This window comes from Actinomyces sp. B33, from assembly GCF_028437565.1.
In the GTDB taxonomy this organism is placed as follows: domain Bacteria; phylum Actinomycetota; class Actinomycetes; order Actinomycetales; family Actinomycetaceae; genus Pauljensenia.
Window position 1 is genome coordinate 115344 of sequence record NZ_JAMRYR010000004.1, and the last position, 230686, is coordinate 346029.

Sequence of the window (230686 nt, forward strand, 5' to 3'; positions counted from 1 at the left end):
CGATGCCCAGACGCAGCTCATGTCCGAGACCGCCCTGGCCGCCGCCCTGCGCGACGGCCCGCCCGTCCTCCTCAACCCGCCCGCCGACGTGCCGACCGGCGACCTGCCGGTGCTCCAGGCTCCCCGCCAGTCCTCCGACGAGGCGGCGGAGCGAACGGTGACGACGACATCGGGCCGCGGCGAGAGGATCTTCTCCGGCTCCCCTGACGCCGACGAGCGCTCCGAGATCTACGCCGGGCCCGGCGACGAGGCCCTCGCCGAGCGCGAGGAGATCGCGCGTCGTCGCAACGGCGAGACCGCCGATACGACCGACCGGACGAACGAGGGCTGACGGGGAGCGCCCGACCGGGCGCGCCCCTCGCCGACGCCGTGAGCGGGGCCGCAGGGGCAGGGCCCCGACAGGCCGGGGGAATCTGACGACCGCGGGCACCGGGAGGAGCGCGGGGGAGCGCTTGGCCGGGAATGCGGCGAGGCCGCCGGCCCGGACCCCGATCGGACGCCCAGGCGCCGGGGCCGAGGGGGTCCCGCCGCCGATGTCTGGGAATCCGACGCCTCGGAAACGTTCCGGAAGGGGGAGTGCGACCAGGAGACTCCCGGACGGCACGCTGCTCCCGAATCGGGAGGGACCCGGATGGCGCGCGGGCGTCCCGGGGAGGACAATGGTCCCATGACGGACTTCCCCAGCCTCGACGCATTCGCCTCCCGCACCGACGACGAATGGCGCCGCATCCTCACCCCCATGCAATACCACGTCCTGCGCGAAGCGGGCACCGAGCGGCCCTTCACCGGAGAACTCCTCGACGAGGACCGCCCCGGCTCCTACCACTGCGCGGCCTGCGACGCCGAGCTCTTCGACGGGTCGACGAAATTCGAGTCCGGGTGCGGCTGGCCGAGCTTCTACCGCGCCGCCGACGGCGCCACCACCGACCTCGTCGACCGCTCCCACGGGATGGTCCGCACCGAGGTTCGCTGCACCCGCTGCGGCTCTCACCTCGGCCACGTCTTCCCCGACGCCCCCGACCAGCCGACCGGCCTGCGCTACTGCATGAACTCGGCGGCCCTGACCTTCACCCCCGCCGAGGGCTGATCCCGGTAGGCCGGGGCCTCCCGCAGCGGCCGGGCCGGCGCCGTCCGCCCCGCCGACCCGGCTCGTGCCGCGCTCGCCCGGCGCTCCCGCACCGGCGAAGGACGGTCCGTCGCGGCGGGGCCGCTCGCTCGATCCCTTCGATGAGAGGCTCGGGCCCGGACGTCGCGCCCATGGCATCCTGAGGGGGTGCCCGTACCCGCCCTCGCCGACCGTGTCCCCGCCCAGCTGTTCATCGTCGGCTCCGCCCTCGTCCAATACGTCGGCGCGGCCATCGCCGTCGCCGCATTCGCCGCCATCGAACCGGCCTCCGTCGCCTGGTGGCGGGTCGCCACCGGCGCCGTCGTCCTCATGGCCTGGCGGCGCCCCTGGCGCGACGGCCTGACCCGCCGGGACCTCGCCGCCTCCCTCGTCTTCGGCGTCGTCCTGACCGCCCTGAACTCCACGTTCTACGAGGCCATCGCCCGCCTGCCCCTGGGCACCGCGGTCTCCCTGGAGTTCCTCGGACCCGTCGCCGTCGCCGTGATCCGCGGCCGGGGGTGGGCGCCGCGCGTCGCCGCCGCCCTCGCCTTCGCGGGCGTCGCCTCCATCGGGGGACTCGGCCTCGACCTGTCCGACCCAGACACCCTCGTCGGCGTCGCGTGGATCCTCGCGGCGGCGGCCATGTGGGCCGGGTACATCCTCCTGGGCCAGAAGATCGCCTCCACCCGCTCGGGGATCACCAACCTCGCCCTGGGATGCGCGTTCGGCGCCCTCGTCTACGCGCCGGTCCTCGGCCCCGGGGCGATGCCGGCGCTGACCAGCCCCCGGCTCTTCGTCATCGTCGTCGCCGTCGGCCTGCTGTCGACCGTCCTGCCGTACTCCCTCGAGGCCCTCGCGATGGCGCGGCTCAGCGCCCCGACCTTCGCCCTGTTCACCGCGATGCTCCCGGCGACCTCCGCGGTCGTCGGCGCCGTCATGCTCCGTCAGACGCCGGGAGTCGGAGAGGTCCTCGGCCTCGTCCTGATCTCCGTCGCCGTGTGGATCGCGTCGCGCCCCGAGCCGACCGGGTGAGAGCCGGGATCAGTGGGGCGCATCGGAGTCGACGACGCGGCCGGCGTCGAGGCGGACGAGGACGTCGCACTGGGCGGCCTCCTGCTGGTAATGGGTGGTGATGAGGATCCCGACGCCGGCCGAGGAGGCCCTGCGCAGACGCTTCCACAGCATCGCCCGGCTCAGGGAGTCCATGCCCGAGGTCGGCTCGTCGAGGACGAGAAGATCGGGGGAGTGACTGAGCGCGCAGGTCACGGCCAGCATCCGCCGCGCCCCCAGGGGGAGCGCGGCGACGGGCTCACCCGTGTCGGCGACCCGGATCCGCGCGCCTTTGGGGACGCCGAATGACTCCTGAACGAAGTCGAGGTTCTCCCGGGGGCTCAACGCCGGGTACAGGCCCAGGGATTGGGCGACGTAGCCGATCCTCCTGCGCGAGCGGCGAGTGGGCGGGGCGCCGAAGAGCTCGATCGTCCCCCGATCGGGGGAGTCGATCCCCAGGATCAGTCGGATGAGCGTCGATTTGCCCGCGCCGTTGCCGCCGATCAGTCCGACGACCCGTCCGGCGGGCACATCGAGGTCGACGTCGTCGAGGGTGGTGAACGAGCCGAATCTTTTCGTCACGGCGCGGCACGAGACCAGCGGGATCGTCGACGCGGCGCGCGGGCCGGGGCACTCGCCCTCCGGCGCCCCCGACGGGTCGGCATCCTGCGGGGCCAGGCCGGAGCCCGCGTCTTCGAGGGCCGCGAGGCGCGCGGGGGCATCGGGCCCGTGGGGATCCCGGCGAGGGGCGTCGATCGCCTGGAGGCGCCGGTCGAGGAGGAAGGAGATCGTCGACGATTCGAGGTCGGCGGCGACTCGGGTCGCGGCGTCGCCGGGTGCGCGGGGGCTCATCGTCGTGCCGTTGTGCGCCCGGTCGGCACGCGCAGCCCCCTCGTGAGCCGGTGGGCGGGAGGGATCCGGGCTCCCCGGGTGGGGGCGCGGGCCGTCGGGCCCTTCCTGCAGGGCCGGGGCGGTGGGTTGGGCCGGTCGCCATTCGTAGATGGTCGTGCCGCGTTGCCAGTGCCGTTCGTCGTCCGGCAGGGGGCTCGTGCCATCGTCGGGGCGGGTCCATAGGGATCCCGGGGTCTGCGCGATGACTGCGTCCGGCGTCCCGGCGACGAGGAGGCGCCCGGCGTCGAGCAGGAGGACCTGGTCGGTGTCCTCGGCCTCGTCGAGGTAGGTGGTGGCGGCGATGACGGTCGCGCCCTCGTCCGCGGCCGTGCGCATGAGGCCGGTGAGGGTCGTGCGCGAATCCGGGTCGACACCGGTCGTCGACTCGTCGAGGAGGAGGAGCGCGGGACGGTGGACGAGGGCCATCGCTGCGCCGAGCTTCTGACGCATCCCGCCGGACAGGTGGGCGCCGATCCGGCCCCTCGCGTCGTCCAGACCGGTGAGGGCGATGAGCCGATCGATCCGCTCGTCGGCCTTTGGCCCGGACAGGCCCTGGGTGCGGGCGACGAAGCGGAGGTTCTCGGTCACGGACATGTTCGGCCAGACGCCGGACGACGCCGGCTGGTAGCCGATGTCGCGGGGGGAGAACCCGGTGACGCCGAGGGCCTGGCGCCGTCGGGGGTGGGCGAGGGCGGACAGCAGCGTCGTCTTGCCGGCGCCGTCGCCCCCGATCAGGGCGGTGACGGTCCCGGCTCGGAAGTCGGCGCTGAGAGACTCGATGACGGGGCGACCCCCGAATCGGACGGTGGCGTCGATGAGGCGCAGGCGCGCGCTCGCGGACGGTGCGGTCATCGCATGGCTCCGCCGTGTCGAAGGGAGACGGCCATGCGGGCCGTGGCCGTTCCGAAGACGGCGGCGGCGAAACAGGTCAGGACGGCGAGCGGCACGAGGATCTGCTCGAAGGACGCGCCTGTGAGGAAGATCGTGTTGGCGGCCTTGTAGAACCAGGTTAACGGCAGGCAGTATCCGATCCATCGGACGCTCATCGGCATGTTCTCCAGGGGGAAGATGAATCCGGAGAGGATGGTCTGGGGGATCATCACCATGATCGACATCTGGATCGCCTGCCCGGTGGTGCGCGACGCGGAGGACACGAGGATGCCCAGGCCCAGGACGACGAAGACGAAGACCAGGGAGAGGAGGGCGAATGCCCAGATGCTCCCGGTGAAGGGGACGCGGAAGAGTCGGGTGCCGAGCGCCGTGATGAGGCCGGCGTCGAGGAGGGCGATGAGGAAGTAGGGGACGACCTTGCCGAGGATGATCGACGCGGGACTCAGGGGCATGACGGCGAGTTGTTCGAGGGTGCCGGCTTCGCGCTCGCGGACGAGGCCAATGGCGGTGACGATCGTGCCGATGAAGGTGAGGATCAGGCCGATGAGCCCGGGGATCATCACCCAGGAGGTCTTCAGGTCGGGGTTGAAGGCGATGGTGACGACGGAGTCGGCGTCGAGGGCGCTGAGGTCGAGGGCGGAGGCGTCGGGCGGGTCGGGCGGCGATGGGAGGGAGAGGGCGGGGTCGCCGATGGTCGCGAGGGCATCGGACAGCTCCGCTGCTGCGTCGCGCAGGGCGGTGGGGTCGGCACTGCCGTTGAGGGCGGCGTCGGCGGTTTCGCGCAGTGCCGATGCGCGCCAGGAGAGCAGGTCGAGGGCCTGAGCGGCGTCGGAGAGGCCGGTGCTTGCCCGCTGCGCTGCGTCATGCGCGGAGGACAGGTCGGCGCGCAGGTCCTCGACGCGCGTCCTGATGTCCTCGGAGAGGACTCTCATCCAGGTGGCGTTGGCCGCTTGGGCGGAGAAGAGTTTCGAGCCGTCGGTCCAGACGCGGGTGCGCGCGGTCAGGGGCTGCGATCGGTCGGAGCTGATCGCCCGGATGACGGTGGGGTGCTCACCGGATCTGAGGATGTGGAGGATCTCCTCGTCGCTGGGGTCGTCGGAGCTGACCTCCAGGCGGAGCTGGTCGGCGGCGATCGGGTTGTCGTCGAGTTCTGCGGCGATGTCGAGGGCGGCCGGGCCGACGACGAGGGCCGGGGATGCCTCGACGGTGAAGTTCGCGGCGTAGCCGAAGATCGTCAACAGGAGGATCGGCAGGGCGACGAGGAGAACGAGGGTGCGCCGGTCGCGTGCGAGTTCCCGGAATTCCTTGATGATCATCGCTTTCATGAGGCCACATCCTATTTTCGCCAAATGACGAAACTGACGGTAGCATAGGCTGTTCCCCAGAGGAAGAGGCGGCCAACGATCACGCCGATCGACTCCGATCCGAGCCCGGCCCCTCCCGTGGGAAGGAGAGGCAATGACCCCCTCGACGAGCGGCGAAACCCGCAAGCGGGGCCCTAGAGGCGACATCGCCGACGCCCGGGAGGCGATCCTCGACGCCGCCCTTGCCGAGTTTTCCGAACGGGGTTTCGAATCCGCGACGACCCGGCGCATCGCCGAGCGCGCCGGCGTGGCCCCGCGCCTGATCCACTACTACTTCGGGACCAAGAGCGATCTGGCCCGCGCCTGCATGGTCGCCGCCTTCGACGCCTCGCCCCTGCCCCGGATGCTCGACGACGGGGTCATCGGGGGGCGCAGCGTCGGGCAGCGCTACATCCGCGCCGTCCTCGACCTCCTTGAGCATCCTCGGATAGGCCCCGCCTACATCACCCTTCTGCGGTCGATCGGGACGCATGAGGAGTCCAGGAGGATCCTCCTCGATTTCGTCGTCGGCCTCCTGGGCCGCGTCGGCGCAGGTGAGGCCGATCGATCGGCGGGACTGCGGATGTCCCTCATGGGGTCGCAGATCCTCGGCCTCATCTTCACGCGGTACATCCTCCAGTACGGGCCCCTCGCCGAGGCCGAGCCCGACGATCTCGCCCGCCTCGTCGGCCCCGTGATCGACCGCTACCTCTCCTTGGAACCCCCGGGGCCGACCGGCGCCCCGCCCCCTGCGGGCCCATCCCCGGCATGATCCCCGGGCCGGCTCCCCCGATGCCGGCGACGAGGGCTCACGCCCCGATCTCCCCGGGGGCCCCGGGCCCCTCCGGCCCGGGCAGCCGCCCCATCCGCGCGAGGATCGCGAAGGACAGCCACGCGCCGACGATGCCGACGATCATCACGCACACCATGGGGACCGCCGTCACCGCGCCCCCCGAAGTCGCCAGCGGCGAGGCGAGCCCGTTGGCCAGCGACTGAACGAGCCCCTGGACGGCCGACGCCGTGCCCGCGTGCTCGCGGGCGTGCCCCAGGGACAGCGCCCCGGAGTTGCCGAAGATGAACGAGGTCGCCGTCATGATCATCGCGAAGCCGAGCTCGGTGGCGAGGAGGGACTGGTCCAGGGCGAAGGTCGCCACGGCGAGGACCGCGACGCCCCCGGCCGCCAGCGACAGGCCGAAGACGATGAGCGAGCGCGGCTCGAAGCGCCCGATCAGGCGGATATTGACCAGGGCCATGAGGGTCGACAGCAGCGCGTTCGCGGCGAACACCCACGAGAAGGCGAGGGGGGACAGACCGAGCTGCTGCTGGAACACGTAGGTCGCGTTCGCGATGTAGCCGAACATCGTGAAGCCGACGAACACGTTCGTCGCCATGAACGCGACGAACCCGCGGATCCGCATCACCCGCCCGAGGCCGTGGAAGAAGCGGGGCAGGCCGCCGCTGTGGCGGCGCTCGGGCGGCAAAGACTCGGGCGCCCAGCGCCACGCGGCCGCCGACATGACGAGGGTGAAGGCGGCGAGGCACCAGAAGACGGCGCGCCACGGCCAATGGGTGACGATGAGCCCGCCCGCGATGGGCGCGAGCATCGGCGCGAACCCGCCGATCGCCTGGAGGAGCGACATGGTTCGGGCCAGGACGTTGCCGTGGGCGACGTCGACGAGGATCGCGCGGCCCACGGCGGCGGCGACCCCGCCGCCGAACCCCTGGAAGAAGCGCCCGACGAGGATGAGCCCGATCGTCGGGGACAGAGCGCAGGCGATGGACCCGGCGAGGGCGAGGATCCCCCCGGCGATCATCGGGCGCCGCCGCCCGATCTGGTCGGAGACAGCGCCCCCGACGATCTGCCCGGAGCCGAATCCGAGGAAGAAGGTCGTCAGGGTCAGGCCCACGACCGCGGAGGTCGTCGCCAGTTCGCTCGTCATCTGCGGGAACGCCGGCGCGTACATGTCGGTCGACAGGGGCGGGACGGCGTTCTGCAGGGCGAGGGTGATGAGGAGGGCCGCGGTGACGGCGATCCCGGCGGGCCGGGGGGTCGGGAACTGGTCGTTCGGATCGGGGGTGGAGTCGGGGCGGCTCATCGGTTTCTTTCGGATGCTCGCGTCGGCCCCTGGGGCCTGCCGATCCGACGCGTCGCGGCCGCGCCGACGACATCGTGGACCACATGAGGGGATGCCCCCAGGATACGCCGGGGCGCCGTCGCGGCGGGGCCCCGGTCCGCGTGAGATTCCTTGCGGGGCGCCTCGCGCGGGAAGATCCCCGCCCCCGATCGGGGGCGGGTCCTGCCCGGGGCGCGCGGAGCGCGATCAGCCGGCGAGGCGGTCGGCGGCCTCCTCGACGGCGGCGCGGTCGGGGCACGTGGCCGGGCCGATCCGGGTGGCCGCCAGGGCGCCGGCGCAGTTGGCCAGGAGGAGGGCCCGATCGAGCGGGGTCCGCTCGACGAGGCAGGCGGCGAGGGCCCCGGAGTGGGCGTCGCCGGAGCCGTTCGTGTCGACCGCGTCGACGCGCGGCGTGGGGATGTGGACGAGCGGGGACGCGGGCTCGGCGTACCAGGCCCCGGAGGCCCCGGCGCGCACGACGACGGGGCCGCAGAGCCGATCGGCCAACGCCCGGGCCGCGTCGGCGGGCCCGGTCCCCGGAGCGGCGCCCGAGAGGAGCAGGCGCTCGACGAGGATCCCCGCCTCCCGCTCGTTCATCGACCACAGGGGGTCGAGCGCCCCGAGGGCGAGGAGCGCGTCGAGGGGGACGTCGCCGACCACGGGGGACACGTCGACGACGACGCGGACCCCCGGGGGCGCTCCCGCGGCGGCGAAGCGCCGCAGCGCCTCGATGTTCGACGGGTGGGCGAGCGCGTAGCCGTCGATGTGGACGACGTCGCCGGGGCGCAGGCGCTCGCGCGAGTAGTCGGCCCACGCGTCCGCGGGGACGCGGGTCTCGGCGCCGCGCGTCGACACGAAGGTCCGCTCGCCCTGGTCGTCGGTCAGGGCCACGCAGTAGCCGGAGTCGACGCCGTCGACCCGCGGGCCCGCGTCCTCGACGCCCGCGTCGGCGAGGGCCCGGGTGATGATCGACGCGAAGCCGCCGTCGCCGACCGCCGACAGGCTGACGGCCGGGGCCCCCATCCGACGGGCGGCGACGAGCGCGTTGTAGCCGCCGCCGGCGTGCATCCCGGCGTCCTCGGCGAAGACGTCGCCCCCGGGGTCGGGGAGGCGGTCCAGGCGCAGGGCGAGGTCGACGATCACCTGACCGAGGAGGACGACCCGGCCCCCGCCGCCTCTCGCGGCGTCGCCGTCGGCCGGGGGAGCCGGCGCGGGGGAGGGGATCGGCGCGCCGACGACGGGGGGCGACGGGGATCCGTGGGAGGGGCCGGGCGCCGAGCGGCGCCGCAGGGCCAGGAGGGATGCGGCCCGTTCGCTCAGGTCGAGCCCGTTGACGGACTCGACGAGGCCGATGGCCCCGCCGTCGGCCCCCGCGGGGGTCGAGGCGTCGAGGGCGGCGAAGGCCCCGGGGCCCAGGCAGGAGCCGAGGACGGCGCCGGCGATCGCCCCGATCGTGTCCGTGTCCCCGCCGAGGTTCGCCGCCCCGAGGAGCGCGTCCACGGGGGAGGAGGCGTAGCGGCGGGCCAGGGCGAAAGCCGCGGGGATCGACTCGCACGCGTCGACGGAGGTGCCGATCAGCGCGCGGACCCGTTCGAGGAAGCGCTCGCGGGCCGCGGCCTCGTCGCCCCGCTCCTCGTCGTCGCGGGCGAGATCGAGCGCCATTCGGGTCCGCGCCAGGACATCGGCGTGCTCGTTCCACGCGCCCTCGTCGTCCCGGGAGGAGACGAGGGCGACGGCTCCGGAGAGGGCCTCGTCGACCTCGGCCCCGTCGACCCCCAGGGACACGGCGGAGGCGACGAGGCCTGCGGCCTGGAATCCCTGTCGGGTCGCATGGGTGACCCGGCACGACTCCCACACCCGTGCGAAGAGGAGGTCGGGGTCGTCGGCGGGGGTCGCGATCCCGACGGGGCAGACCCGCATGGCGGCGCCGTTGGTGGCCCCCGTGGTCCCCGTCGTCGTCGGGTCGGCCCCTGCGCGCACGCGTTCGAGCGCGGATTTCGTCGAGGGGCCGAGGAGGTCGAGGCTGCCGCGCCGGATCATGTCGTCCTCCCAGGCGAGGAGCGCGGAGGCGAGGTCCATCGGGTCGATCCGGCCGTCGCCGTCGATGAGGAGGTCGGCGATGAGGAGGGCCTGCTCGGTGTCGTCGGTGACGGAGCCCGCGGGCATGCCCGGCGCGTAGGGCTGGTTCGGCGAGGCGGCGGTCAGTCCGGTGATGCGCCCGTAGTCGGTGTCGATCTGCTCGGGGGACATCGCTTGGGTCGGCATGCCCAGGGCGTCTCCCAGGGCGAGGCCGACGAGGGCGCCGCGGGCGCGGTCAAGACTCTCGCGGGACGGGGTCGTCGATGCGGGGGGAGAAGGGATCATGCGCACATGCTAGGCGGGAGTGGACGGCCGGTGGGGGAGCGGGGGAGTCCGTCGGCGGAAGGCGTCGAAGGCGCCCTTGCTTCGGGTGGTCGGTGAGGGAGTGGAGGACCCCTCTTCGCTCCCGTTCCGCGCCGGCGATGTCACTCGATCCGTTCGCGGCCGGCAGAGGGGCAGTCGTAGCGGCCGCGCGCCCCGGGCCCTGTCTCGAAGTTGCCGGAGTCGCCGGTGGGGCTTGCCCTCGACAAAAAAATAGCTATCATATTGATATCGCCGAGGCGATGGACGCGAGTGCAGACCCCGCGGGCCTCGGCAAGGAGGTTCCGATGCCCGCGAGCGTCCCCGTCGAATCCGACGTCATCGACCCGATCGAGACCGACCCCGAGCAGGTCGTCGCCCGTATCGATATCGCCGAGACCCGTGCCCCGTCGCTCGGCTCGGCCGCGGCCTTCCCAATGCTCCTCGTCCTGCTGGCCGGACTCGCCTACTCCATCTACCTGTTCTTCCGCGGCGCCGTCGACGCCGACGCGGGCGACGAGAGCGGGCCGATGACGATCATCGCCGGCGCGATCCTCTTCATCGTCGTCTTCATCCTCTTCACCTCCCTCGCCGTCATCTCGCCCGGGCAGACCTCCGTGCGCCAGTTCTTCGGCAAGTACATCGGCACCGTGCGCCGCACCGGCCTCGTCCTCGTCCCGCCGCTGTCCATCGGCAAGAAGGTCTCCGTCAAGGTGCACAACTTCGAGACCAACGAGCTCAAGGTCAACGACCTCGACGGCAACCCGATCAACATCGCCGCCATCGTCGTCTGGCAGGTCGCCGACACCGCCCGCGCCGTCTTCGCCGTCGAGGAGTACGAGGAGTTCATCAAGGCCCAGGCCGAATCGGCTCTGCGTCACGTCGCCACCACGCACCCCTACGACGAGCCCGGCCCCGGTGAGACCTCCCTGCGCGGCGGCACCGACCTTGTCGCCGCCGAACTGGCCGCCGAGGTCGCCGAGCGCGTCGCCCTGGCGGGACTGGAGATCGTCGAGGTCCGCATCTCGTCGCTCGCCTACGCCCCCGAGATCGCCCAGGCTATGCTCCAGCGCCAGCAGGCGGGCGCCGTCATCGCCGCCCGCGAGCAGATCGTCGAGGGCGCCGTCTCCATGGTCGATCAGGCCCTGACCCGTCTCGAGTCCGAGGGGATCGTCGACATGGACGACGAGCGCCGCGCCCAGATGGTGTCGAACCTCCTCGTCGTCCTCTGCTCCGATCAGCGCACCCAACCGGTCGTCAACGCCGGGTCGCTCTACGCCTGAACAGAACCGGAGGACTCATGAGCGGCGGACAGCGCAAACAGGTCCTCCTGCGGCTCGACCCCGCCGTCCACGAGGCGATCGCCAAGTGGGCGGCGGACGACCTGCGCTCGATCAACGCCCAGATCGACATGATCCTGCGCCGGGCGCTCGCCGACGCCGGGCGCGACCCCAAGGCCCCGGCTCCGCGCGGGCGGGGCCGCCCGCGCAAGGACGGGGGCGACGGCGGGTGACCAGGGAACCGTGTGCACCGCCATGCGTCTCGACGTCGTTTCTGTCCCGTAGGACTGTCAAAACGCGTCGAGAAGCACGACGGTGCACACGGGTAGACTGAGGCAGGCCGCGGCCGCCGCCGCGCGTACAACCGACATCCCGGGAGACACTCATGCCAGCCGTCATCGTGCTCGGCGCCCAATGGGGCGACGAGGGCAAGGGCAAGGCCACCGACCAGATCGGGCAGCAGACCGATCTCGTCGTCAAGTTCAACGGCGGCAACAACGCCGGCCACACCGTCGTCATCGACGGCGAGACATACGCCCTCCACCTCCTTCCCGCTGGCATCCTCTCCGAGGGAGTGACCCCCATCATCGGCAACGGCGTCGTCGTCGACATCGACGTCCTCTTCGCCGAGCTCGAGGACATGACCGCGCGCGGCGTCGACTGCTCGCGCCTGATGATCTCCTCCAACGCCCACGTGATCCCCAGCTACAACAAGCTCATGGACGCGGCCAACGAGAAGGCGCGAGGCAAGAACCAGATCGGCACAACCGGAAGGGGCATCGGCCCCACCTACGCCGACAAGATGAACCGCATCGGGATCCGCGTCCAGGACCTCTTCGACCCCGAGGGCCTTCGCGCGAAAGTCGAGGCCGCCCTCGCCCCCAAGAACAAGGTCTTCTCCTCCGTCGGCCTCGACGTCCTCGACGCCGGGGCCGTCGCCGACGAGCTCCTCGCCCACGCCGAGCGCATTCGCCCGATGATGTGCGACGTCTCCCTGGAGGTCAACACCGCCCTCGATCGCGGGCAGACCGTCCTCTTCGAGGGCGGTCAGGCGACGATGCTCGACATCGACCACGGCACCTACCCCTTCGTCACCTCCTCCAACCCGACCGCCGGCGGGGCCCTGACGGGCGCGGGCGTGGGCCCGACCCGGATCGACCGAGTCGTCGGCGTCGCCAAGGCGTACACCACCCGCGTCGGCGAGGGGCCCTTCCCCACCGAGCTCGACGACGAGGTCGGCGAGGCGCTGCGAATCAAGGGAGGCGAGTTCGGCGTGACCACGGGCCGCCCCCGGCGCACCGGCTGGTTCGACGCGGTCATCGTCCGCTACGCGACCCGCGTCAACGGGCTGACAGACATCTGCCTGACCAAGCTCGACGTCCTCTCCGGCTACGAGACGATCCCCGTGTGCGTCGCCTACGAGATCGACGGCGCGCGCACCGAGGAGATGCCGCTCGACCAGGCCGGATTCGCCCGCGCCGTCCCCGTCTACGAGGAGATGCCCGGGTGGGACGAGGACATCTCGGGATGCCGGGCCTTCGAGGACCTGCCGGCCAACGCGCAGGCGTACATCGCCCGTCTCGAGGAGCTCTCGCGCTGCCGCATCCAGTCGATCGGCGTGGGCCCCGGCCGCGAGGCGACGATCATCCGCTACCCGCTGCTCGGCGACTGACTCCGACAGACGACGACTGCGGCGCCGCACCCCTGAAGGGAGCGGCGCCGCAGTCGTCTATGGCATCGGATCGAAAGCGCCTGTCGGCGCGAAGGCCGCTCGTAGCGGCAGAGTGTGGAGCCCGGGGCTTAACGATCCGATGCCCGATCAGCATACGGGAGGGCGCGGTCGGACGCATGCGCGCGCCTGTGAGACCCACGACCTCCCGACGGACTATGCGACCATGACCCCATGGAGACCAGCGACGAGCGCCCCCACCGGGTCCAGCGCCCCGCGCCGCCGACGAGGAGGCGCGCCCAGATCCACGAGGCGCCCGGACGTCCCCAACGCCCCCACGGAGGACGCCACGCCGACGCCCCCGCCTCCGCCGGGAGGCTCCGCGGGGCCCTGAGCGCGCCGACGGGACTGCGGATCTCCGCCCTGACCGTCCTCGCCCTGTCCGCGATCGGACTGGCCGCCTGGGCGCTGCCGGACTCCGCGATCCTCTTCTCCCTCGTCATCGCCCTCGCCTCGTGCCTCCTCGCCCTCGGGTGGCCGCACCTCGTGGGATCGCGCATGTCCCGGCCGGCGCGGGCGGTCCTCGCCCTCTCCGGCCTGGCGATCCCCCTGAGCGTCGCCGTCGCCCGCGACCTGGCGGTCGTCGCCCCCGCATTCGGCCTGTCCCTCGTCGCTCTCGTCATCGCGACGGTCCTCACCGCCCCCGCCCCCGTCGTCCGCACGAGCGCCGCCGACGGCCCCGACGGGCCCTCGGCGTGGGCGGGGTCCTCGACCTCCGCGGCCCTGACGAGCGGAGTCTCCGCCCTCCTCATCGTCGGCGGCGGCAGCGCCTGGGTCGCCCTCGACGCCCTCGACCTGTGGTCGGTGACCGTGCCGATGGCCTGCCTCATCGTCCCCCTCGTCGTCTGGGGGGACCAGATCGGCTCGACCTACCGCGCCCAGTCCGCCGGGGCCCTCGTCGCCGCCGTCGTCGGCGGCCTCGTCGCCTCGGTCGCCGCGTGGAGGATCGGCACCTCCGCGGCGCTCCTGCCGGTGATCCTGCCGGGCGTGGCCCGATCGGCGGGGGAACTGACCGCGATCCTCCTCCTCGGGGTGACGACCGGGGTGGCCGTCGCCCTCGCCGTCATCCTCGTCGACGGGGTGTTCGGCGACCACGCGCGCCGCCAGAGCACGATCGGCGCGATTTCGCGCGGGGCCGCGAAATTCCTCGTCGCCGCGATCCCCGTGTACGCGATGATCCGCATCGGCGGCGTGTGACCCGGCCCCGTTCGCACCCCGCGACGCGCGCGGCGCCGATGGCTCTCACCCCATAGTCTTGACCCCATGATGGTCATCCCCGCAGATCTGCCCCCCAGCCTCGCCCCCCTCGCCTGGATGCTCGGGACCTGGAAAGGATGGGGGATGCTCGCAGGCCGGGACGACGCCCCCGACACCGCCGTCGTCGAGGAGATCCGCTCAGAGATCTGCGGGACCCGCATGCGCCTGATCACCGCCATCCGCCACGGCCTGCCCGCGCCCGGCGTCGAGATCGACCCGGTGTGGGACGCCGCCGAGGGCCTCGCCCGCATCGACGCGGGCGACCTCGTCGTCGAGGAGACGATCTACATCGAGGTCCTGCCCGGATCGGGGGCGCTCCCCCCGCCCGGCGAGTACGAGCCCCGGGAGTTCACCGGGACCGGCTCCGACACTCGGGGCCTGGGCGTCCTGTGGGCCGGCGTCGGCGTCGGCCCGCGCGTCCAGATGGTCTCCGACGCGATCGCCCGCGGCCCCCGGGCCGACGAGGTGACCCGCCTGGGCCGGATGTTCGGCCTCGTCGCCGGCGAGATGATGTGGACCCAGGAGCGGACCATCGGCTCGGGCGAGGCCGCCGTCGAGATCTCCGGGCGCCTGATGCGCACCGAGAGGGCGACCACCGAGTCCGGCGAGGCCGTCGAGGGCATCGACGCCGACGACCGGGAAGGCCGCCCCCATGACTGACGCCCCCGCCCCGGGCGCCTCCCCCCAGCACTACGGCGACCCCTCCGGCGAGCAGTGGGCGCTCGAAGCCGGGCGCGGCCTCGTCGACCGCCCCGACCTCGGCGCCGTCGCCGTCGCCGGCCCCGACCGGCAGACGTGGTTGACGAGCATCACCAGCCAGGTCGTCACCGGCACGGGCCCGGGGGACTCGCGCGAACTCCTGATCCTCAGCCCCGAGGGGCGCATCGAGCACGCCTGCGCCGTCGCCGACGACTCCGAGACGACGTGGCTCGTCACCGAGGCGGACCGGGTCGACGCACTCCTCGGCTTCCTCGACTCCATGCGCTTCGCCCTGCGCGTCGCCCCCGAGCGACGCGACGACGTCGCCGTCCTCGCCTCCGCCCGGCCCCGCGCCGAGGAGGCCGCCGTCCCGGGCCCCCCTCCGGGGGAGGAGGCCCTCCCCGGGCACCTCCTCACCTGGGAGGACCCCTGGCCCGGCGTCACCCCCGGCGGCGCCGAGTACCACCGGGGTCCCCACCCGGGCGCGCGCACCCGGATGCGCCTCCACCTTGTCGAGGCCGACCGGGCCGACGACTTCCGCGCCGCGTGGCTCGCCGCCGCCCCGCGGCGCCAGATGTCGGGGATGCTCGCCTGGGAGGCCCTGCGCATCGCCTCATGGCGCCCCCGGGTCGGCGTCGACACCGACGAGCGGACCATCCCCGCCGAGGTCGACTGGCTGCGCACCGCCGTCCACATCGACAAGGGCTGCTACCGGGGGCAGGAGTCCGTCGCCCGCGTCCTCAACCTCGGGCGGCCCCCGCGCCGCCTCGTCTACCTCCAGCTCGACGGGTCCCGCTCCGAGCTGCCCGAACCGGGGCAGAGGATCGAGGCCGGCGGGCGCGTCGTCGGAGTCGTCACCTCGTCGGCCCGCCACGCCGACGAGGGGCCGATCGCCCTGGCCCTCGTCGCGCGCTCCCTGCCCGCCGACGCGGTCCTCGACCTCGACGGCGTCTCGGCCGCGCAGGAGGTCATCGTCCCCGTCGACGGGAAGTCCTCGGCGGCGCCGGACCGGCGCCCCGGCGCCGACCTCGTCAACCCCGACCTGCGCCGCCCGGGAACCCCCGCAGCCGGCGGACTGGGCGGATTGGGGGCCCGCTGATGAGGGCCGTCGTCCAGCGCGTGACCAGCGCGTCCGTCACCGTCGACGGTCAGAGGGTCGGCGCCATCGACGGGCCGGGCCTCATGGTCCTGCTCGGCGTCGCCCGAGGGGACGGCCCGGAGCAGGCGGCGACCGTGGCCCGCAAGATCGCCGAGCTGCGGATCCTCGGCGACGAGCAGTCGGCGTTGGACCTCGGCGCGCCCGTCCTCGTCGTCAGCCAATTCACCCTGTACGGCGATACGCGCAAGGGCCGGCGCCCGTCGTGGACGAAGGCGGCGCCGGGCGAGGAGGCCGAGCCGCTCGTCGACGCGGTGGTCGCCGATCTGCGCGGACGGGGACTGCACGTGGAGACCGGGCGCTTCGGCGCGATGATGCGGGTCGCGCTCGTCAACGACGGGCCCTTCACCGTCCTCATCGAGGCCTGAGCCCCGGCCGCCCCCGCCCGGTGGTCTCCGGGGCCGCGCAGTCCGACCCCGCCATGCGGGGCAGTGCCCCCAGCGGACAGCACCGACCTGCTCGGCCGACGACGGCCTCACGCCCTCGGCGAACTGGCGCGCGGACGACGCCGACGCGCCCCTAGGCTGGACACCAGTTCGATGGACCAGGGCTGCGACCGCCGCACGACGGGTCCTCACCGAAGGAGTATCCATGTTCGAACGGTTCACCGACCGGGCCAGGCGCGTCGTCGTCCTCGCCCAGGACGAGGCCCGCGGGCTCAAGCACAACTACATCGGCACCGAGCACCTCCTCCTCGGCCTCATCACCGAGGGCGAGGGGGTCGCCGCCAAGGCCCTGGAGACCATGGGCGTCAAGGGCGACGAGGTGCGCGCCAGCGTCATCGAGGTCATCGGGGCCGGCGAGAAGCCCGTCGAGGGCCATATCCCCTTCACCCCGCGCGCCAAGCGCGTCTTCGAGCTGTCCCTGCGCGAGGCCCTTCAGCTCGGCCACAACTACATCGGCACCGAGCACCTTCTCCTCGGCCTCCTCAAGGAGGGCGAGGGCGTCGCCGCGCAGGTCCTCACCAAGCAGGGCGCCGACCTTACCCAGGTCCGCCAGACCGTCATCCAGATGCTGTCGGGATACCAGCGCGGCGACGACGAGGGCCGCGAGGCCGTCGGCGCGGGCGTCGGCGGGTCCGGTGGGCCCGACCGGGCGAACTCGGCGATCCTCGAGCAGTTCGGTCGCAACCTCACGCAGGCGGCCCGCGAGAACAAGCTCGACCCGGTCATCGGGCGGCGCACCGAGATGGAGCGCGTCATGCAGGTCCTCTCGCGGCGCACGAAGAACAATCCGGTCCTCATCGGCGAGCCCGGCGTCGGCAAGACCGCCGTCGTCGAGGGCCTGGCCCAGGCGATCGTCGCGGGCGACGTGCCCGAGACCATCAAGGACAAGCAGATCTACAGCCTCGACATGGGCTCGCTCGTCGCGGGCTCGCGCTACCGGGGAGACTTCGAGGAGCGCCTGAAGAAGGTCCTCAAGGAGATCCGCACGCGCGGCGACATCATCCTCTTCATCGACGAGATCCACACCCTCGTCGGGGCGGGCGCGGCCGAGGGGTCGATCGACGCCGCCCAGATGCTCAAGCCCATGCTGGCCCGCGGCGAGCTGCAGACGATCGGCGCGACGACGAACGACGAGTACCGCAAGTACATCGAGAAGGACGCGGCCCTCGAGCGGCGCTTCCAGCCGGTCAAGGTCGACGAGCCCAGCGTCGAGGAGACCATCGGGATCCTCAAGGGCCTGCGCGACCGCTACGAGGCGCACCACCGCGTCATCATCACCGACGACGCCCTCAAGTCCGCGGCGGAGCTGGCCGACCGCTACATCTCCGACCGGTTCCTGCCGGACAAGGCCATCGATCTCATGGACGAGGCCGGGGCGCGCCTGCGCATCCGGCGGATGACGGCGCCGCCGGAGTTGCGCGAGCTCGACGAGAGGATCGCCGAGGTGCGCCGCAACAAGGAGTCCGCGATCGACGACCAGGACTTCGAGAAGGCCGCGTCCCTGCGCGACGAGGAGTCCCGCCTGGGCGAGGAGCGCAAGGCGAAGGAGGCCGCCTGGAAGGGCGGCGAGTCGGATGAGATCGCCGAGGTCACCGACGAGGAGATCGCCGAGGTCCTCGCGATGTCGACGGGCATCCCCGTCTTCAAGCTCACGCAGACGGAGACGACGAAGCTGTTGAAGATGGAGGAGGAGCTCCACAAGCGCGTCATCGGCCAGGACGAGGCCGTCAAGGCCCTGTCGCAGTCGATCCGGCGCACCCGCAGCGGCTTGAAGGACCCGAACCGGCCCGGCGGCTCGTTCATCTTCGCCGGCCCGACCGGCGTCGGCAAGACGGAGCTGGCCAAGGCCCTCGCCGAGTTCCTCTTCGGCGACGAGGACGCGCTGATCCAGCTCGACATGTCGGAGTTCTCCGAGAAGCACACGGCCTCGCGCCTCTTCGGCGCCCCTCCCGGCTACGTCGGCTACGACGAGGGCGGCCAGCTCACCGAGAAGGTCCGCCGCAAGCCGTTCTCCGTGGTCCTCTTCGACGAGGTGGAGAAGGCCCATCCGGACATCTTCAACTCCCTCTTGCAGATCCTCGAGGAGGGGCGCCTGACGGATTCCCAGGGCCGCAAGGTCGACTTCAAGAACACCGTCATCATCATGACGACGAACCTGGGGACCCGCGACATCAACAAGGGCGTCCTCACGGGCTTCCAGTCGGCGGACAACCTCACCCACGACTACTCGCGGATGAAGGCGAAGGTGTCCGAGGAGCTCAAGCAGCACTTCCGCCCGGAGTTCCTCAACCGCGTCGACGACACGATCGTCTTCCCGCCGCTCGACAAGGAGCAGATCAAGCAGATCGTCGACCTCATGGTCGCCAAGCTCGCGCGGCGCATGGAGGCGCAGGACATGCACTTGCAGCTGACGGACGAGGCGCGCAACCTGCTGGCCGATCTCGGCTTCGACCCGGTGCTCGGCGCGCGTCCTCTGCGCCGTGCCATCCAGCGCGAGATCGAGGACGCCCTGTCGGAGCGGATCCTCTTCGGGGAGATCCTTCCCGGCCAGGTCGTCACCGTCGGCGTCGAGGGCGAGGGCGCCGAGCGGGCGTTCACGTTCAACGGCTCCTGATCCGAGAGGCTGCTGGGCCCCGGGCGCGCAGATCGCCCGGGGCCCGGTCGTGTCCGGGTCGCGTGGGCGAGCGGAGGGGAGCACCTGGGAGGCGTGGGGGATGGGCGACCCGTATCGGGTCGTGTGGGCGCGCGGAGGGGAGAGGCGGGATTCGGGATGGAGTCTCGGGTCGTCCTCGCCTTCGTATGGGTGGCGAGGGGCATCCGGTCGGTGCGCTCGCGCGACTGGCGGGATCCGGTCGGAGGATTCCGGGCTTGATGGCGGTGTCACGCGAAGAATCGTGGAACCGACAGGATTCTTGTTCGTCGCAAGCGCGGTGAAGAGCATGTTGCGAAATGTCGAGACGTGCATCTTGAATCCGGAGCTTATGCGATTCCTCTTCCGTTTGAAAAGATTAATAAGAATGGGGGGTGAACTTATTTCGTTGCCGGTCTCTTCATCGAGGGGACCGATCCGAATTCGAACGGGCGTGCCGTGTTTGCGGAGAATCGGAATCTTCCCCTGGTCTTCGGGGAAAACCGATCGTGAAACGGGCGCGTGCGGTGCCCTCCTGATCGTTGCGTTCGTGATCGGCGGCTTCCTGGTACGCCAGGAATGCGGCGTCGATGATCCTGCTGATGTCTGCCAGCGTTGGTCGGGGTGTTCTGTATGCGAATGAATGGCGCTGGATCCCCTCGGTGCAGGTGTGTCTGAGGTATGAGTTTCTGGGGTATTCGACTTCTGTTCCGTTTGACGGGCTGAGTATTTTGGCATCCGTTTTGTCGAGGCCCTCGTCCCGCCCTAGACGCTTTTTGAATTCTTCTGCGAAGACATCGTTGCGGAAAGTGATGCGTGTGCAGTGTTCAATGCTGATGGTTACTGCTTCGATCGGTCGTTTGGTGTCGTATTCCGGATCGCTGTGGGAATGTTGTTCGTCTTGTTCACGGGCGTGTCCTGTTATTAATCGGGATTCGCTTGCTCTTGGGGAGGGGATCTCGATCTCGACGGATACTCCGCTGATCTCTGTCGAGACGAATAGGTCCAGCGTGCGTTTCGTGAATTCGATGATCGGGTGGAAGGGGACTGAGAATGGCGGATATTCCGGCCACACGTCAAATTGAGCGGTGAGGAGCTCTCGTGGCTCTTTTCCCTCGTCTTCTGTTGGGTCGAGGTGGAGATCGATATCGAAGGGGTAGAAGGCGAGCGAGGTGTTTCCGGCTTCGCTGGGATCCGTGGCGTAGCGGCCCGACGCCTTCGCGATCCTTTCGAATTCCATCAATCCGATTTCGGGAAGACGGAATGAAGGGTTGACGATTGAAGATGACGTGCTTCCATACACGGTGAGAGTCAGGTCGATCATCACTTGATGATAGTTTCCACGGGTGTTCGGATCGCTCATCTGCCGGTAGGACCCCCTTGGTCGTCGCGAGGCATGCGGGGGCTGCGACGGGATCGGGAATCCGCCGCGCTGCTCCCTCCTCGGAGGGGGGTGGCCCCTTCGCGGTCCGCGGATCAGTGACCTAGGTCCCCATTTTGGTAGGATCCGCACGGGCGGCCCGACGTGGGGCCGATCATGATCTGAGACAACGGAAGTTGAGGACCTGATGGCAAAGTACGTGTACGACTTCTCCGAGGGCGATAAGTCCATGAAGGACCTGCTCGGGGGCAAGGGCGCCAACCTGGCCGAGATGACGAAGCTCGGGCTGCCCGTCCCCCCCGGTTTCACCATCACCACGGAGGCGTGCCGCGCCTACCTCAAGGACTCCGCCGTCCCCGAGTCCCTCGCCACGGAGGTCACGACGGCCCTGCGCCGCGTCGAGGACCAGATGGAGCGCCACCTCGGCGACCCCTACAACCCGCTCCTCGTCTCCGTGCGCTCCGGCGCGAAGTTCTCGATGCCGGGCATGATGGAGACCGTCCTCAACATCGGCCTCAACGACGAGTCCGTCCAGGGCCTGGCGAAGATCTCCGGCAACGAGCGCTTCGCGTGGGACTCGTACCGCCGCCTGATCCAGATGTTCGGCAAGACGGTCCTCGACATCGACGGGGAGCTGTTCTCCGACGCGCTCGACGCCCTCAAGGCCGAGCGCGGCGTCACCGGCGATACCGAGCTGACCGCCGACGACCTGCGCGGCCTCGTCGCGACCTTCAAGAAGATCGTCTCCGAGCGCAAGGGGATGGACTTCCCGCAGGACCCGCGCACCCAGATGGACATGGCGATCGAGGCGGTCTTCCGCTCGTGGAACACCGAGCGCGCCCGCATCTACCGGCGTCGCGAGCGCATCCCCCACGACCTGGGCACCGCCGTCAACATCTGCACGATGGTCTTCGGCAACATGGGGGACGGCTCGGGCACGGGCGTGTGCTTCACCCGCGACCCCTCCTCGGGCCACTCGGGCGTCTACGGCGATTACCTGGAGAACGCCCAGGGCGAGGACGTGGTCGCCGGCATCCGCAACACCCTGTCGCTGGCCGACCTGGAGGACATCGACAAGGCCTCCTACGACAAGCTCCGCTCGATCATGCGCAAGCTGGAGACCCACTACCGCGACATGTGCGACATCGAGTTCACCATCGAGCGCGGCAAGCTGTGGATGCTCCAGACCCGCGTCGGCAAGCGGACGGCCGCCGCCGCGTTCCGCATCGCCACCCAGCTCGTCGAGGAGAAGCTCATCACCCGCGACGAGGCGCTCGAGCGCGTCACCGGCGAGCAGCTCACCCAGCTGATGTTCCCGCAGTTCGACTCCCACGCCGACAAGGAGTTCATCGCCCGCGGCATGGCGGCCTCGCCGGGCGCGGCCGTCGGCCGGATCGTGTTCGACAACGCGCAGGCCGAGGCGGCCGCCGAGGCGGGCGTCAAGTGCGTCCTCGTGCGCCGCGAGACGAATCCGGACGACCTGCCCGGCATGGTCGCCGCCGAGGGCGTCCTCACCGCGCGGGGCGGCAAGACCTCGCACGCGGCCGTCGTCGCCCGCGGCATGGGGAAGACCTGCGTGTGCGGCGCCGAGGCCCTCCAGATCGACGCGGAGGCGGGCACGGTGACGATCGGCGAGCACGTCCTGACCGGCGCGGACACGATCGCCATCGACGGCCAGACCGGCGAGATCTTCCTCGGCGACGTGCCCGTCACGGATTCTCCCGTGACGACCTACCTGTCGAAGGGCCTGGAGGCCGGCCTCATCGCCGCCGGCGACGACGAGGGCACCCAGGAGCTGGTGACCGCCGTCGACCGGATCCTCACCCACGCGGACAAGGTCCGCCGCCTGCGGGTGCGCGCCAACGCGGACACCCCCGTGGATTCGCGCCGGTCCATCGAGTTCGGCGCCGAGGGCATCGGCCTGTGCCGCACGGAGCACATGTTCCTCGGCTCGCGCCGCCCCCTCGTCGAGCGGGCGATCCTGTCGGCCCCCGAGTCGCAGGAGCGCCAGGCGGCCTTCGACGAGCTGGAGAAGCTCCAGAGGCAGGACTTCCTCGAGATGCTCGAGGTGATGGACGGCAAGTCGATGACGGTTCGCCTCATCGACCCGCCGCTCCACGAGTTCATGCCGGCCCTGTCCGAGCTGGAGATCAAGGTCGCGGTCGCCAAGGCGACCGGCCAGGCGGATCCGGCCGATGAGCGGATGCTCACCGAGGTCCGCCGCTTCCACGAGCAGAACCCGATGCTCGGCCTGCGCGGCGTCCGCCTGGGCATCTACCTGCCCGGCCTGTTCGCCCTGCAGATGCGCGCCCTGTGCGAGGCGGCGGCCGAGCTCATCTCCCGCGGCCTGGATCCGCGCCCGGAGATCATGGTCCCGCTCGTCGGGTCGGTGCGCGAGCTCCAGCTGATCCGCGAGGAGGCCGAGGACATCATCGCCCAGGTCGCCGCCGAGCGGGGCGTCGACCTGTCGGGGGTGAGCGTCGGCGCGATGATCGAGCTGCCGCGCGCGGCGATGACGGCGGAGGACCTGGCAGAGGAGGCGGACTTCTTCTCCTTCGGCACGAACGACCTGACCCAGACCGTGTGGGGATTCTCCCGCGACGACGTCGAGGGAGTGTTCTTCCCCCGCTACATCGAGGCGGGCATCTTCGGCGTGTCGCCCTTCGAGTCGATCGACGTCCACGGCGTCGGCACGCTCGTCTCCGAGGGCGTGCGCCGGGCCCGTTCGACGAAGGCCGACATCAAGCTGGGCGTGTGCGGCGAGCACGGCGGCGATCCGGCGTCGATCCACTTCTTCCACGGAGTCGGGGTCGATTACGTGTCGTGCTCCCCGTTCCGCGTCCCCGTGGCCCGGCTGGAGGCGGGCCGTGCGGCGGTGGCCGACGCGGTCGAGAAGGGCTGATTCGTTCGAGCTCGCGGCGCCCCGCCCGGTGATCCGGGCGGGGCGCCGCGCGTCGGGGCTTCCATCGAGTCGGCGAGAGCGGGAATCTCGACCATCGGGATCGCTGATCTCGCCTCTTACTTAGGTCCTGGGCTACTCGGTCAGTGAACGCTAACCTGATGTGCGTGCTACTAAGCGACACCCCCATCCGCGCACGGGGCCGCCTCGTCTCGATCGACGTCGACCCCGCCCACCTGCTCCGCCTCCAGGAACTCGGAATGAGAATCGGCGCCGAGTTCTTCCTCGCCAACCGCGCCGCCTTCGGCGGCGTCGTCGTCAACATCGCCGGGACACGGATCGCCGTCGATACCCGCTCCGCCCGCAGGATCGCCGTCGAGGAGATCTCATGAGCTGCCCCGCATGCGCCCCCTCCGCCCCGCCCTCCGCCGCCCTCGACCGCCCGGGCGTCCAGCCGACGATCCTCCTCGTCGGCAACCCCAACGTCGGCAAATCCACCCTGTTCAACCTCGTCACCGGAGCCCGCCAGGCCGTCGTCAACGCCCCCGGCACCACCGTCGAGGTCATGGCCGGCACCTGGTCCTCCCTCGGAGCGCGCGTCCTCGACCTGCCCGGCACCTACTCCCTCATCGCCGCCTCCATCGACGAGCAGGTCGTCGTCGACACCCTCGCCGGGGCCCCCGGATCCTTCACCGACCCGGCCCGCGGGCTCGGCGTCGACCTCGTCCTCGCCGTCCTCGACGCCACCGCGCTCACCCGCTCCCTCTACCTCCTCGGGCAGATCGCCCGCACCGGGAGGCCCGTCGCCGCCGTCATCACCCTCGCCGACGTCGCCGAGCGCGAGGGCGAGACCATCGACGTCTCCTCCCTGTCGCGCACCCTCGGCATCCCGATGATGGTCGTCGACCCGCGCACGCGAGCCGGCATCGCCGGCCTCGACGACATGGTCCGCGCCGCCCTCGTCCAGCGCCCCCGGGTCGTCGGGGTCGACCCCGACCCCGCGGCCCCCGGCTACAACCAAGTCGCCGCCGCAGCCGCGGCCTCGACTCGCGCCGCCGATGCCGACAGGGACTGCGGATGCGGCCAGGGGCCCGACTGCCGGACGCGCGAACCCGCCCCGGACTCGACCATCGCCGCCGCCTGCGCCGCCGAGACGCAAGACGCGCGGGCCGACGACCTCTTCGCCTGGGTCGACGCCGTCGAAGCCGAGGCCTTCGGCGCCCGCGTCGACCGGGCCGCGCTCTCGCGCTCCGACAGGATCGACCGCCTCCTCCTCCACCCCGTCGTCGGCATCCCCGTGTTCTTCGCCCTCATGTGGCTCCTGTTCAAGGTCGCCGGAGAATGGGTCGGCCCCGTCCAGGACCTCTTCGACTCCTTCTTCACCAACGAGGACCCCGGCGCGGTCTCGCTGGCCGCCGGGGTCAACGTCGTCCTCGACTTCTTCGGATGGGGCGACACCTGGCTCCACGGGCTCCTCGTCGGCGGCCTGTGCACCGGACTGGGGGTCGTCGCCTCCTTCCTGCCCCTGATGTTCGTCATCTTCCTGCTGATCTCGATCCTCGAGGACTCCGGGTACATGGTCCGAGCGGCGTTCCTCGGCGACCGGGTCATGCGCGCCATCGGCCTCGACGGCCGCGTCATCATGCCGCTGATCATGGGGTTCGGCTGCAACCTGCCCTCCCTCGCCGCCGCCCGGACCCTGCCCAGCGCCAGCCAGCGCCTCGTGACGACCCTCATCACCCCGTACACGTCGTGCGCCGCCCGACTGACGATCTACCTGATGATCGCCCGGATCTTCTTCCCCGACCACGCGGGCACCGTGATCTTCGGGCTCTACCTCCTGTCCCTCGCCCTCGTCGTCGTCGCCGCCCTCATCCTCAAGCCCTTCATCACCAAGGGCGAGGCACAGGCCCCGCTCATGCTCGTCCTGCCGGCCTACCAGACCCCCCGGGTCCTCGTCACCCTGAAGAACACGTGGATGCGCGCCTGGGCCTTCGTCACCGGCGCGGGCAAGATCATCGTCGTCATGACCCTCGTCGTGTGGCTGATGTCGGCGATCCCCACGGCCTCCGGCCACTCCTTCGCCGACGAAGACCTCGCGATGGAGGACTCCCTCTACGGGGCCACCGCCCAGGTCCTCGAACCCGTCTTCGCCCCCACCGGCTTCGGGGAGTGGCACATGACGGGCGCCCTGATGACCGGCTTCGTCGCCAAGGAGACGGTGATCTCGTCGATCGTCACCTCCTACAACCTCGATCCGAGCGTCGACGGCGGCGACGCGGAGGACGGGGGAGACGACCTGGGGTCTTTGCCCGAACTCGTCACCGAGTCCTTCACGAAGTCCGCCGGGGACGCGGCCCCGGTCGCGGCCTTCGCCTTCCTCGTCTTCGTCCTGGCCTACACGCCGTGCCTGGCGACCGTCGCCGAGCAGGCCCGTCAGATCGGCGGCAAGACGACCGCCGTCGCCGTCGTCGTCCAGCTCGTCGCCGCCTGGGCGCTGGCGGTCGCCATCTTCCAGATCGGACGGCTCTTCTGGTGAGCCCGGTCGACCGGCGCTTCTCCGATTCGGGGCCGGCTGCGCCCGGCGCGCGCCAGCGGATCCTCCTCGCGCTCAGGGGCGGGGCGACGGTCCGGGCCGCAGCCGCCCAGGCGGGCGTGTCGCCGGCCCTCGCCGAGGTCATCGTCGACGAGATGACCCGTCAGGGCCTCGTCGACAGCGCCCAGTCCCTGTGCGCGTCGGGCCTGGGCATGTGCGGCGGGGCGGACTCCGACGAGGCCAGGCTCCACTGCTCCGGCTGCCCGATCCTCCCCCTGGCCCCGGCGCCCCGCAGACTCAGCGCCTGAGGCCTGGCCCGGAACGGATCCGCTCCTCCCATCCGCACCTGCACTCCGCCCCCGACGCCTTCATGGGCCCGGGGATCTCACCGGGGAGTCCATGGAACGTCCCTCGAATCGGGCGTTCGTTCACCAGGTGGGGGACCAAAGTCCCGGATATGGTGAATGCGTCACCGACGACATCTCCGCACGTTCGAAGGAGCACAGCGTGAGCACCCCCATCAGCGCTTCCCCGCATCCCCGACCGACCTCCCAGCCCCACGAAACCCGGCACTCGGACTTCCAATGGAAACGGCAGATCATCGGCATCGTCGGCGGGCTCGCCCTGGCGATCCTCGCCTACGTGTTCTTCCCCTCCACCGGCGCGGATCAGGTCAACGCCCTCGCCCAAGCGGGCGCCGACGGGGCGCAAGCCCCCGTCTACACCGACCGCGGACTGCGCGTCGTCGTCTTCGCCGCCGTCCTCCTGGGCACCTGGTGGATGACCGAGGCAATCCCCCTGGCCGCCACCGCCCTCCTCCCCCTCGTCATCTTCCCGGCCTTCCAGGTCGCCGACTTCACAACCGTCGCCGCCCCCTACGCCTCCGACACGATCTACCTCTTCATGGGCGGCTTCATGATCGCCCTGGCCATGCAGAAATGGAACCTCCACCGCCGCATCGCCCTGGGCGTCGTCCTCCTCGTCGGCACCCGGCCCCGCCAACTCATCCTCGGCTTCATGATCGCCACCGGATTCCTCTCCATGTGGGTGTCGAACACGGCGACCGCCGTCGTCATGCTCCCCATCGGAACATCCGTCCTCGCCCTCGTCGCCGGACTCGTCGGCGGGATCGCCAACATCGCCCGCTTCTCCACCGCCCTCATGCTCGGGATCGCCTACTCCGCATCCATCGGCTCAGTCGCGACGATCATCGGCACTCCCCCCAACGCCCTCCTCGTCGCCTACCTGTCCGAAACCCACGGCATCGACATCGGATTCGGCCAATGGATGCTCATCGGAGCGCCCCTGGCCGTCACCTTCCTCCTCATCGCGTGGTGGCTCATGGTCTACGTGCTCTTCGTCCCCGAGGTCTCCGAGATCCCCGGGGGACGCGAACTCATCCGCGACGAATGGAACTCCCTGGGCGCCATGCGCCGCGGCGAAATCCTCGTCGCCGCCATCTTCGGCGCGGTTGCCGCCGCATGGGTCCTCATCCCCGTGATCCTCGACTTCACCGGATCAGACCTCAACATCTCCGACTCCCTCATCGCGATGATCGGCGCGGCACTGCTCTTCCTCATCCCCTCCGACATGCGCACCGGAGAGCGCCTCCTCGATTGGACGACCGCGAACAGGCTCCCCTGGGACGTCCTCCTCCTCTTCGGCGGCGGGCTCTCCCTGTCCTCCATGTTCTCCAAACTCGGCCTATCGCTATGGATCGGGGAACAAGCTAAGAGCCTCGGAGCCCTACCGATCGTCGTCATCGTCGCCGCGGTGTCCGCCCTCATCATCTTCCTCACCGAACTGACCTCGAACACGGCCACCGCCGCCGCATTCCTGCCGATCATGGGCGGCGTCGCCGGCGGTATCGGCATCACCGCCGACAACCCGATGAACGTCCTCCTCCTCGTCGTCCCCGTCGCCCTGTCGGCGACTTTCGCGTTCATGCTCCCGGTCGCCACGCCCCCCAACGCCGTCGCCTACGGCTCCGGGTACATCTCGATCGGCGACATGGCGAAGACCGGGATCTGGCTCAACATCATCGGCGTCGTCCTCGTCGCCATCGCCGTGCTCGTCATCGGAGTCCCGGTCTTCGGGATCACCCTGTGACCCCGCCCGGTAATGGGCGCTTGCCGCGATCCCGACCCGGACCGAGCGCGAGGCCGGGGCGGCTCAGGCGGCCCCGCCCGGCCCCGGCCGAGCCCTCCGCGCGAGCAGCGCCGCCAGGTGGACGCCGTCGCGCCCGGCGAGCTGGGCGGCCTGCGTGCGACAGCTGAAACCATCCGCGAGGTACACCGCTCCCGGCCGATCGCGCAGCGCCGGCAGGAGGGACTGCTCGGCCACGGCGACGCTCATCTCGTAGTGCCCGCGCTCCATGCCGAAGTTGCCCGCCAGGCCGCAGCACCCCGACAGGCGCGTCACCTGAGCGCCCAGGGAGCGCAGGAGCCGTTCGTCGGCGTCCCACCCCATCACGGAATAGTGGTGGCAGTGCGGCTGGGCGACGACCTCGACGCCCGTGAGGTCGGGGAGGCGGCGCTCATCGGCAGGAACGGCCTCCAGGAGCTCCGCCAGGGTATGCGTCGCCCGCGACACCAGCGACGACCGGGGGTCATCCGGCAGCAGATCGAGGAGGTCGTCGCGCAGGACCGCCGTGCACGACGGCTCGACGCCGACGATCGGGATGCCGTTGGCGGCGAAGGGCGCCAGGGCGTCGAGGAGCCTGCCGAGCCTCCTCTTCGCGCCGGCGAGCTGGCCGGTCGTGATCCACGTCAGCCCGCAGCACACGTCGGGGGCGACGACGACCGCGAAGCCGTTGTCCTCCAGGAGGCGGGTGAGCGCCCGGGCGCCCGAGTCGTCGAGGGTCTGGGAGAAGGAATCCGCCCACACGACGACGTAGCGCCGCCCCCGCCCGTCCGCGGGCGAAGCGCACCGCCGCGCCTCGGGCGACGCGGCCGCCCCGGGCCGCCGCGGTCCCGGGGCCCCGTCATCCGATCGGCCCACGCGGCCCCACCCGTCCCCGCCGGCCGGCCCGACCGCGCCCCCGCCAAGGCGGTCGCCCTCCGGGCCCGCATCCGCCGCAAGCACGCGCGAATACCCCCGGGCCGCCGCCCACGCCGAGAACGTCCCCGCCTGCAACGGCGGCATCGACCGGCGCGCGTCCAAGCCGATCGCCCAGAACACCGCGCGGCGCACCGCCCCGACGCCCAGGACCGCGTTGCCCAGGGCCGCGGCCCCCGGGATGCGCGCCGTCAGCCTCGTCAACCGGGGGAGCCAGCCGAGCGCGTAGTGCGACAGGGGCCGCAGTCGGCCCCGATAGCGACGGAAGTACACCTCCGACCGGTACTTCGCCATATCGACGCCCGCCGGGCAGTCCGACGAGCACGCCTTGCACGCCAGGCACAAGTCGAGGGCCTCGAGGACCTCCGGCGAGTCGATCGCCGCGACGAGGGCCCCGTTCGCCGCCTCCTGGAGGATCCGCGCCCGCCCCCGCGTCACGTCCTTCTCGTCGGCCGACGCCCTCCAGCTCGGGCACATGAACGTCCCCGGCGCCTGCGCCCGGCACTTGCCCACGCCCGTGCACCGGTGGACGGCAGTCGCTAGATCCCCGTGATCCTCGCGGAAGGAGAACCCGCCGTCGGCCGGCAGCGAGCGGGCGGCCGGGCGGCGCAGGAAGTGGTCGACGAGGTCGACGCCGGGCTGGGGGTCCTGGACGTCCGGCCCGGCCCCCGCCTCGATCGGGGCGGCGGGACGGCCCCGACCGGAAGGGGCGGCGTCCCCGCCCCGACCCGAGCGGCGGGCGCGACGCTCGCGCGCCTCGGCCTCGCCCATCGGCGCGGCCAGCACCCCCGGATTGAGGAGGTTCTCCGGATCGAACAGGCCCTTGACCCGGGCGAACAGGTCGAGGACGTCCGGACTGTACATGTAGCGCAGCAGCTCCGTGCGCGCCCGCCCGTCCCCGTGCTCGCCCGACACCGACCCCCCGTGGGAGGCGCACACCTCGGCCGCCCGCTCGAGGAAGCGCCGGGTGCGGGCCACGCCCTCGTCCGAATCCAACGGGAAGTCGAGGCGCACATGGACGCACCCGTCCCCGAAGTGGCCGTACAGGAGGCCGTCGATGCCGAACTCGTCCATGAGGGCCGTGAAGTCGCGCAAATAGGCGCCCAGGCTCTCCGGGGGGACCGCCGCGTCCTCGAACCCCGGCCACGCCTGCTCGTTGCCCGATCCCGTGGCCCCGTCGACCGGGGTGCGCCCGCCCAGGCCCGCCCCGTCGGCGCGGATCCGCCACAGCCTCGCCGCGTCCTCGCCCGGCGGGTAGACGGCGACCGACCGGGTGCTCGCCGACGCGGCCATCGCACGGGCGCGGGCCAGGGAGTCGGCCTCGTCGTCCCCGCCGACCTCGCACAGGAGCCAGCCCTCGCCCTCGGGCAGGTCGGGGACGGCCCCCGGCCCGTTGTGGCGGCGCACGACGTCGACGAGGCGCCGGTCCATCCCCTCGACGGCCAACGGCTCGTGGGCGAGGATCGCCGGGACGTCGTCGGCGGCCGCGATCATGTCCGGGTAGCCCAGAGCGACGAGGACGGGGGCCCGGGGGATCGGCACGAGGCGCACCGTCACCGACAGGAGGGTGACGAGCGTGCCCTCCGAGCCGGTGAGCATCGCCGCGAGGTTGCGCCGCCTCTCGGGGGCGAGGTGCTCGAGGGAGTACCCCGACACCTGGCGGCCGAAGGAGCCGAGCTCGGTGCGGATCGGCGCGAGGTGCTCGTCGACGAGGGCCGCCAGGCCCGGGACCTCCGGCAGGTCGGGGGCGTGGGAGGTACGGGCCGTGAAGCGCCTGCCCGTCCCGTCGACGCAGTCGAGGGCGACGACGTTGTCGCACGTGCGCCCCCAGGCGGTCGCGTGCGGCCCGCACGCATTGTTGCCGACCATGCCGGCGATGGTCGCCCGGTTCTGGCTCGACGGGTCGGGGCCGAAGCGCAGGCCGAAGGGGCGGGCCGCCTCCTGGAGGTCGGCCTCGATGCAGCCGGGCTCGACGACGGCGGTCCGGGCCTGCGGGTCGATCGACACGACGCGGGTGAGGTGGCGGCTGAAATCGAGGACGATGCCCGGGCCGACGGCGTTGCCCGAGCAGGAGGTGCCGCCTCCGCGGGAGGTGATGGGGATGCGGTGGGAGCGCGCGACGTCGAGGGCGGCGAGGACGTCCTCGACGGACGAGGGGAAGACGACGGCCAGCGGGGGGATCCGGTACAGGCCGGCGTCGGTCGAGTAGCGGGCTCGGGTCCCGGTGGACCAGTCGACCTCGCCGGTGACCGCGCGCTCCAGGTCGGCGAGGGCCGCGGCGGCGCGCGGGTCGCCCGCTGGGTTCGCGGGGGCCCCGGCTTGGAGGGTCGTCGTCCCGTTGACGGGGGAGGGGTCGCGGGGCGTCGACGAGCGTGCGGAGCCGAGGGGGCGGGGGACACCGGATGCGCTCATGGGGCCGATTGTGGCACGCCTCGGCCCGCCGGCTCGGGCCCGTTCGCCCACGGGCGGCGCGCGGCGCGGTCGGCGGGAGAGTCGTGAGCGCGCTCGCGGTCCGCGCCCGTCCCGGGGCGTCCTCGCGCCCCCGCCTCGCCGGCGGGAGTGGGGGTCTGCCCGGTGGGGGCCGCCCTCGTGGGCGTGGGAGCGCGCACCGCCCGTCGCAGAGAGCCCCCGTTCCGCCCCTCGCCGCCGAATCATCTCGACGGGCCGTCGCCGGCCCCGGCGCCCCCGTCAGCGACGGGCTCGGCTGACTCGGCCTCTCCGCGGCCCGACCCGGACCGCGGAGAGGCGGCGACGACGGGGTCGCCGCCGACCGGATGCCGAGGCGTCTTGTGCTGTGGGACAATGAGACCGTTGACGCCATGAACCGGGAGGAAGAACCGATGGCCCTGTTCGAGTTCGAGGACGGTCGCCTGGTCCCCGCCCAATTCGGGTACCCCGTCGCCTCGGGCATCACCCCCGGCCTCATCGACGCGGTGTGCGCCCAGGTCCTCGAAATCGTCTCGCGCCCCCTCTTCCCGATCACCTGGCGCGACCTCTCGCGCATCGACGATCAATCCGACGCCCCCCGGCTCACCGCCCTCGACGCGACCGGGCAGGTCGTCTCCGTCGAAGTCGTCGCCCACCTCGACTCCGACACACTGATCTCCTCCCTCTCCCGCCTGGCGCAGACCGCAGCCCTGTCGTGGTCCGACCTTGCCCGCGAGTACCCCGGCGGCGTCGACTCCTTCAAGACCGGATGGGTCCACTTCCGCGACTCCATGCCGCCGGCCGCCGGCGGCGGCCCCAGGCTCGTCATGGTCGTCGGATCCATCGACCCCCAGGTCCGCCCCGCCCTCGACGTCCTGGCGGCCTCCGGCGTCGAGGTCCACGAGATGAGCCTGCGGCAGATGTCCAACGGCCGCGCCTTCCTCGACGTCCAGGCCGTCGGCCCGCGCCTGTACGGGCACGCCCCCCAGGTGATCCTCGGCAACACCGGCCAGCTCCCCGAGATCGCCGCCCTGGCCTCCGCCGACGCCCCCCGGGAGGGAGGGCGCGCGCCGTCAGCCGGCTCCCCCCTCGTCGCCGGCGCCGCAGCGCCCGACGACGACCCGCAGATCGCCTCCGCGGGGCCCGGGGCCCAGGAGGAGCCGCACCCGGATCATGCCGACGCCGAACCCGTCCCGGCCGAGCGCCGGTCGCCGGCCCCCGACGACGCGCCCTCGCCGAGCGCCCCGCAGGACGCCGGCCCCGAGGCCCAGGCTGCGCCGCCTTCCGCAGACGGACGAACCGCAGAGCCCGCTCCCGACGAGCCCTCCGCCCCCGCCGAGGCGCATGACCGGGCCCACGAGGAGGAGGCCCCGACCGTCGACCGCTCCGAGACGCCCGCAGAGACGCCGGCCCCCCGCGTCGGCGCAGAGTCGGCCCCGGCTCCCGGCGCCCATGGGGACGCCGACGGCCCCGTCGGAACTAGCGATCCCGGCCCCGTCGAATCCGCGGAGATCCTCGCCGCCCGCGCCGCCGGCGTGCCCGTCCTCGCAGCCGACGACGAGGGGTTGCGCGCCCTCGGGCAGATCATCGGCGCCGACACCGCCCTCGTCGGCCGCCCCGATCTCGACCTGCCGGTGGACGCGGTCCTCACCGCCAACGGGACGATCCGCACAGGCGGCCTCGACTACGCCGATCCCTCCGCCTGCCTCGACGCCCTCGGGCGCCGCGGCCTCAGCGCCTGGGATGAGCTCCACCTCGACACTCTGCGCGGCCCCTCCCTCGCCGAGGCCCTCGCTGAGGTCAACCGGGAGATCATCCGCGAATACTCCGCCGCCCCCGCGCGCCCCCCGCGCGGGCGCCACGGGGCGTAACCCGCCCGCGCCGACGAGCAGAGGCGCGTAGAGCGGCGGTGACTAGGTCCTCGGGCGGGCGCCGACGACGGCTCATACCTGCGCCGACAACCACCGGTCCATCAGGTCGTAGACGCGTTCGCGCACATCCGGATCCGACAGGAACAGATCGTGCTTGCCGGGGAAGCGCGCGATCGTCACGTCGTCGCCGAGATTCGCCGACCTCTCGGCATTGACCCGCACGTCCAGCACCGTGTCCGAGGAGAACACCCGCTCGTCCCACTCCTCGCCGAAATACGTCGCCGTCGACATCATCGACAGGACCGGGCAGTCCAGGTGGACGTCCCTCTCGACCGCCCGATGCCCGTCCATCACCGCGTCCAGCCACGCCGCGGGCGCCGGATACGACTCCGGGCGCTTCCACGCGTGGATGAACTCCCAGCCCCTGACCGCCGGATCGTCCTCGTGGCCGACGAGCCGCTCGGGCAGGGGCAGCCCCGACCCGGCCCACCCGTCGACCATCGACCTCCCGTAGAAGCTCGGCCCCCCGGCGCCGACCACCTCGAGCATCGGCCGACGGGCCGCGATCCGCCCGAGGACCGGCTGGACCGCCTCGCGCAGGCTCGCCATTGTCTGCATCTCCAACCACGCGGAGTTCAAGACGAGGCCGGCGGTCGCCCCCGGATGCCGATGCGCCCACAGGGTCGCGATGAGCCCCCCCGTGGAGTGGCCGACGAGGACCAGCGGTAGGCGGCCCTGCTCGGCGCGGATCAGGGAGAGGGCCTCGCCGATCTCTTCGTCGTAGACGGTGAGGTCGTCGACGTAGCCGATGGACTGCCACGGGCGCAGGGAGCGCCCGTACTTGCGCAGGTCGAGGGCGTAGAAGGCGCCGCCGGCGGCCGCCAGGCGCCGGGCCGCCTCGACGTGGAAGAAGTAGTCGTTGCGCCCGTGCAGGAAGAGGATGCTGAAGCGGGGGAACGCCGTCGCCCCCGGCAGGGCGCCGGGGTCTTTGTGGGGCCGGTACGCGACGAGGGTGGCGACCGCCTCGCCCTCGTCGTCGGGCAGCAGGTCGATCGTCCGCGACTGGAACGCCGGTCCCAGGAGGTCGGTGCGCCAACGGTCGGCGGGGGGCGGCCCGGCCTTACCCCAGGGGGCCATGACGTCGTATGCGCTCATGGGGCCAGGGTAGACGCGATCCCCGGACCGCACCGGCGTGCCGTTCGACGCGTTCTGCGGGCCCGGCCCGTTGTCGCGTCGAACGGCATCGTCGTGCGCGCCGCGCCGCTCAGCCGACCGTCCGGATCGGGCCCCGTCCGCCCAGGACCCAGGCGAGGGGGAAGACCGCGAGGAGGAACGCCCCGAGGACTGCGCCGAAGGGGAGCAGCCACGCGTCCGAGTCCGACCTCGACAGGGCCGCGGCGGCCCAGACGATCCCCATGCAGGCGGCCACGTAGCCGATGATCGCGAGGATCCCGACGGGCGCCGGGCCGATGCGGAAGGCATGGCCGATGATCCTGCCGATGCCGGCGAAGACCAGCCACAGGGCGCAGAAGATGAGGGCCTCGACGAGGGCCGTCGCCGCTCCGAGGGACCCGGCCCAGGGGCCGGGGAGGATCTGGAGGGAGTTCATCCCTGGGCCCTCCGCGCGCAGGGAGACCGCGCGCAGAGCCGTGAGGACGGCGGCGGCTCCGAGCGCGTGGGCGGCGTCGGCGGCCCACCCGGCCCGGTTCTGCAGCTTCAGGCCGGCGCCCGCCAGCGCGCCGATCGCCGTCGTGTTCGTGGCGCGGATGATCCCGCTGACGAGGAGGACGATCGTCCATGAGATGACCCAGTTGAAGATGACGTTCGTCATCGTGTGGAGGCGCACTGTCTCGTCGCCGATGACGAGGGTGAAGGAGTCGGCGGTGAATCCGGCGATCCCGACGCCGATGAGGCCGTTGATCCCGGTGAGCAGGCCCGTGAGGAGCCAGTAGTACCAGGTGTCGTGCAGGTCGGCGCGCACGAGGGCCGCGATCGACGGGCAGGCGGACCGGGCGGGGGCCTTGGCCCCGGGGGCGGCGGTCGGACGGGTTGTCGGGGTCATGTCAGTTCTCCTTGCCGATGAGGGACACGAAGGCGTCCTGGAAGGACAGGGGAGCGCTCTCGACGCCCGCCGAGACGGCGGCGTCGAGGGTGCGCGGGGAGGCGTCGGCGATGCGGATCTCGGCGAGTCTGCCCAGGGGGCGCTCGGAGAGGATTCGGGCGTGCGGGTCGGCGTCGACGAGGCGCCGGATGGTCGCGGGATCGCCGATGAGGGCGATGACGCGCGAGACCAGGTCCCCGGCGTTCAACGTCGACACGACCCTGCCCGCGGAGAGGATGACGACGTGCTCGATGAGGGATTCGAGTTCGGAGACGAGGTGGCTGGCGATGACGACGGTCCGGGCCCCGTCGGCCTCGGCGTTGACGCGGATGATCTCCTCGGCCAGGGCCATGCGCGTCGGCACGTCGAGGGATCCGGTCGGCTCGTCGAGCAGGGTGAGCGGCGCCCCCGAGGCCAGGGCGATCGAGGTGATGAACAGGGAGCGCTGCCCCTGCGAGCGCCGTCCGAGGCCCCCTCGGGCGGCCAGGGAGAAGCGCTCGGCGAGGCGGGTGAAGATCGACTCGTCCCATGTGGGGCGCAGCCGGGCCGCTCGCAGGACCGAGGCGGCCCGGGCGCTGGAGAAGTCGCGGTCGATGCCGACGCAGATGCTGCGGGCGGCCCGCTCCTCCCGGTCGATCTCGGCGCCGGAGAAGAGGATCCGTCCGGAGGTGGGGGCCAGGCGCCCGGAGAGCGCGGTGAAGAGGGTCGTCTTGCCCGAGCCGTTGGGGCCGATGACGCCGGTGATCGAGCCTTCGGCGATGTCGAGGTCGACGCGGTCGAGGGCGGGGGCCTTCTGGCGGGGGTACCTGTGGGTGAGGGAATCGATGCGGATCATCAGTCCTCCTGGTCGGTCGATGAGGGGGCGCTCGTCACGGAGCGGATGTGGGCGATGAGATCGTCGGCGCTCAGGCCCAGGGCGAGGGCGTCGCGGACGACGGGGGTGAGGGTCTCGGTGAGGAATCCGTCGCGGCCGGCGGCCCGGAGGCGCTCGCGGGCGCCGGCCGCGACGAACATGCCGATGCCGCGCCGCTTGACGAGCAGGCCGTCGTCGACGAGGTGGGCGAATGCCTTGGCGGCCGTGGCCGGATTGATCCTGTAGGTCGTCGCGTATTGGGTCGTCGACATCACCTGGTCTCCTTCGTCGAGGGCGCCGATGAGGATCTGGTGTCGCAGGTCCTCGGCGATCTGGATGTAGATCGGTGTCGGGGAGTCGAATTTCATGATCACCTCCTCAGTGGTTAACTACATGACTAATGAACCACTGAAGTTTGCTCCTGTCAACCCCTCCGGGCCCACGAGTGTGCACCGGCATGCGTTTCGGCGGCCCTACGAGCGATTTCACCGGAGAAAACGCGCCGAGAAGCATCGCCGTGCACACAAAGGGGGCGGGCCGTCAGGCCCGCCCCCTTCCCCGCGTCACCGGGCGAAGACCGATGTGCGCGAGGGGATGCGCTCGTTGAGGAACTCATCGAACAGGGCCGTCACCTGATCCGACTCGATGAGGAACCCATCGTGACCGTGATCGGAATGGATCTCCCGGTAGTACGCCCCGGAGATCCCCGCCGCCATCTGCCACACCTGCTCGGGGAAGAACAGGCGGTCCGAGTCCACCGCGACGACGAGCGTGCGGGCCGTCACCCGCGACAGCGCTTCGCGTACCCCTCCCCGGTCGCGCCCCACGTCGTGGGTTAGCAGGCACCGGCACAGGGCGACGTACGACCCCGCGTCGAAACGGCGGACGATCTTGTCCCCGTGGTAGTCCAAGTACGACTCGACGGCCAGCCGTCCCCCGCGCAGCGGATCCTCGCCCCCCTGGGGGAGGCGCCCGAAACGGGCGTCGAGCTCGCCGGGGGAGCGGTACGTCGTATGAGCGATCTGCCGGGCCAGGGCCAGGCCCGCGGCCGGCCCCTCCTCCTCGCCGTGGTAGTCGCCCCCCTTCCATCGCGGATCGAGTTCGATCGCGCGGATCTGCGCATGCGTCCACGCGGCCTGCTCGGCGGTCGTCTGCGCGCCCGAGGCGACGACGATGAGCCGCTCGACCCTGTCCGGGTAGGAGACCGCCCACTCGACCGCCCGCTGCCCCCCGAGGGAGGCCCCGATGACGGCCGACCACACGTCGATCCCGAGGAGATCGGCGAGCCTGGCCTCGGCCCTCACCTGGTCCCGCGTCGAGACAACGGGGAAGCGCGAGCCCCACGGCCGCCCATCCGGGGCGAGCGATGAGGGCCCCGTCGACCCCAGGCACCCGCCGAGGACGTTGACCGCGACGACGTAGTGCCGATCCGTGTCGACGACCCTGCCCGGCCCGACGACGTCCCCCCACCAGCCGGGCGTCGGCTGGCCCGGGCCGGCGTCGCCGAGCACGTGGGCGTCGCCGGTCAGGGCATGAAGGATGAGGACCGCGTTCGACCGGGCCTCGTCCAGCTCCCCCCAGGTCTCGTAGGCGAGACGAACGGAGTCGAGGGTCCGGCCGTTCTCCAGGCGCAGCGACCCCAGGTCGGCGAAGAGCCGCGAAGCGACGGGGTCGCCCTCGTGCCAGCCGCCGGAGACGGGGACCGGGGGCGGAGCGGGCGGGGTCATCGGGTCCCTCCCGCTCAGCCGGCGGCCTCGACGGCCCGGGCGGCCGCGGCGAAGCCGGTGTCCAGGTCGGCGAGGATGTCGTCGATGTGCTCGATGCCGATGGACAGGCGCACCGTGCCCGGCTCGATCCCGGCGGCCAGGAGCTCATCGCCGGTCAGCTGCGAGTGCGTCGTCGAGGCCGGGTGGATGACGAGGGACTTCGCGTCGCCGATGTTGGCGACGATCGGCAGGAGTTCGAGGCCGTCGGCGAAGGCCCTGCCGGCCTCGTACCCGCCGGAGATGACGAAGGACAGCAGGCCGGACGCGCCCAGGGGGGAGTACTTGAGCTGGAGGGCGTGGTGGGGGGAGGACTCCAGGCCGGCGTAATTGACCGACTCGACGCCCGGGTGCTCCTGGAGGAAGCGGGCGACGGCCAGGGCGTTGTCGCTGTGGCGCTGGACGCGCAGGGAGAGGGTCTGGATGCCCTGCTCGATGAGGAACGCGTTGAAGGGGGAGGTCACGGCCCCCAGGTCCCGGTTGATGAGGGTCTGGATGCGCAGGAGGAAGGCGAGGTTGAGGCCGAGGGCGCCGTCGGGGCCGAAATCCCGTGCGTAGACGATCCCGTGGTAGGACTCGTCGGGCTCGGTGTAGAGGGGGAAGCGCTCGGGGTGGAGCCCGAAGTCGAAGTTCCCCGAGTCGACGACGGCGCCGGCGATGGCGGTGCCGTGCCCGCCGAGGTACTTGGTGGCGGAGTGGATGACGATGTCGGCCCCCCACTCGATGGGGCGCACGAGGTAGGGGGTGGCGACGGTGTTGTCGACGACGAGGGGGACGCCGATCTCGTGGGCGACGGCGGCGATCGGCTCGATGTCGAGGATGTCGCCCGTGGGGTTGGGGATCGTCTCCCCGAAGAAGGCAATGGTCCGCTCGTCGGCGAGGACGCGCCACTGCTCGGGGTCGCGGGGGTCGGAGACGAAGCGGGTCTCGAACCCGAGGCGGCCGAGCGTGTTCTTCAAGAGGATGAGCGATCCACCGTACAGGGAGGGGGAGGCGACGATGTTCGATCCCGCCTGCCCGAGGGCCAGGACGGTCAGGGCGAGGGCGGATTGCCCCGAGGAGACGAGAAGGCCGCCGACGCCGCCCTCGAGGGCGGCGATCCGGCTGCCGACGACGTCGGTCGTCGGGTTGGTCAGCCGGGTGTAGATGGGGCCGAGCTCGTTGAGGGCGAAGCGGGCGGCGGCCTGGTCGGAGTCGGCGAAGGCGTAGGAGGTGGTCTGGTGGATCGGCAGGGAGGTGGCGCCCGTGGCGGGGTCGCGGTCCCATGCGGCGTGGATCTGCTTGGTCTCGAAGGACCAGTCGTCGGGGGTGCGGGTCATGGTGGCTCCTGGTGACTCATGGGTGGTCTGGTGGAGCGGGGGCGCAGTGGGGCGACGATTCTTACGCGGCCGCTGACGCCTCCGCCGGGCGGGGGCGGCGACTGCTCGCAGGGGGTGCGGGCAGTCAGCGGGGCATTCGCGCGAAGAACATGGCCTCCACGCTAGATGGGGGAGTGCGGGGCCGGATCGGGGTCCGGATCCTGGGATCGTGTGACGCGGACAGGTGCCGGGAGAGGGGGGACGGATGCGCCGCTCGGCGGCGAAGAACGGATGTGGCGGATGTTGCGAGTGTGGTTGATGTGAAGGAATTAAATGAATGGGGAATGTGTTGCGCGTGAGAAGACGCGTGAGCTAATCTCATGAGCAGTGCGTGTCCTCCTTGACAGGCATCAATTCCCCTCAACGACAGGTGCAGCAGTGACGATCAGGACTCAGTGGCGCACGGCGGGACGGACTCGAATCGGGGTCATCGCCCTCCTGGCGACCGCGGCGCTCGCGCTCCCCATAGCCGCCCAGGCCTCCCCCTCCCAGGACGACATCGCCCGGGCCCAGGCCGCCGAGGAGGCCGCCAAGCTCTCCGTCGCCCAGATCGAGGTCCGGCTCGCCTCCGTCACCGCCAACGCGACTACCGCGATGCAGCAGGCCCAGATCGCCGCCGAGGAGCTTAACGCGGCCCACCTCGCCCTCGGAGAGGCCACCGAGACCGCGGCCCAGGCCCGGGCCGACGCCGACAAGGCCCAGGCCGCCTTCGACGAGGGGCGCCGCGAGATCGCCTCCGTCGCTCAGACCGCGTACCGCGACGGGGCCTCCTCCCTCGATTCGCTCGCGCCCTACCTCAACGCCGACGGACTGCGCACCGTCGAGACCAAGCAGGCCTCGATCAACACCTTCGCGACCTCCGCCGATGCGAAGATGCAGCGCGTCGCCGCCCTCGAACAGGTCGCCGACGTCATGCGCGGAGCCGCCGACTCCGCGCTCGCCGCCCAGGAGGAGGCGACCGCGGAGGTCCAGAGTCGCACCGACGCCGCCGAGGCCGCCGCCCAGTCGGCCCTCGCCCTCCAGCAGACGACCCAGGCCCAGCGCGAGGCGTACATCAGCGAGCTCGCGCGCAAGCAGAACACGACGGTCGAGCTCATCGAGCAGCGCGAGGCCGCCCTCGCCGCCGAGCGCCAGGCCGCCGCCGAGGCCGCCGCCCGAGCCGCCGCCGAGACGGCCTCTCCCGCCCCGGCCCCCGCGCCGTCTCCCGCTCCCGCCCCCGTGTCACCCGCGCCGGCCCCCGCCCCCGCGCCGGCCCCGGCCCCCACGCCGTCTCCCGCTCCCGCCCCTGCGGCCCCGTCGGGCGGTGCATCGGCGGCCATCGCCGCCGCGAAGACCTTCCTCGGCGTCCCCTACGTCTGGGCCGGGGAATCCTATTCGGGAGTCGACTGCTCGGGCCTGACGATGCTCGCCTGGGCGCAGGCCGGAGTCCACATCCCCCACCAGTCCCGCTCCCAGTACGCGCTCGGCGACTCGATCGGGGATTACGTTTCCATCAACTCGATGCAGCCGGGCGACCTGATCTTCTGGTCCTCCAACGGATCCTCCTCGGGCATCTACCACGTCGCCATCTTCCTCGGCGGCAACCAGATGATCGAAGCCCCCTCCCCCGGGCAGACCGTCCGCATCACGTCGATCTGGGGATGGAACCAGGTCATGCCCTACGCGGTTCGCCTCTGATCCCATCAGGCGACGCGCACGGACGGCCCCGATGGAGACTCCATCGGGGCCGTCGCCCTAGACGCTCAGTGGTGGCCGTGGGACGCCCGGTGATCCCGCAGGCGCTGATAGGAGCGGGTGATCTCCGCCTCGGCCTCCTCGCGGCCCACCCAGTGCGCGCCCTCGACCGACTTGCCCGGCTCCAGGTCCTTGTACACCTCGAAGAAGTGCTGGATCTCCAAGCGGTGGAACTCCGACACGTCGTCGATCTCCGTGCGCCACGAGGCCCGCTGATCCGCCGACGGCACGCACAAGACCTTGTCGTCGCCGCCCTTCTCGTCGCGCATCCGGAACATCCCCAGCGCCCGGCAGCGGATCACGCACCCGGGGAACGTCGGCTCGTCGAGGAGGACAAGGGCGTCGAGCGGATCCCCGTCCTCGCCCAGAGTGTCGTCGATGAACCCGTAGTCGTCCGGGTACCGCGTCGACGTGAACAGCATCCGATCCAGGCGGATCCGGCCCGTCTCATGGTCGATCTCGTACTTGTTGCGGTTCCCCTTCGGAATCTCAATGGTGACGTCGAAATCCACGGCGTGCTCCTTGGGTCGGCCGCGCGCTGCGCGGGTGTCGGGTCGGTGGCTCGGTGAGTCGCCGCTAGGGTGGAAGCAGACCTCCACTTCACGAAGGGACCCCCATGCGGCGACGGACTATGGCTGCGATTGTAAGCGCAGCGGCGCTGTCTCTCGGGCTCGCCGGCTGCGCGGGTCACAGCGGCCCCGCCCGAGCCGACCGCGCCGCCCCCGAATTCCCGGCCCTGCCCAGCCCCGCCCTCGCCGAGCCGACCCGGGCCGACGGCGACCCCGTCTCCGCCGCCGACGTCCGCGCCCTGTGGGACGAGGCGGCCGCAGCGGCGGCGCAGGGGCAGTGGACCGCGTGGGCGTCGGTCGTCGACGCCTCCACCGGCGAGGTCCTCCTCGACGATGGAGCCGCGACCCCCCGCACCCCCGCGTCCGTGACGAAGATCCTCACCGCATACACCGCGCTGACCCACCTCGACGCCACCGCCACGCTCACCACCGGCCTCAGCCTGTCGCAGACCACCGCCCACCTGTGGGGCGAGGGGGACCTGCTCCTGGCCGCCGGCGCCGGCGACCCCGACGCCGTCTCGGGGCGCGCCGGACTCGCCGACCTCGCTGACCTCGCCGCCCGGGAGCTCCGGGCCCGGGGCGTGGAATCCATCACCCTCGACTGGCAGCCCGACCCCTTCGACGGCGACTCCCGCCTGCCCGCCTGGCAGGCCCAGGACGTCCTCGGCTACGAAGGGCCCGTCGCGGCCCTCGCCATCGACGCCGGCCGGACCAGCCCCGGGGCCTACGACTTCTCCCAGGACCCCGCCGGCGACGCCGCCGCGGTCCTCGCCGACGCGCTCGCCGAGCGCGGGATCGCCGCGACCCTGGGCGGGCCCGCGGAGGCCCCGGAGGGCGCCGAGCAGATCGCCTCCGTCGAATCGGCGACCATCGGCCAGCAGATCCGGTGGATGCTCCACCACTCCGACAACACCGTCGCCGACCAGTACTGCCGCCTCGCGGCCCGAGCCGTGGGAGCACCCGCCTCCTACGCCGGCGCCACCGGCGCCCTGCGGAGCACCCTCGACGCCGCGGGGATCGACACCGCCGGACTGGCCCTCGACGACTGCTCGGGCCTGTCCTCCGACGACCGGCTGACCGCTCGGACCCTCGTCCAGACGATCCGCGCCTCGATGAGCGACATGGGCACCGACGCCGACGAACTCGTCCGCGCCCTCCCGTGGGCCGGCCTCCAGGGGACGATGGGCCGGCGCATGGTCGAGGGCCCGGCAGCGGGCAACGCCCAGGCCAAGACCGGATCCCTCGCCTCCGTCTCCTCCCTCGCCGGAGTCGTCTCCACCTCGACGGGCCGGCTCCTGATCTTCGCCGTCGGCAACGACGCCGTTCCCGACGACGCGGCCGCCCTCACCCGTCCGCACCTCGACGACTTCGTGGAAGGACTCGCCTCGCTGTGATCGACATGCCCCGGGAGGCCCGCGACGCCGCCCGACTCCTCGCCCTCATCACCCCCGCCGGCCCGCGGGCCTCGCGCACCGCCGCCCACGGCGTCGTCGCCCGCCTGCGGCGCGGCGTCCGCTGGGCCGACGAGCGCCTCGGCCCCCTCACCGGCCTCGACGAGGCGGCCGCCCGCGTCCGCGCGAGCCGGACCCTCGTCGTCGACCGCCACGGCGCCATGGCCGTCGTCGCCCGGGGTCTCGACGCCCGGGCGGACCGGCGCGGCCCCTCCTACGCGGCCTCCGCCGGCCTCGTCCTGCGGGCCGTCGCCGCCGAGGCCACCGCCCTGTGGGACCCGGCCGCCCCCGGGCGCATCCTCGTCGCCCCCAACGTCCTGTCCGCCGCCCACGACGACGCCCTCGACCTGTCCGACTGGTGCGCGTGGACCGCCCTGCGCGCCGGCCTCCTCGGCGTCCACCTCGAGCACGCCCCCCACCTCGTTCGCCGACTCGCCCGCGGCGCCGCCCGGCTGCCCGAGGGGCTCGACGATCTCCTCCGGCTCGTCCTCCTCCTCGATGCGCTCGCCGACGCCGAGATGAGCGTCCTGACCCCCGCCGACCTGCCCTCCGTCCGATGGCTGCGGACCCACCGGGCCGGAGCGGACCCCAGGGCCGCCCTCAGGGCCCTCGCCCCCCGCCTCGACCCCTCCGCCGCCGACGCCCTGCGCCTCGATGCCTCCCGGTTCGCCTCCGAGGCCCTCGCCCACGACCTGCTCCCCCGGCTCCTCGACTCCCCCGGGACATGGCCGACGGCCGCCGAATACGCCGATCCGACGGCCTGGAGGGCGCGTGTCTCCTGACGGCGCCCCCGGCGCCCGCCCCCGGACGGCGACCGAGGCGTCCCGCCTCGTCGGGGCCCGCCCGAGCGGCCCCCTCGCACGGATCTCCTTGGCCGTGCGCCGGGCCCTCGTCTCCTCCCGGCGCCCGCCCGCCTGCGTCCTCGTCGGGGTCTCCGGGGGCGCCGACTCCCTTTCCCTCGCCCTGGCCGCCATCGACGTCGGGAGCAGGAACGGAGTGCCCGTCCACTGCCTGACCGTCGACCACGGGCTGCGCCCCGACTCCGCCGAGGAGGCCCGCCGAGTCGCCGACCTGCTCGTCCGCCTCGGCGCCGACAGCGCCCGTACCGCCCCTGTGCGCGTCGACTCCGCCGGAGGGCCCGAGGCCGCCGCCCGCTTCGCCCGCCGACACGCCCTCGCCGCCCGCGCCGCGGACCTGTCCGACGGGACCGCCGTCCTCCTCGGGCACACGATGGACGACCAGGCGGAGACCGTCCTCCTGCGCCTGGCCCGCGGCTCGGGGACCGGCTCCCTGCGCGCCATGTCCCCCGACGCCGTCGACGAGGAGGGCCTGCGATGGATCCGCCCCCTCCTCGGCGTCCGCCGCGCCGACACCCGGGAGGCCTGCCGCCAAGCGGGCCTGGCCTGGGTCGACGACCCGACGAACCTCCCCGACGGGCCGTGGAGGGCCGCCGACGGCACCGCGCTGCGGCGCGCCGCCGTGCGCGCCCGGGCCCTGCCCGCCCTCGCCGACGCCCTCGGCGTCGACCCCGTCCCCGCCCTCGCCCGCACGGCCGCCCTCGCCGCCCGCGACGACGACGCCCTCGACGCCCTCGCCGGCGCCGCCTGGCGGACGGCGGTCGATGCCGACCCGGCCGGCGCCCCCGTCGTCCCCGTCGCCGACCTCGCGGGGCTCCCCCCCGCCGTCCTCTCCCGGGTCCTGCGCCGTATGCTCCTGGTCGCCGGAGCCCGGCCCTCGGACCTGTCCGCCGCGCACATCGACCGGGCCCGCGACCTCGTCTCCGACTGGCACGGGCAGGGGCCCGTCGACGCCCCCGGCGCCCGACTCGCCCGCGAGGGCCATGGATCCGGGGCCCGCCTCGTCGCCCGACGAGCCCCCGCCCCGCCCCCTGTTCGCCCTGCGTGAGAAGATCCGCCCCGCGTCGCGGCCGGGCCCGCGCGTGTGGCACGCTAGTGATGCTCACGCCCCGCCCCACCCGGCGGGGTCCGTCGATGAGAGAAGAGGGCCGCGTGGACGCCACCGACATGGGCGACAGCCTCCAAGACGTACTCGTCACCGCCGAGCAGATGGATCAGCGCCTCGACGAACTCGCCGCCCAGATCGACGGCGACTACGCGGGCAGGGAGGTCCTCCTCGTCGGAGTCCTGCGCGGCGCCGTCATGGTCATGGCCGACCTGTCGCGCAAGCTCCACACCCCCCTGCAGATGGACTGGATGGCCGTCTCCTCCTACGGGTCGGGCACGAAGTCCTCCGGGGTCGTGCGCATCCTCAAAGACCTCGACCAGGACGTCACCGATCGCCACGTCCTCATCGTCGAGGACATCATCGACTCGGGGCTGACCCTCTCGTGGCTGCGCGCCAACCTCCTGTCGCGCGGCGCCGCCTCCGTCGAGATCGCCACCGCCTTGCGCAAGCCCAAAGCCGTCAAGGTCGCCGTCGACGTCAAATACGTCGGTTTCGAGATCCCCGACGAGTTCGTCGTCGGCTACGGACTCGACTACGACGAGCAGTACCGCCACCTGCCCTTCATCGGCACGCTGGCCCCCCACGTCTACGAGAACTGAACGCCGGCGCACAGCGCCGAGTCGAACGAGCCGAAGAAGAAGGAGTGTCGTGGCTGAAAACGTCAAGAAGAGACGGATCAACTGGGCGTGGATCATGGTCCCGCTCGTCGTCCTCATGGCCGGGGGATGGTTCGTCTGGCAGACCTTCCAGCCGCGCGCCGTCGACACCTCCGAGGGCCTGGGGATTCTGGCCTCCTCCCCCTCGGTCGAACGGGTGATCCTCAACGAGGGCACCCAGCAGGTCAACCTCGTCCTCGCCGAGCCCTACACCCACCAGTCCACCGGCCTGGGCGACCGAACGGCCGAGCTGGGCACCAACATCTACTTCACCTACTCGTACACGCAGACCGAGGACATCCTCAGCGCCGTCGAGAAGGCCCAGCCGGGGCGCGGGTGGAACGCCTACCGCCCCCAGGCGTCGATGCTGTCGACCCTCGCCCAGATGCTCCTGCCCCTCCTCCTGCTCCTCGTCGCCTTCTGGTTCATCATGGGGCGCCTCTCCGGGTCGCGGATGATGGGCGCCTTCGGCCAGTCCAAGGCCAAGGAGTTCAACCAGGAGCGCCCGGACGTCACCTTCGCCGACGTCGCCGGCGAGGACGAGGCCGTCGAGGAGCTCGAGGAGATCCGCGAGTTCCTCTCGTCGCCGGAGAAATTCCACCGGGTCGGGGCTCGCATCCCGCGCGGCGTCCTCCTCTACGGCCCCCCGGGAACCGGCAAGACGCTCCTCGCCAAGGCCGTCGCCGGCGAGGCCCACGCGCCGTTCTTCTCGATCTCCGGCTCGGAGTTCATGGAGCTGTACGTCGGCGTCGGCGCCTCGCGCGTCCGCGACCTGTTCGAGCGCGCGAAGAAGAATGCTCCGGCGATCATCTTCGTCGACGAGATCGACGCCGTCGGGCGCCACCGCGGCAGCGGCATCGGCGGGGGCAACGACGAGCGCGAGCAGACCCTCAACCAGCTCCTCGTCGAGATGGACGGCTTCGACGAGCGCGCCAACGTCATCCTCATCGCCGCGACGAACCGGCCCGACATCCTCGACCCCGCGCTTCTGCGGCCCGGACGCTTCGATCGGCAGATCGCCGTCGAGGCGCCGGATCTCAAGGGCCGAGAGGCGATCCTCAAGGTCCACGCCTCCGGCAAGCCGATGACCGACGATGTCGACCTCGTCCAGATCGCCAAGCGGACCCCCGGCTTCACCGGCGCGGACCTGGCGAACGTCCTCAACGAGGCGGCCCTGCTCACCGCCCGCTCGAACGCCGATCTCATCGACAACCGCGCCATCGACGAGGCCATCGACCGGGTCATCGCCGGCCCGCAGAAGCGCACCCGGGTGATGAACGACCACGACAAGGCCGTCACCGCCTACCACGAGGGCGGGCACGCCCTGGCCGCGGCGGCGCTGCGCTACACGGACCCGGTGACGAAGGTGACGATCCTGCCGCGCGGACGGGCCCTCGGCTACACGATGGTCATGCCGACCGAGGACCGCTACTCGAAGACCCGCAACCAGCTCCTCGACGACCTCGTGTACGCGATGGGCGGGCGCGTCGCCGAGGAGCTCGTCTTCCGCGACCCGTCGACCGGACCGGCCAACGACATCCAGCAGGCCACCAAGACGGCCCGCGCGATGGTCGCCGACTACGGCATGTCTGAGCGCGTCGGCATGGTCAAGCTCGGCACGACCGACACCGAGGCCTTCGGCCACGGATCGGGGGCCGAGGCCCGCGGCTTCTCCGATGAGACCGCCGCGATCATCGACGACGAGGTGCGGCGCCTGCTCGATCACGCGATGCGCGAGGCGTGGGAGATCCTCACGCGCAACCGGGACGTCCTCGACCGCCTCGCCGAGCGCCTCCTCGAGGAGGAGACCCTCGACGAGGCCCAGCTCGCCGAGATCTTCGCCGATGTGCGCAAGCAGGACGAGCGCCCCGTGTGGAACCTCAACGCCGACGCCGCCGTCCCCGGCGCGCTCCTCGGCCATCCCGTCGCCGCGGCCCGCGCCGAGGAGCCCCCGACGGCCCCGCCGCCCGCGATCGAGGCGGACCCGACCGACGGCGGGGCCGCCTGATGGCCTACGACGCCGCAGGGGTCGCCAAGGCCAGCCGAGACCTGCTCGTCGCCATCGGCGAGGACCCCGACCGGGAGGGCCTGGCCGGCACCCCGGACAGGATGGCGCGCGCCTGGCGCGAGCTCCTCGCCGGGCTGGACGAGGACCCCCGCGACCACCTGCGCACCCAGTTCCACGAGGGCACCGACGAGCTCGTCCTCGTCCGCGACATCGGGTTCCACTCGGTGTGCGAGCACCACCTCCTGCCGTTCCACGGGCGCGCCCACGTCGGCTACATCCCCCGCGGGGGCGTCGTCACCGGCCTGTCGAAGCTCGCGCGCGTCGTCGAGGGCTATGCGCGCCGCCCCCAGGTCCAGGAGCGCCTGACCGCCCAGATCGCCGACGCCGTCGCCGAGGTCCTGCGCCCCCAAGGCGTCATCGTCGTCCTCGAGGCCGAGCACATGTGCATGTCGATGCGCGGCATCTCCAAACCCGGGTCGTCGACCGTGACCTCGGCGCTGCGCGGCATCATGAACGACGCGACGACCCGATCCGAGATGATGGCGCTCGTCCTGGGAGGGCGCCGCTGATGACGATCCCCCAGCCGACCCTGCCCCGGGGCATCGCCCTCCCCGACGACGTCACCCGCCCCCCGGGGCGCACGTGCGTCATGGGGATCCTCAACGTCACCCCCGATTCCTTCTCCGACGGCGGGCGATGGGCCGACGCCTCGGCGGCCCTGCATCACGCCCGGGGGATGACCGCCGTCGGCGCCGACCTCGTCGACGTCGGCGGGGAGTCGACCCGCCCGGGGTCCACGCGGATCGACTCCGACGAGGAGTGGGCCCGCATCGGGGGCGTCGTCGGCGCGCTGGCCGACTCCGGCGTCGTCGTCTCCGTCGACACTCTCCACGCCGACACCGCCGCGCGCGCCGCGCGGGCGGGCGCGGCCATCATCAACGACGTGTCCGGGGGCATGTGGGATCCGGCGATGAACGACGCGGTCGCGGGCTCCGGCTGCGCCTACGTCATCCAGCACTACCGGGCCCTTCCGGGGGGTCCTGGGGAGTCCTTCGACTACGGCGCGGATCTCGTCGGGGCGATCCTCGAGCGCCTGGCCGGTCAGATCGACCGGGCCTTGACCGCCGGCGTCGCCCGCGACAGGATCATCATCGACCCGGGGTTGGGGTTCTCCCTGACGTCCGATCAGTGCCGGGAGATCGTCGCGTCGATGGGGCGGCTGACGAGCCTCGGGTACCCTGTGCTCATCGGGGCCTCCCGCAAGCGGTTCGTCGCCGAGGAGGGCCCGGATACGGATGCGACGACCGAGCGGATCACGCGCGCATGCGCGGCCGCGGGGATGTGGGGCGTGAGGGTGCACGACGCGGCCCGCAACGCGCGAGCGGTCCGCGGGGGCCGGGCGGAGGGGGAATGACGGGAGTGACGGGCCGATTCGATCGGATCACCCTGAGCGGGCTGCGCGCGCACGGGGTTCACGGCGTCCTGCCGCAGGAGCACCGCGGCACTCAGCCCTTCACCGTCGACGTCGTCGTGCTCCTCGACGCCTCGCGCGCCGCCGTCAGCGACGACCTCGGCGACACCGTGTCCTACGCGGAGCTCGCCGATGAGGTCGTTGAGATCATCTCGGGTCCGTCCGTCCGCCTCATCGAGACCCTCGCCTACCGGATCGCCGACCGGATGCTCGCCCACGGGGGGGCCCTGGGCGTGGAGGTCACCGTCCACAAGCCCGAGGCCCCGATGGGCCGGGCGTTCTCCGACGTGGCCGTCACGGTGCGGCGCGGTCAATGGGACGAGTCGGACGACGAGCCCGTGCGCGCCCCCGTCGCCGCCGCCGGGCGCGCGTGCTCTTCTGCGTCTGATTCCGCTGATTCCGCCGGCGCCGACGATCGGGGGGATCGGTCGCGCCCGGGGCGCGGCTCGTCGCCGCAGACCCCCTCGGAGCCGTCGGCCGCCCCGGGCCCGTCGCGCGCGTTCCCCCGGATCGGGGCCGCCTCCGAATCGGAGCGGCCGGCGCCGGTCCTTTCGGAGCCGTCGGCCGGTGCCGGAGCGCGAGCAGCGGAGCAGCCGGCGGTCGAGCGCGCCGCGGTCCTCGCCCTGGGCGCCAACCTGGGGGACGCCCCGACGACCTTGAAGAGCGCCGTTTCCGCCCTCATCGACACTCCCGGGATCGACGTCGACGAGGTCTCCCCGATCCTGCGGACCCGCCCGGTGCTCCGGCCGGGCCAGGCCGCCCAGGACGACTATTGGAACGCCGTGGTCCTCATCCGCACCCGCCTGGAGCCCCGTGAGCTCCTCGCCGTCGCCCACCGGATCGAGGCCGATCACGGCCGCGTCCGCCTCGAGCGGTGGGGCGCGAGAACCCTCGACATCGACCTCGTCCAGGTCTCGGGCGTCGTCTGCGACTCCCCGGAGCTCACCCTGCCGCATCCGCGGGCGCGATCCCGGGCCTTCGTCCTCGCCCCGTGGGCGATGGCCGACCCGGATGCGGTCCTCGAGGGCAGGGGCCGAGTCGTCGACCTCCTCGAGCTGACGAGCGACCGCGAGGGGATCGTCGACGCCGTCGACGACTGGCTCGACGCGCCGGACACGATCGTCGCCGAATCCGATGCCCTCCTGGCCGGTCGGTGTTCCGCACCGGTCGGGCCCCCAGCCGTCGACGGGGCCGGTCCGATCGACTCCCCGGCGGCGGGGCCGCGGATGGGGCGGCGCTCGACGAGCCGCCTCGACCTCGTGCCCGACGCATCGCGTAGCGCCCTGACGCCGGCCAGCGCGGGGAACGATCTCGTGTGGCGGCGACTGTGGGAGCGCTGGGCCTCGACCCCCGTGGAGGATCAGGGTACCGGGCCGGGACCCGCGAGGGCCGGGGAGGATCGCGGACGATCGGATGAGGCAGCCGACGGCATCGATCCGCGCGGCGGCCGAATCGATGCCGGCTCGACCGCGTCGCGCAGCGCCTTGGCCCCGGCCGGCGTGGGGGACGATCTTGTGTGGCGGCGACTGTGGGAGGATCGTGCCTCGACCCCCGTGGAGGATCGGGGCGCCGGTGCCGGTCCCTCGCCCCTGGTGGAACCGGCCTCGTCCCGACCCGCCGGCGCATCAGCGAGCGTTCGCTTCGATGCGGCGACGAACGCGGTCGTCGTTCCTCCTGCGCGCCCCGCAGCCGATGATGAGCCCCCCGTCGAGGCCCCAGCCTCCGTCGAGTACCCCCTCCGTCCCTCCTCGGATGTCGAGCACGCCGAACAGGACCGGTCGCGAGCGCGGGAGGCCCAGAACGGGGCCGGCGACGCGCCTGAGGGGTCCGCCCCGCGCCGTCCCCGGTGGAGGCCCGTATTCGGGGCCCCGGCGGACGAGGGCGAGACCGGCGCTCCGGCACCGCGGACCGCGACCTATCCCGAGGCCTTCATCGCCACCGGGAGCGACGACCCCGAGGACCCGGTTCAGGCGCCTGGGCGCCCCTCCCGTCTGCCCCAGTGGAATTTCTCCCGGGAGCCCCTCCGGATCGTCGACGACGGCCCGGATGATGACCCCGCCCCCCGCCGCCAGTCGGTCCTCGACCCCGCCCTGCGCCAGAGCATCGAGACCGCCCCGGTCCACGACGACGAGACGACCCGGACCGGGCTGCTGCGCAAGGTCGTCGTCCGGCCGACGACGACCGGGCAGATGCCGATCGTCAAGGAATCCGGCTCCTGATGAGACCGGTCGCCATCGCCTCCCTTATCGGCATCTGCCTGGCCGTCGGGGTCCTCGCCGCGATCCTGACGGGCGTCACCATCGTCCTGGGCGGGAGCCCGCTGGCCGTCACCCCCCTCCTCGCAGTGCTCCTCCTCGTCCTCGCCGCCCTCCTGTGGTGGGCGGGCTCGCACGTGCGCAGGTACCGGGCGAAGAAGCCGACATGGGTCGACGGCCCCACCGCCATGCGGATCGCCGTCATCGCCCGCGCGTCCGCCTACGTCGGCGCCGGAGTCGCCGGAGCGCTCCTGGGCAGCGCCGGGGCCGGCCTCATGCGGGTCGGCGCCGACGCGGTCCTTTTGACGATCGTCGCGTCGACGTTGACGGCCATCGCCTCGGTCGTCTGGTCGGCGCTCGGGGTCCTCGTCGAGCGCTGGTGCCTCGTCGACCCCCGCGACGATGACGGCCCCGAATCGACGGACGCGGCCGCCAGCCCCGCCTAGACGGTAGGCATCTAGCGATTTCCCCGGAAAACGAAATTCTCGGCCTGTTTTTGGTGGGAAATGTTCGTTTTCGGGGGAAGAGTGGGGAAGTGCTTCGGCGCTCTGCACGGTCCCAGCCGCGCGTCCGCTTCCCGCCCGGGACCGGCGCCCGGTAGCGTCGGAGCGTGAGCCCCCGACAGACCCGACCGACGTCGACCGGCCCGCGCACCCCCGGACGCGGACCGAGCCGACAACCCCGGAAGAAGCGCCGAAACCCCTGGCCCCGCAGGATCATCACCGGCTCGGGACTGCTCGCGGTCGTCGCCGTGCTGGTCTGGGGCGCTGTCGCGGCCATCGGGGCCCTGGCCGGTTCCCGGACCCCCGAGGACGCCCAATCCGCACAATCGGCTCCGCCCGTCGAACGCGATCCGGCCTCCGACCTCTACGGGCTGGCGGCGGGCGAAGAGCTCACCGCTGATGGGATCGTCGACGCGACCGGTTCCGTGAGGGTCCCCGACTGCCCGGTCTCCGTCCTCTCCCTCGACGCGCAAGCGTCCGCGACGCAGGCGGGCTCGCCGGTCCCGATCACGACGACGATCCGCAACCAGGGGAGGAGCGCCTGCCTGCTGTCCCTCGATCGGGCGGGGCTGACCGTGACGACGGGGGATCTCCTCGTCTTCGACTCGTCGCGCTGCGAGGACGGGGCCGCCGACCCCACGCGGCTCCTCCTCGACCCCGGGGCGGAGTGGACGGGACCGGTGTCGTGGGACGGGACCGTCCACGACAGCGGGTGCGGGGCCGCTTCATCGGGGGCGGCGGCCGAGCCGGGGACCTACCGGGCCTCGATCATCCTCGGCCAGCGGACGAGCGGCGCTTCCTCGGGAGGGGCCGACGCCGCTCAGAGCACGGGAACCGCGGGCCCGGGCGCGCAGGGGCAGCGGGAGACGTCGGGCGCGGGGCCCGAGGCGTCCGTCGTCTTCGAGCTCCTCCCGGCACCGGCTCCCGTCGAATCCGCCCAGAGCTGACCGGGCGGGGCCGCCCGACCCCGGCGCCGAGAGCCGCGACGCCTCCGGTCCGCCGCGGGCGCCGGCCCGCGATCCTCCCGCGCGTCGAACGGGCGGCTCACCATCCGACGATGCCGTTGGCCGCCATCTGCGCCTGATGCTCGAGATTCTCGTGGATCAACGCCGCCCGATACGGGCCGATCCCCTCGACGCTCTGGAGGTCCTCCAGGCTGGCGGCCCGCAGGTCCGCCAGGGTCTCCCACCGCGAGGACACGTCCTTGATGACGCTCCACGGCAGGTGCGGGACGAGGGACAGCGCCCGGATCCCCCGGGGCTGGATGTCCCGATCGAGGTCGGCGACCTCGAAGACGCCGAGCCCGAGGATGTTCGCGATGGCCGCCAGATCGACGATCTTCTCGCCGCCGAGCTCGCTCAGACGGCGATCGACCGCGCCGACGTCCGACTGGTCGCGCACGTAGTCGCGCATGACGAGGGCGCGCTCGGAGGCCGAGCCGCGGATGAGGTCGTCGACCTGGAGGGCCAGGAGGCGCCCCTCGGAGCCGAGCTCCTCGAGATAGCCGTTGATCTCGGAGGTGATCCGCCGGATCATCTCCATGCGCTGAATGACGGTCGCGACATCGCGAACCGTCGCAGAATCGCGGATCTCGAGGACCGTCAGGGTCTGGAGGACCTCGTCGAGGCGCTGGCTGTACCGGTCGAGCGTGTCGACCGCGAGATTCGCGCGGGCCAGGAGGGCCTCGGGCTCCTCGACGAGACGGTGGTACTCGCCGACGTACACGGAGATCATCCGCATCGAGGCCGACAGGGACAGGACCGGCAGATGCGTGTGGCGGGCCGTGCGCTGAGCGGTCCGGTGGCGCATGCCGGACTCGTCGGTCGGGATCGACGGATCGGGCAGGAGCTGGACGTTCGCCTTGCGGATGCGCCACGCCTGGGTGTCGATGACGACCGCGCCGTCCATCTTGCACAGCTCCCGCAGGCGCGACGCCGTGAACGGGACGTCGAGATCGAACCCACCCGAGCAGATGTCCTCGACCTCGGGGGCGGACCCCAGGACGATGAGCGCGCCCGTGTGGGACCGCTGGATCCGCTCGAGGCCCTCGCGCAGGGCCGTCCCGGGCGCGACCATTTGAAGGGCCTCGCGCAGGGTCGCCTCATCGGAGTCCATCATCGCCTCAGTCGAGAGCACCGGCGCCTCCTCCTCATCGGTACGGGTCGCGACGACAACGAGTTTACGGCAGCGCGACGCGGATCGCGGACGCGAGGTCCGAGACGGTGAACACGGTGATCCCATCGACGCCGCGCAGCTCCTCGGCCCCTTGGGCGGGGACGAGAGCGGCGGAGAACCCCAGGCGCGCCGCCTCCATCAGCCGACGCTGGACGCCCGTGCAGGCGCGGATCTCGCCCGTCAGCCCGATCTCCCCCATGGCGACGAGCGAGGGCCGAGGGGGGCGTCCCTTGAGCGCCGACACGATGGCGACCGCCATCGCCAGGTCCACCGCCGGCTCCGTCGTCCTCGCCCCGCCGACCGTCGAGACGTAGACGTCCAGATCCGAGCAGTCCGCGCCCACGCGCGCCTGGAGGACCGCCAGGAGCATCGCCACCCGCGAATGATCGACCCCCGACGTGGTCCTCCGGGCCGATCCACCGCCCGAGGGCGCCACGAGCGCCTGCACCTCGGTCGGCATCGGGCGCCGGCCCTCCAAGGAGACGGTGACGCACGTGCCCGGGACGTCCCGCGGCGCCTGCGACAGGAACACTCCCGACGGGTCCTCCAGCCCCCGGATCCCCGAGTCCATGAGCTCGAAGCACCCGACCTCGTCCGTGGGGCCGTAACGGTTCTTCACCGCGCGCAGCAGCCGCAGGCGCGAATGGCGCTCGCCCTCGAACTGGCAGACGACGTCGACGAGGTGCTCGAGGACGCGGGGGCCGGCGATCCCCCCGTCCTTCGTCACGTGCCCGACGAGGAGCACCGGCAGATCGCGCTCCTTGGCGGCCCGGATCAGCCCGGCCGCCACCGCCCGCACCTGCGCGACACCCCCCGCCCCGCCGTCGACCCCCGACGACTGGAGGGTCTGCACGGAGTCGACGATCACCAGCGACGGGCGGACCGCCTCGATGTGCCCGAGGACGGTCCCCAGGTCGTTGTCATCGGCCAGGAGCAGGCGGTCGTCGACGGCGCCGATCCTCTCGGCCCGCGACTTCACCTGGGACGAGGACTCCTCGCCGGTGACGTACAGGACGGGGCCGGCCCCCCGCGCCGACTGCCGCGCCGCCCGGGCCGCGACGTCGAGGAGCAGCGTCGACTTGCCGACGCCCGGCTCGCCCGCGAGGAGGACGACGGCCCCGGGGACGATCCCACCCCCGAGGACCCGATCGAGCTCCCCGACGCCCGTGGGACGCGACCGCGCCCGCTCCCCGTCGACGCTGCCGATCGGCAGGGCCGGGCGGCGAGGAGCGACGACCGCGGGCGCCCCGTGACCGCCCGCCCCGGGTCCGGCCTCGTCGAGCGTGCCCCACGCCCGGCACTCGCGGCACTGGCCGATCCACTTGGGGGACGCCCACCCGCATTCGGAGCACCGGTACGTCGTCTGATTCTTCGCCATGCCCCCACCGTATCGGGGGCCGTGGGCGTCTGCGGACGGCGGGGCTCCCCCGGAACCGCGAGGCCCCGGCCGTCGAGCGGCCCTACGGGCGGTTCGCGAAGTGCTCGAGCAGGCGCGCGTCCCCCGAGACGATGATGACGTCGTCGGCGTGGATCCGCGTCGACGCGTCCGAGTACTCGAAGCTCGACCCCGGGCGCTGGACGGCCAGGACGTTGACCCCGTAGCGGCCCCGCAGATCGAGGTCGTCGAGGGTGAAGCCGTGGACCTCCTTGGGCGGGCGCAGCTTCATGATGGCGAACCCGTCCTTCTCCATCTCGATGTAGTCGATCATCCGCCCGCCGACGAGGTGGGCGGTGCGCTGGCCGGCGTCGAACTCCGGGTAGATCACGTGGTGGGCGCCGATCCTGCGCAGAATCCGCCCGTGCTCGCGCGACGTCGCCTTCGCCCAGATCGACGAGATCCCCAGGTCGACGAGGTTCGCCGTGATGAGGACCGACGCCTCCAGCGAGGACCCGACGCCGACGACCGCCGAGCGGAACTCCCGGGCGCCGAGCTGCTCGAGAGCCTCCGTGCTAGTCCCGTCGGCCTCGACGAGGGGGAAGCGGCCGGCGAACGCCTGGACCCGCGACGGAGACTTCTCCACCGCGAGGATCTCGTAGCCGAGCTTGTCGAGGGTGACGCCGACGGCCGCGCCGAAGCGCCCCAACCCGATGACGAGCGTGCCCGACGCGAGGTCCTTGTCTTCTCCAGCCATGACCCCATTGTCCCATCTCGGCGCCGATGACGGGCACGAGCCCGCGCCGACCGCCGGCCGACGGCGCGCGGAGGCCGCGCAGGAGTCCGGCGGCGGCCCGGGAGCCGGTGACCGCTCGCCGCGGTCAGCCGATGATCGGGCGCTCCTCGGGCATGCGGATCACGCGCGAGCGCTCGCGCAGGGCCAGCGCGGCGGCCACCGTCATCGTCCCCGTGCGGCCGGCGAACATGAGGCCGATGAGGACGTACTTGCCGACGACCGGCAGATCCGCGGTGATCCCCACCGACAGGCCGACGGTCGCGAAGGCCGACACCGTCTCGAAGAGAATCGAGTCGAGCGAGTAATCGGTGATCGTCAGCAGGAGGACGACGGCCACGGCGACCATCGCCAGACCCAGGAGGGACACCGCGACCGACAGGCGCACGACCGACGGCGGGATGCGCCGGCCGAAGGACTCGATGTCCTGATCGCCGCGGGCCTCGGCGACGACCGCGAGGACGAGGACCGCGAAGGTCGTCACCTTGACGCCCCCGGCCGTCGACGCCGAGCCGCCGCCGATCATCATGAGGATCACCTGGACGAAGTGCGTCTGGGAGTGCATCGCCCCGACGTCGAGCGCCGACAGCCCCGACGAGCGCGAGTTCACGCCGGCGAGCAGCGAATTGAGGATCTTCGAGGGGGTGTCGAGGCCCCCGAGGGTCGCCGGGTTCGTCCACTCCGTCGCCGCGAGCATGATCGCGCCGACGAAGACGAGGACGAGGTAGACCGACAGGGTGAGCTTCGTGTGAAGCGACCACTTGATCGGCGTGCGCCACCGGGCCGACAGGTCCTGGACGACGGGGAAGCCGATCGCGCCGACGAAGGTGCCCACGACGATCGGGACGATCATCCACCAGTCGTGGACGTGGGGGGCCAGGCCCCCGTCCATGATGAGGAAACCGGCGTTGTTGAACACCGAGATCGACATGAACGCGGCCTCCCGCACCGCCTCCGCCGGAGTCTCGCCGAGCGAGAGGAAGCGCGGGAGGAAGACGGCGAAGAGGATCGCCTCGCCGGTCAGGGAGGCGGCGATGACGGCCTTGATGAGGCCGGTGATCTGGCCCATCGAGTCCGCGCCCGTCTCCTGGGCGGCGAGCATCCGCTGGGTCAGCCCCAGGTGGCGGGACACCGCGAAGCCGAGGATTGACGCGAGCGTCATCACCCCCAGGCCGCCGATCATGATGCCCAGGGCGATGACGCCCTGCCCGAAGGGAGTCCAGGAGGTGGCGGTGTCGACGGTGGTCAGCCCGGTGACGCACACGGCGGACACGGCGGTGAAGAGGACGTCGACGAAGGGGATGGGCCGCGCCGAGGCCGAGGCGATCGGCAGGCACAGGAGCGCGGTGACCACAGCGATGATCAGGGCGAAGACGCCCAGGGCCAGTCGGGCCGGCGAATAGCGGGCCTGACGGATCATCCACCCCTTGACGGCGGCCAGGCGCGAGTCGTCGAGGATGACGCGGGCGTCGGCGTCGGCGGTGATGACGGGGCGGACGACGGGGGAGGGGCCGCCGGGCAGGCCGTCGGGGACGGAGTGGCCGAAGGGCGTCTTGTCGGCGGGGTCGCGCGGCGTCGGCCGCCCTGTGGAGCGGCGAGGCGCCCCGCGTCTGCGGGGCGCGGGGGAGGAGTCCATGGTGCTCACTCCTTGTCGGGTCGGGTCTTCGTCGCGAGGCGCGCCCCTCATCGTAGGCGCCGTCGGGTCCGCATCGGATCCGGGTGGCGGAAAATTGCCTCGAGGGCGGTCCGGGGCACTACTATGGGTTCGAGGCCTGAGTAAGTCGCGGACGATCGGTTCCGGGCGCCTCGTGAGTCAATCCCTGGGAGTCGTCGATGGATCAGCAGTCCGCACCGCGCTTCATGACGGTTTCCGAAGTGGCGGACATCATGCGGGTCTCGAAGATGACCGTGTATCGGCTGATCCACTCCGGGCAGATGCCGGCGATCAGGGTGGGCAAGAGCTTCCGGGTCCCCCAGGCCGCCGTCGCCCAGCTCATCGAGTCGGGTCTGGTCGACCACTCCGATGATCGGATCGCGGGCATCGGCGGGTAGGATGTGCCCGCCAGGCCCTCGCGGGCATGAGACAGACACGCGGTAGGACCTCTGCCGCACGACACCACCACTACGAGGGAGGAACCCCATGGGCTCCGTCATCAAGAAGCGCCGCAAGCGCATGGCCAAGAAGAAGCACCGCAAGCTGCTGCGCAAGACGCGCCACCAGCGTCGCAACAAGAAGTGACCCGCACGGGGCCCGGCCGATCGGCCGGGCCCCGAGTCGCAGGGGCGCCGCCTCCGGCCCGCCCCCGTAAGCGCCCCCGGAGGAGGCGACCGCCCCGACAGGCGGGAGCCGCCCCCACCAACCCCGGGAGGCCCCTCGTCGTCGCCCCTCTCCCTCGACCGCGACGCCGCGGCCCCGTCCGCGCCCCGGGGGCCGGCGAGGGGCGAGGACCGGCCCCTCGGGCGCATCGGACGCCCTCGGCCCCCGGTCCTCCCGTGGCACACTGAGCCCATGGAAACGACGACGATCCACGTCATGCGCCACGGCGAAGTCGACAACCCCGCGGGCGTCCTCTACGGGCGCCTCCCCGGATTCGCCCTGACGGAGCTCGGAGTCGCGATGGCCCACCGGGCCGCCGAATACCTCACCGGCATCGGCGCCGACATCGCCGATGTCACCGCCTCCCCGCTCCTGCGCGCCCGGATGACGGCCGCCCCCACCGCCCGGGCCTACGGCCTCGACATCGGATCGGACGCGCGCCTCATCGAGGCCGACAACGTCTTCGAGGGGATGGCGATCAACGCCGACCGGTCGATCCTCGTGCGCCCCTGCGCGTGGCGCAACTACGGCAACCCCTTCAAGCCCTCATGGGGCGAGCCCTACGCGGACATCGCCTCGCGGATGAGCGCCGCCGTCTCCGCCGCCCTGCGACGGGCGCGCGGCCGCGAGGCCCTCCTCGTCTCCCACCAGAACCCGATCACCACCCTGACCCGGTTCGCCCGACGCCAATCCCTCGCCCACATGCCCTGGGCCCACCACTGCGCCCTCGCCTCGATCACGTCCTTCCGATTCGCGGGGGCCACCCTCGTCGGCATCGACTACGCCGAGCCCGCCGCCGACCTCGTCGCCCGGGCCAAGGACATGACTCCGGGGCGCACCGCCGCCGCCGTCAAGCGCTGAACGGCGCGGGACGGCCGATCACCCCTCCCGCGAGCCCCCGTCCTCGTCGCCCTCCGGGGCCGCCGGACGATCGGGCCCCGCCGGGTCCGCGTCGGCGCCCGTCGGCCCGTTCGACTCGTTCGCCGCCCGGCCGGCCTCCTCGCGCCGACGCCGCTGGAGGTCGCGCTCGAGGCGGAAGAGGAAGTCCGGGTCGTCGTCGGGGGCGGTCGGGCGGGCCGGGGGCCGCGGACGGGTCCCGCGCGAGCCGAAGATCGGGCCCCGGGCGCCGTCGGCCTCGGCGGAGGCGAGGATCCGCAGGCTGATCCAGGCGAGCGCCCCGGCGGAGAACATCGGGATCGTCAAGATGATGACGAGGAGCCACAGGGGCTTGGGCAGGCGGCCCGGGGAGTCCTCCTCCGGGGTCCGCGACCAGTCGGCCACCGCGTAGACGGTGACGGCCACCCAGACGACGACGGCGAGGATCCTGATCATTGCCGCAGTCTACGTCGTCGGATCAGGCGATGCTCAGGAGCGTCGCCGCTGCCGCCCCCCACGCGAAGAGGTAGAAGCCGGTGTCGCGCAGCGCCGGGATCAGCGCCCGGCCCGTCGCCCCCGTCAGCACCGGGCGCAACGGGACGGCGGCGCCGGCGGCCGCGACGACGCTGGCCGCGACCCCCGTCCACAGGGGCAGGCCGACGGCGACGGGCAGGACGCCGAGGGCGACGACGCACGCGGCCAGGCACGCGGCGTAGGCGGCGCGCGAGCCCCGCTCGCCCAGCCGAACGGCGACGGTCTTCTTGCCCGCCTCCCGATCGGTCGGGATATCGCGGATGTTGTTGACCATGAGGAGGGCCACCGACCCGAGGCCCAGGGCGCTCGCGGCCATCCACAGCCACCACGGCGCCTGCGGCGTCTGCGTCCACGTCGTGCCGACGCACGCCATGAGCCCGAAGAACACGAATACCATGAGCTCCGACACGCCCACGCCCATGTAGCCGTAGGGGGAGCGCCCTCCCGTGTAGAACCAGGCGGCGACGACGGCGGCCGCCCCGGCGAGGAGCAGCCACCACTGGCCCGACCAGGCGACGAGCGCCAGGCCGGCGGCCCCCGCGACGGCGAAGCAGCCGAGGGCCGCCGCGAGCACCATCCGCGGGGCGGCTAGGCCCCCGCCCGTCAGGCGCGCGGGACCCGCCCGGTGGGCGTCCGTCCCCCGGACGCCGTCGGAGTAGTCGTTCGAGTAGTTGACGCCGACCTGCAGGGCGAGCGCCACGATCAGGGCGAGCCCGGCCCGCCCCGCCGATAGGCCCTCGAGGTGGTGGGCGGCGGCGGACCCCACGAGGACGGGGGCGACGGCCGCCGGCAGGGTCCGCAGGCGGGCGCCCCCGATCCAGTCCTTCGCGGTCGCCACGGTCAGCGCGACCAGACGCGCTCGGCGGGCGCCGATTCGACGAGGGAGGCGACGGCCCCGCGGTCGATCTTGCCGCTGGCCGTGCGGGGCAGGGCGTCGACGGCGACGATCCTCTGGGGCGACTGGGGGCGCCCGAGCACCTCGCCCACCTCGTCGCGGATCCGCTCGCCGAAGGAGGCCATGGCCTCGCCGCCGTCGGGCATCTCGTCGGGGACGACGACGCCGGTGACGATCTCGCCCCACTTGTCGTCCGGGACGCCGACGACCCACGCCTCGCGGACGCCGTCGACGTCGAGGAGCGCGTCGGCGACCGGCTCGGGCGAGACCGACAGGCCGCCGGAGATGATGACGTCGTCGGCGCGCCCGCGGACCTCGACGTGACCGGAGGCGCGGATCGCGCCGATGTCGCCGGTCATCAGCCACCGCGTCCCGCCCTCGTCGAAGAACGGGGAGTCGGCGTCGAGGTAGCGGGTCATCAGCGTGGGCCCGGCGACGGCCAGGCGGGTCCCGGACTCGGAGTCGACGGCGCGCACGCTGACGCCGGGCAGGGCGAGGCCGTCGTAGACGCAGCCGCCGCAGGTCTCGGTCATCCCGTAGGTCGTGACGACCCGGATGCCGTGGCCGCGGGCGGCGTCGACGAGGTCGGGGTCGATGGCGGAGCCGCCGACGAGCACGGCGGCGAGCGAGGCGAGGGCGGCGCGCACGTCGTCGCCGGCGTCGAGGCAGGCGGCGAGCTGGGTCGGGACGAGGGACAGGTAGGCGGGGACCGAGGGGTCTTCGGTGGCGCCGGCGACGGCGGGCAGGAGGGCCGTCGGGTCGAATCCCTCGGAGCAGTCGACGATTTGGGGGCTGGTCTCGGCGAGGGCGGCGCGCAGGAGGACCATGGCGCCGGCGATGTGGTCGCAGGGCAGGGCGAGGATCCACGTGCCGGGGCCGTCGAGGGCCTTCTCGGTGGCCCTGGCGGAGGCGATGAGGGCGTCGATGGACAGCCCGACGAGGCGGGGGGTGCCGGCGCTGGACCCGGAGGTGGCGATGACGAGGTCGACGCCGTCGAAGAGGCCGGGGTCGTCGAGGCGCTCCTGCATCCCGGGGTAGAGGTCGGCGGGGAAGGCCTCGGCGGGGGTGGTCGCGCTCGAGCGCAGGGTGGCGGGGGGGACGAGGTCGGGGTCGCGCAGGACGACGACGGTGTGGGGGGCGAGGTGGTCGGGGTCGGCGCGGCGCTCCTCCCACAGCTCGACGAGCTTGTGGATCGAGGCGTTGGCCAATGCGACGGCGCCGATCGACGTTCCCCCGGGAACGACCAGGATGCGCGGGGTGGACATGGCGGAACCTCCTCCGGTCCGGCGGGAGCCTCCCGCCGTGCTCCGCACCAGGGTAGGCGCAGGAGGGGCGGCGGTCATCTTCGCGCCGTCGCCGATCTGCCGCCCATCCGTGTCGGCGGACTCCCCCGGGCGGGCCGACGCTCCTGCCGGGCGGGGCGGGGGATGTGGCGGATTCCGCGCCGGCTCGGGGGTGATTGCCTGGCAAGCGTCCGGGGGCGCGACTAGCATGGTGAGCGATGATGAGCACAGTGTCCTCCCCCGTGAAATGGGCCGTCGGCGTCCTCTCCGCCGTCGTCCTGGTCGTCGTCGCCGGGACGGCCGCTTTCGCCGTGAACTACCGGGACAAGGCGCTGCCGGGGACCACTGTCGCCGGCCAGTCGGTCGCGGGCATGACCCGTGACGAGATCGTCGCCTCCCTGCGCGAGAGGATCGACGCCAGTTCCGCGTCGGTCGACGTCGACGGGACCAGGGTCGAGGCCCCCCTGGCCGAGGCGGGCGTCGCGGTGGACGCGGAGGCGACGGCGGACGCCGCTCTCGCCCCCGGCTCCTCCCTCGCCTCGCAGGTGTCCGCTCTGATGTCGCCGCCGGCTGTCGATCCGGTGGTCGTGACCGATGAGGAGGCCGTCGAGGCCTTCGTCGCGCGGATCAACGAGGCCGCAGGGGCCAACGTGCAGAACGCCGCGGTCGTCCCGGGGGGCGACGGCGCCTCGTTCACGGTGACGCCCGCCTCGTCGGGCGCCGGCGTGACCCGCGAGCAGGTCCTCGAGGCGATCACCGCTCAGGCGCGCGCGCTGTCGTCGACCCCCGCCCCTATCACCCCGGTGCCCCTCGACCCGCAGGTCACGACCGAGCAGGCGCAGGAGGCGGCGGATGCCGCGAACGCCCTGGTCGGCCTCGACGTGACGATCACCGACGGCATCGACTCCTTCACGGCGACCGGCGAGGAGAAGGCCTCGTGGGTGGCCCTGCCCGCCGAGGAGGGCGATGGGCTCGCCGAGCCCTCTTTCGACGAGGGCAAGATCGCGGAGTGGATCGCGGCCACCGCCGAGAAGTCGAACGTCGCCCCCGTCAACGGGGTCCACAACGTCAACTCCGCCGGTGAGGTCCTCACCGTCGCCAAGGAGGGCGTGTCCGGCTGGTCGGTGAACAACATCGACGCGGTGACACGGGACGCGGTCGCCGCCCTGACGGCGGGGCAGTCCTATGCCGGCGAGTTCGACTATGACGAGGTCAAGCCCAGCTTCGACACCCGACGGGTCGCCGAGGGCGCGGAGAACCTCGTCTACCAGGCCGGCGAGGGTGAGAAGTGGATCGACCTGGACCTGTCGTCGGCCACGGTCACCGCCTACGTCGGCGGCTCGGTCGCCGGCGGCCCCTACTACATGGTGCCGGGCGATCCTCAGACGCCGACCGTCACCGGCACGTATCGCGTCTACCTCAAGTACGCGTCCCAGACGATGCGCGGGGAGAACGTCGACGGGTCGAAGTACGTGACGCCGGACGTCCCGTGGGTCACCTACTTCACGGGCTCCTACGCGTTCCACGGGGCCCCGTGGCGGTCCTCGTTCGGCTGGTCGGGGCCGGGAGGCTCGCACGGATGCGTCAACATGCCGGTGTCGGCCGCGAAGTTCATCTACGACTGGGCGGACATGGGCACCGTCGTCGTCTCCCACTACTGAGACCAGGGCGCGCGAGGAGCCGGCGATGAGGAAGAGGGCGATCTGGGGAGTCTGCGCCGCCGCGGCGGTCCTCGTCGGCGTCGGCGGCTCGGGGGCCGCCTACTGCGCCCACTACGAGGACCTCGCGCTGCCCGGGACCTCCGTCGCCGGGCAGTCCGTCGCGGGCATGGCCCGGGAAGAGATCGCCGCCTCGGTCTCCCAACGCGCGCAGGGCGCCCGACTGACGGCCCGGGTCGACGGGCGCGAGCGCGACCTGGCCCTGGCCGACCTGGGGGTCGTCGTCGACGCGGAGGCGACGGCCGACGCCGTCCTGGCGGCGAACGCGTCGATCCTCTCGCGCCTGAGCGCCCTGGGCTCGTCCACTGACGTCCCCGTCTCCTTCTCCGTCGACGAGGGCGCCCGCGCGAGGGCCGCGGACGAGCTCGCGCGCCTCGCCGGACCGGCCGTCGTCGAGCCGGGCGTGGCCCCGGCTCCGGACGGCGCCTCGTTCACGACGACCCCCGGCGAACCGGGCACGGCCCTGGTGGACGGGGCCCTCGACGGGGCGATCGACGAGGTCCTGGCAGCCCTCGCGCCCATCGAGGCCGACCTGGGCGTCGAGGAGGCGTCGCCGACGATCACCGACGAGCAGGCCCGGGCGGCGGCCTCGGCCGCGAACGCGCTGATCGCCCCGCAGGTCAGCGTCACCGACGGCATCGACTCCTACGAGGCCTCCGCCGCCGACAAGGTCGCGTGGATCGACGTCCCCGTCGAGGCCGGCGGGCTCGGGAGCCCCGTCGTCGACCCGGACGCCGTCGGGCAGTGGGTGAAGGCCACGGCCGAGGCCACCGACGTCGCCCCGGTCCCGACGATCACGAACGTCGACGCGGCGGGCGCGGCCCTCGTCGAGGCGAGGCCGGGCGTGCGCGGGCTGACGACGAACAACGTCGACGAGGTGCGCGACGGGATCGTCGCCGCCCTCGGCTCGGGGGTCGACTACCGGGGCGATTTCGACTACGACGAGGTGGCGCCGCCGACTCAGACCCGCCCGGCTCTGGCCGGTTATGAGGCCTACGTCTACCCGGCGGCCGAGGGCGAGAAGTGGGTGGACATCGACCTGGGGGCGTCGACCCTGACCGCCTACGAGGGGCACACGGTGGTGCGAGGGCCCGTCGGCATCAACCACGGGGGAGTGGGCCACGAGACGGTGACGGGCACGTACCACGTCTACCTCAAGTACGAGAAGCAGGACATGGGGTGCACCCCCGACTGGCCGTACTGCGCGAAGGACGTCCCGTGGGTCTCGTACTTCACCGGGTCGTACGCGATGCACGGCGCTCCGTGGGTCGGTCGTTTCGGGATCGGGTCGGACGCCTCGTCGCACGGGTGCATCAACATGCCGGTGGACGAGGCCCGGTGGATGCACGACTGGGACGAGATCGGCACGGCCGTCGTCATCCACTACTGACCGACGTCCGGAGCCGCCCCGCCATTTCCCCCGAAAACGAACATTTCCTACCGTATCGGGGCCCTGTTTTTCGTTTTCGAGGGAAATGACGTGTCAGAAAGGCGTCAGTAGTAGACGAACCCGTCCCACCGGGGCGGGCGATGCTCGAGGAACGCGTCGCGGCCCTCCCGGGCCTCGTCCGTCATATACGCCAGGCGCGTCGCCTCGCCGGCGAACACCTGCTGGCCCGCCAGGCCGTCGTCGGCCAGGTTGAAAGCGAACTTGAGCATGCGGATCGCCTGCGGCGACTTCATCGCGACCGTCGCCGCCCACTCCAGCGCCGTCTCCTCCAGCTGGGCGTGGGGGACGGCCCGGTTGACGACGCCCCACCGCTCGGCGGTGGCCGCGTCGTAGCGCTCGGCGAGGAAGAAGATCTCCCGGGCCCGCTTGTCCCCCGCCTGGCGGGCCAGCAGCGCCGACCCATACCCGGCGTCGAATGAGCCAACGTTGGCGTCCGTCTGCATGAACGCCGCGTGCTCAAGGGAGGCGACCGACAGGTCGGCGACGACGTTGAGCGAATGGCCCCCGCCCGCCGCCCACCCGGGGACCGCGGCGATGACGACCTTGCCCATCGTGCGGATCAGCCGCTGGACCTCGAGGATGTGGAGGCGCCCGGCCCGCGCCGGGTCGACCTGCTCGCGCCGCGTCCGGGCGTCCGCGGCCCCGTCGGCGCCCTCGACCTCGTAGCGGTAGCCGTCCTTCCCCCTGACCCGCTGGTCGCCGCCCGAGCAGAACGAATACCCCCCGTCCCGTGCCGACGGGCCGTTACCCGTGAGGACCACGGCGGCGACGTCCCCGGTCAGCCGGGCGTGATCGAGGCACCGGTAGAGCTCGTCGACCGTATGGGGGCGGAAGGCGTTGCGGATGTCGGGCCGGTCGAAGGCGATGCGCACGACCGGCAGGTCCGCGCCCGCCGGCCGCCCGTCGGACTCCCGCCCGCGCGACACCCCCCGGTGGTAGGTGATGTCGGTCAGATCGAAGCCGTCGACCTCCCGCCAGCGCGCCGGATCGAAGGTGTCGGAGACGAAGGGCAGTGCGCTCATGGGCACAGACTACGCGGTGCCCGCGCCCGGTAGGCTCGTCCCCATGACCGACGAGCCCCGTCCCGACTCCCGCCCCGGCCCCCCCGACGACCCCCGCGAATGGGCGTGGTCGGACGCCGTGGCCCTCGCCGGCGCCCCGTCCCCGCGTGCCTCCCGACGGGAAGGGGCGCGCGCGATCCGCCCCGAGCACCTGCGCGAGGCCGCGGCCCTCGCCCACGGGCTCGACGTCCTCGGAGCCCCGGCGGACGACGCCGGCGCGCTCCTGCGCGACGCCCTCTCGGCCGTCCCCCCCGCGGGCGCCGCCATCGTCATGGGCCAGGGCCCGGCCCCGCAGCGGCGGGCCCGGGCCCGCCACTGGCACCGGACCCTGTGGGAATCCGGGTACCCGGTCCGGCTCGTCCGCGCCGACGACGACCTCGCGGATCATCGGATCCTCGTCGTCCCCGAGCCCGCGGACATCGGCCCGGACGCCGCCGACGGGCTCACTCGGGCCGTCGCGGCAGGGGTCCACCTCCTCGTCGAGGGCCCCGTCGAGGGACTCGCCGCCCTCCTCGGAGCCGCTCGCGCCGAGCACGGCAGCGGCCCTCGCGGGGAAGACGGGCCGCGCAGGCCCGACCCCTCCGGCGCCCTCGTCGACCGGATCAGCCGGGGCGTCGCCCCGGAGGCGGGACGCGCCCCCGTGGGCCCGCCCACGGGGCGCCTCCCCCTGAGGGCCGACGACCCGGGGCTCGCGCGCGCCCTCGACCTCATCGCCTCGCCCGCCCCGGCCCCCGCGGCCCTCGACGCCCCCCGGCCCCTCGCACTGGGGGACGGGGCGCGGGTCGTCGCCTCCCTCCCCGGAGCCGATGGGACCGCGCTGCCCGTCGTCACCCGCCGACCCGAGGGGGCGGGCTTCGCGTGGTGCGTCGCCGCCCCGCTCGACGCCGTGACCCGCAGCGCCCTGATCCGCCTCGTCGCCGCCCGCGCCCGCCTTCACCCGACGCGCACGGGACTGCCCGACGGCGTCGAGGCCCAGCAGGTGGGCCGGATCCTCTTCCTCCTCAACCACGGGCCGAGGGCCGTCGAGCTGTCCGGCGTCGAGGGATCCGACCTCCTGTCCGGCGCGGCCTGCACCGGTCACGTCGTCCTCGCCCCCCGATCCGCGATGGCGGTTCTGCGATGAGCGCGCGCCTGACCCGCATCGACCCGGCCCGTCTGCCCGCGCGCACGCGCCGGGTCCTCGACGGCGTCGACGAGATCCTCGTCCACCGCCTCGAGATGACGACCCGCTTCAGGCGCGTGACCTCGCGCGACGGCCTCCTCCTCCACGGGCCCGCCGGCTGGGGCGAGGCCTCGCCCTTCTGGGACTACGGGCCCGAGGAGTCCTCCGCGTGGCTGAGCGCCGCCGTCGACGCCGCCGTCAACGGGTGCCCCGCGCCCCTGCGGCCCCGCGTCGACGTCAATGTGACGATCCCCGTGTGCCCGCCCGACGAGGCGCGCGCCCGCGTGCTCTCCTCCGGGGGGTGCGCCACCGCGAAGATCAAGGTCGCCGACCCCGGTTCGTCGCCGTCCGACGACGTCGCCCGCGTCGAGGCCGTCGCCGACGCCCTGGCCTCCTCGGCCCCCGGGCGCGGGCGGATCCGCGTCGACGCGAACTCCGCGTGGGACGAGGACGAGGCCGTCCGCGCGATCGGGGACCTCGACCGGGCCGCCGCCGCCGTCGGCGGCCTCGAGTACGTCGAGCAGCCGTGCCCCCGGGTCGACGAGCTCGCCGCCGTCCGGCGCCGCGTCGCGCCCCCCATCGCCGCCGACGAGTCGATCCGCCGCGCCGAGGACCCCCTGGCCGTCGCCCGGGCGGGCGCCGCCGACGTCGCCGTCATCAAGGTCGCCCCCCTCGGGGGCCCGGCCCGCGCCCTCGACATCGCCGCCTCGACGGAGCTGCGGGTCGTCGTCTCCTCCGCCCTCGAGTCCTCGGTGGGCCTGGCCGTCGGGGCGATGACCGCCGCCGCCCTGCCGGGCGAGCCCCTGGCCTGCGGCCTGGCCACCGCCCAGCTCCTCGCGGACGACGTCGCCGGGCCGCTGGAGGTCCGCGACGGGTCGATCCCGGCGGCGCCCCTGGCCCCCGACCTTTCGCTCGTCGACCGGGACCCGGTCGCCCCCGGCCTCGTCGCCCGCTGGCTCGGGCGCCTCGACGCGATGTGCGCCCACCTGGACGCGCGGAGGGGGGCGCGATGACCGAGAACCCGTCGATCCTCGTCGCCCGGCTCGTCGTGAGGACCCTCGCGGACTGTGGGGTCCGGGACGTCGTCTACTGCCCCGGGTCCCGCTCGGCCCCCCTGGCCCACGCCCTCGACGAGGCGGTCCGCGGCGGGCGGATCCGCGCCCACGTCCGCCTCGACGAGCGCTCCGCCGCCTTCCTCGCCGTCGGCCTGTCGCGCGGCGCCGGCACGGGGACCCGGCCCGCCCCGGTCGCCGTCGTCACGACGAGCGGGGGCGCCGTCGCCGAGCTCCACGCCGGCATCGCCGAGGCCTCGCACGCGCGCCTGCCGATCATCGCGGTCAGCGCCGACCGGCCCTTCGAGATGCGCGGCGTCGGAGCCTCCCAGACGACCCGGCAGGCCGGGATCTTCGCCGGCCACGTCCGCGACGAGCTCGACGTGCCGGCCGGCCAGGAGGCGGGGCCGCGCCTGGCGGCCCTCGTCGCGCGCCTCGTCGCCGCCGCTCGGGGGTTCCCGACGGGGACGCCCGGCCCGGTCCACCTCAACATCGGCCTGCGCGACCCGCTGACGCCCGCCCCGTCCTCCGAGGGGCCGTCGGGGGCGTGCGCCGACGGCGCGGGAGGGGGCGGCGCACGGGTCCTCGCCTCCGCCCCGACCCCCGTCCCCTGGGAGGAGGCCGTCGACCCCGGCCTGCGCACGGTCGTCGTCGCCGGGGACGGGGACGACCCGGCCGTCGCCCGGTGGGCCGCCGGCAGGCTCCCCGTCCTCGCCGAGCCGACGAGTCGGGCGCGCCGACTCCCCGAGGCGGTGGACCACCAGCAGTCCCTCCTCGTCGGGGCCGCGTGCGCCCAGGGAGTCGAACAGGTCGTCGTCTCGGGCCGTCCGACGCTCTCGCGCGCCGTGTCGGCGCTGCTGGCCCGGGAGGACGTGCGGATCGTCGTCGTCGACCCGTCGTCGCAGTGGACGGATGTCGCGGGGCGGGCCGCGGTGGTCGCGGCCGCGCTCGGGGCCCCCCGCGGTCCGGTCGGCGAGGACGAGGCCGCGTGGCTGGGGGAGTGGCGTCTCGCGTCTCGGCGGGCTCGCGGGGCGGTCGAGGCCCTCATCGACGAGGCGGATGCGGCGGTCCCGACGACCCCGGCCGTCGCCCGGGCCGTCTGGCGCTCGGGGGAGGGCCCACTGCTCCTGGGGGCGTCGTCGTGCGTGCGGGCCGCGGATCTGGCGGCCGTGGGCGATCCGGGTCGCCCGGTCCTGTCGAATCGCGGGCTGGCGGGCATCGACGGGACGGTCGCGACGGCGATCGGCGTGGCGGCGGGGTCGGGAACGCGGGTGACGGCGCTCATGGGCGATCTGACGTTCTTCCACGACGCCGGGGCCCTGGCGGTCCCGACGGACGAGGAGGCGCCGGCCGTCGACCTCGTCGTCGTCGACGACCACGGGGGCTCGATCTTCGCGGGTCTGGAGCATGGGCGCCCGGAGTACGCTCCGGTCTTCGACCGGTGGTTCGCCACTCCGCAGGAGACGTCGGTGGAGGCTCTGGCGGCGGCCCACGGGGCGGAATACGCGAGGGTCGAGTCGATGGGGGCAGTGCGCGAGGCGCTCGTGGGCACGGGTGCCGGGGGCGCACGGGTGATCCATGTGCCCGTCGAGTCCGATCCCGGGCTCGTCGCGGCGATCCGCGACGTCCTCAGGAGGTGATGGGTCCTGGGCGCCGCCGATTCCGGCCGTGGGGAAGGGGACCTCGCGGGTGGGGCGTCCGGGCGCCGATCGCGGGTGGCGGGAGGGGCCGGAGCGTCGGCCGTCCACGGCTATACATTCACAGGTGGCTTACAGTTGACATTCAGTGTTCGACGAATCGAAGGGCCCATGATGGGGGCATCACGCACCGACGCCCGAAAGAAGGAAAGATGAGCGACGAACGCAACGACGAGGCGACCGCGCAGCACGTTCCGGCAGGGGAGGACCGCTCCACCGCAGGCGCGTGGACCGGGACCCCCCGCGTCGCCCCCGCCCCGGAGCCGGCGGACGCTCCCCAGGCGGCCCCGCAGGCCCCCGGCCCCGGGCCCGCGACCAGCCCCTTCCTCCCGCCGGCCGCCACGCCGATCGGCGCGCAGCCCCGGACCGGCGACCCCCTCATGAGCTCCCGGGCGCCGGGCGCCCCCGAGCCCGCAGATGCGCCGCCGGCCGCCGCGCCGAGCGGCCCCTCCGCACGCGGGCCGCAGACGACCCCGCCGGGCCCAACCGGGGCGCCCCAGCAGACCCCGCCCCGCTCCGCCTGGGCGGCCCCGACCTCCTCGCCCCTCGCCGTCGGACCCATCCCGCCGTCCCCCCTCGCCCCGGCCCCCCCGTCGCCGGGCCCCCGCGCCCGCAAGGGCCCCGGATGGGCGGCCTTCACCGCCGGGATGCTCGCCACCGCCCTCGTCTCCGTCGGCGCCTCCTGGGCGATCCTCAACGGCGGGCGCGCGCCCGCCGGAACCGATCGCTCGGCGGCGACCATCGCCCAGACGGTCCCGCCCGTCGCCTCGAACGGCGAGGGCGTCGACTGGCAGACCGTCGCCGCGACCGTGTCCCCCGCGGTCGTCACCATCAACGCCTCGGGGTCGAGCGCCTCGGGCATCGGATCGGGCGCCGTCTACGACGCCGAGGGGCACATCGTCACCAACTACCATGTGATCTCGCCGGCCCTGGGAGGAGGAGCCGTCTCCGTGACCCTCGCCGACGGTCGCATCTACGACGCCGAGATCGTCGGCCACGACCAGGCCACGGACCTGGCCGTCATCCGCCTGATCAACCCGCCCTCCGACCTGGCGGTCGCCTCGTTCGGCTCCTCCGCGGACCTGGCCGTCGGCGAGCAGGTCATGGCGATCGGCGCGCCCCTGGGCCTGTCGAACACGGCGACGACGGGCATCATCTCCGCCCTCAACAGGCCGGTGGAGGTCTCCACGCAGTCGCAGTCCGAGGCCGATCCCAACGACCCCTTCGGGCAGCTCCCCTTCAACCAGCGCGGCCGGGCGACGGCGGACTCGGTGGTGACCAACGCGATCCAGGTCGACGCGTCGATCAACCCCGGCAACTCCGGCGGCCCCCTCTTCGACGCGACCGGAGCCGTCATCGGCATCAACTCGTCGATCGCCTCGATGAGGTCGTCGGAATCCAGTGAGGCCGGATCCATCGGCCTGGGCTTCGCGATCCCGTCGGATCTCGTCGTCTCCGTCACCGACCAGCTCATCGCCTCCGGATCGGTGTCGCACGCGGTCCTCGGAGTGTCGATCACCACCGGGCAGGTCGAGATCGACGGCGACACGAAGGCGGGGGCCCTGGTGACCGAACTGGTGCCCGACGGGGCCGCCAGCGCGGGCGGGATCGAGGCCGGCGACACGATCATCGCGGTCGACGGCCAGGAGGTCTCCTCGGGCAAGCAGCTCACCGGCTACATCCGCCGCTACCGCAGCGGCGACGAGGCGACGATCGCCTACGTGCGCGACGGCGTCGAGCGGGAGGCGACCGTGACCCTCCGGGCCAAGGAGTAGCCCCTGCGGCTCGCCGGGCTCCTACAGGCCCAGGGCCTCCAGGAGCGGGGACATCTTCGCCCGCGTCTCGGCGAGCTCCGCCGCGGGATCCGAGTCCGGCATGATCCCCCCGCCCGCGAAGACCCGCAGGGCGCGGCCCCCCTCCTCGAGCATCCCGCAGCGCAGCGCCAGCGCGAACTCGGCGTCGCCCGCCGCGTCGACCCATCCCACCGGCCCCGAGTAGCGCCCGCGCTCGGTGCGCTCGAACTCGCGCAGGAGGGCGAGCGCCGCCTCGCGGGGGGTCCCGCACACGGCCGCCGTCGGATGCAGGGCCGCGAGGGCGTCGAAGACGCCCGACCCGTCCAGGCGCGCCTCGACGTCGGTCGCCAGGTGAGTGACATTGGGCAGGTCGAGGACGAAGGGCTCGTCGGGCACCGACAGGTCCGCGGCGAGGGGCCCGAGGGCCTCGGCGACCGAGGCGACCGCCAGGGCGTGCTCGCGACGATCCTTCGACGACGCCATGAGCCGCGGGCCCTCCCCCGGGGAGATCGTCCCGGCCAGGACGCGCGAGCGCAGGCGGTCCCCCTCGCAGGAGGCGAGCATCTCCGGGGTCGCGCCGACCAGGCCCGCGACGACGAACCGCCACGTCGCCGGGTAGAGGGCGGACAGGCGCTCGACGAGGAGCCGCGGATCGATCGGCGAATCGGCGCGCACGACCATGTCCCGGGTCATCACCGCCTTGAGGGCCTCTCCGACCCGCAGCCGAGCCGCGACCGCGCCCACCGAGGCGGTCCACTCCTCCTGCGTCATCCGACCGGTCCCCGTGCGCAGGCCGGTCGGGGCGACCGGACGATCCCCCCGGGAGCGGCGCGCGGCGTCCCGGGCGGCCTCGAGGGGGTCGCCGGCCGAGCCGGGCGAGCAGACGACCGCCCACCTGCCCCGGTCGCCCTCGACGACGAGGAACTCGGGGACCAGCAGGACGGATTCGGAGTCGTCGCAGAAGGCGAAGGAGGCGAAGCCGATCGGCAGGGCGAGCGGGGACCCGGCCTCGACGCGGGCCGAGGAGCGCAGCCGGTCCCACTCCCGCCCCGCCCGGTCGATCGACCCGGGGCCCGACACGGCGATCGTCGCGGCCCGGCCCGAGCCGACGAATCGGCGCCTGCCGCCCAACCAGACGACCGGCTCGTCGTCGCCCGCGAGGAAGGACAGGAGGGGGAGGCGGCCCAGATCGGAATCGGCGGGGATGCGCGCGGCGCGCACGTCGAGGCTCAGGGGGGTCGCAGGCATGGGCCCCATCGTAGTTCGCCCGGGTACGGGCGCGCCCCGCCCGGGGCGTGCGAGGATACCCGTATGACTGATGCCTCGAACAGCGCCCCTCGCGCCGACCTCACCAAATCGACGAGCGACGTCGCCTCGATGTTCGACCGCGTCGCCGAGCGCTACGACCTCATGGACCACCTGATGACCGGCGGGATGGACCGCGTGTGGACGGCGGCCCTGCGCCGGGCCGTAGCCCCCAGGCCCGGCGAGCGCATCCTCGACCTGGCGGCCGGCACCGGCGCGTCGTCGGCGGCCCTGGCCGCCGGCGGGGCCGAGGTCGTCGCCTGCGACCTGTCCGCCGGCATGATCGAGGTCGGGCGCGCCCGGCACCCGGACATCGAGTTCGTCCAGGGCGACGCCCTCGACCTCGACTTCGAGGAGGCCTCCTTCGACGCGGTGACCATCTCCTACGGGCTGCGCAACATCCCCGACCCCGCGCGGGCGCTGCGCGAGATGGCCCGGGTCGTGCGGCCTCGCGGGCGCCTCGTCGTCTGCGAGTTCTCCACCCCGCCGAACGCCCTCTTCCGATCGATGTACGAGGCCTACCAGTCGACCGTCCTGCCGGTGATGGCCCGCCTGGCGTCGTCGAACGACGCCGCCTACGACTACCTCGTCGAATCGATCCGCGACTGGCCCGATCAGGAGGAGGTCGGCCGCCTCATCGCCGACAACGGATGGGACGAGGTCGAATACCGCAACTTGACCGGTGGGATCGTCGCCCTCCACCGGGCGCGCAAACCCCTGCCCTGACAGGGAGGACCGCGATCGCGCCGCCGGACCCCTCGGGGCCCGGCGGCAGCGTATTTAGCCTAATTCGCGCTTGCGCAAATTCCCCTGCAAGGGTCTCCTCATATATCTCGTGATCCGCGCAAAACCGGGCGAATGTCATTCGTGCAGGAGCCGATTCGCCAAACGGCTACTGTGTGCAACCGGGTCGCGGTGCCGTGCACGCCGCTCCCATACGCACACCAGCGCAGTCAGTCCCAGCCTGCGCCCCACACGGGAGGAAACCAGTGGCCGATGACCTCGCCGGAGAGGTGAGCGCCGACGTCGTCGTCGTGGGCGCAGGCCCCGCCGGATCCTCGACCGCCTACCACCTGGCCTCCCTCGGCGCCGACGTCCTCCTCCTCGACAAGGCCGAATTCCCTCGCGACAAGATCTGCGGCGACGGCCTGACCCCCGCGGCCGTCCACGAACTCATCCTCATGGGGGTCGACACCGGCTCGTGGACGCGCAATCGCGGCCTGACCGTCATCGGCGGCGGGCACACCGTCACCATGGACTGGCCCGACCAGAAGTCCCTGCCCGGATACGGACTGACCCGCGCGCGCGCCAGCCTCGACGAGACCCTCGCCCGCCGCGCCCAAGCGGCCGGCGCCCGCCTCCACGAGGGCGTCACCGTCACCGGCGCCCTGACCGATGCCTCGGGCAGGGTCACCGGAGTCGTCGCCCGCCGCGGCCGCGGCCCCCACGCCACCGAGATCACGGCGCGCGCCCGCTTCGTCGTCGACGCCGGGGGAGTGGCCGCCCGACTGGCGACCTCCCTCGGCATCGAGAAGGCCCCCTCGCGGCCCATGGGCGTCGCCGCCCGCGCCTACTTCCACTCTCCGCGCGGCGACGAGGAGTACATGGAGTCCCATCTCGAACTGTGGAGCGGGGCCCCCGGCGCCTCCGACCTCCTGCCCGGATACGGATGGATCTTCCCCATGGGCGACGGCGTCGTCAACGTCGGCCTGGGATCCGTGTCCTCCACCGCCAACGCGACTGCCCTGCCCTACAAGCAGGTCTTCGAGCAGTGGACCGCGAACCTGCCCGAAGAATGGGGATTCACCCCCGACAACCGCATCGGCGCCCTGCGATCGGCCGCCCTGCCGATGAGCTTCAACCGCACCCCCCACTACGCCTGCGGCCTCGTCCTCGTCGGCGACGCCGGCGGCATGGTCTCCCCCTTCAACGGCGAGGGCATCGCCCCCGGGCTCAAGGCAGGCCGCTACGCCGCCGACTGCATCGCCCAGGCCCTCGCGCGCCCCACCCGCGCCGGCGCCGACCGCGCCATGAGCGCCTACCCCCAGATGCTCCGCGACGAGTACGGCGGCTACTACCAGCTCGGCCGCATCTTCGTCGCCCTCATCGAGAACCCGAGGATCATGCGGCTGTGCACCTACCACGGGCTGCCCATCCCCCGCCTGATGACCCTCGTCCACAAGCTCTTGTCCGACGGCTACGAGAGATCCGGGGGCGACATCGACGACCGCCTCATCACCGCGCTGTCGAAGATGGTGCCCGCCGTATGAGCGCCCGCTCCGATCGATCCTGGGAGGGACGATGACGAATCCGTATTTCCCGCTGCTCATCATGGCCGCCGCCGCCGCCGTGCTGGCCTTCGCGGGCCTGGGCGCCTCGGCGATCCTCGGCCCGACGAAGAAGTCGAGGACCAAGGCGGACAACTACGAGTGCGGCATCGAGCCCACCTCCGGCCACCTCCACGACGGGCGATTCCCCGTGCGCTACTACCTCGTCGCCATGACCTTCATCGTCTTCGACATCGAGGTCGTCTTCATGTACCCGTGGGCCGTCGCCTTCGACCAGGTCGGCCTCTTCGGACTCGTCGCCATGCTGACGTTCATCGCCCTCATCACCGTCCCCTACGTCTACGAGTGGCGCCGCGGCGGCCTGGACTACTGAGAGAACTGAGGAGACACACCATGGGACTCGAAGAAGCACTGCCCGCCGGCATCGCCCTGACCAGCGTCGAGAAGGTCCTCGGCCTGGCCCGCAAGTACAGCCAATGGCCCGTCACCATGGGCCTGGCCTGCTGCGCCATCGAGATGATGGCCGCGGGCACCCCCCGATTCGACATGGCGCGCTTCGGCCTCGAGGTCTTCCGCGCCTCCCCTCGCCACTCGGACATGATGATCGTCTCCGGCCGCGTCTCCCACAAGATGGCCCCCGTCATCCGGCGCGTCTACGACTCCATGCCCGAGCCCAAATGGGTGATCTCCATGGGGGCGTGCGCCTCGTCGGGCGGCATGTTCAACAACTACGCGATCGTCCAGGGCTGCGACCACATCGTCCCCGTCGACGTCTACCTGCCCGGCTGCCCGCCCCGGCCCGAGGCCCTGATCCACGCCGTCCTCGTCCTGCGCGAGCAGATCGGCAAGGAGCCCCTGGGCGCCCACCGCCGCGAGATCGCGCGCCGGGCCGAGCAGGCCGCCCTCGAAGCCACGCCGACCCACCGGATGAAGGGACTCCTCGCATGAGCGACGAGATCGAGACCGCACGCGAAGGGGCCGCCGGCCGGGCCTTCGCCGCACCCGAGCCCATCGCCCGCCGTCAGGGGCTGTTCGGCGCCTCCCAGGGGTCCGACACCACGGGCTTCGGCGGGCTCGTCACCGAGGCATTCCTGCCCGGCGAGGCCGCCCGCCCCTACGGGGGCTGGTACGACACCGTCGTCGACGTCCTCGAGGAGCTCCTCGCCGCCGACGGCCTCGACCCCGCCGACGTCATCGAGAAGGTCGTCATCGACCGCGACCAGCTGACGATCTTCATCGTCCGCGAGCACATCGCCCGCGTCGCCCTCCACCTGCGCGACGACCCGGACCTGCGCTTCGAGCTGTGCCTGGGCACCAACGGCGTCCACTACCCGGCCGACGCCGGGCGCGAGCTCCACGCGATCTACCCGCTGATGTCGATCACCCACAACCGCGTGATCCGCCTCGAGGTCGCCTGCCCCGACGCCGACCCGCACATCCCGACGATCGTCCCCGTCTACCCCGCCAACGACTGGCAGGAGCGCGAGACCTGGGACCTCCTCGGCATCGTCTTCGACGGCCATCCGTCGCTGACCCGCACCGCGATGCCCGACGACTGGGTCGGCCACCCCCAGCGCAAGGACTACCCGCTCGGCGGCGTGCCCGTCGAGTTCAAGGGAGCCACCGTCCCGCCCGCCGACATCCGGAGGTCGTACAACTGATGAGCACCCCGAACCTCCACGCGGCCGCCTCGGCCGCCGGCCTCGGCATCGACGACCTCCCCGAGGTCCTCGCCCAGGGCGGCGACTGGTCCGACGTCCTCGCCGAGATCGAGAAGATCACCAACGAGCGCATCGTCGTCAACCTCGGCCCCGTCCACCCGGCCACCCACGGCGTCCTGCGCCTGATCCTCGAACTCGACGGGGAGCTCGTCCGCGAGATGCGCGTCGACACCGGCTACCTCCACACCGGCATCGAGAAGACCATGGAGCACCGGACCTGGACCCAGGGCGTCACCCTGTGCACCCGCATGGACTACGTTGCCCCCCTCTTCCAGGAAGCCGCCTACTGCCTGGGCGTCGAGAAACTCCTGGGCATCACCGACGACGTCCCCGAGCGGGCCAGCCTGATCCGCGTCCTCGTCATGGAGCTGTGCCGCATCGCCTCCCACCTCGTCGCCATCGGCTCGACCGGCAACGAGATGGGCGCGACGACGATCATGACGATCGGCTTCCGCGGCCGCGAGGAGATCCTGCGGATCCTCGAGCGCATCACCGGCCTGCGCATGAACCACGCGTACATCCGCCCCGGCGGCGTCGCCCAGGACATCGGCGAGGGCACCACCGGCTACATCCGCGAGCGGCTCGCGCTGTGCCGCCGCGACATCGGCGAGCTCCAGGACCTCACTCAGGAGAACCCGATCTTCAAGAAGCGCCTGTGCGACGTGGCCGTCATGCCGCTGTCGGCCCTCATGGCGCTGGGCACCACCGGGCCGGGCGTGCGCGCCGCCGGCCTGCCCCTCGACATGCGCAAGACCCAGCCGTACTGCGGGTACGAGGACTTCGAGTTCGATATCCCCACGCGCGCCCATTCCGACGTGTACACCCGCACGATGATCCGCTTCGACGAGTGCTACGAGTCCCTGCGGATCATCGACCAGGTGCTGCGCCGCCTCGACGCCTGCGAGGGCGCCCCCGTCATGGTCGCCGACCCGGCGATCGCCTGGCCCGCGCAGCTGTCGGTTGCCGCCGACGGCCAGGGCAACTCCCTCGACCACATCTCCGAGATCATGGGACGGTCGATGGAATCCCTCATCCACCACTTCAAGCTCGTCACCGAGGGCTTCAGGGTCCCGGCGGGCCAGGTGTACCAGACCGTCGAGCACGCCAAGGGGGTCCTCGGCGTCCACCTCGTCTCCGACGGCGGGACCCGCCCGTTCCGCGCCCACTTCCGCGATCCGTCCTTCGCGAACCTGCAATCCCTGGCCATGATGACCGAGGGCGGCCAACTGGCCGACGTGGTCGTTTCCCTGGCCGCCATCGACCCGGTCCTGGGAGGCGTCGACCGATGACATACCCCGCTGACGTGGAGGCTCGCCTGCGGGCCGACTCCGCCGAGATCATCAGCCGCTACCCGACGGGCCACGCCCGCTCGGCGATGCTGCCGATGCTCCACCTCGTCCAGTCCGTCGACGGCTACGTGAGCCCCGACGGCATCGCCCTCATCGCCGACGTCCTCGACCTGCCGCGCGCCGAGATCAGCGCCGTGGCGACCTTCTACACCCAGTACAAGCGCCACCCCACCGGCGACTACCTCGTCGGCGTGTGCACGAACGCCCTGTGCGCCGTCATGGGCGGCGACGACATCTGGGAGGCGGTCTCCGAGCGCGTCGGCGTCGGCTCCGACGAGACGAGCGAGTCCGGGCGCATCACCCTCGAGCGCATCGAGTGCAACGCCGCCTGCGACTACGCGCCCGTCGTCATGGTCAACTGGGAGTTCTTCGACAACCAGACGCCGGAGTCGGCCCTCGCCCTCGTCGACGACATCGAGGCCGGCAGGCCCGTCCACCCCACGCGCGGGCCGGACGTCGCCCCGACGTTCAAGGAGAACGAGCGGACCCTCGCCGGCTTCCTCGACGGGCACGAGCACGAGGGCCCCTCCGCCGGGGCCCCCACCGTCCTCGGGCGGCGCATCGCCGACGAGCGCGGCTGGACCGAACCGGTGGCCGTCGCCGGCTCCGAGAACGAGACGAATGGAGGCGACCAGGCATGACGACCTACGCCGCACCCGGGATCCTCACCCCGGTCGTCACCCGCGGATGGGGCGACGACCGCTCGTGGACCCTCGAGTCGTACCTGTCGCGAGGCGGCTACGAGGGCCTGAAGAAGGCCAACGCCATGGCCCCCGCCGACATCGTCGAGGCCGTCAAGGCCTCCGGCCTGCGCGGGCGCGGCGGCGCGGGCTTCCCCACCGGCCTCAAATGGTCCTTCCTGCCGCCCGACGACGGCCTGCCCCGCTACCTCGTCGTCAACGCCGACGAGTCCGAGCCGGGCACCTGCAAGGACATCCCGACGATCATGGCGGACCCGCACGTCCTCGTCGAGGGCGTGGCGATCACGAGCCGGGCCATCAACTGCGCCCACGCGTTCATCTACCTGCGCGGCGAGGTCGCCCACGTGTACCGGCGCCTCCTGAGCGCCATCCGGGAGGCCGAGGACGCGGGCCTGCTCGGCGGATTGCGGATCACCGCCCACGCGGGCGCCGGCGCCTACATCTGCGGCGAGGAGTCCGCGCTCCTCGACTCCCTGGAGGGGCGCCGCGGGCATCCGCGCATGAAGCCCCCGTTCCCCGCGGTCGCCGGCCTGTACGCGCGCCCGACCGTCGTCAACAACGTCGAGTCGATCTGCCAGGTGTCGGGGATCTTCCGCAACTCGGTCGAGTGGTACGCGTCGATGGGCACGGAGAAGTCGAAAGGGCACGGGATCTTCTCCGTGTCCGGCCACGTCAACACCCCCGGCCAGTTCGAGGCGCCCTTCGGCATCACCATGCGCCAGCTCATCGACCTGGCCGGCGGGATCCGCGACGGGCACCGCCTGAAGTTCTGGACCCCCGGCGGCTCGTCGACGCCCCTGTTCACCGAGGCGGAGCTCGACACGCCCCTGGACTACGAGTCCGTGGGCGCCGCCGGATCGATGCTGGCGACCCGCGCCCTCCAGGTGTTCGACGAGACGACCTCCGTCGTGCGCGTCATCGCCCGCTGGTCGGAGTTCTACCAGCACGAGTCGTGCGGCAAGTGCACGCCGTGCCGCGAGGGCACCTACTGGATCAAGCAGATCATGTTCCGCCTGGAGAAGGGGCAGGGCCTGCCCGGCGACGTCGACCTGCTCGACGAGATCGCCCACAACATCGCCGGGCGCAGCTTCTGCCCCCTGGGGGACGCGGCGGCGACTCCGATCATGTCCGGCATCATGCGCTTCCGCGACGAGTTCGAGGCGGGCCTGACGACGCCGGCCCGCGAGCTCTTCCCCTACGAGGCGTCCACCGTCTACGCGCGAGGAGGTGTCCGATGAGCGACGCTCCCGCGATGGTCGACGTCACCATCGACGACGTCCAGGTGAGCGTTCCCGCGGGAACCCTCGTCATCCGAGCGGCCGAGAAGGCCGGGATCCGCATCCCGCGCTTCTGCGACCACCCGCTCCTGGCCCCGGTGGGGGCCTGCCGCCAATGCCTCGTCGAGGTCGGCATGCCCGACCGCACCACCGGGGAGCTGCGCTTCATGCCCAAGCCGCAGGCCTCGTGCTCGCAGGCCGTCAGCCCCGGCATGGTCGTCAAGACCCAGCGCACCTCCGAGGTCGCGGCCACCGCCCAGCGCGGCGTCATGGAGTTCCTCCTCATCAACCACCCGCTCGACTGCCCGATCTGCGACAAGGGCGGCGAATGCCCCCTGCAGAACCAGGCGATGACGGACGGGCGCGCGACCTCGCGCTTCGCCGACGCCAAGCGCACGTACCGCAAGCCCCTCCAGCTGACCTCCCAGATCCTCCTCGACCGCGACCGGTGCATCCTGTGCCAGCGGTGCGTGCGCTTCGGCAAGGAGATCTCCGGCGACGTGTTCATCGACTTGCAAGGGCGCGGCGGCGGCACCGCCCCGACCGACGACCACTACTTCATGGCCGAGCAGATCGGCGGCTTCGACACGTCGACCCTCGACTTCCACGACCCCAAGGGCAAGGGCATGGGGGACGCGGGGATCTCCGGCCCCTACGGCGAGTCCGGGATCCTCGGGTCGGTCAACGAGGGCGAGCTGACCGAGGCCGACCGGGACGTCACCGGGCGGGCCTTCGCCTCCTACTTCTCGGGCAACATCATCCAGATCTGCCCGGTGGGCGCCCTGACGGCCGCCTCGTACCGCTTCCGGGCCCGGCCCTTCGACCTCGTGTCCACCCCGTCGGTCACCGAGCACGACGCGTCGGGTAGCGCGATCCGCGTCGACATCCGCCGCGGCGAGGTTGTCCGCCGGATGGCCGGCAACGATCCGGAGGTCAACGAGGAGTGGATCACCGACAAGGACCGCTTCGCCTTCGAGTGGCACGGCGTCGACCGCCTGCGCACGCCCCTGGTGCGCGAGGACGGCGAGCTCGTCCCGACCTCCTGGTCGGATGCGCTGGACCGGGCGCGCCGCGGGATCGAGGCGGCGTCGGGCCGCGTCGGGTTCCTCCCCGGCGGCCGGCTGACCTTCGAGGACGCGTGGGCGTGGGGCAAGTTCGCGCGCGGCATCGTCGGCTCCGACTCGATCGACGCCCGCGGGCGCGCTCACAGCGAGGAGGAGCGCTCGTTCCTCGCCTCGCGCGTGGCCGGGTCGGGCCTGGGCGTCACCTACGCGGACCTGGAGTCCGCCGGGCGGGTCCTCCTCGTGGCCCTCGAGCCCGAGGACGAGTGCGGCGCGGTCTTCCTGCGCCTGCGCAAGGGCGTGCGCGCCGGGTCGGCGCGCGTCGCCTCTGTCGCCCCCTTCACCTCCGCCGGGTCGCGCAAGCTCGGCGCCCAGATCCTGCGCGCCGCGCCCGGCACGGAGGTCGAGGTCGTCTCCTCGATCGCCGAGGGCGCGGAGAACGCGGGGCTCGCCGAGGACCTCGCCGGAGGCGTGATCCTCGTCGGAGAGCGCGCCGCGCGCGCCCCTGGGCTGCTCAGCGCCGTCGCGGCCCTCGCGGACCGCACGGGCGCGCGCCTCCAGTGGGTGCCGCGCCGCTGCGGCGACCGCGCCGCCGTCGAGGCTGGCCTCCTGCCGGGCCTGCTGCCCTTCGGTCGGGACCTGGCCGACGAGGCCGCGCGGGCCTCCCTCGGGTGGGACCGGGTGCCCGACGAGCGGGGCCTGGACGCCTCGCAGATGATCGAGGGCGCCCTGTCGGGCGCGGTCGACGCCCTCGTCGTCGGCGGCGTCGACGTGCGCGACTTCGACGACCCGCAGCGGGTCCTCGCCGGCCTCGACGCGGTCCCGTTCCTCGTGTCCCTGGAGGTCCGTCCCTCGCAGATCACCGACCGGGCGGACGTCGTCCTGCCGGTCGCGCCGGCCCTGGAGAAGAACGGGACGTTCATCGACTGGGAGGGGCGCCTGCGCCCCTTCGGGCAGGCGATCGCCTCACGCGCCCTCACCGACCGCGAGGCCCTGTCGCGCCTGGCCGCCGAGTTCGGCGCCGACCTGGGCGTCGCCACGCTGACGGACCTGTACGACGAGGTCAACCCCCTGATGGAGTGGCGCGGGGCCCGCGAGGCCTTCGTCCCCGTCGACGCCCCGGCCCCGACCCCGGTCGGCCCCGACCAGGCCGTCCTGGCGACCCACAAGCCGATGCTCGACGCCGGGATCCTCCAGGACGGCGCCCAGTGGCTCGCGGGCTCGGCCCGCCGCCCGGTCGCCCTCGTCTCCGAGTCGACGCTGGCCGCCGTCGGGGGGCGAGTCGACGAGACGCTCGTCCTGTCCACCGAGCGCGGGTCGATCGCGCTGCCCGCCGCCGTCGCCGACCTGCCCGACCACGTCGTGTGGGTGCCCGAGTGCTCGGCCGGCTCCCTCGTCCACTGCGAGCTCGGCGCCTCGGGCGCCGTCGTCGCCCTCAGCGCCACAGGGGAGGTGGCCCGATGAATCTCCTGGCCCTCGCGGTGCCCGACTACGCGGCATCGGACTTCTCGGAGGAGACCTGGTGGCTGACGCTCATCAAGGCCGTCTTCATCATCGTCTACCTCATCGTCAACGTCCTCATCGCCCTGTGGGTCGAGCGGCGCGGCCTCGGCAGGATGCAGACGCGCCCCGGCCCCAACGTCGCCGGACCCCTGGGGCTCTTCCAGGCGTTCGCCGACGCCGGCAAGCTTCTCTTCAAGGAGGACATGTGGACGCGCGGCGCCGACAAGTTCCTCTACTTCCTCGCCCCGGCGATCTCCGCGTTCTGCGCCTTCAGCATCTTCGCGGTGATCCCCATGGGGCCGAACGTCCAGGTGTTCGGCCGATCGACCCCCCTGCAACTGGCGGACATGCCGGTCGCGGCCCTGTACATCCTGGCGATCGCGTCGCTGGGCATCTACGGGATCGTCCTGGGCGGCTGGTCGACCCGGTCGACCCTGCCCCTGTACGGCGCCGTGCGCTCCTCCGCCCAGGTGATCTCCTACGAGCTGGCGATGGGCCTGTCCCTCGTGTCGGTCTTCCTCATGTCGGGGACGATGTCGACCTCGCAGATCGTCGCCGCCCAGGGGCGCGTGTGGTGGGCGTTCGCCCTGATCCCCGCGTTCGTCATCTACTGCATCAGCGCCTGCGGAGAGGTCAACCGCCTCCCCTTCGACCTCCCCGAGGCCGAGGGCGAGCTTGTCGCCGGGCACATGGTCGAGTACTCGTCGATGAAGTTCGGCTGGTACTACCTGTCCGAGTACGTCAACATGCTCAACGTCTCGGCCATCGCGACGACGATGTTCTTCGGCGGCTGGCACGCGCCCTGGCCGATCTCCCACATCGAGTTCCTCAACTCCGGCTGGTGGGGGATGCTGTGGTTCTTCCTCAAGATGTGGTTCTTCATGATGCTGATGATCTGGACCCGGGCGACGCTCCTGCGCTTCCGCTACGACCAGTTCATGAGCCTGGGGTGGAAGTGGCTCATGCCGATCGCCCTCGTCTGGCTCGTCATGGTCGCCGTCGTCCGCGGCCTGACCGCGTGGGTCGAGATCTCCCTGCCGGTCATGGGCGGCGTCGTCCTCGCCGTGTTCCTCCTCGTCCTGGCCGTCCTGTGGCTCACGGACTCGCCGGAGCCCGAGCCGACGGATCCCGCCGACGAGGAGTACACGGGCTTCGCCGACGGGTTCCCCGTCCCGCCGCTGCCGGGCCAGCTGCCCGTCCAGTCCCCGCGCGCCGCGCGCGCCGCACCCGTGACGGTCGCGACCGCCGTCATCGAGGAGGGAAACGATGAGTAAGAAGACGACCGACCCGGATGCGCAGATGCGATTCGAGCACGACCCGAAGGGGCCGATCGGCGAGTTCTTCGCCCCGATCGCCGGCTTCGGCGTCACCCTCTCGTCGTTCTTCCGCCCGACCGTCACCGAGCAGTACCCGCGCGAGCCCGCCCGGGTCCAGCCCCGCTTCCACGGGCGCCACCAGCTCAACCGCTACGCCGACGGGCTGGAGAAGTGCATCGGTTGCGAGCTGTGCGCGTGGGCGTGCCCCGCGGACGCGATCCTCGTCGAGGCCGCGTCGAACACCCCGGACGCCCAGTACTCGCCGGGCGAGAGGTTCGGCAACGTCTACCAGATCAACTACCTGCGCTGCATCTTCTGCGGCATGTGCATCGAGGCCTGCCCGACGCGCGCCCTGACGATGGGCAACGACTTCGAGCTGGCCGAGTACACGCGGGCCGACGACATCTACGAGAAGCAGGACCTCCTCGTGCCCCTGGCCGAGGGGATGCTGTCGACGCCCCACCCGATGGCCGAGGGCCTGAGCGACGGGGACTACTACCGCGGCGCCGTCGCCGGCCCGACCGCCGCCCAGGTCGACTGGGTGCGCTCGCGCCGGCCGGACGACCCGACCCTAGAGGCCGCCGCGGCAGCCGCGCGCGCCGAGGAGGCGAACCGATGAATCTTGTGGGTACATGGCCCGAGATGGCCTCCACCGGGGAGGCCGTGCTCTTCGCGGGCACGGGGATCTTCATGGTCGCCTGCGCCCTCGGCGTCCTCCTCTTCAGGAAGGCCGCCTACGCGGCTCTGTCCATGGTCGGCGTCATGCTCGGCCTGGCCGTCCTCTACCTCGCCCAGGACGCCCCGTTCCTCGGGGTCGTCCAGATCGTCGTCTACACCGGCGCGATCATGATCCTCTTCCTCTTCGTCATCATGATGATCGGCCTGGGGGCCACCGACGACTACGCCCGCCAGGGCCGCGAGAAGATCGTCGCCGCCTGCCTGGCGGGCCTCGGCCTGGCCGTGGCCCTGGCCACCGCCGTGGGGCGCGCGGTCGTCGGCGACGAGGCCGGCTACGCCACGGACCCGTACTCCGACGAGCCGATCACCGACCTGGCCGTCGCCCTGTTCTCCGAGCACTGGCTGGCCATCGAGGCCGCCGCCGTCCTGCTCGTCACCGCCGCTGTCGGGGCGATGCTCCTGACCCACTCGGACCGCCTCGGCCCGCGCCTGACCCAACTGGAGGTCGCCAAGGCGAAGATGCGGGCCTTCGAGACGCAGGGGCGCCGCATCGGGCAGCTGCCCGCGCCCGGCGTCTACGCGCGCACGAACGCCGCCGACGTGCCGGCGATCTCCGGCGAGACCCTCGCCCCCATCGAGGAGTCCGTCCCGCGCGTCCTGCGCGTGCGCGGCCTCGAACGCACGATCGCCCAGGTCGATCGCGACGTCGCCCAGTCCCTCATGCTCGCCCGCGCCGACGAGACGATCGACTCGCCCTTCGCCCTCGAGGCCTCCGCGGCGATCCCCCAGTCCGGAGCCTGGGGCATGCCCGGGCCCGCCGCCCCCACCGGCCTCGACCAGCCGACGGCCCCCGCCCAGAACCAGGAGGAGGAGAAGTGAGTCTGGCCTGGTACCTCATCCTCGCGGGAGTGATCTTCTCGATCGGCGCGACCATCGTCGTCGTCCGCCGCTCCGCGATCATCTCCCTCATGGGCGTCGAGCTCATGCTCAACTCGGCGAATCTCGTCTTCGTCACCTTCGCCCGGATCCTCGGCGACGTCAGCGGCCAGATCATGGCGTTCTTCGTCATGATCGTCGCCGCCGCTGAGGTCGTCGTCGGCCTGGCCATCATCGTGTCCATCTTCAGGTCGCGCGCCACGACGAGCGTCGACGACGCGACCCTGCTCAAGCACTGAGGGAGGAATGAGCATGACACCGTCCCTCGTCCTGCCCGCCGACCACGTCCCCGCCGGCCCCGTCGAGACGGCCGCCGCGACCGGGGCCGCCTCGTACGCGTGGCTGCTGATCCTCATCCCGCTGGCCTGCGCCGCCGTCCTGCTCCTCGCGGGGCGCCGCGCCGACCGGTGGGGGCACCTGCTGGCCACCGGGGCCTCGTGGGCCTCCTTCGTCGTCGGGGCGGTCATCGTCGCCCAGTTCCTCGGCCTGGACCCCTCGCAGCGGCGGATGGCCCAGACCCTGTTCACGTGGATCCCCGCCGGCGACCTCACCGTCGACGTCGGCCTGCTCGTCGACCCGCTGTCGTTGACGTTCGTCGTCCTCGTGACCTTCGTCGGATCCCTCATCCACGTCTACGCGATCGCCTACATGGAGCACGACCGGGACCGGCGGCGCTTCTTCGCCTACCTCAACCTGTTCATCGCGGCGATGCTCACCCTGGTCCTCGGGGACTCCTACGCCGTCCTGTTCGTCGGCTGGGAGGGCGTGGGCCTGGCGTCCTACCTGCTCATCGGCTTCTGGAACCACGTGCCCGCCAACGCCCGGGCCGCCAAGAAGGCGTTCGTCATGAACCGCGTCGGCGACATGGGGATGCTCCTGGCGATGATGGCGATGGTCGCGAACGTCCACTCGGTGACGTTCGACGCCGTCGCCGCCGGCGCCGCCGCCATGCCGACGGCCCAGGCGACCCTCATCGGCCTGTTCCTCCTCGTCGCCGCCTGCGGCAAGTCCGCGCAGTTCCCCCTCCAGGCGTGGCTCGGCGACGCGATGGCGGGCCCGACGCCCGTGTCGGCCCTCATCCACGCGGCGACGATGGTCACCGCCGGCGTCTACCTCGTCGTGCGCTCCGGCGCCGTCTACGTCGCCGCCCCCGCGGCCGCGACGGCGGTCGCCGTCATCGGGGCGATCACCCTGGTCTTCGGGGCCGTCGTCGGCTCGGCCAAGGACGACATGAAGAAGGTCCTCGCGGCCTCGACGATGTCGCAGATCGGCTACATGATGCTCGGCGCGGGCCTGGGGCCGATCGGGTGGGCCTTCGCGATCTTCCACCTCTTCACCCACGGGTTCTTCAAGGCCCTGATGTTCCTCGGCGCCGGCTCGGTGATGCACGCGATGATGGACCAGGTGAACATGCGCCGCTTCGGCGCGCTGCGCACCGCCATGAAGACGACGTGGATCACGTTCATGATGGGCTGGCTGGCGATCCTCGGTGTCCCGCCCCTGTCGGGCTTCTGGTCCAAGGACAAGATCATCGAGGCCGCCTTCTCCGCCCGCGACTTCGGCGGCGCAGACGCGCCCTGGATGGGCTGGGTCCTGGGTCTCGTGGCCCTGGTCGGCGCCGGCGTCACCGCGTTCTACATGTCGCGCCTGTTCTTCATGACCTTCCACGGGAAGGCCCGATGGACGAGCGAGGCCGAGGGCGCCGGCGTCCACCCGCACGAGTCCTCCCCCCTGATGACGGTCCCGATGATCGTCCTGGCCGTCGGCGCCGTCCTCATCGGCCCCCTGCTGTCGATCGGCGGATTCTTCATCCGGTGGCTGGCGCCCGCCATCGGCGAGACCGAGCACGTCGAGCCGGTCCTGCCCGTCCTCGTCATCCAGGCGGCCACCCTCGCGGTCGTCCTCGTCGGCGCGCTCGTCGCCTGGCGCATGTACGGCGCCGGCGACGTCCCCACCGCCGTCCCGGCGGGCAACGCCCTGACGGAGGCCGCGCGCCGCGACCTCTACCAGGACGACGTCAACGCGACCGTCTTCGTCGCCCCGGCCGCGGCGCTCACCGCGGCCGCCGCCTCCGGCGACCGCCGCGTCGTCGACGGCGCGATCCGGGGGGTCGCCGCCGCCTCGGCGGGCATCGGCCGGGCGGTCGCCGCCACCCAGTCGGGCTTCGTGCGCGGCTACGCCTCGTACATCCTCGGCGGCGTCGTCCTCGCCCTGGCCGTCGTCCTCGGATTCAGGCTGTGAGGGGTTTGAACATGATGGAGAACACAATGGTTGCCGCCTCCTTCCCGTGGCTGACGACGCTCGTCGCCGTCCCGGCACTGGGAGCCCTGGTCCTGGGCGCCGCCCCCGGGCTGCGCCGCCGCTTCGGCCGGAGCATCGCCCTCGTCGTCGCCTGCCTCGAGCTCGTCCTGGCCGTGGTCGTCGCCTCCGTCCACTTCGACTGGTCGGCGCCCGCCTCCTACCAGGTCGTCGAATCGGTCGCGTGGATCCCGCAGATGGGGGTCTCCTGGGCGCTAGGCGTCAACGCGCTCGCGCTCGTGATGATCCTCCTGGCCGTCGCCCTCGTGCCGATCGTCCTCATCGCCGGATGGGACGAGGACGAGGACGGGGGGCGCGCCGGCTCCTACGCAGCCCTCGTCCTGGCCCTCGAGGCCTTCATGGTCCTGATCTTCGCGGCCTTCGACGTCGTCGTCTTCTACATCGCGTTCGAGGCGATGCTCGTCCCCCTCTACCTGATGATCGGGCGCTACGGCACGGGCGCCGGCGCCGAGCGCCGGGCGGCGGCGATGAAGTTCCTCCTGTATTCGCTGGCCGGGGGCCTCGTCATGCTCGGCGGCCTCGTCGCCCTGTGGGCCTTCGCCCCCGCGCGCACCGACACCTTCTTCCGACTCGACACCCTCTCCCAGGTGGCCTCGACCCTCGGCGGCGCGGTCCAGATGGGGGCGTTCGTCTCGTTCATGGTGGCGTTCGCGATCAAGGCGCCGATGGTCCCGGTGCACACGTGGCTGCCGGACACGGCGGCGGTCTCCCGCCCGGGGACGTCCGTCCTCCTCGTCGGCGTCCTCGACAAGATCGGGACCTTCGGGATGATCGCCCTGTGCCTCAGGCTGTTCCCGACGGCCGCCGAGCAGGCCAGGTGGGCCCTCGTGGCCCTCGCCGTCGTGTCGATCATCTGGGGGGGCCTGGCGGCCAACGGCCAGGACGACATCATGCGCCTCGTGTCCTACACGTCGGTGTCGCACTTCGGCTTCATGGTCCTCGGCATCTTCATCGGATCCCCGATCGCCATGGTCGGCGCCATGTTCTACATGGTCGCCCACGGCGTGTCGATCGCCGCGATGTTCCTCCTGTCGGGGTGGCTCGCCCGTCGCGGCGGGACCCGGGACATGAACGCCTACGGCGGGATGCAGCGGATCACCCCGGTGCTGGCCGGCCTGTGGCTCGTCTCCGGCCTCGCCTCGATCGCCCTGCCGGGCCTGTCGGGATTCGTCCCCGAGTACCTCGTCCTCATGGGGACGTGGTCGGTCAGCCCGGCGGCGGGACTCGCCGCCGTCCTCGGCGTCGTCATCGCCGCGGTCTACGTCCTCATGCCCTACCAGCGGGTCTTCACCGGCGACCCGAAGGCGCCGGCGTCCGCAGCGGCCGACCTGGGCCCGCGGGAGAAGTCGGTCATCGCGCCGCTCGTCGCCGCCATGGTCGTCCTCGGCGTCTGGTCCGCGCCCCTCGTCGGCGCCCTGACGCCCATCGCCGAGGCCTCGGCCGCCGGCGCCCCCGCCTCAGCGCAGGCGCTCGTTGAAGGGAGCACCAAGTGAATCTCGTCGCCGCAGCCGACTTCCTCGCGCCGACCGTCGCGTGGGCGTCCCTCGCCCCGATCCTCATCGTCCTGGGCGCCGGCGTCCTCGGCGTCCTCGTCGAGGCGCTCGCGCCGGTCGGGGCCCGCCGCGCCGTCGGCATCGGCCTGGCCTGCCTGGCGACCCTGGCGGCCGCGGTCGTCCTCGTCAGCCGCTGGCTGAAGGTCTCCTCGGAGCCCTCGTCCCTCGGCGAGTACATCGAGGACCCGCTGACCGTCGTCGCCCAGCTGATACTGGCCGTTCTCGGGTTCCTCGCGGTCCTCGTCCTGGCCGATCGCACGCGCGTCGGCGACGGGGCCTTCGCCGGCCAGCCCTCCGACACCCCGGGTTCGACGGAGGAGGAGCTGACCGACGCGAAGGCCTACCAGCGTTCGGAGGTGTTCCCGCTGGCGCTGCTCAGCCTCGGCGGCATGATGCTCTTCCCGGCGGCGGACTCGTACGTCATGCTGTTCGTCGCCCTGGAGGTCATGTCCCTGCCGCTGTACATCCTGGCGGCCACGGCCCGCCGGCGCCGCCAGCTCTCGCAGGAGGCGGCCCTGAAGTACTTCGTCCTAGGCGCCTTCTCCTCCGGCTTCCTCCTCATGGGCTCGGCCCTGCTCTACGGGTTCTCCGGTTCCCTGACGATCTCGGGCCTGGCCGGCGCGTTGGTCGCGCGCTCGGGGATGGACATGATCGGCGTCGCCGGCGTCCTCATGGTCCTCGTGGGCCTGCTCTTCAAGGTCGGCGCCGCCCCGTTCCACGCGTGGACGCCCGACGTGTACACGGGCGCCCCGACGCCGGTCACGGGCTTCATGGCGGCGGCCGTCAAGGTCGCGGCCTTCGCGGCGATGCTGCGCTTCTACCAGACGTGCGCGGCGATCCTCCAGTGGGACCTCGTCCCAGTCCTCGTGGCGGTGGCGGCGCTGACGATGGTCGTCGGCACCTTCGCCGGCGTCGTCCAGACCGATGTCAAGCGGATGCTCGCCTTCTCGTCGATCGCCCACGCGGGCTTCGTCCTCATCGGCGTCCTCTCCCTCGTCCAGGGGTCGACGGGGCACGTCCTCGCCTACCTCCTCGCCTACGGGCTGGCGACCGTGGGCGCGTTCGGCCTGGTGGCGCTCGTGCGCCGCGGCGACGCCGAGGGGGCCCCGGGGGCCGAGGCGACGGCGCTGGAGCGCTGGGCGGGACTGGGCAGGACGCATCCGGTGATCGCCGGGACGATGCTCCTGTTCCTCCTGTCCTTCGCGGGCATCCCGCTGACGGGCGGCTTCATCGGCAAGTTCGTCGTCTTCTCCGACGGCTTCGCCGGCGGGCACGGCTGGCTCGTCGCCCTGGCGCTGGCGTGCTCGGCGGTCACGGCGTTCTTCTACTTCCGCCTGGTCAGGCTCATGTTCTTCGCGGAGCCCGCCGACGGGGTCGTCGTCGTCCGGTCGGAGGGGCTGAGCGCGGTCGCCGTGGCCCTGTGCGCGGCGGGCACTCTCGCCCTGGGCGTCGTGCCGGGCCCCGTGTTGTCGGTTCTGTCCCAGGTCGTCATACTTCTCCCGTGAGCGCTTCCCCACCTGATCTTCATGTTCCCGGCCTCGAGTCCCGGATCACCCCGGGGCTCGAGGCCGTCGAGCGCCGGCTCCACGAGGCGGTCACCGGGTCGTCGGATCTGGTCGACGACCTGACCCGCCACCTGGCGGTGGCCGGCGGCAAGCGGATGCGCCCGCTCCTGACCCTCGTGTGCGCCCAGTTGGGCGACCCGGACCTGGCGTTGTCGGAGCCGGTGGTCAACGGCGCGACGGCGGTCGAGCTGACCCATTTGGCGTCCCTCTACCACGACGACGTCATGGACTCGGCGCCGACCCGCAGGGGCGTGGACTCGGCTCAGCGTCTGTGGGGCAACAACCGGGCGATCCTCGCCGGCGACGTGCTCTTCGCCCGCGCGTCGGTGCTCATCGCCGGCCTGGGGCCCCAGATGGTGGCCCATCACGCGCGAACCTTCGAGCGCTTGTGCGTCGGACAGCTCAACGAGACCTTCGGGCCCCGCGACGGGCAGGACCGGGTGGATTTCTACATCCGGGTCCTCGCCGACAAGACGGGGTCCCTCGTGTCGACGGCGGCGAGTTTCGGCGCGTGGCTGTCGGGCGCGGGGGACGAGGCGGCGGCGGTCGTCTCGGAGTTCGGCGAGCGGGTGGGCGTGGCCTTCCAGATCGCCGACGACGTCCTCGATCTGGCGTCGACGGGGGAGGCGTCGGGCAAGACGCCGGGCACGGATCTGCGCGAGGGCGTCGACACGCTGCCGGTCCTGCTCCTGCGGCGCCGTCGGGAGGAGGGGACGATCGATGAAGCGGGGGCGCGGATCCTCGACCTCCTGACGTCCGACCTGTCCTCCGACGAGGCTCTGGCGGAGGTCGTCGACCGATTGCGCGCCCACGACGTCCTGGAGGAGACGCGCGCCCTCGCGCGGCACTGGTCGGATCGGGCGGTCGAGGTCCTCGACGCCCTGCCGCGGGGCGAGGCGCGCACGGCGCTCGTGTCCTTCGCCCACCTGATGGTCGACCGCCTGGCCTGAGCCGGGTCGCGCGGGACGACGAAAGGCCCCCGTTCCCAAGGGAACGGGGGCCTTCGGTCGTCCCGGTATCAGGGCCGGGCGGTCCCGGTCACTTGCCGGTGGCCAGGCCGACCTCGTTGGGGACGACGCCGACCTCGGCGGTCGTCACCTGGCCGGTGGCCAGGTCGACGCGGTGGACGGATGCGGTGGCGGGCTCGGTGATCCACGCGGTGGAGCCGTCGATGGTGAGCGCCGGGTGCGGGGCCTGCCACGGCTCGGGCCCCTCCCACGCGCCGGTGACCTTGATCGGGTCGCCGATGGTCTTGGCGTCGACGTCGATGCGGTACAGGGAGCCGTCGGTGCCGAGCACCCAGGCGCCGCCGTCGCCGTCGCGGCGCACGCCGCGCCACGTGTACTGGACGCCCTCGGGCATATCGATGACCTCGAAGGTCTTGGCGACGGTGTCGACGAAGCCGATGTGGGACAGGGTGACGCCCTCGGCGTCGGGGTCGTTCTTGTAGTCGGTGACCATGATCGGCGACTTCTCGGAGGCGTACTCGTTGCCGATACGGCCGTAGTCGGCGTCGGGGCTCGTCAGCTTCGTGAAGGCCTGGCCGTCCCACACGAGGACGCCGTTCTCGCAGCCGATGGTGACGACCTCGCCCTTGGCGACGCCTTCGCCGTGAACGCCGGGGCACTCCTCGGAGCGCGCGATCTCGTTGCCGTCCTTGTCCTCGACGAGGGCGCCGGTGCGGGCCTCGGAGGTGCCGATGGTGCGGACGACGGAGCCGTCGGCGAGTTCGACGGCGACCCCGTGGTGGGGGGCGTCGGACATGATGGTCCGGGTCGGCTTCGCGTCGTCGCCGAAGGAGGCGGTGTCGAAGACCTGGATGGAGCCGGTGCCGTCGTCGAAGAGGACGGTCGAGCCGCCGTGGACGACGACATGCCCCGGCTTGTCGGCCGTGATCGCGTGGTCGGAGAGGGCGGCGTCGGAGCCGTCGGTGCCGGTGGCAAGGACGCGGAAGCCGGCCTCGGTGGAGATCAGGAGGTGCTCGCCGTCGCCGGCTGCGTTGATGCGGTTGAACCCGTCGAGGGGGATGTCGGCGACCTCGTCGAGGGTGGTGGCGTCGAGGATCTTCAGGCCGCCGTCGTAGGCGAGGGCGAAGCGGGCGCCGGCCCCGGCGGTCGGGGTCGACGCGGCATCGGCGGGGGCCGGGGCGGGGGCGGCCGACTGCTGGTCGGCGCCGGTCGAGCACGCGGTCAGGGCCAGGGCGCTCGCCAGGGCGAGGGCCGCGGCGCCGGAGGCAGTGCGGGTGGTGCGGGATTTCATGCGGTGTCCTTTCAAGCCCCCGGGATGGGGGACGGTGGGGATCTATCGGTCGGTATTCGGGGAGCCGCGGTGGGGCCCGGGCGGGGTCAGCGGCTCAGGGCGTCGGCGATGAGGTCGGTGTCGACGCGCATCATGTCGAGGTAGGTCGGGGCTTCGCCGTCGGCATCGGTCAGGGACTCCGTGTACAGGGGGATGACCTGGACGTCGATGCCGACCTGCTCGGCGAGGGCCTGGACGAGCTTGTCGGGGGAGGAGGACTCGGCGAAGATCGCGGGCACCCCGGCCTCGTCGATGGCGTCGGCGAGGTCCTTGAGGTCGGAGGCGCTCGGCGCGGCCAGGGTGGCGCCGCCGGGGATGACGGCGCCGATGATCTCGAAGCCGAAGGCGTTGGCGAGGTAGCCGAAGACGTGGTGGTTGGTGACCAGGGCCCGGCGGTCGGCGGGGATCTCGTTGAACCGGCGGGTCATGTAGTCGCCGAGCTCGGCGACCTCCTGGCGGTAGGCGTCGGCGGAGGCGCGCAGAGCGGCCTCGTCGACGCCGGGGACGATGGAGACGATCTCGTCGGCGAGGGCGGCGACGAGGGTCTCGACTTGGGCCGGGTCGGTCCAGAAGTGCGGGTCGGGGCCGGACGCGTCCTCGGTCGCGTACTGGAGGACGTCGATATGGTCGCCGGCTTCGAAGAGCGGGGTTCCGGCCTGCTCGGCGGCGTCGATGTTGGCGGCGAGGCCCTCTTCGAGGCCGAGCCCGTTGGCGACGAGCAGATCGGCCTCCTGCATGACGAGCGCGTCCTGGGCGGAGACCCCGAAGGAGTGGGGGTCGGCGTTGGCGGGCATGAGGGTGACGACCCGCGCCTGGTCGCCGGCGACGCGGGCGACGATGTCGCCGAGGATGTTCGTCGTCGCGACGATCGTCGGCTGGTCGGCGGCGTCCGCGCCGGGGGCGGAGCCGGAGGGGGAGCAGGCGGCGAGGAGGCCGGCGGCCAGGGCCGCGAGCCCGGCGGCGAGACGGCGGGGCAGGGGGGTGCGGGGGGCGGTCACAGTCCGACCTCCTGGGTGTCGGCGGCGCCGGCGGCGTCGAAGGAGCGGGCGACGGAGGCGCCGTCTGCGGGGTTGATCTCGAGGATCGAGGCGGAGTCGGCGGACAGGGCGTAGAGGCGGTTCTGCGTGACGTGCAGGCCCCGGGCGGCGGCCTGGGGGGAGACGAGGGGGTCGGTGGAGGCCTCGTGGACGTAGGAGCCGTCGGATTCGGCCCACACGTGGACGGCGCCGGAGGAGTCGACTCCGACGACGCGGTCGTCGGAGTCGTCGAGGCTCGTGATGGCGACGAGGTCGATGTCGGTGTCGATGCTCAGCCAGGAGGCGTCGCGCACGCGCAGCACCCACGCGCCCCCGGTGGGGGCGAGTCCGGCGACGACGGGCCGGGAGGCCCGGGCGTCGAGGCGCACGGGGGCCGAGCCGGGGGCGGCGCCCTCGGGCAGGGGGGCGGGGACGGCGGCCCACGCGGCGGTGGCGTCGTCGGCGGTCGACGAGATCGTCGCGGTGACGACGAGGGCGCCGTCGGCGCAGGTGAAAACCATGCCGGCTCGGGTCGACAGGCCCTGGCCGGGCGAGTCGCAGGAGGCGTGCGGGGCGTCGGCGATCGGGGCGCCGGACTGGTCGAGGACGGTGAGCTCGGAGTCGTGGATCATCGCCCAGCCGCCGCCGGCGGCGCCGACCCACGAGCCGGGGTCGACGGGGGCGGAGGCGAGGACCTCGACGCGGCCGGCGCCCAGGGCCTCGCGGTCGAGGAGGACGGCGGCGGCGCCGATGCGCACGGCGGTGAGGGACTCGGAGGAGTCGATGCTCAGGGGAGGGGCGGCGGGGTCGTCGAGGGCCGCGCCGATGGCGTCGGCGTCGACGCCGTGGTCGGACAGGTCGACGAGGCCGAGGTCGCGGGCGGGCGCCTCGTAGTAGTGCTGGTGGTCGCCGTGGTCGACGGTCCACACGCCGGTGTCGACGAGGCGCAGGCCCTCGGGGGTGAGGATCGCGAGGAACCGGGAGTCGGTGGCGACGGCGCGGTGGTCGCCGGCCTGCCCGATGGGGTGGGAGGAGAAGTCCGCGAGGTCGGTCAGGGAGATCGCCCCGTCGGCGCCGATGGACGCGAGGGAGGCCTTGGGCTCGGCGATCTCGGTGGCGCCCTCGACCCATCCGTGGGGGCGGGCCTGCGATTGCGCGGCCTGGTCGGCGGCGGACTGGGGGGCGGACTGGGGGGCCTGGGGGCCGCAGGCCGCCAGGCCCAGGGCTGCGGCGGCGGCGAGGGCGAGTCCGGGGAGGCGCCCGGTGCGGGGGCGGAGGGGGGTCATGGGGGCCTTTCGGGGTTATGCGCCGATCGGGGCGCTGGGCGTGGGGGTCGGGGAGTGGGAGTGGCGCATGGCACGGACGGCGGGGACGGTCGGCGCGCAGATGAGGAAGATCGCGCCGGCGACGGTGGCGATGGAGGCGCCCGCGGCGGTGGCCGCGTACCACGACAGGTACATGCCGAGGACCACGGAGGCCGAGCCGATGATCCCCGCCCAGATCGTCGTCTCGACGATGGACCGGGACCACAGGGAGGCGGTGGCGGGCGGGGCGACGAGGAGGGCGACGACGAGGAGGGAGCCGACGGCCCGGTAGGAGGCGACGACGGCGAGGGTGACCATGAGGGTCAGAGCGAAGGACGCCAGGCGCGGGCGCATCCCGAGGGTGCGGGCGAGGGCCTCGTCGAGGGCGAGGGCCTGGAGGGGCCGGGCGAGGACGGCCGCGAGGGCGACGGTCAGGGCGAGGGCGACGGCGAGGACGCGGATCTCGCCGGAGGTCATCGCCAGGACGTCGCCGAAGAGGATGGCGGTGAGGTCGGTGGCGAAGGACTTCGAGCGCGAGACGATGATGACGCCCAGGGAGAGCATGATGACGAAAGCGATGCCGATGGAGGTGTCCTGGGAGATGCGCGTGCGCCTGCCGAGCCAGCCGATGCCGGCGGCCATGACGAGGGCGGACAGGCCGGCGCCCAGGAGGGGGGACCAGCCGGCCAGGGAGGCGAGGGCGACGCCGGGGAGCATCCCGTGGGCGATGGCCTCGCCGAGGAAGGCCATCCCGCGCACGACGACCCACGTTCCGGCGATCGCGCAGATCCACGTCGCGAGGACGCCGCCGATGAGGGCGTTCGTGAAGAACCCCGCGCTGAGAGGATCGCTGATGAGACTCATTCTCAAAGAGTATCGAAAAGGAGGAGTCCGGCCAACTGATATAGGGTGCCCTTATGCCAGTGCCCCCGACCGCCGTCGACATCCGCGATCTCACCGTCATCCGGGGGGACGTCCACGCCCTCGACGGGCTCGACCTCACCCTCGATGCGGGTAAAGTCACACTCGTGTGCGGCGGGAACGGGTCGGGCAAGTCGACTCTCCTGCTGACCCTCGCCGGGGCCCTGCGGCCCGAGTCGGGGACGATCACCGGGATGCCCTCCGAGGTCGCCCTCGTCCCCCAGCGCCCGCCGAGCGCCGACCGCCTCCCGCTGACCGTGCGCGCCGCCGTCGAGATGGGCCGGTGGCCCGAGCGCGGCCTCCTGCGCCGCCTGCGCCCCGAGGACCACGAGGCCGTCGACTGGGCGATGAGCGCCGTGGGGATCCTCGACCTGGCGGGCCGCCAGCTGTCCGAGACCAGCGGCGGGCAGTGCCAGCGGGTCCTCGTCGCCCAGGCGCTGAGCCGCAGGACCGACATGCTCCTCATGGACGAGCCGACGGCGGCCGCCGACATCGAATCGACCGAGATCATCCACCGGGTCGCCCGCGAGAAGGCGGCCGACGGCGCGATCGTCGTCATCGCCTCGCACGATCCGGCGGCGCGCGACTACGCCGACGAGATCGTCACCCTCCACGCGGGGCGCCGCGCCTGAGCGCATCCGTCCAAGGGTCGCCACCGACGCCGAGAAAGGCCCCCTCCCGATCGGCGGGTGGATGCGCGGCCCGGCACGGGAGGCGGCAGAGCACGGTGAGCGGACCGGGAGCGGTCCCCCGGCGGGCCGCGTCGATGACGGCCGGCGGTGGCGCTCGTCTCAATCGAGGTCCCCCTGAGTGCGCCCCGGTATCCTTGACGGGTCGCTGCCGCGCCCGCAGGAGCGGGCGCCGACCGTCGGCCCCAGCGCCGGCGCCACCGAGTGAGGAGTTTGGGGTGGCCCCTGTCAACGTCGCCGTCATCGGCGCAGGCCCTGCCGGCATCTACGCGTCAGACATCCTGTCGAAATCCGGTCTCGACGTCAGCATCGACCTCTTCGAGCGCCTCCCCGCCCCCTACGGGCTCGTCCGCTACGGCGTCGCCCCCGACCACCCCCGGATCAAGCAGATCATCGTCGCCCTCTACAGGATCCTCCAGCGCGGCGACATCCGCCTGCTCGGCAACGTCGAGGTCGGCCGGGACATCACCATCGACGACCTGCGCGACCACTACGACGCCGTCGTCGTCGCCACCGGTGCCGACCGGGACGCGCCCCTGCCGATCCCCGGCATCGACCTGCCCGAGTCCTACGGCGCCGCCGACTTCGTCTCCTGGTACGACGGCAACCCCGACTACCCGCGCACCTGGCCGCTGAAAGCCCGCGAGGTTGCCGTCATCGGCGTCGGCAACGTCGCCCTCGACGTCGCCCGGGTCCTCGCCAAGCACGCCGAGGACATGATGGTCACCGAGATCCCCGCCAACGTCGCCGACGGCCTGGCCGCCAACCCCGTGACCGACGTCCACGTCTTCGGGCGCCGCGGCCCCGCCCAGGTGAAGTTCACGCCCCTGGAGCTGCGCGAGCTCGGACACGTCCCCGACGTCGACATCATCGTCTCGGAGGAGGACTTCGACTTCGACGAGGGCTCGGAGCGGGCCCTGCGCGAGTCGAACCAGCAGCGTCAGGTCGTCAAGACCCTGACGAACTACGCGATGGCCGACGACTCCGAGCGCACCGCCTCGCGGCGGATCCACATCCACCTCTTCCAAGCGCCCGTCGAGGTCGTCGCCGACGAGAACGGCCACGTCGCCGCCCTGCGTACCGAGCGCACCGAATTGACCGGGGACGGGAGCGTGCGCGGCACGGGCGTCATCACGACGTGGCCGGTGCAGGCCGTGTACCGGGCCGTCGGCTACTACTCGTCGCCGATCCCGGGCCTGCCCTTCGACGCCCTGCGGGGCGTCGTCCCCAACGTCGAGGGCCGCGTCGTCCCCGAGGCCGGCGCCGACGAGGACCGGGCGATCCCCGGCGTCTACGCGACCGGGTGGATCAAGCGCGGGCCCGTCGGCCTCATCGGCTCGACGAAGTCCGACGCCCAGCAAACGATCGCCCACCTCGTCGAGGACGCGAAGGCCGGCCGGCTGCATGCGGCGACCAACCAGGTCGGCCACGAGGCGATGATCGCCCTCCTCGAGGAGCGCGGCGTCGAGTACACGACGTGGGAGGGCTGGGAGCTCCTCGACGCCTACGAGCGCGAGCTCGGCGACGAGTACGGCGAACTGCCCGGCGGGCGCGGCCTGCGCGAGCGCGTCAAGGTCGTGTCGCGCCGGGTGATGACCGACGTGTCGAGGGGCGCCGAGGTGACGGCGGCCTCGACGGACCTCATCGGCGAAATGGGCGAGATGGGCGTGCCGAGCGCCCCCGAGCGCTTCGACGACTACACGGGCCCCGGCCGGCGCTGAGGGCGAGGGCCGCCCCGGGGCGCCGAGCCCCTGCGCGCCGTCCCGCGGGGACGTAGGGTCGCAGTGGGGCGGAGCTAGCCGCCCGACGAGTCGAGGAGGCCGCGATGCGCATCGGCGTACCAACTGAGATCAAGGACCACGAGTTCCGGGTGGCGATCACGCCGGCGGGGGTCGCCGCCCTCGTCGCCGACGGCCACGAGGTCCTCGTCGAGGCCGGGGCCGGAACGGGCGTGGGCATCGACGACGCCGACTACGCGGCCGCCGGCGCGCGGATCCTCCCGCGCGCGCAGGAGGTGTGGGCGGGGGCCGACATGGTCCTCAAGGTCAAGGAGCCCCTCGCCCCCGAATACGGGTACCTGCGCCGCGATCTCCTCCTCTTCACCTACCTCCACCTCGCCGCCGAGCCGGACCTGACCCGCGCCCTCCTCGACGCGGGCACCACCTCGTTCGCCTACGAGACCGTCGAGACCGACGCCGGCTCCCTGCCGCTGCTCGCCCCCATGTCCGAGATCGCCGGCCGCCTCGCCGCCCAGGTCGGCGCCGAGAGGCTGCTGCGCCCCAACGGGGGCGCCGGCGTCCTGCTGGGAGGGGCCGCCGGAGTGCGACGGGGCGGCGTCCTCGTCCTGGGCGGCGGCACCGCGGGGATGAGCGCCGCCAGGGTCGCGGCCGGCATGGGCGCCGACGTCACCGTCATGGACATCGACACCGAGCGCATGCGCAGGATCGACGACGTGTTCGGCGCGAGCATCCGCACGCGCTTCTCCACGGAGTACGACGTCGCCAGGGCCTGCGCCGACGCCGATCTCGTTATCGGCGCCGTCCTCGTCCCCGGGGCGCGGGCCCCGCGCGTGGTCACCCATGAGATGCTCGCGGGGATGAGGCCCGGCTCCGTCCTCGTCGACATCGCGATCGATCAGGGCGGATGCTTCGAGGACTCGCGCCCGACGACCCATTCGGACCCGGTCTTCGAGGTCGACGGGAAGATCTTCTACTGCGTGGGGAACATGCCGGGTGCGGTGCCGGTCACCTCCACCCACGCGCTGACGAACGCGACCCTGCCCTACGTCCGCGCGCTGGCCTCCATGAGCGCGGGTGAGGCGTGCCGGGCGCGCCCCGACCTGGCCCGCGCGCTGTCGACCCGCGACGGGGTCCTGTACTCCGAGGCGGTGGGCGCCGCCCTCGACCTGCCGGTGGGGGACCGGGACTCCTTCCCGGCCTGAGGGGCGTCGGCCGCGCCGTGCGGGGACCCACCGGGCTCGTTCAGCGCGCATTCAGGGGTGTTTCGTAGGCTGGGCGCATGACGCACCGCAGTCATTTCAACGGTTTGAAGACCGCCGCCCTCCTCGGCGGCATGTGGGCGCTGCTCTTGGGCATCGGCGCCCTCGTCGCCGGCGGCACCGGGCGCGGATACTGGATCTGGGTCTTCGCCGCCGTCGGGCTGGCCCAGACGTTCTACTCCTATTGGAACTCGACGACGATCGCCCTGCGGGCGATGAACGCCTACCCGGTGACCGAGGAGCAGCGCCCCGACCTGTACCGCATCGTGCGCGAGCTCTCCGAGCGGGCCGACCAGCCGATGCCGTCGATCTGGATCGCCCCGACCCCCACCCCCAACGCGTTCGCTACCGGGCGCAATCCGCGCAACGCCGCCGTGTGCTGCACCGAGGGGATCCTCCAGATCCTCGGAGAGCGGGAATTGCGCGGGGTCCTGGGCCATGAGCTCATGCACGTGTACAACCGCGACATCCTCACGTCGTCGGTCGCGGCGGCGATGGCCGGCGTCATCACCTCCGTCGCCCAGTTCCTCATGTTCTTCGGCGGCGGGAGGCGCTCCGAGGAGGGCGGGGGAGTGGGGCTCCTGGGGACTCTCGCCCTGGCGCTGCTCGCCCCGATCGCCTCGACGCTCATTCAGTTCTCCCTATCGCGCACCCGCGAGTTCGACGCCGACGAGGACGGCGCCGAACTCACGCAGGATCCTCTGGCGCTGGCGTCGGCGCTGCGCAAGCTTGAGCGGGCGACGGATCATGTGCCGTTGGCGCCGACTCCGGCGAATCAGAATGTCGCGGCCCTGATGATCGCCAATCCTTTCCGGGGCGCGGGGCTGCGGGCGCTCTTCTCGACGCATCCGCCGATGGATCAGCGCATCGCTCGCCTCGAGCGGATGGCCGGGTACTGACGGGCCCGCGCTGCCGGTCGCGCGGCGGTTCCATCGGCTCGTGGACGGGACCGACCCGCGGCGCAGGCGGGCCTTCGGGTCCTCTGGCGCGGGACGGTGAACGGGCCGGGAACGCGAGAAAGGGCTCGGTTCGATGTGCTTATCGTGGTCCGTCGGGAGGGGCGGTAAGACCGTCCGATAGCCCGACGGCGCCCCGGGGGCGGGGCGCCGAGGAGCGTGGAGACCGGGAGGGCCTCAGCGGTAGTTGACGAACTGGAGAGCGACGTCGAGCGCGTCGCCGTCGGGGCCCTTGAGGAGGGCGATGACGGCCTGCAGGTCGTCGCGCGATTTCGAGGAGACGCGCAGCTCGTCGCCCTGGATCTGGGCCTTGACGCCCTTGGGGGCCTGGTCCCGGATGAGCTTGGAGATCTTCTTCGCGGTGTCCTGGGCGATGCCCTCGCGCAGCGGCGCGACGAGCCGGTAGATCTTGCCCGAGGCCTTGGGCTCGCGGTCCTTGTAGTCGAGGCACTTGAGGGACAGGCCCCGGCGGATGAGCTTGGTCTGGAGGACGTCGAGGATCGCCATGACCCGTTCGGGCGAGTTCGCCTGCATCTCGATGGCGTCGCCGGACAGGCGGATCTCGGCGTCGACGTTGCGGAAGTCGTAGCGGGTCGAGATCTCCTTGGCGGTCTGGTTGACGGCGTTGTCGACCTCCTGGCGGTCGAGCTTGGAGACGATGTCGAATGAGGAGTCGGCCATATCTTCGCGTCCTTCCATGGAGGGTTCGTGTCGGAGCCCTCGGGGGGCGAGGGGCTCGTCGGGTTCTCGGGCGGGGGATGGACGGCCCGATGGGGCCGAGTTGACAGCGCATCCCCGTGCTCTGTTATTCTTCCACGGCACCGCGAAAGCGGCGCACGGCGGGGTTCCCGAGTGGCCAAAGGGATCTGACTGTAAATCAGACGCGGAATGCTTCGGGGGTTCGAATCCCTCCCCCGCCACACTCGATTCCCATCGAGAAACGCGTGTGAGTCTCTTCTCAAGGCGAGGGTTTGATTCCTCGAAATACCCTGGGATAGAGTGTCCCGCGTTGCCCCGATAGCTCAGTAGGCAGAGCGTCTCCATGGTAAGGAGAAGGTCAAGGGTTCGATTCCCTTTCGGGGCTCCGGTGGCGGCTTGTGCCGCAACCGCTGCGGCGGGGTAGCTCAGCTGGTCAGAGCGCACGACTCATAATCGTGAGGTCGCGGGTTCGAGCCCCGCCCCCGCTACCAAGACGAGACAGGTCGCGAGTCGACGAGCCAATCAGCAAAAGAGGGAAGCAACCGTGGCAAGCAAGTCCCAGGACGTTCGCCCCAAGATCACTCTGGCCTGCTCGGAGTGCAAGGAGCGCAACTACATCACGAAGAAGAACCGTCGTAACACGCCGGACCGCCTCGAGCTGGCGAAGTTCTGCCCGCGTTGCCGCAAGTCGACGGCTCACCGCGAGACCCGCTGAACGGTTCTGCAGAGTCGATGCCCCCGCGAGTTCTCGCGGGGGTTTTCGTATTCCCCGGCGGCGCGCGGGAGCGGGGCGCAAAACCCCCGGACCGGGCGCGCACGCGTCGGGGGGGGGAGCCGCCGATCGGTGGACGCAGGGGCGACCCCGAGGGGGGCGGGGAGTCGGGGTCGGCCGATGAGCTCTGCGCCGGCGAGGCCCCGCCCGCGCGTCCGCGGGGCCCCGAGCTCCGGGGGTCAGTCGCCGTCGATGAGGGCGTTGAGGGGGCCGTAGTGCCAGTCGACGGCGGCCTTGTAGGCGTCGACGTCCCCGTGCTCGCAGGCGCTGAGGATATCGCCGTGGGCCAGGGCCGCGGCCATCATCTGCTCGCCGTCGGCGGCCTTGAGACCGGGGGAGGCGGTCTGGTGGATGAGCCACATCGCCGAGGTCAGCTGCTGCATGAGGGAGTTGTCGAGGTAATCGAGCAGCCCGGAGTGGAAGGCGATGTCCTCGTCGTAATAGGTGGCCCCGCGTAGGGCCTTCTCCTTCATCGCGTCCACGGCGTCCCACAGGTGCGGGTTGGTGGTGCCGCGCATGGCGGCGACGAGCTCCTCGGCGATCCCCAGGTCGAGGGATCGGCGGATCCTGATGACCTCCGACAGGGATTTGATGCCGTTGATCTGGTCGAGAGCCGAGCGCAGGACGAGGGTGTCGACGAGGGGCTGCATCGACATCTGGCCGACGAAGGACCCCCGTCCCTGGTGGACGGTGATGATGTCGAGGGCCTCGAGTTTGCGCAGGGCCTCGCGCACCGAGGACCGGGAGACCCCCAGGTCGGCGCACAGGACGGCCTCGGTGGGCAGGGGGTCGCCGGGCTTGAGGCCGTGGGTGAGCATGTAGCGCTTGATGGCGTCCATGGTCGTCGCCGACCGGCTGACGGCGTCCCTGCCGTTATCGGTTTGCAATGCAGGAGGGCTCGCGAGAATGCGGGAAGCGACTTGCGAAGATTTGTCTGACAACATATGTTGATCCTACTGGATGCGGAAAGACTCGTTCAGTGACTCAATGGTGAGGAGTTCAATTATGCGTCTACGCAAGCACGTGACCGCTGGCGCCGCGCTCATGGCCTCGGCAGTCCTCCTGCTGTCGGGCTGCGGCGGCTCGAACACGGCCGCCCCCGCGCAGCAGTCGGACGGCCCGGCCTCGACGGAGTCGACGGCCCCGACCGGGGAGATCAACCTCGGCGTCGCCTACGAGACGACCGACTACGGCCCGATCACGACCTCGGCCCTCGCGATGGGCACCAACTGGCACGTCCTCGAGGGCCTCTACCAGTTCGACATGGCCGACTACTCGGTCCACCCGGCCCTGGCCGCCGGCGACCCCGTCGAGGTCTCCGACCTCGTCTACGAGGTCGCCCTGCGCGACGGGGCCAAGTTCTCCGACGGGACCGACGTCACCGCCGACGACGTCGTCGCCGCCTACGAGAGGACCACCGACGACAAGTCGATCTACAAGCAGTTCTTCGACTTCGTCAAGTCCGTGTCCGTCAAGGACGCGACAACCGTGACGATCGAACTCAACTACCCGTTCACCAGCCTCAAAGAGCGCTTCACGAACGTCAAGGTCGTTCCCGCCGCGATGGACGCCGACGCCCTCAAGGCCCAGCCCGTGGGCACCGGCCCCTTCAAGTACGAGAGCATCACCCCCACCGAGGTGACCGCCGTCCCCAACGAGCACTACAACGGCGAGTTCCCCGCCAAGGTCGAGCGCATGCGCTGGCACGTCCTCAAGGATGACTCCGCGCGCCTGGCCGCCGCCCTCGACGGCACCACCGACATCATGGAGGCCGTCCCCGCCACGACGATCTCCGAGCTGGAGGCCACCGGCTGGACCGTCGACGCCGTCCCCGGCTACGGCAACCCCTTCCTGATGTTCAACACCGCCAAGGAGCCCTTCAACAACAACAAGGTGCGCCAGGCGTTCCACACCGCCATCGACACGCAGAAGCTCATCGACACGGCGATGGAGGGCCAGGCCGTCGAGGCGACCTCGTTCCTGCCCGAGTCCAACCCCTCCTACTCCAAGGCCGCGACCCAGTTCACCTACGACAAGGACAAGGCCAAGGCCCTCCTCGACGAGGCCGGCGCCTCGGGCCTGGAGATCAACCTCGTGACCACCGACCACCCGTGGGTCGCCAACCTCGTCCCCCAGATCAAGGCGGATCTCGAGGCCATCGGCATCACCGTCAACCACACGGCGATGGCGTCCTCCGACCTGTACGGCAATGTCACCGACGTCGACAACCCGACCTACGACGTCGTCCTGGCGCCCGGCGACCCCTCGGTGTTCGGCACCGACCCCGGCATCATCCTGTCGTGGTGGAACGCCGACAACGTGTGGACCCAGAAGCGCTCCCAGTGGAAGAACACCGACCCGGAGAACTTCGAGAAGTTCCAGACGATCCTCGCCGAGGCCGTCCAGCTCGACGGCGACGCGGCCAAGGCCAAGTGGGCCGAGGCCCAGGACCTCCTCGCCGAGCAGGCCGTCGTCTACCCGCTCTTCCACCGCAACATGATCACCGCCTACAACGGTGACAAGCTCGACGGCGTCAAGCCGATCGCCTCCACCGGCCTCGAACTGGTGGGCGTCGGCCTCAAGTAATCCAGCCGCCGCACACGTCGACGACACGGCATCACGGAGGGGCGGGTCGCTCCGGCCCGCCCCTCCCCGTGCCCGCGGAACCGGCCAGTCAGGAGCACATGTCCCATGAATAACCTGCTGAGACTCATCGGGCGACGTCTGCTCGCCCTGCCCGTCATGATCGTCGGGGTCTCATTCCTCGTCTTCTTTATCATGTCGTTGTCTCCCATCGACCCGGCGTACTCGGCGCTCGGCGAGACCGCCAGCCCCGCCGCCCTCGACGCATTCCGCGCCGAGCACGGGCTCAACGACCCCTTCTTCGTCAGGTACGGCACCTACCTCCTCGGGATGCTCCAGGGCGACCTCGGCGTCTACGGCGTCGGCACCTCGAACAAGGTCATCGACCTCGTCGCCCGTGCCCTGCCCGTCACCCTTCAGCTGACCTTCCTCGGCCTGCTCATCGCCGTCGTCATCGCCTTCCCCCTCGGCGTCCTCGCCGCGATCTACCGCGACCGCTGGCCCGACCAGGTGATCCGCGTCTTCTCCGTCGTCTCCATCGGCACCCCCTCGTTCTGGCTCGCCGCCCTGCTCGTCATGACCTTCGTCGGCAGGCTCCCCGTGTCCGGCGCCCTGCCCCACTTCACCGACGACCCGTGGGGGTGGTTCCTGCGGATGATCCTGCCGGCCATCGCCCTCGCCGTCCCCGTCATCGGCCAGATGACGCGCGTCGTGCGCACCTCCATGGTCGAGGAACTCGACCGCGACTACGTGCGCACGGCCCTGGGCGCCGGCATCCCCAAGCCGATCGTCGTCGCCCGCAACGTCCTGCGCAACGCCCTCATCACCCCGATCACGGTCCTCGGCCTGCGGATCGGCTATCTCATGGGCGGCGCCGTCGTCATCGAGATCATCTTCTCCATCGACGGCATGGGCAAGCTCGTCCTCCTCAAGGGCATCCAGGAGAACTGGGTGACCCTCGTCCAGGGCGGCGCCCTCGTCGTCGCCATCGCCTTCATCGTCGTCAACATCGTCGTCGACATGCTCTACCTGCTCATCAACCCGCGGATTAGGTCGGTCTGACAGATGAACCAGAAGCACAAACTTGCCCGCGTCACTCAGCCGGGAGCGCGCTTCAGCCGCATCTCCTCGATGTCGGTCGGCTCGCGCATCGCCCTCGTCGTCCTCGCGCTCATCGCACTCATCTGCCTCCTCTCGCCGCTGCTGGTCCCCCACGGGCCCGACGAGATCTTCACCAAATGGGAGGCCCCCAGCGGACAGCACCCCTTCGGCACCGACCACACCGGCCGCGACATCATGAGCCGCGTCCTGTACGGCGGGCGCTTCTCGTTGCTCATCGGCCTGTGCGCGACCCTCATCGCCCTCATCGCCGGCGCGATCATCGGCGCCATCGCCGCCGTCGTGCGCAAGTCCCTCTCCGAGGTCATCATGCGCGTCATGGACATCATCATGGCGGTGCCCGGCATCGCCATGGCAGCCGTGTCCGTGCTCGTCTTCGGGCGCGCCCTCCAGGACCAGGGCAACACCCTCGCCCTCGTCTTCGTCATCGTCTGCTCGATCGCCTTCGTCTACACGCCCCAGCTGTCGCGCATCGTGCGCGCCAACGTCATGAGCGCCTACGGCGAGGACTACGTGCGGGCCGTCGTCGTGTCCGGTGCCCGCGCCCCGTGGATCCTCACGAAGCACGTCATGCGCAACACCGCCGCCCCCGTCCTCGTCTTCGCGACCGTCCTCGTCGCCGACGCGATCATCCTCGAGGCGTCCCTGACGTTCATCGGGTCCGGCCTCCAATCGACCACCGTGCCCACCTGGGGGAACGTCCTGTCCGACGCCTCGTCGAACCTGTCGGTCATGCTCGGCAAGTGGTGGACCGCGTTCTTCCCCGGCATGTTCATCATGCTCACCGTCCTGTGCCTCAACATCCTGTCCGAGGGCATCACCGACGCGATGGTCGCCGCCCCCAAGGGCGTGTCCGTCGCCCAGGTGTCCGCCAACGCGGCGCGCGAGGCCGACCGCCTCCTCCTCGACCCCCGCCAGGCCTACCGGGAGCAGGCCGCTTCGCTCCAGGCCAGCCTCGACGCCCTCGAAGAGGTCGAGCGGCGCCGCACCGACCGCTTCGCCTCCCAGTCCGACGAGGCCCCCCTCCTCGAGGTCAAGGACTTCTCCATCCGCTTCGAGCGCCACGGCGAGGTCGACGTCGTCGACCACGTGTCCTTCGCGGTCCGCCGCGGCGAGACCATGGGCCTCGTCGGCGAATCCGGGTGCGGCAAGTCGATCACCGCCCTGTCGATCATGGGACTCATCGACCCCAAGGCCAAGCTGTCGGGGAGCATCCTCTACCAGGGGCGCGACCTCCTCCAGATGAAGCCGGAGGAGCGTCAAAAGCTCCTGGGCCACGAGATGGCGATGATCTACCAGGACGCCCTGTCCTCCCTCAACCCGGCGATGCTCATCAAGGACCAGATGGGCCAGCTCACCTCCCGAGGCGGCACCCGCACGGCCGAGGAGCTCCTCGACCTCGTCGGGCTCGACCCCAAGCGGACCCTCGAGTCCTACCCGCACGAGCTGTCGGGCGGCCAGCGCCAGCGCGTCCTCATCGCCATGGCCCTGACCCGCGACCCCAAGCTCGTCATCGCCGACGAGCCGACGACCGCCCTGGACGTCACCGTCCAGAAGCAGGTCATCGCCCTCCTCAACGAACTGCGCGAGAAGCTCGGCTTCGCGATGATCTTCGTCTCCCACGACGTCGCCCTCGTCGCCGAGGTCGCCCACTCGATCACCGTCATGTACGCCGGCCAGGTCGTCGAGCAGGGCCCCACCGCCGAGCTCCTGACCCACCCGACCCACGAGTACACGCGCGGCCTCCTCGGCGCCGTCCTGTCCATCGAGGCCGGGTCGGGACGACTCCACCAGGTGCCCGGCACGGTCCCGTCGCCGCGCGACTTCCCGGCGGGCGACCGTTTCGCCCCCCGCTCGTCGCACCCCGACTACGGCCTCGACATCCGGCCCGTCCTCACCGAGGTCGGTCCCGGCCACGTGTACGCGGCCCTGCCGCCCAGGGGCGACGAGGCCCCGCACCGATCCGACCAACCCGAGAGCGAGGACCTGCGATGACCAGCGAGGGCACCCCCATCATCGAACTCAAGGACGTCCACGTCGCCTTCAACTCGCGCACCGGGTCCCTGTTCAAGCCCACCAAGGTCCACGCCGTGCGGGGCGTCAACATGAGCATCATGCGCGGCCAGACCCTCGGCATCGTCGGGGAGTCCGGGTGCGGCAAGTCGACGACCGCCAACGTCATGTGCGGGCTTCAGGCGCCGACCGCCGGCCGCGTCTACTTCAACGGCGAGGAGGTCACCAAGAGGACCGCCGAGGCGCGTCGGCGCATCGGGCGGGTCGTCTCAGTCGTCTTCCAGGACCCGGCGACCGCCCTCAACCCGAGGATGACCGTCGAGGACCAGCTCGCCGACCCGCTGCGCGTCCACCGCATCGGCACCGAGGCCACCAGGCGCGATCGCGTCGGCGAGCTGATCTCCATGGTCGGCCTGCCCTCGTCCGCCCTCGACGCCCTGCCCGGCCAGCTCTCCGGCGGCCAGCGCCAGCGCGTCGCCATCGCCCGCGCCCTGGCCCTGGGGCCGGACGCGATCATCGCCGACGAGCCGACCTCGGCCCTCGACGTGTCCGTGCGCGCCCAGGTTCTCAACCTCCTGACCGACCTCAAGCGCGAGCTCAACCTCGCGATGGTCTTCATCTCGCACGACATCCAGACGGTCCGCTACGTGTCCGACCGCATCGCCGTCATGAACAAGGGCGTCGTCGTCGAGGAGGGCCCGGCGGCCCGCCTCCTGGAGGACCCGCAGGACCCCTACACCCGCACGCTCCTCGGCGCCGCGCCCTCGCTGCTCCACCCCACCCTCGAAGGAGAACTATGAACACCCCGATCCGCGGGATCGTCCCGCCCCTGGCCGTCCCCCTCAAGGACGGGCGCCTCGACCGCGCGTCCCTTGAGCGGCACATCAACCGGATGATCGACGCCGGGATCCACGGTCTGTTCGTCCTCGGATCGACCGGTGAGGTCGTCTTCTCCACGCCCGCCAGGCGCGCCGAGATCCTCGAGGCCACCCAGGAGGTCGTCGCCGGGCGCATCCCGGTCCTCGCCGGCGTCATCGACACCGAGACGGACCGCGTCATCGAGAACATCCGCCAGGCCGAGTCCTTCGGCGTCGACGCCGTCGTCGCCACCGCCCCCTTTTACGCCCTTCAGGGGATGGCCGAGGTCGAACGCCACTTCCGCCTCCTGCGCGAGGCGACGGACACGCCGGTCTGGGCCTACGACATCCCCGTGTGCGTCCACACGAAACTGCCGATCGACCTGCAGGTCCGTCTCGGTCAGGATGGGGTTCTCGCCGGCGTCAAGGACTCGTCGGGCGACGACGTGTCGTTCCGCTGGCTCGCCCGGCTCAACGACGAGGCCGGCCACCCCCTCCAGCTGCTCACCGGCCACGAGGTCGTCGTCGACGGCGCGTACATGTCGGGCGCCGACGGGTGCGTCCCGGGCCTGGGAAACGTCGACCCGGACGGGTACGTCCGCCAGTGGGACGCCTACCAGCGCGGCGACTGGGAGGCGGTGCGCTCCGAGCAGGACCGCCTCGCCGACCTCATGCGCATCGTCCAGGTGTCCGGCGTCGTCGGCTTCGGCGCGGGCGTCGGCGCGTTCAAGACGTCCCTGCAGCTCCTCGGCGTCTTCGAGACGAACGAGATGCCCGCTCCCGTCGAGGCGCTGACCGGCGAGAATATCGCGTGGGTCGAGTCCGTCCTGCGGCGCGCCGGACTGCTCGACTGACCCAGGAGAGCCGGCGCCCACCGGCGGACACGACTGCGACGAGGAGGCCTCGATGAACGGCGCTGCGCACGGAAGCGGACGGCCTCGGCTGCTCGCCCTCGACATCGGCGGGACGAAGATCGGCTGGTCCCTGATGGACGGCCGCGAGCCCTGCGCCGAACCGGGCGCGTCCGGGAGGATCGCGACCCTGGCCGACGAGGGCGGGGCGGCGGTCGCCGAACGGATCCGCTCCCTCGTCGCGGACGTCGTCGGCCGCCTCGGCCCGGTGTCGGGCGTGGCCGCGGCCAGCGCGGGCGTCGTCGACCCGCGGACCGGCGCGATCGTGTCGGCGACGAACACGATGCCCGGCTGGGGCGGCACCCCCCTGGGCGACATCCTGCGGGAGGCCTCCGGCGCCCCCGTGAGGGTCCTCAACGACGTGCACGCGCACGGGCTCGGCGAGGCGCTCGCGGGCGCCGGTCGGGATCATGACACGGTCCTGTCGGTCGCGGTGGGCACGGGGATCGGCGGGGCCCTGGTCGACCGGGGCCGGGTGCTCACCGGGGGCCATCACGTCGCCGGGCACGTCGGCCACATCCACCATCATGCGGGCGCCCGGATGGCGTGCTCGTGCGGCAGGTCCGGCCACATCGAGGCGTTCTGCTCGGGGTCGGGGATCGCCGCCTGGTACGAGGCGCGACGGGCGGACGGCGATCCCCGGGCCGACGACGCCCGTGCCCTCCAGGCCCTCGCCGACGGGGGGCACCCGCTCGCGCGGGCGTGCTTCGTCGAGTCGGCGCGGGCGCTGGGCGAATGCCTCGGGTCGCTGGCCAACTGCGTGGACCCGTCGATCATCATCATCTCCGGGTCGATGACCCGGTCGGGGGCGGCGTGGTGGGACGGCCTGCGCGAGGGGTACGCGGCCAGCGCGATGACGCCGGTCGCCCCGACCCCCCTGGTCGTCGGCTCCCTCGGCGACGACGCGCCGCTCATCGGGGCGGCGGCGAACTTCGAGAACACGGCAGATCGGAACGCGGGGGGCGCCCCCGCGGGAACGGAGGAGTGAGATGACAGCGGACGTCATCGAGAGGATGCGCGGCGGCCTCGTCGTGTCGTGCCAGGCGTACCCGGGAGAGCCGATGCGCCACCCGGAGACCATGGCGCAGGTGGCCCGGGCCGCCGAGCTCGGCGGGGCGACGGCGATCCGCTGCCAGGGCCTGGCCGACATCTCGGCCATCAAGGGGCGGGTGAAGATCCCCGTCATCGGCCTGTGGAAGGAGGGCGACGAGGGCATCTACATCACGCCGACGCTGCGTCACGCCCGCGCCTGCGCGATGGCCGGCGCCGACGTCGTCGCCATCGACGCGACCGGCCGCCCCCGCCGCGACGGGCTGACCTACGCGCAGACCGTCGAGCGCCTCCATGACGAGGGGATCCTCGTCATGGCGGACTGCTCGTCCTTCGAGGACGCGCGGGCCGCCGTCGAGGCCGGCAGCGACATCGTGTCGACGACGCTCGCCGGCTACACGCCGGACCGCCCGAAGACCGACGGCCCGGACCTCGAGCTGCTCGCCGAGATCGTCGCCGCCTTCCCGGACGTCCCGGTCCTGTGCGAGGGCCGCGTCCACACGCCCGAGCAGGCGGCCGCCGTGATGGAGGCCGGCGCGTTCGCGGTCGTCGTCGGCACGGGCATCACCCATCCGACGTCCATCACCCACTGGTTCGCCCGGGCCATCGGCCTGGACGTCGAGGCGCCGACGCACTGAGCGGCCGACGAGGACGGGGGAGGATCACGCGATGACGTGGCAGTACCGGGTGGCCGGCGACCGTCGGCGCGAGACCCTGATCGTCGTGACGCGGCCCCCCGGTCCCGACGCCGCAGCGCCGTCGACGGGGCGGGAGCGCGCCGAGGACGCGATCCGGGCGGTCATCGGGCGCTTCGGCGAGGCTCGGAGGGTCGTCGCGCTCGACGGCGGCTGGCCGGGGCCCGTGGCGCCGGGGCCCTCGACGGACGAGGACGCGTCGGCGCGCGCGCTCGCGGAGTTCCTCGCCCTCCAGGCCGGGGAGTCGCCCGGCGGACGGGTCGTCGTGTGGGGCGTCGGCGAGGGCGCGGGCGCCGCGCGCCGGGCCGTCGCGCTGGTCGCGCCCCTCGTGCTCGCCCTCGTCGTCGACGATCCCGGGCGCGACCCCGACGGGCCGGCGGCCCGGGAGGACGCGGCGGGCGCGCTGCTCGTCGATGCGGCCCGCGCCGACGGCCTCGACGCCGCGGCCGCGTTCCTCGACGGCGCCGAATCCGATGCGCCCGCGCCCTTCCTCGACGAGGAGACGCGCCGCCTCATGGACCCCCTCCCCCCGGTCGACGGGCTCGACTACGAGCAGCTGCGACGGCGCGGCGACGCCATGTCCGTCGACGCGCGGATCCCGGAGGGGCTCGACCGGGACGTCCTGACGATCGGCGGGGTCCCCACCCGCAGGATCGCCCGGCGGGGCGCGCCCGTCGGCTGCGCCGTCGTCGTCGTCCACGGCGGCGGGTTCGTCTGCGGACGTGCGGCCGGGGAGGACGAGCGGTGCGCCGACCTCGTCGTCGACTTCACCGACCGCCTCCTGGGAGCAGGGGCGACGACGGTCGCGACCTACGCGCCCGACTACCGGCTCGCCCCCGAGCACCCCCATCCGGTCGGGCGCGACGACTGCGCGGCCGTCGTGCGCGGCGTCATCGCCGCCCACCCGGGCGTCCCCGTCGTCCTGTACGGCGACTCGGCGGGAGCGGGCATGGTCAACCAGGTGCTGACCGTCCTCGACGACGCCGAGCTGGACGCGGTGAGCGCCGTCGTCATGCTCGAGCCGTGCCTGTCGCCGGCGCTGTCGTCCCTGTCCTTCGCGGACTTCGAGGACGGGCCGATGTGGCCGCGCAGCGTCGCCGAGTCCTCGTGGCGCCACTACTGCCGCGACGGCGCCGCCTCGTGGGAGGTCAACGCGCCGATCCGTCGGGTCGGGCCCGGGTTCCCGCCCGTCCTCGTCGTCGTCAACCCCGTCGACCCGCTGCGCGACGAGGCGGTGGCGCGCGCCGGCGAACTGATCCGCGCGGGCGCCCGGGTCGAGGTCCACTGCTACGCGGGGACCCGTCACGGACTGCTGTCGGTCCCGGGGACGAGGATCTGGGAGCGCGTCAAGTCCGACATCATCCGCTTTCTCGGCGACAATGCCGACATGACCGGCGTCGTCGCCGATCCGCACTGACCGCATCATCCGCCCGCAGGGCGGCAACGAATAGGAGACCGAATATGAGGATCGCGATTCTTCCGTCCGAGCAGGAGATCGCGCGGGTCGCGGCCGACCGCATCTGCCGCGTCTACCGCGACAAGCCGGACTTCGTCCTGGGGCTGGCCACCGGGTCGTCGCCGCTGCCCCTGTACGCCGAACTGGTGCGCCGCTACGAGGCGGGGCTCATCTCCTTCGCCCGCGTCCGCTCCTTCAACCTCGACGAGTACGTGGGCCTGCCGCGCGACCACGTCGAGGGCTACGCGAACTTCATCCACCGCCACCTCGTCGACCTCGTCGACATGCCCGAGGGAGCCGCCCACGGTCCCGACGGGTGGTGCGAGGACCTGGAGGCTGGGGCGGCCGCCTACGATCAGGCGATCCGCGACGCCGGAGGCATCGACATCCAGGTCCTGGGGATCGGCTCGGACGGGCACATCGGCTTCAACGAGCCGGGCGGCTCCCTCGCGTCGCGCACCCACGTGGGGGTCCTGACGGATCAGACTCGGCGCGACAACGCCCGGTTCTTCGACGGCGACCTGGACGCGGTGCCGACCCACTGCGTCACCCAGGGGCTGGGGACGATCATGGATTCTCGGGCTCACGTGTTCATCGCGACCGGCGAGGGCAAGGCTCAGGCGGTCGCCGAGATGATCGAGGGGGGCATCAGCGCCCGCTGGCCCGCCTCCGTCCTCCAGTCGCATCCGGACGTCCTCGTCCTCATCGATGAGGCGGCGGCCTCGAAGCTCGAGCTCGCCGACTTCTACCGCGAGGTGTGGGAGAAGGAGGGGGCGTCGGCCTGACGGCCCGACGACGCACGAGGGACCCGCGCGCCGCTTCGGCGTGCGGGTCCGCCGCATCGGGGCGGCGGTCGGCGGGGGATAGAATCGCCTCTGCCACGACCGGCGGCCACCACCTGGGAGAGCGATGAACACGACCCTCGCGGACCTGACGACCCTGCGCGTTGGCGGCCCCATCGGCGAACGCGTCCGGGCCGAGTCGCTCGACGCCCTCGTCGCCGCCGTCCGGCGGGCCGACGACGCGGGGGCCCCGCTGCTCGTCCTCGGCGGGGGGTCGAATCTCCTGGCCTGCGACGCCCCCTTCGACGGGCTCGTCGTCTCCGACGCGCGCCACGACATCGACGCCTCCGACGCCGACGGGGGCCGCGTCCTCGTCACCGCTTCCGCCGGCACCCCGTGGGACCTCCTCGTCTCGTGGGCCCTCGACCGGGGATTGTCGGGCCTCGAGGCGCTCTCGGGGATCCCCGGCACCGTCGGCGCCGCCCCCGTGCAGAACGTCGGCGCCTACGGACACGAGGTCGCCGACACCCTCGTCTCCGTGCGCGCCTGGGACCGCCTGGAGCGGCGCCTCGTCGCCTTGTCCCGGGCGGACCTCGGCCTGGGCTACCGCACGTCGATCATCAAGCGCTCGACCGGGCACGGGGGCGCTCTCGTCCCGGAGGGGGGAGCCTCCTGGGGGCCGACGGGCCGCTGGGTCGTCCTCGACGCCTCGTTCCTCCTCGACCGGAGCGGACGGTCGGCCCCCGTGATGTATCGGGAGTTGGCGACCCGCCTGGGGATCGAGGTCGGACGGAGCGCCGACGCGCGCCTCGTCCGCGAGACGGTCCTCGCCCTGCGCCGATCGAAGGGCATGGTCCTCGATGCCGCCGACCACGACACGTGGAGCGCCGGCTCGTTCTTCACCAACCCGATCCTCGACGAGGCGGGGGCGGCCCGGCTGCCCGAGGACGCGCCGAGGTTCCCCCTGGGCGGCGGGGACGTCAAGACCTCGGCGGCTTGGCTCATCGAGCGCGCGGGGTTCTCGCGCGGCTGGTCGCTGCCGGGGTCGGCGGCCTCCCTGTCGACCAAGCACGTCCTCGCCCTGACGAACCGGGGCGGGGCGAGCGCCGCCGACGTCGTCGACCTGGCGCGCGCGGTCCGCGCCGGCGTGGAGGAGCGCTTCGGGGTGCGCCTGGTGCCCGAGCCCGTCGGGGTCGGCGTCGACTGGGGGTAGCGACTCGGCGTTCTCCCCGTGTCCGGTGCTCACACGCGCAGACGATTCGTGTGTGCCCGACGGCCCTCCGCGTACGTCGGCCCTGACCGGGGAGCGCTCCTCGGCCGCTCAGGAGGCGGCGGGGGGGGGAGCGGGTTCGCGCGCGTGCGCGGGCCGACGAACCCGATCCGGCTGGGCTCAGTCCGGCGGGCTCGACGCCGGCGGCTCCGCCAGCCAGGCGTCGATCCGCGCGCGCCACACGGCCTTCGACGACTCCGGGGCCAAGGAGGCGTCGACGGACTGCCGGGCCAGGCCCGCCAAAGCCGCGTCCGACAGGCCGAACACGTCCCGGGCCGCCTCGTACTGGGCGAGGAGCCGCGAATGGAAGAGCAGCGGATCGTCGGCCCCCAGGGCCACGGTCGCCCCGGCCTCGATGAGCAGCGGGAGGGGAACCTGCGAGAAGTCCCGGTAGACGCCCAGGTGGACGTTCGACGTCGGGCACACTTCGAAGGCGATCCCCGCGTCGACGAGCCGGGCGAGCAGGTCGGGGTCCTCGGTGGCGCGCACCCCGTGCCCCAGGCGCACCGGGCGCAACGAGGAGACGACGTCGAGGACCGACTCGGGGCCGAGGAGCTCGCCGCCGTGGGGCACGGCCGCCAGGCCCGCCCGCTCGGCGATCCGGAACGCCGGGGCGAAGGCGGGCGTCGTCCCCATCCGCTCGTCGTTGGACAATCCGAAGCCGACGACCCGCGCCTGCCCGGCGGGGGCGTCGGCGTACTGGGCGGCCAGGCGGGCGAGGACGCGGGCGTCGAGCGGGTGGCGGATGCGCGAGGCGGCGACGACGATCCCGATGTCGACGCCGGTGGCGGCCGAGGCGAGCCGCGCCTCGTCGAGGACGATCTCGAGGGCGGGGGTGATGCCCCCGACCCAGGGGGCGTACGAGGTCGGGTCGACCTGCATCTCGAGGCGCACCGACCCCTCGGCGGCGTCGTCCTCGGCGGCCTCGCGGACGATCCGGCGCATCGCCGCCTCGGAGCGCACGAGGTGGCGGGCGGCGTCGTAGGAGCGCTGGAAGCGGAACCAGCCGCGCGCATCGGCGGGCACGGTCAACGGATCGAGGTCGAGGAGGTGGGCGGGCAGGCGCACCCCCTGGGCCGCTGCCATCTCGAGGAGGGACGCCGGGCGCATGGCGCCGGTGAAGTGGAGGTGGAGGTGGGCCTTGGGCAGGCGGGCGAGGTCGCGGCGGCCCGCGGGAGTGGGGGCGGGCTCGGTGAGGGACGGCTGGTCCGCGGATTCTGGCCGGGACGGGGCGCCCGGGGCCGCGGGGATCCCGGGGAGGGCGGGCCGGCGCCCGGCGGGGGAGGGGCGCATCAGCGGTCGGCGAGCCAGGCGAGGATCTCGCCGATGAGCTCGGGGCCCTCGGGCTCGTTGAGGACTTCGTGGTAGGCGCCGTCGACGATGCGCAGGCGGATGTCGGCGTCCGGATGGGCGGCGACGGCGGCGGCCACGAGGCGGCGCGACCCGTCGAGGTCGGCGAGGGCGTCGTCGGACCCGTGGACGACGAGCAGGGGCCCGCGCATCCGGTCGGCGCGGCGCAGGACCTCGTCGCCGTGGAGGATCATCGTCGCGCCGGTCAGGAGCGGCACCCCGCCCTTCCACGTCAGGGGGTCGGCGTCGAAGGCCTCCTGGACGCGCGGGTCGCGCGAGAGGACCGAGCCCCGGCGGGGGGCGGTCGGCTTGGCGATGAGGCGGGGGGCGAGGCGGGCCAGGGGCATCAGGGCGCGGGCGGCCCCCGCGGGTATCGCGGGCAGGGGGCGGACGGCGGGGCCGGTGAGGACGGTGGCGCGCACGCCATCGGGGTCGAGGATGACGGAGGCGGCGGTGATGAGGCCGCCCATCGAGTGGCCGAAGAGGATCAGGTCGTCGGTGCGGGCGTGGGCGACGGCGATGCGGCGCATGTCGCGGTGGTCGGCGATGAGCCGTCCGACGTCGACGGCGGCGCGGGGGCCCTCGGACTCGCCGTGCCCGTAGTGGTCGTAGAACGCGATGTCGTACCCGGCGGCGACGAGGGCGTCGTGCAGGGGGAGGAAGCGGCCGGAGTGCTCGGCGTAGCCGTGGGCGAGGAGGACGGTCCCCCGGGGGGCGTCGGTGTCGGCGTGTCGCGTGCGCAGGTGCATGGGCTCATTGTGTCAGGCGCTCGCGGTCGGCGCAGCGCCCCCGCGGGGCCGGGCCGGTGCCCTGCCGCACGGCCCGGGGGACCGCGGCGCGGGCGCGCTCGCATGGCGGCCGCCCCGGGTGCGGGCGGGGGTGGCCGGGCGGACGGCTCAGGCGACGGGGCCGGAGCCGAGGGAGTCGATCTCCGGGTGGCGGTCGAGGTAGGCGCCGACGGAGTCGGACTCCCACGCCTCCATGAGGGAGGCGAGTGCCTCTTCGTCGAGGGAGACGATCGACTGGCCGTCCTCGGACGTGCCGGTGCCGGTGAAGGGGGCGGTGAAGAACCGCACCGAGTTCGACCGCACCCCGGTCATCTCGGAGGCCAGGGAGAGCAGGGCGGAGGCGTCGAGGCCCTGGTCGACGGCGGAGTACTTGAGGACGATGGACACCATCTCGGAGAGCCTGCCGGGGTCGGTGAGGACCGACTTGCTGAAGACGCCCTGGAAGATGGCGCGCATCCAGGCCTGCTGGCGACGGACCCGGTCGAAGTCGCCGCGCGGCAGGGAGTGGCGCTCGCGGACGAAGTCGAGCGCCTCGGATCCGGTGTAGGTCCTCACGCCGTCGTGGGAGGCGATGGAGACGCCGCCGAGCACGTCGGTCAGGCGCTCGAAACTGGTGAAGTCGGTGACCATGAAGTGGTCGATGGTCGTGCCCGTGAGCTGCTCGACGGTCCGGATCGTCAGGTCGGGGCCGCCGTAGGAGTAGGCGGCGTTGATCTTGGCGCGACCGTGGCCGGGGATGTCGACCCACGAGTCGCGGGGGATGGACATGACGTTGACGCCCCGGCGGTCCCCGGTGATCTGGACGAGCATCATCACGTCGGAGCGCTGGGCCCCGGCCCGCCAATCGGTTGGGTCGCCGCCGGATTGGCGCGAGTCGGAGCCGAGGACGAGGAAGGTCAGGTCGTCGCCCCGGGCATCGGATTGACCGGATCGGGGCGAGGCGGGGGCGGACTGGGCAGAGGCGCCGAGGGAGGTGTCGATGTGGCGGATCTGCGAGTCGATCGCGTGGCGCGCGGCGAGGAAGGCCGCGGCGGCGCCCGCGAGGGCGAGGGCGAGGAGAACGGCGAGGCCGATGAGGGCCTTGCGGCCGGCGCTCATCGGTTTCCTGGCGACTGCTGCGGATGCCGCGCGCGCCCGCGCGCGAGGGGTGGGCTCGCTCACTCGTTCCTCCCGTGCGGCGTTGTTCGACGGCCTGCTCATCGGGCTTCGGCGAGGAGGGCCTGGATGCGGCCGACGCCTTCGACGAGGTCGTCGTCGGACAGCGCGTAGGACAGGCGCAGGTAGCCGGAGGGGCCGAAGGCCTCGCCGGGGACGACGGCGACCTCGACCTCGTCGAGGATCAGGTCGGCGAGTTCGGCGGACGTCGTCGGGATCCTCCCGCGGATCGTGCGGCCCAGGACGCCCTCGACGTTCGGGTAGGCGTAGAACGCGCCCTTGGGCGTGGGCACGTCGAAGCCGTCGATCTCGCGGAGCATGGAGACGATGCGGCGCCGGCGCCGGTCGAAGGCGTCGCGCATGGCGTGGGCGGCGTCGAGGGGGCCGGAGACGGCTTCGAGGGCGGCGCGTTGAGCGACGTTGGAGACGTTGGAGGTCAGGTGCGATTGGAAGGATGTGGCGGCTGCGACGACGTCGGCGGGGCCGATCATCCAGCCGACGCGCCAGCCGGTCATCGCGTAGGTCTTCGCGACGCCGTTGAGGACGAGGGCCTGGTCGGCGAGGTCGGGGACGAGGCGCACGATGTGGCCGGGCTGGGCGTCCTCGTACAGGAGGTGCTCGTAGATCTCGTCGGTGATGACCCAGATGCCGTGCTCGAGGGCCCATTCGCCGATGGCGCGGGTCTCGTCGGGCGTGTAGACGGCGCCGGTGGGGTTGGACGGGGAGCAGTGGAGGAGGACCTTCGTGCGGTCGGTGCGTGCGGCTTCGAGCTGGTCGACGGTGACCTTGTAGTCCTGGTCGGCGCCGGCGAACACGGGGACGGTGACGCCGCCGGCCAGGGCGATGACCTCGGGGTAGGTCGTCCAGTAGGGGGTGGGCAGGAGGGCCTCGTCGCCCGGGTCGAGGAGGGAGGCGAAGGCCTGGAAGACGGCCTGCTTGCCGCCGTTGGTGACGAGGACCTGGGCGGGGTCGATCTCGTAGCCGGAGTCCCGCAGGGTCTTCGCGGCGATGGCCTCGCGCAGGGCGGGCAGGCCCGAGGCGGGCGTGTAGCGGTGCATCGCGGGGTCGGAGGCGGCGGCGATGGCGGCGGCGACGATCGGGCTGGGGGTGGGGAAGTCGGGCTCGCCGGCGCCGAATCCGATGACGGGGCGGCCCTGGGCCTTGAGGGCCTTGGCCTTCGCGTCGACGGCGAGGGTCGCGGACGGGGTGATGGAGGAGAAACGGGCGGAGACGCGGGAGCGGGGCGTATTCGTCATGGGACCATCGTCGCACGAGGCGGAGCGGGAGGGCGCGCGCTTGGGCGTCGGACGCCGATTCTCGTCCGAGGAGCCGGGTCGAGCGGGTGCTGGACGGCTGGGGTCGCGCGCGGGCGGGGCCGGGCCGTCGCCGGGGAATCGGACCGGCTCGCCCGCCGTCGGGGACGGGCGGGCGAACTTCGCGAACTCGGGCGGGGCGGGCGGGTCGATCCCGGGTCGGCGAGTTGGACACGTGGGCCCGCGTTCCCTACACTCTGTCAGGCGAGCTGATGGCTCGCAGTAGGGCAGTGGCGCAATTGGTAGCGCACCGGTCTCCAAAACCGGCGGTTGTGGGTTCGAGTCCCGCCTGCCCTGCCGGTTCAGGTATTTCGAGCGGGGAGGACCGCATGAGCGACATCAACGCCGTCAGCGGCGATTCGATCCCCAAGGATCGCACGAAATACGGTGCGACGCCGTCCCGGAACCAGGCGGGCTCCGCCGGCCAGGAGAAGCCGAATATCCTGCGCAGGATCTGGCTGTTCATCTCCCAGGTTGTCGAGGAGATGAAGAAGGTCGTCTACCCGACGCCGAATGAGACGTGGACCTACTTCACCGTGGTCATCGTTTTTGTGGTGGCAATCATGGCGTTCACCGGGCTTTTGGACTTCGGATTCGGTAAGCTGAGCGCATTGATCTTCGGCTGATGCCGGTTGACCCGCCCGCAGGACACTGCAGGCGGGTTTCTTGTCCGGTCGACGCCGCCGACTGCCGCGTTCAGCGGCGTACAGGAGGACACCCGTGAGCGAGGACACCACCCCCACCGAGATCGAGTTCGATGACGAGGCCGTCCGGGACGAGGAGCAGGCGACTCCGGAGCCGGTCGACGCCGACGCCCCCTCGGCCGACGAGGCCCCCGCGGCCGGCGCCGCCGACGAGGCAGACGCCGAAGACGCCGCGCAGGAGGAGAAGGACCCGATCGAGCAGCTGCGCATGAGCCTGTACACCGGGCCCGGCGACTGGTACGTCATCCACACCTATTCGGGGCACGAGCGCAAGGTCAAGGCGAATCTCGAGCAGCGCATCACGAACCAGAACATGGAGGACTCGATCTTCGCCGTCGAGGTCCCCGACGAGTACGTCATGGAGTATCGGGGGACCGCGAAGAAGCGGGTGCGCCGCGTGCGGATCCCCGGCTACGTCATCGTCTGCATGGACTTCAACGAGGAGTCCTACCGGGTCGTCAAGGAGACCCCCGCGGTCACGGGCTTCGTCGGCGACCAGCACAACCCGGTGCCGCTGTCGATCGACGAGGTCGTCATGCTCTTGACGCCGAACGTCCTCGAGGCGGCCGCGGTCGAGGCCAAGCAGGGCCCGGCTCCGGTTCAGGAGATCGCTCTGGCCTTCGAGCCCGGCGAGGTCGTCACGGTCACGGACGGCCCGTTCGAGGCGATGACGGCGACGATCTCGGAGATCATGCCCGAGACGCAGAAGCTCAAGGTCCTCGTGACGATCTTCGAGCGCGAGACGCCGCTCGAGCTGAACTTCGACCAGGTGGCCAAGCTCGAACAGTGACGTCGGGCACCCGGACTTGGGATGGGGTCCGGGGCGCGTTACGATCAGACTTTGTGCGCAGTGGGCTCAGTGCGCCCTCGTGCGAGCGGCCCGCGCATGACCCGTACGGCATCCGCCGTCGCGGGAAAACAGTAGAAAGACCCGGAATAATCACATGGCACCGAAGAAGAAGGTCACCGGCCTGATCAAGCTTCAGATCGCAGCCGGCGCCGCCACCCCCGCTCCGCCCGTCGGCCCGGCCCTGGGCCAGCACGGCGTCAACATCGTCGAGTTCACGAAGGCCTACAACGCGGCCACCGAGTCGCAGCGCGGCTCGATCGTCCCCGTCGAGATCACCGTCTACGAGGATCGCTCCTTCACGTTCGTCCTCAAGACGCCCCCGGCCTCGGAGATGATCAAGAAGGCCGCCGGCCTGCAGAAGGGCTCGGGAACCCCGAACACCGTCAAGGTCGGATCGATCACGATGGATCAGGCCCGCGAGATCGGCCAGGCCAAGATGCAGGACCTCAACGCCAACGACGTCGAGGCCGCCGCGAAGATCATCGCCGGCACCGCCCGCTCCATGGGCATCACCGTCGAGGACTGACCTCGGACTCACCCAGTGGTAGGGCAAGCGCAGCCCGGTACCCACGACTGCAAGGAGAAGAAGCAGAATGACGAAGCGCTCCAAGAGCTACCGCTCCGCGGCGGAGAAGATCCACGCGGACGTCCCGTACGCCCCCCTCGAGGCCATGAAGCTGGCCAAGGAGACGTCGGTCACCAAGTTCGATTCGACCGTTGAGGTCGTCTTCCGACTCGGTGTCGATCCTCGTAAGGCGGACCAGATGGTCCGCGGCACCGTCACCCTGCCGCACGGCACCGGCAAGACCGCCCGGGTCTTGGTCTTCGCCGTTGGCGAGCGCGCGCAGGAGGCGATCGACGCCGGGGCCGACGAGGTCGGCGGCGACGAGCTCATCGAGAAGGTCGCGAAGGGCTACACGGACTTCGATGTCGCCGTGGCGACCCCGGACCTCATGGGTAAGGTCGGCCGTCTCGGCCGCGTCCTGGGCCCCCGCGGCCTCATGCCGAACCCGAAGACCGGCACGGTGACGATGGACGTCACCAAGGCGGTCAAGGAGATCAAGGGCGGCCGCATCGAGTTCCGCGTCGACAAGCACTCGAACCTCGCGTTCATCGTCGGCAAGGCCTCGTTCACGGCCGAGCAGCTCGCCGAGAACTACGCCGCCGTCCTCGATGAGGTCCTGCGCCTCAAGCCGGCCTCCTCGAAGGGCCGCTACATCTCGAAGGCCACCGTGTCGACGACGATGGGCCCCGGCATCCCGCTGGATTCCACCAAGACGAAGAACGTCGCTTCGGAGGACGCCTCCTGATCCGTACTCGGAGCAACACGAGCGGGCTGAGTCATCGACTCAGCCCGCTCGTGTCCGTCTGGGAGCCGTGGTCGTCGGGGGTCCCGGGGAGGAGGCGTCGGCGTGCGAGAGGTCCGGGGCGCGGGGATCGTCGGCGCGGGCCGGGTGGGAGCGGTCGTCATCGGCCTCGGGCGCGGCCGCGGGGGTCGATGTCCGAGTCCGACGAGTCTCTTCGAGTGATGAGAGGCCGCGGGGCTTATCGGGGTTCTGTCCTGTTCGCGGAGTGCGGGGCCGAAAGATCCGGGTGAATCGATCAGGGATTCCTTCTGTCGGGGGGATTCTTTCTTCATCGTCTTCTGGAGGGGAGGGGTCAGAAGCGGATCGTCGGTGGTCGGCGGTGGGCGCTGCATCGACAATAGCCTTCAACAAGATGTTGAGTAGTCTCATCGAATGGGCTATGTTTTAGTTCAACAAAATGATGAAGTCATGGTCGGTCTTTCGTAGAAGACGAGCCGACCGCGCGCCTCATGGGAAAGCCTCAGCGCCGAGGAAGGACAGGACATGCCCACAGATGCCGCCCACGACCAGCGCGGACAGATCCTCAATGCCCTGGCGCAACTCGTTGCCCCCCTCGCCCAGGCGGTTCCCGGGCGCGCCGAAGTCGTCCTCCACGACCTCTCACTCCTGCCGAACTCGATCATCGCCATCGACGGAGACCTCACGGGGAGGAAGCCCGGCGACCCGGCCACCGATCTGCTCCTCGAGCAAATCGCCAGCGGACGCTTCGAGACTCGCATCGGTTACCGCACGATCTCGCCGACCGGACGACATCTGCGCTCGACCACCATCGTCATCCCAGACCCCTCCGGTCTGCCTATCGCAGCGCTGTGCCTCAACTGCGACATCACCGATTGGACGGCCATCGCCACCCTCGTCCGCTCGATCGTCGAAGGAATAGGCGAGGAATCCTCCGCCTCCGATACGCCGGTCCCGGCCGCCGATGAGATCTCGGACCAGCCTCCCGTGCTCAACGCATCCCCTATCGAACGCGTACCCCGGCCGAGTAACGCGCGCGACAGCGAGGCCTTCGTTCACGACGTCGACGAACTCGCCGCCCATCTGCTGCGCCAAGCCGTCGAGGAACAGGGACTGGCCGTCGACGACATGCGCAAAGAGCACAAGCTCCGCGCCGTCGCCTCGCTCAAACGCCGAGGGTTCTTCCTCCTGCGCGACGCGGCCGAAACCGCCGCCGCGGCGCTGGGCGTCACCCGATTCACGATCTACAACTACCTCAACGAACTCGGTGAGGACCAATGAGCACCAGCCCCCGATTCGACGAGCACCTCGACCGATGGGGCACCCACAGCGCCAAATGGGACCTCCTCGCCGCCGACCTGGGGCCCGACGCCATCTGCCTATCGGTCGCCGACATGGAACTGCGCACCGCCCCCTGCGTCAGCGACGCCGTCATCGCCGCCGCGCGGCACTCGAACTACGGGTACACCGAGATCTTCGACGACTTCGCCGACGCCGCCGTCTTCTGGCAGCGCAGCCGCCACGGATGGGGAATCTATAGGGAAGACGTCCTCTTCTACCCCAGAGTCGTCCAATGCGTCGCAGCTCTCGTCAACGTCGTCCTCGCCGACCGCGGCACCCCTCCGGTCGTCGTCACCCTCGACCCGGCCTACGGCCCCCTTATCGACGTCGCCCGAGCCTCCGGAGCCCGCATCCGACGCGTCCCCCTCGTCTTCGACGCGGAAGGACGGGCCGGCCTCGACGTCGACTCCCTCGACGGCGCCATGAATGGGGCCGACCTCCTCCTATGGTGCAACCCGCACAACCCCACCGGCCGAGTATGGGCCTCGGACGAACTCGCCGCAGTCGCCGACATTGCCCGGGCTCGGAACGTCCTCATCCTCTCCGACGACATCCACGCCGACTTCACCCGCCCAGGACGCGCCGCCTACACCCCCCTCGCGAGCATCGCCCCCGACCTGTACGAGGACGGCCGACTCGTTCACTGCGCCTCCCCTGGGAAAACCTTCACCACGGCGGGACTCGAAGCAACGGCGATCCTCGTGCGAGGCGAGACCCGACGCGCCCTCGAGGCGGCCAAGCGGCGCATGGGCCTGCACAACCCGACGTACTTCGCCGTGCCCGCCGCCATCGCCGCCTGGACCCAAGGAGGCCCCTGGGTCGACGAGCTCGTCGCCTTCATCGACGCCAACCTCACCCGCGCCGTCGCCCGCTTGCGGGAGGGCCTCCCCGGTGCGACCGTCACCGACCCCGACGGCACCTACCTCATCTGGGTCAGCGCCCCCGGCCTCATCGTCGGCGACAACCACCTTGCCGACATCCGCGCCCGCTCGCGCGTGGCCGTCAGCCCGGGCATCGATTTCGGTCCCTCATGGGACCGCTGCTTCCGCATCAACACGGCACTGCCGACCCGAGAGCTTGACGCCGGCCTCGACCGTCTGATCACCGCTATCACCACGCGGTGAACCGGGCCTCGCATCGCCGCGACGCCCCTCGCCGCCCATCCCGCAACAGAAAGGACCTCCCCATGACGACCCCGCGCACCGGTGCCGCCGCTCCTGCGCCCGCAGACGGAACCCGCGTGCACCGCCGACCCACCCTCATCGAAGCTGCGATCCCCGTCATCACCCTCATCGTCCTCCTCGGCGCCGGGTACCTCATCGCCGAACTGCCCGTCGAGCCCCTGCTCATCGCCACCGCCGTCGTCGCCGGCCTCGTCGCCTGGCGCCTCGGCTACACATGGGACGAGATCATGGGATCGATCGCCGAGAAGATCGCTAAGACCATGCCCGCCGTCCTCATCCTCATCAGCGTCGGCATGCTCATCGGCACATGGATGGCCGGCGGCACCATTCCCATGCTCATCTACTACGGCTTGACGATCATCAACCCGCAGTACCTCGCGCTCATCGCCCTCGTCGTCACCGCCATCGTGTCGATCTGTACCGGCACCTCCTGGGGCTCGGCCGGGACCGTGGGCGTCGCGTTCATGGGCGTCGCCGTCGGCATGGACGCGAACCTTGCGATGGTCGCCGGGGCCGTCGTGTCCGGAGCCTACTTCGGAGACAAGCTCTCGCCCCTATCCGATACGACGAACATCGCGTCCCTGGCGACCGGCGTCAACCTCTTCATCCATATCCGCCACCTCCTGTGGACGACGATCCCGTCGTTCCTCGTCGCCGGAGCCGTCTACCTCGTCTTCGGGCTGAACGCGCACGGCGGCGAGGTTCCGGAGAAAGTCGGCGTCATCCTGTCGACACTGGACGCCGCCTTCGACTGGAACCTCCTGCTCCTGCTGCCGGTCGTCATCGTCCTGGGCGGGTCCATGTGGGGAAAGCCGACGATTCCGGTGATCCTCCTGTCGAGTGCCACGGCGATGCTCAACGCCGTGGTATTCCAAGGGATCGCCTTCAAGAACACCGTCGTCGCGGCCGTCAACGGCTTCTCCGTGGAGATGGTCACCGCGCCGGGTTTCGACGCCGAGACGGTGATCGAGGACGTCACGCGCCTGCTCAACCGCGGCGGCATGAACTCGATGATGTCGGTTCTGCTCATCTGCTTCTGCGCGATCACCTTCGCCGGAGTCGTCTCCGTGTCGGGGTCGCTCGACGTGCTGATCTCGCGACTGCTCGCACCCGTGCGCTCAACGTTCGCCCTCATCGCTGCGACGGTCGTCACGGGACTGGCGACCATCGGCATCACCTCGAATGGACAGGTGTCGCTGCTCATTCCCGGTGAGATGCTCCGCGGCGAGTACGTCAAGCGGGGTCTGGATCCGAAGAACCTGTCGCGCACCATTGAAGATTCGGCGACCCTGTGGGAGCCGATCCTGCCGTGGACCTCTGCGGGAGCCTATATGGCGGGGACTCTGGGGGTCGCAACGCTGAGCTATCTGCCGTGGGCGGTGTGCAACTGGATCGCCATCGGCTTCGCCCTGCTGTGGGGGGCGACGGGGATCGGGATCGTGAGGTTGTCGCCCGAGCAGCAAGGAGCGGTCGTCGCTCGTATGTGAGCGCGGAGCCCTGATCCGACGTGCAGCCAGGCGATGTCGGAGGAGGGAGGGTGAGGAGCCCTGAGAGTGCGCGTCGGCCGTCCTCGCACGGCCGACGCGCACTCTGTGCCGTACGACGGCCGCGTATATGACCCTCATGCGCCCCGGAGGGGGAGGCGGAGGCCGGATCGGTCCATGCGAGAGCGTTTTCTCTGGTCGAATCCCACTCGACAGTTCTCGTGGCGTGCGTCACATATTGGTGCGCGAATGGGGGATTCCTCCCTGAATATGGGTCGGGAATGGCCCTGGCTATTCCCTGATGCGTGGAGAACTCGATGCTTCTTTCAGTGTTCTTTAGGGATTCTCGTCTATTCATTATGGCAGTCCGCACCTATTTTTATTCAGTCTTCTTGGAAAAGGATGTTCTCTGTACACTCGCGCCTGTCCGTGAATGGTGATCGCGACGAATAATCGCCGCGATTCGATATGTGATGAGGATATGGATGATGAATATGACGAAGAACAGCATGGTCTCCTCGTGGGGCCGCTCGTCGGTCCGGCGAATTGCGGTCGGCTCCCTGGTCGGATTGATCCTCGCTACTCCCGCGGCCGCAATCGCCGCGCCGGTCCCGCAGCTCCCGGCTCAGCAGGTCGCTGCGCATGCGGCTGCGCACGAGTATTCGAGGGTGGAGGCGATCGTCCAGGAAAAGGGGCTCGCGGAAAGGGTCGAGGAGAAGAAGGCGGAGGTCCAGGCCGCGTGGCAGAAGCTTCGAGACCTTGCGCAAGGGATCGACGAGCTTCGAGCGCGGAAAGAATCCGCCGAAGCGCGGGTTCAAGTCGTTGTAGAGGAGCAAGAGGCCGTAGAGCGTGAATTAGATACTGCGAGGGGGCGACTGGGAATTGTTCAACAAAGGCTTGAGCATGCCGGAGAAAAGATGGTGAGTGAGCATCCGGATGTCACTCAGGCGAGACGCAGGGTCCAGCTGGCTGAAAAGAGTGTGGAGAATGCCAAGGCTCGTAGCGACAAGGCGCTGAGTGATGCTATCGCGGCGCAGAAGGCTTTTGAAGACGGAATTGCTTCCGCCGAGCAGGGGGCTAAAGAAACTCGTCTCACCGATCTCCTCGCCGAGCTGAAGAAGCTGAAGAAAGATCTTCAGGCGTCGGACCGATAGACAGGAGAGGCGCTCCGGGTCAGGGCGATCGCCGGTCGCGCGAGGAGGAGGCTGTGCGTCGCAGGAGCAGGAGCACTGCGAGTGCAGTGGCCGGTTGTCGAGGGATCATCCCCGCACAGGTGTGAAACATCGTCGGTGATGAGCCTCGCATCGCCCCGATCCGGGTCGTCCTCGCACAGAGCGGCATCGAATCGTCCTCGCCTCCATGAGGGGATCGGATGGGCCGGGGCCTTGGTCAATGGTTCGCCTGGGCAGGCGCGTCGTGCGGAATGTCCGCGGGGCTTCCTCACTGGAAGGCGCTGATCGTTGGGGCCTGCGTCCTGTTCGATGGGTGGGGCCTGCGCATGAGCGTAGGCCCCACCTGTCATCAGACGAGTCCGCGATGCGCCGGTGTTCTCAGGGGGCGTCGGTGAGCCTCGATCTCGCGTCCCTGGGAACACCCGTTCCTGTGGCGCCATCTAGGGATCTCGGTCCTCGGGTCCCGACATGCCCCCCGTGGCGTCGTCCGGGCGGGACGGGATGGGGCAGGTGGGGAGGGCTTCCCTTCCCGTGGCGTCGTCCGGGGCTGACGGAGGTTCTCCTGTGGAGGAGTGTTCACTGCCACACGCTCCGGCTTGGAGTGGGGCGTCGGCACTGGTAGGTTGTTTCTTGCCGAAGACCGTCGGAGTCCCGGGTGACCGGGAGGAAATGCGCGAGCAGCCGACGCAGGTGAGTGAGCCCCGTCAGGGGCGCCGGACGTCATCAGCCCGACACGATCCTGCGTGTCGGGCTTTCGCATTGTCCGGGGGTCACTGATCTGGAAGGAGGACCATGGCGAGGTCTGACAAGGTGGCGGCAGTCGCCGAGCTCGTGGAGCGATTCCGCGAGAGCGACGCTGTTCTGCTGACTGAGTATCGCGGCCTGACCGTCGGCCAGCTCAAGGAGCTGCGTCGCGGACTGGGCGACAACGCGAGCTACGCCGTGGTGAAGAACACGCTGGCGCGACTGGCGGCGCAGGAGGTCGGTCTCGACTTCCTCGCTGAGGACCTGACGGGTCCGACCGCCATCGCCTTCGTCTCCGGCGAGCCCGTCGAGGCCGCTAAGACGCTGCGCAACTTCGCCAAGGAGAACCCGAAGCTCGTCGTCAAGTCCGGTGCGATGGACGGCGCCCCGCTGTCCGCCGAGGCCGTGAGCAAGCTTGCTGATCTGGAATCCCGCGAGGTGCTGCTGGCCAAGGCCGCAGGCGCCCTCAAGGCGAAGATTTCGCAGGCGGCGTACGCGTTCAACGCGCTCCCGTCGAAGACGGTGCGCACCATCGAAGCCCTGCGCGTCAAGCAGGAAGAAGCGGCCTGACGAGACAGGCCCTGCGTCCGATCGGCCCCGGGTCGGTGCGGATGCGGAACTCACCCAACATCTGCTCTCGCAGCAGGCCAACAAGGAAGGATGCCTACCATGGCTAAGCTCTCCAACGACGAGCTCATCGAAGCTTTCAAGGAAATGTCCCTCATCGAGCTGTCCGACTTCGTCAAGCTCTTCGAGGAGACCTTCGACGTCACCGCCGCCGCCCCGGCCGCTGTCGCCGTTGCCGCCCCGGCCGCCGGCGAAGCCGCCGAGGCCGAGGAGAAGGACGAGTTCGAGGTCGTCCTCGAGTCCGCCGGCGAGAAGAAGATCGGCGTCGTCAAGGTCGTCAAGAACCTCACCGGCCTGGGCCTGAAGGAGGCCAAGGATCTGGTCGACGGCGCCCCCTCGACGATCTTCGAGAACGCCAAGAAGGAAGACGCCGAGAAGGCCAAGGCCGAGATCGAAGAGGCCGGCGGCACCGTCACCCTCAAGTGATCGCGTCGCCTGACCGCCCCTGATGCGGTCGGGCCGATCGGGCGCCCCGCGGGCAGGACCTCGTCCTCTCGCGGGGCGCCCGCTTTTCTGCGCTTTCCCGATGGGGGAGGGGTGAGTCGGGGCTCACCCGGCGCGATTTGCCCTGAGCCGGGCTGGTGCCTCATACTTAACGGGTCGCTTTCCTGCGTAGCTCAACGGCAGAGCATCCGACTGTTAATCGGACGGTTACTGGTTCGAATCCAGTCGCAGGAGCGGAAAGAACCTCGGCTGTCGGGCCGGGGTTCTTCGCATTCGGGCATCCTCCATCCGCTCCCGTGTTTTCCTCCGAAAACGAACATTTCCTGCGCTATCCCGTGGGGAATGTTCGTTTTCGAGGGTAATAGCGGGGGAGTGCGCCGCCCCCGAGGGGACTTGGACTTGAGCGCCTCGCCGTGCGCTCCGGCGTGGCCGGGGGTCGGTAAGCGATGAGCGAGACGGCGCTGACGCGGTGCCAGTCGTGCCCTTGGGCGGTGGGCTCCCTCAGGCATGGCGATCGCGGAGGAGATGCTGGAGCCTTTGCCGATGCGGGCAATGGTCGGGGTAGGTCGATGCTCTGACCCCCCAATGAGGTGCCGACGAGAATGCGTGGACTCCCGGCCAGGACGCGTGGGATGTATGAGGTGTTCGGTCGTGTCATGCGGGTCCTCCCGCGCGGACCCGGGCTTCAGCATCCACCATGCGTGCGGGCCGACGAGCCGGAGCAGTCGGTGCATGGGTTCGAAGGCGAGCGTCGTTCGCCGTGCGCCTGGGCGGCGGCGAGGCCCGGGAGAAGGAGGGCGAGGCGACATCGCGTGGCGTCTGTCATGCCGCGGGCGGGGGCGAGATGGCGTCGTCGCTTCTCGATAGTCGACGTGTGCATGTCAGCGGTGGAAAGACGCATGGTGCCGTTCTGTCGGGACATCGGGCGTTTTCCGAGCGGGCGTGCGGTGACGAGCCCATGAGGGTCGTGCCCATTTCTCCCGGGGAACGTCTTCTGTGTGCGAGTGCGGTGCCGATGTCGGATAAGGGAATGAAATCAAACAGCGAGGCCGGGAACTCATTGGCAGCGGCCCGAACGACGCGACTGGCCGAGAGTACGACCGTCTGTCCTTATCGCCGAAATTCGGTTCGGGCGATGCGGTCTGCCGCGGCCACGACTACGGATCACCGACCGTGTTCACCGCACCTCTGTTTTATGCGGATTTTTACCAGATTAAATAATGTTTGTGTGGGCTAAACCCTGTTGATTTTTCCTGTTATCCCGCGTGTCGATGATGCGGACAACTTATTGCGAGATATTGGGACTCTTGTTTGACAAGCCGCGGGTGGGGGGGGGCATGATTCTCGTGGCATTTATTCGATGCATTTCAAATCTGTCAACACCAGTTGGTTTCTTGGAGGAATGATGAAGAGGACTCTGGTCGCCGGAGCCGTTGTCACCGGTCTCATGGTGTTCGGCGCCATCCCCGCTATGGCCGCCGACCCGATCGATTGCGCCGATCTCACCGCTGAGCAGGCGGCCGAGCTTGAGTACGCCCGCCTCGGCATCATCGATGTGCCCGCGGATCTCGCTCACTGCGTTGCTCCCGCTGCCCCCGCTCCTTCCGAGGTCGATACCCCGACCGCGAAGGAAGGCGCGGCTTCTGAGGCCGCGCTCGCGGACATGCGCGAGTACATCATCAATGAGGAGCTTGCCGCTGCTGCCGATGCGGAGGCTGAGCGGAACTACCTTGACGCGGCTGAGGCCGAATACAACCGCCTCCTCAAGGCTGGCGAAACCAAGCCGGAGACCAAGCCCGAGGTGAAGCCGGAGACCAAGCCCGAGGCTAAGGCTGACGCTGCCAAGGCCGATGCCGCCAAGCCCGCGGCCGGCGGTCTCGCCAAGACCGGTGCCGCTTCGGCGATCATCGCCGGCGCCGCCGCCCTCGCCGCCGTTTCCGGTGGCGGGATCTTCGCCTGGAGCAAGCGCCGCTGACGCTGCGGGAGACCAAGACCCCGGGGGCCGAGTCCTATGGACTCGGCCCCCGAACCTCGTCCACCGCCTCTGCGCGGAACGAGGACAGTGAGGGGGCCGGCGACGGTGATTCTGCTCAACCATCGCCCCTGTGTGGAACGAGGATGGGGTCACGGCCCGAGCCTCCTCAACCGCCCACTAGGCTGAGCCCATGACCGAAGAGATGACCCTCGCCGTCGACTGCGGCGGCGGCGGGATCAAAGCCTCCGTCGTCGACGAACGGGGAACGATGATCGCCCCCGCCCGACGCACCCCCACCCCCTACCCGCTCCCCCCCGAACTCCTCGTCTCCACCATCGTCGGCCTCGCCGCCCGCCTGCCCCGCGCCACGCGCGCCACCGTCGGCATGCCCGGGATGATCCGCCACGGCATCGTCGTCGCCACCCCCCACTACATCACCAAGGACGGGCCCCGCTCGCGCGTCCTGCCAGACCTCGTCGACCAATGGAAGCGCTTCGACATGCGCCGCGCCCTCGACAACGCCCTCGCGATCCCCGTCAAAGTCCTCAACGACGCGGAAGTCGCCGGCGCCGGCGTCATCACCGGGACCGGCCTCGAAATGATCGTCACCCTCGGCACCGGCCTGGGCAACGCCGTCTTCGACGGGGGGACTCTCGCCCCCCACGTCGAGGTCTCCCAAGGATTCGTCCGATGGGGACTGACCTACGACGACTACATCGGCGAGCATGAACGCCTGCGCCTGGGAGACTCCCACTGGTCGCGCAGAGTGCGCCGCGTCGTCGACGGCCTGCGCGCCATGTACATGTGGGACCGCCTCTACCTCGGCGGCGGGAACTCCCACCGGATCACCCCCCTCCAGCGCGGGCGATTGGGCGACGACGTCGTCATCGTCCCCAACGACGCCGGGATCATCGGCGGCGTCCGGGCGTGGGAGCTATGAGCCGCCTCGCGCCGGCGCCAACGCCCCCCGCGCCGGAGGGCCCCCGCGGGCGCGCCCCCGAGCGCCCCCCGGCTCTCCCGCAAGAAGACGGGGGAGAGACGAACGACCGCATCCGCCTCGACCTCGCCTACGACGGAACCCACTTCCACGGATGGGCCGCCCAACCCGGCCTGCGCACCGTCCAAGGACAGATCGAAGAAGCCCTCGCCGTCCTCGTGCGCGCCCCCGTCGCCCTGACCGTCGCCGGGCGGACCGACGCCGGAGTCCACGCCCGGCACCAGGTGTGCCACCTCGACCTGCCGGCCGGCGCCTGGCAGCGCCTGGCCCCCCGCGGCGCCGACCGCCCCGACGAGGCCGGTCCCGCCCTCGTCCGCCGGCTCAACGGGATGCTCGCCCGCGACTACGCCCGCTTCCTCGACGAGCGCGGGCTGAGCGCCCCGCGCGGCACCGCCGACATCCGCATCCGCTCCGCCCAGCGCGTCCACCCCTCCTTCGACGCCCGATTCTCCGCCGTGTCCCGCTCCTACGCCTACCGGATCAGCGACGACCCCACCCCGCTGCGCCGCCACGACTGCCTGTGGACCCAGACCGGCCTCGACCTCGACGCGATGAACGAGGCCGCAGCCGCCCTCCTGGGCGAGCACGACTTCCTCGCCTACTGCCGTCCGCGCGACGGGGCGACGACGATCCGCACCCTCACGCGCCTCGACTTTGCCCGGGAGGGCGCCGGACTCATCACCGCGCGCGTCGAGGCCGACGCCTTCTGTCACTCGATGGTCCGATCCCTCATCGGCGCCCACCTCCTCATCGGCCAGGCGCGCCGCCCCACCCGCTGGGCCCGCGACCTCCTCGACGCGCGCACCCGCGAACGCGCCGCCCCCATCGCCCCCGCCCACGGCCTCACCCTCGAAGCCGTCGCCTATCCGCCCGCCGAGCAGTGGGCGGCCCGCTCCCGACAGGCCCGTCGGCGCAGGGGCTCGTGCTGCTCATGAGGGATCGCCCACAGTGCCCGCGCGGCTTTGACCGGCCCCACCGGCGTCGATAGGATGACCAATGCTGTGCGCTAGTCGGACCCTCGGTGCCTCCCACTCGCCGTCGCGAACCGCTAGCGCCTCGCGCGAACCGTTTGAATGCGGGCGCCCCCCGACAAGGGAACGGCGCCCCATGACCGAAAGAATTGAAGGTTACGCCCGTGCGCACCTATTCACCCAAGCCCGGGGACGCCGACAAGAAGTGGTACGTCATTGACGCCACCGACGTCGTCCTCGGACGCCTGGCGGCCCACGTCGCCGCCCTCCTCCGTGGGAAGCACAAGCCGACGTTCGCCCCCCATATGGACATGGGCGACAACGTCATCATCATCAATGCGGACAAGGTCGTTCTGACCGGCAAGAAGCTCGAGCAGAAGATGGCCTACCGCCACTCCGGGCGCCCCGGTGGTCTGACCGCCACGTCCTACCGCGACCTCATGGCCACCGCTCCCGAGCGCGCGGTCGAGAAGGCCGTCCGCGGCATGCTTCCCCACAACAGCCTCGGCCGTGCGCAGTTCAAGAAGCTGCACGTGTACGCCGGTGCTGAGCACCCCCACGCCGGCCAGTCGCCGGTTCCCTACGAGATCACCCAGGTCGCCCAGTGAGCCCCGCGCTCCAAGGCAACCGTGAAAAGCATTGAGGAGAACCGTGGCTGAGACCACCGCTTCCGTCGAGCTGGACGAGGAGACCATCCCCAGCTCGTACACCACCGAGACCGAGACCGCCCCTGCCGGCGCCGGTCAGTCCATCACCGCCCCCGGTGCGGGCCTGGGCCGCCGCAAGGAGGCCGTCGCCCGCGTCCGCCTCGTCCCCGGCTCCGGCCAGTGGACGATCAACGGGCGCTCCCTGGAGGACTACTTCCCGAACAAGCTCCACCAGCAGCTCGTCAAGTCGCCCTTCGTCCTGCTCGACCTCGACGGCCGCTTCGATGTCATCGCCCGCATCAACGGCGGCGGCATCTCCGGCCAGGCCGGCGCCCTGCGCCTGGGCATCGCCCGCGCCCTCAACGAGATCGACCGCGACGCGAACCGTCCGGCGCTCAAGAAGGCCGGATTCCTCACGCGCGACGCCCGCGCGATCGAGCGCAAGAAGGCCGGCCTGAAGAAGGCCCGCAAGGCCCCGCAGTACTCGAAGCGCTGAGCATCGCTCAATCGCCGCCCGTGCGAACACCGGGGCCCCGCTCATCGAGCGGGGCCCCGGTCGTTGTCAGACCGCTCGGCGGCCTCGCCGGCGGATGCTCGACGAACCCCGTCTGATCCCTGCGGGTCTTCTGTGCGACAAGGTGCTCCAGATGCCGTCAGGACGTGCTGTCGCGACCGCTGCGCATGCCGAAGTCGATTCGGCGTCGATGAGCGCCGAGTAGTCTGAAGGCATTGACTGTCAATGAATGGAGAACCGATGCCCAGAATGTTCGGTACCGACGGCGTGCGCGGCCTCGCCAATGATCTGCTGACCCCCAGCCTCGCCGTCCAGCTCGGCCAGGCGGCGGCGCGAGTCCTCACCGGAGGCCCCCCCTCGAGCGCATCGCGCACCGGTCGTCCCCGGGCCATCGTCGGACGCGACACGAGGGCCAGCGGCGAATTCCTTGACCATGCGATCAGCGCCGGCTTGGCCTCGTCGGGAGTCGACGTCACCAGGGTCGGGATCCTCCCGACCCCTGCGATCGCCCACCTGACCGCCACGCAGGACATCGACCTGGGCGTCGTCATCTCCGCCTCCCACAACCCCTTCCAGGACAACGGGATCAAGTTCTTCGCCCGAGGCGGGTACAAGCTCGAGGACGCCGTCGAGGACGAGATCGAGTCGCTCATCGGGCGCGTCGACGACCTGCCGACCGGGGCCGGCGTCGGACGCGTCATCAAGGGGGAGACCGTCGCCGACCAGACCTACATCAACCACCTCGTCGACTCCGTCGGCACCGACCTGTCCGGTCTGAGGATCGTCGTCGACGCCTCCAACGGCGCCGCGAGCGCCGTCGGACCGGCCGCCCTGCGCGCCGCCGGCGCCGAAGTCATCGTCATCAACGCCTCGCCCGACGGCCTCAACATCAACGCCGACTGCGGATCCACCCACCCCGGGCGCCTCCAGAACTACGTGACCGCGGTCGACGCCGACATGGGCGTCGCCTACGACGGGGACGCCGACCGGTGCCTCGCGGTCGACGCCGACGGCGCCCTCGTCGACGGGGATCAGATCATGGGACTGCTCGCCGTCGGCATGAAGGAGGACGGGACCCTGGGCTCTGACACCCTGGTCGTCACCGTCATGAGCAATCTCGGCCTGATCCTCGCGATGAAGGAGCATGGCATCCGCACCGTCCAAACCGGTGTCGGCGACCGCTACGTCCTGGAGAAGATGCTCCAGGGGGGCTACACGCTCGGCGGCGAGCAGTCCGGGCACGTCATCGACACCCTCCATGCGACCACGGGCGACGGTGTTCTCACGTCGCTGAGGATCGCGGCGCGCATGAAGCGCACCGGCAAGTCCCTGGCCGAGCTGGCCGGGATCGTCACGCGCCTGCCCCAGACGCTCGTCAACGTCTCCGGCGTGGACAAGGCTTCGGCGGGCACCGACGCGCGTGTGCAGGAGGCGGTCGAAGCCGCTGAGGAGCAGCTGGGGCAGACGGGCCGCGTGCTGCTGCGCCCGTCGGGGACCGAGCCGCTCGTGCGCGTCATGGTCGAGGCTGCCACTCAGGAGCAGGCCGACGAGGTGGCTGGGCGTCTGGCTGACGTCGTCCGGGAGAGCCTGGCCCTGTAGTGGTGGGGGCGGTCTGGTCTCCGGTTCCCGTGGTCTCGGGTTCTCGTGGTCTTCCGATCCGCCCCTGAACGGGTCCTGCGCTGAGCGGGCTCGGTGCGTGGCGGTCGTGGCGTGTGAGCGGGCCTGGTGCGTGCGCCCCCCTGCCTATTGGGCCACGCTGTGCGTGAGTGGGCCCATGATGTGTGCGGTTTCCGCGCGTGAGCGCGCTTGACTACGCTGGCCGAGGCCGTTTTCTTCCGGACCTTGCGGTTTCCGCGTGTGAGCGGGGGCCGTGTGCGTGAATAAAACTGTGTGCGTGGGTTCGGCTGAAACTGTGTGTGCGTAGGCTCGGCGCGTGAATGCGCCGGTGCCTCGTCCTCCTCGTCTGCCAGCTTGTCCGCCCGCGGCCGGCGTTTCCCCGGGATCCCGTCCACTGGGGGCGTTCCCGCCCATCCGTCCGTCCCAGGTGCCGGCGTTTCCTTCGAAAACGAATTTTTGGGCCTGTTTTTGGTGGGAAGTGTTCGTTTTCGGGGGAAAGCGTGGGGGGAGGCGGGCGTCGAGGAGACGGGAAACGCGTGCGGGGACGAGTCAGAGTCCGCCGGACGAGGCCCGTGCGCCGACCGGGCACGAGACGGTAGGGGGAGTGCGGGGCCGTGGGCGGGACGAGGCAGTCGGACGCGTGAGGCGTCGGGACGGACGCGGGCCTCGGGGTCGAGCGCGTGACAGCGTGCTCATGAGTCGTGGGGGAGCGTGGGGCCCGTGGGCGGGATGAGGCGGTTGGAGGCATGGGGCGTCGCCGGACACCGGTCGCGGGGCGGCGAGGCGAGTGATCTACCGGTCATTCGAGGAGGGACGGGCGGTCGGCCGGGGCCCGTCTGGCACACTGGACCGGTGCGAGAACCAACGGAGCCCAAGGGGCCGATCACCGGGTACGTGCCCGGCGGATTCGACATGTTCCACATGGGCCACCTCAACATCCTGCGCGCCGCGCGGCAGCGGTGCGACCGGCTCGTCGTCGGCGTGACGACCGACGAGGCCCTCGAGCGGATGAAAGGGAGGCCCCCCGTGATCCCCCTCAAGGAGCGCTGCGACCTCGTGTCCGCGCTGCGATTCGTCGACGCGGTCGTCGTCGACCTCGATCAGGACAAGCGCCTGGCCTGGCGCCTCCAGCCCTTCGACGTCCTCTTCAAGGGGGACGACTGGAAGGGCACGGCGAAGGGCGCCAGGCTTGAGGCCGAGATGGCCGAGGTCGGCGCCGTCGTCGTCTACCTGCCCTACACCCCTTCGACCTCCTCGACGAAGCTGCGCCGCTTCATCTCGCCGGAGGACTTCGACGACGAGATCGAGGAGGGCCGATGACGCCCGACCCCAACGCCATCGACGCACTGCCCTGGTCGCAGCGCTTCCGCGCCTACCGCGAATCCCTCGCCTCGGCCCAGAAACCGGGGGACGGCGTGCCCGCCTACATGCGGTGGGTCAACCGCGGCGGGGCCCGACTCGTCGCGGCGTTCGCCGCGGCCTGCGGATGGACGCCGAACCTCGTCACCGCGATCTCCGTCGCCCTGTCCGGACTCGGCCTGCTCCTGCTCGTCCTCCTCGAGCCGTCCTCCTGGACCGGGCTGCCGATCGCCCTCCTGCTCGCCGCCGGATTCCTCCTCGACTCGGCCGACGGGCAGGTCTCCCGCGTCACCGGCGCGTCGTCGAGGACCGGGGAGTGGATCGACCACGTCGCCGACGCGTTCCGATCCCCCGCCATCCACCTGTGCACGGCGACCGCCGTCGTCCTCCACAGGCCCGAGACGCCCTGGTTAGCGCCGGTCGCCCTCGTCTACGCGTGGGTCGCCTCCGGTCAGTTCCTCAGCCAGATCCTCGCCGAGCAGTTCGTGCGCGCCGCCGGGCGCGACCAGACCCGCGGCGGGACCCTGCGCTCCCTGATCCTCCTGCCCACCGACCCGGGCGTCCTGTGCTGGTCCTTCGCCCTGTGGGGGCTGACCGGGCCCTTCGCCATCGCCTACACCGCGCTCGCGACCGCCGCGCTCGCCCACAGCGCGATCTCCCTGTCCAGGCGCTACCGCGACCTGCGGGCCCTCGACGCCGCCCAAGCGGGGCGATGACATGCCCGACCTCAGCGTCATCCTCCCGGCCCGCGATTGCGAATCCACGATAGGCACGGCCGTCTCCTCCACCCTGCGGGCCATGCCCGCAGACGCCGAACTCGTCGTCGCCGACGACGCCTCGACGGACGCGACGGCCGAGAGGGCCTGTGCGGGCGCCACCCGCCGCGGCGGCGCCGTCGATCCGCGACTCCGCATCATCACGGCGACCCCGGGGGAGGGCGGAGTGGCGCGAGTCCTCTCCCAGCTCCTCGACGCCACCGACTCCCGGCTCGTCGCGCGCATGGACGGCGACGACATCTCCCTGCCCTCGCGCTTCGCGCGAGCCCTCGGCGCGATCGAACAAGGGGACGACATGGTCTTCACCCAGGTCGTCGAACTCGTCGGCCGCCTGCCCCGGCCCCGGGCGCCCTACGAGATCGCCCCCGACGAGATCGGCTGGCACCTCCTCCTGACCAACCCCCTGTGCCACCCGACGATGGTCTCCACCCGCGAGGCCCTCGACCGCGTCGGCGGCTACCGTCCAGTCCCGGCCGAGGACTACGACCTGTGGATCCGATCGGCCCACGCGGGCGCCGCCATCCGCAGGCTCGCCGCATGGGGACTGGTCTACCGGATCCACCCGGCCCAGGTCACCGCCTCCTCCTCGTGGCGCGCCTCCTCATGGGACGACCCCGACCAGGCGCGCGCCTTCGCCGACCTGTCCGAGAGCCTCACCGGTGAGAGGCTGCCGCGCCTCGTCTCCCTCGTCGGCCTGCCCGCAGCCGAGCGGGAGGACGCCCTCACCCGATTCGAAGCGGCGATCGCCCCCGGAATCGCTCGCCTCGGCGGGCTCCGCGCGACCCGCCTGACCCGGCGGCTCCGCGCCCGCATCGCCTGGGCGCGCGCCGCCCGAGCCGACGGAGGACCCCGATGAGCCCCGCCGCCGCCCGAACCCGCGGTCGGCTCGCGCCGGCCCCGATCAGGCAGGAGGACCGATGACCGGCCCCGATCAACCTCAGACCGACCCCCTGGCCTCCTCGATCTGGCACGTCGATCGGACGACCCCCGACGTCGTCCGGATCTCGGGAGGATCGAACGACCCGCGGGCCCTCGTCGTCGTCCGCGACCACCGCCGCGTCTCCGCCATCATCCCCCTGGGGCCCACCGGCGCCCCGGAGAGGGCCCCCGAAGTCCTCGCGGCCCCCCCGGCGCCCCCGCGCCCGTGGGACGAGGGGGCGGGGGCGCGCCTGAGCGCCACCGTCGTCCTGTGCACGACCGGCCGATGCGACGTCCTCCCACGGTCCGTGGAATCCGTCCTCGCCCAGGACCACCCCGGCTTCCGGCTCGTCGTCGTCGACAACGCGCCGGCCAGCGGGCGCACGCGGGCAGCCCTCGCCGGCATCGACGACGACCGCATGACGATCGTCGAGGCCCCCAGGGCGGGGCTCTCGCGGGCCCGCAACAGGGGAGTGCTCGCCGCCACCGGCGACGTCGTCGCCTTCACCGACGACGACGCGCTCGTCGACCCCCACTGGCTCACCGCCCTTCTCGACCCCCTCGCCGCCGACCCCGCGGTGGGCGCGACGACCGGCGTCGTCCTCGCCGCCGAACTCGCCACCGCCGCGCAACGCTGGTTCGAGTCGCGCGGCGGCTTCCCCAAGGACCTCGTCCCCCGCGTGTGGAGCGTCGGCTCGCCGCCCGCCGGCGCCGCCGGACTGGGGGACGCGGGCGAGGGAGGCCCCCTCTACCCGGTGACGACCGCCCGCGTCGGGGCGGGCGTCTGCATGGCGATCCGCCGCGACGCCCTCGCCCAGGCGGGGCCCTTCGACCCGGCCCTCGGCGCGGGCACCCCCACCCGCGGCGGGGAGGACCTCGACATGTTCGCCCGCATCCTGCGCCTGGGCCGCCCGATCGTCCACACCCCGGACGCGCTCGTCCACCACCGCCACCGCCGCGACCCCGCCGGCCTGGACGCCCAGATACGGGGCAACGGGTCCGGCATGGCCGCGCTCCTCGTCAAGTCCGCCCTCGAACGGCCCTCGACCCTCCTCGTCCTCGCGTCGCGCGTCCCCGCGATCCTCACGCGCCTGAGCCCAGGATCGGAGCGCGTCAGCGGCGCCGACGACGACGTCCCCGCATCCCTCACCGCCTCGGAGATCAAAGGGTTCCTCGAAGGGCCCCTCCTCTACGCGAAATCCCGTCGCGCCAACCGGCCGGCGCCGTCGAGGGGGCGACGAGCGTGACGGCCGCGCACGGCAGACGGCCGGGGGCCCGTCAGCAGGTCGGGTCCTCGGCGAACCCCTGCTTCTCGATCTTCCAGGCGCCGTCCTCGAGAACGAGGAAGAAGAGGGACAGGGCCCGGTCCGACGTCCGCTCCAGGCGCGTCCCCGCCTCGTTGACGATCGTCACGCCCGACGAGTCCACGCACGCCTGGAGCGTGATCCGCGTCCCGTCGTCGGAGGCCTCGACGAGCACCGGGTCCTCGATGGACGGCGCCCCCTCCTGGTGGAGCCCCGTGTCGTCGAACTCCTCCGCCTGCGCCGCGTACTCCTCCAGGGAGAAACCCGTGAGAATGCCCGACAGGTCCGTCGCCCGTCCCGATGCCGGATCGGCCAGGCCCTCCGAGACGGTCGCCAGCGCCCATCCGACCTGCTCGGCCGCCTGCTCCTGGGACAGGGGCCCCGACACGTCGCCGGTGTTGGCCGGGCCGGCCGATTCGGGGGCCGTCGTCTCGGGAATCCCCGATTCCGGATCGGAGACGCCCGATCCGGAGGCAGCGTCGTCGACGCCGGCCGGGCGCGACAGCACCCACGCCCACCATCCGACGAGGAGCGCGACGACGACGAGCGCGACGAGGACGAGGAGGAGCAGGGAACGACGGGAGGGGGAGGAGTGCATGAGCGTACTCTTTCACGCGAGGGGCGAAGGACGTGGAGACACGAGGATACTCCAGGCCGGGGGCCGCGGATGAGCGGGGATCGCACCGACAGGAGGGGCCTGGCCCGCTCGGGGGCGCTCGGATTCGCCGGAGCCGCGGCGTCGGCGGGGCTCGGATTCGCCCTGACGGTCGTCCTGGCCCGGATGCTCGGCCCTGCCGGATCGGGCGTCGTCACCCAGGCGACCGGAGTATTCGCCGTCGTCATGGGCCTGACGAAAGTCGGCCTCGACTCGACCTCGATCTACCTCCTCCCCCGCCTGCGCATCGACGCCCCCGAGCAGATCCGCGCGTGCCTGACGTTCATGGCGGCGACGACGATCGGCGTCTCCGCCGCGACGGTCCTCGTCCTCGAAGCGGCCGCCCCGCTCATCTGGTCGGCGCGAGAACCCGAGGTCGCTGAGGCGGTCCGCGCCGTCGTGTGGCTCGTCCCCCTCGGCTCGCTGGCCGTGGTCGCCGCGGCCGCGCTGCGGGCCGTGGGGAGCATGCGCGAGTACGTCGTCGTCCAGAACATCGCCCTGCCCGGCTCGCGCCCTCTCCTCGTGGCGGCCGCCGCCGCGCTGTCCGGCTCGCTCGCGCTCGTCGCCGTGGCGTGGGCCCTGCCGTTCCTCGTCGCCCTCGTCGCGTCGTGGACGCTGCTCCTGCGGCGCCTGCCCGCATCGGCCTCGTCGGCGCGCTGGCCCGACGCCCCCCGAAGGCGCGAGATCCTCTCCTTCGCCCTGCCCCGGACCCTGACCGCGGGATTGGAGCAGGGGCTCGTCTGGCTCGACGTCCTCCTCGTCGGCGCGCTCGCGGGCAGCGCCGCCGCGGGCGTCTACGCCGGGGCGAGCCGGTTCATCCAGGCCGGGCTGATCGTCGACACGGCCCTGCGCGTCGTCGTCTCCCCCCGGTTCTCCCGCCTCCTGCACCTCGGCAGGCTCGACGAGCTCGATCGCCTCTACTCGACGGCGACGACCTGGCTCGTCCTCTTCGCCACGCCGATCCACATCCTCATGGCCGTCTTCGCCCCTGCTCTCATGCGCCTGCTCGGCGACGAGTTCGCCTCCGGATCGGCCGTCCTCGTCGTCCTGTGCCTCGGCGCCGTCGTGACCTTCCTCGCGGGCAACATCCACTCGCTGCTCATCATGAGCGGGCGCTCCGGGTGGGCCGCCGTCAACAAGGCCGTCGTCCTCGTCGTCAACGTCGTCGGCAACATCGTCCTGGTCCCGCGCCTGGGGATGATCGGGGCCGCGGCGGCCTGGGCCGCGTGCATGGTCCTCGACGCGTTGATGGCCGGGGTCCAGGTCATCGCCTTCACCGGCCTGAGGCCCAGGATCGGCCGGGCGGTGCTCCCGCTTCTCGGAGGGCTCGTCTCGGTGGGGGCCCCGAGCGCCGTCGCCGCCCTCATCGCGGGGCGGGACTCCTTCACGGGCCTGCTCATCGGGACGGCCGCCTCGGCGGCATGCTTCGCGCTCATGTGCAGAGTGATGCGCAGGCCGCTCCACCTGTCGGGGCTGGGGGCGGTCTTCTCCGCGCGGCGGGACGGGGGGTGACGGCGTCGCGGTGGCGGCTCACACAATCCCGTCGACGGCTTGAAAACGAGCACGCATCCATAAGATGATTCGCTCGACTAGCAACAAACATACCCGGCGCTCCCGTGGGCGCTCGACAACATTGAGGACGTTCATGCCCCTTCGCCGCCGCGCACGCGCGCTCGCCGCCGTCCCGCTCGCCGCACTGGCCGCACTGACAGCCCTGGCCATCGCCCCGGTTCAGGCCAGGGCCGACGACTCCCCCCACGCCCAGACGATCGCCCGCGACGGGTCGAGCGCCGCGACGGCCGCGGCATCGTGCTGGCAGATCAAGAGGGACTCCCCGCAGTCGCCCTCGGGCGCCTACTGGCTCCAGACGCCGACGATGAAGGCGCCTCAGCAGTTCTTCTGCGACCAGACGACCGATGGGGGCGGATGGGTCCTCATCGGCCGCGGCCGCGAGGGATGGGAGACGTGGACCCAGGGCAAGGGCGACCCCGCCGCCCTGACCCGTCGCGAGAGGACGCCAGCCGACTTCGGCACCGTCCAGCTGTCGACCGAGACCGTCAACGGCCTCCTCGGCGGCGGCGCCGTGTCGTCCCTGAACGAGGGGCTGCGCGTCGTCCGCGCCCAGGACAGCCGGGGCTCCTCGTGGCAGACGGTCGACATGGTCCTGCCGAAGATGAAGGACTTCGTCTGGCCCTTCAAGTCGGCCCACCCCGTCAAATACCGCTACAACAACAGGGGCTACTGGTACGAGGGCCGCATCTGGGACACCTTCGGCAGCGATCAATCGTTCAACGGGGTCAACATGACGACGTCGACGGCCCGCAGCGGGATCCTCGGCTTCGCCTACGGCAAGTACGCCTCCGCCCGAGGATGGTGGTCCGACACGAGCTCTAACACGACGTTCCTGTACAACGTCGGCCGGGCGCTCATGCCCTACGCCGAGGCGTACATCCGCCCGCAGATCTCCTCGGACGACCCGGGCTTCCAGCGCATCGCCGATTCGGGGACTCCGGCGACCACGGTGACCGCCGCCGTCTCCGAATTCGCCGCCCCCTCCGAGTGGGGCGTCTCCGGCAACCTCAACGGTTCCGTCGCCGAGGGATCGATCCAGGTCCAGGCGTTCGAGGAGATCGGCTCGACGATGTTCGTCGGGGGCAATTTTACCGGCGTCAAAAAGGGGGAGAAGGGGCGGGAGACCCGCAGTTCGGGGCTGGCCGCCTTCGATGTCGCCACCGGCGCCTGGAACGGGTCGATGACGTGGGAGTTCAACAACCAGGTCAAGGACCTCGTCGAACTGCCCAACGGCAGGCTCCTCGTCGTCGGGGACTTCACGACGGTCAACGGCGAGAGCCACCGCGGCACCGTCCTCATCGATCCCGCCACCGGCGCCATCGACCCGGCTTGGGACCTCCAGATCGTCAATAACCTGTCCTCCGGGCGCATCTCGGTCAAGAGCGCGTCCGTATCCGGCGACTACATCTACCTCGGCGGCTCCTTCACCCACCTGTCCGGCCAGGGCGCCAACAAGGTCTACGGCCGCAACGCCGCGCGCGTCTCGCTGACGGGCAAGCCCGACCGCTCGTGGAACCCCGAGTTCAACGGCGCCGTCCTGGCGGGCACGGCCGACCCCGAGCAGTCCTACTACTACGCCGCCGGGCACTTCACGAGGTCGATCAACACCACCGCGAAGAACGCGACCCGCGTCTCGACCGAGGCGGGCGCCCGAGTCGACACCTCCTTCTCCTTCGTCCCGTCCTACCACCGGGGGACCTACCAGCAGGATGTCAAGGTGTTCGGCGACCGCGTCTACTTCGGCGGCGCCCAGCACAGCCTGTTCGGCTACACCCGATCGGATATGAGGCGGGTCTCCGGGTCGATCACCATGAACAACGGCGGCGATGTCCAGGCGATCACGACGGCGCAGAACGGCGTCCTGTACGCCTCGTGCCACTGCTCCGACTTCTCCTACGAGGACGCGACCAAGTTCTACTTCTACGACGACTTCAGCCGGGCCGATGAGATCCGCTGGGTCGGCGCCTGGGACGGCGCGACCGGCAAGCAGATCGGATGGGCCCCCTACCGGCTGAACTCGACCCGGTCGACCGGCGCCTGGGCCCTTGAAACGGACTCGAACGGCTCGCTGTGGGCGGGCGGCGATTTCAACCGGTCGTTCACCTCCCTCACGTCGAATCAGTGGAGCGGCGGGTTCGTCCGGTTCCCGGCCCGCGACCAGAGCGCTCCCGAGGCGCCCTCGCTCGTGCGCAGCACCGCCAGCGACGCCGCGTCCATCACCCTCGCGTGGAACGGCGTCCCCGACGCGGCCGGGTACGAGATCCTGCGGGACGACCGCCCCGTGGCGGTCTCGAAGACCACCACCGCGCAGGTCCCCCGGGGCGGCGAGAACCGGTACTTCGTCCGCGCCGTCGACGCCGCGGGCAACCGCTCGGCGTCGTCGCCGGTCTACTCGGCCCCGGCGGCGGGGCAGGCCGACGAGAACAACCCCGTCCTCGTCGAGGACTCCGCCGAGTGGAAGTACCTGTGGGCGACCGACGCGGTCCCCGCCGACTGGAACGCCCCCGGCTTCGACGACTCCGCCTGGACGACCGGCACCGCGCCGATCGGCTACGGCGATTCGGGCCTGGGCACCGTCCTGACCCCCGGTGCCGCGGCGACCCGTCCGGTGACGACCTACTTCCGCAAGACGATCTCGCTCGACGACCGGACCAGGGCCGGGGGCATCTCGATCTCCTACACGGCGGACGACGGAGCCGTCGTCTACGTCAACGGCCGGGAAGTCTCCCGCACCCGCATCGACGACGGGCCGGTCGCCCAGGGGACCCACGCGAACGCCGCCGTGTCGGCCTCACGTGCCCGTCAGGACAGGACGACGGTCGCCGTCCCCTCCTCCGGCCTCGTCGTCGGCGAGAACGTCATCGCCATCGAGACGCACCTCAACTACCGCGGCTCGAAGACGATGACGATGCAGGCCACCGTCTCCACGGCAGCTCCGGCCGCGCTGGCCGCCGCGCAGGACGACCCGTCGGAACCCGTCGAGCAGGACGCCGCCCCCTCCGGCGAGGACTCGGATGAGGCCGCCGACGCCGAGGCGCCCGGCGCCGGGCGCCCGCAGGGGCAACCGCTATCGGCGATCGACGCCACGGGCATCGCATCCGGCGATGTCGTCGCCTCCGGCGAGACGTGGTCCTACTGGGTCGAGAAGGACGCGCCCGCCCCCGACTGGACCACCACCGGCGACATCAGCGGCTGGAGGACCGGTGCCGGGCCGATCGGCTGGGGGCACTCCTCGGTCGTCACCGCCCTGGACATCCCCCGTTCGGATCGGGCCGCCACCTCCTACTTCGCCCGCGATATCGACCTCGGTGACCTGTCCGATTCGGCTGAACTCACCCTGAGCGTCCGTGCCGACGACGGCGCCGTGGTGTACGTCAACGGGCATGAGGTCGGCCGCCAGCGCCTCGCCGAGGGCAAACCGGTCACCCACACGACCCGGGCGACCTCGTCGGTGAACACCCGATTGGCGATCAACGCGCCGCTGACGATCACGGTGCCCGCGCGATACCTCGTCGACGGGGTCAACCGGATCGGCGTCGAGGAGCACGTCGGCTACCTGTCGACCCCGTCGATGACCTTCGATCTGTCGGCTTCCCTGAGCCGATGAACGCGCCCCGGTCCGAGCCCCCGGCGGGCGATGGGGACGATGCCCTCTATCGTGCCGTCGCCCGTCGGGCTCTCGAACCCGGGACTCGAACGACCTGGATCAACCACTGGTCGCTCCTTCACGCCGATTGGGAATACCTGGCCCGCATGGACCTCATCGGTGTCGACGGGACGCTCTTGCAGATGGCCCTGGGACGCTCGGGGCACGGGGTCGGCAGGAGCTCGGCGGACCTGGTCCTTCCTCATGTCTTCGACCTGCTCGACGAGGAGGCGCGGATCGCCCTCGTCGGCGCCGAGCCGGGAGTCGCCGACCGGGTCGCCCAACGGCTACCGCGCTTCGACGTCATGTGCGTTGACGGCTATTCCGGTTTGACGGCCCTGAAACAGGACCCTCGGAGGATCCTCGACTTCTCGCCCCGACTCGTCGTCGTCGGGCTGGGCGCGGGTCTCCAGGAGCGCGTCGGCTCGATGATCCACGAATGGCTCCCGGACGCATCGGTGTGCACGGCCGGGGGGTGGCTCGATCAGTACGCGCGCTCGGAGCGCTATTTCCCGCGCTGGGTTCACCGGGCGCGTCTCGGGTGGGCGTGGAGGATCGCTCACGAGCCCCGGCGGCTCATCGGGCGCTACACCGTCGAGGCCGTCGGGTTCCTCGCCTCCAGCGGCGGCCTGATCCGAAGACTGGAGGGGCTCGGCGATTTCGACGGGATCGGGCTGCGCGTCCGCTCCTGACACGGCGGCCGACGCCCGGCGAGATCGGCGCGGGACGCCCGATCGAGGCTGCCACTCAGGAGCGGGCCGATGAGGTGGCCGGGCGTCTGGCCGATGTCGTCCGGGAGAGCCTGGCCCTGTAGCGGTGGGGGCGGTCTGGTCTCCGGTTCCCGTGGTCTCGGGTTCTCGTGGTCTTCCGATCCGCCCCTGAACGGGTCCTGCGCTGAGCGGGCTCGGTGCGTGGCGGTCGTGGCGTGTGAGCGGGCCTGGTGCGTGCGCCCCCCTGCGTAGTGGGCCACGCTGTGCGTGAGTGGGCCTGGTGTGTGCGGGCCACTGCGTGTGTGCGGTTTTCGCGTGTGAGCGGGTCGTCTGCATGAATAAAAACTGTGTGCGTAGGTTCGGTTAAAACTGCGCGCGCGTAGGCTCGGCGCGTGAATGCGCCGGTGCCTGAGCCCGCTGATTCGTGATCCCGCTGGCGTCTGATCCCGTCGCTCGGGGCCTCCCGCTTTCCCCCGAAAACGAACATTTCCCACTTTATCCGGTAGGAAACATTCGTTTTCGGGGGAAATAGTGCGGGAGAAAACGGGGGAAGCGAGGGGAGGCATGCGGGGACGAGTCAGAGTCCGCCGGACGAGGTCCCGGCATTTCCCTGGGACCCCGTCCACCGGGGACGTTCCCGCTCACCCGCTCGAGGTCCCGGCATTTCCCTCGAAAACGAATTTTTTGCGCTTTATTCGGTAGGAAATGTTCGTTTTCGGGGGAAAGCATGGGGGGGGGGAGGCGGGCGTCGAGGAGAGGGGAAAGCATGCGGGGGAGGTCAGTGCCGGGAAAGGGCGCGCTGAGGAGGCGAGGGAGCGCTGAGGGATCGCGCGACGGGGCGCTACTCCTTGCGCAGGGCCAGGGACTCCACGCGATGACCCGAGCCCTTGCGGAAGATCATCGTCGCGCGCTCGCGGGTCGGCGCGATGTTCTCGCGCAGATTCGTCAAATTGATCGCCGACCAGATCATCCGGGCCGTCGCCTCCGCCTCCTCGTCCGTCAACCCCGCATACGTGCGGAAGAACGAGTCCTCGCGGGAGAACGCCGTGCGACGCAGCGTCAAGAAACGATCGACGTACCACTGCTCGATATGAGCGGGATCCGCATCGACGTAGATCGAGAAATCGAAGTAGTCCGACACCGCGACCGACACCGACCCGGCCTGGACCCGAGCAGGCTGCAAGACGTTGACCCCCTCGACGATGAGGATGTCGGGCTGGCGGACATGGGTGTACTCGCCCTCGACGACGTCGTAGACGACATGGGAGTACACGGGGGCCGCGACATCGGCCACCCCCGCCTTGACGGCCGATAGGAACGCGAGCAGCCCCGCCCGGTCGTAGGACTCCGGGAACCCCTTCTTCGCCATGAGGCCGCGCTCCTCCAACACCGCATTGGGGTACAGGAACCCGTCCGTCGTCACCAGGTCGACGCGCGGCGTGCGCTCCCACCGGGACAACAGGAGCTGCAAGAGCCTGGCCACCGTCGACTTGCCGACCGCGACGGACCCCGCGATCCCGATGACGAACGGGGTCGGCGCCGCCTCCGCCTCCCCCAGGAAGGCGCGCCGCTCGTCGGCCGTGCGCCTCCTCCCGTCGACGTAGAGCTGAAGCAGAGCCGACAGCGGCCGGTAGATCGCGTCGACCTCGGTCATGTCGATCGGGTCCCCGAGGGAGGCGATCCGGGTGACGTCCTCCTGCGTCAGCGGCAGCGGAGTCCGCTCGACGAGGCGATCCCACCGGGCCCGGTCGAACACGGCGTAGGGGGACAGGGGAGGCGGGGGAGTCAACGGATCCACCAGGGCATTGTCCCCCATCGAAGCCCCGCGCGCGTGCCCGTGCCGGCCGGCGTCGAGCGCGGCCGCGAATCGCATCGGCCGCGATCCACGGGCTCATGGGCGCAAATGCGCCGCTTCGCGCGCGCCGGTGCTTCGCGAGGCCGCCGGTGCCCGCCGTGTGCTGGAATGGACCCCATGTGTGGAATCGTTGGACATGTCGCGAACACCCCCTCCCAGCGCCCCCGTGAGGTCGTCCTCGACGGGCTCGCCCGCCTGGAGTACCGCGGATACGACTCGGCGGGCATCGCCCTGGCCTCGGGCGGCGGTCTCGAGGCGATCCGCGCCGTCGGAAAGCTCGCCAACCTGCGCGAGGCCATCGACGGCGCCGGCCCCGACGACGCGCTCGCCGGCATCGGGCACACCCGGTGGGCCACGCACGGGCGCCCCACCGTCACCAACGCCCACCCGCACCGATCGGAGGACGGCGCCTTCGCCCTCGTCCACAACGGGATCATCGAGAACGCCGACGCCCTGCGGGCCCGTCTCATCGACGACGGCGCCTCCTTCGCCTCCGAGACCGACACCGAAGTCGTCGTCCACCTCATCCAACGCGCCTACGACGATCCCGCAACCCCCGCATGGGACGGGGACATCGCCGGAGCCGACGAGGCCACCGCCCCCGCCGCACGTCGCCTCGTCGCCGCGATGCGGGCGGTCGCCGACATCCTCGAAGGCACCTTCACCCTCCTCGTCGTCACCGAGCACGCCCCCGGCCTCGTCGTCGCCGCCCGCCGCTCCTCCCCCCTCGTCGTCGGACTCGGCGAGAACGAGAACTTCCTCGGCTCCGACGTCCTCGCCTTCGTCGAGCACACCTCCCGCGCCGTCGAGATCGGCCAGGACCACGTCGTCGCCGTCACCGCCGACGGCGTCACCGTCATCGACCCGTCCGGTGCCGTCGTCCCCCTCAAGGAGTACGAGGTCGACTTCGCCTCCGACCGCGCGACCAAGGGCGACTGGCCGACATTCATGGACAAGGAGATCAACGAGCAGCCCCGGGGCGTCGCCGACACGCTCGCCGACCGCCTCGACTCGCACGGGCACCTGACCCTCGACGAGATCCGCATCCCCGAGTACATCCTGCGCGGCGTCGACAAGATCGTCATGCTCGGCTGCGGCACCGCCTCCTACGCGGGCCAGGTCGCCCGCTACGCCATCGAGCACTGGTGCCGCATCCCCGTCGAGGTCGAGCTGTCCAGCGAATTCCGCTACCGCGACCCCGTCGTCACCGAGAAGACCCTTGTCATCGCCATCTCCCAATCCGGCGAGACGATGGACACGATCCAGGCGATCCGCCACGCCCGCGAGCAGGGCGCCCGAGTGGTCGCCGTCGTCAACACCCCCGGGTCGACGATCTCGCGCGAATCCGACGCCGTCCTGCTGACCCACGCCGGCCCCGAGATCGCCGTCGCGTCGACGAAGGCCTTCACCGCCCAGGTCACCGCCTGCTACATCCTCGGCCTCTACCTCGCCCAAGTCCGCGGCAACAAGTACGCCGAGGAGATCGCCGACTACATGGACAAGCTCGCCGAGGCCCCCGCGAAGATCCAGTGGATCCTCGACCGCGCCGAGACCGTCCGCCAATTCGCCCGCACCATGGTCGACGCCTCCTCCGTGATCTACCTGGGACGCCACGTCGGATTCCCCGTCGCCCTCGAGGGCGCCCTCAAACTCAAGGAGATCTGCTACATCCACGCCGAGGGGTTCGCCGCGGGCGAGCTCAAGCACGGGCCCATCGCCCTCGTCGACGACGGCCAGCCCGTCATCGTCATCGTCCCGACGCCGCGCCGCGCCGAACTGCACAACAAGGTCCTGGCGAACATCCAGGAGGTCAGGGCCCGGGGCGCCCGCACGATCCTCGTCGCCGAGGAGGGCGACTCCTCGGTCGACGCCTTCGCCGACATCGTCTTCCGCATCCCCCCGACCCCCACCCTGTACGCCCCCCTCCTGGCCGTCGTCCCCCTTCAGATCTTCGCGTGCGAGCTGGCGACCGCCAAGGGACTGGACGTCGACCAGCCGCGCAACCTCGCCAAGTCTGTGACCGTCGAGTGAGGAACTGGGGAGAGCTCCTGTCGCGAGAACGCCTCTTGATCCGAATCTGAACGCCCTAGCTGCTCCAGCGGATTTCACGATCGATATGAAAATGTGATCTTCCAAACGTGATGTGACCGGTAACATGATGCTTGTGATCCTCCTCGAGGATCTGTCGTCTGGGCAATGAGGCCCAGGTGCTCAATCTGCTGGACCCTGTCGATGGATCCGGTCATCAAAGCGGCCGTCGGGCGAAGACGGGCGCTCACACACCCGAAGAACGACGGAAGAGGATGACATGCCCTCCCAGGAGACGACTTTCACCATCCCTGTCAGCCACGCCGCGTCGGCGATCGACCGCGTGCTCAATGCGCACGGGGGAATCCTCCGACTCGCGCCCGCATGGGTGCCTCGTGCGTTCTGCACTCCTGGCCGCAGGCTCCGGCTGCACCCGGATGACTACTACCCCTTCGCCAAGGGACGAGGAGGCATCGACGAACGATGGCTTGGATCTGCGATTCGCGCCGATAACGGCCCGGGAACCGGCCCCTACGAAGGCCTATCCCTCGCCGTAGATCCTGATGAGGGCGTCCTGGTCCCCCTCGATGAAATCGTCGAGACCGCTCCGGTCGACGTCATCGGACAGCGCATGTGGAAGGCCGAGGGAGGGTGGGCCGCCTACTCCAAGTTCTACGACAACCTACTGCCGCTCCCCTTCCACATGCATCCGATGGACAAGGACATGCTGCCGATGGGACTGCGCGGCAAGCCAGAGGCGTACTACTACTCCCCGCAGATGAACAACTACCTGGGGGAGCAATCGATCATGTACATAGGTTTGAATCCGGAGACCTCGCCGGAGGAGATCGTTCGAGCGCTGTCCCGTCATGAACGAGGCGGCGATAATCGGATCACCGACTACTCACAGGGCTATCGGACCAGGCTCGGACAAGGATGGGATGTGCCCGCGGGCATTCTTCACGCCCCCTCGTCGGTTTGCACATACGAGCCGCAACGGGCCTCCGATGTGCTGTCGATGTTCGAATCCTGGTCGAATAATATGGAGGTCGGGACGGATCTTCTGTGGAAAGACGTTCCGCCGGAGCACCATGGAGACCTGGAGCACCTCGTTGGGATGCTCGATTGGGAAGCCAATGTCGATCCCGATTTCCACAAGAACCGGACCTTGATCCCCTATGCGACAGCGCACTCTAGCGAGCACGGGGCCGGCGATTTCGTGGAAAAGTGGATCGTCTACAAATCCAGTGCCTTCTCGGCAAAGGAACTCACCGTCATGCCGGGTCGCTCCGCGACCATTCCGGAAAACGACGCCTATGGGATCATCGCGGTTCAAGGTCATGGGAGAATTAATGACCAGCCGATCGGTGCGATCACGATGGTTCGGATCCACGACCTCACCCGCGATGAATACTTCGTCACCGCAGCAGCAGCCTCGCGCGGCGTGACGATCACCAACGAATCCGACTGCGAGCCTCTCGTCCTGCTGAAGCACTACGGTCCCGGCAACGTCGAGTTGGGGATCTGATCGCGATGTCGTCTGAGAAACACTCCCCATCCGAGGCGTTGCGCCTGATAGGGATCACGAAGACTTTCCCCGGCGTGCGAGCGCTCAGCGGGGTCGACTTCGCCGTTGAATACGGGCGCTGCGTCGCACTCATCGGTGAGAACGGAGCGGGCAAATCGACGCTCATGAAAGTCCTCTCCGGAGTGCATGCGGCGACGGAGGGGACCATGACATTGGACGGCGAACCCTATGCCCCCCGTGGTCCTCGAGAAGCCGCGGATAAAGGAGTCGTCCTCATTCACCAGGAGCTCTCGCTTCTGCCTAACCTCACTCTGGCGGAGAACATCTTCCTCGGACGTATGCCGCGGCGGGGTCCGATCCTCGATCGAGGCACGATGAACAGACAGGCTCGCGATCTGCTCGACCGGGTCGGACTCACCAGCATTCGCCCAACAGCTCTGGCCGGCCGTTGTTCCATCGCGGTTCAACAGCTTGTCGAAATAGCCAAGGCTCTCGCTCAACGTCCTCGCATTCTCGTCTTCGACGAGCCCACCGCCTCCCTCGGCGAGGACGAAGTGGAGTTCCTCTTCCGGATCGTTGATCGCTTGAAGGAGGAAGGGGTGGGGATCGTGTGGATCACCCATCGCCTTGCCGAGGTCCGTCGAGTCGCGCAGTCGATCGTTGTCCTGCGTGATGGCGAAATGGTCGGTGGATGGGATCATGGCGATGCGACCGTGGACGAAATGGTCGCCACAATGGTCGGACGCTCCATCGAGGATATCTATCCTCGCCTCCCTCCCTCCCGGGATCGAGTCCGCCTTGAAATCGAGAGCCTCACGCGAAACGGGGAATTCGAGGACGTCACTTTGGATGTCCGGGCAGGTGAGATCCTCGGAATCGCGGGGCTCGTTGGGGCCGGGCGAACGGAACTCGTCGAGACGATCTTCGGTGCGCGTCGTCCCGATTCGGGGGTAGTCCGCCTGGACGGGCAGGAGATGCGTGTCAATTCGCCTCGTGATGCGGTGCGCCGGGGAATCGTCCTTGTCCCAGAAGACAGAAAAGGTCGGGGCCTCGCCCAGCGATTGACCATCGCCGACAACATTTCACTGCCTGAAAGGGCCTTTTGGCGAGGGCCCGTCAAAAGACGGGTTCTCGTGGAGCATGTGCGCTCAGCCGTCTCCCAAGTCAATCTCAAAGGGGGACTCGGGCAGTCCGCGTCAACGCTGTCGGGGGGCAATCAGCAGAAAGGGGTCATTGGGAAGTGGCTTGCCCTGGAACCGCAAGTTTTTCTCTTTGACGAACCAACCAGGGGGATCGACGTCGGGGCTAGATCCGCAATTTATGACATGATCGCGGGCCTCGCCTCTCGCGGTACCGCCGTGATCGTCGTCAGCTCCGAGCTTCCCGAAGTGATGGGATTGTCCCACCGAATCGCCGTTCTCTCGGCAGGGAAAATCGCCGGGGTCCTCACCCGTGACAAGTTCTCCGAGGAAGCGCTCATGCGGCTCGCTGTCTCCCATCATGCCGATGGTCTCGTTCCTGCCGCCCGCGCATCGTGAACGAAGGAGGAAATACAATGTCCAATACGCTTGTCGGGAATTCGAATGAGGAGCTTCCCGAAGGAGCTCCGTCTAGAGGGGCGAGAAAACTATCATTCTCCGGAGTTAACCTGCCCCCGTATGTCGGAGCGCTTGGGGCCCTCATTCTCTTGTGCATCGTCTTGTCAATCGTCTCTCCGAGCTTTCTCACAGTAGCGAATATCTTCAATATCGGTCAGCAGTCCGCTATTCTCGCAGTTATCGCGATCGGAGGAACTGCGGTAATCATCGTTGGCGGTATCGATCTGTCCGTTGGATCGATTCTCGCTCTCGCCGGGGCCGTTGTCGGTGTATTCCATATCGGTCTAGGGTGGGATGTCTGGAGCGCTTCTTTTCTCGGCCTCGTCGTTGGCGCGGCCGCGGGAGCCGTTAATGGAATTCTCATCGTTTTAGGACGCCTTCCCGCTTTCATTGCGACACTCGCGATGATGTCAGTGGCACGAGGTCTTTCTCTCGTCGTTCTTGACGGGCGACCGCTTTCTGGCTATCCGGAATCATTCAGGGCCCTGACCACTCACTACGTTGCCGGGTGGCTGCCGACATCCGTCGTCGTCGCGGCTGTATGTCTTCTTATCGCGGGATTCTATTTCCGTTTTGCGCCGTCGGGTCGTTCTCTTTTTGCGATGGGTGCCAATCTTGAAGTTTCGCGGCTCTCGGGCGTTCCGACGGGTCGGCTGATGATCGGCGTATACACGGTTGCGGGCATTCTCGCAGCTGTCGGCGGGATCATGATGACTTCACGGCTGGGATCCGCCCAGCCGACCGCGGGGACCGGAATCGAGCTTGATGTCATTGCCGCCGTCGTCATCGGAGGGGCCTCGCTTTCGGGCGGCTATGGGTCGATCGTCGGGACCGCGGTCGGTGTCCTCATGATCGGAGTGCTGCGCAACGGCCTGAACCTGCTCAACGTATCTAGCTTCTGGCAGCAGGTCGTCATCGGCGTCGTCATCGCCTTGGCGGTTCTCGTCGAACAATTTCGGCAGAGGCGCGTTTTGAGCGCGCCCTGATCCTCCATCCACATGAAAGGAACAGTCCCATGAAGTCCCTCAGAAGTTTCGCAGTCCTTGTTGCGGCCAGCACGATGCTGATCGCCGCATGCACGCCAACGCCCTCGGTAGGCACATCCGAGTCCGGTGCCGAAGCTCCGGCCAGTGCTGACAGCGGGGAGGTGAAGATCGGCTTCGCGATGTCTACCTTGGAAAACCCCTTCTTCGTCTCGATGAAAGACGGGATTGACGAGGCGCAGAAGGAATCCGGCGTCGAAATCCTTTTCGCGGATGCCGGGGACGATGCGAATAAGCAAGCCAACGACATTCTTGACTTTATCGCCCAGGGAGTCGATGTCGCGGTTCTCAATCCGACCGACGGCGATGCGATCGTGTCCTCTGTGGAAGCCCTCAACCAGGCGGGGATTCCTGTTATCACCGTTGATCGCATCTCCAATGGGGGACAGGTCGTCGCTCATATCGGCACTGACAATGTCACGGCCGGAGAGGTGACGGCGAAAACGCTTTTCGACGCGATGGGAGGGAAGGGAACGGTGGCGATCCTCGAAGGCGTCCCCGGTGCGTCGTCGGCTATCGACCGTGGGACCGGTTTCCAGAATGTTCTCAAAGACTATCCGGATATCGAGGTCGTCGCTACGCAGACGGCCAACTATCAGCGCAACGAGGGGTTGACAGTCGCTCAGAATATCCTTCAGGCGAATCCGGATCTGACTGCGTTCCTGTCGATGAATGATGAAATGGCATTGGGCGCTGCCGAGGCCATCGCTGCAGCCGGGCGAACAGGCAAGACGCTGACAATCGGTATCGATGGCGGGGCCGATGCCGTTAAGGCCGTGTCCGACGGAACTTTGGTCGCGACCGTCGCGCAGCAATCGAAGCTCATGGGATCGATGGGGATTCTGGAAGCGATCAAAGTCGCCCAGGGGGAATCCGTTGAGAAGCTTCAACCGGTCGAGGTCCTCGTGATCGACGAAAAGAACGTCGCCGAGCATCTCAAGTAACCTCGAAAACGGCGGGCGGAGGGTCGTGATGGGCCATCCGCCCGCCGTCTTCGTGCGTGAGCGGGAACGGGGAGGATACAGTTGCGCTAGGTCAGAGCGGGTAGTGAGAGGCGGTTTCATGAGTCGATCCGAGAATCGCTCCAGTCTGACGCTGAGAGACGTGGCTCGGATGGCAGGGGTTTCCCATCAGACGGTGTCCCGGGCGCTGAACCACCCCGATCTCTTAGATCCTGGCACGCTCGAACGGGTTCGGACGGTCATCGACGAAGTCGGGTATCAGCCGTCTGCGGTGGCTCGACGGTTGGCTACTCGCCGTTCTGGGCTCATTGGCGTCCTCGACACGGGCAGTTCCGTCCTCGGGCAGATCCTCTTGAATACGGGTATCGTCACGGCCGCAGCCGATGCCGGTCTGTCAGTGCGCATGATCGTGTGCGATTGGGAGGGAGGAGAATCGCTGGACTCCGCGCTCCGGTCTTTCTGGGCGGAGCAGCTCGAGGGGGTCATCGTCATGGCGAATACGACATTGGCGGTTCGAGTCGCGAGCCTTGTCGCCGCCCGGATGCCAGTCGTTCTTGTTTCGGGGAAAGAAATTGGCGACGCTCATGTCTCTCGCGTCCTCATCGACCAGGCCGGAGGGACGGCTGCCCTTCTCGACCTGATCGAGCGCAGCGGTTATTCGCGTATCGGGCACATCGCCGGACCGGCTGGATGGGTGGATGCGGATGTTCGGCGACAAGTATGGGAATCCTTGCCACACTGCGATTCTGCGCTGCTTTATCAGGGGGATTGGAGTCCGAGTAGTGGGTACGAGGGGGCTGCGATCCTCGTGGAGCGTGGAGTCGACGCGATCTTCGCGGCGAACGACCATATGGCTCTGGGGGCCCTGCATTTCCTGGCCGACAACGCGGTTCAAGTCCCCGAGGAGGTTGGCGTTGTCGGCTTTGACGACGTGCTCGGTTCGGCTCATTATCAGCCCCCTCTGACCACCGTATCCCAGCCGTTCGAGAATCTTGGGCGCAGATGCGTGAAGCTGCTCGCCGAGCTTATCGCCGGAGGCGCGCCAAGCACCGAGATCCTGGAGACGAATCTTATTGTTCGAGATTCGCTGAGACACTTGTGATATTCGTATAAGCGAATCATGCGAACCCTCTTGATTCTCTAGGTGTGTGACCGGTAACATCATGGAAAGGGATTGAGGTTTTCCGAGTGTGAATCCTCGCCCTGTGGAAGCAACGAGGATGTTGTTGAGGATCGAGACGAATGGGGTGCAGTCATGAGTGAGCAGATCGTCGATCAATGGCGAAGGAAAGTTCGCGAGCGTTTCTTCCGAGAGAGATCCTTGCGGCCGCAAGATTTTGAACGGCGAATCGATGTGTCATGGTCCAACTGGGGATTCGGCCTCGAAGAACTCGACGTTTCATGCGCGCGCCTGTCTGCTGAGGGCTTAAAATATGTCGAGCTTCACGGTAATCACTACGGGCCCGACCTTGGATATGAGGTTGAGGAGACGAAAAAAATCCTAGAATCGCATGGATTGAAAGTCTCTGGCGTGTGTGGGATGTTTTCCAACGATAACGACCTGTCGTCGAACAACCCAGTGCAGCAGCAGCGCGCAATCGACTATATCCGTCGGGAAGCGCATTTCGTCCAGGAGATGCAAGGTGCGTATTTGCTGGTGGTGCCCGGGTCTGTCGGCAGGGCGGATGCGTATGATTCCAGCGAGTTTCCGCGTTCTGTCGCGGCGCTTCGTCGAATCGCTGATGTTTTCGTTGAAACCGGGGTCAAAGCCGCCATAGAGCCGATTCGCTCGGCAGAGGTCTCTCTCGTGCATTCGGTGCGCGATGCGATAGATTACATCGAGGCCGTCGACCATCCGGGAGTTCAGCATATTAACGGGGATATCTACCACATGCTTGTAGAGGAGGCATACATTCCGCTGGCGGTTCTCGAAGCCGATGATCGCCTGATCAACCTCCATCTGGCCGATACGAACCGCCTTGCTCTCGGTAAGGGAGCGATGGACCTGGATACGATCATCATGTCCCTGTATTTGGTGGGGCAGAACCAGCAGGGACGTTTCGTCACCCCGGAGCCTCTGGGGCCAGGGGCCGGGCCGTATGCCGCGAGGACGGCAGTCCCGAATCCGAAGGTCCTCGATCGGCTCGTGCATGATACGGTCTCATATTTTAGGGAGAGAGAGGAAGCCGTTCGGATGATGGAGCCGTAAGGGCGAGCGAAGAAGAAGCGGGAGCGGCGCCCCCGGCGACAAAGACTCCTCTCAATCTCAAGGAGAGTGCCCCACTGACGGTCTCGTGCGATCGCGGAGGCGGGCTCTATGCCTCCCGGAGACGTTCAGGGGGAAGGGCCCTCTCGGCGTGTTTCTCCGTGGCGGATGAGCCCCCTGGTTCGGGTGATGACACTGAAGATCGCAAGAAGATAGAGGATTTCCTGCTGTCAACTTTCAAACTGGCTATCGGTTTCCTCTACCGCTCGCCGGAGGAGCGGCCAAGGGGATCGACGTGGCCTGAGTCGTCTGAGCCGGGTCTCCGGGTCGTCTGGCGGGCGACCTCCGCCGAGTGCGATGATGCCGGGATGATCCCCGTGCACACGCTGGAACAAGTCCGCCGGGCCGAGAGGGCGCAGGTCCTCCGCGCAGAGGTCGAGGGGGACCCCGATCGTCTGATGCGCATCGCGGCCCGAGCGGTCGCCGACGAGGCTCTCGCGCGCTGCGCCGGGCTCGGGCGGCGCACGGAGAAAGCCCCCTCTTCCGGCGAGGCGGCGGAGGCCCCCGCCGGCCCGTCAGCCCCGTCGGCCGCCCGGGACGAGGGCGCCGGGGCGGCGCGCGTGTGCGCCCTCGTCGGCGGAGGAGACAACGGCGGGGACGCCCTGTACGCCGCGGCCCTCCTCGCCCGGGCCGGAGCCGAGGCCGCCGCCCTCGTCCTGGCCCCCGCACCCCACGCGCGCGCCCTCGACGAGGCCCGGGCCCAGGGGGTGCGGATCGTCGAGGCCGCCCCTCAGGAGGTCGCGGCCGCGCTCAGGGCCGACGGAGGAGGCGCCGGCGCCGCGGCGGCCCCGGGGGATCTGGGGCTCGACGCCCCCGTCTGGATCGACGGGATCCTCGGATCGGGCCTGACCGGCGAGGTGCGCGAGCCGATGGCATCGGCGCTCGCGGCCCTCGACGCCCGGCGCGAGCGCGTCGGCGCGGTCGTCGTCGCCGTCGACGTGCCCTCGGGGATCGGATCGGGCCGCGCCTCCGGGCCTGTCCTGCACGCCGATGCGACGGTGACGATGGGGGCGTTGAAGGACTCCGTGATGCTGCCCCCGTCGTCCTACGCCTGCGGGAGCGTGAGCGCCGTCGACCTGGGCCTGGACCTCGGGCCGGCGCCGACGAGCCTGTTCCGCGATGAGGACGCCCGGCGCCTCCTGCGCCCGCCGGGCCCCCACGACCACAAGTACACGCACGGCGCCGTCGGCCTCGTCGCCGGCTCGACCACCTACCCGGGGGCGGGCCTCCTCACGTGCATGGGGGCATGCGCGACGGGGGCGGGCATGGTGCGCCTCGACGCTCCGGCGCAGGTCCAGAGCATGGTCGTCGCCCGACTGCCCGCGGTGGTCGCCGTCGGCGGTCGCGTCCAGTCCGGGGCCGTCGGCCCGGGGATGGACGAGGACACGCGGGGGCGCGGGCTCGACCTGGCCCGGTTCTGCCTGGCCTCCGGGCTGCCCCTCGTCCTGGATGCCGGCGGCCTGGCGCTCGTGCCGGACCTCCTGGACGCGCTGGGCGGAGCCGACGCGGTCCTCACCCCGCACGCGGGCGAGGCGAGCGCGGTCCTCGGCGCCCTCGGGCATCCCCGGTCGCGCGAGGAGGTCGAGGCCGATCCGGCGGACGCGGGACGCGTCCTCGCGCGCGAGACCGGGGCCCTCGTCCTGGTCAAGGGGGCGACGACGCTGATCGCGGCCCCCGACGGGCGCATGGTCGTCATCGAGCGGGGGAGCCCGTGGGCGGCGACGGCCGGGACGGGGGACGTGCTGACCGGGGTCCTCGCGGGTCTTGCGGCCTCGTGGCGGGCCGATATGGAGAACGGCCGGGGCCGCGGCGACTTCCTCGGGCTCGTGGCGTTGGGCGCCCATGTCCATGCGGCCGCAGGGCGCCGCGCCGCCCTGCGGGTCGGCGGGAGTCTCGGCGGGCCGGTCCGCGCCGATGAGATCGCCGACGAGGTCCCGGCGGTCATCGCCGGCCTGACTGGCGAGGGGCGATTCCCGTATCGCGCGCGGGTGTGATCCCCGGGCTGCGCCGCGCCTCATGCGCGCGCAGTGTTTTCGCTGATCGCAGATCATTGAGTCGGGGTGCTCCTCGTTCCGGTGAATGGAACCGCACGCATTCCGGAGCAGGCCGGGGCCAGAACCGACGGAGCCAGTCCAGGGTGGGATACTGGCCCGGTGACTGAACGACCCGACGCCGCGCGACCCGATGACGCGCTGCGATCCGACTACCCGGCGCGCGCCGTCGTCGACCTGGGGGCGATCGGCGCCAACCTGCGCGTCCTGCGCGCCGCCGCGCCGACGAGCAGTCAAATGGCGGTCGTCAAGGCCGACGCCTACGGGCATGGCCTGGGCCCCGTCTCCCTCGCCGCCCTGCGCGCCGGCGCGGACTGGCTCGGCGTCGCCCAGGTCGCCGAGGCCCTCGACCTGCGAGCCCTCCTCGACGCCGCCGGCATCCCCCGGAGCCTCCCCGTCCTCGCGTGGATCGGCGCCCGCGGCTTCGACTGGGGGCGCGCCCTCGACGCCGACATCGACCTGTCCGTCTCCTGGACGTGGACCCTCGCCGAGATCTGCGCCGCCGCCCGCGACAGGGGCCGACCGGCACGCATCCACGTCAAGATCGACACGGGCATGAGCCGCGCCGGATCGACCCTCGCGGACCTGCCGGCACTGGCCGCCGCCATCCGCACGGCCTGCGACGAGGGCCTCGTCGACGTCGTCGGCGCCTGGAGCCACCTGTCTCGCGCCGACGACCCCTCCGACGAGGGGCTCGCCTCGACCGCCGCCCACATCGAGGCCTTCGAACGGGGCCTGGCCGTTCTCGCCGACGCGGGCGTCCGCCCGAGGATCCGCCACCTCGCCGCCACCTCCGGCATCCTGTGGCACCCGGACTCCCACTACGACCTCGTGCGCGCCGGCATCGGCCTGTACGGGCTGAGCCCCGCCCCCTCGGTCGCCTCCTCCGCCGACCTCGGCCTCACCCCGGCGATGACCCTCGAAGCGCCCCTGACCAGTGTCAAAGCCGTCGACGAGGACGTCCCCGCCTCCTACGGCGGCACGTGGCGCTCCCCGACGCGGCGCTGGTTGGGCCTCGTCCCCCTCGGCTACGCCGACGGCATCCTGCGCGCCTCCTCCAACGGCGCCCCCGTCCTCGTGCGCACCCCCGACGGGGACAGGGCCGGCCGCGTCGTCGGCCGCGTGTGCATGGACCAGGTGATCGTCGACCTGGGGCCCGCCGACGGAGCCCCGGGAGCCCCCTCCGCGCGGACGCCCCGCCCGCCCGCCCGCGTCGGCGACCGCGCGGTCCTCTTCGGCGACCCCGCCTCCGGCGCCCCCTCCGCCGACGACTGGGCGGCCTGCGCCGACACCATCAACTACGAGATCGTCTCGCGACTGGGGGAGAGGATCCCCCGCGTCCACCTGCCCGAGAACCGAGGAGGGACCCGATGCCAGCCCCCGACGACCTGACCGTGACGACCGGGACCGCCGAGGAGACCCGGATCCTCGGGCGAGAGCTCGGCAGGATCCTCGCCGCCGGGGACCTCGTCATGCTCCACGGCGGCCTGGGCGCCGGGAAGACCACCCTCGCCCAGGGGATCGGCGAGGGGATGGGCGTGCGCGGGCGCGTCGCCTCCCCGACCTTCATCGTCGCCCGCGCCCACCCGTCGCTCGGCTCGGGGCCCGACCTCATCCACGCCGACGCCTACCGCATCCGCGACCTCGACGACCTGGAGACCCTCGACCTCGATTCGACCCTCGACGAGGCCGTGACCGTCGTCGAATGGGGCGAGGGCAAGACCGAGGCCATGTCCGACCAGCGGCTCGAGATCGAGGTCCGGCGCGCGGCCGGCGGGTCGGCTCCGGCGGGAGACGGGCCCATCGACCTGGAGACGATGGACGACGGGGCGCGGACGATCGTCCTGCGCCCGTTGGGAGAGCGCTGGGCCGGCGCCCTCGATCGAGCCGTCGACGCCGCCCGCCGCCTCATCGACGAGGCGCGCGCCGACCGCGAAACGGCCGGGAAGTAGGATCGTCGTCGTGATCGACCTGTGCCTGGACACGTCCGCCTCCACCGCCGTCGCCCTCGTCGCCGACGGCGAGGTCCTCGCCCGCGCGGCGCACGACTCGCCCCGCCACCACGCCGAGTCCGTCGTCCCCCTGCTCCACCGGGCGCTCTTAGAGGCCGGACTGCCCCTCGAGGTTGCCCGCGCCGGCATCGACCGCGTGTGCGTCGGCACCGGCCCGGCCCCCTTCACGGGACTGCGCGCCGGCCTCGTCTCCGCCCGCGTCATCGCCCGCGCCTGCGGCGCCCCCCTCCACGGCGCCTCCTCCCTCGACGTCATCGCCCGCCAGGGGCTCGACCGCCTGCCCCCCGACGCCCGCGTCTTCGCGGTCTCCGACGCCCGACGCAAGGAGCTGTACTGGGGCTGCTACCGCGCCGAGGGGCCCGACGACGTCGCCCTCATCGGCGACCTGGAGGTCGGCCCTCCCCAGATGCTCGCCAACCAGATGGGCGGCTCCGATGCGCTCATCGTGGCCGCCGACGACCTGCCGGCCCACTGCGCGCCGATCCTCTCCTCGGACCGGACCGGGCCGACGGCGCCCCTCGACCCGGCGGTCCTCGCGCGCCTCGTCTGCGCCCGCCTGGCCCGGGGCGACGTCGAGCGCCTCGGCGTCGAACCGCTCTACCTGCGCCGCCCGGACATCCACGGACGGCCCGCCGAGCGCCTATGAGCCCTCGCCCCCTGAGGCTGCGCCCCGCCGTCGAATCCGACGGCGGGATCGTCGCCGCCCTGGAGCAGGCGGTGTTCCCCGAGGACCCGTGGACCCCGGCGATGATCGCCGAGGAGCTCGCCTCGGCGGTCGGCCACTACACGATCGTCGAGGCCGGCGGCGAGCCCGTCGGCTACGCGGGGATCCGGGTCGTCGGGTCCCAGGCGGACGTCATGACGATCGGCGTCGCTCCCGGAGCGCGCGGCAGGGGGGCGGGCGCCCTCCTCCTCGACGAGGCGCTCGCGTGGGCGAGGCGGGCGGGCGCGCGTGAGGCGTTCCTCGACGTGCGCCCGTCGAACACGGCGGCGATCGGCCTGTACGCGTCGCGAGGGTTCGTCGAGATCGGCCGGCGCCCGAGGTACTTCCGCCACCCCGTCGAGGACGCCGCCGTCATGCGCCTGGACCTGCGCGGCGACGAGGGCGATCGCCGTCCCTGACGGCTGGGCCCGGTGTCCGGGGCCGCGTCGTGGACGGCCGCGGGCCCGTGGAGCCCGGTGGAGCCTCTGGCGCGCGGTGGCGCCTGAGCTCTCCCGGCGGCTGGGCCGGACCGGTCCGGGAGGATCAGTCGCGCGACCGGGAGCGCGGTGCGCTTTCGCGAGGAGCGCGGGAGCGTCGGCGCGAGGCGCTCGTCCGCCCCGCCGTGCGCCTCAGCCGCGCAGGGGCGAGATCGTCGTGATGAGCGCGGAGACGTCGTCGAGGTCCTCGGCGATGGTCTGTGGCGGCGCTCCCCATAGTCGCACGACGAGGTCGACGGGCGCGGTCGGCAGGCTGGCCCCCATGCGCAGGGCGATCGCGATCTGGGGGGCGCGGTGGCCGCCGATGGGCCTGGCCCTCCTCGTGGCGAGGAGCCCGGCCGTCTCGGGAGTGGGCCGGTACCCCGTGGTGGACTGGCGGTCGCCGGCGTCGATGAGCCGATCGAGGATCCTCAGCTGGGTCGATCGTCGGGCGTCCCCGCTGCCGTCGTCGTCGGCGGGCTCGAGGGCGAGGTCCGCGACGAAGGAGGACTGACGGGAGGAGGAGACGTGGACGAGGCGGACGAGCCCCTCGGAGCGCGACCACTGGGGCAGGCCCGAGAAGCGCTCCTCAAGGGAGTCGCATCGCATCCCCGGCATCGAGCCGCGTGCCAGGCACGAGGAGGCGGCGCGCCGCGCCCACCCGGGGGGAGGGAATCGGGGGACGGTCACCCAGTGCTCCGCGTCCGGTTCGATTGCGATCTTCATCTGACGCGCCGGTTTCCTTTCGCACGAGACGCTGGCGCCACCAGCGGTGGAAGGAGTATACGACGGTCGGGGCGGAGCCGCTCGCCGGGGACGCTCGACCGCGGGGCGACGGCCGCACGGGATCCGCTCGGCGCCCGTGCGGGCCCGGACGATCGTCCCCGTGCTATAGAACCCCTGGCCGACGCCGACTGGTGGGCGCGCGGGCGCCCCGATAATTCGATCCGGGGGCCAGTGGGGGCGCGCACCGGATGCGCGCACGTGGAGGTCGGGTCGCGCAGGCGGGGATCGGGTCGAGCTCCCGGCCGTGAGCGCGTCCTTCGCGACGTCCGCCGGAACTCCCGCGGAGTACCCAACGGGCGCGCGGCATGAGACGATAGGCATCGACGATCGCGCCGGATCAGCGCGATCGTCGAATATCAACCGGACGTACAGGGGCCGTGGTCGGCCGTGACGGAAGAAGAGGGACGCATCACCGTGTCTTATGAAGGAATCGCCGAGACGACTCGTTGGACCCCCGGCGCATGGTCCGCAGTGGTTGCGCCCAAGGGGAAGATCCTTCTCCCGCCCGAGGCGCCCGGCGGGCTTCTCGACGCCCTGTGGGACCTGCTCCACGTCGACGGCGATGTCGAGATGCCCGTCGTGCTCGACGCGATCGTGTCGCACGCCGGCCGGATCGGCGACACCTGGGACTTCGCAGTCGTCCTCATCCACTCCGACGGCTCGGTCAGGGCGGCGCTGAGGGGCTCCCCGGTCCTCGAATGCGACGGCGAGGCCATCGGGGCGGCGCCGTGCGTCACGTGGAGGGAGATGCTCCTGACGCCCTCGGCGACGATCCTCATCCGCTGCGAGGAAGCTGAGGGCCTCCCGGAGTTCTCGGTCAAGGACGCGGTTCTTCAAGCGTCCGCCCTGCGGCTCGGGGGGGCCGGGGCCGACGGCGGCGCGCGCGCGGACCAGCGGGGCGCCGACGCCCCCGAGCCGCAGGACGCCGTTCCGGGGGCGCCGGAGTCGAGCGGTCCCGGCGGGACCGTTCAGGGGGATCCGTCCCTTCCTGGCGACCACGACGGCAGGACGATCGCGCACCTGCCCGACGAGCTGGTCGAGGAGATCGAGCGCTGGCAGAAGGACGGGGCCGTCCGCGAGCAGGAGGCGGCCCCGTCGGCCGAGGTGATGTCGGCCCGGTGCTCCGCCGGGCACGACAACCCGACGAGCCGCAGCGAATGCGGAGAATGCGGCAAGCCCCTGGAGCGCCCCGCCGTGAAGATCCCCCAGCCCGCCCTCGGGCGGATGGTGACGTCGACGGGGCAGACGGTCGTGATCGACGGCCCGGTCCTCGTCGGGCGCGCCCCCGTCGTCCAAGACGGCCTGCCCGTGCGCCGCCTGGTCGCGGTGACGAGCCGGGACCGGACGATCTCGCGCAACCACGTGCTCGTCACCATCGAGGGGTGGTCGGTCCTCGCCCAGGACCTGAGGACCAATAACGGGACGATGCTGCTGCGCGAGGGGGAGGCCCCACGGCGCCTCTCGGACGCGCACCCGACCCTGCTGCGCTCCGGGGACGCGCTCGACCTCGGCGATGGCGTGACCCTGGGCTTCCAGGACATCCCGTGAACCCTCCGCGAGTGGGCCCGGCCCCCCTGATCCCGGGTTTCACCTACGTCAAGGATCTGGGGGCCGGCGGCTACTCGAGCGTCTACCTCTTCGAGCGGCACCTGCCCAGGCGCCACGTCGCCGTCAAGGTGATGAACGGCGACATCGGCCCGGACGGGACCGCCGCCTTCGAGTCCGAGGCGAACAAGATGGCGCTCCTGTCCTCCCACCCGGCGATCCTGTCGATCTACGAGGCCGGGATCACCGAGGACGGTCGGCCCTTCCTCGTCATGGAGTACTGCCCGCCGCCCCATCTCGGCGGGCTCATCGCCGGCGGTCAGATGAGCGTCTCCGACATGCTGAGCACGACGATCCAGATCGCGGGCGCGGCCGAGACCGCTCATCGGATGGGCATCGTTCACCGCGACATCAAGCCGTCGAACATCCTCATCACCCCGTACCACCGGCCCGTTCTCTGCGACTTCGGGATCTCGGCGCTGACGGGGCGCACGGCGGAGCAGGACCTGCGGGGGATGAGCGTGCCCTGGGCCCCTCCCGAGCAGCTCGCGGGCACCGCGGGGGCGGATCCGCGCGTGGACGTCTACTCGCTCGGGGCGACGGCCTACGCCATGCTCGCCGGGCACAGCCCGTACGAGGCCCCGGGGGGCGCGAACGGGGTGTACGAGGTCTCGCGGCGCATCGTCAGCCAGCCGCTGCCCCAGATCGAGCGCGAGGACGTCCCCTCCGGCCTCTTCCAGATCCTGTCGATCGCCATGTCGAAGAACCCGGAGAACCGCTACGCCTCGCCTCTGGCGTTCGCCCGGGCGCTCCAGAAGATCGAGATCGACCTCGGTCTCAACGTCACTCCGGTCGACCTCATGCGGGGGCCGGACGACCTCGCCGTCGCCCTGTCGGACGGCATGGAGGACGAGGGGGCGACGAGGGTCGGGGTGTTCCGGCGGGTCGACATCGACGCCCCGGCGACGGCCCGGGAGGAGGGAGCGCCGCCGTCGGAGCCGTCGGATGCGGGCGATGCGCCGCGCGCCGCCGACGGCGCCCGCCGCCGGGCGAGGACGTGGACGTGGGTCGGCGCGATCGCCGTCGTCCTCACGGCGGCGGGGCTGATCGTCGCCTCGGGATTGCTGAGGACGGACGACTCCGCCCCGACGGGGGATCTCGTCCCGTCGGGCTCTCAGCCCCATGACTCGTTCGGGGACGAGGTCCCGGGGCCCCGGGCGGTGCAGGGGAGGGCCGTCGACGACGAGGTCGAGTTCACGTGGCTCGCGCCGGAGGACGGGTGGAGCGGGAGCTACCTGTACCGCGAGGACCTCCCCGGCGGGCAGAGCGACGCCCACCCCCTGTTCGAGCCGAAGGTCAGGCTGCGCCGCCAGCCGGGGAGGACCTGCGTGAGGATCATCGCGGTCCGTGAGGACGGCAGGTCGTCGGACCCAGTGTCCTCGTGCGTCGATACGCCCTGAGCGCGGATCGGCCGGGCGATCCCCCCGATGAACGGGAGAGGGGCCTCACAGGTCGACGCGGAAGGCCCTCCTGCCCATCGTGACGATCGAGCCGCGCGGGGCCGGTTCGAGGTCGGTGACGACTTTCGTCCGGCCGTCGACCGTCACCCGGGTCCCGTTCGTCGAGTGGAGGTCCATCACCCACAGCCCGTTCTCGGTGGGGATCAGCAGGGCGTGCGTCTTCGACAGGGAGTAGTCGAGGTCGCCGATGACGAGGAGGGCGGCGTCGGGCGCGTCGGAGATGTTCTCGGGCTTGCGACCGACGACGGTGATCCCTGTGACGTCGAAGGACGGTCCCTCGTCGAGCGGGATCAGGCGGACGCGCGCGCTCGGCTCGGGTCCCGCGACCGTCGAAGGAAGGACCGCGTGGCCCTTCGCGGTTTCTGGGCCCCTCGCGGCCGCGGGTTCCGGTCCCGGCGGGTCCGTCGGGGGCATGGCGGCGTCGGGGGCGGTCGGGACGTCCTCGCTGGATCGGGGGGGAGCGGGCTGCTCCGCGGACCGCTCGGGCTCGGGGACCGTGCGGGCGGGTTGCGCGGCGCCGTCCGAGGCGGCCCGGGCCGGCGCCGCCTCCTTCGGTCCGGCACCGGTGGAGAGGGCCTGCTCGACCACGTCGGCCGGTAGGACGGAGAGGGCGTTGACCGTGTGACCGGCGGGGGCGTCGACCGGCACGGGGACGTTCGACCACGGCACCGAGTCGATGAGGATCTGCGGGGGGGCCTCCTCTTCGGCCAGCGAGTACCTCTGCTCGAAGGAGGCCGGGGACGGCCGGTCGGCCGCGGGGGCGGCCGACGCGTCCTCGACGAGGCGGACTCCCGTGAGGTGATCGTGCCACCCGGCCCCCTCCGCGTCGCGGGACGCCGACCGCAGGAGGAGGACGGAGCCGATGCCCGCGGTGACGAGGACGAACCCGCCGGTGAGGAGGCTGTGGGCCAGGGCCCGTCCCGCCGGGGCGGCGGCGGTCGCGCAGTCGATCATCCGGATGCCCGCGATCATCATGCCGGGCGTCGCCGAGGCGAGCATCAGGATGAGGAGGCGCAGGCCCAGCAGGATGACGAGCGCGACGCAGACCGCGGAGGAGGCAGAAACCGGCGCGTTGACGCTCTCGAACAGCCAGGGCAGCCAGACGGCCGCGACGAGGACGGCGATGATCGCGGCGTCGATGAGGACGGCGACCGCCCGAGCCCGCACGGGGGCGGGCGAGCGCCTGTGGCGCTGGTCGGAGCGTCGCGGGAGGGATCGCGGTGCGTTCGGCATGCTCATCAGCCTATCTTAGGGGTCTTGGCGGCCCGGCGGGCCGTCCGCACGAAATCCACGAGCGAGCGCGGGCAGAGCAGGGCCCGCAGGCGAGCGGCCCGCGAGCGGCCGGCGCCCATCGACGGGAGGATGACGGCGACGGACTCCCACAGGTCCCGTCCGTCGCCCGCCGCGCAGCGGGAGAACACCCTCTCGTCGACGGCGTCGCCGAACGCCTTCAAGTCGCATGCGGAGAAGACGGAGTCGAGGAGCGCCGCGGTCTCGCGTCGCGTCGCCCCCGCCGGCGGCGCGCACCCGAAGTCGCGCGCCTCGTCGACGATCTCCTCCCACGCCCCGAGGGCGCGGTCCACGGGGTCGGGCCGTCGGCGGCGGGTCGACCGGCGCAGGGCTTTCGCGGCGACGACGAGCAGCGGGATCAGCAGCACGGGCCCGCACACGGCGACGACGAGCAGCCATCGGGAGGGCCGGCGGTCCTCGTCCGGCTGCTCCCACTCCTCATCGCCCCCGTCGTACGCGGGGGGCAGCCGGGCGGGGTCTTTGGGCGGGGGCGGCGGCTGGAGCACCTGCGGCTCGGGGTTGGACACCTTCTGCGTCGTCTGCTGCTGGGGGACCCGATCGCGCCGGGGGGTGACGTCGAAGGGGACCCATCCCAGATCGGTGAAGGGGATCTCGACCCAGGCGTGGACGTCCTCGCCGGTGACGGTGGACGGGTCGGAGTCCGTGGCCGGGACGAAGCCCATCGCGATGCGCGCCGGGATGTCGAGGGAGCGGCACATCAGCATCATGAGGGTCGCGTACTGCTCGTCGTCGCCGATGAGCGAGTCGGCCTGGGCCATCGAGGAGAGGCGGGCCGCGCCGTGGCCCGGCAGCGACGGGGTGGTGGTGCCGTCGGCGTAGTACCCGCTCGTCAGGGCCTGCTGGAGGGCGAGGACCTGGCGCAGGGGATTGGACTCCGAGCCGACGATCTTCGTCGCCAGGGCGGACACGGCCGGCGGGACCTCGGAGACGGGTCCGAGGGGGACGGCGGAGATGGGCACCGACTCCAGCCGGGTGGGGGTGGGGACGGCGCTGACGCGGGCGTCCTCGGTGATGACGTCGCCGGTGGCGGTGCCTTCGGGGACGAGGACCGTCTCGGAGACGGGATCGTAGTAGAGGGGGAGGCCGTCGGGGGCCTCGCGGGCCGAGTCGAGCCTCAGGGAAGCGGTGGAGACGACGGTCGGCACCCAGGGGAAGGCGTAGTCCTCGACGGTGATAGCGACGGGCGCGGGTTCTCCGGGCCGGTCGGCGAGGGACGAGCGCGGGCCGAGGAGCTGGAAACGGGCCTCGACGGCGTCCCGCGCCCCGATCGTCGCGTTGAGCCCGTCGTAGGAGTCCATCGTCGCGATCCGCAAGCGGGTGGAGTCGTCCCCGCCGTCGAGGGTCATCAGCGTGGTCTTCGCCAGGTCGGTCTCAAAAGCCCTGGTCAGCGCGAGGGGGGTCGCGTACTCGGCGAAGTTCAGGGGCGGGACCGCGTGCTGCCTGAGGGCGAACCGGTCGGCGCCCGACGAGGGGAGCGCGAGGGCGATGCCGGAGGCGAGGACGAGGACCCAGCCCGCCGCGACGGCGGACCTCAGGGCGCGCCGGGAGCGCCCCGCGCTCGCGGCGGGGCTCCGAAGCCCCTCGGCCGAGGCGTCGCGTCTGCGCCTCCACAGGACGAGAAGGCCGCAGGCGATCGCGGCGCCGGCGGCGGACGGGTGCCAGGCGGCGGCGGGGGTGCCCCATAGGATGGCGACGCCGAGGAGGGCGATCACGGGGATCCCGGCGGCCAGGGGGCGGCCCGCCGAGACCGCCCTCCCCGCGAGGAGCCCGCAGGAGAGGGCCGCGATCCACGGCAGGGCCGTCATCGAGTTGAAGGAGGAGACCGGGGGGGCGACGGTCAGGAAGTCCTTCCAGACGGTGACGGTCGCCGTGAGGTTGGTCAGCACGGCGTCGGGCAGGGGCTCCCACCGGATGTGGAGGAGGGGCCCGAGGCAGAGGTGGACGGCCAGGGCGATGGCGGTGGTCGGGGCCGCCCCGAGGCGTCGCCGTTGCGTCGCCCAGGCGACGGCGAGGCCGGCGCATGCGCCGGCCGCGGCCGCGACGAGGCCCTCGAACGTCCCGAACACGGGGACGAAGGGCGTCGAGGCGATGACGAGGAGGACGAGGAGGAGGCCGTACTCGGCGGCGGCGCCGCGGGTCGAGGGGGTCGGGGTCATCGTGCGGCGACCGCCATCGCGCGGGGGAGCTGCCCGATCGCCGACAGGTCGAACACGGGCATGCCGCCGACGTGGCGCATCGACAGGTCGCGTTCCCCGCATCTGATCGCGGCGGCCGCGATGCCGGGGGGCATGAGGGTGCGCGTGCGGGCGAGGAGTTCATGGGGGGCCTCCTGCCCGGTGACCATGACGACGACCGAGGTCGAGGGATGGGCCGCGAGCCCGTGCCGCGCGAGGGAGTCGCACGAGGGCGAATCGTGGAGGGTCACGCCGCACGAGGCGTCGAGGAGGCGCCGAGGCGAGGAGACGGGGAGGAAGTCGTCACCGACGAGCACGCGCACCCCGATGTCCTCGCTCATCCCCTTGAGGGCGAGCGAGCAGGCGGACGACACCGCGGTCTCGAAGTCCTCGTCCGAGGCGTAGTCGGAGGGGGCGCACGACAGGACGACGAGGAGGGTCGCCCGGCGGGTCTCCTCGAACTGGCGGACCATGAGGGACCCGGTGTGAGCGGTCGAGCGCCAGTGGATCGAGCGGCGGTCGTCGCCCGGCGCGTACTCGCGCAGGGCGTGGAACGAGACGTCGGAGCTCGACAGAGTCTGCGTCACCCTGCCCTCGATGTCGCGCAGGTTCCCGGTCAGGCCCCGCGAGATGCGGACGGTCCTGGGGTGGACGTAGATCGTCAGCGACCCGGTCCACGACTTCTCCGAGCTCAGGAGGCCGAGGGGGTCGCCGACCGCCGAGAGGATCGGGCCGAGGACGACGACTCCGCGCTTGCGCGTGGGGATGCTGAATCCCTCCTCGAAGTCTTCGCCCGGGTGGAGGGGCGGGACGTCGAGGGACACGGTCCTGCCCCCGATGTCCATCTTCATCCGGGCCCCGGGGATCCGGCGGCTCGACGGGTTCGCGATCCGCACGTGCACGAGCGCCCGGTCCCCGACGGAGATCCTCTTGTCGAGGATCTCGCGGCGCACGTCCCACGCGGGGCGGCGCACGAGCCACAGCAGCGACGACGCCAGGACGACGGCGAGGATCACTGCGACCGTGCGCATCTCCTGCCAGTGGGCGAGGCCGCCGAGTCCCGAGGCGACGACGAGGAGGGAGAGGGCGGCGCGGCCGGAGGGCGTGAGCAGGGCGGCCGCGCGCCTCAGCGGGCGCAGGGGGGCGGAGTCCCGGATGCGCGCGACCCGGAGCCGGGCGGCGTCCGCGAAGGACGCGGGCGCGCCGGTCTGCCGGGAGGCGTCCCGGCGGCGTGACGGCGCCACCGCGGTCACCTCGACACGGGCGCGGGCACGGTCTCGAGCGCGCGCTGGACGATCGTGGCGGCGGTGGCGCCGATGAACTCGGCGTCGGGATCCATGACGAGGCGGTGGGTCCACACGGCGGGGGCGAGGTCCTTGACGTCGTCCGGGAGGACGTAGGACCTGCCGTGGGCGGCCGCCCAGACGCGCGCCGCCCGGGCCATCGCGATGGCCCCGCGGGTGGACACCCCCAGGCGGGTCTCCTCGGCGCTGCGGGTCTGCTCGACGAGGGCCCCGATGTAGTCGAGGACGGAGTCCTCGATGTGAGTGGACGCGGCCCCCTCGGACATCGATACGAGGGCGGTGGAGGAGATGATCGCGTTGAGCCGGGCCGACCGGTCGGGCGCCGCGGAATCGCGCAGGATGGCCGTCAGCGCCGGCCCGTCGGGGTATCCGAGGGAGGTTTTCATCAAGAAGCGGTCGAGCTGCGCCTCGGGCAGGCGGTAGGTGCCGGCCTGCTCGATGGGGTTCTGCGTGGCGATGACCATGAAGGGCTTGCCGGCGTCGTGCCGGACGCCATCGACGGTGACGTGCGACTCCTCCATGATCTCGAGCAGGGCCGATTGGGTCTTGGGGGAGGCCCTGTTGATCTCGTCGGCGAGGACGATGGAGGCGAAGACGGGGCCGGGGTGGAAGTCCCACGACTGGGTCTGCGAGTTGAAGACCGTGACGCCCGTGATGTCGGAGGGGAGCAGGTCGGGGGTGAACTGGATGCGCGAATCGGTCCCCTGGATCGTCGCCGCCAGCGAGCGGGCCAGCGCGGTCTTGCCGGTCCCGGGGGCGTCCTCCAGGAGGAGGTGGCCGCCGGCCAGGAGGCTCGTCACCGTCAGGCGGACCGCCCTGTCCTTGCCGAGGATCGCCCGGCCGATGTTCGCGACGATCTGGTCGAAGGTGGTCGCGAACCATGTGGCGTCGTCCTGGGTCATCGCCATGTCGGGGTGTCCTCCTGGGTCGGGGAAAGGGGGGTCATTGCTGGGTGCAGGTGATGGAGTAGCCGTTGAGGATGGCGCTCAGGGCGAGCCGGTGCGGGAAGACGTGCCGGGCCGAGCCGGCGGCGTCGACGTTGAAGGACTCGTCATACGGCATCGTCTGCGCGCCGTGGTAGGGCGCGTAGTGGTACCCGCACGAGACGGTCGAGTTCGGCGCGAAGCCGCGGACGTCGATGACCATCCTGCGGCACTGCTGGGCGGGGATGCCGCTCGCGGCGACGTCCTCGGCCGAGCACTGGGCCTCCGGGACGTTGGGGAGGAGGCGGAAGTCCCCGGTGAGGACCGACGTCGTCGCGTTCGCGCACGCCCACGGCGAGTACTGGCCGGCGGTGTTCGACGCGGCGACGCACCAGGTGACCGTCTTGCCGGCCCCGGCGTTGATCGTCTTGACCGTGCCGGCCTCCAGCCGCTGGGAACCGGTGCCGTGGGGGTTGTCGGCCTCCCAATAGGCCGTCGGGGACAGCCCGCCGCTCGCCCCCGGGGTCCAGGTGCAGGCGACCTGCGAGGACGACGTGGCCGAGCAGGAGACGGACGGGGCGGAGGGGGGGCCGTACGGCGTGACCGGGGAGGACTCGACGGCCTGCGAGTAGACGGTCGTCCCGTCGTCCCCCTGGCCCGAGGCACGCGCCTGGACCGTGTACTCCTGGCCGTCGACCAGGCTCGAGAACGTCGTGTCCGACGTCCATTCGGTGACGGCGGCGCCGCCCCTCATCACCCGGTATTCGACGCGCAGCTCCGACGCGGCCCATCCGCCCCCGCCGTGCGGCGAGGCGGCGGAGGAGGCGCGGATCATCCCCGAGGCGCCGGTCGCCTGGAACGCGGGAACCGATGGCGCGGCCGGGGTGGTGACGATCCGGGCGCTGGCCGGCGCGGACGTGGCCGAGCCGCCGCGATTGGAGGCCGTCACCGTCACCGTGTACGAGCCGGCCGGCAACTGCCCGATGGAGGCGCTGGTCTCGGCCCCCGCGGATACGGTGCGCTCGGCGGCGCCGGTCACGGCGACGGTGTACGTCACGGGGTCGCCGTTGGCCTGAGCCGGGGCCCACGAGACGTTCAGCCCGTCCTGCGTCGAGGACACCCGGGGGGTGTCGGGCGCGCCGGGCGCGCCGTAGACGTTCTCGGCGGTCGAGGACACCCACGCGGAGGCCCCGCCCCCGTCGGCGACGGCGCGGATCTTCAGCGTGTAGGTCCCCGGGGGGACGGCGAAGCGCTCCGGCGAGACCGTCGCGCTGCGCTGCGTCCCGTTGCTGAGTTCGAGCTCGTATCGGATCGTCGCGCCCTCGATGGGGGGCGACGGCGTCCACGAGGCGACGAGCTCCCCGTTGCCCCCGGTCAGGCGGGGGGTGGACGGCGCGCCGGGGGTGACGGTCAGGACGGTCGGGCTCGACGCGGTCGAGGGGGCCGACGCGCCGGCGTCGTTGCGCGCGACGACCTGGAAGGAATAGGTCTCCCCGGCGGTCAGGCCCGTCGCCTGGCACGGGGAGGCGGCGCACTCCCAGGTCGTTCCCCGGGAGGCGTCCTTCACGGTGTACCCCCTGATCGGGGAGCCGTTGTCGGCGCCGTCGGTCCACGTGACCGTCATCGATTGGGCGCCGCGCGGAGTCGCGCGCACGTTCCGGGGCGACTCCGGGGCGGCGGCGACGACGACCGTCACCGTTCCCCTGACCGCGCGCGCCGGATTGCCCGTCGCGTCGAGGACGCGGTACTCGGCGACGAGCCTGCCCGCGAACCCGGCGTCCGGGGAGATCGTCAGGACCGTTCCCGAGGCCGAGACCGATCCCGAGCCGGAGGCGACCCTCGGAACGGAGTACAGGGAGATCGGCTTGTCCGGGAAGGGGTTCGTCGCCAGGGTGGAGACGTCGACGGACACCGGCTCGCCCTGGGAGCGCAGCGTCGGGTCGGAGAGGGTGATCAGGGGCCGGGAGGAGTCGACCACCGTCATCGGGATCGCCCCGGTGGTCGGGGATGACGACGCGTCGTCGAGGGTCACGGGCAGGGCCCCGGTGGTCCCGGCCTGGGCGCCGTCGGCCGCCGAGACGGTCAGGCGGGAGCCGGCGAGGGAGACGATGAACCCGTCGGGGATCTCGCCGATCGAGTAGGAGATCGGATCGGAGTCGGGGTCCTTCGACATCTCGGCGAGGTCGACGATGACCGGCTCCTCCCCGATCCCCACGTCGATGGAGGTCGGCGTGAACGCCGGGGGCGTGTTCGACTCCGACACGACGAGGACGGGGAGGGTCAGCGTCTCGGACAGGGCGTCGGCCCCGGTCCCGTCCGCCACGACGAGGGTGATCGACGTCGCGCCGGAGAAACCCTGGTCGGGGGTGAACGTGACGGTCCCGGGGTCCTTCAGGCCGGTCGCGCCCCCGGACCCCGCCCCGGTGCGGATCGTCGTCGGGTCGGTGACGATCGGGGAGGTCCCCGCGCGCGTGACGATGTGCCTGGACAGGTCGATGAGGGTGGTCTCATCGGCGGGGACGCGGACGGGGACGCTCCCGGCGTCGACGCGGGGCCGCAGCCCGGAGACCCCTGGGACGACGACCGCGGCCCGCCCCGAGAGCCCGTCCACGTCGGTGATCGTGTACATGACGAGGCGCCATTCGTCGCCGATCGTCACGAGCAGCTCGTCGCCGTCGACGCCGGCCGAGGGGTCGTCGGTCGACACCGTGAGATCCCACGGGGAGCCGTCGGGGTCGGAGTCGTTCGACAGGACGTCGACGCGGACGTGCCCCTCGGCGTCGATGCTCTCAAGGGCGACGACGTCGTCCATCCCCGCCGGGCCGAGGTTGGGGGCGTCGGCCTTGACCTCGACGGTGACCGTGCCGATGTCGGTCCCGCCCCGCGAGTCCGTCACCGTGTAGCGGACCGCGTGGACGCCCTCGGCCTCGGGGGCGGTCAGGAGGATCCTGCCCTCCCTCGTGGTCGCGCCCAGGGCTGGGTCCGCCGCGACCGGGGTGCTCGCCAGGCTCAGGGAGTCCCCGTCGGAGTCGATGTCGTTGATCACCGGGTCGATGGCGACGACCCGTCCGGGGCGGACGGTGACGATGTCGTCGACGGCTTCGGGGGCGTGGTTCTCGGACAGGGCCGGGGCGATGCCGACGCGGATCGTCGCGCTGGCCGACGCCCCGAAGCGGTCCTCGACCTTGTAGGTGAACGTGTCCGTCCCGACGGCGCCGGAGGCCGGCGTGTACGTCAGCCAGGTGGCCCCGGCGCCGACCGTGCCGAGCGACGGGGGCTGGTCGACGCCGACGAGGGTGACGGAGTCGCCGTCGCGATCGATGTCGGTCAGGGGGATGGCGATCGGCGTCGTCGATCCGACGACGGCCCGCGCCTCGAGGCTGACCGGGTGGGGCGCGGTGTTCGCGTTGTCGTCGCGGGCGACGACTTCGATGTCGAGGACGCCCTTGTTCTCCTGGCCGTGCTCGTCGACGGCCGTGTAGGTCACGGTCGTCCTGCCCGGGGCCGACCCGGCCTTGAAGCGGACGTCGGTGCCGTTGACCCACGCCTCGCCGAGCTCGGGGTCCGACGAGACGACCTCGCCGCCCAGGGACAGGACGAGCCCGGAGGGGGAGGAGTCGTTGTCGAGGACCGCGATCGTCGCGATGTCGTCGACCCTGACGACGGCCCGGTCCGGCTCGACGCGCGGCGCCTGGAGGGCGGATTCCTCCATCGGGATGAGCGCGATCGTCCCGGTCGCCGTCGCCGTCCCGTTCGTCACGGTGTAGGAGACGGAGGAGGAGCGCTCGACGGAGTCTGCGGTCGACAGCTGGAGGAGCGAGTGGTCGACGATCGTCGCCGTCACGTGGGCGTCGTCGGGGACCTCGACCGACTGGAGGACGAGGACCCCCCCGACGGGGTCGAAGTCGTTGGCGAGGGGGGCGATGGTCGCCGACCCGCCGTCGCGCAGCATCGCGGTGTCGTTCTCGACGGCGGGGGGGACCGTCGAGTCGGCCTTCGCCGTCACGTCGACCCGCACGATGCCCGACGCGATGCCGGGCCCGTCGGTGATCCCGTAGTCGAGGTAGTACGTCCGCGCCTCGTCGGAGACGAAGGTGAAGGTGCCGGCGCCCTGGTCCACGTCGATACGCGTGCCATGCGGGGCCTCCTGGACCTGGGCGAGCTTGAGGTCCCCGCCGCTGGGGGAGGCGTCGTTCGACAGGGGGGAGACGGTGATCGGCGACCCCGCGACGACTCGGACGTGGTCGGCGTTGGCCACGGGCGCGGCCTCCGACTCGGGGACGACGTTGACGGACAGGCGGCCCGTGGCCGTCTCGATCCCGTCGGACACGACCAGGGTCACCGTCCGGTTGCCGACTCCCCCGGACGATTCGTGCACGGCGACTCGCCCCTCCGCCGTCCAGCGCAGGTCGAATCCGTCCCCGGCGGCCGACACGAGGGCGAGCGCGTCCCCGTCCGGGTCGGTCCAGTGGCTGAGGACGTCGATCGTCCCGGAGGCGCCCTCGGTGAGGTCGAGGGAGGGGATCGCCTGCTGCTCGGGGGGGTGGTTCTCGTCCCACGGGTGGATCTCGACGGTGGCGACGGCCGAGGCCGTCAGCCCCCTGCCGTCGTCGGCGGAGTAGGGGATGACGACGGAGCCGGAGGCGTCGTCGGGGAGGTCGAGCTGGAGGGCCCGCCCGGAGCGGACCGCGGTCACCTCGCCCTTCGAGCCGTGGTCGCCGGCGATCGCCGTGAGGACGTCCCCGTCCTGATCGGAGTCGTTGGCGAGGACGGGCAGGGTCGTCGAGCGGCCGGGGCGGGCGCCGAACGCGTCGTCGTTGGCGACCGGGGGGTGGTTCTCCTCGGTGCGGTCCGGGGGCGCGGTGGACGTCGAGGTCTCCGCCGCGTTGTCGCGGGTGTCGGAGTCGTCCGAGGTCTGGGCGGTGGCGCTCGTCCAGTTGTCGACGAGGGTCAGTTCCTTGTCGAGCGTCCACACGGAGCCGGACGTCACGTCGTTGAGGACGACGACGTCCCTGTTGACGCGGAAGACGGGGCGGGCGGAGGCGGCGAGGGCGTCGTCGCGCATCCGCTCGGCCGGGGCGCCGCCGCAGGCCCTGAGGAAGCTCCCCGTCCCGGACCACGCCCCGTAGGCGCAGTGCCCGAGGCGCACCGGCTGGGCGGGCGCCCCCGACGACTGGGGGTCGTCGCCGGCGGGCGTCGTCGTCGGGGAGGAGCCGTCGAGGGGGACGGAGATCAGGGCGGTGCGCGAGGCGAGGAGCACGGCGTCGGCGCTCGGCCCGGGCTGCTGGAGGGCGAGTCCGGGCTCGTTGAGGCTGACGGTCGTCCCGTCCGGGAGGTGGACCGTGCCGTCGCCGCGGTCGAGGACGACCGTGAACTCGCCGACCGCGGTGATCGCCAGGTCGGCCGACTCCTGGACGTCGATCTGCGACTCGGAGACGGGCGCCCACCCGCCCGCGGGGAGGGCGGCGACGACCGAGACGGTGCGGGTCTTGGCGTTGACGGCGTGGATCGATCCGTCGGTCCCGGCGGCGGCGACGAGCCCTTCCGCCCCCGACAGGATCGGCTCGGACCCCGTCAAGGCCGATATGGACGAGGCGGTGGCCGCCCTGACCGTCCCGAGGGAGCGGTTGACCAGGACGACCCGATCCCCTCCCTGGAGCACCGCGGTCCCCGGTTCGAGTTGGGTCTTCTCGGAGAAACCGATGGACGTCGTGTCCACGGCGGAGACGGAGGAGGAATCGGAGTCGGGGACGAAGACGTCCTCGGCGTTCTGGGTGACGTCGAACGAGGACGACGGGGTCCTCAGAACGGCGTCGATCTCCTTCGACGGGTAGTTGAGGCGGCCGACGAGGTGCTGGGACTGGTTCGTGATCCAGATGCCGCCGTCGTTGAGATCGAGGTCGGTCCTGTGGATCCCGGGGTGGACGAGGGCGGCGCCGACGAGGGCGCACAGGGAGACGGCGACCGCCCCGGTCGACCAGTGCCGGCCGATCCGCGCGCGCATCGCGCCTCGCGGGGGCGCCGGGGGATGGATCGGGTTGCTCCTCATCAGTAGGCCCCTTCCCCGCCGAGGACGGCTTTAACGGTGCGGACGATGATCTTCCCGTCGAGCCGGGCGCCCCTGTTGTCCACGTAGTGCTGGTCGAGGGCGACCGTCGACTCCCACGACAGGCTCGACCGCCCGGAGACCTGCCACAGCCCGGTGAGCCCGGGCTTGACGAGGAGCCGGCGGCGGGCCTCGGCGTCGTATTCGGCGACCTCGTCGGGCAGGGCGGGCCGGGGGCCGATCAGACTCATCTCGCCCCGGACGACGTTGATGAGCTGGGGGAGCTCGTCGATGGAGAAGCGCCTGATGAACGCGCCGACCCGGGTGATCCTCGGGTCCCGGCTGTCCTTGAACAGGACCTGGTTGCCGCTGTCCCCGCCGCGGGCGACCACGGCCGAGCGCAGGGCGTCGGCCTCCTGGCACATCGACCGGAGCTTCCACAGGGTGAAGGGGCGCCCCTCCAGGCCGATCCTCGTTTGCCGGTAGAAGGCGGGCCCCGGCGATTCGATGCGGATCGCGAGGGCCGCGACGGCGATGACGGGCGAGGCGAGGACGAGGAGGACGGGCCCGAGGACCGAGTCGACGAGGGATTTGAGGGCCAGCCGGGTGCGACGGGCGCGAACCTCGAGCGAGGCAGTCCACCCCCCGACGACCGGCAGCGCGCGGACCCTCTCGGCGGTGACGTCCTTGAGCCCGGGCAGGACGAGCATCCGGGCGCCGGTCCCCTCGATGCCGCGGAGCACGGTCGTCAGGTCCTCGGGGGTGACGGCGCCGATCGTGGCGACGACGTCGATGCCCTCCTCGTCGATCGCCCTGCGGATCTGCGCGGGCGAGGCGACGGCCTCGGGATCGGAGGCGGAGCGGCGCCCGAACCCCGATGAGAAGTAGCCGATGATGAGGAGCCCCGTCTCCGGGCGTCGCCGCAGCCCCAGGAGGATCCTCTCGAAGCCGGAGCCGAGGATGATGAGCGTGCGACGCAGGGCCCGGCCGCTGAGCCTGTCGCGCCTGAGGGACGACGCCGCGAGCGACTGGAGGACGAGCACCGCGACGAGCGAGGCGGCCAGCGCCGTCAGCGGCGGCCGCGCGTCGAATCCGATCCGCGCGCCCGCCGCCACGAGAGCCAGGGCGACGACGGAGGCGATGGCCAAGGGAATGCCGGCGACGGCGTTCCCATCGTCGAGGAGGCCCCGCCTGCGGGTCGGGGAGAACTGGAGGAGGACGACGAGGGCCGTCGAGGCCCCCAGGCCGGCGAGCGCGTCCGGCAGGCTCCGGGTCGCCGCGAGGAGGACCATCGCGGGGACGAGCGCCGCGGCGAGGTCGAGCAGGAGGAGGCGCGCGGCCCTGACGCTCCTGTACCCGGGCCATGGGACCGAGTGCAGGCGGACGCGCGGGTTGCGCGGGAGGAGGGTCTCGGTCCTCTCGGTGCGCGAGCGCGTGGGCATGCCTGTCCTCTCTCCTCTGTATCGACCGGTCGGCGCGGCGGGGCCCCGGGTCGTTCCATCTTTGAAATTGCGGTCGGAGTCTAGCAGGGCGGGACGCGCGGGCACTGCCCGTCGGGCGCGGGGATCGCCGGCGATCCCCGCGCGGCCCTTCTGACATCCGATGGGCCGATACTAGGATCGGTCGCACGTTTGGGGAAGGGCCTTATCGCCCGCCCCCTCGTCCACGCACGCCGATCGATAAGGGAAACCCGCTGATGAACGCACTCGTGCTCCCCGCAGCGTCCAGCCGCGAACTCGTCGCCCGCGGCCTGAGGAGCGGATGGCACTGGATCGCCGCCGGCGTCCTCGCCGGCGTCGTCGCGGCGGTCGCGGTGATATTCGCCGCACCGCATTCGGTCGTCGCCACGGCCACCGTCAACGTCGTCGCCGTGAACGCCGAGGGCAACGGGGCCTCCGCGCGCTCGGCGGCCTCGATCGTCGACATGCCCACCGAGGTCGAGCTCGCCCGATCCGCCCTCACCGCCAAGGCGGCGCTGGACGAGCTCGGCGACGGCTGGAGCCTCGGCGCCCTGATGAGGGGGACCTCCGTCAGCGGGGACTCCGGCGGAACGGTCCTGAAGATCGCGTACCGCGACGACGACCGCGAGCGCGCGACGGCGGGCGCCGACGCCCTGTCGAGGGCCTACCTGTCGACCCGCTCCTCGCTCGCCAAGTCCCGCTACGAGAAGAAGGTCGCCGCCATCGACTCGCGGATCGGCGAACTGGAGGGGGCGCTCGACTCGACGGGCTCCGACGACGAGAAGCGCGCGAGCCTGCGGGCGAGCATCCGGGACCTCGTCGCCCAGCGGGCGGCCCTCAACGACCCGACGATCGAGGCGGGGCAGGTCATCACCTCGGCCGAGCAGGCGCCGACCCCCGTCTCGCCCTCCCGGCGCCTCGTCCTCGTCGCCGGTGTGCTCACCGGGGCCTTCGCCGGGGTCGTCGCGCTCCTGCTGCGGCGCGCCCTCTCCGACCGGATCCGGGGGGGCGAGGACCTGGCGGAACTGCTGCGCCTGCCCGTGTGGCTGCCGGAGTTCGGGAGCATCCAGCAGAACCCCGAGGAGGCGTCCTGGTCGTCCGAGCTCGACCAGACGACGAGCGTCTTCTCCGCCGGCGCGACGGTGTCGGCTCGCTGGGCGTCGGCCGTCGAGCTCATGCTCAGCGCCTCGGACGCCTCCCCCCTCCTCCTGATCCTCGACCCGGGGTCCCCCGAATCGGACGAGCTCTTCTTGACGGTCCGCGGCGCTATCCAGCGCGCCGCGGAGGGGGGCGCCGCCTCCCGACTCGAGGTCGTCGACGCGACCGGGCCGCGGTGGCGGGTCGTCAGGGCGGCCGCCGACTGCCCGGTCTGCGCCATCGCGATCACGCCGAACCTCAGGAAATCCCAGGTCTCCCAGCTGTGCGATCAGATCGAGATGGCGGGCTGCCGGTGCCTCGGGGCCTTCCTCCTGTCCCCCCAGGACCCGCGATCGGCGGTCAGGTGAAGGACCTCGACCCGCTGGAGCTCGCCCGCCTGCTCACCGGGCGGCGCGAGGACGGCCCCGATGCGGCCCGGCTGACCCGGGCCGACCGCGGACTGCTCGTGCGGGCCCTGCCCGCCTGGCCCTTCGTCCTGTCCTTCGCGGGATTCCTCGCGGCCTGGGCGCTGGGGATCGGGGACCTGATATGGCCGGTCGCCGCGCTCCTGATGGTCTTCAGCTGGGCGGGGGCGACGAACCTCTCCCTCCCCCCGGCGACGGCCCTGTGGGGGCTCTTCCTCCTGTGGGCGACGGCCTCGCTCGTCATGAACGACACGGCGGGGCGCCTGATCGGGGCCCTGTACCGCGTCGTCCTGTACGCCTCGGCGGGCGTGATCTACGTCCACCTGCACAACGCCCGGCGGCGGATCCCGATCCGCGTCGTCACGTCGGCGATGACGTGGTTCCTCCTGTCCGTCACCGCCGGCGGCTTCCTGGGGATGGCCTTCCCCTCGCTCGTCCTGCGCACCCCGATGTCGTGGGTCGTCCCCGGCGCTCTGGCGTCGAACGACCTCGTCCACGACATGGTCTTCAGGCGGACGGCCCAGTGGAACCCCGAGGCGTGGAACCAGGTGGCGCCCCGCCCCTCGGCCCCGTTCCTCTACGCGAATCAGTGGGGCAACGTCTACTCCCTCGTGCTGCCCCTGGCCGTGCTCAACATCGTGTACGCGAGGACGCTGGCGCGCCGGGTCGCCACCGCCCTCGTCGTCCTCGCCTCGTTCGTCCCGGCGGCGGCCACCCAGAACCGGGGGATGGCCATCGGGCTGCTCGTCGTCCTCGCCTGGACGGGGGTTCAGGCGCTGCGCAGGGGGCGGGCCGCCCCGGTGATCGCCGGCGCGGCCGTCCTGGTGCTGGCGGCGCTCGCGTGGGTCGTCTCCCCGGCGTCGGAGGCGTTCTTCCACCGCCTCGAGGCCTCCCCGTCGACGACCGACCGCTACGAGCTGTACCGGCTCACCATCGAATCCGTCCTCCAGTCGCCGCTCCTGGGATGGGGGTCTCCCCGGCCGGCCGGGTCGGCGTGGCTGCCCTCGGTGGGGACCCAGGGGCAGCTCTGGCTCCTCATGCAGTCCCACGGATTCGTCGGCCTGGGGCTCTTCCTCGCGTTCTTCCTCGTCCTGGCGGTGCGCGCCGCGAGGCGGACCGACGCCTGCGGGGCCGTCGCCGGGGGAGTGATCGCGGCCACGCTCGTCGAGACCGTGTACTACGGGATGACGTCCGGCCTGGCGGTCTCCATGGTCGCCGCCGCGCTCGTCGCGCGCCCCGAGGAGGAGCTGACCAGGTCGCACGGCCCGGCGCCGGCTCCCCCGGGCTCGCGCCCTCCCGCGCGCACGCGGGCGGAGGAACGGATCGAGCGCGCCCGGGGGCGGACGAGGAGAGCCGCCGGGGAGCCGCTCGTCCGGGGAGGCGGGCGGCGCTCGGCGGCGCTCCGGGGCTCGGGCGGCGACGAGGGCGATCGCCGTCCCTGACCGGCGCTGCCCCCGCCCCGCGAAATTGGAAACGCACTATTGCGCAAAACGGGGTCGGGGCGGGGGCGCCCGAGGCGGCGGCGGGCGCGGGGCCGACGAGGGGGTCCGGGACCGGCGAGGGGCGCCAATACGCCGAAAACGACAGTGTGTCGTCAAGGCGTCGGAAGGGTCCAGACGTGGGTCCCAGATCGCCCCTGAAGCCGGTGGATAGGGTGGGCGCATGGCCACAACAAACGTCGCAACGAAGAAGCGCCGAGCGTGGACCACCAGCGTGTTCGTCAAGCAGCTGATGGCCATCTCGGGCTTCGTCTTCGTCTTCTTCCTGCTCTTCCACTCCTACGGCAACCTCAAGATGTTCCTCGGCGAGGAGGCCTACAACCACTACGCCGAGTGGCTGCACTCCGAGGCGTTCGTGCCGATCTTCCCGCACGGTGGATTCCTGTGGGTGTTCCGCGCCGCGATGATGCTGATGCTCGTCATCCACCTCTTCGCCGCCGCCTACACGTGGAAGCGCTCGCGCCGCGCCCGCCGCACCCGCTACGTGGTCAAGAAGTCCGTGACGAACTCCTACGCCGCCCGGACGATGCGCGCGACCGGCACGGTCCTCCTCTTCGGCATCGTGTTCCACCTCCTGCACTTCACGACCGGGACCATCAAGACGAACTTCACCGCCGACGCCCTGCCCTACGAGCGGATGGTCAACTCCTTCCAGTCGCCGCTGCTCGTCCTCGTCTACGCGCTCTTCGTCTTCAGCGCGTGCCTGCACGTCTCCCACGGCTTCTGGTCGATGTTCCAGTCGCTGGGCTGGGTCCGTCCCTCCACCCGCAAGCTGATGATCGTCCTGTCCGGACTCGTCGGCGCCGTGATCTTCGTGATGTTCATGGCCCCGCCGCTCGGCATCGTCGCCGGCTTGATCACGCTCTGAGGAAGGCCTGACAAACATGACTGATACCCTGATCCAGGGCCTGTACCGCGAGGGCGAGAAGATCGCCGACACCAAGGCCCCCCTCGACGTCCCGATCTCGCAGTGCTGGGAGCAGCGCAAGTTCGGCGCCGCCCTCGTCAACCCGGCGAACCGCCGCAAGCTGCGTGTCATCATCGTCGGCTCCGGTCTGGCCGGCGGCGCGGCCGCCGCCTCCCTCGGCGAGATGGGCTATAACGTCGACTGCTTCTTCTACCAGGACTCCGCCCGCCGCGCCCACTCGATCGCGGCCCAGGGCGGCATCAACGCGGCGAAGAACTACCGCAACGACAACGACTCGGTGTACCGCCTCTTCTACGACACGGTCAAGGGCGGCGACTACCGCGCCCGCGAGACGAACGTCTACCGCCTCGCCGAGGTCAGCGCGAACATCATCGACCAGTGCGTCGCCCAGGGCGTCCCCTTCGCCCGCGAGTACGGCGGCCTCCTCGACAACCGCTCCTTCGGCGGCGTCCAGGTCTCGCGCACCTTCTACGCGCGCGGCCAGACCGGCCAGCAGCTCCTCATCGGCGCCTACCAGGCCCTCGAGCGCCAGGTCGCGGCCGGCACCGTCACGGAGTACCCCCGTCACGAGATGGTCGAGATCATCGTCTCCGATGGGCGCGCCCGCGGCATCGTCGCCCGCGACATGTCCACCGGCGAGCTTCAGACGCACGTCGCCGACGCGGTCGTCCTGGCCACCGGCGGCTACGGCAACGTCTTCTTCCTGTCGACGAACGCCATGGGCTGCAACGCGACCGCGATCTGGCGCGCCTACCGCAAGGGCGCCTACTTCGGGAACCCCTGCTTCACGCAGATCCACCCGACGTGCATCCCCCAGCACGGCGATCAGCAGTCGAAGCTCACCCTGATGTCGGAGTCGCTGCGCAACGACGGCCGCATCTGGGTGCCCAAGAGGGCCGAGGACTGCGACAAGGACCCGCGTCAGATCCCCGAGGAGGACCGCGACTACTACCTCGAGCGGATCTACCCGGCGTTCGGCAACCTCGTCCCCCGCGACATCGCGAGCCGCCAGGCGAAGAACATGTGCGACGAGGGCCGCGGCGTCGGCCCGAAGATCGACGGCGTCGCCCGCGGCGTCTACCTCGACTTCTCCGAGGCGATCGAGCGCATGGGCCGGGCCGCCGTCTCGGCGAAGTACGGCAACCTCTTCGACATGTACGAGCGCATCACCGGGGACAACCCCTACGAGGTGCCGATGCGCATCTACCCGGCCGTGCACTACACGATGGGCGGGCTGTGGGTCGACTACGACCTGGAGTCGAACCTGCCGGGCCTGTACGTCGCCGGCGAGGCGAACTTCTCCGACCACGGCGCCAACCGCCTCGGCGCCTCGGCCCTCATGCAGGGCCTGTCGGACGGGTACTTCGTCCTGCCGAACACGATCAACGACTACCTGTCGGGCTGCTTCGGCCTGCCCAAGCTCGACGCCTCCTCGCCGGACGTCGCCCAGGCCCTGGCCGACGCCCAGGCGCGCGTCGATCGCCTGATGGCGGTCAACGGCTCCCGCTCGGTCGACTCCTTCCACAAGGAGCTCGGTCACATCATGTGGGAGTACTGCGGCATGGAGCGCACCGAGGAGGGCCTGAAGAAGGCCATCGGGATGATCCGCGAGCTGCGCACGAACTACTGGCGCGACGTCCGGGTGCCCGGCAAGTCGATCGGCGAGCTCAACCAGTCCCTGGAGAAGGCCGGCCGCGTCGCCGACTTCATGGAGCTCGGCGAGCTCATGTGCATCGACGCCCTCCACCGCGAGGAGTCCTGCGGCGGCCACTTCCGCGCCGAGTCGCAGACGCCCGAGGGCGAGGCGCTGCGCCACGACGACGAGTTCCTGTACGTCGCCGCGTGGGAGTGGGGCGGGGAGGACCAGCCGCCGATCCTCCACAAGGAGGACCTGATCTACACCAACATCGAGCTGAAGCAGCGGAGCTACAAGTGAACCTGACACTGAAGATCTGGCGCCAGAACGGTCCCGAGGACCGCGGCGCGATGCACGAGTACCAGGTCAAGGGGATCTCCGAGGAGTCCTCGTTCCTGGAGATGCTCGACGTTCTCAACGAAGAGCTGTTCGCCCGCGGCGAGGAGCCGATCGCCTTCGACTCCGACTGCCGCGAGGGCATCTGCGGCCAGTGCGGCATCGTCATCAACGGCGTCGCCCACGGCCCGGAGGTGACGACGACCTGCCAGCTCCACATGCGGACCTTCCACGACGGGGACACGATCACCATCGAGCCGTGGCGCGCCGAGGCGTTCCCGGTCATCAAGGACCTGGTCGTCAACCGCTCGGCCCTCGACCGGATCATCCAGGCGGGCGGCTACATCTCCGTCAACACGGGCGCGGCCCCCGACGCCCACGCGACCCCGGTCCCCAAGCAGGACGCGGAGCGCGCGTTCGAGGCCGCCGCGTGCATCGGCTGCGGCGCGTGCGTCGCGGCGTGCCCCAACGCCTCGGCGATGCTCTTCACATCGGCGAAGGTCACGCACCTCCAGCTCCTGCCCCAGGGCAAGCCGGAGAACTACACGCGCGTCGTCAACATGCTCAACCAGATGGACGAGGAGGGCTTCGGCACCTGCACGAACATCGGCGAGTGCGCGGCCGTGTGCCCCAAGCAGATCCCCCTCGACGTGATCTCGACGCTCAACCGCCAGCTCGGCAAGGCCGCCCTCAAAGGCGTGTGACCCGAACGGCGCGACGGGGCCCCGACCGGAACATCCCGGTCGGGGCCCCGTCGTTCTCGTCGCAGTCCTCGCCGTCAGGGCCGGCGGCCGGACGGCGGCTGCCGGATCGTTCGTCGCGCTCGGGCGGTCGACGGTCTACGATCGATGGACGACGACTCCGGGGAGGTCCGATGACGAATCCGACTGAGCGTCCCCGATCGCCCTATGAGAGGGACGAGCCGCCCCGCTACGACGTGCAGACCTGGCGCAAGGTCGCCTATTACGGCGGAGCCGTCCTGCAGGGCGTCGGGGTAGTGATGTTCTTCTCCGTGTTCTTCTCGTTCTTCCGCTTCTTCCGGGCCATGTCCTCGACGTTCGGGACCGGGAGCGCCGTCGACGGCCCCCACTTCATGAGCCCGTTGGGGATGTTCCCCTTCGCTTTCGTCGGGATTCTCCTGATCGGTGCGGGCCAGTGGGTGCGCAATGTCGGCAAACGGGGCCTGGCCGGTTCGGGCGTCATCTTGTCGCCCGAGGGCGAGGCGCGCGACGCCGAGCCGTGGAAGCGCTCGGAGGGCGCGCAGGACCAGGACAGGCTCGAAGAGGTGCCGATCCTGCGCGATGCCGTCGCTCGGCTCGGCTCGGTCGCCCCTGACGTGCGCGTCCGATGCCCGAAGTGCGCCTATGTGGAGACGGAGGACGCGCGGTTCTGCTCGGCGTGCGGGGCGCCGATGATCGGCGGCGCCTGAGGTCGACGGGGTTCGCTGTCGGCGCGCCTCGGGGGATCCGGGTTCGGGACCGCGGTCGTGGGCTCGTCGAGGTGCGCTGAGAATCTGAGGAGGCGGTTCGTCAGCGGCGCCGGTGGCTGGAGCGCGGCGAGGTCGGGGGCGTCTCGCGGGGCGGTGTTGTCCTGCCCGATCGGGCTGTCGCGGCCGTCCTCGTGCCGTCATGGTCCTCGCACCGTCTAGCATGGAGGGGAACTCGATCCGGGAGGACCCCATGAGCACTCAGACCGCGCCCGACTCGTCGCAGGCCTCGACGCGCTACCGCGCCGGGACGTGGATCGGCATCGGCGCGATGGTGATCTTCGGCGTCCTGTCGCTGGTCCTCATCTGCGGCGTGATTGTCGGCCCCGCCGATCTCAAGCCCTACGCGGACTCGCTCTTCCCGTGGTCCCTGGGAGCCCTGGCGGTCTCCGGCGTCGGCATGCTCCTCGCCTCGGCCCGCCGCCCCCGCGACCCGGCCTCCGAGGACGACTGACCTCTCCCAGGAGTCCGCGGCAGCGGTACCGGCGCCTGCCGCAGTGAGCTTCCCACCCTACTTCACACATAACATCCCACTGTGGGAAGTAAGTGGTATGTTGAGTGGTATGTTGGTCGAAGACGTTGAGGAAATCGTCGCCCACCTGCGCGTCACGGGATTCGATTCCCAAACGGTCGAAGTCAAGAGCGGCGTTGGCAAGGAGATTCGGCCGACGCTCAGCGCCTTTTCGAATAGTGGTGAGGGTCTGCTGATCGTCGGATTGTCCGAAGCGGATGGATTCGCCCCGACCCCTGGATTCGATCCGGCCAGTGCGCAGAATCAATTGATCGCCAGATGCCAGCAAATGACACCGGTCGTCAGGCCGAGCATCGAGATCTACGACCTCGCAGGGTCGCCCCTCCTCATCGCCCGGATCGAGGAGATCCCGACTGTCGACAAGCCCTGTTTCGTCACCGACCAGGGGCGTTACGGCGGCTCCTACCGCCGCACGGGCGATGGGGACCTGCGAATGAGCCAATACGAGGTCGATCGCCTGGTCGAGCAGCGAACCCAGCCGAAATGGGATGAGGAGCCCGTCGAAGAAGCCTCCCTCGACGATCTTGACGAAGAGGTCTTGGCCCCCTATCTGCGGGCCGAGCGGGAGCGGCGACCCAAGACGTTCGCCCACGGGGACGAGCAGGCCCTTGAGCATCTGAGGGTATGCAGGCAGAGCGCCCCTACTCTCGGAGCCCTTCTCGCCATGGGCGAGTATCCCCAGGAGTTCTTCCCGCGATTGACCGTCACCTGGGCGATGTTCCCGGGGACGTCGAAGGCCGAGGTCCTTACGGGCGCTCGACTTCTCGACAGCGAGACTCTGACCGGTCCCATTCCTGAACTCGTCGAACGGACGGTTGATCTCGTCGCGAAGAATATGCGGACCGGTGCGCTCATCGATGCGAAGTTCAGAACTGAAGTCCCGGACTATCCCTTGGTCGCCGTCAGGGAGGCGATCGTCAATGCGCTGATGCACCGCGACTACTCGCCGGTGGCCAGAGGCGCGCAAGTCCAGGTCAACCTGTTCGTCGACCGGCTGGAAATCACCAGCCCCGGCGGCCTGTACGGCAATACGACTCTCGCAACGCTGGGAAGTGCCGGGGTATCCGCGACTCGCAACCAGCGCCTGGCGACCTTTTTGGAGACGGTTTCGTTGCCCGATGGTGGGATCGTCGCGGAGAATCGAGGGACCGGCATACAGGTGATTCAGGCGTCTCTCGCCGAGGCTCTCATGCCTCCCGCGGAGTTCAAGAGCGATCTGACCCACTTCACGGTGATCTTTCGGCGCCGGAGGGTTGCGCCGACTGAACGGTATGAGACGTCGATGGATCGGGTTCGAGAGATCATCCTGCGGCGCGAGAGCGCGTCGACATCGGAGATCGTCAGCCTGACCGGGTTGAGCCGGACGTCTGTTCAGAATGCGATCAACGAGCTCATCGACGCCGGGATCGTCGAGCCGACCGATCCACCCAGGAGTCCGCGGCAGCGGTACCGGCGCCTGCCGCAGTGAGCTTCCCACCTTACTTCCCACATAACATCCCACTGTGGGAAGTTGAGTGGGAAGTTCGGTGGGAAGCTCGACGGTGAGCCGGGAGGACGGGCCCGGGCGGCGCAACCCCGATCCGCTCGCGGGACGCCGCCCGAGGACGCGGCGCGGAACCCCGGGAGCCCCCCGACGGGGCGGGCGCGAAGCCGCGTCCGGTGAGAACTAGACTGGGCCCGTGACTCAACCACTCGTCCTCGGCATCGAATCCACCTGCGATGAAACGGGCGTCGCCCTCGTGCGCGGCCACGACCTGCTCGTCGACCGCACGGCGACCTCGATGGACCAGTACGCCCGCTACGGCGGCATCATCCCCGAGATCGCCTCGCGCGCCCACCTCGAGTCCTTCCTGCCGACCCTCGACTCCGCCCTCGACGAGGCGGGCGTCGGCCTCGACGAGATCGACGCGGTCGCCGTGGCCGCCGGCCCCGGCCTCGTCGGATCGCTGACCGTCGGCATCTGCGCCGCCAAGGCCCTCGCCTCCTCCATCGGCGCGCCCCTGTACGGCGTCAACCACGTCATCGGCCACCTCGCCGTCGACGCCGTCGCCGAGGGCCCCCTGCCGCAGCGCTTCATCGGCCTCGTCGTCTCCGGCGGCCACTCGAACATCCTCCTCGTCGAGGATCTCGCCACCGACGTGCGCGAACTTGGCGGCACCCTCGACGACGCGGCCGGAGAGGCCTTCGACAAGGTCGGGCGCCTCCTCGACCTGCCCTACCCGGGCGGACCCCACGTCGATCGGCTCTCCCAGCAGGGCGACCGCTCGGCGATCCGCTTCCCGCGCGGCCTGGCCGCCGGCAAGGACAAGGACCGCCACAAGTACGACTTCTCCTTCTCCGGACTCAAGACCGCGGTCGCCCGCTACGTCGAGGGCGCGCGCGAGCGCGGCGAGCGGATCGACGCCGCCGACGTGTGCGCGGGCTTTTCCGAGGCCGTCAACGACTCGCTGACCGCCAAGGCGGTGCGCGCCGCCCTCGACACCGGCTGCGGCACGATCGTCGTCGGCGGGGGGTTCTCCGCGAACTCGCGGCTGCGGGCCCTGATCGGCGAGCGGGCCGCGGCCGCGGGACTGAGCGTGCGGATGCCCCCGCTGCGCTTCTGCACGGACAACGGCGCGCAGATCGCGGCGATGGGGTCGGCGCTCGTGCGCGCGGGGGTCGCGCCCTCCGACTGGGACTTCTCCCCGGATTCGGGGATGCCGTTGACGCAGACGTGGATGGCGCCCGCCGGGAGCTGAGGCGCGACGAGGGGGCGGCCGGGCCCGTTCGGGGAGGGCCCCTCACGTGTCGCGACGGCGCGTGAGGAATTCCCGTGGGGCGATCGGCCGGCCGAGGCTCATCTCGGCGCGCATGAGATCGACGACCGCGTCTACGCCCGCGCGCGCGGCGACGACGCGCTGACGTTCGTAGGAGGCCCCGATCGTCATGATCTGGGCGATGGAGTCGAGCTCGCCCGCGCAGTCCAGATCGTCGGCGATCGGCCGGAGTCGGTCGACGAGATCGTCGATCGCCGCCCGAGCGCCGATCGACCCGCCGGATTCGTCGGTGATGAGATCGGCCTCGAGCCCGTAGCGGGCGGTGCGCCACTTGTTCTCGGCGATGAACCAGTCGGGGATCGCCGGAAGGGCCAGGCCGGCGTCGAGCCTGCGCGAGAAGTCCTCGACGAGGCAGTGGGTCAGCGCGGCGAAGGCCCCGACTTCGGCGAGATTGGTCGCCGAGTCGAAGGCCCTCACCTCGATGGTCCCGAGCCGCGGCGAGGGACGGATGTCCCAGCGGACTTCGTCGAAGACGCTGATCGCGCCCGCCCGGATCATGCCGTCGGCGTAGGCCTCCAGGTCGTTCCACGTGGAGAATCGTCGCGGGATGCCCGCCGCCGGGAGCTGCTGGAAGAGCATCGCCCGATTGCTCGCGTAGGCGGTGTCCTCGCCGGACCAGAAGGGGGACGACGCGGCGATGGCCTGGAGGTGCCCGAGATGGGCGACGAGGGCGTCCTGGATCGGCAGGACTTTGCGCCTGTCCTCGATGCCGACGTGGACGTGGACGCCGTATAGGAGCATTTGACGGCCCCAATGCCGTGTCCGTTCGACGAGGCGGGTGTAGCGGTCCGAACCGGTGACGATCTGGCGGCTGGGGCGCGCGAAGGGGTGAGTCCCGGCCGACACGAGATCGATGCCGAGTTCGCGGGCGAAGGGGCTGAGGAAATCGATGGCCTCGGTGAGATCGGCGAGGCATCGGGAGACGGACGAACGGGGCAGTGAGGTCACCTCAATCGTGTTGAGGAACATCTCACGGTGGATGTTCTCGCGCGCAGCCCGTTCGGAGTCGAGTCCGGCCCGCTGGAGGATCGTGTCGGCTGCCTGGCGCAGGTCGCGGGAGTTCTCGTCGACGAGTTGGAGCTCCCATTCGATGCCGAGGCTGGAACGTTCGGAATGGGCGAAGGTCAAGGTCATCGGGCGGTGCCCTTCGGTCAGTGGTGCGCATGGCGGTCGTGTTATCGGGCTCGATTGTCACAGCGAATAGCGATGATCGCGCGATGACGGCCCTCCAGGCGCGTGGCGATGACGACGGCGTCGGCGTCCCCGGTCAGGGACAGGCGCGCCCGCAGGGCGGCCGGGTCGATGTCGGCGCCGCGCTTCTTGATCTCGACGCGGCCGGCGCCCATCGCCCGCAGGGCGGCGGTGATCGCCTTGGGGCGCAGGGCGACGGCGTCGACGACCTCGAAGCGTCGGACGAAGGGGGAGGCGGGCAGGTCATCGCCGGTGAGGTAGGCGATGCGCTCGGACACGCAGTGGGCGCCGAGGTCGGCCGCGAGGCGGGCGACGCAGCCGGAGCGGATGACCGCGGCGTCCGGTTCGGCGATGACCGATCCGAGGGGGCCGACGGGGGCTGCGGGCACGGGCGCGTCGGCACGGCGGACGTCGGGGTCGCTCAGGCGGTGTGCGCGGCCCGAGCGGATGACGACGGCGGTGCGCCCGGGTCCCTCCGGGGCCAGGTCCGGCGACCAGACGGCGGCCTCGACGAGGTCGGAGTCGACGCTCGTCCATTCCGCCCGCCAGTCGCCGGGCAGCGCCGAGTGGTCGATGCCGGGGGCGAGCTTGGCGCCGACCCGGGGGATGCTTTCGCTCCAGGCGAGGACGGCGGACAGGGGCGGGGACCAGGACTCGGGGTCGTGCAGGCGCGTCGAGCCGCGGGCGGCGCCGGTGCGTCGGGCGGGGTCGGCGTAGATCGCGTCGACGCCGCGCGCCGTCAAGTCCTGGGGGTCGAGGTCGGTGGCGTCTCCGAGTTCGACGCGGGCGTCGGGGAAGGCGCGCAGGTTGACGGCGGCCGCGGCGGCGGCCTCGTCGTCGATGTCGATGGCGAGGACCCCCAGGCCCAGGCCGGCCATGGCCATCGCGTCGGCGCCGATCCCGCAGCCCAGGTCGGCGACGCGGGTGGCGCCGGAGTCGACGTATCGCCGGGCGTGGAGGGCGGCGACGACGAGGCGGGTCGCCTGTTCGAGTCCGTCCCGGGTGAAGATCATCGATCGGGCGAAGTCGCCGAATTTGGCCTCGGCGCGGTCGCGCAGGGCGAGTTGGCCGAGGACGGCGGCGGCCGTCTCGGGGGAGACGCCGGAGCGGCGCAGGGCCCGTCCGAGGGCGAGGGGATCGGTGGAGGCGCGTTCGGGGCGCGACTCCCACGCCTGGAGGAGCTCCCACCCGGGGGAGGAGAGGATCGGTTCGAGGCAGGAGGGCACGGGGGAATTGTGTCATGAGCGCATTCGTGTGGGGTTCCGGCCGGTGGCGGATGGGCTTCCGCTGTCCGGTGGCGTCGCCGGTGCCGGAAGAGGGAGCCGGTGCGTCGGCGCGCGTGCGCGGGGACGGCGCCCACTCGCCGCGCATCGCTGCGACCATCCCGCGCGTCGGCGCGCGCGTGAGGGGGAGCCTGTCCGCGGGCGGGCGTGTTCGACGGGGCGCGGGACGGCGAGTGCCCGGCGGTGGGGCCGATGAGGCCCCGGCGCGGCGCTCGGAGCATCCGGGAGGACGTGTTGGCACTCGGCTTGCCGGAGTGCCAACACGAGCCTAGACTCGACCCCGGAACGCGGCGAGGAGCCGCGGTCGTGTCCCGCGCCTGACCCCCGCGACGGCAGGGAAGGGACGGTATTCGTCATCTGTGAGAAAGGGAGTCGCCATGTCGATCTCCATCAAGCCCCTCGAGGACCGCATCGTCATCCGTCAGGTCGAGGCCGAGCAGACCACCGCCTCGGGCCTGGTCATCCCGGACACCGCCAAGGAGAAGCCCCAGGAGGGCGAGGTCATCGCCGTCGGCCCGGGCCGCATCGACGACAACGGCAACCGCGTGCCGGTCGACGTCTCCGTCGGCGATGTCGTGATCTACAGCCGTTACGGCGGCACCGAGGTCAAGTACGAGGGCCAGGAGTACCAGATCCTCTCGGCCCGCGACGTCCTCGCGGTCGTCGAGCGCTGATCGCTCACCCGGTCGGATCGGCCGGGAGGACGGGCCTCACCCCTCGGGGTGGGGCCCGTTCCGCGTCCGCTGGGGGCGCATCGCCCAGACGGCGGCGACCAGGAGCGCGACGGAGACGGCGATGAGCCACCACGGCATCCGGGCGCCGAGGTCGATGATCCGTTCCTCCCACGCGGCCAGGCGCTCGGAGCCGACGAGGGAGCCGAGGGGGTTCGTCGGCCCGACGACGAGCATCCCCAGGCCCAGCGCGACGAGGATCGCGCCGGACACGGCGTTCGTCCACGTCGTCGCCCGTCCCAGGAGGGTGAGCGGACGCGGTCTGAGGAGGCGGCGGGTCCTGTCCCCGGCCGTCTGCCAGGCCAGGGCGAGGGCGCCGAGGGGCGCGGCCATCCCCGTCGCGTAGAGGGTCATGAGGAGGGCCCCTCGCGCCGGGTCGCCGCCCAGGCCGGCGGAGACGAGGACGGCGCCGAGGATCGGCCCGGCGCAGCCCACTCCCGCTAAGCCGTAGGCGGCTCCCAGGAGGAAGACCGCCAGGGGCTTCGAGGAGTCCCGGTCGGCTTGCGCTCGGGCGCGGGGCCGAGGCCACCGGGGGGTCTCGACGGCGAGGGCCTGGAGGATCCCCAGGACGATGACGATGGCCGCGCCGATGCGGGTGATGAGGCCCATATGGTCGCGCAGGACGGCGCCGAGGGTCGAGGCGGCCATCCCCAGGGGCAGGAGGACGGCGAGGAGCCCGAGCCAGAAGGTCGCGGTGCGGGCGATGAGGGTCGTCGGGGAGGCGAAGGCGTAGGCGAAGAAAGCCGGCAGGAGCATCACCGAGCACGGGGCGACGAGGGTAAGAACGCCGCCCAGGAGCGCGGCGATGGGCGCGATGTCACTCATTCCCGGTCGATCGGGCCTGTTCGAGGACGGTCGTGCGGATGTAGTCGAGATCCTTGTAGCCCGAGATCACGGCGTCGCCGACGATCATGAAGGGCGTGCCGGTGATGCCGATCTCGTAGGCGTGCTGCTTGGCCCGGGCGACGGTGTCGACCGTGGCCTGGGCGGTCATGGTCTCGCGGAAGCGGTCGAGGTCGGCGACGCCGGCCTGCTGGGCGAAGGCGACGAGGGAGTCCTCGGTGTAGGACGGGTGGTCGTTGGGGTCGGCGGCGCCGTACACGGCGTCGTGGAACTGCCAGAACCTGCCCTGCTCCCCGGCGGCCAGGCCGGCTTGGGCGGCCAGGGGGGAGGTCTCGGTGATCTGCGCGAGGTCGCGCCATTCGATGCGCAGTGTGCCGTCGTCGATGAGATCGGCGAGGCCGGGCTGGATCTGCTGGGCGAAGAGCGTGCAGTAGGGGCAGGCGAAGTCGGAGTAGAGGACGAGGACCGTATCGGCGTCGACGTCGCCCTTGGCCTGGGGGTCCTCGGGATCGCGGTGGATCTGCTCGCGGATGAGGGCGAGGACCTGGGGGTCGGTCGTCGGGACGGCGGAGGCCGGGGGCTCGGCGCCGGCGCCGGCCTGTTGGGAGGACTGGGGCGCTAAGGCCCGGGCGGCGTCGAGGTCGTCGGAGAGTCGGGCCCGGTCGGCGATGAGGAGGGCGATGATGAGGACGAGGACGGCGATGACCGCCAGGAGGGCGCCGACGAGGGGGGAGCGGCGCCTGCGCGCGGGGGCGGGGGGCTCGGGGCTGGGTGAGGTCATGTTCCGATCCGGGGTCGATGGTGGGGCGGGTGCTCCAGTGTGCCACGGACGCGACGACGGCGCCGCGATGCGGCGCCGTCGTGCGGGCGGGGGGCGGGGCGCTCAGGAGGCTCGTCGCGCGGTTCTCTGGCGGGAGCGGACCTCTTCGCGGCGCTCCTCTTCGGTCATGCCGCCCCAGATGCCGTAGGGCTCCTGGGCGGACAGGGCGTATTCGCGGCACTGGTCGAGCACGGGGCAGGCGGCGCAGATCGCCTTGGCGTTCGCGGCGCGGCGGCGGCGGGTAGATCCGCGCTCTCCCTCGGGGTGGAAGAAGAGCTCGGTGTCGAGCTCGCGGCAGGCTCCGTCGTATTGCCAGTCCCAGGCTTCCATCATGGGGCCGGGGAGTCGTGAGACGTCGGTCATGGGGGCCTCTCATTCCGTGCTGGGCCGTGGGGAGTTCCCGGGGCCAACAGGATTCACCATACGCAATTGCGCAATAGCTATTCAAGTAGCGCTCATAAATTACATTCATATGTTCACTTGTGGTGAACGTATGAGTGAGTCCGGGTATCTATACAGTTGCGTATCGATTGACACATCCAGCGACCCGCGCAGATCCGCCACGGGACCATCATTCCGACCCCTCATCGGATGATGGAGGAGTCCATTGCGGTGGCGCGTCCAGCCCGGGAGGGCCACAATCGGGCATCAGGAGATGCTCCAGGAATGAATACCTATGGGAGGGAAGCGATGCCTCGCGCTCACTTGGCCGCCGCGCAGCCGAACGTGCCGCTGTCGGTCACCGCCGTCTCCGCCAGGCTCGGAGTCTCCGCCTCCACCCTGCGCACCTGGGAGCGCCGATACGGCCTCGGTCCGGGGGACCGGCGCGCCGGGGCCCACCGGCGCTACCTCCCCCAGGACGTCGCTCGGCTGAGCCGCATGGTCGACCTCGTTCACTCCGGCGTCGCCCCCGCCGACGCCGCCGCAGCCGTCCTCGCGGAGCCCGCCCCCGATCCCGACCCCCACTCCGACGAGACGCCCCCCTCCTGCCCCGACGAACTCGCCCAGCTCGCCGCAGCCTCGTCGACCACGCACGTCATCGACCTCCTCGAGGCGTCGGTCGGCGACCACGGGCTGATCCACACGTGGAGCCGCCTCGTCGTCCCCGCCCTCGACGCGATCCGATCCGATTCCGCCGGCCACCTGCCCGGGGCCAACGGCGCGACCACGCTGACCGCAGCCTTCCTCGCAGTCCTCGGCGCCATCTACCGCCAGCGCCCCTCGGTCTGCGCCTCCGCCCGCCCCGTCGTCGTCATGTCCGACGACGCGCACTACCTCGCCGCCCAGGTCGTCGGCGTCGCCCTGGCCTGGTACGGCCTCGACGTCCGGCTCCTGTCGACCGAGGACCGCTGCGACGGGACCGGGGCCCAGCGCTTCGCCTCCCACGTCGCCGACCGCGCCGTCGGCCTGGCGATCGTCCTGGGAACGGGGGCCTCGTGCAGGACCTTCATCGACGCCCTCACCGCTCAATACGACCTCGACATCCTCCTCGTCGGACCGGACACCCCCGTCGTCCTCGACAGCCGGGTGATCCGCGTGAGAACCGCCGCCGCATGCGTCGAAGAGGCCCTCGCCCTGCTCGCACCCGACGCCGACTCCCACATCGGCATGACGCCCGCAGACGGGTGAGACACCCCACGCCCCGGCCCCCAGGCCCCGCCCCGGGCACGACCCCGGCATGGGGCGCGCCTACACTCGGCACATGGGCGACTACATCGAGAACGATCCATTCGGACTGACCGGCCTGACCTACGACGACGTCCTCCTGCTCCCCGAGCTCACCGACGTCGTCCCCTCCACCGTCGACACCACGTCGCGGCTGACGAAGAACATCTCCTTGCGCATCCCGCTCCTATCGGCGGCCATGGACACCGTCACCGAGGCCCGCATGGCCATCGCCATGGCGCGCCAGGGCGGTATCGGCATCCTCCACCGCAACCTGTCCATCGAGGACCAGGCCGCCCAAGTGCGCCAGGTCAAGCGCTCCGAATCCGGCATGGTCGAAGACCCCGTGACCGTCGGCCCCGAGGCCACCATCGAACAGCTCGACGAGCTGTGCGGTCACTACCGCGTCTCCGGACTGCCCGTCGTCGACGAGGACGCCAAGCTCCTGGGCATCATCACCAACCGCGACCTGCGCTTCGTCCCCCAAGCCCAGTGGTCCGCCCTGCGCGTCCGCGACTGCATGACCCCGCGCGAGCGCCTCGTCGTCGGCGCCGTCGGCGTCTCCCGCGAGGACGCCAAGGCCCTCCTGGCCACCCACCGCGTCGAGAAGCTCCCGATCGTCGACGACGACGATCGCCTGACGGGCCTCATCACCGTCAAGGACTTCGTCAAGACCGAGCAGTACCCCAACGCCACCAAGGACTCGCGCGGCCGCCTCGTCGTCGGCGCGGCCGTCGGCTACTGGGGGGACACCTGGGAGCGCGCCACGGCCCTGGCCGAGGCCGGCGTCGACGTCCTCGTCGTCGACACGGCCAATGGGGGCGCGGCCCTCGCTCTCGACATGATCCGCAGGATCAAGGCCGACCCCGCCTTCGACGGCATCGAGATCATCGGCGGCAACGTCGCGACCACCGAGGGGGCGCAAGCCCTCATCGACGCCGGCGTCGACGCCGTCAAGGTCGGCGTCGGACCCGGCTCGATCTGCACGACCCGCGTCGTCGCCGGCGTCGGCGTCCCCCAGATCACCGCGATCCACCTGGCCGCCAAGGCCTGCGGCCCCGCCGGCGTCCCCCTCATCGCCGACGGGGGCCTCCAGTACTCCGGCGACATCGGCAAGGCCCTGGTCGCCGGCGCCGACACGGTGATGCTCGGGTCCCTCCTGGCCGGCTGCGAGGAGTCCCCCGGCGAGGTCGTCTTCACCAACGGCAAGCAGTTCAAGCGCTACCGGGGCATGGGGTCCCTGGGCGCGATGAGCTCGCGGGGGCGCACGTCCTATTCCAAGGACCGCTACTTCCAAGCCGACGTCGACTCCGACGACAAGATCGTCCCCGAGGGCATCGAGGGCCAGGTGCCCTACACCGGCTCCCTCGCCTCGGTGGTCTACCAGCTCGTCGGGGGCCTCCACCAGACGATGTTCTACCTCGGCGCCGGTTCCATCGCCCAGGTCAAAGCCAATGGGCGCTTCGTGCGGATCACGTCCGCGGGGCTGCGCGAATCTCATCCGCACGACGTGCAGATGACGAGCGAGGCGCCGAACTACCACTCGAGCGGGGCCAACAGCTGAACCCCGTCGCGCCGGGCACGGTCCCGATCGTCCTCTGACGGTCGGGACCGTGCCCGGCGGCGATTCGGCGCCCGGAGAAGACGACCTCCCCGGCCCTCCATCGCGGATCCCGGTCGAAGGCGCGGCCCCTGCGGACCGATGCGACGGGTGCGCTGAGGAAAGACGAGCTCTTCTCGTCGATGGAGGCCGGCAAGCCCGGGCCGCACATATCAGCGACCAGGACGCGAGCTTCCCTCGTCGGCGGAGACTGGGGTTTCGTCGATGCGGTGGTGCTCTCGGGGCGTTGATCGTCCGGGGTCGTTCGTTGGTCGTGGCCGAAAGTCCATGCCGTTCGGCCCGGTGCGACGGGTACGCTGAGAACGAACGACTTCCCATCGCCGTCCGAAAGGCCACTGCGCATGCTGATGCTCATCGACCACGCCAATGTCGAGGCCATCGAGAAGACCCTCGACTACCTGCCGATCGACGGAGTGACGACGAATCCGACGATCCTCTACCGGGAGGGCAAGGAGCCCCTCGACCTCCTGCGGCGCATCCGCGACGTCCTGCCCGTCGGCTCCCAGATCCACGTCCAGATCGTCTCCCAGCGCGCCGACGACATGGTCGCCGAGGCGAAGGCGCTGCGCTCGGCCCTCAGCGGGAACCTGTTCATCAAGCTCCCCGTCACCCGTGAGGGGTTCGCCGCGATCCCCCGCATTGTCAAGGAGGGCATGCAGGTCACGGCCACCGGTATCCACTCGTCGATGCAGGGCTTCATGGCCGCCAAGGCCGGGGCCCGCTACGTCGCCCCCTACGTCAACCGCATGGACAACTACGGCATCGACGGCGTACGAGTCGCCACCGAGATCCACAAGACCCTGCGCAGCTACGACATGCACGCCGACGTCCTGGCCGCCTCCTTCAAGAACTCCGAGCAGGTCCTCGAACTGGTCCGTCAGGGCGTCGGCGCCATCACCGCGGCCCCCGACGTCCTCGCGGCCCTTATCAAGAATCCGGCGACCGACGCGGCGATCGCCGATCAGAACCGCGACTTCGGATTCCTCATCGGGGAGAAGCGGACCTGGCTGGACCTGGTCAACGAGCGGTGAGGTCCGGCGCCCATCCGGTCGGGAGCCGCGTCAGCCGATCCACGGCCACCGCGGATCGATGACGGCGTCGCGCCCCTGGCGGCGCAGGTAGGACTGGAAGTCCTCGGCCCATTCGCGATGCCTCTCGACCTGGTAGGAGTGCAGGTCTGCGGCGCCCATCCCGGCGACCTCCGGGTAGCGGGCGGCGATCCCCGCGAGCACGTCGAGGGTCATCGCGACGTCGGCCTGGGCCGTGTGCGCGTCCGCCCGGGCCTCGATCCCGTAGAGCGGGGCCATCGTCGTCAGCGTCCTCTTCCCTTTGCGGAAGCGGTCGAGGGCCCGATCCAGGACCAGCGGGTCGATGACCGGCGCCGGGTCGGACCCCAACCGCTCGGACAGGGAGCCGAGGCCGTGACGGCGCAGTTCGCAGTCGACCAGGGTGATGTCGTACGAGGCGTTGAAGGCGACGACCGGGTAGCCGCGCCGCCAGTGCTCGACGAGGGTGGCGGCCACCTCGTCGAGGACCTCCTCGATCGGGCGCCCGTGCTCGCGGGCGTGCTCGGTCGAGATCCCGTGGACCGCCGTCGCCTGAGCGGGGATCTCCACCCCCGGATCGGCCAGCCACGTCGCCACCTGGTCGTCGCCGTCGGGGCGGGAGCCCCCCAGGCGCAGGACGAGGGCCGCGGTCACCAGACGGTCCTCGCCGACGTCCACCCCCGTCGTCTCGGTGTCGAATCCCAGCCACGGCGCATCGGTCCAGCTCATCCATCTCCTCCTTCGTCGCCACCAGTGTGCCTCCTCCCGCCCGCATCTGCGTCCCCGGGATCCTGGGAGGCTCGACGAGAGGGGCGTCCGCTCCCGAGCGGGGCCCCGGGCCCGGTGAATGAGGCGGCTGGCGGCGGTCCGGCGCGATCGCGCGCACCGCCCCCCGGAGGGGAGCGGTGACCGGGACGGTTCCCTCGGGTTCGGCGACGGGCATCCCCGATGCCTCGATAGAATCTGGGCATGAGCGACGAAGTGGAGATCGGACGCGGCAAACGGGGGCGACGCGCGTACAGCCTCGACGACATCGCCCTGGTGCCGGCCAGGCGCACCCGGGACCCCGAGGACGTCAACGTCGGATGGCAGATCGACGCCTACCACGTCGACATCCCCATCATGGCCGCCCCCATGGACTCGGTGATGAGCCCCGAGACGGCGATCGCCTTCGGGCGACTCGGCGGCATCGGGGTCCTCGACCTCGACGGGCTGTGGACCCGCTACGAGGACCCCGAGCCGATCCTCGACGAGATCGCCCGCCTCGGCGGCGACGAGTCGATCGCCCGCCTCCAGCAGATCTACTCCGAGCCGATCAAGGCCTCCCTCATCACCGCCCGCCTCGCCCAACTGCGCGAGGCCGGCGTCGTCGTCGCCGGCAAGCTCTCCCCCCAGCGCACCCAGAAGTATTGGCGGGCCGTCGTCGACGCCGGCGTCGACCTCTTCGTCATCCGCGGCTCGGCGGTCTCCGCCGAGCACGTCTCCAGCCGCGCCGAGCCCCTCAACCTCAAGCGCTTCATCTACGAGCTCGACGTGCCCGTCATCGTCGGCGGCGTCTCCACCGACACGGCGGCGCTCCACCTGATGCGCACGGGGGCAGCCGGGGTCCTCGTTGGCTTCGGAGGGGGAGCGGCCCACTCGACGCGGCGCTCGCTGGGCGTCCACGCCCCGATGGCGACCGCGATCGCCGACGTCGCCGCCGCTCGTCGGGACTACATGGACGAGTCCGGCGGCCGCTACGTCCACGTCATCGCCGACGGGGGGATCGGCAGATCGGGCGACCTCACGCGGGCGATCGCCTGCGGCGCCGACGCGGTCATGCTCGGCGCGGCGCTCGCCCGCGCCCAGGAGGCCCCCGGTCGCGGCTGGCACTGGGGGTCGGAGGCCACGCACCCGGACATGCCCCGCGGTCAGCGCGTCCACGTCGGGACCACGGGGAGCCTCGAGCAGATCCTCTACGGTCCGTCGACGCGGGCCGACGGGTCGCTGAACTTCGTCGGCGCCCTCAAGCGGACGATGGCCTCGACCGGGTTCTCCGAGGTCAAGGACCTGCAGAAGGTCCAGGTGGTCGTCAGCCCCTACTCGCCGAGCTGAGAGCCGTTCGAGAGCGCCTGGATCGCGCGCCGCCGGGCGCGTGATCGCGACGGGCTCGGATCGCCGTGCCCGAGTCGTCGCGCTCCGATGCCGGGCATAGGCGTCGAGCGCGGCCCGGGCGGTCCGGGCGCTCGTCCTTTCCCGTCGTGATGCGGGGGTGGTCTTCTCCTCCCACTGTTGGTACATTTGTCAAAACCTGAAGTGCCAAGAAGGAAACTTGTGGTACATCGGTACTCGCCCTCACGACGGTGTGGAGGGCGTACAAGAGAGGACACCCCTGGTGCAGACACAGACGATGCGGGCGGGTCTGGCCGCCCTCGCGGTCTGCGCGCTCGTCGCATTGCCGACGAGCGCCCACGCCGCAGACGGAATCGACTCGCCCCCCGATGCGGCGCCGATCTCGACGGGCGAGGCCGCCCCCGCCGCCGCGGACGAGGCGGATCCGGGCGAAAGCGCCCCGACGCCAGTCCAGCCCGAGGACGGGGTCGACGAGCCGTCGGCCCCCGCGGCCCCGGCATCTACGGCCCCCGAGGAGACGGCGCCGACCGCGGAAGGGGTCGCCGAGGAGAAGCCGGCCGAGGAGGCCCCGGTCCCGGCTCCCGCCGCGATCCGAGCGGACGCGCAGACGATCCCGATCCGCGACATCCAGACGCCGGCGGAGGGCAGTGACGACTCGGCCCTCCTGAAGAAGAAGGTGACGACCGTCGGCATCGTGACGAGCGCCTACGCCCACGGCGAATCCGGTATGACGTCGACTTTCGACGGCTTCACGATCCAGACCCCGGGCACCGGCGGCGCCTTCGACCCCGCGCGGACCGCTTCCGACGGCCTCTTCGTCTACCTCGGTAAGCCGAAGGCGACGAATCCTCAGACCCTGCCGCAGATCGGCCAATGCGTCCAGGTCACCGGCACGGTCGCCGAGTACTCCGGTGAATCCAATAAGAAAAAGGACAAGCCCGAGCTGCTGAGCCTCACTCAGCTCACCTCCCCGAAGATCACCGTCGTCGACGAGGGGTGCGACCCCGTGACCCCGATCCCCCTGGGCGCCGTCCCGACCCCCGATCAGCTCGAGGCCCTCGAATCGATGCTCGTCATCCCCCAGGGCACGTGGACGATCACCGACAACTACTCGGCCGATCGCTATGGGAAGATCACCCTGACGCCGGGGACCGAGCCCCTGCGCGCGGCGACCGACGTCGTCGCCCCCGGCGACGAGGCCCGGAAGTACGAGGCCGACAACGCCGCCAAGGCGATCCCCCTCGACGACGGGACGAACACCTACCTCCAGCCGAAGAAGGCGCTCACCGCGCCGCTCGCCTACGTGGCCAACGGGCAGCCCGCCCGCGTCGGCCACCACGCGACCTTCGGTCATCCGGTCCTCATCGACTCGCGCAACAAGGAGTTCGTCCTCCAGCCGACCGCGATGGTGGCCGCCCACCCGGACCGCTCCCCCGTGACCATCGCCGGGGAGCGCCCCGAGGCCCCGTCCGTCGACGGGGACGTCAAGGTCGCGACCTTCAACGTCCTCAACTACTTCACCGACCTGGGCGAGAACGACGGGAAGTGCAAGAGCGACGACTCCCAGAACAACACCGCCGGGCGCAAGAACTGCAAGGTCCGCGGCGCCTACTCGCGTCAGGCCTTCCTCAACCAGCAGGGCAAGATCGTCGAGGCGATCACCGCCCTCGACGCGGACGTCGTCGCCCTGGAGGAGATCGAGAACCCGGTCGGGGCCGGGGTCGGCGAGGACCGCGACTCCGCTCTGAAGGCCCTCGTCGACGCCCTGAACGCGAAGGAGGGGGAGGGGACGTGGAGGCATGTGCCGAGCCCGACGACCGTACCCGACAAAGAGGACGCGATCCGGACGGCGTTCATCTACCGCCCGGCCAATGTCGAGCCGGTGGGGGAGTCGCAGATCCTCGACGACGCGGCTTTCACCTCCCTGGCCCGTCAGCCCCTCGCCCAGGAGTTCACTCCGGTGATCGGGCCCGACAAGGTCGCCGTCCCCTTCGTCGTCATCGCCAACCACTTCAAGTCGAAGGGGTCCGTGCCCAAGGGGCATGAGGAGGGGAACAAGGACTCCGGCGACGGGCAGGGCAACGCGAACGCGATCCGCGTCGCCCAGGCCACGGCCCTGGCCGCCTTCGCGGAGAAGTTCTCCGACAAGCCGACCCTCCTCGTCGGCGACTTCAACTCCTATTCGATGGAGGACCCGCTGAAAGTCCTCACCCAGGCAGGATGGGTCCACCGCGAACCCGTCGGACCGCCGTCCTACGTCTACGGCGGGCGCTCCGGCTCGCTCGATCACGTCTTCGCCAACAGCCTGGCGGATTCACGAATCGTCGGCGTCGCCTCGTGGGCGGTCAACGCGCAGGAGGCCGTCGCCTTCGAGTACTCCCACGCCGGCTTCTCCGCGCTGGCATTCGAGGCGGACAACCCGTACCGCTCGTCGGACCACAACCCGGAGATCGTCGGGCTCAGGGTCATCGACAAGGAGCCGGGAACCGAACCGCAGCCGGAGCCGCAGCCTCAGCCGGAGCCGCAGCCTCAGCCGGAGCCCGAGCCTCAGCCCCAGCCCGAGCCTCAACCGGAGCCGCAGCCCCAGCCCCAGCCTCAGCCGGAGCCGCAACCGAAGCCGAAGCCTCAGCCCCAGCCGGAACCTCAGCCGCAACCTGAGCCGAAGCCGCAGCCGCAGCCGCAACCTCAGCCTCAGCCTCAGCCTCAGCCCCAGCCTGAGCCGGCGCCCGCTCCTGCGCCGACTCCCCGAACCGGTGAGAAGGCCCCGTCTCAGACGTCGCGGGTCCTGGCCGCCACCGGCGCCGAGGGAGCCTCGCAGATCATCGCCTGCGGATTCCTCGTCGGCGGACTCGGCCTGCTGGCCCTACGGCGCCGCCGCTGACACACGGGCGGTGCCGGGCCGCTCTTTCCCCGCGACCCGGCACCGCCTATCATCCCGAGGGCCGGCACCGTACCGCACCTGCGACGCCGACCCACAACCCCCGCTCCGGGCACTGCCGCTCGGAGCGCATCGAGAAGGACACCATATGAAGACACGGACACGACGGGCGGCCATCGCCGCCTGCGCAGCAGGTGCGCTGCTCGCCATGCCGATGAGCGCCCTCGCCGATCCGGCCGACGCAACGGCACCCGACGAGGCGACGAGCGTCGAAACGGCGACGAGCGCCGAGACGGCCGCAGGGGACTCCGAGGAGCCCGCCGAGGCCGCAGAGGAATCCCCGGAGGCGGTCGCCGCCCCGGAGGAGACCGGAGCCTCGGAGGCGGTCGCCGCCCCCGAGGCCGATGCGGCCCCCGCTCCAGCAGGCACCATCGTCACCCTCGACCTCTACAACCTCACCGACGTGCACGGGCACATCGAGCAGGTCAAGGACAAGAAGAAGGAGACCGTCGTCGAGGCCGGCCTGCCCGCGATGAACTGCTACCTCAAAAAGGCCCGGACCACTAACCCGAACTCCTCCTTCACCCTCCTGGGCGACAACATCGGAGCCTCGCCGTTCACCTCGGGCTCCCTCAAGGACAACCCGACGATCGCGGCTCTCAACACGCTTTCGCCGCTGGCCTCGACCATCGGCAACCACGAACTCGACATGGGGCAGGCCGTCTTCAAACAGCGAGTCGACGGCACCAACCCCGATGAATTCGTCCAGGTCGGATTCCCCTACCTCGGCGCGAACATCGAGGGCATGGGATCGTGGTCGAACGGGGGAGTGCAGACCCCCTACCTCGGCGACTACAAGGTGTGGGAGTCGCCCTCGGGCGTCAAGGTCGCCTTCATCGGCGCCATTGCCGAGGACGTGCCCTACAAGCTCAGCCCCGGGACGACCGAGGGATTGACCTTCTCCGATCCGCTGGCGAAGATCGACACCCTCGCCAAGAGCATCAAAGACTCCGGCGAAGCCCAGATCGTCATCGCCATGCTCGACGACGACGTCAAGAACAACTACCCGAAGGTCAGCGAGCACGTCGACGGCCTCATGGGCGGCGACACGCACGTGCCCTACGAATTCGACCACGTCGACTCCGCCGAGAAGCTCGACTCGAAGAACCCGCTGCTCGCGGGCGTCGCCTCGGGCTCCTACACGGACAACCTCGGCCTCATCCGCATCTCCTACGACACCGCGGCGAAGAAGGTCGTGTCGGCGGACACCCAGTTGATCCCGGCGGCGAAGGTCGCCGAATGCGGCACCGACCCGGCGACTCAAGCGGTCGTCGACAAGGCGGTCGCCGACTCGAAGGTCGCCGGCGAGAAGGTCATCGCCGAGGGGATCCCGTCCTCGTTCTACCGCGGCGTCTTCGAGACGGTCGACGGCAAGAAGGACGCGGGGTCGAACCGCGGCATCGAATCGAGCCTGGGCGACCTCATCGCCAACGCGATGAGGGACAAGGTGATGACCACCGCGGGCAAGCACGTCGACATCGGCATCATCAACGCCGGCGGCATCCGCGCCGACCTCACCCCCGGCGAGGACGGGAAGATCACCTACAAGATGTCCTACGACACGATGCCCTTCTCCAACGAGGTCGGCTACGTCACCCTCACGGGGGCGGACTTCAAGCAGGCGCTCGAGGAGCAGTGGAAGACGAACCTGTCCTCCCAGAACTCCCGTCCCCTCCTCAAGCTCGGGATCTCCGACAACGTCCGCTACACCTACGACGCGACGAAGCCCGCGGGCTCGCGGATCACGTCCGTGACGGTCGACGGCAAGCCCCTCGACCCCGCCGCCTCCTACACCGTCGGATCGGTGACCTTCCTCCTCGACGGCGGGGACTCCTTCGAGTCGCTGACGAAGGGCGGCAAGCCGGTGACCCTGGGGCGTCTCGACCGCGAGATGTTCAACGAGTACCTCGCTGAGCACCCCGGGGTCGCCCCTCGCGCCCTCAAGTCCTCGATCGGCATCACCCTCCCGAAGGGCCCGGTCAAGGACGGGGAGGCCGTCACGGTGGCGCTGCGCGGTCTGTCGTTCTCCGAGGGGCCGTCGATCACGAAGAAGGTCGGTGTGACGATCGGCGGCGAGCGGGCCCAGGCCGAGGTCGACAACTCGCTCGTCGAGGCCCACGCCTCCGATGAGGCCTCGGTCATCACGACCGATGGCGCGGGCAGGGCCGAGGCCTCCGTCGTCGTCTCCGGCTCCTGCAAGGACAAGGCCGCCGGGGAGGTCGTCGCGGTGCCCGTCGTCGTCGAGACCGACTTCGGCACGGTCGTCGAGGCGTCCCAGGGACTGAGCATCGACGTCCAGTGCGCCGGAACCGCTGCGGATCCGCAGGCTCCGGCGGGGCCTGCTGCTCCGGCGCAGGACCAGCCCCAGAAGAAGGGGCAGAAGGGGCCCGGGGCGAAGGCCCTGGCTAAGACCGGCGCCTCGGTCGATGCCGCGGCCCTTCTCGCGCTCGTCCTCGTCGGCGGCGCGGCCACGGCGCTCGGGATCCGGAAGAACTGATCCGATCGGCGATCGGTGGAGGCCGGCGCTCAGGGCGCCGGCCTCCACCGTCGTCCGGTCGTGGATCGACGCGGGAGGAAACATGCCCTGGTGGGAGATCATCGGTTGGACCGGGTCGATCCTGGTCGTCGTCTCGCTCATCGTCCCCAGCGTGAGGAGGTTCCGGCTGCTCAACCTGTCGGGCAGCCTGATCGCGACGCTGTACAACGTGGTCTTCGGGATCTGGCCCTATGCCGCGATGAACGCGGTGATCTCGGTGATCGACGTGTACTGGCTGGTGCGCCTGAGCGCGAGGTCGAGGAGCTTCGATGTCGTGCGGACGCGGATCGACTCCGATCTGGTCGGCCGCTTCGTCGAGCGGCACCGCGAGGAGATCGAACGGGCGTACCCGTCGTTCTCCTTCGACGCCTCGTCGTCGGTTCGAGCGCTGCTCACGCTGTGCGATGAGGAGGTCGTCGGCCTGTTCGTCTACTCGGTCGAGGACGGTCGAGGCGTCATCCATCTCGATTTCGTTACGGAGCGGTTCAGGGACCTGCAGCCCGGCAAGGCCCTCTACTCTGATCTTGCAGTACTTGATCCGCGGATCCGCGAAGTGACGATCACTCGCTCGAACACGGCTGATCCGGGGTATTTCGAGGCCCAGGGATTCGCGCGCGACGGGGAGCAGATGGTGCTCGTTCTGGCCTCTGAGCAGGAGGGTTGACAAGGAACTCTGCAGCCGCCACAATATGACTAATCGTCAAGTCTAAGTTTTACAAAAGTTCACCAGCGATGATGAACCACTTCACGACCAGCGATCGCCGCCGGCGCAGAGCCGCGACCCCGGAGGCGAACAACCCTACTGGAGGAAAACCCATGAAGCACCTCTCGAAGTACCTCGCGATCGCGGGGGCCTCCGCTCTCGCCCTGAGCGCCTGCTCCGGCGGCGCCGCCTCCAACCAGTCCGGCTCGGCCTCGGACCAGGGCGGGGCAGCAGCCTCCTTCAAGGCCTGCGCCGTCTCCGACGCCGGCGGCTGGGACGACAAGTCCTTCAACGAGTCGGCCTACCAGGGCCTCGAAGCCGCGAAGAAGAACCTCGGCGTCGCGATCAACACCGCCGAGTCCTCCTCGGACGCGGACTTCGTGCCCAACGTCGAGGCCATGGTCGACGACGGCTGCAGCCTCGTCATCGGCGTCGGCTTCAAGATCGAGAAGGCCCTCCACGACTCGGCCGTCGCCAACACCGACATCAAGTACGCGCTCGTCGACTCCAGCTTCTCCGACGCCGACTTCAACACCGTCGTCGTCGACAACGGCCGCCCGCTCCTCTTCAACACCGCCGACGCCGCCTTCCTCGCCGGATACGTCGCCGCCGGCATGACCAAGACCGGGAAGGTCGCCACCTTCGGCGGCATCCAGATCCCCTCGGTCTCGATCTTCATGGACGGCTTCGCCGACGGCGTCGACGCCTACAACGCCGCCAAGGGCACCAGCGTCCAGCTCCTGGGCTGGGACAAGGCCGCCCAGAACGGCTCCTTCACGCAGTCCTTCGACGACCAGGCCCTCGGCAAGCAGCAGGCCCAGCAGTTCATCGACCAGGGCGCCGACATCATCATGCCGGTCGCCGGCCCCGTCGGCCTCGGCGCAGCAGCCGCCGCCAAGGAGAACGGCTCCACCCTCATCATCGGAGTCGACTCCGACTGGTACGAGGCCAACCCCGACTACTCCTCGATCATCCTCACCTCGGTGATGAAGGAGATCGGCGCGTCCGTCGAGCAGGTCATCAAGGACTCCGTCGACGGCAAGTTCTCCGCCGAGCCCTACGTCGGCTCCCTCGCCAACGGCGGCGTCTCCATCGCCCCGTTCCACGACTTCGACTCGCAGGTCCCCCAGGAGCTCAAGGACGAGGTCGAGAAGCTCAGCGAGCAGATCAAGAACGGCGAGCTCACGATCGAATCGCAGAACTCCCCGAAGTGATCGCGCACGAGGGCGCGGCGGAACAGCCACCGCCGCGCCCTCGTGGCGTCTCCCCCACTCAACCCACTCGTCGAAGAATGAAGGACGGCACCCAGTGAAACTGGAACTTCGGGGCATCACCAAACGCTTCGGCCCCCTCGTCGCGAACGACGCCATCGACCTGACGATCGAGGAAGGCCGGATCCACGCGCTCCTCGGCGAGAACGGCGCGGGTAAGTCCACGTTGATGAACGTTCTCTACGGCCTCCACCAGCCGGACGAGGGCGAGATCCTCATCGACGGCGCGCCCACCGTCTTCAAGGGCCCGGGCGACGCGGTCGCCGCCGGAATCGGCATGGTCCACCAGCACTTCATGCTGATCCCCGTGTTCACCGTCGCCGAATCCATCGCCCTGGGAGACGAGCCCACGCGCAAGGCCGGGCTCATCGACATCGCGAAGGCCCGTCAGATCGTCCGAGACGTCTCCGCGCGCTTCGGCTTCGACCTCGACCCGGACGCGAAGATCGCCGACCTGCCCGTCGGCGCCCAGCAGCGCGTCGAGATCGTCAAGGCCCTGTCCCGCGAGGCGAAAGTCCTCATCCTCGACGAGCCGACCGCGGTCCTCACCCCGCAGGAGACCGACGAGCTCATGGCGATCATGCGCCAGCTCGCCGACGCGGGCACCTCGATCGTCTTCATCACCCACAAGCTCCGCGAAGTCCGCGCGGTCTCCGACGACATCACCGTCATCCGCCGCGGCGCCGTCGTCGGCACGGCCTCCCCCCAGGACTCCGAGAGCGAACTCGCGAACAAGATGGTCGGACGAGCGGTGATGATGAAGGTCGAGAAGGAGCCCGCGAAACCCCAGAACGGCGGCCTTGTCTTCGACAACGTCTCGCTGCTCGCGCGGTCGGGCAACGCGATCCTCGACCACGTGTCCTTCCGAGTCGAGCGCGGCGAGATCGTCGCGATCGCCGGCGTCCAGGGCAACGGCCAGACCGAGCTCGCCGAGGCGATCCTCGGCCTCGTCACCCCCGACTCCGGGACGATCAGCCTCGAGGGCGTCGACATCACCCACGCGGCCCCCCGCAAATCCCTCGAAGCCGGAATCGGCTTCGTCCCCGAGGACCGCTCGAAGGACGGCATCATCGCCTCCTTCTCCATCGCCGAGAACCTCGTCCTCGACCAGTACAACCGCGCTCCCTTCTCCGCCGGCCCCATGCTCAAGCTCGGCGTCATCGAGAAGAACGCGCAGGACCTGCGCGACGAGTACGACATCCGGCTCACCCGCATCGAGGACCCCGTCTCCTCGTTGTCGGGCGGCAACCAGCAGAAGGTCGTCGTCGCCCGAGAGATGTCGAAGGACCTCAAGCTCCTCGTCGTCAACCAGCCGACGCGCGGCGTCGACGTCGGCTCCATCGAATTCATCCACAAGCAGATCGTCGGAGTGAGGGACAAGGGCACGCCCGTCCTCCTCATCTCCTCCGAGCTCGACGAGGTCGTCGCCCTCGCGGATCGGATCGCCGTCATGTACCGCGGCCGGATCATGGGCATCGTGCCCGCTGACACGTCGCGAGAGGTCCTCGGCCTGATGATGGCCGGAGTCCCGCTCGACGAGGCAATCGGCTCCGGCTCCCACGCTCACAAGGAGGAGCGATGACGAAGAAATCACCGTCCACGGCGGGAATCGTTCTCCGCCACGCCCTGGGATCGAAATGGTTCGTCTCGATCCTCGCCGTCCTCGTCGCATTCGCCATCGGCGCGATCCTCATCCTCATGGCCGGGGCCTCCGTCACCGAGGCCTACTACGCGATGTTCCGCGGAGCGATCTTCGACCCGGAGGCGGCGACCCTCCAGCGCCAGATCAAGCCGATCACGAACTCCTTCTTCTACGCGATCCCGTTGATCATCGGCGGACTGGGCCTCGGCTTCGGATTCCGCGCCGGACTGTTCAACATCGGCGGCCAGGGCCAGGTCATCTTCGGCGCCCTCGCCGCGGTGTGGGTCGGCTTCCATATGAGCCTCCCGCCGGTCGTCCACACGCTCGTCGCCATCTGCGCGGGCGTCCTCGCGGGAGCCCTGTACGCCGGCATCGCCGGCATCCTCAAGGCCCGCACCGGCGCCAACGAGGTGATCGTCACGATCATGCTCAACTCGATCGCGGCCCTCGCCCTCGGATACGTCCTCGCGCAGAAAGCGTGGCAGGTGCCCGGCTCGAACCAGCCGCAGACCCCGGTCGTCGCGGACTCCGCGGCTTTCCCGCCGCTCCTGCCGGCGCCCTTCAAACTGCACGCGGGCCTGCTCGTCGCGATCCTCGCCGTCCTCGTCTTCTGGTGGGTCCTCGACCGGTCGACCCTCGGCTTCGAGGTGAGGGCCGTCGGAGCGAACCCCGACGCGGCCCGCACCGCGGGAGTCTCCGTCGGGAGGATCACGACCATCACGATGATGATCTCCGGGGCGTTCATGGGCCTGGCCGGGGCGAACGAGGCCCTGGGCACCATCGGCTACGTGTCGCGCGACGTCGCCGGATCCATCGGCTTCGACGCGATCACCGTCGCCCTCCTCGGGCGCAACAAGCCGATCGGCACCTTCTTCGCCGGCCTCCTCTTCGGGGCCTTCAAGGCCGGCGGCTACGTCATGCAGCCGAAGGGCGTTCCGATCGACATGATCCTCATCCTCCAATCCGTCATCGTGCTGCTCATCGCGGCCCCCGCCCTCGTCCGCTGGCTCTTCCGCCTCCCCAAGGCGGGGGAGAGGCCCTTGCGCGCCCAGCTCGCCGGCCTGAGCGAGGCCCCCGTCCCCGTCGGCGCGCCCGCAGCCGCCACGACCGCCGCCCCGCGCGCCGATCGGGCTGAAACAGGTGATGCCGCCATGGACACGACCGCCCCCGGCACGGAAGGAGACGCACGGTGAACTCCGACAAGATCCTCGCCGAGCAGACCGATGTACAGGTCAAGCGCACATGGAAGATGCCCGTCGCCTACTCGCTGGCGGCCCTCCTCCTCGCGTTCTTCGGAGCCACGGCCTCCGGTGACGTCACCCTCCGCCTGAACGACAAGTCCCAGGCGTTCTCCATCGACGACATCTCGGCCCCGGGCGCGCCGATACTGTGGGGCCTCTTCGTCCTCGTCGCCGCCGTCGCCGCATGGTCGATCCTCTGCACGGCGACGAGGCGGGCCCCGAGCCGCTGGCTCTCCGCGCTCCTGATGGCCCTGGCCGGGATCGGGACGGTGTTCGGCTTCCTCGTCTACGCGGGCTCCGGCTCCTCCGGCGTCGTCACCCTCACCTCCCTCCTCGTCTCGACGATCGCCATCTCGACGCCGCTGATCTTCGGCTCCCTGTCGGGCGTCGTCTCCGAGCACGTGGGCGTCGTCAACATCGCGATCGAGGGCGACCTCCTCGTCGGCGCGTTCGCCGGCGTCATGGCCGCCTCCTTCTTCCAGACGCCCTACGCGGGGGTCATCGCCGCACCCCTGGCGGGCGCGCTCCTGGGGTCCCTCCTCGCCCTCTTCTCGGTGAGGTACGGGGTCGATCAGATCATCGTCGGCGTGGTCCTCAACGTCCTCGCCCTGGGCCTGACGACCTTCTTCTACGGGACCCTCATGAAGGTCTCCCCGCAGGCCCTCAACACGAACCAGTTCTCGCTGACCCCGATCAAGATCCCGCTCCTCGCGGAGATCCCGGTGATCGGCCCGATGCTGTTCAACCAGACGCTCCTCGTGTACCTCATGTACCTCGCGGTCGCCTTCCTCACCGTGTTCCTCTACCGCTCGCGCTGGGGCCTGCGCCTGCGCGCCTGCGGCGAGCACCCGAAGGCCGCCGACACCGTCGGCATCAACGTCAACCGCACGAGGAGCCGGAACGCGATCCTCGCCTCGGCGTTCGCCGGGCTGGGAGGCGCCTTCTTCACGATCGGCTCGGGGCTGGCGTTCACCGACAACATCTCGGCGGGCAACGGCTACATCGCGCTGGCCGCGATGATCCTCGGCAAGTGGCACCCGGTCGGCGCGACCGCCGCCGCCGTGATGTTCGGCTTCGCCCAGGCGGTCGCCCGGATGCTCCCGAATGTCGCGCCCGCGATCCCCTCCGACCTCGTGTCGATGATCCCGTACCTCGTGACGATCGTCGCGGTCGCCGGGTTCGTCGGCCAGTCGAAGGCGCCGGCCGCCGAGAACATCCCCTACGTCAAGTGATCCGAGCCCGCAGGAGCATCACATGAGCATCGACTGGGACGAGTTGACCGCCCGAGCCATCGAGGCGATGGAGCAGGCGTACTGCCCCTACAGCCGGTTCCCCGTCGGGGCGGCGGGCCTGACCGCGGATGGGAGGATCGTCTCGGGCTCGAACGTCGAGAACGCCTCCTACGGGTGCGGCCTGTGCGCCGAGTGCTCGATGGTCTCCGACCTCGTGCGCACCGGCGGGGGCAGGCTCGTGGCCGTCGCCTGCGTCGACTCCTCCCGCACCCCGGTGGCGCCGTGCGGGCGGTGCCGCCAGGTGATCTACGAGCACGGGGGCGACGACTGCGTCGTCCTCATGCCCGCCGGCCTCATGCCGATGAGCAAGGTCCTGCCGGGGGCGTTCGGCCCCGACGACCTCGATCGATCGACGCTCCCGGCGCCCCCCACTCGGGGCTGACGCCCCACCACGGACAGAAAGGCACGACAATGACGGCATTCGACGCGGTCGACGTCATCCGCACGAAGCGCGACGGGGGGACCCTGTCGCGCGAGCAGATCGACTGGGTGATCGACGCCTACACGCGCGGGAGCGTCGGCGACGAGCAGATGGCGGCCCTCGCGATGGCGGTCTTCCTGCGGGGGATGACCCGCACCGAGATCGTCCAGTGGACCGATGCGATGATCCGCTCCGGCGAGCGCATGGACTTCGGGTCCATCGGCCGGCCCACCGCCGACAAGCACTCGACCGGCGGGGTGGGCGACAAGATCACCCTGCCCCTGGCCCCCCTCGTCGCCAGTTTCGGCGTCGCCGTCCCGCAACTGTCGGGCCGGGGGCTCGGGCACACCGGCGGCACCCTCGACAAGCTCGAGTCGATCCCCGGGTGGAGGGCCGATCTGACGAACGAGGAGATCCTCTCCCAGCTCGGCTCGGGCTGCGGGGCGGTGATCTGCGCGGCGGGGGCCGGCCTGGCGCCCGCCGACAAGAAGCTCTACGCGCTGCGCGACATTACCTCGACCGTCGACTGCATCCCGCTCATCGCCTCGTCGATCATGTCGAAGAAGATCGCCGAGGGGACCGGTTCCCTCGTCCTGGACGTCAAGGTCGGCTCGGGGGCGTTCATGAAGGACGTGGACTCGGCGCGCGAGCTGGCCCGGGCGATGGTCGACCTGGGCGCGGACGCGGGGGTCGAGACCGTCGCGCTCCTCACCGACATGTCGACCCCCCTGGGCCTGACGGTCGGCAACGCGCTGGAGGTCGCCGAGTCCGTCGAGGTCCTCGCCGGCGGGGGCCCGGCGGACGTCGTCGAGCTGACGGTCGCGCTGGCCCGCAAGATGCTCGAGATGGCCGGGCGGCCCGATGCCGACGTGGAGGAGGCCCTCAAGGACGGCCGGGCGATGGACGTGTGGAGGGAGATGATCCGCCAGCAGGGCGGTGATCCGGACGCTCCGCTGCCGACGTCCGCCCTGACCCATACGGTCGTCGCCGAGGGCGATGGCGTGCTGCGCACGCTCGACGCGCTCGCCGTGGGCGTCGCTTCGTGGCGCCTGGGCGCCGGGAGGGCCGTCAAGTCCGATCCGGTCCAGGCCGGCGCGGGCATCGAGATCCATGCGAAGCCGGGCGACGCGGTGCGTCGCGGGCAGCCGCTGCTCACCCTGCACACCGACGACGAGTGGCGCATCCCCCGGGCGCTGGAGGCGCTGGCCGGGGGGATCGAGATCGGCGCCGAGGCGGTGGCCGCGCGCGGGGTGGTCCTCGACGAGGTCGTCGCCGACCGGGGCTGATCCCGGTCGATCGGCGGGATCGAGCGCTGGATCGTATACTTCGGATTTGGCGCCCCGGGATCGCACCGCCCGGGGCGTGTTCGACTGATCGGCAGGAGGCCGCGGTGGACAGGCGAGATGAACAGGCCGTAACCGCTGTCAAACTGTATTTCGAGCGGGGGCTCAGTCAGGCCGAGGTCGCCGCCGAGATGGGGCTGTCGCGCCCGACGGTCGCCAAGCTGATCCAGCGCGGCAAGGACGCGGGCTATGTCACCGTCGAGATCCACGACCCCCGGGAGACCTCGTCGCAGTTGGCCGATCGGCTCGTCGAGCGGTTCGGCCTGGCGGAGGCGCGGGTCGTCCACATGCTCGTGTCGAACGATCATGAGCTCCTCGACGAGTTGGGGCGCGCGGGGGCGGATCTGGTGACCGGCCAGGTGCGCGACGGGATGAGGGTGGGCGTGTCGTGGGGGCGGACGATGAACGCCCTGGCGTCGCATCTGCCTCACACCGCTCGACACGACGTCGAAATCGTCCAGCTCAAGGGCGGCTCGTCCTACTCCGATCATGCGACGAACGACTTCGAGGTCATGAGGGCCTTCTGCGCGGCCTTCAACGCGACGGCGTGCTACTTGCCGTTGCCGGTGATCTTCCAGGACGTGCGGACTCTGCGGATCGTCGAGAGGGATCCGCATATCGAGCAGATCCTGCGGGCCGGCCGACAGGCGGACGTCGTCGTCTTCACGGTCGGGGCGATGGGGCGCGAGAGCCTGCTGATGAATCTCGGTCATCTGGGGGAGGAGGATATCGAGATGCTCCTGGCGCGCTCCGTGGGCGACGCCTGCTCGCGGTTCTTCACCTCGGATGGGCGGATCGCCGTTCCGCAGATCGACGAGAGGACCGCGGGGATCTCGCTGGCGGATCTGGCGTCGAGGCCGGTGCGGATCCTCATCGCCGGCGGGCAGCGCAAGACGGCGGCCCTGCGCACGGCCCTGAGGATCGGGTTGGCGACGCATCTCGTCGTCGATGAGAAGACGGCGCTGTCCCTCCTGACGGGGGCGTCCGGCGACTGATGGGAGAGCCGGAGGGAGGGATCCACCGGCGAGAACATTTGACAATTTAATGATTGACATTTGATCCATTAGTGGGATAGCCTGGGGCGCAAGGGGCGACGGAGCCCCCGATCCGACTACGCCCGTAATCAGTGGAGCAGATATGAAGACAACGCCTCACATCGACCCCCAGGCCCCCATCGCCCCGACGATCCTCCTGCCCGGCGACCCCCTGCGCGCCCAGTTCATCGCCGAGACCTACCTCGACGACGCCCAGCAGTTCAACTCCGTGCGCAACATGCTCGGCTTCACCGGCACCTACCAGGGGACCCCCGTCTCCGTCATGGGATCGGGCATGGGCATCCCCTCGATCTCCCTGTACGCGTGGGAGCTCATCCACGTCTTCGGATGCACCAAGCTCATCCGCATCGGCACCTGCGGCGCCATGCAGGAGGGTATCAACCTCTACGACGTCGTCATCGCCCAGGCCGCCTGCTCGAACTCGGCGTTCATGGACCAGTACGACCTGCCCGGCACCTACGCGCCCATCGGCTCCTACCGCCTCATCGAGGCCGTCCGCGAGCGCGCCAAGGCCGCCGGCGTCACCACCCACGTCGGCAACATCCTGTCCTCCGACACCTTCTACAACGCCATCCCCGACTTCAACGAGCGCTGGCAGAAGATGGGGATCATGGCCGTCGAGATGGAATCCGCCGGCCTGTACGCCACCGCCGCCCACGCCGGGGTCGAGGCCCTCGGCATGTTCACCGTCTCCGACTCCCTCGTCACCGGGGAGGCCACCACCGCCGCGGAGCGCCAGACGGCCTTCACCCAGATGATGGAACTCGCCCTGCCCCTCGCTCAGATCTAAGGAGCCAGAATGAACCGAACCGATGTCGCCCGCATGATCGACTACACCCTCCTCAAGCCCGAGGCCACGAGCGCCGACGTCGCCGCTCTCGTCGCCCAGGGCGCCGAACTGGGCACCTACTCCGTGTGCGTCTCCCCGTCGATGCTCCCCCTCGACGCGCCCGAGGCTCTCAAGGTCGCCTGCGTCGTCGGATTCCCCTCCGGCGCCGTCAAGCCCGAGATCAAGGCCGCCGAGGCCGCTCGCGCCGTCGCCGACGGCGCCGACGAGATCGACATGGTCATCGACCTCGCCCTCGTCAAGGAGGGGCGTGTCGACGACCTCGAAGCCGAGATCCGCGCCGTCCGCGACGCGGTGCCCGCCCCGCGGGTCCTCAAGGTCATCATCGAGTCCGCCGCGCTCACCGACGACGAGATCGTCGCGGCCTGCCGCGCCTCGCAGGCCGCCGGTGCCGACTTCGTCAAGACCTCCACCGGATTCCACCCCGCCGGCGGCGCCAGCGCCCACGCCGTCGCCCTCATGCGCGCGACCGTCGGACCCGACATGGGGGTCAAGGCCTCCGGCGGCATCCGCGACGCCCAGGCGGCCGTCGCGATGATCGAGGCCGGGGCCTCCCGTCTCGGCGTCTCCGCCACCGTCGCCATCCTCGACGGGCTGGAGGACTGATGACCGACGAACTCCTCGATCGCGCCCAGCACTGGGCCGACCACGACCCCGACGAGCGCACCCGAGCTGCCCTGACCGCCTCCATCGAGGCCGCCCGCGCCGGCGATTCCGGCGCCCTCGACGAGATCCGGGCCGCGATGGCCGGCCCCCTCGAATTCGGCACCGCCGGCCTGCGCGGGAGGATCGGCCCCGGGGAGTCGCGGATGAACCTCGCCGTCGTCATCCGGGCGACCGCGGGACTGTGCGCCTTCCTCGCGAAGGCGACCGACCGCGCCCCGCGCGTCGTCATCGGCTGCGACGCCCGTCACGGCTCCGTTGACTTCGCGCGCGCCGCCGCCCGCGTCGTCTCCGCCGCCGGCGGCACCGCCCTCGTCCTGCCCGAGCGCAACCCGACGCCGCTGACCGCGTTCGCCGTGCGCCGCTTCGACGCGGACGCGGGCATTATGGTCACCGCCTCGCACAACCCCGCCCAGGACAACGGCTACAAGGTCTACCTCGGCGGCACCGTCGTCACCGACGCCGGCCAGGGCGCCCAGATCGTCCCGCCCTACGACGCCGACATCGCCACGGCCATCGCCGCCGCGCCCCCCGCCGACCAGGTCCCCCAGGACTCGGCCCATATCGAGCGGATCGACCCGCGCGACGACTACGTTGCCGCGGCCGCCGCCCTCGCCCCCGACGCCCCCGCGAAAGCCGATCTGGCGATCACCTTCACCGCCATGCACGGCGTCGGCGCGACCCTGCTCGAGCGCGCCCTGCGGGAGGCCGGGTTCACCCGCATCCACTCCGTCGCCGAGCAGGCCGAGCCCGACCCGGACTTCCCGACCGTCTCCTTCCCGAACCCGGAGGAGCCCGGCGCCCTCGACCTGGCGATGGCCCAGGCCGGCGCCAACGGGTCCGACCTCATCATCGCCGTCGACCCCGACGCCGACCGCTGCGCCCTCGCCGTCCCCGACGCCTCGGCGGACACCGGCTGGCGCCAGCTCTCCGGCGACGAGATCGGCTCGCTCCTGGGCGAGTACCTCGCGGCCGACGCCCCCGACGGCTCCGTCCTGGCCAACTCCATCGTCTCGAGCCGGCTCCTCGAGCGGATCGCCCGCGGGCACGGCCTCGACTACCGCCACACCCTCACCGGCTTCAAGTGGATCGCCCGCACCCCGGGCCTGCGCTTCGGCTACGAGGAGGCCATCGGCTTCTGCCCGGACCCGGCGTGCGTGCGCGACAAGGACGGGATCGCCACCGCGGTCGTCGCCGCCTCCCTCTTCGCCGGCCTCAAGGCCGAGGGCCGCACCGGCCTCGACGAGCTCGAGCGGATCGCCCGCGCCTACGGGCTCTACATGACGGCTCCGCTGACCTTCCGGGTCGACAGCCTCGACCTCATCGCCGAGGGCATGGAGCGCCTGCGCAACAATCCGCCCCAGTCGCTCGCCGGCTCGCCGGTCGCCTCCGTCACCGACCTGTCGAACGGCTGGGACGGCCTGCCCGGCACCGACGCGATCATGGTCGTCACCGAGGCCGACGACCGAGTCATCGCCCGGCCGTCCGGCACCGAGCCGAAGCTCAAGTGCTACCTCGAGGTCGTCCTGCCCGTCGAGGACGGCGCCCCCGTCCCGTGGGACGAGGCTCGCGCCCGCCTCGACGCCATCGCAGCGGAGTTCGGACCGGCGATCGGCATCTGACCCCTGCGCGAGACCGTGATCGCGGCGCCACCGGTGCTCACACATCGGCGACCGCGATCGCCACGAATGCGGCCCGTATCAGCGGAATCACCCTCCGCCGATACGGGCCGCGGCCTTCGCGGGAAGGCCACGGCCCCATCGACGAGGCGCCGACGGGGCGGCGCCGCGAGGGCCGGCGGGTCGGGGCCCACGCGACTGGACTCGGCCCGGCGGGGACGCGCGCCGCAGGAGAGCCCCGACCGGGAACCGCCCCGAGGACGAGCCGGCCGGGACGACCCCGTCCTGACGGGAGCGTCTCGCCCACGTAGGATGATCGAGCGCAGAACCCACCCCCGCGGAGGCGCCGTGACCCCCGACCTCGCACGCAGAGCCGCCCGAACCGATCGGGCGCGCCCGTCCTCCTCCGCGCCGATGGCGCGCCGCGCCTCGTCCCCGAGCTCCCCGCTCCCGCCGTCATCACGGTGACTCGCGCACCGGCGACCTCGCCCCTAGGAAAGGAAAACCCATGTCCCCGTCGACCGACTCCCAGGCCGGCGCGCCCGCGCCCGTCATGACCGACCTCGCCGATCTGGCCTCGATGGTCCAGATCAACGACCGGGCCACCGTCTCGACCACCGTCATGCGCGCCGAGGGCGTGCGCCTCGTCCTCTTCAGCTTCGACACCGACGAGCTCTTGAGCGAGCACACCGCCGCCATGCCCGTCATCCTCCAGGCCCTCGAAGGGGCCCTGGAGATCACCGCCGACGGGCGCACCGTCGTCCTGCGCCCCGGCGACGTCATCCACTTCGGGACGCGCCTGCCGCACGCCGTGCGCGCCCTGGAGCCCTCCAAGCTCGCCCTGTACATGCTCGACCGGCGCGAGAAGCCCGTCGGCTGATGGGAACGACCGGAACGGTCCTCGTCGGCCTGGCGATCCTCGTCGGCGTCGTCGGCGCCGTCGTCCAGGTGATCCCCTCGGCGATCATCATCATCGGCGCCCTCCTCGTCTGGGCGATCGCGTGGAACACCGCGACCGCGTGGATCATCTTCACCCTCGCCGCCCTCGTCCTCGTCCTCGCGGCCGTCGTCAAGTACCTCGTGCCGGCCAAAAAGCTCAGCGGCTCCGACATCCCCCGCTCGACCCTCGTCGCGGGCGTCGCCGGGGGCGTCGTCGGTTGGTTCGTCGGGCTGCCCGTCGGACTGGTCCTCGGCTTCATCGCGACGATCTACGTCCTCGAATGGCGCCGCCTGCGCGCCGCCGACGCCGCCTGGGCGTCGACCCTCGCGGCCCTGCGGGCCGTCGGCCTGTCGATCCTCATCGAGGTCGTCGCCGCCCTGACCGCCGCGACGATCTGGGGCGTCGGACTCCTCCTCGTCTGACCGGCCGACGCCCCCGCGGGGCGGATCGGCCGGGTCAGCGCCCCCGTCGGCGCACGGCCGACACCGCGGCCGCCGAGGCGACCAGGCGCAGGGCCACCGTCACGACGAGCCCGGCGACGGCGATCACCCGGAGGAATGAGTGCCCCTCCTGAACCCCCATCGTCAGCCCCGCGGCGAGGGCGCCGATGCCGTGGACGGCCGCGACCCCGGCCGCCATCGCGAGGAGGGGCCATGCGGCCCGATGCCCATCGCGCCACGCGCCCTCGGAGGCCAGGAGCTCGGCCCGTCGAATCCCCGTGCGCGCTCCCGTCTTCAGGGCACCGGAGCGCGCACGGGCGGCCGTCGACCCCAGGACGATGGCGAGGACGGCGAAGACCAGGGCGACGACGACGGCGAACGCGTTCATCGGGGGGCCTGCTCGTCCCGGGCGGGGACGCCCGAGCCCGGGACGCCGGCGACCGCGGCCTCCAGCTCGTCGATCCACGCCTGCCCGGACGCGTCGGACGGCATCCGCCAGTCCCCGCGCGGCGACAGGGACCCGCCGGCCATGACCTTCGGGCCGTTGGGCAGGGCCGAGCGCTTGAACTGCTGGGAGAAGAACCGGCGCAGGAAGAGCGTCTCCCAGCGGACGATCTCGTCGAGTCCGTAGGCGACGCGCTCGTCGACCGGGAATCCCGGCGGCCAGGCGCCCGCCTCGACGTCCGACCACGCGCGCTCGGCGAGGAAGGCGATCCTCGACGGCCGGCAGCCGCGCCGCAGGAGGTGGAAGAGCGTGAAGTCCTGGAGGTTGTAGGGGCCGATGACGTCCTGCGTCGACTGCATGGGGCGCCCGTCGCCGGCCGGGACGAGCTCGGGGGAGATCTCGGTGGCGAGGATCGATTCGAGGACCCGCCCGGTGGCCGCCGGGAACTGGTCGGAGGCGGCGACCCAGCGGATCAGGTGCTGGATCATCGTCTTGGGGATGCCGGCGTTGACGCCGTAGTGGCTCATCTGGTCGCCGACGCCGTAGGTGCACCAGCCCAGCGCCAGCTCGGACAGGTCCCCGGTGCCCAGGACGATGCCGCCGTGGTGGTTCGCCAGGCGGAAGAGGTAGTCGGTGCGCAGCCCGGCTTGGACGTTCTCGAAGGTCACGTCGTAGGCGTCCTCGCCGTCGGCGTAGGGGTGGCCCATGTCGGCGAGCATCTGACGGGCCGCCGGGGTGATGTCGATGGTCTCGCAGGGGATCCCCAGGGACTCGCACAGGGCCAGGGCGTTGGTCTTCGTGCGGTCGCTCGTGGCGAATCCGGGGAGCGTGTAGGCGAGGACGTCGCCGCGCGGGCGGCCGAGGACGTCCATCGCCCGGGCGGCGACGATCAGGGCATGGGTCGAGTCGAGGCCGCCGGACACGCCGATGACGACTGTCGGCTCGCCGATCGAGCGCAGGCGCTGGACGAGGCCCGAGACCTGGATCGAGTACGCCTCGTAGCAGTCCTGGGCGAGGCGCCGGGGGTCGTCGGGGACGAAGGGGAAGCGGTCGACGGCGCGCATGAGGCCCAGGTCGGCGCGCGGCGGCTCGAGGACGGTGGTCGCGCGGGCCACGGCGCGCGGGCCCGGGGCGGGGCCCAGGAGGGGGGCGACGGCGTCCGCGTTGTCCTGGAAGGAGCCCTGACGGATCCGCTCGGAGACGAGGCGATCGAGGTCGACGTCGGCGAGGACGATCCTCGGGCCGTCGGCGAAGCGCTCGCCCTCGGCGAGCAGGTCGCCGGCCTCGTAGATCATCGTCTGCCCGTCCCAGGCCAGGTCGGTCGTCGACTCGCCCGAGCCGGCCGCGCAGTACAGGTAGGCGGCGTTCAGGCGGGCGGAGGCCGACCGCACGTGGAGGCGCCGGTCCTCGGCGCGCCCGACGGTGGCGGGGGAGGCCGACAGGTTGACGAGGACGGTGGCCCCGGCCAGCGCGGCCAGGGAGGAGGGGGGCACGGGCACCCACATGTCCTCGCACACCTCGGGGGAGACGACGAGGCCGGGAACGTCCTCGACGTCGACGGCGACGGGGCCGAAGGGGACGGGGCCGGGGGAGCCGGTCCACCGGGAGGCGTCGATGGTCGCGGGGGCGGCGGGGCCGGCGGTCGAGAAGTGGCGCTTCTCGTAGAACTCGCCGTAGTCGGCGAGGTGCTGCTTGGGGGTGACGGCCAGGACCCGGCCCCGGTGGATCGTCACCGCGCAGTTGAAGACCCGGTTCGCGTGGCGCACGGGGGCGCCGACGACGAGGATCGGCAGGAGGGCCCGCGAGTCGGCGACGATCCGTGCGAGGGCCGCGTCGGATTCGTCGAGGAGGAGGGCGGATCCGAAGAGGTCGTCGAGGGAGTACCCGCAGACGCTGAGCTCGGGGAACGCGATGAGGGCGGCCCCGGCCTCGTGGGCACGGCGGGCGGCGGCGAGGATCTCGTCGGCGTTGCGCCCGGGGAGGGCCGGGTGGACGGGGATCGTCGCGACGGCGACGCGCGCGAAGCCCTGGTCGTAGAGCGAGCGGAAGTTCAACGGTCCTCCTGGGATCGGCGGTTGGGGCCCTTGTGCCCGGCGGGCGGGGGATGCGCAGCGCCCGACCGGCACGGGACCGGTCGGGCGCTGGACGCGACGGGACCGGGGTCAGACGAGGGTGAGGGCCTGTCGGGCGATGGCGAGCTCCTCGTTCGTGGGGACGACCATCACCCGGACGGTGGAGTCGTCGGTCGAGATCGTCCGGGCCTCGTCCGAGCGGGCGGCGTTCGCGTCGGCGTCGATGGAGACGCCGAAGGGGGCAAGGCGCTCGCACACCTCGCGGCGCAGGTCGGCGTCGTTCTCCCCGATGCCCGCGGTGAAGGTCAGGACGTCCAGGCCGCCGAGCTCGGCCGTGTACGAGCCGATGTACTTGACGATGCGGGTGACGACGATGTCGAGGGCGAGGCGGGCGCGGTCGCGCTCGGCGCCCTTGGGGCCCTCGGCCATCAGGCGCACGGCCCGCATGTCGTTGTTCCCGGTCAGGCCCTTGAGCCCGGACTTCTTGTTGAAGAGGTCGTCGAGCTCGTCGACGAGCATTCCGCCCTGGCGGCGCAGGTGGAAGACGACGGCCGGATCGATGTCGCCCGTGCGGGTGCCCATGACGAGTCCTTCGAGGGGCGTCAGACCCATCGAGGTGTCGATCGCGCGGCCCGCGTCGACGGCGGACACGGAGGCGCCGTTGCCGAGGTGGAGGACGATCTGACGCAGGTCGGAACGGCCGAGGAGCTCGCCGACGCGGGTCGAGACGAACTGGTGGGAGGTGCCGTGGGCGCCGTAGCGGCGCACGGAGAACTTCTCCGCGGTCGCGCGGTCGAGCGCGTAGGTCGCGGTCGCCTCGGGCAGCTGGCGGAAGAACGCGGTGTCGAAGACGGCGACGTGGGGGATGTCGCTCATGAGCTCGCGGGCGACGTCGATGCCCTTGAGGTGGGCGGGGTTGTGCAGGGGGGCGAGGGCGCACAGCTCCTGGATGAGGCCCCGGACCTCGTCGGTGATGAGCGCGGGCCCGTCGAAGTACTTGCCCCCCTGGACGATGCGGTGGCCGACGGCGACGACGTGGGATTCGGCCAGGTTCGGGCCGACCTCGTCGAAGAGGCGCAGGACCTCGCGCATCCCGGCCTCGTGATCGGCGACCGGCTCGTGGAGGTCGACGATCGCGTCGCCGTACTTGTGCTGGATGTGCCCCTCGGACTCCCCGATCTTCTCGACGAGGCCCTTGGCGATGCCGTCGCCGGTGGCCGGGTCGATGAGCTGGTACTTGATGGAGGAGGAGCCGGAGTTGATGACGAGGACGGTCTGGGACACGGGGATCGGCCTTTCGGGGTCGTATCTGGGGGAAGGGGCGAGGGCGGGCCGGGGCGCGCGACCCCGGCCCCGGCCCTCAGCCCTGGGCCTGGACGGCGGTCAGGGCGACGGTGTTGACGATGTCCTCGACGAGGGCGCCGCGGGACAGGTCGTTGACGGGCTTGTTGAGGCCCTGGAGGACGGGGCCGACGGCGACGGCGCCGGAGGAGCGCTGAACCGCCTTGTAGCCGATGTTGCCGGCTTCGAGCGAGGGGAAGACGAAGACGGTGGCCTGACCGGCGACGGGCGAGTCCGGGAGCTTGGTGGCGGCGACCGACGGGTCGACGGCGGCGTCGAACTGGATCGGGCCCTCGACGGCCAGGTCGGGCGCCTTCTCGCGCAGGATCCTCGTGGCCTCGACGACGGCGTCGACGTCGGGGCCGGAGCCGGACGAGCCGGTCGAGTAGGAGAGCATGGCGACCTTCGGGTCGACGCCGAAGCGGGCGGCGGTGGCCGCCGAGGAGATCGCGATGTCGGCGAGCTGCTCGGGGGTCGGGTTCGGGTTGACGGCGCAATCGCCGAAGGCCCACACCCGGTCCTTCATCAGCATGAGGAAGATCGACGAGACGATGGACACGCCGGGAGCGGTCTTGATGATCTGGAAGGAGGGGACGATCGTGTGGGCGGTCGTGTGGGCGGCGCCCGAGACCATGCCGTCGGCGTCCCCCATGTGGACCATCATCGTGCCGAAGTAGGACACGTCGGCGACGGTGTCGCGCGCCTGCTCGAGGGTGACGCCCTTCTTCTCGCGCAGGCGGGCGAACTCGGCGGCGTACTTCTCGCGCAGCTCGGGGTCGTCGACGGAGACGACGCGGGCGGCCGACACGTCGACGCCGAGCTCGGCGGCGCGAGCCGCGATCCGGGACTCGTCGCCGACGAGGATGACATCGGCGATCCGCCGGGCGATGACCTCGGCGGCGGCCAGGAGGACGCGGTCGTCCTCGGGCTCGGGAAGGACGATGCGCTTGCGGTCGGCGCGCGCCCGGTCGATGAGGTCGGCCTGGAAGGACTCCGGGGTGACGGCGGCGGGGGCGGGGGAGTCGACGAGGGCGTCGACGGCGGCCCCGTCCAGGGGCAGGGGCAGGACGAGGGCGTCGCCCGCGATCGCCGAGGCGTGGGCGGCGGGCAGGACGACGGCGCAGATCTCGGCCTGGTGGGCGGCGGCGCGCGTGCGGGCGACGAGGACCTCCTCGGCGAGGAGCTCGGCGTCGACCCCGTCGGCGTCGAGGACGAGGACGACGCCGGCGCGGGCGCTCGCGGCGAGATCGAGGTCCCAGCCCAGGGCGTCGAAGGTGCGCGCGTCGGCCTCGTCGACCCCGTCGACGAGCACGTAGTCCGCGTCCTCGGCGCGCACGGCCTCGAGGGCCGCGGCGAGGGCGCCCGTCGGATTCGCGGCGGCGGCCTGGGGGGTCGTTCCGGCGAAGGCGCCGAGGCGGGCCAGGGAGCCGCGAGAGGCCAGGGCCTCGGCGAGGGCGTCGCGGACCGCGGCGGCGGTGTCGGACGATCCGGGTCCTACGACGATGTAGCGGGAAGTCACAAGAGCTCCTTCGTTCAGGTCCGTGCGGCCCGCGTCGAACCGCGTGCACATCCTATCGCCGTTCGGCTCGGTCCCGGCCCGCGCGGAGGCGGTGGCCGGGTGTGCGATCGCGCTAGTCTGAGTGACGTGCTCCACCCAGACGACCCCTCGGCCCGCGGCCGCGCCGCCGGCCTCGTCGCGCTCGCGGCCGCCCTGGGCGGCCTGGGAGTCCTCGTCGGCCTCATCGCGACGGATCATCCCCACCGGGCCGTCCACGTCCTCGTCGCGGTCCTCGCGCTTTTGGCGCTCCTGCGCCTGTGGATCCCCGGCAGGCCGTGGTTCTCCTCCCGGAACCGGTGGGCCGATGCTGCGGTTCTGGGCGGCGTCGCGCTGGCGATCTGGTACTTGGCGCCGTTCACCGCGACCGTCGGGATCGGCTGAGACCCGCCCTCGTGCGGGAACAGCCCACCGAAGTATCTCGATGTCGAGTAATCTGGGGGGCAGGGGAGGCCCGGGCGCACGGCCCGGACCCGCTACGGCCCGCGGGAGGGGATATGGCGCTGATTTCAGTGAAAGGACCCGTCGTCGAACTCGATGGGGACGAGATGACGCGGATCATCTGGCAGTTCATCAAGGAGCGGTTGATCCACCCGTACCTCGACGTCGACCTGCGCTACTACGACCTGTCGGTGACCCACCGGGACGCCACCGACGACCAGGTGACCATCGATGCCGCGCATGCGATCAAGGAGCACGGCGTCGGCATCAAATGCGCGACCATCACCCCCGATGAGGCTCGCGTCGAGGAGTTCGGGCTCAAGAAGATGTGGAAGAGCCCCAACGGGACCATCCGCAACATCCTCGGCGGCGTGATCTTCCGCGAGCCGATCATCATCTCGAACATCCCCCGCCTCGTCCCCGGGTGGACCAAGCCCATCGTCGTCGGCCGCCACGCCTTCGGCGACCAGTACCGCGCGACCGACTTCGCCGTGCCCGGGCCGGGGACCATCACCCTGACCTACACGCCCGACGACGGGTCGGCCCCCATCGAGCACGAGGTCGTGCGCATCCCCGAGGGCGGGGGAGTGGCCATGGGCATGTACAACTTCACCCAGTCGATCATCGACTTCGCCCGCGCCTCGTTCTCCTACGGGCTCTCGCGCGGCTACCCCGTCTACCTGTCGACGAAGAACACGATCCTCAAGGCCTACGACGGCGCCTTCAAGGACATCTTCCAGGACGTCTACGACCGCGAGTTCAAAGCGGACTTCGAGGCCGCGGGGTTGACCTACGAGCACCGCCTCATCGACGACATGGTCGCCTCCTCCCTCAAGTGGGAGGGCGGCTACGTGTGGGCCTGCAAGAACTACGACGGCGACGTCCAGTCCGACACCGTCGCCCAGGGCTTCGGGTCCCTCGGGCTGATGACCTCCGTCCTCGTCACCCCCGACGGGCGGACGATGGAGGCGGAGGCCGCCCACGGCACCGTCACCCGCCACTACCGGCGCCACCAGGCGGGGGAGCCGACCTCGACGAACCCCATCGCGTCGATCTTCGCGTGGACCAGGGGACTGGCCCACCGCGGCGCCCTCGACTCGACCCCCGAGGTCGTCGGCTTCGCGCGCGCCCTCGAGGACACGGTGATCCGCACCGTCGAATCCGGCCGGATGACGAAGGACCTCGCGCGCCTGGTCGGCCCCGACCAGGAGTGGCTGACGACCGAGCAGTTCCTCGCCGCCCTCGACGAGAACCTCGCCCGGGCCCTCGCCTGAGACGAACGGGAGGGGGCGGCGGGGGAGGCCCCGCCGCCCCCGATTCCTGCGTCTGCCCCCTCGAATAACAGCGGGCGAACGGCGGTATTCCGCCATGTGGGAGGAGATGCGGACGGGTCCTCCCGTGGGGCACTCTGTCCGCGTTCTACCGGCCCCAGTCAGCAAGGCAGGCATATGCGCACGTTCCTCCGCAACTCCGGCATCCTCGTATGGGTCCTCACGGCGATCGTCCTCGCCCTCGTCCTCGGGTCCATCACCATCGGCGGGAACCACCTGATCCCCGTCGGAGTCGGGCGCGTCTTCGCGACCTTCTCCGACCTGTTCAGCCAGTTCCTCTCCTTCTCGATCCCCCTGATCATCATCGGCCTGGTCACTCCGGCCATCGCCGACCTCGGACGGGGCGCGGGCCGCTGGCTGGCGATCACCGCGGCCATCGCCTACGGATCGACCCTCTTCGCCGGATTCCTCACCTACGCGGTGTGCGCCGCCGTATTCCCCCGGATCCTCGACGCCTCCTCCCTCAGCGACGTCGCCGAGCCCGGGTCGGCGCTGACCTCCTACTTCAGCGTCGAGATGCCCGCGGCCGTCCCCGTGATGACCGCGCTCCTCCTCTCCTTCGTCATCGGCATCGGCCTGTCGATGGTGCCCCGCGGCGTCCTGCGCAAGGGCTCCATCGAGTTCCGCGCGATCATCACGCGCCTCATCGAGACGATCATCATCCCGCTCCTGCCCCTGCACATCTTCGGCATCTTCCTCAACCTCACCTACACCGGCGAGGCTTGGTCGATCATGCACACC

At 71.2% G+C, this 230686-nt stretch carries 190 protein-coding genes and 5 tRNA genes (2 of these 195 only partly in view); 144 read left to right on the forward strand and 51 right to left on the reverse strand.

All coding sequences use genetic code 11. The features are described 5' to 3' along the window. The 3 genes from M3T53_RS07110 to M3T53_RS07120 all read left to right on the forward strand — a co-directional run. Positions 1-331: the end of a mechanosensitive ion channel family protein gene (locus M3T53_RS07110; RefSeq protein ID WP_272433807.1), read on the forward strand. Its footprint begins 1409 nt before the window's first position; the window shows 331 of its 1740 coding nt (coding positions 1410-1740); its start codon lies off the left edge, out of view; the stop codon is at positions 329-331. 336 nt (positions 332-667) lie between these two features. After that, positions 668-1087: a peptide-methionine (R)-S-oxide reductase MsrB gene (msrB, locus tag M3T53_RS07115; protein ID WP_272433808.1), complete on the forward strand. Its 420-nt coding sequence runs from the start codon at positions 668-670 to the stop codon at positions 1085-1087. Between the two features lie 186 nt (positions 1088-1273). Continuing rightward, positions 1274-2137: an EamA family transporter gene (locus M3T53_RS07120; protein WP_272433809.1), complete on the forward strand. Its 864-nt coding sequence runs from the start codon at positions 1274-1276 to the stop codon at positions 2135-2137. A 9-nt stretch (positions 2138-2146) separates the two neighbouring features. Here M3T53_RS07120 and M3T53_RS07125 read toward each other — a convergent pair whose 3' ends face one another. Together M3T53_RS07125 and M3T53_RS07130 are read right to left on the reverse strand one after the other, a co-directional pair. Continuing rightward, entirely contained in the window at positions 2147-3898 is a 1752-nt protein-coding gene (locus M3T53_RS07125; protein ID WP_272433810.1) for an ATP-binding cassette domain-containing protein, read from the reverse strand. After that, entirely contained in the window at positions 3895-5262 is a 1368-nt protein-coding gene (locus M3T53_RS07130; protein ID WP_272433811.1) for an ABC transporter permease, read from the reverse strand. The genes M3T53_RS07125 and M3T53_RS07130 overlap by 4 nt, the downstream gene beginning before the upstream one ends. 133 nt (positions 5263-5395) lie before the next feature. Between M3T53_RS07130 and M3T53_RS07135 the strand changes: the two genes are divergently transcribed. Continuing rightward, positions 5396-6052 (forward strand): TetR/AcrR family transcriptional regulator, encoded by a 657-nt coding sequence (locus M3T53_RS07135; RefSeq protein ID WP_272433812.1) that lies wholly within the window; start codon positions 5396-5398, stop codon positions 6050-6052. A 37-nt stretch (positions 6053-6089) separates the two neighbouring features. Here M3T53_RS07135 and M3T53_RS07140 read toward each other — a convergent pair whose 3' ends face one another. Together M3T53_RS07140 and M3T53_RS07145 are read right to left on the reverse strand one after the other, a co-directional pair. Continuing rightward, positions 6090-7376: a multidrug effflux MFS transporter gene (locus M3T53_RS07140; protein ID WP_272433813.1), complete on the reverse strand. Its 1287-nt coding sequence runs from the start codon at positions 7374-7376 to the stop codon at positions 6090-6092. 225 nt (positions 7377-7601) lie between these two features. Continuing rightward, the gene (locus M3T53_RS07145) at positions 7602-9758 is read right to left on the reverse strand and encodes a PfkB family carbohydrate kinase (protein WP_272433814.1); all 2157 of its coding nucleotides are present in this window, start codon (positions 9756-9758) and stop codon (positions 7602-7604) included. Positions 9759-10081: 323 nt separating this feature from the next. Here M3T53_RS07145 and M3T53_RS07150 point away from each other — a divergent pair, with 323 nt between their 5' ends. The 8 genes from M3T53_RS07150 (at position 10082) to M3T53_RS07185 (ending at position 18954) form a co-directional block, all read left to right on the forward strand. Next, positions 10082-11056 carry an SPFH domain-containing protein gene (locus M3T53_RS07150; RefSeq protein ID WP_272433815.1) on the forward strand — a complete coding sequence of 325 codons (975 nt, stop codon included), beginning with the start codon at positions 10082-10084 and terminating at the stop codon, positions 11054-11056. Between the two features lie 17 nt (positions 11057-11073). Then, positions 11074-11286 carry a hypothetical protein gene (locus tag M3T53_RS07155; protein WP_272433816.1) on the forward strand — a complete coding sequence of 71 codons (213 nt, stop codon included), beginning with the start codon at positions 11074-11076 and terminating at the stop codon, positions 11284-11286. A gap of 152 nt (positions 11287-11438) precedes the next feature. Next, the gene (locus tag M3T53_RS07160) at positions 11439-12725 is read left to right on the forward strand and encodes an adenylosuccinate synthase (protein WP_272433817.1); all 1287 of its coding nucleotides are present in this window, start codon (positions 11439-11441) and stop codon (positions 12723-12725) included. 231 nt (positions 12726-12956) lie between these two features. Then, a complete protein-coding gene (locus tag M3T53_RS07165; RefSeq protein WP_272433818.1) occupies positions 12957-13979 on the forward strand; it encodes a hypothetical protein in 1023 nt (340 codons plus the stop codon). A 66-nt stretch (positions 13980-14045) separates the two neighbouring features. Continuing rightward, positions 14046-14699, forward strand: a complete 654-nt coding sequence (locus tag M3T53_RS07170) for an FABP family protein (protein ID WP_272433819.1) — start codon at positions 14046-14048, stop codon at positions 14697-14699. Further along, positions 14692-15837, forward strand: a complete 1146-nt coding sequence (ygfZ, locus tag M3T53_RS07175; protein WP_272433820.1) for a CAF17-like 4Fe-4S cluster assembly/insertion protein YgfZ — start codon at positions 14692-14694, stop codon at positions 15835-15837. The genes M3T53_RS07170 and ygfZ overlap by 8 nt, the downstream gene beginning before the upstream one ends. After that, a complete protein-coding gene (gene dtd, locus M3T53_RS07180; RefSeq protein WP_272433821.1) occupies positions 15837-16262 on the forward strand; it encodes a D-aminoacyl-tRNA deacylase in 426 nt (141 codons plus the stop codon). The genes ygfZ and dtd overlap by 1 nt, the downstream gene beginning before the upstream one ends. A gap of 223 nt (positions 16263-16485) precedes the next feature. Continuing rightward, complete coding sequence (locus M3T53_RS07185) at positions 16486-18954, forward strand: ATP-dependent Clp protease ATP-binding subunit (RefSeq protein ID WP_272433822.1); 2469 nt, start codon at positions 16486-16488, stop codon at positions 18952-18954. 436 nt (positions 18955-19390) lie between these two features. On the opposite strand, the gene M3T53_RS07190 is transcribed toward M3T53_RS07185, so the two are convergent. Then, complete coding sequence (locus M3T53_RS07190) at positions 19391-20293, reverse strand: hypothetical protein (protein ID WP_272433823.1); 903 nt, start codon at positions 20291-20293, stop codon at positions 19391-19393. A gap of 244 nt (positions 20294-20537) precedes the next feature. Here M3T53_RS07190 and ppdK point away from each other — a divergent pair, with 244 nt between their 5' ends. From ppdK to M3T53_RS07215, 5 genes are all read left to right on the forward strand, one after another. Then, positions 20538-23252 (forward strand): pyruvate, phosphate dikinase, encoded by a 2715-nt coding sequence (gene ppdK, locus M3T53_RS07195; RefSeq protein WP_272433824.1) that lies wholly within the window; start codon positions 20538-20540, stop codon positions 23250-23252. A 143-nt stretch (positions 23253-23395) separates the two neighbouring features. Then, on the forward strand, positions 23396-23641 hold the full coding sequence (locus M3T53_RS07200) for a FeoA family protein (protein WP_272433825.1): 246 nt from the start codon (positions 23396-23398) through the stop codon (positions 23639-23641). Next, positions 23638-25788, forward strand: coding sequence for a ferrous iron transport protein B (gene feoB / locus M3T53_RS07205; RefSeq protein ID WP_272433826.1), 2151 nt, complete (start codon positions 23638-23640; stop codon positions 25786-25788). The genes M3T53_RS07200 and feoB overlap by 4 nt, the downstream gene beginning before the upstream one ends. Beyond that, positions 25785-26093: a hypothetical protein gene (locus M3T53_RS07210; RefSeq protein WP_272433827.1), complete on the forward strand. Its 309-nt coding sequence runs from the start codon at positions 25785-25787 to the stop codon at positions 26091-26093. Before feoB ends, M3T53_RS07210 begins: the two co-directional genes overlap by 4 nt. Before the next feature lie 199 nt (positions 26094-26292). Further along, positions 26293-27894 carry an SLC13 family permease gene (locus M3T53_RS07215; protein ID WP_272433828.1) on the forward strand — a complete coding sequence of 534 codons (1602 nt, stop codon included), beginning with the start codon at positions 26293-26295 and terminating at the stop codon, positions 27892-27894. Between the two features lie 63 nt (positions 27895-27957). On the opposite strand, the gene M3T53_RS07220 is transcribed toward M3T53_RS07215, so the two are convergent. Beyond that, a complete protein-coding gene (locus M3T53_RS07220; RefSeq protein WP_272433829.1) occupies positions 27958-31254 on the reverse strand; it encodes an FAD-binding and (Fe-S)-binding domain-containing protein in 3297 nt (1098 codons plus the stop codon). 428 nt (positions 31255-31682) lie between these two features. On the opposite strand from M3T53_RS07220, the gene M3T53_RS07225 reads away from it, so the two are divergent. Continuing rightward, complete coding sequence (locus M3T53_RS07225) at positions 31683-33140, forward strand: cell division topological specificity factor (RefSeq protein ID WP_272433830.1); 1458 nt, start codon at positions 31683-31685, stop codon at positions 33138-33140. Between the two features lie 72 nt (positions 33141-33212). Here M3T53_RS07225 and M3T53_RS07230 read toward each other — a convergent pair whose 3' ends face one another. The 6 genes from M3T53_RS07230 to M3T53_RS07255 form a co-directional block, all read right to left on the reverse strand. Next, positions 33213-34295, reverse strand: a complete 1083-nt coding sequence (locus tag M3T53_RS07230) for an alpha/beta fold hydrolase (protein WP_272433831.1) — start codon at positions 34293-34295, stop codon at positions 33213-33215. 109 nt (positions 34296-34404) lie between these two features. After that, positions 34405-35202 carry a hypothetical protein gene (locus M3T53_RS07235; RefSeq protein ID WP_272433832.1) on the reverse strand — a complete coding sequence of 266 codons (798 nt, stop codon included), beginning with the start codon at positions 35200-35202 and terminating at the stop codon, positions 34405-34407. 1 nt (position 35203) lies between these two features. Next, positions 35204-36076, reverse strand: a complete 873-nt coding sequence (locus M3T53_RS07240; RefSeq protein WP_272433833.1) for an ATP-binding cassette domain-containing protein — start codon at positions 36074-36076, stop codon at positions 35204-35206. Further along, positions 36076-36462 (reverse strand): GntR family transcriptional regulator, encoded by a 387-nt coding sequence (locus tag M3T53_RS07245; RefSeq protein ID WP_272433834.1) that lies wholly within the window; start codon positions 36460-36462, stop codon positions 36076-36078. Before M3T53_RS07245 ends, M3T53_RS07240 begins: the two co-directional genes overlap by 1 nt. Before the next feature lie 195 nt (positions 36463-36657). Next, positions 36658-37821: a homoserine O-acetyltransferase MetX gene (gene metX, locus M3T53_RS07250; RefSeq protein ID WP_272433835.1), complete on the reverse strand. Its 1164-nt coding sequence runs from the start codon at positions 37819-37821 to the stop codon at positions 36658-36660. Positions 37822-37835: 14 nt separating this feature from the next. After that, on the reverse strand, positions 37836-39176 hold the full coding sequence (locus M3T53_RS07255; RefSeq protein WP_272433836.1) for an O-acetylhomoserine aminocarboxypropyltransferase/cysteine synthase family protein: 1341 nt from the start codon (positions 39174-39176) through the stop codon (positions 37836-37838). A 423-nt stretch (positions 39177-39599) separates the two neighbouring features. On the opposite strand from M3T53_RS07255, the gene M3T53_RS07260 reads away from it, so the two are divergent. Continuing rightward, positions 39600-40892, forward strand: a complete 1293-nt coding sequence (locus M3T53_RS07260; protein WP_272434037.1) for a C40 family peptidase — start codon at positions 39600-39602, stop codon at positions 40890-40892. A gap of 65 nt (positions 40893-40957) precedes the next feature. Here the strand turns inward: M3T53_RS07260 and M3T53_RS07265 are convergent, their stop codons facing one another. Further along, complete coding sequence (locus M3T53_RS07265; protein ID WP_272433837.1) at positions 40958-41461, reverse strand: inorganic diphosphatase; 504 nt, start codon at positions 41459-41461, stop codon at positions 40958-40960. Positions 41462-41580: 119 nt separating this feature from the next. Here M3T53_RS07265 and dacB point away from each other — a divergent pair, with 119 nt between their 5' ends. The 10 genes from dacB to M3T53_RS07315 all read left to right on the forward strand — a co-directional run bounded on the left by dacB (position 41581) and on the right by M3T53_RS07315 (position 52774). Further along, positions 41581-42912 (forward strand): D-alanyl-D-alanine carboxypeptidase/D-alanyl-D-alanine endopeptidase, encoded by a 1332-nt coding sequence (gene dacB, locus M3T53_RS07270; RefSeq protein ID WP_272433838.1) that lies wholly within the window; start codon positions 41581-41583, stop codon positions 42910-42912. Positions 42913-42917: 5 nt separating this feature from the next. Beyond that, on the forward strand, positions 42918-43751 hold the full coding sequence (locus tag M3T53_RS07275) for a hypothetical protein (protein ID WP_272434038.1): 834 nt from the start codon (positions 42918-42920) through the stop codon (positions 43749-43751). After that, on the forward strand, positions 43741-44874 hold the full coding sequence (tilS, locus tag M3T53_RS07280; protein WP_272433839.1) for a tRNA lysidine(34) synthetase TilS: 1134 nt from the start codon (positions 43741-43743) through the stop codon (positions 44872-44874). The genes M3T53_RS07275 and tilS overlap by 11 nt, the downstream gene beginning before the upstream one ends. Before the next feature lie 104 nt (positions 44875-44978). Next, positions 44979-45533: a hypoxanthine phosphoribosyltransferase gene (gene hpt, locus M3T53_RS07285; RefSeq protein ID WP_272433840.1), complete on the forward strand. Its 555-nt coding sequence runs from the start codon at positions 44979-44981 to the stop codon at positions 45531-45533. 49 nt (positions 45534-45582) lie between these two features. Continuing rightward, positions 45583-47598 (forward strand): ATP-dependent zinc metalloprotease FtsH, encoded by a 2016-nt coding sequence (ftsH, locus tag M3T53_RS07290; protein ID WP_272433841.1) that lies wholly within the window; start codon positions 45583-45585, stop codon positions 47596-47598. Next, complete coding sequence (gene folE / locus M3T53_RS07295; RefSeq protein WP_272433842.1) at positions 47598-48167, forward strand: GTP cyclohydrolase I FolE; 570 nt, start codon at positions 47598-47600, stop codon at positions 48165-48167. Before ftsH ends, folE begins: the two co-directional genes overlap by 1 nt. Then, positions 48167-49012 (forward strand): dihydropteroate synthase, encoded by an 846-nt coding sequence (gene folP, locus M3T53_RS07300; RefSeq protein ID WP_442866939.1) that lies wholly within the window; start codon positions 48167-48169, stop codon positions 49010-49012. Before folE ends, folP begins: the two co-directional genes overlap by 1 nt. After that, positions 49009-51288, forward strand: a complete 2280-nt coding sequence (folK, locus tag M3T53_RS07305; RefSeq protein ID WP_272433843.1) for a 2-amino-4-hydroxy-6-hydroxymethyldihydropteridine diphosphokinase — start codon at positions 49009-49011, stop codon at positions 51286-51288. The genes folP and folK overlap by 4 nt, the downstream gene beginning before the upstream one ends. After that, positions 51288-51770, forward strand: coding sequence for a DUF3180 domain-containing protein (locus M3T53_RS07310; RefSeq protein WP_272433844.1), 483 nt, complete (start codon positions 51288-51290; stop codon positions 51768-51770). Before folK ends, M3T53_RS07310 begins: the two co-directional genes overlap by 1 nt. A 164-nt stretch (positions 51771-51934) precedes the next feature. Continuing rightward, positions 51935-52774 (forward strand): hypothetical protein, encoded by an 840-nt coding sequence (locus M3T53_RS07315; protein WP_272433845.1) that lies wholly within the window; start codon positions 51935-51937, stop codon positions 52772-52774. Positions 52775-52871: 97 nt separating this feature from the next. Here M3T53_RS07315 and disA read toward each other — a convergent pair whose 3' ends face one another. The 4 genes from disA to M3T53_RS07335 form a co-directional block, all read right to left on the reverse strand. Further along, complete coding sequence (gene disA, locus M3T53_RS07320; RefSeq protein WP_272434040.1) at positions 52872-53942, reverse strand: DNA integrity scanning diadenylate cyclase DisA; 1071 nt, start codon at positions 53940-53942, stop codon at positions 52872-52874. Between the two features lie 64 nt (positions 53943-54006). Continuing rightward, the gene (gene radA, locus M3T53_RS07325) at positions 54007-55380 is read right to left on the reverse strand and encodes a DNA repair protein RadA (protein WP_272433846.1); all 1374 of its coding nucleotides are present in this window, start codon (positions 55378-55380) and stop codon (positions 54007-54009) included. An 82-nt stretch (positions 55381-55462) separates the two neighbouring features. Then, positions 55463-56134 (reverse strand): potassium channel family protein, encoded by a 672-nt coding sequence (locus M3T53_RS07330; RefSeq protein WP_272433847.1) that lies wholly within the window; start codon positions 56132-56134, stop codon positions 55463-55465. 124 nt (positions 56135-56258) lie between these two features. Next, positions 56259-57806 carry a TrkH family potassium uptake protein gene (locus M3T53_RS07335; protein ID WP_272433848.1) on the reverse strand — a complete coding sequence of 516 codons (1548 nt, stop codon included), beginning with the start codon at positions 57804-57806 and terminating at the stop codon, positions 56259-56261. A 197-nt stretch (positions 57807-58003) separates the two neighbouring features. Between M3T53_RS07335 and M3T53_RS07340 the strand changes: the two genes are divergently transcribed. From M3T53_RS07340 to M3T53_RS07350, 3 genes are all read left to right on the forward strand, one after another. Further along, a complete protein-coding gene (locus M3T53_RS07340) occupies positions 58004-58222 on the forward strand; it encodes a helix-turn-helix domain-containing protein (protein WP_272433849.1) in 219 nt (72 codons plus the stop codon). Between the two features lie 88 nt (positions 58223-58310). Beyond that, positions 58311-58409 carry a 30S ribosomal protein bS22 gene (locus tag M3T53_RS07345; protein WP_003792170.1) on the forward strand — a complete coding sequence of 33 codons (99 nt, stop codon included), beginning with the start codon at positions 58311-58313 and terminating at the stop codon, positions 58407-58409. A gap of 270 nt (positions 58410-58679) precedes the next feature. Continuing rightward, the gene (locus M3T53_RS07350) at positions 58680-59348 is read left to right on the forward strand and encodes a histidine phosphatase family protein (RefSeq protein ID WP_272433850.1); all 669 of its coding nucleotides are present in this window, start codon (positions 58680-58682) and stop codon (positions 59346-59348) included. 18 nt (positions 59349-59366) lie between these two features. On the opposite strand, the gene M3T53_RS07355 is transcribed toward M3T53_RS07350, so the two are convergent. The 3 genes from M3T53_RS07355 to M3T53_RS07365 are packed head-to-tail and all read right to left on the reverse strand — an operon-like array spanning position 59367 to position 62057. Further along, a complete protein-coding gene (locus M3T53_RS07355) occupies positions 59367-59819 on the reverse strand; it encodes a phospholipase (protein ID WP_272433851.1) in 453 nt (150 codons plus the stop codon). Between the two features lie 22 nt (positions 59820-59841). After that, positions 59842-60735, reverse strand: a complete 894-nt coding sequence (locus M3T53_RS07360; RefSeq protein WP_272433852.1) for a 1,4-dihydroxy-2-naphthoate polyprenyltransferase — start codon at positions 60733-60735, stop codon at positions 59842-59844. A 2-nt stretch (positions 60736-60737) separates the two neighbouring features. Beyond that, positions 60738-62057, reverse strand: coding sequence for an AMP-binding protein (locus M3T53_RS07365; RefSeq protein WP_272433853.1), 1320 nt, complete (start codon positions 62055-62057; stop codon positions 60738-60740). 236 nt (positions 62058-62293) lie between these two features. Between M3T53_RS07365 and M3T53_RS07370 the strand changes: the two genes are divergently transcribed. Together M3T53_RS07370 and M3T53_RS07375 are read left to right on the forward strand one after the other, a co-directional pair. Next, positions 62294-63736 (forward strand): L,D-transpeptidase family protein, encoded by a 1443-nt coding sequence (locus M3T53_RS07370; RefSeq protein WP_272433854.1) that lies wholly within the window; start codon positions 62294-62296, stop codon positions 63734-63736. Positions 63737-63761: 25 nt separating this feature from the next. Further along, the gene (locus M3T53_RS07375) at positions 63762-65183 is read left to right on the forward strand and encodes a L,D-transpeptidase family protein (protein WP_272433855.1); all 1422 of its coding nucleotides are present in this window, start codon (positions 63762-63764) and stop codon (positions 65181-65183) included. A 104-nt stretch (positions 65184-65287) separates the two neighbouring features. Here the strand turns inward: M3T53_RS07375 and M3T53_RS07380 are convergent, their stop codons facing one another. Beyond that, on the reverse strand, positions 65288-66265 hold the full coding sequence (locus tag M3T53_RS07380) for a 1,4-dihydroxy-2-naphthoyl-CoA synthase (RefSeq protein WP_272433857.1): 978 nt from the start codon (positions 66263-66265) through the stop codon (positions 65288-65290). Between the two features lie 43 nt (positions 66266-66308). Here M3T53_RS07380 and M3T53_RS07385 point away from each other — a divergent pair, with 43 nt between their 5' ends. The 4 genes from M3T53_RS07385 to M3T53_RS07400 all read left to right on the forward strand — a co-directional run bounded on the left by M3T53_RS07385 (position 66309) and on the right by M3T53_RS07400 (position 71990). Continuing rightward, the gene (locus M3T53_RS07385) at positions 66309-67427 is read left to right on the forward strand and encodes a hypothetical protein (protein WP_272433858.1); all 1119 of its coding nucleotides are present in this window, start codon (positions 66309-66311) and stop codon (positions 67425-67427) included. After that, positions 67424-68479, forward strand: a complete 1056-nt coding sequence (locus M3T53_RS07390) for an o-succinylbenzoate synthase (RefSeq protein ID WP_272433859.1) — start codon at positions 67424-67426, stop codon at positions 68477-68479. Before M3T53_RS07385 ends, M3T53_RS07390 begins: the two co-directional genes overlap by 4 nt. Further along, entirely contained in the window at positions 68476-70158 is a 1683-nt protein-coding gene (gene menD / locus M3T53_RS07395) for a 2-succinyl-5-enolpyruvyl-6-hydroxy-3-cyclohexene-1-carboxylic-acid synthase (protein WP_272433860.1), read from the forward strand. The genes M3T53_RS07390 and menD overlap by 4 nt, the downstream gene beginning before the upstream one ends. A gap of 209 nt (positions 70159-70367) precedes the next feature. After that, a complete protein-coding gene (locus M3T53_RS07400) occupies positions 70368-71990 on the forward strand; it encodes a S1C family serine protease (RefSeq protein ID WP_272433861.1) in 1623 nt (540 codons plus the stop codon). 21 nt (positions 71991-72011) lie between these two features. Here M3T53_RS07400 and M3T53_RS07405 read toward each other — a convergent pair whose 3' ends face one another. After that, complete coding sequence (locus M3T53_RS07405; RefSeq protein WP_272433862.1) at positions 72012-73256, reverse strand: isochorismate synthase; 1245 nt, start codon at positions 73254-73256, stop codon at positions 72012-72014. Between the two features lie 63 nt (positions 73257-73319). Between M3T53_RS07405 and M3T53_RS07410 the strand changes: the two genes are divergently transcribed. The 17 genes from M3T53_RS07410 to M3T53_RS07490 all read left to right on the forward strand — a co-directional run bounded on the left by M3T53_RS07410 (position 73320) and on the right by M3T53_RS07490 (position 92530). Beyond that, a complete protein-coding gene (locus M3T53_RS07410; RefSeq protein ID WP_272433863.1) occupies positions 73320-74039 on the forward strand; it encodes a class I SAM-dependent methyltransferase in 720 nt (239 codons plus the stop codon). Between the two features lie 263 nt (positions 74040-74302). After that, positions 74303-75583 (forward strand): geranylgeranyl reductase family protein, encoded by a 1281-nt coding sequence (locus M3T53_RS07415; RefSeq protein ID WP_272433864.1) that lies wholly within the window; start codon positions 74303-74305, stop codon positions 75581-75583. 31 nt (positions 75584-75614) lie between these two features. Next, positions 75615-75974, forward strand: coding sequence for an NADH-quinone oxidoreductase subunit A (locus M3T53_RS07420; protein ID WP_272433865.1), 360 nt, complete (start codon positions 75615-75617; stop codon positions 75972-75974). A 20-nt stretch (positions 75975-75994) separates the two neighbouring features. Then, positions 75995-76549 carry an NADH-quinone oxidoreductase subunit B gene (locus M3T53_RS07425; protein WP_272433866.1) on the forward strand — a complete coding sequence of 185 codons (555 nt, stop codon included), beginning with the start codon at positions 75995-75997 and terminating at the stop codon, positions 76547-76549. Then, on the forward strand, positions 76546-77262 hold the full coding sequence (locus tag M3T53_RS07430; protein ID WP_272433867.1) for an NADH-quinone oxidoreductase subunit C: 717 nt from the start codon (positions 76546-76548) through the stop codon (positions 77260-77262). Before M3T53_RS07425 ends, M3T53_RS07430 begins: the two co-directional genes overlap by 4 nt. Further along, entirely contained in the window at positions 77262-78611 is a 1350-nt protein-coding gene (locus tag M3T53_RS07435) for an NADH-quinone oxidoreductase subunit D (RefSeq protein WP_272433868.1), read from the forward strand. The genes M3T53_RS07430 and M3T53_RS07435 overlap by 1 nt, the downstream gene beginning before the upstream one ends. Further along, on the forward strand, positions 78608-79312 hold the full coding sequence (gene nuoE / locus M3T53_RS07440; RefSeq protein WP_272433869.1) for an NADH-quinone oxidoreductase subunit NuoE: 705 nt from the start codon (positions 78608-78610) through the stop codon (positions 79310-79312). Before M3T53_RS07435 ends, nuoE begins: the two co-directional genes overlap by 4 nt. After that, positions 79309-80610, forward strand: coding sequence for an NADH-quinone oxidoreductase subunit NuoF (gene nuoF, locus M3T53_RS07445; protein ID WP_272433870.1), 1302 nt, complete (start codon positions 79309-79311; stop codon positions 80608-80610). The genes nuoE and nuoF overlap by 4 nt, the downstream gene beginning before the upstream one ends. Further along, positions 80607-83174 (forward strand): NADH-quinone oxidoreductase subunit G, encoded by a 2568-nt coding sequence (locus M3T53_RS07450; protein ID WP_272433871.1) that lies wholly within the window; start codon positions 80607-80609, stop codon positions 83172-83174. Before nuoF ends, M3T53_RS07450 begins: the two co-directional genes overlap by 4 nt. After that, entirely contained in the window at positions 83171-84487 is a 1317-nt protein-coding gene (nuoH, locus tag M3T53_RS07455) for an NADH-quinone oxidoreductase subunit NuoH (protein WP_272433872.1), read from the forward strand. The genes M3T53_RS07450 and nuoH overlap by 4 nt, the downstream gene beginning before the upstream one ends. Next, positions 84480-85148 (forward strand): NADH-quinone oxidoreductase subunit NuoI, encoded by a 669-nt coding sequence (nuoI, locus tag M3T53_RS07460; protein WP_272433873.1) that lies wholly within the window; start codon positions 84480-84482, stop codon positions 85146-85148. Before nuoH ends, nuoI begins: the two co-directional genes overlap by 8 nt. Continuing rightward, on the forward strand, positions 85145-86086 hold the full coding sequence (locus M3T53_RS07465) for an NADH-quinone oxidoreductase subunit J (protein WP_272433874.1): 942 nt from the start codon (positions 85145-85147) through the stop codon (positions 86084-86086). Before nuoI ends, M3T53_RS07465 begins: the two co-directional genes overlap by 4 nt. Beyond that, positions 86083-86382, forward strand: a complete 300-nt coding sequence (nuoK, locus tag M3T53_RS07470) for an NADH-quinone oxidoreductase subunit NuoK (protein WP_272433875.1) — start codon at positions 86083-86085, stop codon at positions 86380-86382. The genes M3T53_RS07465 and nuoK overlap by 4 nt, the downstream gene beginning before the upstream one ends. Before the next feature lie 13 nt (positions 86383-86395). Further along, positions 86396-88384 carry an NADH-quinone oxidoreductase subunit L gene (nuoL, locus tag M3T53_RS07475; protein WP_272433876.1) on the forward strand — a complete coding sequence of 663 codons (1989 nt, stop codon included), beginning with the start codon at positions 86396-86398 and terminating at the stop codon, positions 88382-88384. A gap of 26 nt (positions 88385-88410) precedes the next feature. Next, positions 88411-89955 (forward strand): complex I subunit 4 family protein, encoded by a 1545-nt coding sequence (locus tag M3T53_RS07480; RefSeq protein WP_272434041.1) that lies wholly within the window; start codon positions 88411-88413, stop codon positions 89953-89955. Continuing rightward, on the forward strand, positions 89952-91520 hold the full coding sequence (gene nuoN, locus M3T53_RS07485; protein WP_272433877.1) for an NADH-quinone oxidoreductase subunit NuoN: 1569 nt from the start codon (positions 89952-89954) through the stop codon (positions 91518-91520). Before M3T53_RS07480 ends, nuoN begins: the two co-directional genes overlap by 4 nt. Next, complete coding sequence (locus tag M3T53_RS07490) at positions 91517-92530, forward strand: polyprenyl synthetase family protein (protein ID WP_272433878.1); 1014 nt, start codon at positions 91517-91519, stop codon at positions 92528-92530. Before nuoN ends, M3T53_RS07490 begins: the two co-directional genes overlap by 4 nt. 88 nt (positions 92531-92618) lie before the next feature. Here the strand turns inward: M3T53_RS07490 and M3T53_RS07495 are convergent, their stop codons facing one another. The 4 genes from M3T53_RS07495 to aztB form a co-directional block, all read right to left on the reverse strand. Further along, positions 92619-93839 (reverse strand): hypothetical protein, encoded by a 1221-nt coding sequence (locus M3T53_RS07495; RefSeq protein WP_272433879.1) that lies wholly within the window; start codon positions 93837-93839, stop codon positions 92619-92621. A gap of 86 nt (positions 93840-93925) precedes the next feature. Continuing rightward, positions 93926-94876, reverse strand: a complete 951-nt coding sequence (aztC, locus tag M3T53_RS07500) for a zinc ABC transporter substrate-binding protein AztC (RefSeq protein ID WP_272433880.1) — start codon at positions 94874-94876, stop codon at positions 93926-93928. Then, positions 94873-96180: a hypothetical protein gene (locus M3T53_RS07505; RefSeq protein WP_272433881.1), complete on the reverse strand. Its 1308-nt coding sequence runs from the start codon at positions 96178-96180 to the stop codon at positions 94873-94875. The genes aztC and M3T53_RS07505 overlap by 4 nt, the downstream gene beginning before the upstream one ends. 15 nt (positions 96181-96195) lie before the next feature. Further along, positions 96196-97062: a zinc ABC transporter permease AztB gene (gene aztB / locus M3T53_RS07510; protein WP_272433882.1), complete on the reverse strand. Its 867-nt coding sequence runs from the start codon at positions 97060-97062 to the stop codon at positions 96196-96198. A 53-nt stretch (positions 97063-97115) separates the two neighbouring features. Between aztB and M3T53_RS07515 the strand changes: the two genes are divergently transcribed. The 4 genes from M3T53_RS07515 to htpX all read left to right on the forward strand — a co-directional run bounded on the left by M3T53_RS07515 (position 97116) and on the right by htpX (position 101705). Further along, positions 97116-97751, forward strand: a complete 636-nt coding sequence (locus tag M3T53_RS07515) for an ATP-binding cassette domain-containing protein (protein ID WP_272433883.1) — start codon at positions 97116-97118, stop codon at positions 97749-97751. 275 nt (positions 97752-98026) lie between these two features. Continuing rightward, a complete protein-coding gene (locus tag M3T53_RS07520; RefSeq protein ID WP_272433884.1) occupies positions 98027-99529 on the forward strand; it encodes an FAD-dependent oxidoreductase in 1503 nt (500 codons plus the stop codon). 104 nt (positions 99530-99633) lie between these two features. Further along, a complete protein-coding gene (gene ald, locus M3T53_RS07525; RefSeq protein ID WP_272433885.1) occupies positions 99634-100749 on the forward strand; it encodes an alanine dehydrogenase in 1116 nt (371 codons plus the stop codon). A 77-nt stretch (positions 100750-100826) separates the two neighbouring features. Further along, a complete protein-coding gene (gene htpX / locus M3T53_RS07530) occupies positions 100827-101705 on the forward strand; it encodes a zinc metalloprotease HtpX (RefSeq protein ID WP_272433886.1) in 879 nt (292 codons plus the stop codon). Between the two features lie 234 nt (positions 101706-101939). Here the strand turns inward: htpX and M3T53_RS07535 are convergent, their stop codons facing one another. Next, on the reverse strand, positions 101940-102443 hold the full coding sequence (locus tag M3T53_RS07535) for a YajQ family cyclic di-GMP-binding protein (RefSeq protein WP_272433887.1): 504 nt from the start codon (positions 102441-102443) through the stop codon (positions 101940-101942). Positions 102444-102600: 157 nt separating this feature from the next. On the opposite strand from M3T53_RS07535, the gene M3T53_RS07540 reads away from it, so the two are divergent. From M3T53_RS07540 to rpmG, 4 genes are all read left to right on the forward strand, one after another. Continuing rightward, positions 102601-102682 (forward strand) — tRNA-Tyr (locus M3T53_RS07540). Between the two features lie 91 nt (positions 102683-102773). Continuing rightward, positions 102774-102846 (forward strand) — tRNA-Thr (locus tag M3T53_RS07545). Positions 102847-102875: 29 nt separating this feature from the next. Then, positions 102876-102952, forward strand: a tRNA-Met gene (locus M3T53_RS07550). A 53-nt stretch (positions 102953-103005) separates the two neighbouring features. Next, a complete protein-coding gene (rpmG, locus tag M3T53_RS07555; RefSeq protein ID WP_005963462.1) occupies positions 103006-103176 on the forward strand; it encodes a 50S ribosomal protein L33 in 171 nt (56 codons plus the stop codon). A gap of 236 nt (positions 103177-103412) precedes the next feature. Here rpmG and M3T53_RS07560 read toward each other — a convergent pair whose 3' ends face one another. Next, on the reverse strand, positions 103413-104072 hold the full coding sequence (locus tag M3T53_RS07560; RefSeq protein ID WP_272433888.1) for a FadR/GntR family transcriptional regulator: 660 nt from the start codon (positions 104070-104072) through the stop codon (positions 103413-103415). Between the two features lie 166 nt (positions 104073-104238). Between M3T53_RS07560 and M3T53_RS07565 the strand changes: the two genes are divergently transcribed. The 10 genes from M3T53_RS07565 (at position 104239) to M3T53_RS07610 (ending at position 115912) form a co-directional block, all read left to right on the forward strand. Beyond that, entirely contained in the window at positions 104239-105819 is a 1581-nt protein-coding gene (locus M3T53_RS07565) for an ABC transporter substrate-binding protein (protein ID WP_272433889.1), read from the forward strand. Positions 105820-105924: 105 nt separating this feature from the next. Then, positions 105925-106878, forward strand: coding sequence for an ABC transporter permease (locus tag M3T53_RS07570; protein WP_272433890.1), 954 nt, complete (start codon positions 105925-105927; stop codon positions 106876-106878). 3 nt (positions 106879-106881) lie between these two features. After that, positions 106882-108930, forward strand: a complete 2049-nt coding sequence (locus M3T53_RS07575; RefSeq protein WP_272433891.1) for a dipeptide/oligopeptide/nickel ABC transporter permease/ATP-binding protein — start codon at positions 106882-106884, stop codon at positions 108928-108930. Then, on the forward strand, positions 108927-109748 hold the full coding sequence (locus tag M3T53_RS07580; RefSeq protein WP_272433892.1) for an ABC transporter ATP-binding protein: 822 nt from the start codon (positions 108927-108929) through the stop codon (positions 109746-109748). The genes M3T53_RS07575 and M3T53_RS07580 overlap by 4 nt, the downstream gene beginning before the upstream one ends. Further along, positions 109745-110659: a dihydrodipicolinate synthase family protein gene (locus M3T53_RS07585; RefSeq protein ID WP_272433893.1), complete on the forward strand. Its 915-nt coding sequence runs from the start codon at positions 109745-109747 to the stop codon at positions 110657-110659. Before M3T53_RS07580 ends, M3T53_RS07585 begins: the two co-directional genes overlap by 4 nt. Positions 110660-110711: 52 nt before the next feature. Further along, a complete protein-coding gene (locus tag M3T53_RS07590; protein WP_272433894.1) occupies positions 110712-111704 on the forward strand; it encodes an ROK family protein in 993 nt (330 codons plus the stop codon). Position 111705: 1 nt separating this feature from the next. Continuing rightward, entirely contained in the window at positions 111706-112404 is a 699-nt protein-coding gene (locus M3T53_RS07595; protein ID WP_272433895.1) for an N-acetylmannosamine-6-phosphate 2-epimerase, read from the forward strand. A gap of 31 nt (positions 112405-112435) precedes the next feature. Further along, positions 112436-113878 carry an alpha/beta hydrolase fold domain-containing protein gene (locus M3T53_RS07600; RefSeq protein WP_272433896.1) on the forward strand — a complete coding sequence of 481 codons (1443 nt, stop codon included), beginning with the start codon at positions 112436-112438 and terminating at the stop codon, positions 113876-113878. A 44-nt stretch (positions 113879-113922) separates the two neighbouring features. After that, on the forward strand, positions 113923-114702 hold the full coding sequence (gene nagB / locus M3T53_RS07605) for a glucosamine-6-phosphate deaminase (protein ID WP_272433897.1): 780 nt from the start codon (positions 113923-113925) through the stop codon (positions 114700-114702). Between the two features lie 124 nt (positions 114703-114826). After that, positions 114827-115912: a UDP-N-acetylmuramate dehydrogenase gene (locus M3T53_RS07610; protein ID WP_272433898.1), complete on the forward strand. Its 1086-nt coding sequence runs from the start codon at positions 114827-114829 to the stop codon at positions 115910-115912. 177 nt (positions 115913-116089) lie between these two features. Here the strand turns inward: M3T53_RS07610 and M3T53_RS07615 are convergent, their stop codons facing one another. The 4 genes from M3T53_RS07615 to M3T53_RS07630 all read right to left on the reverse strand — a co-directional run bounded on the left by M3T53_RS07615 (position 116090) and on the right by M3T53_RS07630 (position 120518). After that, positions 116090-117262, reverse strand: a complete 1173-nt coding sequence (locus M3T53_RS07615; RefSeq protein ID WP_272433899.1) for an adenosine deaminase — start codon at positions 117260-117262, stop codon at positions 116090-116092. Next, entirely contained in the window at positions 117262-118068 is an 807-nt protein-coding gene (locus tag M3T53_RS07620; RefSeq protein ID WP_272433900.1) for an alpha/beta hydrolase, read from the reverse strand. The genes M3T53_RS07615 and M3T53_RS07620 overlap by 1 nt, the downstream gene beginning before the upstream one ends. Positions 118069-118215: 147 nt before the next feature. Then, complete coding sequence (locus M3T53_RS07625; protein WP_272433901.1) at positions 118216-119205, reverse strand: LCP family protein; 990 nt, start codon at positions 119203-119205, stop codon at positions 118216-118218. A gap of 98 nt (positions 119206-119303) precedes the next feature. After that, positions 119304-120518, reverse strand: a complete 1215-nt coding sequence (locus M3T53_RS07630) for a pyridoxal phosphate-dependent aminotransferase (RefSeq protein WP_272433902.1) — start codon at positions 120516-120518, stop codon at positions 119304-119306. Positions 120519-120799: 281 nt separating this feature from the next. Between M3T53_RS07630 and M3T53_RS07635 the strand changes: the two genes are divergently transcribed. From M3T53_RS07635 to M3T53_RS07740, 22 genes are all read left to right on the forward strand, one after another. Further along, positions 120800-120872, forward strand: a tRNA-Trp gene (locus M3T53_RS07635). 32 nt (positions 120873-120904) lie between these two features. Then, positions 120905-121201 carry a preprotein translocase subunit SecE gene (gene secE / locus M3T53_RS07640; RefSeq protein ID WP_272433903.1) on the forward strand — a complete coding sequence of 99 codons (297 nt, stop codon included), beginning with the start codon at positions 120905-120907 and terminating at the stop codon, positions 121199-121201. Between the two features lie 94 nt (positions 121202-121295). After that, positions 121296-122069 carry a transcription termination/antitermination protein NusG gene (nusG, locus tag M3T53_RS07645; RefSeq protein ID WP_272433904.1) on the forward strand — a complete coding sequence of 258 codons (774 nt, stop codon included), beginning with the start codon at positions 121296-121298 and terminating at the stop codon, positions 122067-122069. A gap of 154 nt (positions 122070-122223) precedes the next feature. Further along, positions 122224-122655 (forward strand): 50S ribosomal protein L11, encoded by a 432-nt coding sequence (gene rplK, locus M3T53_RS07650; RefSeq protein WP_272433905.1) that lies wholly within the window; start codon positions 122224-122226, stop codon positions 122653-122655. 67 nt (positions 122656-122722) lie between these two features. Next, the gene (gene rplA / locus M3T53_RS07655; RefSeq protein ID WP_272433906.1) at positions 122723-123439 is read left to right on the forward strand and encodes a 50S ribosomal protein L1; all 717 of its coding nucleotides are present in this window, start codon (positions 122723-122725) and stop codon (positions 123437-123439) included. A gap of 540 nt (positions 123440-123979) precedes the next feature. Further along, positions 123980-124735 (forward strand): helix-turn-helix transcriptional regulator, encoded by a 756-nt coding sequence (locus M3T53_RS07660; protein WP_272433907.1) that lies wholly within the window; start codon positions 123980-123982, stop codon positions 124733-124735. Then, positions 124732-125919 (forward strand): MalY/PatB family protein, encoded by a 1188-nt coding sequence (locus tag M3T53_RS07665; RefSeq protein ID WP_272433908.1) that lies wholly within the window; start codon positions 124732-124734, stop codon positions 125917-125919. The genes M3T53_RS07660 and M3T53_RS07665 overlap by 4 nt, the downstream gene beginning before the upstream one ends. A 62-nt stretch (positions 125920-125981) precedes the next feature. Continuing rightward, on the forward strand, positions 125982-127466 hold the full coding sequence (gene nhaC / locus M3T53_RS07670) for a Na+/H+ antiporter NhaC (RefSeq protein WP_272433910.1): 1485 nt from the start codon (positions 125982-125984) through the stop codon (positions 127464-127466). Between the two features lie 482 nt (positions 127467-127948). Then, positions 127949-128617, forward strand: coding sequence for a hypothetical protein (locus tag M3T53_RS07675; RefSeq protein ID WP_272433911.1), 669 nt, complete (start codon positions 127949-127951; stop codon positions 128615-128617). Between the two features lie 810 nt (positions 128618-129427). Then, complete coding sequence (rplJ, locus tag M3T53_RS07680; RefSeq protein ID WP_272433912.1) at positions 129428-129949, forward strand: 50S ribosomal protein L10; 522 nt, start codon at positions 129428-129430, stop codon at positions 129947-129949. Positions 129950-130048: 99 nt separating this feature from the next. Next, entirely contained in the window at positions 130049-130432 is a 384-nt protein-coding gene (gene rplL / locus M3T53_RS07685) for a 50S ribosomal protein L7/L12 (RefSeq protein ID WP_272433913.1), read from the forward strand. 180 nt (positions 130433-130612) lie between these two features. Continuing rightward, positions 130613-130684, forward strand: a tRNA-Asn gene (locus M3T53_RS07690). 1171 nt (positions 130685-131855) lie between these two features. Then, entirely contained in the window at positions 131856-132425 is a 570-nt protein-coding gene (locus tag M3T53_RS07695) for an LPXTG cell wall anchor domain-containing protein (protein WP_272433914.1), read from the forward strand. Between the two features lie 190 nt (positions 132426-132615). Beyond that, positions 132616-133365 carry an ROK family protein gene (locus M3T53_RS07700; protein WP_272433915.1) on the forward strand — a complete coding sequence of 250 codons (750 nt, stop codon included), beginning with the start codon at positions 132616-132618 and terminating at the stop codon, positions 133363-133365. Continuing rightward, positions 133362-134357 (forward strand): tRNA pseudouridine(38-40) synthase TruA, encoded by a 996-nt coding sequence (gene truA / locus M3T53_RS07705; RefSeq protein ID WP_272433916.1) that lies wholly within the window; start codon positions 133362-133364, stop codon positions 134355-134357. The genes M3T53_RS07700 and truA overlap by 4 nt, the downstream gene beginning before the upstream one ends. A 200-nt stretch (positions 134358-134557) precedes the next feature. After that, on the forward strand, positions 134558-135001 hold the full coding sequence (gene rplM, locus M3T53_RS07710) for a 50S ribosomal protein L13 (RefSeq protein ID WP_272433917.1): 444 nt from the start codon (positions 134558-134560) through the stop codon (positions 134999-135001). A 43-nt stretch (positions 135002-135044) separates the two neighbouring features. Beyond that, on the forward strand, positions 135045-135536 hold the full coding sequence (rpsI, locus tag M3T53_RS07715; RefSeq protein WP_272433918.1) for a 30S ribosomal protein S9: 492 nt from the start codon (positions 135045-135047) through the stop codon (positions 135534-135536). A gap of 258 nt (positions 135537-135794) precedes the next feature. Then, a complete protein-coding gene (glmM, locus tag M3T53_RS07720) occupies positions 135795-137153 on the forward strand; it encodes a phosphoglucosamine mutase (RefSeq protein WP_272433919.1) in 1359 nt (452 codons plus the stop codon). 870 nt (positions 137154-138023) lie between these two features. After that, the gene (locus tag M3T53_RS07725; protein ID WP_272433920.1) at positions 138024-138491 is read left to right on the forward strand and encodes an adenylyltransferase/cytidyltransferase family protein; all 468 of its coding nucleotides are present in this window, start codon (positions 138024-138026) and stop codon (positions 138489-138491) included. Next, complete coding sequence (locus M3T53_RS07730; protein WP_272433921.1) at positions 138488-139246, forward strand: CDP-alcohol phosphatidyltransferase family protein; 759 nt, start codon at positions 138488-138490, stop codon at positions 139244-139246. The genes M3T53_RS07725 and M3T53_RS07730 overlap by 4 nt, the downstream gene beginning before the upstream one ends. Position 139247: 1 nt before the next feature. Further along, the gene (locus M3T53_RS07735; RefSeq protein ID WP_272433922.1) at positions 139248-140162 is read left to right on the forward strand and encodes a glycosyltransferase family 2 protein; all 915 of its coding nucleotides are present in this window, start codon (positions 139248-139250) and stop codon (positions 140160-140162) included. A 61-nt stretch (positions 140163-140223) separates the two neighbouring features. Continuing rightward, positions 140224-141471, forward strand: a complete 1248-nt coding sequence (locus M3T53_RS07740) for a glycosyltransferase family 2 protein (protein ID WP_272433923.1) — start codon at positions 140224-140226, stop codon at positions 141469-141471. A gap of 31 nt (positions 141472-141502) precedes the next feature. On the opposite strand, the gene M3T53_RS07745 is transcribed toward M3T53_RS07740, so the two are convergent. Further along, positions 141503-142126 (reverse strand): hypothetical protein, encoded by a 624-nt coding sequence (locus M3T53_RS07745; protein WP_272433924.1) that lies wholly within the window; start codon positions 142124-142126, stop codon positions 141503-141505. 69 nt (positions 142127-142195) lie between these two features. Here M3T53_RS07745 and M3T53_RS07750 point away from each other — a divergent pair, with 69 nt between their 5' ends. The 3 genes from M3T53_RS07750 (at position 142196) to M3T53_RS07760 (ending at position 148093) form a co-directional block, all read left to right on the forward strand. Further along, a complete protein-coding gene (locus M3T53_RS07750; protein WP_272433925.1) occupies positions 142196-143695 on the forward strand; it encodes an oligosaccharide flippase family protein in 1500 nt (499 codons plus the stop codon). Between the two features lie 133 nt (positions 143696-143828). After that, positions 143829-147362 carry a fibrinogen-like YCDxxxxGGGW domain-containing protein gene (locus M3T53_RS07755; RefSeq protein WP_272433926.1) on the forward strand — a complete coding sequence of 1178 codons (3534 nt, stop codon included), beginning with the start codon at positions 143829-143831 and terminating at the stop codon, positions 147360-147362. Then, positions 147359-148093, forward strand: a complete 735-nt coding sequence (locus M3T53_RS07760; RefSeq protein ID WP_272433927.1) for a WecB/TagA/CpsF family glycosyltransferase — start codon at positions 147359-147361, stop codon at positions 148091-148093. The genes M3T53_RS07755 and M3T53_RS07760 overlap by 4 nt, the downstream gene beginning before the upstream one ends. A gap of 859 nt (positions 148094-148952) precedes the next feature. Here the strand turns inward: M3T53_RS07760 and coaA are convergent. Beyond that, entirely contained in the window at positions 148953-149927 is a 975-nt protein-coding gene (gene coaA, locus M3T53_RS07765; RefSeq protein ID WP_442866941.1) for a type I pantothenate kinase, read from the reverse strand. Positions 149928-150083: 156 nt separating this feature from the next. Between coaA and glmS the strand changes: the two genes are divergently transcribed. The 12 genes from glmS to rimI all read left to right on the forward strand — a co-directional run bounded on the left by glmS (position 150084) and on the right by rimI (position 164576). After that, complete coding sequence (gene glmS / locus M3T53_RS07770) at positions 150084-151997, forward strand: glutamine--fructose-6-phosphate transaminase (isomerizing) (RefSeq protein WP_272433929.1); 1914 nt, start codon at positions 150084-150086, stop codon at positions 151995-151997. A gap of 277 nt (positions 151998-152274) precedes the next feature. Beyond that, positions 152275-153522, forward strand: coding sequence for a hypothetical protein (locus M3T53_RS07775; RefSeq protein ID WP_272433930.1), 1248 nt, complete (start codon positions 152275-152277; stop codon positions 153520-153522). A 5-nt stretch (positions 153523-153527) separates the two neighbouring features. Next, on the forward strand, positions 153528-155060 hold the full coding sequence (locus M3T53_RS07780; RefSeq protein ID WP_272433932.1) for a sugar ABC transporter ATP-binding protein: 1533 nt from the start codon (positions 153528-153530) through the stop codon (positions 155058-155060). A 17-nt stretch (positions 155061-155077) separates the two neighbouring features. After that, positions 155078-156106 (forward strand): ABC transporter permease, encoded by a 1029-nt coding sequence (locus tag M3T53_RS07785; RefSeq protein WP_272433933.1) that lies wholly within the window; start codon positions 155078-155080, stop codon positions 156104-156106. A 29-nt stretch (positions 156107-156135) separates the two neighbouring features. Next, positions 156136-157107, forward strand: coding sequence for a substrate-binding domain-containing protein (locus M3T53_RS07790; RefSeq protein ID WP_272433934.1), 972 nt, complete (start codon positions 156136-156138; stop codon positions 157105-157107). Positions 157108-157225: 118 nt separating this feature from the next. Continuing rightward, on the forward strand, positions 157226-158227 hold the full coding sequence (locus M3T53_RS07795) for a LacI family DNA-binding transcriptional regulator (RefSeq protein ID WP_272433935.1): 1002 nt from the start codon (positions 157226-157228) through the stop codon (positions 158225-158227). 153 nt (positions 158228-158380) lie between these two features. Beyond that, positions 158381-159334, forward strand: coding sequence for a sugar phosphate isomerase/epimerase family protein (locus tag M3T53_RS07800; protein ID WP_272433936.1), 954 nt, complete (start codon positions 158381-158383; stop codon positions 159332-159334). 365 nt (positions 159335-159699) lie between these two features. Beyond that, positions 159700-161385: a bifunctional ADP-dependent NAD(P)H-hydrate dehydratase/NAD(P)H-hydrate epimerase gene (locus M3T53_RS07805; RefSeq protein ID WP_272433937.1), complete on the forward strand. Its 1686-nt coding sequence runs from the start codon at positions 159700-159702 to the stop codon at positions 161383-161385. Positions 161386-161544: 159 nt separating this feature from the next. Further along, positions 161545-162834, forward strand: coding sequence for an alanine racemase (gene alr / locus M3T53_RS07810; RefSeq protein ID WP_272433938.1), 1290 nt, complete (start codon positions 161545-161547; stop codon positions 162832-162834). Continuing rightward, positions 162813-163394 (forward strand): tRNA (adenosine(37)-N6)-threonylcarbamoyltransferase complex ATPase subunit type 1 TsaE, encoded by a 582-nt coding sequence (tsaE, locus tag M3T53_RS07815; RefSeq protein ID WP_272433939.1) that lies wholly within the window; start codon positions 162813-162815, stop codon positions 163392-163394. The genes alr and tsaE overlap by 22 nt, the downstream gene beginning before the upstream one ends. Before the next feature lie 10 nt (positions 163395-163404). Beyond that, positions 163405-164100: a tRNA (adenosine(37)-N6)-threonylcarbamoyltransferase complex dimerization subunit type 1 TsaB gene (gene tsaB / locus M3T53_RS07820; RefSeq protein WP_272433940.1), complete on the forward strand. Its 696-nt coding sequence runs from the start codon at positions 163405-163407 to the stop codon at positions 164098-164100. Further along, entirely contained in the window at positions 164097-164576 is a 480-nt protein-coding gene (gene rimI, locus M3T53_RS07825; RefSeq protein WP_272433941.1) for a ribosomal protein S18-alanine N-acetyltransferase, read from the forward strand. The genes tsaB and rimI overlap by 4 nt, the downstream gene beginning before the upstream one ends. A 210-nt stretch (positions 164577-164786) precedes the next feature. On the opposite strand, the gene M3T53_RS07830 is transcribed toward rimI, so the two are convergent. Further along, positions 164787-165359 carry a hypothetical protein gene (locus tag M3T53_RS07830; protein WP_272433942.1) on the reverse strand — a complete coding sequence of 191 codons (573 nt, stop codon included), beginning with the start codon at positions 165357-165359 and terminating at the stop codon, positions 164787-164789. A 531-nt stretch (positions 165360-165890) separates the two neighbouring features. Between M3T53_RS07830 and M3T53_RS07835 the strand changes: the two genes are divergently transcribed. Beyond that, positions 165891-166967: an FHA domain-containing protein gene (locus M3T53_RS07835; RefSeq protein ID WP_272433943.1), complete on the forward strand. Its 1077-nt coding sequence runs from the start codon at positions 165891-165893 to the stop codon at positions 166965-166967. Beyond that, complete coding sequence (locus tag M3T53_RS07840) at positions 166964-168424, forward strand: serine/threonine-protein kinase (protein WP_272433944.1); 1461 nt, start codon at positions 166964-166966, stop codon at positions 168422-168424. The genes M3T53_RS07835 and M3T53_RS07840 overlap by 4 nt, the downstream gene beginning before the upstream one ends. 45 nt (positions 168425-168469) lie before the next feature. On the opposite strand, the gene M3T53_RS07845 is transcribed toward M3T53_RS07840, so the two are convergent. Genes M3T53_RS07845 through M3T53_RS07870 form a run of 6 tightly spaced genes read right to left on the reverse strand, consistent with a single transcriptional unit; the run spans position 168470 to position 181684 of the window. Then, on the reverse strand, positions 168470-169717 hold the full coding sequence (locus M3T53_RS07845; RefSeq protein ID WP_272433945.1) for an FHA domain-containing protein: 1248 nt from the start codon (positions 169715-169717) through the stop codon (positions 168470-168472). Positions 169718-169722: 5 nt separating this feature from the next. After that, positions 169723-171951 (reverse strand): transglutaminase domain-containing protein, encoded by a 2229-nt coding sequence (locus tag M3T53_RS07850; RefSeq protein ID WP_272433946.1) that lies wholly within the window; start codon positions 171949-171951, stop codon positions 169723-169725. Next, positions 171948-173213, reverse strand: coding sequence for a DUF58 domain-containing protein (locus M3T53_RS07855; RefSeq protein WP_272433947.1), 1266 nt, complete (start codon positions 173211-173213; stop codon positions 171948-171950). The genes M3T53_RS07850 and M3T53_RS07855 overlap by 4 nt, the downstream gene beginning before the upstream one ends. 5 nt (positions 173214-173218) lie before the next feature. After that, on the reverse strand, positions 173219-174181 hold the full coding sequence (locus M3T53_RS07860) for an AAA family ATPase (protein ID WP_272433948.1): 963 nt from the start codon (positions 174179-174181) through the stop codon (positions 173219-173221). 34 nt (positions 174182-174215) lie between these two features. Continuing rightward, the gene (locus M3T53_RS07865) at positions 174216-180245 is read right to left on the reverse strand and encodes an Ig-like domain-containing protein (protein ID WP_272433949.1); all 6030 of its coding nucleotides are present in this window, start codon (positions 180243-180245) and stop codon (positions 174216-174218) included. Beyond that, the gene (locus tag M3T53_RS07870) at positions 180245-181684 is read right to left on the reverse strand and encodes a sugar transferase (protein ID WP_272433950.1); all 1440 of its coding nucleotides are present in this window, start codon (positions 181682-181684) and stop codon (positions 180245-180247) included. Before M3T53_RS07870 ends, M3T53_RS07865 begins: the two co-directional genes overlap by 1 nt. 254 nt (positions 181685-181938) lie before the next feature. On the opposite strand from M3T53_RS07870, the gene M3T53_RS07875 reads away from it, so the two are divergent. The 9 genes from M3T53_RS07875 (at position 181939) to tsaD (ending at position 192419) form a co-directional block, all read left to right on the forward strand. Beyond that, on the forward strand, positions 181939-183207 hold the full coding sequence (locus M3T53_RS07875) for a hypothetical protein (protein WP_272433951.1): 1269 nt from the start codon (positions 181939-181941) through the stop codon (positions 183205-183207). Continuing rightward, positions 183204-184706, forward strand: coding sequence for an O-antigen ligase family protein (locus M3T53_RS07880; protein WP_272433952.1), 1503 nt, complete (start codon positions 183204-183206; stop codon positions 184704-184706). The genes M3T53_RS07875 and M3T53_RS07880 overlap by 4 nt, the downstream gene beginning before the upstream one ends. 220 nt (positions 184707-184926) lie before the next feature. Beyond that, positions 184927-185631, forward strand: a complete 705-nt coding sequence (locus M3T53_RS07885) for a succinate dehydrogenase cytochrome b subunit (RefSeq protein WP_272433953.1) — start codon at positions 184927-184929, stop codon at positions 185629-185631. A gap of 16 nt (positions 185632-185647) precedes the next feature. Further along, positions 185648-187627 carry a fumarate reductase/succinate dehydrogenase flavoprotein subunit gene (locus M3T53_RS07890; protein ID WP_272433954.1) on the forward strand — a complete coding sequence of 660 codons (1980 nt, stop codon included), beginning with the start codon at positions 185648-185650 and terminating at the stop codon, positions 187625-187627. Then, the gene (locus M3T53_RS07895) at positions 187624-188367 is read left to right on the forward strand and encodes a succinate dehydrogenase/fumarate reductase iron-sulfur subunit (RefSeq protein WP_272433955.1); all 744 of its coding nucleotides are present in this window, start codon (positions 187624-187626) and stop codon (positions 188365-188367) included. The genes M3T53_RS07890 and M3T53_RS07895 overlap by 4 nt, the downstream gene beginning before the upstream one ends. A gap of 170 nt (positions 188368-188537) precedes the next feature. Then, positions 188538-189092: a zinc ribbon domain-containing protein gene (locus M3T53_RS07900; protein WP_272433956.1), complete on the forward strand. Its 555-nt coding sequence runs from the start codon at positions 188538-188540 to the stop codon at positions 189090-189092. 250 nt (positions 189093-189342) lie between these two features. Beyond that, a complete protein-coding gene (locus tag M3T53_RS07905; protein WP_272433957.1) occupies positions 189343-189603 on the forward strand; it encodes a hypothetical protein in 261 nt (86 codons plus the stop codon). Positions 189604-189712: 109 nt separating this feature from the next. Further along, the gene (locus tag M3T53_RS07910; protein ID WP_272433958.1) at positions 189713-191149 is read left to right on the forward strand and encodes an ATP-binding protein; all 1437 of its coding nucleotides are present in this window, start codon (positions 189713-189715) and stop codon (positions 191147-191149) included. A 211-nt stretch (positions 191150-191360) separates the two neighbouring features. Next, positions 191361-192419 (forward strand): tRNA (adenosine(37)-N6)-threonylcarbamoyltransferase complex transferase subunit TsaD, encoded by a 1059-nt coding sequence (gene tsaD, locus M3T53_RS07915; RefSeq protein ID WP_272433959.1) that lies wholly within the window; start codon positions 191361-191363, stop codon positions 192417-192419. 42 nt (positions 192420-192461) lie between these two features. Here tsaD and M3T53_RS07920 read toward each other — a convergent pair whose 3' ends face one another. Together M3T53_RS07920 and M3T53_RS07925 are read right to left on the reverse strand one after the other, a co-directional pair. Beyond that, entirely contained in the window at positions 192462-193631 is a 1170-nt protein-coding gene (locus tag M3T53_RS07920) for a glutamate--cysteine ligase (protein ID WP_272433960.1), read from the reverse strand. Between the two features lie 41 nt (positions 193632-193672). Beyond that, positions 193673-194914 (reverse strand): THUMP-like domain-containing protein, encoded by a 1242-nt coding sequence (locus M3T53_RS07925; RefSeq protein WP_272433961.1) that lies wholly within the window; start codon positions 194912-194914, stop codon positions 193673-193675. A gap of 434 nt (positions 194915-195348) precedes the next feature. On the opposite strand from M3T53_RS07925, the gene groES reads away from it, so the two are divergent. Next, on the forward strand, positions 195349-195645 hold the full coding sequence (gene groES / locus M3T53_RS07930; RefSeq protein WP_272433962.1) for a co-chaperone GroES: 297 nt from the start codon (positions 195349-195351) through the stop codon (positions 195643-195645). A gap of 36 nt (positions 195646-195681) precedes the next feature. Here the strand turns inward: groES and M3T53_RS07935 are convergent, their stop codons facing one another. The 3 genes from M3T53_RS07935 to M3T53_RS07945 form a co-directional block, all read right to left on the reverse strand. Beyond that, positions 195682-196527, reverse strand: coding sequence for a cytochrome c biogenesis CcdA family protein (locus M3T53_RS07935; RefSeq protein WP_272433964.1), 846 nt, complete (start codon positions 196525-196527; stop codon positions 195682-195684). After that, complete coding sequence (locus M3T53_RS07940) at positions 196520-197326, reverse strand: DsbA family protein (protein ID WP_272433965.1); 807 nt, start codon at positions 197324-197326, stop codon at positions 196520-196522. The genes M3T53_RS07935 and M3T53_RS07940 overlap by 8 nt, the downstream gene beginning before the upstream one ends. Before the next feature lie 102 nt (positions 197327-197428). Beyond that, positions 197429-197728, reverse strand: a complete 300-nt coding sequence (locus M3T53_RS07945; RefSeq protein WP_272433966.1) for a WhiB family transcriptional regulator — start codon at positions 197726-197728, stop codon at positions 197429-197431. A gap of 327 nt (positions 197729-198055) precedes the next feature. Between M3T53_RS07945 and M3T53_RS07950 the strand changes: the two genes are divergently transcribed. The 3 genes from M3T53_RS07950 to M3T53_RS07960 all read left to right on the forward strand — a co-directional run bounded on the left by M3T53_RS07950 (position 198056) and on the right by M3T53_RS07960 (position 201682). Continuing rightward, positions 198056-198994 (forward strand): MerR family transcriptional regulator, encoded by a 939-nt coding sequence (locus tag M3T53_RS07950; RefSeq protein WP_272433967.1) that lies wholly within the window; start codon positions 198056-198058, stop codon positions 198992-198994. 73 nt (positions 198995-199067) lie between these two features. Then, positions 199068-200594, forward strand: a complete 1527-nt coding sequence (gene guaB, locus M3T53_RS07955) for an IMP dehydrogenase (protein ID WP_272433968.1) — start codon at positions 199068-199070, stop codon at positions 200592-200594. Positions 200595-200992: 398 nt separating this feature from the next. Beyond that, positions 200993-201682, forward strand: coding sequence for a transaldolase family protein (locus M3T53_RS07960; RefSeq protein ID WP_272433969.1), 690 nt, complete (start codon positions 200993-200995; stop codon positions 201680-201682). Positions 201683-201712: 30 nt separating this feature from the next. On the opposite strand, the gene M3T53_RS07965 is transcribed toward M3T53_RS07960, so the two are convergent. After that, on the reverse strand, positions 201713-202426 hold the full coding sequence (locus tag M3T53_RS07965; RefSeq protein ID WP_272433970.1) for an exonuclease domain-containing protein: 714 nt from the start codon (positions 202424-202426) through the stop codon (positions 201713-201715). A 240-nt stretch (positions 202427-202666) separates the two neighbouring features. Here M3T53_RS07965 and M3T53_RS07970 point away from each other — a divergent pair, with 240 nt between their 5' ends. The 16 genes from M3T53_RS07970 to M3T53_RS08045 all read left to right on the forward strand — a co-directional run bounded on the left by M3T53_RS07970 (position 202667) and on the right by M3T53_RS08045 (position 222742). After that, entirely contained in the window at positions 202667-203791 is a 1125-nt protein-coding gene (locus M3T53_RS07970) for a GuaB3 family IMP dehydrogenase-related protein (protein ID WP_272433971.1), read from the forward strand. Positions 203792-204071: 280 nt separating this feature from the next. Further along, complete coding sequence (locus tag M3T53_RS07975) at positions 204072-206690, forward strand: ExeM/NucH family extracellular endonuclease (RefSeq protein ID WP_334540566.1); 2619 nt, start codon at positions 204072-204074, stop codon at positions 206688-206690. A 145-nt stretch (positions 206691-206835) separates the two neighbouring features. Next, positions 206836-209244: a bifunctional metallophosphatase/5'-nucleotidase gene (locus tag M3T53_RS07980; protein WP_272433972.1), complete on the forward strand. Its 2409-nt coding sequence runs from the start codon at positions 206836-206838 to the stop codon at positions 209242-209244. An 82-nt stretch (positions 209245-209326) separates the two neighbouring features. Next, positions 209327-209947 (forward strand): hypothetical protein, encoded by a 621-nt coding sequence (locus M3T53_RS07985; RefSeq protein WP_272433973.1) that lies wholly within the window; start codon positions 209327-209329, stop codon positions 209945-209947. A gap of 152 nt (positions 209948-210099) precedes the next feature. Beyond that, entirely contained in the window at positions 210100-211200 is a 1101-nt protein-coding gene (locus tag M3T53_RS07990; protein WP_272433974.1) for a BMP family lipoprotein, read from the forward strand. Positions 211201-211294: 94 nt separating this feature from the next. Beyond that, positions 211295-212839, forward strand: a complete 1545-nt coding sequence (locus M3T53_RS07995) for an ABC transporter ATP-binding protein (RefSeq protein ID WP_272433975.1) — start codon at positions 211295-211297, stop codon at positions 212837-212839. Then, entirely contained in the window at positions 212836-214092 is a 1257-nt protein-coding gene (locus M3T53_RS08000) for an ABC transporter permease (RefSeq protein WP_272433976.1), read from the forward strand. The genes M3T53_RS07995 and M3T53_RS08000 overlap by 4 nt, the downstream gene beginning before the upstream one ends. Before the next feature lie 56 nt (positions 214093-214148). After that, positions 214149-215372 (forward strand): ABC transporter permease, encoded by a 1224-nt coding sequence (locus M3T53_RS08005; RefSeq protein ID WP_272434043.1) that lies wholly within the window; start codon positions 214149-214151, stop codon positions 215370-215372. Positions 215373-215394: 22 nt separating this feature from the next. Further along, positions 215395-215814: a cytidine deaminase gene (locus M3T53_RS08010; RefSeq protein ID WP_272433978.1), complete on the forward strand. Its 420-nt coding sequence runs from the start codon at positions 215395-215397 to the stop codon at positions 215812-215814. Between the two features lie 29 nt (positions 215815-215843). After that, positions 215844-217139 (forward strand): thymidine phosphorylase, encoded by a 1296-nt coding sequence (locus tag M3T53_RS08015; protein WP_272433980.1) that lies wholly within the window; start codon positions 215844-215846, stop codon positions 217137-217139. A 104-nt stretch (positions 217140-217243) separates the two neighbouring features. Next, positions 217244-218191 carry a sugar-binding transcriptional regulator gene (locus M3T53_RS08020; RefSeq protein ID WP_272433981.1) on the forward strand — a complete coding sequence of 316 codons (948 nt, stop codon included), beginning with the start codon at positions 217244-217246 and terminating at the stop codon, positions 218189-218191. A 142-nt stretch (positions 218192-218333) separates the two neighbouring features. Continuing rightward, entirely contained in the window at positions 218334-219041 is a 708-nt protein-coding gene (gene deoD / locus M3T53_RS08025) for a purine-nucleoside phosphorylase (protein WP_272433982.1), read from the forward strand. A 9-nt stretch (positions 219042-219050) separates the two neighbouring features. Next, complete coding sequence (deoC, locus tag M3T53_RS08030; RefSeq protein WP_272433983.1) at positions 219051-219704, forward strand: deoxyribose-phosphate aldolase; 654 nt, start codon at positions 219051-219053, stop codon at positions 219702-219704. Beyond that, on the forward strand, positions 219704-221383 hold the full coding sequence (locus M3T53_RS08035) for a phospho-sugar mutase (protein ID WP_272433984.1): 1680 nt from the start codon (positions 219704-219706) through the stop codon (positions 221381-221383). Before deoC ends, M3T53_RS08035 begins: the two co-directional genes overlap by 1 nt. A 505-nt stretch (positions 221384-221888) precedes the next feature. Continuing rightward, on the forward strand, positions 221889-222260 hold the full coding sequence (locus M3T53_RS08040) for a cupin domain-containing protein (RefSeq protein ID WP_272433985.1): 372 nt from the start codon (positions 221889-221891) through the stop codon (positions 222258-222260). Continuing rightward, positions 222260-222742, forward strand: coding sequence for a DUF456 domain-containing protein (locus M3T53_RS08045; protein WP_272433986.1), 483 nt, complete (start codon positions 222260-222262; stop codon positions 222740-222742). The genes M3T53_RS08040 and M3T53_RS08045 overlap by 1 nt, the downstream gene beginning before the upstream one ends. Before the next feature lie 34 nt (positions 222743-222776). Here M3T53_RS08045 and M3T53_RS08050 read toward each other — a convergent pair whose 3' ends face one another. The 4 genes from M3T53_RS08050 to pta all read right to left on the reverse strand — a co-directional run bounded on the left by M3T53_RS08050 (position 222777) and on the right by pta (position 228137). Next, entirely contained in the window at positions 222777-223148 is a 372-nt protein-coding gene (locus M3T53_RS08050; RefSeq protein ID WP_272433987.1) for a hypothetical protein, read from the reverse strand. Next, a complete protein-coding gene (locus tag M3T53_RS08055; RefSeq protein WP_272433988.1) occupies positions 223145-225259 on the reverse strand; it encodes an NAD(+) synthase in 2115 nt (704 codons plus the stop codon). The genes M3T53_RS08050 and M3T53_RS08055 overlap by 4 nt, the downstream gene beginning before the upstream one ends. 108 nt (positions 225260-225367) lie before the next feature. Then, positions 225368-226561 (reverse strand): acetate/propionate family kinase, encoded by a 1194-nt coding sequence (locus M3T53_RS08060; RefSeq protein WP_272433989.1) that lies wholly within the window; start codon positions 226559-226561, stop codon positions 225368-225370. A gap of 76 nt (positions 226562-226637) precedes the next feature. Then, positions 226638-228137, reverse strand: a complete 1500-nt coding sequence (gene pta, locus M3T53_RS08065) for a phosphate acetyltransferase (protein WP_272433990.1) — start codon at positions 228135-228137, stop codon at positions 226638-226640. Positions 228138-228263: 126 nt separating this feature from the next. On the opposite strand from pta, the gene M3T53_RS08070 reads away from it, so the two are divergent. The 3 genes from M3T53_RS08070 to M3T53_RS08080 all read left to right on the forward strand — a co-directional run. Beyond that, positions 228264-228557: a DUF3017 domain-containing protein gene (locus M3T53_RS08070; protein ID WP_272433991.1), complete on the forward strand. Its 294-nt coding sequence runs from the start codon at positions 228264-228266 to the stop codon at positions 228555-228557. A gap of 113 nt (positions 228558-228670) precedes the next feature. Next, positions 228671-229888: an NADP-dependent isocitrate dehydrogenase gene (locus M3T53_RS08075; protein ID WP_272433992.1), complete on the forward strand. Its 1218-nt coding sequence runs from the start codon at positions 228671-228673 to the stop codon at positions 229886-229888. A 174-nt stretch (positions 229889-230062) separates the two neighbouring features. Continuing rightward, on the forward strand, positions 230063-230686 hold the 5' portion of the coding sequence (locus tag M3T53_RS08080; protein ID WP_272433993.1) for a dicarboxylate/amino acid:cation symporter. It continues 708 nt past the right edge of the window; the window shows 624 of its 1332 coding nt (coding positions 1-624); its start codon is at positions 230063-230065; the stop codon falls past the right edge of the window.

What these genes read in the sequence shown, in the direction of transcription:
- msrB (WP_272433808.1), top strand. Translation starts at nt 668, where the DNA reads ATGACGGACTTCCCCAGCCTCGACGCATTCGCCTCCCGCACCGACGAC.
- M3T53_RS07125 (WP_272433810.1), bottom strand. Translation starts at nt 3,898, where the DNA reads ATGACCGCACCGTCCGCGAGCGCGCGCCTGCGCCTCATCGACGCCACC.
- M3T53_RS07130 (WP_272433811.1), bottom strand. Translation starts at nt 5,262, where the DNA reads ATGAAAGCGATGATCATCAAGGAATTCCGGGAACTCGCACGCGACCGG.
- M3T53_RS07135 (WP_272433812.1), top strand. Translation starts at nt 5,396, where the DNA reads ATGACCCCCTCGACGAGCGGCGAAACCCGCAAGCGGGGCCCTAGAGGC.
- M3T53_RS07140 (WP_272433813.1), bottom strand. Translation starts at nt 7,376, where the DNA reads ATGAGCCGCCCCGACTCCACCCCCGATCCGAACGACCAGTTCCCGACC.
- M3T53_RS07145 (WP_272433814.1), bottom strand. Translation starts at nt 9,758, where the DNA reads ATGATCCCTTCTCCCCCCGCATCGACGACCCCGTCCCGCGAGAGTCTT.
- M3T53_RS07150 (WP_272433815.1), top strand. Translation starts at nt 10,082, where the DNA reads ATGCCCGCGAGCGTCCCCGTCGAATCCGACGTCATCGACCCGATCGAG.
- M3T53_RS07155 (WP_272433816.1), top strand. Translation starts at nt 11,074, where the DNA reads ATGAGCGGCGGACAGCGCAAACAGGTCCTCCTGCGGCTCGACCCCGCC.
- M3T53_RS07160 (WP_272433817.1), top strand. Translation starts at nt 11,439, where the DNA reads ATGCCAGCCGTCATCGTGCTCGGCGCCCAATGGGGCGACGAGGGCAAG.
- M3T53_RS07165 (WP_272433818.1), top strand. Translation starts at nt 12,957, where the DNA reads ATGGAGACCAGCGACGAGCGCCCCCACCGGGTCCAGCGCCCCGCGCCG.
- M3T53_RS07170 (WP_272433819.1), top strand. Translation starts at nt 14,046, where the DNA reads ATGATGGTCATCCCCGCAGATCTGCCCCCCAGCCTCGCCCCCCTCGCC.
- ygfZ (WP_272433820.1), top strand. Translation starts at nt 14,692, where the DNA reads ATGACTGACGCCCCCGCCCCGGGCGCCTCCCCCCAGCACTACGGCGAC.
- dtd (WP_272433821.1), top strand. Translation starts at nt 15,837, where the DNA reads ATGAGGGCCGTCGTCCAGCGCGTGACCAGCGCGTCCGTCACCGTCGAC.
- M3T53_RS07185 (WP_272433822.1), top strand. Translation starts at nt 16,486, where the DNA reads ATGTTCGAACGGTTCACCGACCGGGCCAGGCGCGTCGTCGTCCTCGCC.
- M3T53_RS07190 (WP_272433823.1), bottom strand. Translation starts at nt 20,293, where the DNA reads ATGATCGACCTGACTCTCACCGTGTATGGAAGCACGTCATCTTCAATC.
- ppdK (WP_272433824.1), top strand. Translation starts at nt 20,538, where the DNA reads ATGGCAAAGTACGTGTACGACTTCTCCGAGGGCGATAAGTCCATGAAG.
- feoB (WP_272433826.1), top strand. Translation starts at nt 23,638, where the DNA reads ATGAGCTGCCCCGCATGCGCCCCCTCCGCCCCGCCCTCCGCCGCCCTC.
- M3T53_RS07220 (WP_272433829.1), bottom strand. Translation starts at nt 31,254, where the DNA reads ATGAGCGCATCCGGTGTCCCCCGCCCCCTCGGCTCCGCACGCTCGTCG.
- M3T53_RS07225 (WP_272433830.1), top strand. Translation starts at nt 31,683, where the DNA reads ATGGCCCTGTTCGAGTTCGAGGACGGTCGCCTGGTCCCCGCCCAATTC.
- M3T53_RS07230 (WP_272433831.1), bottom strand. Translation starts at nt 34,295, where the DNA reads ATGAGCGCATACGACGTCATGGCCCCCTGGGGTAAGGCCGGGCCGCCC.
- M3T53_RS07235 (WP_272433832.1), bottom strand. Translation starts at nt 35,202, where the DNA reads ATGACCCCGACAACCCGTCCGACCGCCGCCCCCGGGGCCAAGGCCCCC.
- M3T53_RS07240 (WP_272433833.1), bottom strand. Translation starts at nt 36,076, where the DNA reads ATGATCCGCATCGATTCCCTCACCCACAGGTACCCCCGCCAGAAGGCC.
- M3T53_RS07245 (WP_272433834.1), bottom strand. Translation starts at nt 36,462, where the DNA reads ATGAAATTCGACTCCCCGACACCGATCTACATCCAGATCGCCGAGGAC.
- metX (WP_272433835.1), bottom strand. Translation starts at nt 37,821, where the DNA reads ATGACCCCGCCCGCTCCGCCCCCGGTCCCCGTCTCCGGCGGCTGGCAC.
- M3T53_RS07255 (WP_272433836.1), bottom strand. Translation starts at nt 39,176, where the DNA reads ATGACCCGCACCCCCGACGACTGGTCCTTCGAGACCAAGCAGATCCAC.
- dacB (WP_272433838.1), top strand. Translation starts at nt 41,581, where the DNA reads ATGGCTGCGATTGTAAGCGCAGCGGCGCTGTCTCTCGGGCTCGCCGGC.
- M3T53_RS07275 (WP_272434038.1), top strand. Translation starts at nt 42,918, where the DNA reads ATGCCCCGGGAGGCCCGCGACGCCGCCCGACTCCTCGCCCTCATCACC.
- folE (WP_272433842.1), top strand. Translation starts at nt 47,598, where the DNA reads ATGGCCTACGACGCCGCAGGGGTCGCCAAGGCCAGCCGAGACCTGCTC.
- folP (WP_442866939.1), top strand. Translation starts at nt 48,167, where the DNA reads ATGACGATCCCCCAGCCGACCCTGCCCCGGGGCATCGCCCTCCCCGAC.
- folK (WP_272433843.1), top strand. Translation starts at nt 49,009, where the DNA reads ATGACGGGAGTGACGGGCCGATTCGATCGGATCACCCTGAGCGGGCTG.
- M3T53_RS07310 (WP_272433844.1), top strand. Translation starts at nt 51,288, where the DNA reads ATGAGACCGGTCGCCATCGCCTCCCTTATCGGCATCTGCCTGGCCGTC.
- disA (WP_272434040.1), bottom strand. Translation starts at nt 53,942, where the DNA reads ATGGACTCCGATGAGGCGACCCTGCGCGAGGCCCTTCAAATGGTCGCG.
- radA (WP_272433846.1), bottom strand. Translation starts at nt 55,380, where the DNA reads ATGGCGAAGAATCAGACGACGTACCGGTGCTCCGAATGCGGGTGGGCG.
- M3T53_RS07330 (WP_272433847.1), bottom strand. Translation starts at nt 56,134, where the DNA reads ATGGCTGGAGAAGACAAGGACCTCGCGTCGGGCACGCTCGTCATCGGG.
- M3T53_RS07335 (WP_272433848.1), bottom strand. Translation starts at nt 57,806, where the DNA reads ATGGACTCCTCCCCCGCGCCCCGCAGACGCGGGGCGCCTCGCCGCTCC.
- M3T53_RS07340 (WP_272433849.1), top strand. Translation starts at nt 58,004, where the DNA reads ATGGATCAGCAGTCCGCACCGCGCTTCATGACGGTTTCCGAAGTGGCG.
- M3T53_RS07345 (WP_003792170.1), top strand. Translation starts at nt 58,311, where the DNA reads ATGGGCTCCGTCATCAAGAAGCGCCGCAAGCGCATGGCCAAGAAGAAG.
- M3T53_RS07350 (WP_272433850.1), top strand. Translation starts at nt 58,680, where the DNA reads ATGGAAACGACGACGATCCACGTCATGCGCCACGGCGAAGTCGACAAC.
- M3T53_RS07355 (WP_272433851.1), bottom strand. Translation starts at nt 59,819, where the DNA reads ATGATCAGGATCCTCGCCGTCGTCGTCTGGGTGGCCGTCACCGTCTAC.
- M3T53_RS07365 (WP_272433853.1), bottom strand. Translation starts at nt 62,057, where the DNA reads ATGTCCACCCCGCGCATCCTGGTCGTTCCCGGGGGAACGTCGATCGGC.
- M3T53_RS07370 (WP_272433854.1), top strand. Translation starts at nt 62,294, where the DNA reads ATGATGAGCACAGTGTCCTCCCCCGTGAAATGGGCCGTCGGCGTCCTC.
- M3T53_RS07375 (WP_272433855.1), top strand. Translation starts at nt 63,762, where the DNA reads ATGAGGAAGAGGGCGATCTGGGGAGTCTGCGCCGCCGCGGCGGTCCTC.
- M3T53_RS07380 (WP_272433857.1), bottom strand. Translation starts at nt 66,265, where the DNA reads ATGAGCGCACTGCCCTTCGTCTCCGACACCTTCGATCCGGCGCGCTGG.
- M3T53_RS07385 (WP_272433858.1), top strand. Translation starts at nt 66,309, where the DNA reads ATGACCGACGAGCCCCGTCCCGACTCCCGCCCCGGCCCCCCCGACGAC.
- M3T53_RS07390 (WP_272433859.1), top strand. Translation starts at nt 67,424, where the DNA reads ATGAGCGCGCGCCTGACCCGCATCGACCCGGCCCGTCTGCCCGCGCGC.
- menD (WP_272433860.1), top strand. Translation starts at nt 68,476, where the DNA reads ATGACCGAGAACCCGTCGATCCTCGTCGCCCGGCTCGTCGTGAGGACC.
- M3T53_RS07400 (WP_272433861.1), top strand. Translation starts at nt 70,368, where the DNA reads ATGAGCGACGAACGCAACGACGAGGCGACCGCGCAGCACGTTCCGGCA.
- M3T53_RS07405 (WP_272433862.1), bottom strand. Translation starts at nt 73,256, where the DNA reads ATGCCTGCGACCCCCCTGAGCCTCGACGTGCGCGCCGCGCGCATCCCC.
- M3T53_RS07410 (WP_272433863.1), top strand. Translation starts at nt 73,320, where the DNA reads ATGACTGATGCCTCGAACAGCGCCCCTCGCGCCGACCTCACCAAATCG.
- M3T53_RS07420 (WP_272433865.1), top strand. Translation starts at nt 75,615, where the DNA reads ATGACGAATCCGTATTTCCCGCTGCTCATCATGGCCGCCGCCGCCGCC.
- M3T53_RS07425 (WP_272433866.1), top strand. Translation starts at nt 75,995, where the DNA reads ATGGGACTCGAAGAAGCACTGCCCGCCGGCATCGCCCTGACCAGCGTC.
- M3T53_RS07430 (WP_272433867.1), top strand. Translation starts at nt 76,546, where the DNA reads ATGAGCGACGAGATCGAGACCGCACGCGAAGGGGCCGCCGGCCGGGCC.
- M3T53_RS07435 (WP_272433868.1), top strand. Translation starts at nt 77,262, where the DNA reads ATGAGCACCCCGAACCTCCACGCGGCCGCCTCGGCCGCCGGCCTCGGC.
- nuoE (WP_272433869.1), top strand. Translation starts at nt 78,608, where the DNA reads ATGACATACCCCGCTGACGTGGAGGCTCGCCTGCGGGCCGACTCCGCC.
- nuoF (WP_272433870.1), top strand. Translation starts at nt 79,309, where the DNA reads ATGACGACCTACGCCGCACCCGGGATCCTCACCCCGGTCGTCACCCGC.
- M3T53_RS07450 (WP_272433871.1), top strand. Translation starts at nt 80,607, where the DNA reads ATGAGCGACGCTCCCGCGATGGTCGACGTCACCATCGACGACGTCCAG.
- nuoH (WP_272433872.1), top strand. Translation starts at nt 83,171, where the DNA reads ATGAATCTCCTGGCCCTCGCGGTGCCCGACTACGCGGCATCGGACTTC.
- nuoI (WP_272433873.1), top strand. Translation starts at nt 84,480, where the DNA reads ATGAGTAAGAAGACGACCGACCCGGATGCGCAGATGCGATTCGAGCAC.
- M3T53_RS07465 (WP_272433874.1), top strand. Translation starts at nt 85,145, where the DNA reads ATGAATCTTGTGGGTACATGGCCCGAGATGGCCTCCACCGGGGAGGCC.
- nuoL (WP_272433876.1), top strand. Translation starts at nt 86,396, where the DNA reads ATGACACCGTCCCTCGTCCTGCCCGCCGACCACGTCCCCGCCGGCCCC.
- M3T53_RS07480 (WP_272434041.1), top strand. Translation starts at nt 88,411, where the DNA reads ATGGTTGCCGCCTCCTTCCCGTGGCTGACGACGCTCGTCGCCGTCCCG.
- M3T53_RS07495 (WP_272433879.1), bottom strand. Translation starts at nt 93,839, where the DNA reads ATGAAATCCCGCACCACCCGCACTGCCTCCGGCGCCGCGGCCCTCGCC.
- M3T53_RS07505 (WP_272433881.1), bottom strand. Translation starts at nt 96,180, where the DNA reads ATGACCCCCCTCCGCCCCCGCACCGGGCGCCTCCCCGGACTCGCCCTC.
- aztB (WP_272433882.1), bottom strand. Translation starts at nt 97,062, where the DNA reads ATGAGTCTCATCAGCGATCCTCTCAGCGCGGGGTTCTTCACGAACGCC.
- M3T53_RS07515 (WP_272433883.1), top strand. Translation starts at nt 97,116, where the DNA reads ATGCCAGTGCCCCCGACCGCCGTCGACATCCGCGATCTCACCGTCATC.
- ald (WP_272433885.1), top strand. Translation starts at nt 99,634, where the DNA reads ATGCGCATCGGCGTACCAACTGAGATCAAGGACCACGAGTTCCGGGTG.
- htpX (WP_272433886.1), top strand. Translation starts at nt 100,827, where the DNA reads ATGACGCACCGCAGTCATTTCAACGGTTTGAAGACCGCCGCCCTCCTC.
- M3T53_RS07535 (WP_272433887.1), bottom strand. Translation starts at nt 102,443, where the DNA reads ATGGCCGACTCCTCATTCGACATCGTCTCCAAGCTCGACCGCCAGGAG.
- M3T53_RS07560 (WP_272433888.1), bottom strand. Translation starts at nt 104,072, where the DNA reads ATGGACGCCATCAAGCGCTACATGCTCACCCACGGCCTCAAGCCCGGC.
- M3T53_RS07565 (WP_272433889.1), top strand. Translation starts at nt 104,239, where the DNA reads ATGCGTCTACGCAAGCACGTGACCGCTGGCGCCGCGCTCATGGCCTCG.
- M3T53_RS07570 (WP_272433890.1), top strand. Translation starts at nt 105,925, where the DNA reads ATGAATAACCTGCTGAGACTCATCGGGCGACGTCTGCTCGCCCTGCCC.
- M3T53_RS07575 (WP_272433891.1), top strand. Translation starts at nt 106,882, where the DNA reads ATGAACCAGAAGCACAAACTTGCCCGCGTCACTCAGCCGGGAGCGCGC.
- M3T53_RS07580 (WP_272433892.1), top strand. Translation starts at nt 108,927, where the DNA reads ATGACCAGCGAGGGCACCCCCATCATCGAACTCAAGGACGTCCACGTC.
- M3T53_RS07585 (WP_272433893.1), top strand. Translation starts at nt 109,745, where the DNA reads ATGAACACCCCGATCCGCGGGATCGTCCCGCCCCTGGCCGTCCCCCTC.
- M3T53_RS07590 (WP_272433894.1), top strand. Translation starts at nt 110,712, where the DNA reads ATGAACGGCGCTGCGCACGGAAGCGGACGGCCTCGGCTGCTCGCCCTC.
- M3T53_RS07595 (WP_272433895.1), top strand. Translation starts at nt 111,706, where the DNA reads ATGACAGCGGACGTCATCGAGAGGATGCGCGGCGGCCTCGTCGTGTCG.
- M3T53_RS07600 (WP_272433896.1), top strand. Translation starts at nt 112,436, where the DNA reads ATGACGTGGCAGTACCGGGTGGCCGGCGACCGTCGGCGCGAGACCCTG.
- nagB (WP_272433897.1), top strand. Translation starts at nt 113,923, where the DNA reads ATGAGGATCGCGATTCTTCCGTCCGAGCAGGAGATCGCGCGGGTCGCG.
- M3T53_RS07610 (WP_272433898.1), top strand. Translation starts at nt 114,827, where the DNA reads ATGAACACGACCCTCGCGGACCTGACGACCCTGCGCGTTGGCGGCCCC.
- M3T53_RS07615 (WP_272433899.1), bottom strand. Translation starts at nt 117,262, where the DNA reads ATGCGCCCCTCCCCCGCCGGGCGCCGGCCCGCCCTCCCCGGGATCCCC.
- M3T53_RS07620 (WP_272433900.1), bottom strand. Translation starts at nt 118,068, where the DNA reads ATGCACCTGCGCACGCGACACGCCGACACCGACGCCCCCCGGGGGACC.
- M3T53_RS07625 (WP_272433901.1), bottom strand. Translation starts at nt 119,205, where the DNA reads ATGAGCGCCGGCCGCAAGGCCCTCATCGGCCTCGCCGTTCTCCTCGCC.
- M3T53_RS07630 (WP_272433902.1), bottom strand. Translation starts at nt 120,518, where the DNA reads ATGACGAATACGCCCCGCTCCCGCGTCTCCGCCCGTTTCTCCTCCATC.
- secE (WP_272433903.1), top strand. Translation starts at nt 120,905, where the DNA reads ATGAGCGACATCAACGCCGTCAGCGGCGATTCGATCCCCAAGGATCGC.
- rplK (WP_272433905.1), top strand. Translation starts at nt 122,224, where the DNA reads ATGGCACCGAAGAAGAAGGTCACCGGCCTGATCAAGCTTCAGATCGCA.
- rplA (WP_272433906.1), top strand. Translation starts at nt 122,723, where the DNA reads ATGACGAAGCGCTCCAAGAGCTACCGCTCCGCGGCGGAGAAGATCCAC.
- M3T53_RS07660 (WP_272433907.1), top strand. Translation starts at nt 123,980, where the DNA reads ATGCCCACAGATGCCGCCCACGACCAGCGCGGACAGATCCTCAATGCC.
- M3T53_RS07665 (WP_272433908.1), top strand. Translation starts at nt 124,732, where the DNA reads ATGAGCACCAGCCCCCGATTCGACGAGCACCTCGACCGATGGGGCACC.
- nhaC (WP_272433910.1), top strand. Translation starts at nt 125,982, where the DNA reads ATGACGACCCCGCGCACCGGTGCCGCCGCTCCTGCGCCCGCAGACGGA.
- M3T53_RS07675 (WP_272433911.1), top strand. Translation starts at nt 127,949, where the DNA reads ATGATGAATATGACGAAGAACAGCATGGTCTCCTCGTGGGGCCGCTCG.
- rplJ (WP_272433912.1), top strand. Translation starts at nt 129,428, where the DNA reads ATGGCGAGGTCTGACAAGGTGGCGGCAGTCGCCGAGCTCGTGGAGCGA.
- rplL (WP_272433913.1), top strand. Translation starts at nt 130,049, where the DNA reads ATGGCTAAGCTCTCCAACGACGAGCTCATCGAAGCTTTCAAGGAAATG.
- M3T53_RS07695 (WP_272433914.1), top strand. Translation starts at nt 131,856, where the DNA reads ATGAAGAGGACTCTGGTCGCCGGAGCCGTTGTCACCGGTCTCATGGTG.
- M3T53_RS07700 (WP_272433915.1), top strand. Translation starts at nt 132,616, where the DNA reads ATGACCGAAGAGATGACCCTCGCCGTCGACTGCGGCGGCGGCGGGATC.
- truA (WP_272433916.1), top strand. Translation starts at nt 133,362, where the DNA reads ATGAGCCGCCTCGCGCCGGCGCCAACGCCCCCCGCGCCGGAGGGCCCC.
- glmM (WP_272433919.1), top strand. Translation starts at nt 135,795, where the DNA reads ATGCCCAGAATGTTCGGTACCGACGGCGTGCGCGGCCTCGCCAATGAT.
- M3T53_RS07730 (WP_272433921.1), top strand. Translation starts at nt 138,488, where the DNA reads ATGACGCCCGACCCCAACGCCATCGACGCACTGCCCTGGTCGCAGCGC.
- M3T53_RS07735 (WP_272433922.1), top strand. Translation starts at nt 139,248, where the DNA reads ATGCCCGACCTCAGCGTCATCCTCCCGGCCCGCGATTGCGAATCCACG.
- M3T53_RS07740 (WP_272433923.1), top strand. Translation starts at nt 140,224, where the DNA reads ATGACCGGCCCCGATCAACCTCAGACCGACCCCCTGGCCTCCTCGATC.
- M3T53_RS07745 (WP_272433924.1), bottom strand. Translation starts at nt 142,126, where the DNA reads ATGCACTCCTCCCCCTCCCGTCGTTCCCTGCTCCTCCTCGTCCTCGTC.
- M3T53_RS07750 (WP_272433925.1), top strand. Translation starts at nt 142,196, where the DNA reads ATGAGCGGGGATCGCACCGACAGGAGGGGCCTGGCCCGCTCGGGGGCG.
- M3T53_RS07755 (WP_272433926.1), top strand. Translation starts at nt 143,829, where the DNA reads ATGCCCCTTCGCCGCCGCGCACGCGCGCTCGCCGCCGTCCCGCTCGCC.
- M3T53_RS07760 (WP_272433927.1), top strand. Translation starts at nt 147,359, where the DNA reads ATGAACGCGCCCCGGTCCGAGCCCCCGGCGGGCGATGGGGACGATGCC.
- coaA (WP_442866941.1), bottom strand. Translation starts at nt 149,927, where the DNA reads ATGGGGGACAATGCCCTGGTGGATCCGTTGACTCCCCCGCCTCCCCTG.
- glmS (WP_272433929.1), top strand. Translation starts at nt 150,084, where the DNA reads ATGTGTGGAATCGTTGGACATGTCGCGAACACCCCCTCCCAGCGCCCC.
- M3T53_RS07775 (WP_272433930.1), top strand. Translation starts at nt 152,275, where the DNA reads ATGCCCTCCCAGGAGACGACTTTCACCATCCCTGTCAGCCACGCCGCG.
- M3T53_RS07780 (WP_272433932.1), top strand. Translation starts at nt 153,528, where the DNA reads ATGTCGTCTGAGAAACACTCCCCATCCGAGGCGTTGCGCCTGATAGGG.
- M3T53_RS07785 (WP_272433933.1), top strand. Translation starts at nt 155,078, where the DNA reads ATGTCCAATACGCTTGTCGGGAATTCGAATGAGGAGCTTCCCGAAGGA.
- M3T53_RS07790 (WP_272433934.1), top strand. Translation starts at nt 156,136, where the DNA reads ATGAAGTCCCTCAGAAGTTTCGCAGTCCTTGTTGCGGCCAGCACGATG.
- M3T53_RS07795 (WP_272433935.1), top strand. Translation starts at nt 157,226, where the DNA reads ATGAGTCGATCCGAGAATCGCTCCAGTCTGACGCTGAGAGACGTGGCT.
- M3T53_RS07800 (WP_272433936.1), top strand. Translation starts at nt 158,381, where the DNA reads ATGAGTGAGCAGATCGTCGATCAATGGCGAAGGAAAGTTCGCGAGCGT.
- M3T53_RS07805 (WP_272433937.1), top strand. Translation starts at nt 159,700, where the DNA reads ATGATCCCCGTGCACACGCTGGAACAAGTCCGCCGGGCCGAGAGGGCG.
- tsaE (WP_272433939.1), top strand. Translation starts at nt 162,813, where the DNA reads ATGCCAGCCCCCGACGACCTGACCGTGACGACCGGGACCGCCGAGGAG.
- rimI (WP_272433941.1), top strand. Translation starts at nt 164,097, where the DNA reads ATGAGCCCTCGCCCCCTGAGGCTGCGCCCCGCCGTCGAATCCGACGGC.
- M3T53_RS07830 (WP_272433942.1), bottom strand. Translation starts at nt 165,359, where the DNA reads ATGAAGATCGCAATCGAACCGGACGCGGAGCACTGGGTGACCGTCCCC.
- M3T53_RS07845 (WP_272433945.1), bottom strand. Translation starts at nt 169,717, where the DNA reads ATGCCGAACGCACCGCGATCCCTCCCGCGACGCTCCGACCAGCGCCAC.
- M3T53_RS07850 (WP_272433946.1), bottom strand. Translation starts at nt 171,951, where the DNA reads ATGACCCCGACCCCCTCGACCCGCGGCGCCGCCGCCGAGTACGGCCTC.
- M3T53_RS07860 (WP_272433948.1), bottom strand. Translation starts at nt 174,181, where the DNA reads ATGGCGATGACCCAGGACGACGCCACATGGTTCGCGACCACCTTCGAC.
- M3T53_RS07865 (WP_272433949.1), bottom strand. Translation starts at nt 180,245, where the DNA reads ATGAGGAGCAACCCGATCCATCCCCCGGCGCCCCCGCGAGGCGCGATG.
- M3T53_RS07870 (WP_272433950.1), bottom strand. Translation starts at nt 181,684, where the DNA reads ATGCCCACGCGCTCGCGCACCGAGAGGACCGAGACCCTCCTCCCGCGC.
- M3T53_RS07875 (WP_272433951.1), top strand. Translation starts at nt 181,939, where the DNA reads ATGAACGCACTCGTGCTCCCCGCAGCGTCCAGCCGCGAACTCGTCGCC.
- M3T53_RS07885 (WP_272433953.1), top strand. Translation starts at nt 184,927, where the DNA reads ATGGCCACAACAAACGTCGCAACGAAGAAGCGCCGAGCGTGGACCACC.
- M3T53_RS07890 (WP_272433954.1), top strand. Translation starts at nt 185,648, where the DNA reads ATGACTGATACCCTGATCCAGGGCCTGTACCGCGAGGGCGAGAAGATC.
- M3T53_RS07900 (WP_272433956.1), top strand. Translation starts at nt 188,538, where the DNA reads ATGACGAATCCGACTGAGCGTCCCCGATCGCCCTATGAGAGGGACGAG.
- M3T53_RS07905 (WP_272433957.1), top strand. Translation starts at nt 189,343, where the DNA reads ATGAGCACTCAGACCGCGCCCGACTCGTCGCAGGCCTCGACGCGCTAC.
- M3T53_RS07910 (WP_272433958.1), top strand. Translation starts at nt 189,713, where the DNA reads ATGTTGGTCGAAGACGTTGAGGAAATCGTCGCCCACCTGCGCGTCACG.
- M3T53_RS07920 (WP_272433960.1), bottom strand. Translation starts at nt 193,631, where the DNA reads ATGACCTTGACCTTCGCCCATTCCGAACGTTCCAGCCTCGGCATCGAA.
- groES (WP_272433962.1), top strand. Translation starts at nt 195,349, where the DNA reads ATGTCGATCTCCATCAAGCCCCTCGAGGACCGCATCGTCATCCGTCAG.
- M3T53_RS07935 (WP_272433964.1), bottom strand. Translation starts at nt 196,527, where the DNA reads ATGAGTGACATCGCGCCCATCGCCGCGCTCCTGGGCGGCGTTCTTACC.
- M3T53_RS07940 (WP_272433965.1), bottom strand. Translation starts at nt 197,326, where the DNA reads ATGACCTCACCCAGCCCCGAGCCCCCCGCCCCCGCGCGCAGGCGCCGC.
- M3T53_RS07945 (WP_272433966.1), bottom strand. Translation starts at nt 197,728, where the DNA reads ATGACCGACGTCTCACGACTCCCCGGCCCCATGATGGAAGCCTGGGAC.
- M3T53_RS07950 (WP_272433967.1), top strand. Translation starts at nt 198,056, where the DNA reads ATGCCTCGCGCTCACTTGGCCGCCGCGCAGCCGAACGTGCCGCTGTCG.
- guaB (WP_272433968.1), top strand. Translation starts at nt 199,068, where the DNA reads ATGGGCGACTACATCGAGAACGATCCATTCGGACTGACCGGCCTGACC.
- M3T53_RS07960 (WP_272433969.1), top strand. Translation starts at nt 200,993, where the DNA reads ATGCTGATGCTCATCGACCACGCCAATGTCGAGGCCATCGAGAAGACC.
- M3T53_RS07965 (WP_272433970.1), bottom strand. Translation starts at nt 202,426, where the DNA reads ATGAGCTGGACCGATGCGCCGTGGCTGGGATTCGACACCGAGACGACG.
- M3T53_RS07970 (WP_272433971.1), top strand. Translation starts at nt 202,667, where the DNA reads ATGAGCGACGAAGTGGAGATCGGACGCGGCAAACGGGGGCGACGCGCG.
- M3T53_RS07980 (WP_272433972.1), top strand. Translation starts at nt 206,836, where the DNA reads ATGAAGACACGGACACGACGGGCGGCCATCGCCGCCTGCGCAGCAGGT.
- M3T53_RS07985 (WP_272433973.1), top strand. Translation starts at nt 209,327, where the DNA reads ATGCCCTGGTGGGAGATCATCGGTTGGACCGGGTCGATCCTGGTCGTC.
- M3T53_RS07990 (WP_272433974.1), top strand. Translation starts at nt 210,100, where the DNA reads ATGAAGCACCTCTCGAAGTACCTCGCGATCGCGGGGGCCTCCGCTCTC.
- M3T53_RS08000 (WP_272433976.1), top strand. Translation starts at nt 212,836, where the DNA reads ATGACGAAGAAATCACCGTCCACGGCGGGAATCGTTCTCCGCCACGCC.
- M3T53_RS08005 (WP_272434043.1), top strand. Translation starts at nt 214,149, where the DNA reads ATGCCCGTCGCCTACTCGCTGGCGGCCCTCCTCCTCGCGTTCTTCGGA.
- M3T53_RS08010 (WP_272433978.1), top strand. Translation starts at nt 215,395, where the DNA reads ATGAGCATCGACTGGGACGAGTTGACCGCCCGAGCCATCGAGGCGATG.
- M3T53_RS08015 (WP_272433980.1), top strand. Translation starts at nt 215,844, where the DNA reads ATGACGGCATTCGACGCGGTCGACGTCATCCGCACGAAGCGCGACGGG.
- deoD (WP_272433982.1), top strand. Translation starts at nt 218,334, where the DNA reads ATGAAGACAACGCCTCACATCGACCCCCAGGCCCCCATCGCCCCGACG.
- deoC (WP_272433983.1), top strand. Translation starts at nt 219,051, where the DNA reads ATGAACCGAACCGATGTCGCCCGCATGATCGACTACACCCTCCTCAAG.
- M3T53_RS08035 (WP_272433984.1), top strand. Translation starts at nt 219,704, where the DNA reads ATGACCGACGAACTCCTCGATCGCGCCCAGCACTGGGCCGACCACGAC.
- M3T53_RS08040 (WP_272433985.1), top strand. Translation starts at nt 221,889, where the DNA reads ATGTCCCCGTCGACCGACTCCCAGGCCGGCGCGCCCGCGCCCGTCATG.
- M3T53_RS08045 (WP_272433986.1), top strand. Translation starts at nt 222,260, where the DNA reads ATGGGAACGACCGGAACGGTCCTCGTCGGCCTGGCGATCCTCGTCGGC.
- M3T53_RS08050 (WP_272433987.1), bottom strand. Translation starts at nt 223,148, where the DNA reads ATGAACGCGTTCGCCGTCGTCGTCGCCCTGGTCTTCGCCGTCCTCGCC.
- M3T53_RS08075 (WP_272433992.1), top strand. Translation starts at nt 228,671, where the DNA reads ATGGCGCTGATTTCAGTGAAAGGACCCGTCGTCGAACTCGATGGGGAC.